This window comes from Ruegeria sp. R14_0 (genome assembly GCF_017743975.1).
In the GTDB taxonomy this organism is placed as follows: Bacteria; Pseudomonadota; Alphaproteobacteria; order Rhodobacterales; family Rhodobacteraceae; genus Ruegeria.
Genome location: NZ_JAGHRC010000001.1, coordinates 396,689 through 622,531, shown reverse-complemented (window position 1 = coordinate 622,531; position 225,843 = coordinate 396,689). Strand labels below are relative to the sequence as shown.

The following is a 225,843-nucleotide window of genomic DNA, read 5'->3' as shown; positions in this document are numbered from 1 at the left end:
TCGAAGCCCCGTTTCATTGCGCCTATGGGTTGAACATCCACCTCGGCGCGCGAGTCTATTTTAACACAGGTTGCGTGGTACTGGATACAGCCCCGGTTCGGATCGGCGATGACACGATGTTTGGCCCTCATGTGCAAATCTATTGCGCCCAGCACGCCAAGGACCCGGCGGAGCGCGCACAGGGTCTTGAGGTTGGTCTGCCCGTAACCATTGGCCGAAACGTCTGGGTTGGCGGGGCCGCTATACTGATGCCCGGCATCACCATTGGCGACAACGCGATTATCGGCGCAGGCAGCGTCGTAACCAAAGACGTCACCGCAGGGGAAACCGTCGTCGGCAATCCGGCCCGACCGGTGACCTAAGCGCCCTCGGCCTTTTCTTCGAGCGTCAACCACTCGTCCTCGGCTGCCGCCAGCTTCTCTTGTCGCTCGACCAGAGCCTCAGTCGCCTTCTGGAACTTGACGGGCTCGCGCGTGAACAACTCGGGATCTGACATCAGTTCCTCAAGCTTGCCAATCTCGGCTTCGAGGCGGGCGATCTCGGCGGGCAACTTCTCTAGCCGGTGCTTTTCCGAGAAAGACAGCCCTGATTTCGGTTGCGTCTCTTGCTTTTGCTTCGGCTTGGAAGTTTTTGCTTTTTCAACCTTCTTCTCCACGGCATCGCCACGCTGCGCAATGTAATCGGACCACCCGCCCGCATAGACGGTCGCGCGGCCATTGCCCTCCATCGCGATGGTCGTCGTCGCAACGCGGTCCAGAAAATCCCGGTCGTGGCTGACCAAAAGGACGGTGCCGTCATAGTCGTCCAGAAGTTCTTGCAACAGGTCTAGCGTTTCGACATCCAGATCGTTGGTCGGTTCGTCCAGAACCAACAGGTTAGACGTCTTGGCCATCAGCTTTGCCAAAAGCAAACGCGCTTTTTCTCCGCCCGACAGGGACTTAACGGCCGCTCTTGCCTGTGCATCGTCAAACAGGAATTCCTTGAGATAACCAACCACATGCTTGGGTTGACCACCCACCATCACCTGATCGGCCTTGCCTGAAACCCGCATCTCGGGATCTCCGGTCAGGCTGTCCCACAGGGTCATTTCCGGGTCCAGCTGTGCACGGGTTTGGTCAAAAACGGCAATCTCAAGATTGGTGCCCAGCGTTACCGAGCCTTCATCCGGCTGTTCCTGGCCCAACAACATCTTCAGCAGCGTTGTCTTGCCCACGCCGTTCGGGCCGACAAAGGCCACGCGATCACCGCGCTGCACCAACAGATCAAAATTCCTGACAATCTGCTGCGTGCCAAAAGACTTGGCCAAGCCCTTGGCTTCGATCACTTTTCGGCCCGACTTTGGTCCGGCCTCCAATGTCATGGCGGCTGCGCCCTGACGCTTGATCTGCGCCGCCTTCTCGGCCCGCAATGCCTGCAGTGCCCGTACCCGGCCCTGGTTCCGCTTGCGCCGGGCACTGATACCTTCAACGGCCCACTTCGCCTCGGACTTGATCAGGCGGTTCAGCTTGTGGCGCTGCTGATCCTCTTCTTCCCAAACCTTGTCGCGCCACGCTTCAAACGCCTCGAACCCCTGTTCCTGTCGCCGGACCATGCCACGATCAATCCACAGCGTCGCGCGGGTCAATGCGCGCAGGAAGGCACGGTCGTGCGAAATCAGCACATAGGCCGCGCGGGTCGCGCCCAGCTCGCGCTCCAACCACGCAATCGCTTCGATATCCAAATGGTTGGTCGGCTCGTCCAACAGCATCAGATCGGGTGCCTCGGCCATCAGCTTGGCCAGCGCCGCACGTCGCCGTTCCCCGCCTGATGCGGTTTCAACCGCACGCGAAGGATCGAATTTAAGCCCCTCGCCTGCGCGCTCGACCTTATAAAGTTCACCGGGCTCCAACCCGCTCGAGGCATAGTCACCCAATGTGGCAAACCCATGCATGCTAGGGTCTTGCTCCATGTACCCGACAGATTTCCCCGGCGGGACAACGATCTCACCCTTGTCGGGTTCGACTAGGCCGGCCATCACTTTCATCAGCGTGGATTTACCGGACCCGTTCCGCCCCACCAGCGCCACCCGGTCGCCCGGCTGAACAACCAGATCAAGCTCGGAAAAAACCGGATCACCCCCAAAGGTCAGGGAGATGTCGGACATCTGCAACAAAGGAACTCTCGCCATGTCCGCCAGCTAAACCGGAGGACACAAAGCGTCAACGCCCCTGCTTCATCTTTTCAAAAATACTCAACTCACCCGGCCACCGCCCGCAGCAACTTTTTCCGTGCCGGGGGGATCGCTCCGATTTCAAGCCCTGTGAACACATGCAGCGTGTTCATATGCCGGTCGACCACCGCGTGATCACTGACCCAACCGCCCATCATCAGGTAGGTGCGCAGCAATGGCGGCATCCGCATCATCGCCTTTTTCAGGTCCGGCTTGCGCCGCAAGCGGGCGGCGAACTTAAAAACATCCGGGGCCTTGACCCGTGGCAGCCAGCGCTTCGGCGCCAGGTGCCGGTGCTTGAGCATCGCAAAAGCATCCAGATATTCGGCCGTTTCTGTCCCGGCAAAGGACGAACAGCCAAACAGCATTTCGATGTTGTTGTCGTCCACATATGTGGTCATCGCCCCCCAAGCGACCCGCAGAATGTCAGGGTCAGTCCAGTCCGGATGAATGCAAAACCGCCCCATCTCGACCATGCGACCTTCGAAATCCCTAAGCGCTGCAAGATCGTAGAACCGGGCCGAGTAACTGCGGTCAATCTCGGACCCATGTTCGATAGTCAACATCCGAAAACAACAGACAAGCTGGTGGTCCGCGCGGGCATCTTCGATCAGGATATGCGCACAGATTGGATCGAAATCATCCTTGTCTGGCTGGCCTGTGCCAAACGCCAATGTGCGCAAATCCTGCGCCGCTGTCACATCCCTGGCGGACTGTGCCAACCGTGCCCGATATCTGCCCTTACCAAGCAATAGTGCCATGGTCGCATCCTCCGCGGTTGCTGACCTGTTTCCTGTTGCCGCGCTTCTATCACAGAACGTATGACCGTCCTGTGACGAGAACAAGATGTGGCGAACCTTACTCGGACGCGCCTGGAATATTGGCTGGGTTGAAGTTGCCGATGTTACCCAGCAGCTGACTCAGGAAGTTTCTGTTCGTGACAGCGGATTCGGTCACGCGACGGTCCAGAACGACCACATAGCCGTCCTCAAGCCCAAAGCGTTCGATGTTGCGCACAACACCGCGTTGGTCAAAGCTGATGGCCACCAATTCGCGGGATACGACCTCGGGGCGTTTCGGCCCATAGTGGCGCACGCGCGAGCGGACGTAGTAAAAACCAGAGTCCCGCACCACACCGGTCGAAGTGGGCGCGCCGATTGTTTCTACGACGCTTTCACGGTTATCGACGCCCACTTTGATCTCGGCCAGTTGATCGGCAGGAGGAACATACCCATGATTCTTGAAGATGGGCGTACAAGCGCCCGCAGCAACCAAACAGGCCGCAAAGACAAGCGTTCTGGACGCCGGTTTCAACCTGTTCACAACCTTCAACATTCACATCCTCTTGCCTTGGGACCTTGCGGACCCTATCCGATTACATAAACCGCAGCCCCGGTTCAACACAGGAAAGGCTCACGAATGAGCAACAACACATCTCTGCGGGTGGCCGACCTGCCCCAAAACGCCCCGACACCATTTGAATTGCGCCCCGACGCACAAGGGCTGGACACCATTCGTGCCGATTTGGGGTTGTTGGGCCTGCGCAAGGTCAGCTTTGTGGGTGACGTTAGGGCACAAGGTAAGCGCGACTGGATTCTGACCGGAAAACTCGGTGCTACGGTGATTCAGCCCTGCGTCGTGACGCTCGAACCGGTAACGACACGTATCGACGTGCCCGTGTCGCGCGTGTACCTGGCCGACTGGTCCGACCCGGACGAGCCCGAATTCGAAATCCCCGAAGGCGATGAGACCGAGCCGCTGGGACCTGACATCGATCCTGCATTAGTCATGATCGAAGCACTCTCGCTTGCCCTGCCCCAATATCCGCGCAAAGACGGCGCCGCGCTGGAACAAGCCGATTTTACCGAGCCGGGCAAACAAGCGATGACAGACGAAGACGCGAAACCGTTTGCCGGGCTGGCGGATTTGCGCAATGCGTTGAAAAAAGACGAGTGACAGAGGTCTGATTTCCTGTCATAGCAGGCCTCCAGAAAAATCGCTTGAACATGTCGAGAATCGCAGTATTTTCGCGCGCTCATCGGAATTTGGGTTGGACATTGCGGGGCTCGTCCCCTAAACGCGCGTCAAACCACGAGAAAACGAAGAACGTAACCCGGCCAGCAGCGAATCTGCGGGCCCTTAATAGACAAAGGTTGAGACCATGGCTGTCCAACAGAACAAAGTTTCCAAGTCGCGCCGCAACAACCGCCGCGCACATGACGCTCTGGTTGCTGCAAACCCGAACGAATGCCCGAACTGCGGTGAGCTGAAGCGCCCGCACCACGTTTGCGCGTCCTGCGGCTACTATGATGACCGCGAAGTCGTCGCTCAGGCCGACGAAATCGACCTGGACGAAGACGCGGCCTAAGCCTTTTAACTCGTAGGCTAAGGCATGACGGAACAGCCCACGCAAACCGGACGGATTACCATCTCGGTTGACGCTATGGGCGGAGACTCGGGGCCCGCGACTGTTGTTGCGGGCATTGCCAAATCGGCAAACAAAAACCCCGATATTGCATTCGTCTTGCACGGCCCCGAGCAGGTTTTGCGTAAACTTGTCGCCAAACGGCGTGTCCTGCAGGGGCGCGTCGTTTTTCGTGATTGCCCCGATGTGGTCACGATGGAAGACAAGCCCAGCCAGGTTGTCCGCAGCGGCAAGCAGACCTCGATGTGGTCGACGTTGGAATCGGTGCGCCAGGGTGAGGCGCACGGAGCAGTATCGTGCGGCAACACAGGCGCATTGATGGCGCTGTCGATGATACGGCTGCGCAAACTGCCGGGCGTAAACCGTCCGGCGATCGCGATTCTGTGGCCGTCGCGCAACCCGCAGGGGTTCAACGTGATGCTGGATGTGGGCGCGGACGTCCGCGCCGATGCCAAGGATTTGCTGCAGTATGCGCTGATGGGCGCGTCGTATGCCCGCAATGGTATGCTGCTGGACCGACCCCGGATCGGGTTGCTGAATGTCGGCACCGAAGAACACAAAGGCCGGGCCGAGCTCAAAGAAGCTCACACCATGATCTCGGACTTCTCTGACCAGGCCAATTTCGATTTCGTAGGCTTCGTCGAAGGCAGTGACATCCCCGGCGACAAGGCCGATGTTATTGTAACCGATGGTTTTACCGGAAATGTTGCGATCAAGACCGGCGAAGGCACCGCCAGCCTGATCGGTGATCTGCTGCGCGAGGCGTTCAAGTATTCCCCCCTGTCGCGGCTTGCATCGGTTCTGGCGATCACCTCACTGAACCGCCTGAAGAAACGGATCGACCCGCGCCGTGTGAATGGCGGGGTTTTCCTTGGCCTCAACGGAACCGTGGTCAAATCACATGGTGGCGCAGATGCCACCGGCGTATCGGCAGCCGTCAAACTGGCCTTTACCCTGGCTCAGTCCGGTTTTGCCGAAAAATTGGCGGCACGGGTTGCATCGACAGCCCAGCTTGCACAAGATGCCGCCCACGTACCGCCAAAGGCGGGCGAATAACAATAAAAGGCAGTAACCCAAAATGGCAGGCCGTTCAGTTGTTGTAGGTGTCGGACACTATTTGCCAGAGCGCATCGTTCCGAATTCCGAATTTGAAAAAACGCTCGATACGACGGATGAGTGGATCAGAACCCGCTCGGGGATCGAACGTCGCCATTTTGCCGCCGACGATGAAACAACGTCGGACCTTGCGACCAAGGCAGCCGAAGCCGCACTGGCAGATGCCGGTCTGAAAGCCGAAGACATCGACGCCATCGTACTGGCAACCTCCACCGCCGATCTGACCTTCCCCTCGGCCGCAACGATGGTGCAGTCGCGGCTGGGCATGACGAACGGATTCGCCTTTGACGTTCAGGCCGTTTGTGCCGGGTTTGTCTTTGCGCTGACCAATGCCAACGCCCTGATCCTGTCGGGACAGGCCAAGCGTGTTCTGGTCATCGGGGCCGAGACATTCTCGCGCATTATGGATTGGTCGGACCGGTCCACCTGCGTGCTGTTTGGGGACGGTGCCGGTGCCCTCGTGCTGGAACTGCAAGAGGGGGAAGGCACCGTGCAGGATCGCGGCATTCTTTCGACCGACCTGAATTCGGACGGGCGCTATAAGGACCTGCTGTACGTCGATGGTGGCGTGTCCACTCAGTCGACCGGTCACCTGCGCATGCAGGGCAATCAAGTCTTCCGCCATGCCGTTGAAAAGCTTACAAAAACCGCTGAAACCGCACTGGGTCGCGCGGGGCTGAGCAGTTCTGACGTCGACTGGATCGTGCCGCATCAGGCCAATATCCGCATCATCCAGGGCACGGCCAAAAAGATGGGCCTGCCGATGGAGAATGTCGTCGTAACCGTACAGGATCACGGCAATACTTCGGCTGCGTCGATTCCTCTGGCCCTGTCCGTCGGCAAGGAACGCGGCCAAATCAAACCCGGAGACCTGATCGTGACCGAAGCCATCGGCGGCGGTCTGGCCTGGGGCGCCGTGGTTCTGCGTTGGTAACCGGCGCAAAACGGCTTACACAGCCGCTCGCAATTCATTGATATTGACAGCGAATTTCCCGTCACCATATGCTTTGATAGCAACAGGGGAATTGGTATGGGCGATAAAACACTGACGCGAATGGATCTGAGCGAGGCTGTTTTCCGCGAGGTTGGCCTTTCACGTAACGAAAGTGCTCAGCTTGTAGAAAGCGTGTTGAACCACATGTCCGACGCCTTGGTCCGTGGCGAACAGGTCAAGATTTCGTCTTTTGGCACGTTCAGTGTTCGGGACAAAACCGCCCGTATCGGCCGCAACCCCAAAACCGGCGAAGAGGTTCCAATTCAGCCCCGCCGTGTTCTGACGTTCCGCCCGTCGCACCTGATGAAGGATCGCGTCGCCGCTGGGAATCGCAAATAAGTTCGGGACGCAACGGTCATGAGCAAGTCCCCCGACGCCTTTCGCACAATTAGTGAAGTTGCGGACTGGCTGGGCGTTCAGGCTCATGTTCTGCGATTCTGGGAAAGCCGGTTTACTCAGGTAAAACCCGTAAAGCGCGCTGGTGGGCGGCGGTACTACCGACCGAACGACATGCGCCTGTTGGGCGGTATCAAGAAGCTGCTGCACGAAGATGGGATCACCATCAAAGGCGTGCAGCGTATCTTGCGCGAACAGGGTGTATCCTATGTCTCGGGGTTGTCGCCCAGTCTGGACGAACCTGCCCCGGTCGAAGGCACCAAAGCGGGCGACAGCGTTGTCGTTCCCTTCGCCACCAAGCCCGCCGCGACCAGTGGCCAGATCGATCTTGATCTTGGCGATCCGGCCCCGGCGGCAGAAGCGGCAGAGCCTGCCCCGCAGCCTGTCAAAGCCGAACCAACCCCGGAAACCGACTCGCCCCCACCTCAGGCGGCAGAGCCCGCACAGCCCGAACCAGAATACCTGGACGAGGCCCCCCTGCTGGGTGGAATCGCGACGCAAGCCTGGGAACGGACCGAGTTCGACGACGATCTGCTGCGTAAGATCGCGCCCATCGCCAAGGACTTGCGTACTGTTATCAACCGAATTGAGAACCGGTCGGCAGGATAAGAAAAAAGGCGATGATTTCCTCTTGCCCCTGCCGGGAAAGTCTTTATGAACACCTCAACGTCGGGCTATGGCGCAGCCTGGTAGCGCGTCCGTCTGGGGGACGGAAGGTCGCAGGTTCGAGTCCTGCTAGCCCGACCAAATCACACCGACGTTTATGGCAGACAGGCCAGATCCCGCTCTGGCATCAGGGGGGATCGGAATGACAGGTGTATGCCCAAACCAGCAGATTGAGGCGATGATCGAGCGTGGAGAGCTGTCCGCGAGCCCCGCGATCATCCCCGCACAAGTGCAGCCAGCCAGTCTCGATTTACGTTTGGGAACAGTAGCTTACCGCGTTCGCGCCTCGTTCCTTGCCGGTGAAGGCCGCTCTGTCGCGGACCGGCTGGCCGAGTTTGAAATGCACCGCATCGACATCACCGATGGCGCCGTTCTGGAAAAGGGCTGCGTTTATCTGGTGCCGCTGATGGAATCCTTGGCATTGCCCACCGACACAAGTGCAGTCGCCAACGCCAAAAGCTCAACCGGGCGACTGGACCTGTTGACCCGTACCATCACCGATGGCGGCACCGAATTTGACCGCGTGCCCGCTGGCTATACCGGGCCGCTCTATGCCGAGATTTGCCCCCGCTCCTTCTCGGTTCTGGTGCGTCCGGGTATGCGGCTGAATCAGATCCGCTTCCGTCAGGGGCAGGCCGTGCTCAGCGACGACGAGCTGACCGCGTTGCACAACGACTCGCCGCTGGTCGATGGCCCGGCCGTTATTCAGGACGGGCTGGGGTTTTCGGTCGACCTGCAACTGCCCGACACCGATCTGGTGGGGTATCGCGCGAAACCCCATACCGGTGTGATCGATCTGGACCGGATCGGAGAGTACGACCCGCAGGAATACTGGGAAGAAGTGCGCACCAGCGATGGCCGTATCATTCTGGACCCCGGTGCGTTCTACATTCTGGTCAGCCGCGAGGCGGTGCACATTCCCCCCATGTATGCTGCCGAAATGGCCCCCTATCTGGCGATGGTGGGCGAGTTTCGTGTGCACTATGCCGGGTTCTTCGACCCCGGATTCGGTCACGCCGCAGCGGGCGGCGCAGGATCACGCGGCGTGCTGGAAGTCCGCTGCCACGAAGCCCCCTTCGTGCTTGAGCACGGGCAGGTTGTCGGGCGGTTGGTCTATGAGAAGATGGCCGAAATGCCTACGCAGCTCTATGGCGCAGGCATTGCATCGAACTATCAGGGACAGGGTCTGAAACTGTCCAAACACTTCAGGGCTGTCTGATACCTCTTGAGGCGGTTCAGATGCAGATTACACGCTGCCCCAGGCAAATTTGCTAGGCTTGACGGTTACTGTCGTCATTTGCGCCAGTGTCATGAGGCACAGCGGATCTCTGTTTGGGCTTGCCCATACGGCCAGCCATATCAAAGCCTTTGTCGATACCCTTATTGACGACCCGCCGCATGATCTGGCGAATGATCATGTCGATGATGCGATTCATGTTCATTGCTCAACTCCTCAATTGGGCCTCAACATAGGCGATTTCTGCGGCAACAAAAGGGCCGATTGATCACTCTTCCTCGAACAGTTCGGTCTGATCTTCGTCTTCTTCGTCATCACGCCCCTCGCCCAGCGGGATTGTTCCCGGTGGTGGCCGGTTTTCAAGCAACCCCGCAGCGCGCAGTTCCTTGAGGCCCGGCAGGTCGCGGGCGTTCTCGAGGCCGAAATGGTCCAAGAACTGAGGTGTCACCACAAAGGTAACCGGGCGACCGGGCGTCATGCGGCGACGGCCCAAACGAATCCACTCCATCTCGAGCAGTTGGTCGATCGTCCCGCGTGAAACCGAGACGCCGCGGATCTCTTCGATCTCGGCCCGCGTGCAGGGTTGGTGATAGGCGACGATGGCCAGCGTTTCGATCGCTGCACGGCTGAGCTTGCGAGTCTCAACCGTTTCCTTCTGCATCAGGAATCCCAGATCCGGGGCCGTACGAAAAGCCCAAGCGTCCCCCACACGCACGACGCGCACTCCGCGCCCTTCATAGCGTTTCTGAAGCATTTCAACCGCTTGCGCCGCATCGCTGCCATGCGGCATGCGTGCTTCAAGGTCGGCGACGGTGACCGGTTCGGCGCTGGCGAACAGCACGGCCTCGACCATGCGTTCCTGTTCCGCCAGCGGGGGCGCTTCGAACAGGGTGCCGGTGCCTTCGTCTTGCGGTTCGTCAGTCACGTGTGTCAGTCCTTTTGCGCAGATGGATCGGAGCAAAGCTGTCGCTTTGCTTGATCTCCATATGTCCTTCTTTCACCAGCTCCAGCGAGGCCGCAAATGTCGCGGCCGTAGCCGAACGCTTTCGTACCGGGTCCGCATCCCAACCGTCTGGTAAATACGTCTCCATATCCGTCCAGGTGCCCGCGAACCCGATCAGCGGGCGCATCCGTTCCAGCGCCTGCTCCATCGTGAACACGGCGTCTCGGTCCATCACAAATGGGCGGAATTCGTCGCGCGTTCGGATACGTGCGTAGCCCTGCATCAAATCCAGCAGCGTTGCGGAGTAGGTCACCGTGCGAATGCGGGTGACGTCTTCGCCCTGCCCGCGTTTGAAGAAATCGCGCCCCAGCTGATCGCGCGCCATTAGACGCGCCGCCGCATCGCGCATCGCCTGCAGACGTTCAAGCTGGAATGCCAGGTGGGCGGCCAGTTCCTCGCCCGATGGACCTTCGTCATCCGGATCCGGCGGCAGCAGCAATCGGGATTTCAGGAAGGCCAGCCAGGCGGCCATCACCAAGTAGTCGGCGGCAAGCTCAATCCGCAATGCCCGCGCCTTTTCGACAAAGGCCAGATATTGCTGTGCCAGCGCCAGAACCGAGATCTTCCGAAGGTCGACCTTTTGCGTCCGCGACAAGGTCAACAAAACATCCAGCGGGCCTTCGAACCCGTCGACGTCAACGATCAGCGCTTCGGCCGCAAGACGATCTGCGACCGAGACAGGGTCTTCGCTGAAAAGATTATCGTTCATATACCTGCCCGCCCATTAGGGCAGATAGTTCCGCCTCGGCGGCTTGGATGTCAAGTTCCGCAGGCTTTTGTCGCATCGCCAAAGCCTTTTCCGCGCGTTTTTGCCCCTGTTCTGACATCTCTCCGGCGACATCCAGCACCTTGGCGCGGGCCTCAAAAGATCCGTTGCAGTGCAAAACCACGTCGCAGCCTGCGCTCAACGCTTGTTGGGCGATCTCCTCTGGTGCGCCGCTGAGTGCCTTCATCGAGATATCGTCGGTCATGATCAGCCCATCAAACCCGATCTTGTCGCGGATCAGGCCGATCACTGTCGGTGAAATCGTGGCGGGCTGTGGGTCGATCCGGTCATAGACCAGATGCGCGGTCATCCCCATCGGCAGATCGTTCAGCGCCCGGAAGGGGGCGAAGTCTGCCTGCTCAAGCTGGTTTTGGGTCAGGTCCACATGTGGCAGGTCGTGGTGGCTGTCCAGCGTGGACAGCCCGTGACCCGGCATATGCTTCAAAACGGGCAAAACACCGCCGTCCAGATGCGCCTTGGCCACGGCCCTGCCAATCCCGGAAACGAATTTGGGATCAGTACCATAGCAACGGTTCTTCAGAAACGGATGCGTCTCGTCACGCGCCAGATCGACCATCGGGGCGCAGTTGCTGTCGATGCCCAGTTCGAACAGTTCCTGCGCAATCAGCCGATAACGCAAATACATAGCGCGTTCAGCCTGATCACCTGCACGCGCGGCATGGTCCAGCGGCGGCATCCATTCGCGGGCCAAAGGGGCGCGCAGGCGCTGCACTCGGCCGCCTTCTTGGTCGATTGTGATTGGGCAATTGCGCCCGACCGCTTCGCGGAAATCGTCGCACAGCGCGCGAACCTGATCGGCGCTCTCGATGTTGCGTGCAAATAAAATGAACCCGAACGGGTTCATCTGGCGGAACAACCGTTTTTCTTCAGACGTCAGGCGTAGGCCCTCGGCATCGGTAATCGCAGCGCCGAATGTCACCGCACGCTCACCGGGATACAATCTGCACCTTGCGCCACAAGCGCCGCACAGAACTGGCGCGAGTCACTCAGGTCGTCGAACCCGAGAACGCGCAGACGGTAAAATGTGCGTCCACCGCTTGAGGTTTTTTGGATAACACGCTGTTTTCCAACCATATACTCTCCGAACCGTCCGTTCAGACGATCCCATTCCGCAAGCGCAATGTCCGAGCTTTCATAAGCCCCCAACTGCGCCAGTCGCGTCCCCTTGGACAGAGAGTTCGGGTCCACATCCAGCCCGACGGCCGCTTTCACCGCGGCGTTGATCGCAGCTTCGGTGTTGCTGTTGGCAGAGATGCCGCTGGGCGTGGCCCTAGCGGGTCGTGTGGTCGGACGCAGAGACCGACGCACGCCTGGCAAGGCTGCCAGTTCCGGGTCCGGCAACTGGGCTGCCAAATCTGCGGGGTCAATGGCGGGCTCATCGTCGGGCAAGGCCAACGAAGCCAGCTGCACACCCTGCTCTGCCGGCTCGTCGGTCTTTGCGGCCTCACCGGCCAGCTCAGCGACCAGAGCGTCTACTGAGTTCTGGCGCAGCTGCGCCGCTTCTTGATCCGAGATCTCTTTTTCGACCACGTGCACAGCCTGCGTGGGCTTCAGCGGCTCAATCGGCGTATCTTCTTCGGTCAGAGAGACCGGGCGCGGCGCCAGGATCAGGCGATCCGCCGGGGCTTCTGCCGTACCAACCGCTGCAACGGCATTGACGGCCAGTCCCTGGTGATCGGCAGGTGTGCCGCCGGGGTTCTCTGGCTGAATACGCATGGGCCCTTCGATGGCGCGCACAACGGGAACGCCGCTGACATCGCGCATCACCAGCTTATAGCCCCAGACACCGATTCCAGCGACCAGCGCCAGAGACGCAACTGCGCCCAACGCATTGACAATACGGCCTAACCCCGCCCCGCGAGGTGCCTGTTCATACCCGTGCATGTCATCGGAATACTCATACCCATCCTGAGGATGTGGCTGATTCGTGTAATGCATCTCCTCGGGGCGCATCTGCCCCGAGTAATCGTAATTCGCCATGTCCGCCTCACCGCCCGTTTCGCACCAGAAAATAAGGCGCGCGGGTCATTTCTTGCCTACCTCGTACCGGCGGTTCGGGCGGTGTTTGTTACCGCATCTCCTGCGCCGGGGTGACGCCAAGAATACCCAAGCCCGCTGAAATCACAACAGAAACGGCCCGGGCCAATGCGATTTTTGACTGGCTTGTGGCAACATCGCCATCCTGGATGAACCGCAGCGACATCTCATCATTGCCCTTGTTCCACAACGCGTGGAAATCTCCGGCCAATTCATACAGGTAGAAGGCCACCCGATGCGGTTCATTGGTCCGCGCCGCGATCTCGACCAGACGCGGCCATTCGGCCAGCTTTTTGGCAACTGTCAGTTCCGAGGCGTGGTCGATCTTGCTCAGATCGGCACCTTTCAGGGTGGCGTCATCTGTGGCGATCTCGGCCTCGGCTGCGCGGCGCAGAACACTCATCACCCGCGCATGCGCATATTGCACGTAGAACACGGGGTTCTCGCGGCTCTGCTCCAGCACCTTGTCGAAGTCGAAATCCAGCGGCGCGTCGTTTTTGCGGGTCAGCATCACAAACCGGGTCACGTCCGGCCCGACCTGATCAACCACATCACGCAGGGTGACAAAGTTCCCTGCCCGCTTGGACATCTTGAACGGCTCGCCATTCTTCCACAGCTTCACCAGCTGCGTCAGCTTGATATCCAGCGGCACCTTGCCATCGGACAGAGCCGACACGGCGGCCTTCATCCGTTTGACATAGCCACCATGGTCGGCCCCGAACACGTCGATCAGCGCGTCAAAGCCACGGGTCACCTTGTCATAGTGATAGGCAATATCGGGGGCGAAATAGGTCCAGCTGCCGTCCGATTTCTTGACCGGGCGGTCGACGTCATCGCCATGCTCGGTGGACTTGAACAGGGTCTGCTCGCGCGGTTCCCAGTCTTCGGGCTTTTTGCCCTTGGGCGGTTCCAGCACGCCTTCGTAGATCAGGCCCTTTTCAGTCAGAGACTGTAGCGCGGCCTCAATCCGGCCTGTGCCATAGAGCGATTTCTCCGAAAAGAACACGTCCATCTCAACGCCCAGCGCCTTCAGATCGGCGCGGATCAGATCCATCATTGCGTCGGTCGCAAAGTTGCGCAGCTCTTCCAGCCATTCACTTTCTGGCTTGTCGATCAGGCTGTCGCCGTATTTCTCTTTCAGCGCCTCACCGATCGGGATCAGGTAGTCGCCTGGATATAAGCCTTCGGCAATCTCGGGGCTCAACCCGTTGGCTTCGCGATACCGTTCGTACGCCGACCGCGCCAGTACATCCACCTGTGCGCCACCGTCGTTGATGTAGTATTCCCTTGTCACATCATGGCCCGAATACGCCAGCAAGCTTGCCAAGGCATCCCCGAACACCGCGCCCCTCGTATGGCCCACATGCAGCGGACCTGTGGGGTTTGCGGACACATACTCTACGTTTACCTTCTGCCCATGCCCCATGGTCGAGCGGCCAAAATCGGTGCCCTTTTCCAGCACGGCGGCCAGAACGCTCTGCCACACGGATGGCGCAAGCCGCAGGTTCAAAAAGCCCGGTCCAGCCACCTCGGCACTGGTGATCCGGTCATCCGCCGCCAGCTTCCCGGCCAGAACATCGGCAATATCGCGCGGCTTCATCTTGGCCGGTTTCGCCAGCACCATCGCCGCGTTGGTCGCCATATCGCCATGCGCTGCATCGCGCGGCGGTTCGACCGCCACGTTGTCAAAGCTCAACCCTTCGGGCAGAGCACCTTCGGACTGCATCTGTGCCAGCGCGTCCAGTACCAGACCGCGGATCTCGGAAAACACGTTCATTTCGAATGTCCTTTTGCTTGCCCGGCGGTTTAACACGCAAGGCGGCAAGGTCAATGGAAGCCATCAGTTTAGGCTTGGATTAGCAATAAACCCGGCTAAGCTCGGGCTAAATTCCAACCGGAGAGACCCCTATGCGCCTTGCCCTGACCTTTGCCTTTGTTCTGACCTCGGCCATACCACTGTGGGCTGACATGCCCGCCCCCCAAGGCCATGTGCTTTTGACCCTAGGTGGGGCAGTCACGGAAACCAACCTGCCCGCCCGCGGCGAGAACGACGGCGGCATGCTTGGGTTCCTTGAGGTTCAGCATAGCGGGGCCGCCGGTTTCGACGCCGCCCTGCTGGACGGGCTAGAGCAGGTTGAGATCACCATTCCCTACGGCCCCGAGGACAACCAACGCGACATCGCCTTTTCAGGGCCGCGCCTGTCGGATCTTATGATCATGGCCGGAGCCGAGGGGAAAACCGCAAAACCGATGGCGATGGATGGTTATCAGTCCGAAATCGCGTGGGACAGCATCGCCGCCCATCAACCCATCGTCGCAACCCATGCCGATGGCGCACCGATGGGCATAGGTGGCTATGGTCCGACCATGATTGTTTTCCCGCCGACCGATGACGAAGACCTGGCCTCGGAACAGGCCGGGCAGCAGGTCTGGGCACTGGCCTATATCGGGATCGAGTAATCAGGCACCGGTGAGCCTTGCATGATCCTGCAGGGCGAACCGATCCGTCATACCCGCGATATAGTCCGACACGATCCGAGCCAGTGCGGTCTCGTCCCGTGCCGCTTCGATGTCTCTGTGCCAACGGGCCGGCATTTGTTTGGGATCGTTCAGATAGATCGGAAACAACTCTTCAACGACCGTACTGACCGTTGCACGTACTTCCATAACACTGGGTGCTCGGTACATCCGGTTAAACAGAAAAGCGCGAATTTCTTTGAGTTGCGCCCATAAGGCGTTCGAGAACTGAACCACCGGATAGCCCAGATTGCGAATATTCTCGACGCTTTGCGCACCCGAATTAGCGATCAAATCGCGCGAAGTGTCGATTACGTCAGACACCATGACGCCAAAGACCCGCCGCAATGCCTCATGCCGGCGGCGATACGGGTCCAGCCCAGGATACCTACGGTCCACATCGGCGTAGCAGTCGCCAACAATCGGCAATTGCCGGATTTCATCATCAGAAAACAGCCCCGCCCGCAGCCCATCCAACAGATCGTGATTGTTGTAGGCAATGTCATCAGACAGCGCGGCAACCTGCGCTTCGGCACTGGCGTGCGTGTCCAGTTCCAGATCGAAACCCTCATTGCATTCGGCCAAGGCCCAAGGCAAATCCCCCACGACGGGGCCATTATGCTTGGCGATCCCTTCCAGGCATTCCCAAGTCAAATTGCAACCATCGAATTCGGCATAGTGGCGCTCCAGCCTGGTCACGATGCGAATGGCCTGCGCGTTATGGTCAAATCCTCCATAAGGCTGCATCAGCGCGTGCAACGCGTCTTCGCCCGTATGTCCGAACGGGGTGTGTCCCAGATCATGGGCCAAGGCGACAGCCTCGGTCAGTTCCGGGTTCAAGCCCAATGCCCCCGCAATTGTGCGGGCAACCTGTGCCACTTCGATAGAATGCGTCAGACGCGTTCGGTAACTGTCGCCCTCATGTTCAACAAAAACCTGCGTCTTGTGTTTGAGCCGCCGAAAGGCGCTGGCATGAATGATCCTGTCCCGATCACGCTGAAAGCATGACCTGAAACTGCTCTCCTCCTCTGGCACCAACCGCCCTCTCGCGCGATTGGGATCCGAGGCAAAACCCGCTCTTTCCAAAGGCCTTGTCCTTGTCGCCTGTCCTAAGGTTTCATATATTGTAGCCTGCTTGGGAAATAAACCTTTGGAGTCCGGCATGAATCTGCCTCCGACAGTCACAGAACGCGCCTTTGAACGTCTGGCCGAGATCGGCGCGGCGAAGCAGGGTCAAGCCCTACGCGTCGCCGTAGAAGGCGGCGGATGTTCCGGTTTTCAATACGAAATCGCGCTGGACGAGCCAAAAGAAGATGACCTTGTGCTGGAAGGCAAAGGCCAAAAAGTCATCGTAGACTCGGTGTCCCTGCCGTTTCTTGAAAACGCCGTGATCGATTTCACGCAAGAACTGATCGGTGCGCGGTTTGTGATCGATAACCCCAACGCCACCTCCTCTTGCGGATGCGGTACCTCGTTTTCGATGTAGCGCCGGCGGGGGCTTTGCCCCCACACCCCCAGGATATTTTCAGCCAGATGAAGCAGGGATCCGCTCTCCGACCGTGACGCCGAAGAGCTTCACCTGGCGCGGTCATCGGCGTCCCCGCCTGTACCGCTCAACTGTTTTCGCTGCGATTGGTTAACGATCCATTTCTTCATCTGGCCAAAAATATCCCGGAGCGCGAGGCAGAGCCTCGCAACCCGGCTATCCGCCTTGCTGCTGGGCTGGATCTGCGCGATAGGTTGCAACAAGGTTTCGGAGGATCGCGCATGAAAATCGCCACGTTCAACATCAATGGTATCAAAGCCCGGGCCGAGGCTCTACCGCGATGGCTGGACGACGCCCAGCCGGACGTCGTGCTGCTGCAAGAGATCAAATCGATCGACGAAAACTTCCCGCGCGAACTGTTTGAAGACCGAGGCTACAACGTTGAAACACATGGTCAGAAAAGTTTTAACGGCGTTGCAATACTGTCCAAGTTTCCTTTGGAGGACGTGTCCCGCGGGCTGCCTGGTGACGACGAGGACGAGCAGGCGCGCTGGATCGAGGCCACCGTGATCGGCAAACGGGCGCTTCGCATTTGCGGCTTGTACCTTCCCAACGGCAATCCCGTGCCCGGCCCGAAATACGATTACAAACTGGCCTGGATGGAGCGTCTATACGATCGAGCGCGCGACTTGCTGGCCAGTGAAGAACCCGCGCTTATGGCGGGGGATTACAACATCATCCCGCAAGCCGAAGACGCCAAGCGCCCGGATGCGTGGCGCGAGGACGCCCTGTTTCGCCCCGAAAGCCGGGCCGCGTTCCGCAAAATCCTGAACCTTGGTTTCACCGAAGCGTTTCGGGCCGTCACCCAAGGCCCCGAGCACTATTCATTTTGGGATTATCAGGCTGGGGCTTGGAACAAAAATGACGGCATTCGCATCGACCATTTCCTTCTGACACCGCAGGCTGCCGATCTTTTGCGCGATTGCCGCATCGATGCCGAGATTCGTGGGCATGAAAAGCCCTCGGACCATGTGCCGGTCTGGGTCGATCTGGATCTGTGAAAGATCAGGCCGTCGCGTCGTAGTTGTAAATCCAGTCGTACTTGCGGGACAATCGCGGACCTATCGCCATAAGGGCGGCCTGTGCGGCCAGCCGCATCGGGCCTCGCAAGTGGAAATTTCGCGCATTGGACCCCGCCGCGGCAACCACGCGCTGCGCCCTGCGATGACGCGCGGTTTCATAGGCAGACAACGCTTGGCTTACTCCAGATTGCTCATCAAATGATCGGGCCAATACCCAGGCATCCTCAAGCGCCAGGCAGGCTCCTTGCGCCATGAAAGGCAGGGTTGGATGAGCCGCATCGCCCAACAAGGCAATACGGCCGTTCTGCCAGTGCTCGGCTACGGGTCGCAGGAACAACGCCCAGATATGGGGCTCTTGGATCTGCCCCAGGATTTCCCCGACGAGGCCACCAAAATCGGCGAACCTTGCCCGCAACTCCTCAGGGTCGCCGCGCAGGCGCCAGCCTTCCTCTTGCCAGTCGGACCGCTCTTCAATTGCAACAATGTTCATCAATGTGTGGTCACGCAGCGGGTAAGTGACCACATGCCGCCCCGGTCCCATTGTCAGAGCCGCACATGGTTTTTGATCCTGACGGTTCCAGGGGATTGTCGCCCGCCAAGCCACCTGATGCGTGAACTGCGCCACCTCTGGGCCATTCATATCCGCACGAACCGTGCTTTGCCCACCATCGGCAGCAATTGCGCAATCAACGCTCAGGCTGGTGCCATCTTCCAGTGTGATCTGGACCTCTGAGGGCTGTTTGAGCACTTCTGCGACCCGTACACCCAATCGAAACACGATACCTGCCCGCTGCGCTGCTTTGTGCAGCAATCCCAACAGATCAGCACGGTGGTAGTAGTAGGTCGGTCCGGCAAGCGGTGCCGGTATCTCAGTCACAGACCGCCCTGCCCGATAGTCGCGCAATACTGTTCCGTAAGAGCGCAACCCTGCCTCGGGTGTATCGCCCACAACATTGAGGGCGCGCAGAACCACCATCCCGTTTTCACTGATCTGCAGGCCAGCGCCGACCTCGGTGAGCTCTGCGGCCTGTTCGAAAACCGTGACCTGGCCACCGCGCTGTTGCAGCGCCAGAGCTGCGGCAATACCGCCTATGCCGCCACCGATGACGCCGAATTTCAGACCGTTGATCTTCATGCCACCGGCTTAACGCAAAAACGCCGGAGCGAAAGGCCCCGGCGTTTAAGAAATCTTGTTTTCTCAGCGATCAATCGTCGCGGTGGACCTTCTCGCGGCGCTCGTGACGCTCTTGCGCCTCCAGCGTCATGGTCGCGATTGGCCGCGCATCCAGACGTTTCAGCGAGATGGGGTCGCCCGTCATCTCGCAGTAGCCGTATTCGCCCTCGTCGATCCGGCGCAGGGCCGAGTCGATCTTGGCGACCAGCTTGCGCTGGCGGTCGCGGGTCCGCAGTTCCAGCGCGCGATCTGTTTCCTCGCTCGCGCGGTCTGCGACGTCCGGAATGTTACGGGTGTTGTCTTGCAGCCCTTCGATCGTATCGCGGCTGCCTGCCAAAAGTTCATTCTTCCAGTCCAGCAGCTTGCGACGAAAATACTCCAGCTGCTTGTCGTTCATAAATGGTTCGTCTTCGGCTGGACGATAATCCTCGGGCAGAAATACTTCCTGCTTCATTTTTGCTCCCTCGGTGTGGCCTGCAACGCCGGTCACCTTACCTTCACCTGACATGCGGCAATCCCCTTCTGCGCTGCGTTTATCCGACGACGCAAGGAATGTCACTATGCAAACGTCGTCCCACGCGGCGTCACTGTGAATTGTCTAAATATGAGACTAATAACAAGAAAACCTTGTTTTTCTGTGGATTTTAGCAGGCATTTTTGCGGCGATCACAAATGGGAGGGACCCGATTCATGCGCCCGAATCAACCAAAGGCCCTGGACTCACTGATCAATTTCACCCGCCACGACGCAGCGACCCGCCTTGTCAAATTTTTCGCCCCGCTATAACCCCAAGAACAGATGCCGCGCGATTTCAAAATGAGGGGCCCATGACCGCACGTTTCCAAGGTACAGCCGAGTATGTTGCAACCGACGACCTGACCATTGCTGTAAACGCTGCCGTAACGCTGGAACGGCCGCTTTTGGTCAAGGGCGAACCGGGCACCGGCAAGACCGAGCTGGCCAAACAGGTTGCCGGCGCGCTTGGGCTGAAAATGATCGAGTGGAACGTGAAATCCACCACCCGCGCACAGCAGGGCCTGTATGAATATGACGCCGTCAGCCGCCTGCGCGACAGCCAACTGGGCGATGAGCGTGTGCATGACGTGTCGAATTATATCCGCAAGGGCAAGCTGTGGCAGGCGTTTGATGCCGACGAAAAGGTCGTTCTGTTGATCGATGAAATCGACAAAGCGGATATCGAGTTTCCAAACGACCTGTTGCAAGAGCTCGATAAGATGGAGTTCCACGTCTACGAAACCGGTGAGACCATCAAGGCCAAGAACCGGCCCATCGTCATCATCACCTCGAACAACGAAAAAGAACTGCCCGATGCGTTCCTGCGTCGCTGTTTCTTCCACTACATCCGTTTTCCGGACGAGACGACCATGCGCCGGATCGTCGAGGTACATCATCCGGGCATCAAGGACGCGCTGCTGACCACCGCTCTGACCCAGTTCTACGAAATCCGAGAAACGCAGGGGCTGAAGAAAAAGCCGTCAACCTCGGAAGTGCTGGACTGGCTCAAGCTGTTGCTGGCCGAGGACCTGTCATCCGAAGACCTTAAGCGCGACGGGGCAAACGCCCTGCCCAAACTGCATGGCGCGCTGTTGAAGAATGAACAGGACGTTCACCTGTTCGAGCGACTGGCCTTTATGGCACGCAGCAAGCGCTGAGAAATTGAACACTCGTTGATCCCTGCTTGCCTTGCGGGGTGCCGGGTGTCAGCATTGGCGACAGGGCGGTCCGGCGTTGTCGGGCATTCCGACCCGACGACTAAGGAGCCACCGCTTGCCTGACACCCTCACGATCCGAGCACTGCAGCCCTCAGACCGCGCCCAATGGGCCGAGATGTGGTGCGATTATCTGGCCTTCTACGAAACCACGGTGCCAGATCAGACCTATGACAACACCTTCGCGCGTTTGCTGGGGGATGATCCCAACGATTTCTCGTGTTTTGTGGCCGAAGCGGATGGCCAGTTGGTGGGGCTGACCCACTATCTGTTTCATCGTCATGCCTGGAAAGAGGAAAGTGTCTGCTACCTGCAAGACCTGTACGCCCGGCCCGAAGCCCGCGGCACAGGTGTCGGCCGGGCCCTGATCCAGGCGGTATATGACGAGGGGGACCGGCAGGGTGCGCCCTCGGTCTATTGGCTGACGCAGGATTTCAACCACACAGCGCGCAAGCTGTATGACCGCATAGGCAAGCAAACACCGTTTATTCGGTATCAGCGCCCATGATCCGCTGGACCGCGTTTCTGTTTGGCTTGGCCGTGGCCGGGTGCACCTCGGTTCAACCGCCCGAGCCGCAGACCCGCGTCCGAGCGATCGAGGCGCAGTTGCCCCCGACCAAGTCGTTCTCGGCCACGCGCCCCGTGGCTCCTGCCCGATCAAACAAGAACATCGCGGCGGATTTCATTTCGCTGCACTTCGCGCTTGAGGGCGGGACCACCCTGCCCGTCTTTACACGGTTCGAAACGCCAATCACTGTGCGTCTGACCGGAACGCCGACACAGTCGATGCAGCGTGATCTGACGCACCTTTTGGGTCGCCTGCAACGCGAAGCCGGGATCGACATCAAACAGATCCCCGCAGACCAACAGGCCAACATCACGATCCAAGCCGTCAGCCAGGAGCAGATCCAGCGCATTCTGCCGCAAGCGGCCTGTTTCGTGGTGCCCAACGCCTCGAGCTTTGAGGAATACCGCAAGGATCGCCGCAAACGCAAAAGCAGCTGGACTGCGCTGCGCAGTCGCGAACGTCTGGGAATTTTCATCCCCTATGATGCCAGCCCGCAGGAAAAGCGCGACTGCCTGCACGAGGAACTGGCACAAGCGCTGGGGCCGCTGAACGACCTGTACCGCCTGCCGGACTCCGTTTTCAATGACGACAATATCCACACCATTCTGACCGGCTTCGACATGCTGATCCTGCGCACGGCGTATTCTCCGCAACTGCGCAGCGGCATGACCCGCGAACAGGTGCAGGCCGTTTTGCCAGGCATCCTCAGCAGGTTGAACCCACGCGGTGATGCACTGCCCGCGCAAGAGGTCGCGGCCACGCCGCGCGAATGGATCAACGCGGTCCAGAAATCACTGGGTTCACGATCCAGCGCGCGCACCCGAAAGAGAGCGGCGCAACGGGCGGCGCAGATCGGGAAAGAACAAGGCTGGACAGACCACCGCCGCGCTTACCCGCACTATATCCTTGGCCGCATGGCACAGTTCGACGACCCGCAAGAAGCACTGCAGCAATACCAGATCGCCATGCAATATCTGCGCGCAACACCGGGCACGGATATCCATCAGGCCTATGTGACGACGCAAACGGCAGCCTTTGCGCTGGCGCAGGGAAAAGGGCCTGACATTCTACCCGAACTGGACCGGGCAATCGCAGTCATGACACGGGCCGAAAATGCCTCGCAACTGGCGACGCTGTTGCTGTTGAAATCCGAAGCGCTAAATCAGGCCGGACGTTCGAAACAGGCACGTTCCGTCAGGCTGGACAGTCTGGCATGGGCGCGATACGGCTTTGGCTCGGACGTCGTGGTACGGTCGCTGATGCAGGAAGTTGCCGAAGCTCCGACCACCAACAACAGAGGCGGGTAACGCATGGTCGTAGTATTGGGAATGGCAATTCTGGGGGCAATCCTGGGGGCGCTGGCGGCACGCAAACGCAATGGCAGCGGCGCGGATATGGCCCAATACGCGGCAGGGTACGGCATCGCCTTTGCGCTTGTTGGCCTCATCCTGTCGCTCATCCTTGTTCGACTGGTGGTATAAGCGATGTTTCTGCCCTTTTTTGAGAACCTCCGCAAAGCAGGAATCCCGGTCTCGCTGCGCGAGTACCTGACCTTTCTGGAAGGGATGAAAAAGGGCCTGGCCACCTATGATGTCGAGGCGTTCTATTACCTCGCCCGTGTGTCGATGGTGAAGGACGAACGCAATATTGATAAGTTCGATCAGGCTTTTGCCGCCAGTTTCAAAGGTCTGGAAGAGATCAGCTTCGACCAAGTGCTCGAAGCTGTCGACATACCCGCCGAATGGCTGGCGAAGATGGCCGAAAAACACCTGTCTGACGAGGAAAAGGCCGAGATCGAAGCCATGGGCGGCTTTGACAAGCTTATGGAAACGCTGCGCGAGCGTCTCAAGGATCAGGAAGGTCGCCACCAGGGCGGCAACAAGTGGATTGGTACTGCGGGAACGTCTCCGTTCGGGGCTTATGGCTACAACCCTGAAGGTGTTCGGATTGGCCAGAAGGAAAGCCGCCATCAGCGCGCGGTCAAGGTCTGGGACAAGCGTGAATTCAAGAACTTGGACGACACCGTTGAGCTTGGGACGCGCAACATCAAAGTGGCGCTGAAGCGCCTGCGCCGCTGGGCACGCGAGGGCGCGGCGGATGAGCTTGATCTGGATGGTACCATCCGCGCCACCGCAGAACACGGCTATCTGGATGTCAAAACACGTCCCGAACGCCACAACGCGGTCAAAGTGCTGCTGTTTCTGGATGTCGGCGGATCAATGGACCCGCATATCAAGGTCGTGGAAGAGCTTTTTTCGGCCGCACGGACCGAATTCAAGCATTTGGAATACTACTACTTTCACAACTGCCTGTATGAAGGCGTCTGGCGCGACAACGTCCGCCGCTGGGATCAGCAGACCTCTACCCACGAGGTGCTGCATACATATGGACCGGACTATAAGTGTATCTTCGTCGGCGACGCCTCGATGAGCCCTTATGAGATCGCCTACCCCGGCGGCGCGAATGAGCACTGGAACCAAGAGGCCGGTCAGGTCTGGCTGCAGCGCGCGCGCGAACAGTGGACGTCGAACCTGTGGATCAACCCGGTGCCTGAAAAATACTGGGAATACACCCATTCCATCAGCATGATCCGCGAGATTTTCGAGGACCGCATGGTTCCGATGACGCTGGCCGGGCTGGAACAAGGTATGCGCGAACTGACCCGCTGAGGCTTAGATCTGTAGGACCGGCGCCCAGGCGATGCGGAACGAAACCGCAAGGAAAAACAACACACTGCCGGTCAAAACGAAGACATGCCAGATCGTGTTGTGGAACGGCAGCCAGTCCGACAGATAGAAAGCAATACCCGCTGTGTAGACGATACCACCCGTGATCATCAGCACCACGACGGGTTGCGACAGATCAGCCAGCAGCGAATGCCCCGCCCAAACGGCAGCCCAACCCATCAACACGTACAGCGCCAAGCCGATCCAGCGGAACCGATGCGGGTCGATCATCTTCAGAACTGATCCAAGCGTTGCTGACGACCAAAGACCGATCAAAAGGCCCGTCGCGGGCGCTCCGGAAAGCATGATGAAAGGCGTGTAAGTGCCTGCAATTTTGACGTAAATTCCTGAATGATCGAGCCGCTGCAACAGGTATCCCCACCTGTCGGACTCCACCATGTTGTACAGCGCCGAGAAGGACAGCATCAAAAGCAGCGTAAACCCATAAACCGAGGCCCCTAAAACCACAGCGGGTTCCGTCCGGTATTGGGCCGTCAGCGCGATCAGGCACGGGACGGCGATGATTGCCGCTGCGATTCCGATCACATGCACCACACCATCACTGATGCGCTCTGCGCGGCTGTAGGCCGGGCGGATATCGGCAGAAGACCACATAACACAAAGCTATTGCGCGGCCCCCTATGCGGCAAGGCTGACGGCCCCAGTGTTTCACACTGTGACGACATATTGATCGCTGTGAGGTAGGGCCGCGCAGACGAGACCGGCGCCTGCGCGGCGATCAGTTCAGCGGCTCATTCGGGAATGGCGCAGATTGCGCAGATCAACATCAGCAGCAGGCTCAGTCGCGGGTGGTGCGGCAGAGCGCGCTCGGGGACCGGGTTGATCCGGGTCCGGCAGGATGCCGTAGATCAGCGCGGACCATCCGAATATGTTCGTGAACAAAACTGTCGGCAAACAGGCCAACATCGCCAGAGATCTGGAAAGCGGCTCTGGGATTTCCCAAACCACAACGGACAGCATGCCGACAACGATATAGAGAATAAGCACCACGCTGGACAGGATGAAGACACAACCGCCCCTCAGAATGCCTTTGGGATCGGACAACCAGGACGGGGTAAACCGCGGTATTCCCATAACAATTCCGCAAAAGGCCGCTAGTATCAAGCAGACCACCGGATAACCGATGCTGTGCCCCTCAGGTAGCCCGTTGATCAAACCGGCCAGCAGCAACGCAGAGACCAGAATTGCGTATTTTCCCTGTGCCCGCAGCCCGAATTTAAATGCGCGAAATGAGATGTTCTTCATGTCAAACCTTGTTGAAAATGCGAAACTAAATTCACTCTATGCGTGAAGTTTGGCAGGATTGGGACCGTAGGTCACAAATTGTCAGGCCCGGTTGCCTATCCCCCTGCCCGGAACCATATTTAGACTATGCTTCGCCTGACACCTATTCTGCTGGCCATCGCCTATGCCGTCGTGATGTACCGGATCTCTGTCTGGCGCACCCATCGGGAACTGGATGAGAAATCCACCGAACTGGCCGACCCTGACCTGAAGCGGATGACCGACCGTTTGGCGGCTGCGCTTGGGATAGATCGAGTGCCGGTTTATATCTACGAGATTGACCCGGTGAACGGCCTGGCAGCCCCGGATGGGCGTATTTTCATCACGCGGGGTTTTTATCGCAAGTTTCGCAGCGGCGAGGTCTCGGCCGAGGAGATGGCCAGCGTGATCGCACACGAATTGGGGCATGTGGCGCTGGGGCATGCGCGGCGCAGGATGATCGATTTTTCGGGCCAGAACGCCTTGCGGACGGCATTGATGATGTTGATGAACCGTTTCATTCCGTTCATCGGCGCGTGGATCGCGAATATGCTGACACATCTGCTGGCGTCGCGCCTGTCACGTGGCGATGAGTACGAGGCCGATGAGTATGCCGCTGCCTTGCTAACCAAAGCCGGGATTGGGATCGGGCCTCAGAAGTCGCTGTTTCACAAGCTGGAAGACCTGACCGAGCAGCGCGCTGGCGTTGTGCCCGCATGGCTGATGAGCCATCCCAAAACCGATGAACGGATTGCGGCGTTGGAAGCGCTTGAGCAGCGTTGGAGCCGTGGCTGATGTCTGCGCAGCGAGAGGCCAGCCTCTCGCGCTCTCCGGAATATTTTTAGCCAGATGAAGTTGGATCCCGCTTATGCAGACAGCGCTTTGCCAAGACGTGGGAGGCGGGCTTTTTTCATCAGCGCACGCAGCGTCCAATGATCGCCTGACAGGCGGTTGGCCTCGGTCAGGACACGGTTTGCTGTGTCGCTCATGCCCTCTGGGTCGGATTGCCAAAACCCATGCAGCAGGCTGTCGGGGTCGCGACGATCCAGCCCTTCTTCGGCCAGAATATTCTTGGGGAAATCCTTGGCGTTAACAGTGACGATCATGTCAGCGGACGACGCGACCGCTGTTGCCAGAACATGAATATCAGCGCTGTCCGGCAACCAGAGGCGCTGTTCCAGATTTTCAGCTGCTGGGTGCTGTGCCTTTGGCCAATTGGCTTGGGCCAGCGCGATTTCGGCACGGGCCTGCGCCTCGCCCGCGGGGCCAAGCTTGCGCGCGGCCCGGGCCCATTCTTCGAGGATGCGCGCGGACCAAACGGGCGTGAAATGGCCCAGTTTGGCTGTGCCCAGCAGCATCTCTCGCATCACCGTGGGATAGATGACGCAGGTATCCAGAACCGCCTTCACAGACGGTAGAACACGGCTTTGAGGTATCCGCTTTCTGCCAGTTGCGGCAATTGCGGGTGGTCGGGCCCGGCGAACCCGGTGTGGATCAATTGCGCCTGTCGTCCGGCGCGACCGATCCCGCGCGAGGATGCATCCCGGAACCGACCAAGATCTGCCGCATGCGAACAGGAACACAGACCCAGATAGCCGCCTGGTTTGACCAGCGGTGCGGCTAGGCGTGCGATCCGTTCATAGGCGCGCAGGCCCGCGTCCAGCGCCTGTTTTGAGGGCGCAAAGGCTGGCGGGTCGCAGATGACCAAGTCGAACTGTGCGCCCTCTTGGCCAAGCTGGGTCAGAACGTCGAACGCATCGCCTTGGCGGGTTTGGAACTTGTCCGCGAAACCAGAGGCCTCTGCGCCCTCTGTCGCAAGCGCCAATGCAGCGTCCGAGCCGTCGACCGACAGCGCCTGCCCCGCGCCGCCCGCCAGCATGGCCAGTCCGAAACCGCCCACATGGCTGAAGACGTCCAGAACATGCGCACCCGGTTGGACCAGCCGCGCTGCAAAGGCGTGATTGGGGCGTTGGTCGTAGAACAGACCGGTTTTCTGCCCCCCTGTCAGGTCAGCCATATAGGTTGCCCCGTTCATGGGCACGGAAAGCGGTGCGTCCGGCGCTGTGCCGCGTAGGGTGACACTCTCGTCATCCAGCCCTTCAAGCCCACGGGTTCGGCCCGATGCGTTTTTCAGAACGGTTGTCACTCCGGTCACAGCAACCAGCGCGTCGGTCAGCTTGTCCAGGTGCGCCTCGGCCCAGGCTGCGTTGGGCTGGATCACGCAGGCATCACCGAATCGGTCGATGATGACGCCCGGAAAGCCGTCCGCCTCGGCGTGGATCAGGCGGTAGTATGGCGCGTCGAACAGACGCTCGCGCATCTCAAGCGCTCGGCGCAGGCGGGTCTCGAACCAAGCTGCATCCAGTTGCGCGTCCAGATCACGGTCCAGCACACGGCACATGATCTTGGACTCGGGGTTCACGGCGACCAAAGCAATCGGCGCGCGTTTGTCGTCTTCCAGCACCGCCAGCGCCCCTGCAGGGATTTTGCGGGTCCGCCGGTCGGTGACGATGTCGTTGGCATAAACCCAGGGAAACCCATGGCGCAGGCCGCGCGCATTGGCTTTGGGTTTCAGGCGGATACGGGGACGGTCGGCAGATTGGGTCATGACGCCCTCATAGTCGCGAACGCCCCGAGGGAAAAGCCCTAGCGGTCGCGCGAGCGCCAACCGCCCCGGCGTTTGGGTGCTTTGGCGGATTGCAGCCCTTCGGCCAGCACCTGGGTCATCGGATGATCAGCCGCTTGCTGAGAATACGCGGTGTGAAGGTCAACCAACGCCTGCGCCTGATCCCGTTCGGGTGGCAGGCTCAGCGCCCAATCCAAAAAGATACTGCGGCACTCGGGCAGAGTGATCCCGTCGATCCGATAAGCTTCGCGGATCAACCCCTTGTGATCGTTTGGATCTTTACTCTGCGCCATCATCTTTCCCCTTGATCACGCTGCCGATGATCTGGGCAGCTGTGTCGTAACTCTCCTGCAGCGCGCCCTGCAGTTGTTCGACCTGTTCAAAGCCTGTGGCACGACACAGGAAGGCCGACCCACCCTCGCCGATCTTGTCGGCTTCGATGACCTTGCCGGACAACAGGCGCGCGGCGCATTGCACGGACCAGCATAGGTCATAACACGCCTTTAGGGTTTGTGCCTGCGCGACGTCGAGCAACCCGGCAGCGACGGCACCGTCCAGGCCGGAATGGACATCGCGCTGCGGATTACCGGACAGCAGAGCGCCGGTTTCGGCGATAAGTTCGATGTCCATCATTCGGCCGGGGCCGTTCTTGGCGTCCCAAATCCCGGCCGGAGACTTGGCAGCAGCCAGACGCGCCCGCATCTCGGCAACTTCGCGCAGCACTTTGTGATGGTCCCGGGGCTGAGACAGGAAACTCTCGCGGAATGCCTCAATATCAGTGGCCAGGCTGGCCTCACCCGCAACCACGCGGGCCCGCGTCAGGGCGAGATGCTCCCACACCCAAGCCTCGTTTTGCTGATAGTTGGTAAAGCTCGCCCAGCTGGTCGCAACGGGCCCCTGATTGCCAGAGGGGCGCAAGCGCATATCGACCTCGTAGAGCCGCCCCTGCGACATGGGCGCAGACAGTGCCGTGATCAGCGCCTGTGTGAAGCGCGCGTAGTAAGTGCGCGTGGCCAAAGGGCGTGGTCCGTCCGACATCTCCTGATCCAATGGGTCGTAAATCACGATCATATCCAGATCGGATTGCGAGTTGATCCGCCCGGCCCCAAGTGACCCCATGCCCAGCACGGTTGCACCACGTCCCGGAGCAGGACCGTGTTTCAGGGCAAACTGATCAGACACACGCGGCAGGATGGCGGCAATCACCGCGCTGGCCAGTTCTGCATATTGCTGACCGGCCCGTTCGCCGTCGATCAGGCCGCGCAGGTGGTGGACCCCGACGCGAAAGTGCCATTCCTTGCACCAGCGGCGGGCCAAATCCAACTGGCTTTCGTAGTCGGTTTCTTGTGACAGCGCCTCATCCAAATCTGCCTGCAATGCGGCCTGCCCCGGCCAATCAGAGAAGAAACTGCCGCCGATCACCGCGTCAAACACCGAGGCATTGCGCGACAAGTGCGCGGCCAGAGCGTGAGACGTGCCGACGATGTCGATCAGCAGGTCGATCAGATGGGGGTTGGCCTCGAACAGGGAAAACAGCTGTACCCCTGCGGGCAAGCCGGACAGAAAGCCGTCCAGCGCACGCAGCGCCTCGTCCGGTTGGGCGGTCTTGGCAAGGCGCGACAGCAATTCCGGCTTGAGGCGTTCGAATATCCGCGCGCCGCGTTGCGAGCGCAAGGCGGGGTATGTCGTCCAGCGAGCCATAATCTTTTGGTCGAATTCCACAGCTGGACCCCCCGTCGGAGCCGAGGCGCCCGGGGCGAAAAACCCCTCGGTCAGTTCGTGCACTTCTGTCAGGCGGCGGGTCAGGTCGTCGGTCAGTTGGGTCGCGTCGATGCCCATCAGGCAGGCGACGCGTTCAATCCCATCCGGCGATTGCGGCACCTTGTGAGTCTGGGCGTCGTGGACCATCTGTATGCGGTGCTCGACCTCGCGATGGGCGCGGTAATGATCGGTCAGCTTTTCGGCGACGTCCTGCGGAACCCATCCCTTTTCGGCCAGTGCCGCCAATCCCGGCACCGTTCCACGCACACGCAGGTCAGGGTCGCGGCCGCCGGCAATCAACTGACGGGTCTGGGTAAAGAACTCGATCTCACGAATGCCGCCCTGCCCCAGTTTCATGTCATGGCCCGGAATGGTCAGCGCACCACCCGTTCCCTTGTTCTCACGAATACGCAGCCGCATGTCGTGAGCGTCCTGAATGGCCGCAAAATCCAGATGCCGCCGCCAGACAAAGGGGCGCAGCGTGTCCAGAAACCGCTCACCCGCCTCGATATCCCCTGCGCAGGGGCGCGCTTTGATATAGGCCGCACGTTCCCAAGTGCGCCCCAGACTTTCATAGTACCGCTCGGCCGCCTCAGCCGCCATGCACACCGGCGTTACGGCTGGATCGGGGCGCAAGCGGAGATCGGTCCGGAACACGTACCCGTCCGCCGTCTTATCGCTGAGCGTGGCGCAGAAATTCCGCGTCGCTCGCACCATACCGTGCCGCGCGTCGTAAAAGTCATCCGGATCAAAGCGCGTCTCATCGAACAAGACAATCAAGTCGATATCCGAGCTGTAGTTCAGCTCATGCGCGCCCATCTTGCCCATCGCCAGGATGATCATCCCGGCGGCGGTTTCGACATCCTCCGGCCCCATCCCCGGCAGTTTACCACGCCGGATCAGGGTGGCGATTTCGGCCTTGGCCGCCACATCCGCAGCCAGAGCGCCGAAATCCGTCAGCGCCGCAGTCACCTTTTCCAATGGCCACGCACCAGCCAGATCTGCCAGAGCGGTCAACAACGCCATGCGCCGTTTGGCCAGCCGCAATCCCGGCTTCAATTGATCCGGCGGCAGATCCCGCGCCGCTTGTAGGACGTCAGCCAGCGCATCGTCGGGCTGCTGCAGAGCCGAGGCCAACCACTCCTTCTCTCGGTCAATCAAACTTTTCAAATAGGGACTGGATCCTGCCGCGCCAGCGATCAACTCTCCCTGTTCGGAGGTAATACCGCCGACCGCTGTTCGCGCCTCATCGCCGAGCGCCGGATCGAAGGCACGGGGCAGCCGCTGAATGGAAAGAGGCCCGCTCATGCTTTTTCCATCGGAGTATCCTGGCTGAAACTGTTCACCCACACGTCATGTCGCCGTTCCCACAGGGACGAAATCAGCATCGCCTCCCAATCTTGGGCACCCGGTCTCTGGTAGTCAGCCCGATACGTCAAAAGAACGATGTCAGGGGTCAGCACCCGTAAGCGCGTATCGCTGAGTTCATAGTTTGACATGGTGGGCGCGTCAGCAAACTGCCCCACATGGTCGTCCCGGTTGGCAAACCCGGTGGGGTATACCCCCAGAAAATCCGCACTCAGCAAGGCCCGATCAGCAGCGGCATTGCCGTCCACAAGTGCTGCCCAGACCTGTTTTTCCAAGCTTAAAATCTCATCAATCGTCGGAGGGGACGTGTTTTCTTCATATTGCATAGGCGGAAAGTGCGCCTGTTCCAATGCGAGGTCAACGCCTCAAAAAACGCAAAATGTAAATCATTTTCACATTGCCCCCTTGCAACCGTCGCTTCAGTTCCCATCTAGACAATGTGAACGCAATTTACATCAAACCCGGAGAACCCAAATGACCGCATTGTCCGACCACGCCGTCCCTGAAAATCCGGGATGGCTCTACCGTGCCGAAGCCTGGATGGATGACAAGGGCAAAGGGGCCTGGATCGCCGCCATGGTCCTTGGTTTTATCTTCTTCTGGCCCGTCGGCCTGGCTCTTCTGGCCTATATGATCTGGAGCAAACGCATGTTCAGCAAATCCTGCAGCCGCCGCAAGTCCTGGCACAGCCACATGAGCGCGATGAAACCCTCGGGCAACAGCGCTTTTGACGCCTACAAGGCCGACACCCTGGCCCGCCTTGAGCGCGAGCAACAGGACTTTGAGGCCTTCCTGCGCCGCCTGCGTGAAGCCAAGGACAAGGCCGAGTTCGACCAGTTCATGGACGAACGCGCCCGTGAAAACACCGATGAGCCAGAAAACGGCGAACGCGCCTAAGCCATCCTTGCCCTGTCCCGGATTTCGGGACAGGGTGACCAACAATCTCACCCGGAAAGCATCGAATGACCCACCTGCCCGACCCAGACAGACAGCCTGAGTTCTACCAGTCCGTCGCAACCAAACGGTTTATTGCCTGGTTGTTCGACATCGCCTTTATTTCATTGCTGTGTACAGTCGCGATCCTGTTGACCTTTGGTCTGGGCTTTTTCGTTCTGGCCCTGATCTATGCCGTTGTCAGCTTTGTCTATCGCGTCGTGACCATCTCAAGCGGCTCGGCCACCTTGGGCATGCGCTTCATGGGAATCGAACTGCGCGATGCGTTCGGATCGCGGATGGATTTCGGCAAAGCAATCGCCCACACGGCAGGCTATTTTGTCTCCATGGCCTTCCCCGTCATCCAAGTGATCTCGGTCATCATGATGCTGACCAGCGCACGCGGCCAGGGCCTTACCGATGCGTTCCTTGGAACGGTCATGATCAACCAGCGCGCGTAAAAAATTCAACAGCGTGAATCACTTGGCGGCTCCGGGATCGGTTGCTATCATCCGGTCCCAGGAGACACGAGACGTTCATGCGACACACGCTGCCAATCGCGCCACAGTTCTATGTGACGGCACCACAGCCTTGCCCCTATCTTGAGGGCCGGATGGAGCGCAAGCTGTTCACTGCTTTACAGGGCGAAGGCGCAGACCAGCTGAACAATTCGCTGTCGCAACAGGGGTTTCGCCGTTCGCAGAACGTGCTGTACCGCCCATCCTGTTCGGATTGCGCGGCCTGCCTTTCAGCCCGAATCGACGTCTCGGCCTTTCGTCCCAGCAAAAGCCAAAGACGCGCGGCAAAGCGCAACGCTTACCTACAGCGCCGGGCAAACTCGCCCTGGGCCACAGACGAACAATACGAACTGTTCCGCCGCTACCTCGACACCCGTCACGCAGACGGCGGCATGGCGGATATGGACGTCTTTGAATTCGCCGCGATGATCGAGGAAACCCCGATCCGCAGTCGCGTCGTAGAATATGCCGACCCCGAGACCGGAGGCCTGATCGGCGTCAGCCTCACGGACGTTCTCGATGACGGGCTCAGCATGGTCTATTCTTTCTACGACCCCCAGCAACCCCAAAGCTCGCTGGGCACGTATATGATCCTCGATCACATCGATATCGCGCGTGAAGCCGGATTGCCCTACGTCTATCTTGGCTATTGGGTGCCGGGCAGCCCGAAAATGGGCTACAAAGCCCGCTTCTCCGGGCTCGAGGCCTACTATCAGGGTGAATGGGTCCGGGTGAAAAACCCATTGGATCTGACGGATTCCAGCCACCACCCGCTCTCCACCGCGCCCATCGCGGAACAGGTGGCCAGCATCCAACTGCCCGACCGCCACCCCACCAAAGGCTGATAGTCCATGAACCAAAGTTTGTTTGCCGTCACCCTGGTGGTGCCGGACTACGATGACGCGATCGCGTTTTATACCAAAACGCTCAACTTCACCCTGCTACAGGACATTGACCTCGGGGAGGGAAAGCGCTGGGTCCGGGTTGCGCCTCCGGGCGCAGGCGACGCCTCGCTGTTGTTGGCCAAAGCCGACGGGCCCGATCAATCCGCCGCCATCGGAAACCAGACCGGCGGCCGCGTGGGCTTTTTCCTGAAAACGGATGATTTCGACCGCGATCACAACGCAATGACCACCGCCGGCGTCCATTTCGAAGAAGACCCGCGTCACGAACCTTATGGCACGGTCGCCGTCTGGCGCGACCCGTTCGGCAATCGCTGGGACCTGATCCAGTTCACCTGATCCGCACTTCATCTGGCCCAAAATATCCCGGGGATGAATTGGCCACAGGCCAAGAAGGGGCAGCGCCCCTTTTCCAAAGCACTCAAAGCAAAGGGGGCCTCAAAAGGCCCCCTTTTCAATTTGATGACACTTACCAGATCAGTTCGGGATCAAATCCGGAACGATGGTGACAATCGTCGGGAAGAACCACAGGATCGCAATCCCAACCACCTGGATGACCACAAACGGAATGATCCCTCGGTAGATATGGCCCGTTGTGACCTCTTTCGGCGCAACGCCCCTGAGGTAGAACAACGCAAACCCAAACGGCGGCGTCAGGAACGACGTCTGCAAGTTCACCGCGACCATGATCGTCACCCATTTCGGATCGAACGACCCGCCATAGATCACAGGCCCCACGATGGGGATCACGATGTAGATGATCTCAAGGAAATCCAGCACAAAGCCCAGAATGAACAGCACCAGCATCACGATCAGGAAGACCGTGAACTCGTTGTCAAAGCTGCGCAGGAATTGCTGGATATAGTGCTCACCGCCGAATGAGATCACAACAAGGTTCAGCAACTGCGACCCGATCAGGATGGTAAACACCATCGAGGTCACCTTGGCCGTCTCACGCACCACCGGCGTCAGAACACCGCTGGAGAACAAGACCCAGCACCCATAAATCAGCCCGAACAGCGCGAACAGATAGGCACCGTATGCGACGATAAACGCCACCCAGGTCTCAAAGCTGACGCTGCCCTGATTGATACGCAGGTCAAAGTTGACGCCCATCAACAACGCGATGATCACGGCAAAGGTCGACCAGATGATCACTTTGCCCGAACGCCCCTGATCCTGCAGCTTGCGATACGCCGCCAGCATGATCGCACCACCCGCACCCAGCGCTGCCGCCGGTGTCGGGTTGGTCACACCACCCAGGATCGAGCCCAACACCGCGATAATCAGAACCAGCGGCGGGAACACCACCCGGATCAGATCGTTCGTAGCGCATCGGGCTGCCGCTTCCTTGCAGCCATACATTGCCAAGGCGAACGGCACCGCCAACAGGACAAAGGTCAAGCCCGAAGACGTTGTCGGCGCGATGAACAGGACATCGACCAAAAGCATCAGCAGCAGGCCAATCGCCCCAACAATCAACGGCTGTGTCGGCTTGGACGGCGTAATGCCGCGCGCCAGAACCAGTGTCAGCCCCAGCAGAACAACCATGACCGCGACACCGGTACCAATCGGCGCGGCCGCGGCGACCTTGGCGTCGCGCGCTGCGGCCAGTTCTTCTTCGCTCAAACGCTCGGCATTGGCGACACCGCCTGCGGCGTCAATCGCCTCTTGCTCGGCAACTGCCTGATCCCAGGCCGATTGCCCATGCAGCTCGATCATCGACGCCTGACATTCTGCGGACACGTTGGTGCGCAGCGACGCGCCTTCACCAACGTCCGAGAAGGCCGACACGTTGATGTTTTGGCTGCCAATCACCCCAACACTGCCCAGCATGATTGTGCCCACGATCAGAGCAACAGGTGCACCCAGCAACCATGTCAGACCTTCGCCGCGTGTGATCGGTTCACCGCCGCCGCCCGAGATCTCAACCGCCGGTGCTTTTTCAGGGTTCAGCAAGGCATAACCAAAGGCATAAAGCGCATAGAGTAAGGCCAACATGATCCCTGGCAGCAAAGCCGCCTGGAACAGCGTCCCGACCGAGACCACCGCAGGCTCACCCAGATAGGTCAGCGCGTCGGTACATCCGGCGTCCTGAGCACGGGTTTCCTGAGCCGTCGAGTACAGATCCCCTGCCAGCGTGCCCAACAGAACGATCACGATGGAGGGCGGAATGATCTGCCCCAACGTCCCCGATGCGGCAATCACACCCGTTGCCAGCTCGGGCGAGTAGTTGTTGCGCAGCATGGTCGGCAGGGCCAGCAGACCCATGGTCACAACCGTCGCGCCAACGATGCCGGTCGAGGCCGCAAGGAATGCACCCACAACCACGATCGACACGGCCAGACCACCCGGCAGCGGGCCAAAGACGCGTGCCATTGTGGTCAGCAGATCATTGGCGATCTTGGACCGCTCGAGCGTGATGCCCATCAGAACGAACATCAACACGGCCAGCAGGGTTTCGATGGATTGTCCGGCCAGAACGCGTTCGTTCATACGGTTCACGATGAACGAAACGTTGCGGTCCAACGCGGTTTCCCAGCCTGCGGGGAATACCGGCTCGCCTATCCTTGGCAAATCCGGGTATCGGAACACCGACACCGTGTCCGGTTTGACCCCGGAATTCACCAGGTCCCGATAAGCGGCCGATCCGGTGTCAATGGCCTGGTGGATCAGCAGTCCGGCGCTGTCCAGTGCGGCGATGATACCGAAGGAAATGACACCCGCGCCGCCGATGGCAAAGGCCACCGGAAAGCCGGATAGGATGCCTCCGAAAAGGCAGAAGAATACGATAATGAGGCCTATCTCGACGCCATCAAGTCCGAATAACATAGTCTGGGTCTCCGTCCCTAATGTGCGCCTTCGTAGGCTTCTTCACCCTCGCCAAGGCTGTCCTTGTCGAGGTATTTTCCAACGCTGTCCGGCCCTTCCACATATTCCAGATACGAGCGGTACAGGAACGCAATGGCGTGCAGGAACACCATGCCTGCAAAGGCCACCAGCAAGATCTTGAACAGGAAATAGGCGTTGAACCCGTTGGGGCTGAACCCGATGGTTTCGACGTTCCAGCGCAGCGCGCGAGACTTCATAACCAGACGATCCAGCGTGTCACTGGCCGAGGGTTTCGGCACGATCAGGTGGCGCCACATAAAGTACCAGCCATACATCCAGGTCAGCACCGCCATCGGCATCATGAACAGAACCGCGCCCAGCATGTCGACCACGCGCTTGGCGCGATGGCTGATGCCGGCATAGATCAGGTCAACCCGCACATGACCGCCCTGCACGAATGTGTAGGTACAGCACAGGCAGACAACCATGGCATTGTACAACTTCAGCTCTTCAGCAAACCAGCTGATATCCATCTGAAACGGGATGCCAAGTCCAAAGGACATATCCGGACGGGTAAACACACGCTGCATGAACACGATGATGATCTGCTGGATCACCATCAGCAGACCGGCCCAGGCAAAGAACCGACCGGTTGTGTTTGCGAAACCTTCAAGGCCACGCACGACGCCCCACATGAAACTCCGATGATAGAGCCCGATGGCGGTCACAACCAAAAAGATGGCAAAGACCACAAAGAAGAACTCGACCGAGCCACCATAATAGACAAAGCGCATGATGGCTTCTTTGTCCGACCAGTTGAGCCAGAGCTGCGGATGCGTGATCGCATACCCGAAATTATAGAAGGCTTCGGCAATGTTCTGAATGAACCAGATAAGTCCATTCCACAGGGCGCCGAAGAACGAGATACCGTTTTCGTCCTGCATGTTGTCCCCAGGTCGTATCAGTTGCACTGCTGACTATAGCGGTTTGATGGATCCGCGCATACGCAACAGCGAAAGGTTCCCCCGCCTTGACGGGGAAACCATTTGAACGTTCGGAAAACGTTTAACCGCGGACGCGGTCGCGCTGCGAGGTGTAGACACCCGACGACAGGTTGTTCCATGCCGACGATGCGGCCATCGACGTCATTGCGCTGTCGTGGATCTTTTTGAACAGCTCGTCGCCCATGTTTTCGTCCAGAACTTCCTGGCTGGCCTGACCAAAGGCATCCCAGACGCTGTCCGGGAATTCCATGACCTTGACGCCACCCGACTGCAGACGCTGCAGGGCTGCACCGTTGTTGGCCAGGAATTGCGCCAGGTTCCACTGGTGCGCTTCGGCTGCGGCGATCTCGATGATCTTCTGCTGAGCAGGTGTCAGGCTATCAAAGACTTCGCGGTTGGTCGCCAGCGACAGACCCGCGCCCGGCTCGTGGAAGCCTGCGGTGTAGTAGGTCTTGGTGATTTCCTGGAAACCAGCCTTTTCGTCCGCCCAGGGGCCGATCCACTCGGTGCCGTCGATCGCACCCGAGGACAGCGCCTGATACACTTCCGAACCCGGGATGTTCTGAACGGATGCGCCCAGTTTGCCCAGTGCCTGACCACCAAGGCCCGGCATACGGAATTTCAGACCCTGGAAGTCTTCGGGGCCGTTGATCTCTTTCGAGTACCAGCCACCTGCCTGTGCACCGGTGTTACCGGCCAGGAACGACTTCAGGCCAAAGATCTGACCCAGTTCGTCATGCAGCTCCATGCCGCCGTCGTGGTAGTACCAGTTCACCAGTTCCTGCGCGGTCATGCCGAACGGAACAGCGGTGAAGAAGGCATAGCCCGGGTGCTGACCGACGAAGTAGTAGTCTGCCGCGTGGTACATGTCGGCCTGACCCGACGAGACCGCGTCAAACACTTCGAACGCGCCAACCAGTTCACCGGCAGCCTTGATGTCAACGGTCAGGTTGCCGTCCGACATGGTGGTGATGCTGTCGGCACAACGCTGCGCGCTGTCGAAAACACCTGCCAGGCCGCGACCCCAGGATGTAACCATGGTCAGCGTGCGCTTGCCCTGCGCATAGGCCGGTGCCGCCAGCGTGGTGGCCGCAGCTGCCGAGCCGCCCAGAGCAGATGTTTTCAAAAATGAACGACGATCCATATGAGTGTTCCTCCCCTACATATTCAATGCCCGGGCGAATGCCGGGCGCAGTCGTTTTCAGTGCGCGACAGCCTAATGACAGGGATGTGAATGTGAATACCTAGTACTACGTAGGCGGCGGGGTTTTTGCGGTTTTCCGGGGTTCAAACCATGGCAAAGTCAAAGAAAACCTGCGCCTGCCGCCCCGAAACCATGCCTGTTGACCCAAAAATTTTGCATTTTCCCGCCCGCTTGCGTATCGATTCGGCTATGAGGGGATTCCGTAATCTGATCTCGCTGACCTATGGGCAGAAACTGTCGCTTGTTGCAGCGATTCCGCTGGTTGTGGCTGTGGCTGCGATCGCGTTTTTTGTCGCTCAGGAATCCCGCGCTACGGCCGAACGCGAAATTCAGGCGCTGGAACGACGTCTGATCGAGGCCAAGAAGGAAGAGCTGAAGAACTACGTCACGCAGGCACGCAACGGATTTGCCTATATCTACGGGCGCGCGTCGCCGGATGACGAAATTGCTCAGAACCTAGTAACGCAGATCCTGTCGGCGATGATCTACGGCAAGGACGGCTTCTTTTTTGTTTATGACTATGACGGCAACAACCTTGTCAGCCCGCGTCAGACCGAGTTCATCAACCGCAACTGGGAAGGTCTGACTGATAGCGACGGCACCCCTGTTGTCGACGAATTCATCAGCCTTGCCCGTCAAGGGGCCGGGTGGCACAGTTTCATGTGGCAAAAGCCCTCGACCGGGGAAGAGGCGCAGATGATCGCCTATGTGGTCGGCCTGCAGGACTGGCGTTGGGTCGTCGGAACCGGGGTTTTTATTGACGACATCGTCGCCACTGTTGCCACCGCACGGGCCGAGGTTGAGGCACGCGTGCAGCGCACATTCTCTTACATCGGCGGGATTGTTCTGGCGGCCGTGCTGGTCGTTTTCGCCTCTGGCATGTTGTTGAACGTCCGCGAACGGCGCTTGGCCGATGCCAAGCTCAAAGAGCTGACACAGAGGGTTTTCGACGCCCAGGAAGAAGAACGTGGCCGCGTGGCTCGCGAGTTGCATGACGGGATCAGCCAGATTCTGGTCGGCGTGCGCTATACGCTGGACAATGCGCGCCGCCGCCTGTCGCGCGGCGACGACGAAGGCGCGCGCGAGCCGCTGGACAAAGGGATCGACACTTTGGGCAACGCCATCACCGAAGTTCGCCGCATCAGCCGCGACCTGCGCCCCGGCGTTCTGGACGATCTCGGCCTCGGCCCTGCCCTAAAGGCCCTGACAGACGATTTTTGCGAACGCACCGGGATCGAAACCGAGTTCTCGACCGTCGTTTTCCGCAACCGGCTGGACCAGGACAGCAAGATCGCCCTCTACCGTATTGCACAAGAGGCGCTTACCAATATTGAACGCCACTCTGGCGCGACCCGTGTTACAATCGACCTGCGCGGCCATAAGAAGGGTGCGACAATGCGGATCACCGACAATGGCCGCGGCTTGCGCCCTACACCTGATCCCGCAAACCCCGGTATTGGTCTGCGCAACATGCAGGAACGCATCGAACAACTTGACGGGTCATTGCGCATTCTGTCATCACGCGCCCCACGCAGCGGCACAGTGATCGAGGTCAGCCTGCCCCTCAGCCACTTGCTGCCACCGCAGGAAGACGCAACTTTGAACCGAAAGGCCGGTACATGAGCGATCAGACGACCCGGGTTCTTATCGTAGATGACCATCCGATGGTCGCCGAAGGGATCCAATCGATCCTTGAAAGTTATGATGAGATCACGGTGGTTGGAACGCTGGGCAGCGGGCAAGAGGCTGTCGATCAGGCAACTGACCTGATGCCCGATGTGATCCTGATGGACCTGAACATGCCCGGTCTTGGCGGCCTCAGCGCCACCGAGATCATTCTGGAACGTCTGCCCCAGACGCGCATCCTGATCCTGTCCATGCATGACAGCCCGGAATATATCTCGACCGCGCTGAGCCACGGGGCAAAGGGATATGTGCTCAAAGACGTCCCCACGGATGAGATCAAACAGGCCATCGACGCGGTGATGCGCGGCGAACAATACCTGTGCACCGGGGCCAGCGGATCACTGCAGCCCAAAGGCGACAGCGCCCGTGAGGCGCTGACCGGGCGCGAGCAGACAATCCTTCTGGAACTGGCCCAGGGCAAATCAAACAAAGAGGTGGCCGCGGCGCTGGATATCTCGGTCCGGACCGTTGAGACGCACCGCAAGAACATTAAGCGCAAGCTCGGTATATCCTCCACCGCTGGCCTGACCCGCTATGCGCTGGAACACGGCGTGCTGCAAGGCACTAGCCCCGGCTTCTGACCCCGCGCAACCGCAGCGCGGCACGCGCTGCCGGGCCCAACCAGAGGAGATGCGCCGCAGGCGCGTCGACGATGGGCGGGAGGCACTGTTATCTGGGCCGGATGTCCTCGCCAAAAAACACCAGCGTCCCGTCTTCGTCCAGAACATGAAACTCGCGCTGCATGTAGGGCTGATCAAAAGGCGGGCGCACCCGTCCTTCCGGCAAGTCGGCCAGCCCGGCTTTCATGGTGTCGAAAAGGTCATCAATCCCGTCCACGTCGATGTAAAACGACTGGTTGTCGCCCAATGGCCGGCCATCGTCGCGCGGCGGACACTCCAGCAATCGGATGGCAACCCTGCCGCGTTTCAGAAAGGCGTAATTGTCCTGTCGAAATCCGCAGGTAAATCCCAGCCGGTCGCAATAGAAATCAATCTGTTTTTGCAATGACGAACACAAGACAAACGGGGTGAGTTGCAGCAGTTCCGGCATTAGACCCTCCGACTTCGAACCCTGCTTTCAGTCCTACTCCGAAACCGCTCAATCCAACAACTCATCCTTGCGCAGGCCGGCGCGGGCGTGGTGGTGTGGCAAAACTCGTCCATAGAGTTGTTTCGTCCTCTCAACCCCGCCGCACATCCCTTGGGCCTCGACGAAAGAGAAAATACCCACATATCGTCTGCGCGCGCCTTTGACCGGGGCAACACGGTGCAGGGAATAGCGCCCCTTGAAGATCTGCAAGTCTCCCGGCTGCAACTCCAACGTCCGAACGCGGGCCCGGTTTCCATCAAGCACCGACGCGACCGAGGCAAAATTCTCATCCTCACTGCTGCGCAGGTTCGGGACGTATTCAAAGGCCCCGCCCTCCTCGCCATTCTGGATGGCCAGCGTCACGGTGAAATTGTTGGTGTCAAAGTGCCAGGGAAAGCCCTGTCCATCCTCGACCAGATTGATGATCACATCCGCCAGAGGGTCATCATATCGAAAGAACCGATCTTCCGGCTCATCCAGCGCGGCGCGAATGAACGGCAGGAACCCCTCGAATTCATAGATCCGGCGCAGCGGGCCAGCCTTCCGAAAGTTGTCCGCGGGCACAAAGGCATTCGACCTGTCAAAGAACCGCCGCACCGGGTGATTGCGCTCCAATTCGGGATTGTCCTGCGAGAAATAGGCGTTGGTTCGATTGAACGACCGGTGCGCCTGCCCCGCCACCGCGTCCGCCTCGGCCAAAAGCTGCGTCAGACCGTCGACGTGAACAAATCCGGGCAGGACAGCACAGCCGTCCTTATCTAACTCTCGCCGCAGGTCAGCGATCAACTGATCGTACGCGCGCGAGCCCGGGCAATCGATTGGATAACGTCCTAGATCAATCAGATCGTGGATCATCCTCGGCCTCCCTCACCTGTTCGGTCAAGCTCAGGGTGCCTCAGTCGGATGCCTGCATCATGCTTGTTTTGGACATTGCGATGCCGCTTTTTGACCGCCCCGGGAACGGCAATCAGCAAGGAGAAAGGGCAGTATTTCCCATTTGTTCCCCACATGCGTCAATCCGCGCAATAAAATGTCGCAAAATTCACCCCTCGGGTTAGAAAATTGGTGCAATTGACTGTTGACGCCCCTTTCCCTCGGTCATAATGTCCCCACCACGCAAAGAAGGAGCCTCTGGCGATGAGAACGCTAGTCGTAATCGTAGGAAACACGCGCATGGGCCGGTAACGGTAAACCATAATCGAACCCATGCGCCTCCGAAAAAACTCGGGGGCTTTTTTTTGGCATAACGCAAGACACACATGTCGCGAACGGAGCAAAGCAGATGACACGTGAGATGACCGGCGCAAAGATGGTGGTTCAGGCCCTTAAGGATCAGGGCGTGGACACGGTATTCGGATACCCCGGCGGTGCTGTGCTACCGATCTATGATGAGATTTTTCTGCAAAACGACATTCGCCACATTCTGGTGCGGCACGAACAGGGCGCGGTTCACGCGGCCGAAGGGTATGCCCGCTCGACCGGCAAACCCGGCGTTGCCCTGGTGACATCCGGTCCCGGCGCGACCAACGCGGTAACCGGCCTGACGGACGCGCTGTTGGATTCGATCCCGATCGTTGTTCTGACCGGTCAGGTTCCGACCTTCATGATTGGCTCGGACGCGTTTCAAGAGGCCGACACCGTTGGCATCACCCGCCCCTGCACCAAGCATAACTGGCTGGTGAAGGACACGGACTCGCTGGCCGAGACCATGCATGAGGCATTCCACGTCGCCACCTCGGGCCGCCCCGGTCCGGTGCTGATCGACATCCCGAAGGATGTTCAGTTTGCCTCGGGCGAATACAACGCACCCAAACCGTCGACCTCGCATTATCAGCCGGTTCTGAAAGGTGATCTGGAAGAGATCACCGAGCTTGTTGCAGCGATGGAAACCGCCAAAAAGCCGGTTTTCTATACAGGCGGCGGCGTCATCAACTCTGGCCCGGCGGCCAGCCAGTTGCTGCGCGAGTTGGTGGATTCGACCGGCTTCCCGATCACCTCGACCCTGATGGGGCTGGGTGCTTATCCGGCGTCCGGCAAGAACTGGCTGGGCATGCTGGGGATGCATGGTCTGTATGAGGCCAATCTGGCGATGCATGACTGTGACCTGATGATCAATATCGGCGCACGTTTTGATGACCGGATCACCGGCCGGATCGACGCGTTCTCGCCCAATTCAAAAAAGGCCCATATCGATATCGACCCGTCCTCGATCAACAAGGTGATCCGTGTGGATATCCCGATTGTCGGCGACGTTGCCCATGTGCTTGAGGACATCCTCAAGGTCTGGAAAGCGCGCGGTCGCAAGACCAACGCGCCGGCGGTTGCTGAATGGCAGGCGCAGATCAATGACTGGCGCAAGGTTAACTGTCTGGCGTTCACCAACAGTGAAAAGGCGATCAAGCCGCAATACGCGCTGCAACGCCTTGAGGAACTGACCAAAAAGCACGACCGCTATATCACGACCGAGGTTGGTCAGCACCAGATGTGGGCGGCGCAGTATCTGGGGTTCGAAGATCCAAACCGCTGGATGACCTCGGGCGGTCTGGGCACCATGGGCTATGGCTTCCCGGCCTCGATCGGCGTGCAGATGGCTCATCCGGATGCGCTGGTCATCAACGTGGCGGGTGAGGCGTCTTGGCTGATGAACATGCAGGAAATGGGCACCGCCGTTCAGTATCGCCTGCCGGTGAAACAATTCATCCTGAACAACGAGCGCCTGGGCATGGTCCGACAGTGGCAGGAACTGCTGCATGGTGAGCGGTACTCGCACAGTTGGTCCGAGGCGCTGCCCGATTTCGTCAAGCTCGCCGAAGCGTTTGGCGCGAAGGGCATCCTGTGTTCCGACCCGGCCGATCTGGATGACGCGATCATGGAGATGATCAACTATGACGGTCCGGTGATCTTTGATTGTCTGGTCGAAAAGCATGAAAACTGCTTCCCCATGATCCCCTCGGGCAAGGCGCATAACGAAATGCTGCTGGGCGAGGCCGAGACGCAGGGCGTGATCGACTCCAAAGGTTCGGTTCTGGTTTAACAATGTTCGTCGAGTGCTGCCGGGCGCTATGGTGCCCGGCCATTTCAAGATGATGAAAGGGACATAAATGTCTGCCCTACATATCAAAAAAGGCGCGACGCGCCACTCTGCCTATAACCTACGCCCCACCTTCTCGGACGTGCAGGAGCAGCATACGATTGCGGTTCTGGTCGAAAACGAACCGGGCGTCCTGGCGCGTGTCATCGGGCTGTTCTCGGGTCGTGGTTACAACATCGAAAGCCTGACCGTCGCCGAGGTGGACCATACCGGACACCTCAGCCGCATCACCATCGTCACCAAGGGCACGCCGCAGGTGATCGAACAGATTAAGGCGCAGCTTGGGCGCATCGTCCCTGTGCATGAAGTGCACGACCTGACTGTCGAAGGCCCCTCGGTCGAGCGCGAACTGGCCATTATCAAGGTGGTCGGCGAAGGTGACAAACGCGTTGAAGCTCTGCGTCTTGCCGATATCTTCCGCGCCAGTGTTGTCGACAGCACGTTGAACTCATTCATCTTCGAGATCACCGGTGCACCGGACAAGATCGACGCCTTTGCCGACCTGATGCGCCCGCTGGGGCTGGTTGAGGTCGCACGCACAGGTGTCGCTGCGCTTTTGCGCGGAGACTGATATCATGGCCTCGTCCCTTTGTCGGGGCGAGGCACCCTCTCAGGAGTGCTGGGGCAATACAGCGGTATGTTGCCAATGAGCATGACCGCCCCAAAAGATCATACAAATCGACATAAAGCCTGTTGCGTTTAGCTGCCCCTTCGCTAGCTTTGATGGGGTAGTGTGGCGTTGGGATGCGTCCGCTAGGGTCATCAGTACGATTTTGGAACGCATGAACGACCGAAGAAGGTCAGCTGCGTCGCGCTTGTGAATGATACTCTGGAACCTGGGACAGAAATGATCAATTCTACCCGCAGTCCTGATGAATTGCGCAGGATGTTTGGCGCAAATCTGCGACAGTTGTCGCGGCAGTACTCCTCGGTGTCCGAACTGTGCCGTCAACTGGGAATCAACAGAACTCAGTTCAACAGATACCTGTCAGGCGAGAGCTTTCCTCGCCCCGATGTTCTGGATCGCATGTGCCGGTTCTTCGAGGTCGATGCGCGCATACTGCTGCGGCCTCTGGACGAGATCGAGCTTCCTCCGATTCACCCGGCCGCATCGGCACTGACCGAATTTTTGGGCTCTGGCCCATCGACGCTGACCGAAAATCTGCTGCCGGCAGGGTTTTACTATGTGACGGAAACAGGATTGGACGGCGCGCCCTCGGCTCGGCACCGGCTGATCCACGCCCGGCGTTTGCCGCAATGCACACTGGTGCGCAGCTACGAACCGGGCAACGGCGCGGAACAGTCGCATCCGTCACGACGCGAAGTTCAGGGGATCGCGGCCTGCGCCGGCAAACAGATTTATATCCTGATGTCCAGCCGGGCTGCGCAGAACAGCCGTATCTACCTTGTGACACGGGGCGCGGAGGAAAACGCTGAACGCTGGCGCGGGGTTGCGATCTGCCTGTCCAAGACCAATGCGCAGGCGACCACCATGCGCCGGCTCACGCTGAATTATCTGGGTACCGAACCCAAAGCCGCCTTGCCTGCGGCGCGCGCCGCCAAGCGCTTTGAGCAAAGCGCAGCCTAAGCAGCCTTATCGCTTTGCCCGGCACCGGCCAGCGTGATCTGACGATACAGGTGCCAACTGGCGTGTCCCAGCAAAGGCAGCACGATCAGCAGACCCAGAAACCACGGTATCATAGCCAAAAATGTCAGAACGGCCACAAAAAGCCCCCACCCCAACATCACCTTGGGGTTTGACTGAACATAGCTGAAACTGGCGATCATGGCGGTCACAAAATCCAGTTCCCGATCCAGCAGCATTGGGATCGAAAGCACGGTAATCATGAACAAGAGAATGGCGAACAGGGCCCCGACGACGCTGCCAACAACCAGCATGGTCAAGCCGTTCGGCGTCAGAAACACCTCGAGCGACGTTGAAACGTTGGTCATCGTCGACAGCCCCATGAACAGCGCAAAAATCATGTGACCCAGGAAGAACCAGAACAAGAAGATCACCACGATGATCGCACAGATCGAGGGCAACTGACGGCGGCTTTGCTGCACCACCACCCCGAAAATTGATCCGAAATCAAGCGGTTCCCCCTGCTCTAACCGGTGTGATACTTCATACAGCCCCACGGCCGCAAATGGCCCCAGCAGCGGAAATCCGATAGTCGCCAGCACCAGCCAATACGAGGTCTGCGTCTGCAGCGTTACCCAAGCCATGGCCCAGCCCGCCAGCACATAAAACCCGCCGAACAGCAGGCCAAACAAAGGGGCGCGTCGAAAGTCAGCCCATGCCCGGTGCAGCGCCTCGCGCAGCATCTGTGTCGTCGCTGGCCCCATATCGGGGACCCCAAAGGGTTTTTCCATTTTCCGTCTTTCCTCCGGTTTTCCGGCCTCTCCTCAAGCCGGGCGTTTTTGCGGCCACCCCGTCGCAGCGTGATACGCAGCCCCAATCGACAGAATGCGCCCATCATCCCCGCGCGGTCCAAAGACCTGCATGCCCATCGGCAAGCCACCGGCTCCGAACCCAACGGGAACCGACAGGCAGGGCAGCCCGATCAGGCTGACGGGGACAACCACTTGCATCCAGCGGTGATAGGTGTCCATCGGCGTTCCGGCGATCTCATTCGGAAACGGCACCTGCACCTCAAACGGCCACACCTGCGCCGAGGGCAAGACCAGCGCGTCATATGTGTCGAACAGCATCGCAGCGCACCGGAACCAATCCGACCGGACGACGCTCGCCTGATGCACCTGCATCGCGGTCAGGGCCTGTCCCCGGTCCAGCTCCCACCGGGCGGTGTCCTTCAACTGGGCCTTTTGATCCGACAACGGTGCCAGACTTGCCGCCACGCTCCAGGATCGCAGGGTCGACCAACTTTGGAACATGTTCTCAGCGTCGAATGGTGGGGCGACCGTCTCGACCTGCGCGCCCAACTGCGCAAACACAGACAAGGCGTCTTGGCACTTCGCCAGAATACCGTCTTCAAATGGCAAGGCCCCGCCCCAATCGCTCAACCAGCCAATCCGATTGCCCGTCAGATCCGCCGCTCGAACCGGTGATACGGGCGGACTGGAAACATCCGCTGGGTGCCTCGGGTCCGACCCTGAGACCACGTCCAGCAATACCGCCAGATCCTCGGGGCTGCGCGCCATGGGACCGAGCGTCGACAATTGGTGCAGAAACACATCGCCTGCGGGCTCGGGCGGGACACGCCCCCAGCTGGGACGGAACCCATAGACATTGTTCCAGGCCGCCGGATTGCGCAGGCTTCCCATCATGTCGGATCCGTCCGCCAGCGCCACCATTCCGGTTGCCAATGCGACCGCGGCACCACCGGACGACCCACCGCAGGTGCGCGCAGGGTCATACGGGTTGCGCGTGGCACCATAGACCGGATTGAATGTATGCGAGCCCAGCCCGAATTCCGGCGTGTTGGTCTTACCGATCAAAATAGCCCCCGCCGCCCGCATCCGCGCCGCGATCAGATCGTCCTTCTGCGGAACAAAATCCCGAAACACCGGCGATCCCTGCGATGAGACCACGCCCGCGACATTCACCAGATCCTTGACCGCAATCGGCAGACCATGCAGCGGGCCTGTCACCGGGCCATCATCCAGCGCCCGCGCCTCGGCCATCAAATCCGCCTCAGCGCGCAACGCGACGATGGCGTTCAACGACCCGTTCACCGCCGCGATCCGATCCAATGTCGCCCGCATCAGGTCGGCCGCCGAAAGACGCCGGGCCGAAAGGTCCGCCAACAAGGCAGTTGCAGTTGTCTGACTCAGATCCATCCCATGGCCCAATTGCGTCCCGTGTCCTTACGTCGCATTCAGCCTAGCCGGGGCAAACTCTCATTTAAACCCGTGTTTTACATATACCTTTTAGCAGTAACCTGCAGCGCGGGGATCCGCTTCATCTGGCCAAAAATATCCCGGGGGAGTCTCCGCCTGCGGAGACGGGGGCAGAGCCCCCTTTAACTGTCGCCTTGCGCCTCAGACCGGCTTTTACCCGCCACGTCCATAGCCAGCGTCGCCGCCATGAACCCATCCAGATCACCATCCAAAACACCCTTGGTGTCCGAGGTCTCGTGGTTGGTCCGCAAGTCCTTTACCATTTGGTACGGTTGCAGAACGTAGGACCGGATCTGGTTGCCCCACCCGGCATCACCCTTCGCCTCATGCGCCGCGTTGATATCGGCGTTTCGGCGATCCAGTTCCTGTTGGTACAGACGCGATTTCAGCGCCTTCATGGCGATATCACGGTTCTGGTGCTGCGATTTCTCGGACGAAGTCACAACGATGCCAGTCGGAATGTGCGTAATCCGAACGGCCGAGTCCGTGGTATTCACGTGCTGCCCACCCGCGCCCGAGGATCGATAGGTATCAATGCGGATATCCGCCGGGTTTACCTCAATCTCGATATTGTCGTCCACCACCGGATAGACCCAGACTGAGCTGAACGAGGTGTGCCGCTTGGCCGCCGAGTCATAAGGCGAAATCCGCACCAACCGATGCACGCCGCTTTCCGATTTCAACCAACCATAGGCGTTGTGACCGGAAATCTTGTAGGCGGCAGATTTGATACCCGCCTCTTCGCCCGCTGTCTCAGACTGCAACTCGACCGTATAGCCCTTTTTCTCGGCCCAGCGGACATACATCCGCGCCAGCATGGAGGCCCAGTCGCAACTTTCCGTCCCGCCCGCGCCCGAGTTGATTTCGAGGAAGGTGTCATTGCCGTCAGCCTCACCATCCAACAACGCTTCAAGCTCTTTCTTGGCGGCCTTGGCACCCAGCTTTTTGATGGCCTCTTCTGCGTCGGTGACGACCTCTTCGTCCTCTTCCATCTCACCCAGTTCGATCAGTTCGATATTGTCGCTCAGATCGGTCTTGATCGACTCGTAGGTCTCGATGGCATCCACCAACATCTGACGCTCGCGCATCAGTTTCTGTGCGTTTTCCGGGTTGTCCCACAGGTTGGGGTCCTCGACACGCGCGTTGAACTCCTCAAGACGATGAGGGGCGGTCTCATAGTCCATACGCTGCGCCAGCAGCTCCAGCGACTTTTCAATTTCCGCCACGGTATTCTGGGTTTCGGCGCGCATGGTCTTGTCCCAACTTGCTCAATCAGGCCTGCGTGATAGCAAGAGGTTCAAGGCTCCACAAGACAGCGGAGCCTTGAAACATATTAGGTATCAGTAAAGGCCGCCCGTCGAAAGATCGCCCTGGCTGGCATTGGGTCCAACGGTAACGGTATTGCCGGTCGAGGTGGTGACCTGACGGCCCGAGTTGGCCTCTTCGAACAGCGGCAGGTCTGATCCCATCGCAAAGCCACCGTCATAAACGCGGTCGATGAAGCCGTCGACACCGTCGCGGAAGTACTCGGCCACGACATAGTCGCCGGTTGCATCCGCAGGCAGGCGCGCGCCGCTGAAACGGTCGATCTTGATGAAGTGTCCACCTTCGGGCACTTCAAACGGACCACCACCGTATTTCTCAACAGCCTTCTCCATGAAGCTCTGGAAGACCGGGCCGCACATCGTGCCGCCATAGGCCCCCCGCCCCATCGGGCGCGGGCGGTCGTAGCCGATATAGCAACCCGCCACGATGTTCGACGTAAATCCGATGAACCACGCGTCTTTGGATTCGTTGGTCGTACCGGTCTTACCTGCGGTCGGAACCGGCAATTTGACATGGGCCGAAGCCGTGCCGCGATCCACCACGCCTTTCATCATCGAAGTCAGCTGATACGCTGTGATCGCATCCATGACCTGAGAGCGGTTGGTTTCAATCGTGGGCGACTCGTCCGGTTCGATCCAGGCCGAGTTACAGTCCAGACACTGCCGGTCGTCGTGGCGGTAAATTGTCTTGCCAAACCGGTCTTGAATGCGGTCGACCAGCGTGGGGTCGACCCGCTCACCACCGTTCGCGAACATCGCGTAGGCGGCCACCATCTTATATAGAGTCGTTTCTTCGGACCCCAGCGAGTTGGCCAGGAATGCGCCCATGCGGTCATAGACGCCGAAGCGTTCGGCATAGCCCGCGACAACTGGCATGGTGACCTCTTGCGCCAGACGAATGGTCATCAGGTTCCGCGACTGTTCGATCCCGGTGCGCAGCGGCGTCGGACCATAGAACTTGTTCGACGAGTTTTTGGGCCGCCAAAGGCCTTGCGGCGTGTTCACCTCGATCGGCGCGTCCACAACGATGGTTGCGGGGCTGTAACCACTGTCCAGCGCGGCCGCGTAGACAAAGGGCTTAAAGCTTGACCCCGGCTGGCGCTGCGCCTGCGTGGCGCGATTGAACACCGAGTCCTGATACGAGAACCCGCCCTGCATCGCCAGAACACGGCCAGAGTTCACGTCCATCGCGACGAAACCGCCCTGCACTTCGGGCACCTGACGGGCGGACCACTGGCCTTCCTCTCCGGCCATGACCAAAATGACGTCACCGCGTTTGAAGTTTGCCGCAAAGTCGCCCTGCATCCATTTGATATCGGAACGTGGGACGATTCCGTCGGCCGGGCCGTCTTCGATGCCCACAGTCAATTGTTGCTCACCGACGTTCAGGACAACGGCCGGGTACCATTGCGTCGGCAAAACGACGTCACGAGGGATTTCCATGATGGCCAGCGCCTCGCGCCATTGCGCTTCATCCGCCAGCTTTTCCTCGGGGATGACTTCGCCGGTGCCGCGCCATTTGCCACGCGAGCGGTCGTATTTCTGCAGCGCCGTGCGCAGGGCCTTGGCAGCCTCGACCTGCATCTCTTCATCCACCGAAGCGCGGACGGTGAAGCCGCCGGTAAAGAACTCACCCTCGCCGAAATCCTCGCTCAACTGACGGCGAATTTCGTCGGTGAAATAATCGCGTGGCGGCAAAGCAGTGCGGAAGCTTTCGAAATCGCCATTCTGGACCGAGCGCAACGGCATTTCGACTTCGGTTTCATACGTCGCCTGATCAATGTAGCCATTCTGGTTCATCTCTCGCAGCACGTAGTTCCGGCGTGCCAGCAGACGGTCCTTTTGCCGCACCGGGTGATAATCCGACGGAGCCTTGGGCATCGCGGCCAACGTCGCGGCCTCGTGCGGGGCCAGCTCTTGCAGGGTTTTGTTGAAATAGGTCTGCGCGGCAGCGGTCACACCATAGGAGTTCTGGCCCAAAAAGATCTCGTTCATGTAAAGTTCGAGGATCTGTTCCTTGTCCAGCGTATCCTCAAGCCGGGTGGCGAGGATGATTTCCTTGATCTTGCGCTCGGCCCGGCGGTCCCCGGACAGCAGGAAGTTCTTCATCACCTGCTGGGTGATGGTCGACGCACCGCGGACGTTCTCACCCTTGGATTTCACTGCTTCGACGCCGGCGGCGATGATACCGCGCGGGTCATAGCCCTGATGGGTGTAGAAATTCTTGTCTTCCGCCGAGATAAAGGCCTGTTTCACCAGATCGGGAATTTCCTCGGACGGCGTGAACAGGCGGCGTTCCTGCGCGAATTCGTCAATCAGTTGACCTTCACCCGAATAAATCCGGCTGATCGTCGGCGGCTTGTACTGCGCCAGCGATTCATGGCTGGGAAGGTCGCGCCCATACATCCAGAAGATCGCGCCAACGACCAGCGCGGCCATGAAGATACCCAAGGTCACGAGGCTGAAGATCGCCCCGAAAATCGAAAGAATGAAACGGATCACGTTACTGCCTTTTGCTCGCGGTGCCGCCTATATAGTGTTGCACCCGCTTGGGGTCAAAACACGATGGCCAATAATAGCCTGTTTACGCCGCAGGGTCACTGACCAATCAGCGATCTTTTGATCCGGTCTTCCTGCCGCCACTTCTTCAGACCCTCTACGATGCCCTGCGCCATGCCCATCCGCCATTCCGGGTTCCGGATGTTTTTCAGGTCCCGAGGACTGGACAAAAAGCCAAGCTCCACCAAAACCGATGGGATGTCAGCAGCCTTCAGAACCGAGAAAGAGGCGGTGCGGATCGGTCTGCTGTTCATCGGGCCACCTTGCTGCGTCATGCCATCGGCCAACGCACGGGCCAACGCATCGGTGCGGGGTTTGGTTTCCTGCCGTGCGATATCCAGCAACACGTCGGCCACCTGATCATCTGCGCCGCTTAGGTCGATGCCAGCGATCAGATCCCCGCGGTCATGACGTTCGGCCAGCTTGTCACTGGCCACGTCCGAGGCGGCTTCGGACAAGGTATAAACCGCCGCCCCGTGCGCCCGCCCCTCGGACAGAATGTCTGCGTGCAGTGAGATGAATACATCCGCCCCTGCCCGGTGCGCCAACGCGATGCGCCGTTCCAGCGAGACGAATTGATCATCCACCCGCGTCATCACAACCTCGAACCCACCGGCCCTCAGCATCTGTTCCCGCAGCTCGCGGGCAAAGGTCAGCATCAGGGTCTTTTCGTTCGAGCCGTCTACTTCGGCCCCCGGATCAATGCCGCCATGGCCGGGGTCCAGCATCACCCGCAGCGCGCCGGATGCACCCTGACGTGGCACAGCAGGTGTCACCGCAGGTTCTGGCAAATCCCACCCCTGCTGACGGGGTACGCCCGAACCTGCGGCAAATGTATCGAAATCGGTACCCATCAGGATCAGCGACAGGTGCGCCCCACCCGTGGTCTCATCAATGCGCAACTCAGCGCTGTCGACGGCCAAGGGTGCACCCAATTCCAGAACCATCCGCGACCAGCCCGGGACATAGGCGCCAAATTGCACGCCGCTGATGCGGTCGCTTTGCAAAAACGTATTGGGATCAAGACCGGTCCAGTCGACCTCCTGAAAATCCAGAACCATGCGATAGGGATCGCGCAGGGAGAACACTCGATACGGCACGCCCTGACTAAGGCCCAGATCGATGCGCACTCCAGCGCGGCCTTCATCGACAATCCGGCTGTCATCCGGCACCACACGCGCAAGAGCGCTGAAATCATGCGCGACAGCAGCCGTCGTCAGCGCCCAAAACAGCGCGATGGCGTAGAAGATCCTGCTCATGGCCTCAAGTTTTCCCGAGATCGTTTAACCGATACCCTAACGCATCCGGGTCGCGTTGTGAACGGCTCAGGCCTGTTCTTTGATCGCGCCGCGCTGAGCCATAAAACGGTGCAGTCGAAGCAGACCCTCTTCGATATCCGCCGTGGACCGGGCGTAGGAAAACCGCAGGGTGGAATGCCCCCGTTTCGGATCGAAATCCAAACCCGGCGTGACGGCCACCCCGGCCTTGTCCAAAACCTCAGCCGCAAAGGCGCGGCTGTCGTCGGTCAGGTCAGAGACATCGGCGTAAACATAAAACGCCCCATCAGGTGGCGCGATGTTGGTAAAGCCCGCCTTGGGCAGACCGTCCAGCATCAGCGCGCGGTTGCGGCGATAAACATCCAGATTGGCCTGCAATTCTTCTTCGCAATCCATCGCTGCAAGTGCGGCCACCTGGCTGGCATGAGGGGCACAGATGAACATGTTCTGCGCGATCCGTTCGACCACGCGCACCTGATCCTCGGGCACCACCATCCAGCCAACCCGCCAACCGGTCATCGAGAAGTACTTGGAGAACGAGTTGATCACATAGCACTCGTCCGTTAGCTCAAGCGCGGTGACGGCTTTGGCCTCGTATTCGAGGCCGTGGTAAATCTCATCGCTGATAAAAGACGCGCCCTGCCCCTGCGCAGCCTCGATCAAGGACCCCATCGCAGAGTGATCCAGCATAGTGCCTGTGGGGTTCGCCGGCGATGCGACCATCAGGCCTTGCAGGTCAAGACTGGCGAAATCCGACGGAACCGGCTGCAGGCGGTTCTCGGGCGCGGTTGGCAGATCCACCGGCACCAAGCCCAGTGCTTTCAGAATCTGCCGGTAAGACGGATAGCCCGGCGCTCCGATCCCGACCCGATCACCACTGTCGAACAAGGCGGTGAAAGTCAGCAGAAACCCGCCGGACGACCCGGGCGTGATCACCACGCGTTCGGGGTTCAGGTCGACGTTGTACCACTCACCATAAAGGCGTGCGATCCGTTGCCGCAGTGCAGGCAGACCCAACGCCACGGTGTAGCCCAGCGGGCCTTGCTCCATCGCTTTGGCCAAAGCCTCGGTCGCGCCTTTGGGTGCACCGGTTCCAGGCTGGCCGACCTCCATATGGATTATGTGGCGACCAGCCTCTTCGGCTTTACGCGCGGCCTCCATCACGTCCATCACGATGAAGGGATCGACCCCGGACCGGGTTGAGTTTCTCATGCCCATCTCCCATGTTGCAGCCATGGCTTTTGAACGCGTATCAAGGCTGGCGTCAATCCCGGCCCTGTTGCTGATTGCAGTGACATGGGTGAGCAGCGCGTCGCAGTCCAGCGCCCAAAGTCTGATCCGTGACCCAGACATCGAACACGGCCTGCGTGAGCTGGCCTTTCCCATCCTGCGCGCCGCTGGGCTGAACACCAATCGCGTGCGGATCCTGGTTGTCAACGACAGCACGTTCAATGCGTTCGTCATAGATTACAACGCGATCTACGTGAATTACGGGCTGATCCTGTCCGTCGAAACCCCCGAGATGCTGCAGGCCGTGATCGCCCACGAAGCCGCCCACATCGCCAACGGCCATCTGGCCCGACGCATCGAAAACATGCGCGCAGCACAGCGCAATTCGCAGCTGGGCACTGCTCTGGCCCTTGTTGTTGCCGCCGCCGGAGGTGGAGAGGCCGCAGCCGGCATCGCCGCTGGCACCTCGGGTGCGGCGCTGCGCAGCTTTCTAGGGCACACGCGGGCCGAGGAATCCTCGGCTGATCGCAGCTCGGCCAGCTATTTGCGCGCTGCGGGGATTTCGCCCAGCGGTATGGTCGCCCTGCACCAGAAATTCGCAGGTCAGGAATTGCTGAGCACCGCAAATCAGGACCCTTACATGCGGTCCCACCCGACCAGTCGCGAACGCCTGCGCGCTGCCCAGGCTTTTATGGGAGAGTTCAGTGATCAGGCCCCCGCCAACCCCAATGCCGATTACTGGTTCGCGCGGGTTAAGGGTAAGCTGTCAGCCTTCCTTCGCTCGCCCGGCTGGACCCTGCGCCGCGCCAAAGAAGAAACCGCGCAGGACATTCGCCTGATGCGCGAAGCTGCCGCATACCACCAGAACCGCGATCTGCCCCGTGCGCGCGCCGCGATCGACGCGGCTCTGGAGATCCGGCCCGACGACCCGTTCTACTACGAACTCAAGGGGCAAATCCTGTTAGAAAACAGACAGCTGACCGAGGCTGTTAAAGCCTATGGTCATGCCGTTGATATGTTGCCGAACGATCCCTTGCTGATGGCAGGCTACGGGCGGGCGTTGCTGGCCGACGGGCAGACACAGGCCGCGCTCGATGTGCTTGAAAAGGCGCGCGCACGGGATTATCGCAATGCAAGACTGATGCAGGATCTTGGCATGGCCTATGCCAAGGTCGGAAACAACGGTATGGCCTCGGCTGTGACCGCCGAAAGATATGCGCTGCAGGGCCGGTTGGCCGATGCAGGCATCCACGCAAGACGCGCCGTCGGGCAATTGCCCGAAGGCTCACCAGGTTGGCAACGGGCACAGGATGTGCTGATTGCCTCGGAACACGCGAAGAAAAAGAAAAGGAAACGGAAATGATCCTCAGACATGCCGCTCCCGCCCTTCTGGGGCTTTCCCTGATCACCGGCCCCGCGCAGGCGCTGGACCTGAGCACCATGAGCGATGCCGAACGTGAACAGTTTGGTGCGCAGGTTCGCGAATACCTGCTGGAAAATCCCGAAGTGATCATCGAGGCGATCAACATCCTGGAACAGCGCAATGCTGCTGCTGAAGCCGCCGCTGACAAGGATCTGGTCGCCGCCAACGCCGAAGAGCTGTTCAACGACGGCTATAGCTGGGTGGGCGGCAACCCCGAAGGCGACATCACCCTGGTCGAGTTCATGGACTATCGCTGTGGCTATTGCCGCCGCGCTGTGCCCGAAGTGGCAAGCCTGCTGGCCGAAGACGGCAACATCCGCCTTGTGATCAAAGAATTCCCGATTTTGGGCGACGCTTCGGTCCTGTCCTCGCGCTTTGCCGTCGCAACCAAGCATGTTGCTGGCGACGATGCCTACAAACAGGTGCACGATGCGCTGCTGGAGTTCACCGGCGAACCGTCAGAGGTTGCCCTGCGCCGCATTTCGGACGGTCTGGGCCTGGACAGCGACGCCATCATCGCCGCGATGGACAGCGAGCAGGTGACCGACGAAATCACCCGTACCCGCGCTCTGGCGCAACGCATGCAGATTTCCGGCACACCTTCCTTTGTGCTGGGCACCGAAATGCTGCGCGGCTTCCTGCCTGCGGATCAAATGCTGCAGATTGCAAACGGTGTTCGGGCGGAACGCGGGTAACTTGTACGGGGCGGTCATGCCGCCCCTTCACATCTTTGCCTGGAGCGCCGGATCGTTGGTCCGGCCCTTCTGCTTACTGCTTCATTACCAAACGCACTTTCCTTTGGAGGGGTGTTTCGATAACCATTCAACCACAGATAGATTGGTTACTCAGAATTTGAGCGCGCAGACATGAAGACAAAAGGCGTAACCCTTTACTACGTGACCGCTTTTTGGGCTGTGCTGACACTTGCAATCGGACTGTATTACCTGTTCTCAGGCACAACCACCACGGCGGACGTCAAAGTCCGCGCTGCGAACTCTGCAACCTCCGTCGAGATTGGAAGCTGGGACCCTGGCGACGCAAAAATCCTGAACCTCAGGGGGAAGCCGGTTGTCATTTGGCGCCGGGATAAGGATGAAATGGCAAGGGCTTTGGCGCAATTTGACCCGACGATCCCGTTAGAGGACTGGTCTGAGGCGATAAACTCTGGCGCGCTTGAGCGGGGGCTTGAGCCAGAGGCATTCGCCAACGTCGAATGGTTCATCGCCAGCCCGATCAGCACGGCGGGGCCTGGCTGCATTGTGCAAAAAAAAGCTGGCGACTTTGACGGGTTCTTTGATCCCTGCGCTGGGGTCCACTACGATATGTTGGGCCGCCCACAAAAGGGCCCGACCAACATCAACCTGAAGGCGCCGGCCCGCACGATCGACCCGGACGGGCAACGCGTAACAATTTCACTCTTTGGACTGCCAGCAACCAGATAAGCCGGTTTTACTCCGCCGCCTCACGCGTCGCGCCCAGTTCTGCCGCCTTCTTCTCGACCTCTTCAACGATGTGCTCGATCATCTGATCGTTGGACATCTTGTGGCTGGCCTTGCCCGCCAGATAGACCATACCTGACCCTGCCCCGCCGCCAGTAAAGCCCACGTCGGTCATCAGTGCCTCACCCGGGCCGTTCACCACGCACCCGATGATCGACAGGCTCATCGGAGTTTTGATGTGTTCTAACCGTTGCTCCAAAGCCTCGACAGTCTTGATCACGTCAAAACCCTGCCGCGCGCAGGAGGGGCACGAGATGATGTTCACACCGCGATGGCGCAGGCCAAGGGATTTGAGAATTTCATAGCCGACCTTGACCTCTTCGACCGGATCGGCAGACAGGCTGACACGGATCGTGTCGCCGATGCCCATCCACAACAGATTGCCCAGACCAATCGCTGATTTGATGGTGCCGGACACAAGCCCGCCGGCCTCGGTAATCCCAAGGTGGATCGGTGCGTCGGTGGCCTCGGCGATGCCCTGATAGGCCGCAGCAGACAGGAAAACATCGCTGGCTTTCACGCTGATCTTGAATTCGTGGAAATCGTTGTCCTGCAGGATACGGATATGTTCCAACCCGCTTTCGACCATCGCGTCGGGGCACGGCTCGCCGTATTTCTCAAGCAGGTGCTTTTCCAGACTGCCTGCGTTCACACCAATACGGATCGAGCAATTGTGGTCGCGCGCGGCCTGAATGACCTCTTTCACGCGGTCCTCGCTGCCGATATTGCCCGGGTTGATCCGCAGACAAGCGGCCCCGGCCTCGGCGGCCTCGATCCCGCGGCGGTAGTGGAAGTGAATGTCCGCCACGATGGGCACCGGGCTTTCGCGCACAATCTCTTTCAGGGCTTTCGACGACGCCTCATCGGGGACGGACACACGCACAATGTCCGCGCCCGCTTCGGCAGCGGCCTGAACCTGCGCCACGGTCGCTGCCACATCCGTTGTCAGCGTGTTGGTCATCGTCTGAACAGCGATGGGCGCGTCACCCCCGACGGGGACGTTTCCGACCATGATCTGGCGGGATTTACGGCGATAGATGTTCTTCCACGGGCGAACGTGATTGAGAGACATGAGGACGGGTCCAAAGCTGCCAGAGTTGCGTCTTAGATAGTCCGCCTACCCGGCTACCGCAATGGCCAGATCACTCGGCCGGGGCTTCGGTGACCTGTGCCTGAAGTTCCGCTACCAACTGCTTGAGTGCGCTGTTCTGCTCGGCCTCGAGATCGGCAACCTCATAACGTTCGGAAACCGCATCCTTGGACAGCACAACACCTTTGGTCACCGTACCCGGTGCACCAACGGGGCCGTAATGCGCGCCATTCATCGAGAAATAGACAGAGCCCGAAGCCCCCGCGCGCAGTTGGGGCGGCTCTTCGGTCAGGGGAATTTCAAACGTGCTGCCCTGTTCGACCGTACCCAGGGTGCCTTCGAACAGAACGCTGCCATCTGCAGCGCGGATGCGCATCCAGGACGGCGCGACCGCTACGATTCTCAACGCGGTGTCTACCTGTTCGACGACCTGTGGCAAGGTGGGGCGTTCCACCGTGTGCACTTCGGCCACTTCGACCTTCGGCGGCTCGGGTGGGCGGAATGTGCCAACGGTGCGCGGATCCAGAGTGGCGATGGGGGCATCCCGGGCCACGAGAACCGGCACATCCAACGCCTGCGGGCGATAGAGGCGGTCCAGCGCTTCGGGCGTTGGCGCAGCGGAATCTGCTGCCTCTGCCAGTTCGAGCGGAGCACGCGCCGCGTCCAGCGGATCAAGATCGGACAGAACGACGGGTGCTTGTTCGACCGGGCTGACCTGAACCTGCTGGATTCGGTTCAGGACCGACCAGCCGCCGTAGCCAATACCGCAAATCACGGCCAGCAGAACCAAAGACGACCCAATCGCGCGCGGTTCGATCTGACTGACCAGAGACTCCCGGCCAGGAACATATGGCGTATTCGGAGAGATGAACGGATCGCGCCCCATCGGTCCGCGCGCAGGCAAACCACCAGATGGTTTGCGTACGACCGATGCCTCGGCGGACATGCCATGCGCCACTTCAAACCCGCTTTCGGCACAGAAGGTGGCAAAAGTCTCGTCCGGGTTCATACCCAGATAACGGGCATAAGAACGCACATACCCGGCGATAAAGCCGGGTGTGTCAAACGCATCGGGATCAGCGTCTTCTATGGCAGCAATGTAGTTGGCTTTGATCCGCAGTTCGCGCTGAACATCCAGAAGGGACTTGCCCATTGTCGCGCGCTCACCACGCATTCTGTCGCCAAGCCGCACTTCATAGTCGTCGAAGCCCTTTGGCCGGACGTCTGTGTCGTCTTCGGAATCGCGCTGTGATCTGCGCCCAATCATTCCTGCTGCCCCATTCTGCCTTCTGCGCGTTACACGCTAACGACGAATCGATCCCATAACGATTCGTGCGTCCCTTTTGTTAGGATAAGCTTAACACGCGACAAGCGTATTGCACACTTTGGCGTGAGGTTAACCTGCAAGTTCGGCGCGATTTAGCGCACAATGTGACCAAAGTTCGTCCATCGCTTGGATCAAACGGTTCATTTCACCCGGTCCGTGAACCGGCGACGGGGTAAACCGCAGACGCTCTGTGCCGCGCGGCACAGTGGGGAAGTTGATCGGCTGAACGTAGATTCCATAGTCATCCAGCAGCCGGTCGCTGAGAATTTTGGTATGCACCGGGTCACCTACGATCACCGGAACAATGTGGCTGCCGTGATCGATCAGGGGCAAGCCCATCCCTTTCAGACGCAGCTTGAGGATCTTGGCTTGGGTCTGGTGCTGTTCGCGCAGTTCTGGCGCGCTCTTGAGATAGGCAACCGAAGCCGCAGCACCCGCCGCCACCGCTGGCGGCAGAGAGGTCGTAAAGATGAAGCCCGGAGCATAAGACCGCACGGCGTCACACATTTTCTCGCTTGCCGCGATATAGCCGCCCATTACGCCATAGGCTTTGGCCAGCGTTCCGTTGATGATGTCGATGCGATGGGCCAGACGATCACGCTCGGTCACACCGCCACCACGCTGGCCGTACATGCCAACCGCGTGCACTTCGTCGATATAAGTCAGAGCGCCAAACTCGTCTGCCAGATCACAAATCTCTTCGATCGGGCCAAAATCGCCGTCCATCGAATAGACGGATTCGAAGGCGATCAACTTGGGGGCCGCAGGGTCGTCAGCCTCGAGCAGTTCACGCAGGTGGGCGACGTCATTATGACGGAAAATCCGCTTGGCACCGCCGTTGCGGCGCACACCTTCGATCATCGAGGCATGGTTCAGCGCGTCAGAATAGATGATCAGCCCGGGGAACAGCTTGGGCAGCGTGCTGAGCGTCGCGTCGTTCGCGATATATGCACTGGTGAACAACAAGGCGGATTCCTTGCCGTGCAGATCGGCCAACTCAGCCTCAAGACGCTTGTGATACACCGTCGTGCCCGAGATGTTACGGGTTCCGCCCGAACCGGCACCTGCAGCGTCAACCGCTTCGTGCATGGCTTCCAGAACGACCGGATGCTGCCCCATCCCAAGATAGTCATTGCCACACCACACAGTGATGTTCTGCTGTGACCCGTCAGGGCGTGTCCGTACGGCGTGCGGGAAATGACCATTCCGGCGTTCGATATCAATAAAGGTCCGGTAGCGACCTTCATCATGCAGCTTGGCTATCGCCGTATCGAGCTGAGCAGTATAATCCACCGGTTTCTCCTTCTGCGCCCGACATTTGCGTTTGTTTGCCGAACCCGTTGTTCCCTCAGATGACAGGCTTTGCTGTCCCTTCGGTGTCGCTTCCCCTAGAATAACGTGCCTAGCGTCAATCTCGGAGTCGCAACTTTGATCTGCATCAATTATCCCTGATCGCGCCTTTCGACAAGTAAAGTTACGGCCATCGGACGCGAGGAAACGACGCAGGCAACCCTGCGACCTGAAACAGGTTTCCTATCTTATCACCGATTTCCTGCTGATACAGGCTGGACGGCGCTGCCGGTGCTGTTAGGTTCCGCTGCAATTCACGACCATTCAGGAGACGCTCATGTCACTAGACGCTGTTCTGAGCAGGATCGACGCCGATCTGTCCACATCCATCGACCGGCTGATGGAGTTTCTGCGCATCCCGTCGATTTCAACCGACCCTGCCTATAACGAGCAGGTCGAACAGGCCGCCGACTGGCTTGTCGCCGACCTGCAAAGCATCGGCATCGCCGCCGAAAAACGGCTGACAACCGGGCACCCGATGGTCGTTGGCCATGTGGGCGAAGACGGCGACGCCCCGCACGTCCTGTTCTATGGCCACTATGACGTGCAGCCGGTTGACCCGCTCGAACTATGGAAGCGCGACCCGTTTGACCCGGCACTGGAAGACACTGAAAACGGTCAGGTCATCCGTGGCCGTGGCTCGTCGGACGACAAGGGCCAGCTGATGACCTTTGTCGAGGCCTGCCGTGCGTGGAAGGCTGTTAACGGCACCCCGCCCTGTCGCATCACGTTTTTCTTCGAAGGCGAAGAAGAATCCGGCTCGCCCTCGCTGGTCCCTTTCCTCGAGGCCAACAAAGACGAGCTGAAAGCCGATCTGGCACTGGTCTGCGACACCTCGATGGTCTCACGCGGCGTGCCGTCCATCGCGTCGCAACTGCGCGGTATGCTCAAGGATGAGTTTACCATCATCGGCCCCCGCATCGATCTGCACTCGGGCCACTATGGCGGCCCCGGCCTGAACCCTCTGCGCGAGTTGTCCAAGATCGTCGCATCCTTCTATGACGACGAAACCGGTCGGGTCGCCGTCGACGGTTTTTATGAAGGCGTCCACGAAGTGCCCGCCGAGCAGTTGCGCCAATGGGAAAACTGCGGGTTCAATGAAGCTGAATACCTGAATTCGGTCGGCTACTCCCAACCACATGGCGAAAAAGGCTATTCCACGCTGGAACAGCAATGGGCGCGCCCGACGCTGGAAGTGAACGGCCTTTGGGGCGGCTACAACGGCGCAGGCTCCAAGACCGTGATCCCCTCCGAGGCACATTGCAAAATCACCTGCCGCCTTGTGGGCGATATGGACCCCGACGCGCTGCGCGACAAAATCCGCAAACACGTCGAAGATCGCCTTTCTCCAGACGCAAAGGTTGTCTGGGACAACGACCTCGAAGGCTCACCTGCATCCGTCATGAACCTCGACCGCCCCGAATTCGAAGCGGCCCGCGGCGCGCTGTCCGATGAATGGGACCGTGAGGCGGTCTTTACAGGAATGGGCGGATCAATTCCGGTTGTTGGTTACTTCGATACCGTTCTTGGCCTGGATTCAATGCTGGTCGGCTACGCCAATGACGACGATGCTATCCATTCACCCAACGAAAAGTATGATGTAAAAAGCTACCACAAGGGCATCCGGTCCTGGGCCCGTATTTTGGACGCATTGAACAAATAGAACTTTTGCGAGGCTCTGCCTCGCGCTCCGGGATATTTGAGGCCAGATGAATAAAGGATCCCTTGCTTCATCTGGCTGAAAATATCCCGGGGGAGACGCCCGCAGGGCGGCGGGGGCAGAGCCCCCTTTTTACATGTGGATCACACGCCCATAGGCGTCCAGCACGCTTTCATGCATCATCTCTGACAGCGTCGGATGCGGGAAGACCGTGTTCATCAGGTCTTCTTCCGTGGTTTCCAACTGTCGACCGACGACATAGCCCTGAATCAATTCGGTAACCTCTGCGCCGATCATGTGCGCCCCCAGCAACTCACCGGTTTTTGCGTCGAAAACGGTTTTGATCAGCCCTTCAGGTTCACCCAAAGCAATCGCCTTCCCATTGCCGATGAAGGGGAACTTGCCGACCTTGACCTCATAGCCAAGTTCTTTTGCCTTTGCTTCCGTGTATCCGACCGATGCGACCTGCGGTTGGCAATAGGTGCATCCCGCGATGCTTTCGGGTTTTACGGGATGCGCATGCTGGCCAGCAATAAGTTCGGCGACCATGACACCTTCGTGGCTGGCCTTGTGTGCAAGCCAAGGCGCGCCCGCGATGTCACCAATTGCATAGAGGCCGTCGACACCCGTGCGGCAATACTCATCTGTAACCACGTGGGTCCGATCGATCTTGACGCCCAGAGCTTCGAGCCCGAGGTTTTCGACATTGCCTACGATCCCAACAGCCGAGATCACGGTATCAAACTCGTGCTTTTCGACCTTGCCGCCGGTTTCGATATGGGCGGTGACCTTACCCTTGGCCCGGTCCAATTGCTTGACCATCGCCTTTTCCATGATCTTCATGCCCTGCTTGGTGAAAGCTTTCTTGGCAAAGGCGCTGATTTCGGCGTCTTCGACCGGCAGAACACGGTCCATGACTTCGACAACGGTCGTATCTGCACCAAGCGTGTTGTAGAAGCTGGCGAATTCGATCCCGATCGCGCCGGACCCGATAACCAGAAGCTTCTTGGGCATACGCGGCGGCATAAGCGCATGTTTGTATGTCCAGACGAGATCGCCGTCCGCCTCAAGCCCTGGCAGTTCGCGAGCGCGGGCACCGGTGGCGAGAATAACATTCTTGGCCGTCAGCTCTTCGTTACCCTTGTCGGTTTTGACGCTGACTTTGCCTTTCGCGGGGATCGTTGCCTCACCCATGATGACGGTGACCTTGTTCTTTTTCAGAAGGTGACCCACACCGCTTGTCAGCTGCTTGGCTACCCCGCGCGAGCGTTTTACTACCGCGTCCAGGTCATAGTCGATCTTGTCTGCGCTCAGGCCAAAATCCTTGGCGCGCTCCATCAAGTGGAACACTTCGGACGACCGCAGAAGTGCCTTTGTCGGGATGCATCCCCAATTGAGGCAGATGCCGCCCAGATGTTCGCGTTCAACTACGGCTGTTTTCAGTCCCAGCTGTGCGGCACGGATAGCAGCCACATAACCGCCCGGACCGGCGCCAATTACGATCAGATCAAAAGATTGTGCAGCCATGTTTCCCTCTCGGCGCAGGTCGATTCAGAAATTAGTTTACCATTAAACTAAATCTCGAAACGCATCAACATATTGCCCCCGCGACAAATGCGACGCAGGGTAAGGCAGCGCGATATGCGCTGTTTTCAGCCTATACCGCACGCCCTTCAATGGCTAGAACAGAGACACCGGCCCCACGCGGACCCTGTGAAACCCAAGTCATTTGAAAGGCTTAACATGGCCAAAACACTCAAAGATCTGTTGCTTGCCCTGCTGAACGCCACGCTCATCCTGGTTGCGCTATGCTTGTTTCTGGGTTGGAAACTAGCGACGACCGTCGACGACATCACTGGTAAGTTTGCCGAAAAGGTTCAGATTGTCGCCCCTTTGAAAGAAGAGGTTCAAGGCGTTCGCGGCGAATTGACGGCCTTGCGCAGCGATCTTTCGTCCATTCAGCTGGCCGGAGCTGTTGCTGACAGTGTCACGGCCCAGAAATTGTCTGAGGTCCTGGACAAACTGGATGATCTGGAAGGTAACCTGCGCGGGGCGCAGTCGAAAATGGCAGAGCTGACCGAGTCTCCGGACCAGTTGATCAACACAGCCATTGAGAATTCGGCCGACATTGTTGCCGACCGGATAATAGCAATCCGCGGGTGCGAACCAGCGTCCTAGCTGGCTGCCGACTGCAACTCGCGCACTGTGGAACCGTATCCGCCCATGCTGACATAGGCGGCTTCATGCTCGGTCATTGGCCGCGACAATGCGTCGTTGCGATAGGGGAAACGACCGAACTTCCGGATCACTTCACGATGCGCCCGTGCGTGCAACAGGTTGCCGTCGTCGCTGTTGGTCATATTCTGACACATCAGCCGCACGCAGCGTTCCTGATCACACAGGTTTTCCGAGTGCATAAGAGGAAGATAGAAGAACTGGCGCGCCGGTTCATCGATCTTCATGTCCCACCCCTTGTCGATCGCGCATTTCGCTGCCGAGAGGGCCGCGCGATCCGATGCGAACGCCTTGGCGCTTCCACGGAACATGTTACGCGGGAACTGATCCATCAGGATGATGTAGGCCAAAGCACCGCTGGGATATGTCAGCCAGAGCGAGAACCTTCCTTCATTCGCAGCTTCCCACGTTGTCAGGAACCTGTCGCGAATGTCTGCATCCAAATCGTCGTCCTGTAGATACCAACCCTTTGGACCGACTTCATCTAACCAATAACTCAATACTTCTTCAGGACTTGCCATGCCCTTAACTCCGTCGTGTTTCCCACCCCAGGGGACGTAAGGTCATTTAAGTGTGTTTTACACAGTTGTTACAGTAAAAAATTGCAACACTTGCGACATAATCTTGTGTCTTAGGCAACATCTTGCGTCTCTTGTTCGGCTTCGGCGGCTTCGATCGCCACTTCTTGAGCCAATTCCACAGCAACGGGTGAGGCCGTTGGATAGACCGGCGACAGGGACCCGGTCTCGTCGACGGGGATCGCCGCACGCTGTGTCATACGGTAAAGCGCATAAGCTGCCATGGTCACCAACAGCGCCGCAATAAACAGGAAGAACCCGGACGGACCAAACACGCCGTCTCCCATCAGCCAACCGGTAATCAGCGGGCCAGCGATTGCGCCCAAGCCATTGATAAAGAGCAACCCGCCAGAGGCCGCCGCCATATCCTCATGCTCGAGAAAGTCGTTTGCGTGCGCAATCAGCAGTGAATAGAGCGGGTTCGACATTCCTCCGATCACAAAGGCCGAAACCAATAGCAGCGGGAAGGTCACGCCGAACACCATACCAACAACGGCCGCACAGGCCCCGACACCGGCAACCAGCATGATCAGGAACCGCCGGTCCATGCGATCCGACATCCAGCCCAGCGGGTACTGCAGGACCAGCGCACCGATATAGAAAGCAGCAACGAAGGTCGAAATCTCAACCAGCGACAGCCCAGCGCGCGCGCCATACACCGAAGCCATCCCGAACTGTGCTGAGAAGACGCCCCCCAGAAGGAACATGCCGACACAGCCCAGTGGCGAATAGCCGAAAAGTTCGCGCAGGGTCATGGGTTTCGTGGTGTCAAACGCTGGTGTGGGTGAGATGGACAACAGGATCGGCGCAAATGATACCGAAACCAGGATCGAAGCGATGACGAAGGTATCGAAGCCAGCCGGGTCGCCAACAAGGACCAATCCCTGCGCGGTGATAATGCCGGTCATCTGGAAGATCATGTAGAGCGACAGGGCCTGACCGCGGTTTTCGTTACTGGCCGCATTGTTCAGCCAGCTTTCCGCGGTCACGTACACGCCCGAAAAGCAGAACCCGATCACGACGCGGCCCAAAATCCAGACAATCGGATCTGTCATCAACGGGTACATGATCATCACGGCAGAAATGAATGATGCCAGCGCCGCGAAAACCCGCACATGCCCAACACGTCGGATCATCTCAGGTGCAAATCGCGAACCGCCCAGAAACCCAAGGAAATACGCTGACATCACGAAGGACATCTGCAGGGTCGAGAACCCTTCGATCTCACCCCGGACGCCCAGGATCGTGCCCTGCAGTCCGTTGCCGACCATCAACAGGCCCATACCAAGCAAAAGCGCCCATGCGCTGGAAAGGACCTGAAGCATTTGGGGCCTCCGAAGAATCTCGACCAGAAGTTTGAGTCCGTTTTGCTATGGAAAACGGCTTTGGTCATGCTTGTCTACGACATCGAAAAGATTCGATCCCGACAAGACGCCCCTTACGGGATCAAAAGCGACGAATCTCCGTAAGAGAAGAAGCGGTATTTCTGTTCAATGGCATGCGCATAGACCTGCTTCATCCGCTCTTGACCCATCAGGGCCGACACCAGCATCAGCAGGGTCGACTTTGGCAAATGGAAATTGGTCATCAAAGCGTCGGTCACATGGAACTTGAAACCGGGATAGATGAAAATGTCGGTTTCACCTTCCCACGGCTCGATCTGACCGGATCGGCTAGCGCTTTCGATCAGACGCAGAGCAGTTGTGCCGACCGGGATCACCCGGCCTCCGGCCGCCTTGGTGTCGCGGATGTCCTGCGCGGCTGCGGCGCTGACCCTGCCCCACTCGGCGTGCATCTTGTGGGTCGTCACGTCCTCGACCTTGACTGGCAGGAAGGTGCCCGCGCCCACATGTAGGGTAACATGAGTGAACTCTACGCCGCGTGCAGCAAGCGCCTGCATGAGCGCATCGTCAAAATGCAGAGAGGCCGTGGGCGCCGCCACAGCGCCGGAATTGCGGGCCCAGATCGTCTGATAGTCGGTCTTGTCCTGCTCGTCCGCCGGACGCTTCGCAGCGATGTAGGGCGGCAGCGGCATTGCCCCTGCCCGTTCCAGCGCAGTGTCGAAATCCTCGCCCGTCAGGTTGAACTGCAGATAGGCCTGCCCGTCCTCAACCCGATCCAAAGTCGCGCTGAGTTCGTTCGAGAACCGGATGTCCTCGCCCGGTTTCACTTTCTTCAACGGCTTGATCAGGGCGGCCCATGTGCCATCGGCCTGCGGGTCCAGCAACGTCGCCTCGATCACGGCGGAAACCGGACCTTGCGCGCTGTCGCGGTGCCTGCGCCCGTTCAGGCGCGCGGGAATAACGCGCGTGTCGTTCAGCACCAAACGGTCCCCCGGCTGCAGCCAGTCCGGCAGGTCAAAGACGTGCGCATCCGAGATCGCCTGCCCCTCGGACACCAAAAGGCGCGCGGACGAGCGCGGGTTGGCTGGTCGCGTGGCGATCAGGTCTTCGGGCAGATGGAAATCAAAATCGCTGAGTTTCATGGCCGCGCCATACAAGCCCGCATCAGATTCAGCAACCGCCCATTCAATTGTCTCTGGGGGGTGAACCAAAGGTCTGTTTGGGCTCATCCGGTTTCTGCGGCACGGCGTTGGGCCCGTCAGAGACTGTCGGGGCTGGTGCCCGCAACAGATTGCGCAAAAACAGCGGTGCAAGACCGGACAACGGGTTGACCGACACGCGCGGCTGGGTCAGTGGTCCGGTCAGGCGGTAGTTGAAGCCAATGACCCCCTCGCCCTTTTTTGTGAAGACACTGCCGATGGCGTTTACCAGATAGATCGGAGAAATCGCCCCGCGCAGATTCAGCATACCTGCCACGGTGTCAATCGTCCCATCAAAAGACAGCCCGATCGAAGGGCCAACGGCGCTGCCACTGAGGACCTTGATCTCGGTCGGAGTGATCCGCATCCGGCTGTCTATGGTGGTGAAAAAGATGCCCTGCCCCGTCATTTCGTCCAACAGACCAACCAGACTGATCGCGTCCAGCAACGCGGCCATCGCCGGGGCATCGGTGATGCGGGTGTTCACAATCTTAAGGATCACATCATAGTTTCCGGGCGCAGTCACCGGTTCCAACTGCAGGTCCAGCCCGCCACCGCGTGCCTGTGTGATGACCCCCGCCGACCGCAAAACGGCCCCAGCATCATTCGACTTGATGTTCACGGCGCTGCGCCCATTGCGGGGGCTCACCTCTCCGCTGACCGCGGCGCCGCCATTCACTTGGGACGTAAAGGTGCCGTTTATGCCACCGGTTGTTTGAAACGAGCCCCTGAACCCGGTCAGCGCCACATCTTCGGTCACCTGAAGGCGGTCCAATTCAACGTCCAGCTTTGGCCCGGGGCCGGATCCACCTCCGCCGCTGCCTGAACCCAAGGTCGCACGACCCAGGTTCAAAACACCGCCCTGCACCACGATATTGGGCACCGGGCCGCCGCTGTTTATGAGCTCTGCCGGAACGGCCAGCCAATTGCCCAGATCGAACGAGCTGAACCGCATCCGGTCAAACTGCCCACCTTCCCGGAACGTTATCGAGGCCGTGCTACGCAGCCCCGCCACGTCCAGTTGCAGGTTTTCCACGCGCGGCTGTTGTCCCAGCGTTGCGTCCAACACCATCGTACCGGTCGACGCTGCCCCTTTGCGCCATCCGAGTTCCGGGATGGCAAGACCGACCCCCGCCAGATCCGATGTTGCCGAAAGTTTGATGGGTTCATCCGCACCGATCCCAACAGTAACGTCCGCTGTTCCGGACCCAGTCAGCATACTCGCGGGCAGCGGTACCTTCAGTTCGCTCATCAAACGTGGGGACAGTTCGATCTGGCCCGTCAACTGGCTGCGTTGGGGTCCATCCCCGCCGATAGGCTGTCGCCAGGCAACCTGCATTGGCACCTGACCAAACAACCCGTTGCCGTCAATTTCCACCTCTGTCTGGTTCCCCGTCAGGTTCAGCAGACTGGCAGTGACCGCATATCCGGGAACCAGCTTGTCGCTTTGGACGTTTTCGATCTCACCTGCGAAGTGAAACTCTGTATCCTGAAACTTGAGTTTTTTCTTCAACGGCAAGGCCAGCGTCCCCGTCAAGTTGACCTGACCCTCTGCCAGATCGACCGGCAGGTTTGCCTTGCTCAACAGGTTCAGCGGCGGCCGGTCGAGCAGTGACAAAGCGGCCTCGACGCTGCCCCAAGCATTGATCCGCGCAATCGCGGGTGTTGCGCCCTTGGCAGTTGTGTCGGGAATGATGAATGAGGTTCCCGCCACATCAACTGCACCGCCCTGATCCGCGACAACGATCCCGTGTTCTGCAGTGACGGTGAACCGGTCTTTCAGAAGGCTCAGGCGGCCCTGCCCGTTCTGGATCAACGGCAGGGTTTTGGCGAACCTGATCTGGGCCTGATCGAATCCAACCCCAAGGTAAATGTCCGGTTTATTGCCGGGATGCAGACGCAGGGCGAATTCCACGTCAGAGAACTGACCTTCGTACAGGTTTTCCGCCACCCATTTACGCGGGTTCGGGGCCAGCGCCTCGGGCCAGTATCGCAGCAGGTTCTCGGACCCCATCTTATCCAGTTGTGCATCCAGCGCGGCCACCCACCCGTCCGGCTGCCCGATCAACTTCCCCGTCGCATGAAGCTCGTGCAACCCGTCAATGATGGTCAGCTGCCCCAGTTCCAGCTCGAACGGGGCCAGCTTCATCTGAAAATCCAGATCGGCGCGGGCGGTTTCCAGCGACTCGGGGAACAGACCCCCGGGATAGATATCAATGCTATTCAGGGTCAGCTGTGCGGTCAGGCTTTCAAGAACGCCATTCTGGATCCCGTTCAGAAACGCCGTACCCTCGGCCTGAACGGCCCCCAGGTCGGACACCAGGGACGCTTCGTCAAAGTCCAGAATCTGACGCTTGGGGTCGTAAGTGAAATAGGCGCGCGCCGAGTCAAATTTGATCGGGCGCGTTTCGGGCGTAGGCTGCACAACGCCCGCGTCCAGGTTCAGCGTGGCAAATAGTGGACCCAACGCGGCCTGGCCATCGACACTGCCGCGGAGCGAGCCGGAGATCGGAGCCTTGAGTACTTGTAACCATCCCAGCGCCACGCTTTGTCCGGCAATATCCTCGGACGGCAGATCAGTGATCGACACCCCAAAGCTGGCCTGGGGACTGCCAAGGACGCTGGTATAGTTCGCCTCAATCGTGCTGGCGTAATCGCGCCCGGTCAGCACCGAGAAACCGGTGGCCAGCCGCATCTCATTGCCTTCTCTGGTGGCCGAGATATGTCCGCCGTCAAACACCCAAGCCCGGCCAAGCCGCAAATCTTGATAGTCCAGCGTCAGCGATTCCAGATCGATCGAACGCAACCCCGACAGGATCGGGGACAGAAAGACATCGTCCGACTCTTCAATCAGTTGCGCCAGTGTTGGCGCGCGTTGAACAGGCGCACTGCCTGTGCCAACAGTCAGCGACAGCGCTCCATCCTCGCCACGGGTCAAGGCGATCTGCGCGCCGCGCAGAGTGATCCGCCGAGGCCTGATCTGACCGCGCAGCAAACCGCGCATCGACAGCCGGGTCCGCAAATCCGAGACCTGCGCAATCTGCTGACCCGCCGCGTCGCTGATGGTCACATCGGTCAGCCGGATACGCGGTCTCCAGTTTTCATTGACGATGAAACTGGCGTCACCAAACGTGAAGCGCAATCCACCCAGGCTTTGCTCCAGTCGCGCCTCAACCCTCTCTTTGATCCATTCGGGGGCGTGCAGTTGTTTTCCGATGACAAAGAACCAGCCAGCCCCGGCCAGCAGGCACAACAAAATGATGGTTCCGACGAGCCAGCGCGCCGCAATACGACGCCGCGACCGGCGGCGCGCAGGCTTTTGCGGCCGGTTTGCACTGGTGTCTTCGTCCTGAACCAATTTTTTATCCAAGCCTTTCAACCCGCTCGCGTCGCCCTATTATGCCGGACAGCCCTTAAAAACCTTTAGCGGAGTTTCCAATGCCCGACGTTACAGACATCGCCCCTGATTTCACATTACCCCGCGACGGCGGCGGCGAGGTGACCCTGTCGGACCTGCGCGGCGGTTCCGTCGTGCTGTTTTTCTACCCTCGTGATGATACGCCGGGCTGTACCAAGGAATCCATCGGTTTCTCGGAACAACTTCAGGCCTTTGCCGATGCAGGTGCTCAAGTTTTTGGCATCTCGCGGGACAGCGTGGCCAAGCACGACAAATTTGTCGCTAAGCACAGCTTGACCACTCCGCTGTTGTCTGACGAAGGATCGTCGGTCTGTGAGGATTACGGCGTTTGGGTCGAAAAGAATATGTACGGCAAGAAATCCATGGGCATTCAGCGCTCGACCTTCCTGATCGATGCGGACGGCAAGATCGCCAAGGTCTGGCGCAAGGTCAAAGTGCCCGGCCACGTGGATGAGGTGCTGGAAGCCGTCCGCGCCCTGTAACCCTCTCGACCACGGTCGCCATCCGGTTTATGAGCCGCCAACCTCAATCAGCGGAGCAAGCCAGTGCCCAAAACACTGACCCAGATGGCGACCGAAGTTCTGACCACGGCAAATGGCCGGGAAAAGACGGCTTTGTCCAAGCGCTACGCCGCGGCGTGGTTTGCATCGCGCAAGGGTGACGCGCCCTCGATTGAGGTCGGGACTGCAACGCCACCGCTGAACCCGGCCCGCCCGGACAAACCCGAACTGTTGTCGCCGCGCGAAGTTCCCAAGCGCAAGCCCGGATCTGAGGCCGGTCGCATTGCCTTGCTGCACGCGGTTGCGCACATCGAACTGAACGCGGTCGACCTGCATTGGGACATCATCGCGCGGTTTGGCCACGTACCGATGCCGATCGGTTTCTACGATGACTGGGTCAAATGCGCCGAGGAAGAGTCGCGGCATTTCGAGATGGTCTGCGATTGTCTGGAAAGCATGGGCAGCCACTACGGCGCCCTGCCCGCTCATGCCGGGATGTGGCGCGCTGCCGAGGATACCGCCGAAGACTTGATGGGGCGTTTGGCCGTTGTTCCCATGGTGCTTGAGGCGCGCGGGCTGGACGTAACTCCGGGCATGATCGACATCTTCCGCAAAGCGAAGGCCGAGCAGGCGATTGCCGCGCTGGAAGTCATCTATGCCGAAGAAGTGGGCCATGTGGCTTATGGGTCCAAGTGGTTCCATTTCCTGTGCGGGCGCGACAACGCCGACCCCAAGGACGTGTTTCACCAGCTTGTGCGCAAGTATTTCCACGGCGCGCTCAAGCCCCCTTTCAACGAGGAAAAACGCGCCGAAGCCGGGTTGCCGCCGGATTTCTACTGGCCTTTGACCGAGGACATGCCGCTGCCCGGGCAAGCGCAATAAACACGCAGAAGTTGACGTTATCGGCAAGTTCTTGCCTAGAATCGGCGGTAAAATCCTGTAACGCCGGGTCGATTGGTTAACAAACTTGCCCACAGGCTTCTCTGCCTCTATGCACTTCGCCCAAGGGACGGCTATCACTCACGACCGGCCCGATCTTTGGGGATGGAGAGGTAAGACGCGTGAGAACTCGTCTGGCAATAAAATTACACTCACTGCTTGAGCGGCACTTTCCTGAACGCCGCGTCTTTCTGAAATCGGACAATGATACCCGGTTCATCCGGCTCAGCTCGGAAACGCAAATCATTGCTGTTGCCGGTGTCGCGGTTTTTGTGGGATGGACCGCTGTCGCCACCGCGATCCTTCTGATGGACAGCATCGGTTCGGGCAATTTCCGGGAACAGGCCAAACGCGATCAGGCGACCTATCAGGAACGTCTGAACATCATGTCTGCAGAACGTGATATGCGCGCGCAAGAAGCCATTGCGGCACAAGACCGGTTCAACACCGCGCTCGAACGGATCTCGGCCATGCAGTCTGAACTGTTGGCTTCGGAAAACCGCCGCCGCGAACTTGAGACCGGGATTGACGTCATCCAGACCACGCTGCGGGCGACGATGAAGCAGCGCGAAGAGGCACGCACCGAGCTGACCAAGCTGCAGCAGGACGCGGGCAACGGCGACATGTACATGGCCGCAGTCGGCAACCCTGAGCAGATGAACTTCATGACTGAGGCGCTGGCGCGCACGGCCGAGGAACGCGACCAGATTGCAGCCAACGCTCAGGACGCGCTGGAACAGCGCGACGATCTGGAGTTGGAAATACGGCTGATGCAGGAACGCAGCGACGAGATTTTCCGCCAGTTGGAAGAGGCGATGGTGATCTCGGTCGAGCCGCTGGACAAGATGTTCCGCAAGGCTGGTATGCCAACCGACCGCATCATTGAAGAAGTCCGCCGCGGTTATAGCGGCATGGGCGGCCCCCTGACCCCCATCTCTTACAGTACGCGCGGCGAGGAACTGACCCCCGACGAGATCCGCGCGAATGCTCTGCTGCAACAAATGGATCAGCTGAACCTGTATCGCATCGCAGCAGAGAAAGCGCCGTTTGCAAGCCCGGTTCACGACGTCGTTCGTTTCACGAGCGGCTTCGGGACTCGGCGCGACCCCAAGACAGGTGGTCGCCGCATGCATAACGGCGCCGATTTCGCCGGTGCCCATGGCACCGATATCTTTGCCACCGCCGACGGCGTTGTCACCCATGCGGGATGGCAATCCGGATTTGGTCGGCTGGTAAAAATTAAGCACGCCTTCGGAATTGAGACACTTTATGCCCATAACACAAAGATACGTGTGAAGGTTGGTCAAAGGGTCTCGCGCGGGGATCATATTGCTGATATGGGTAGCACCGGACGGTCAACCGGCACGCACCTGCACTATGAAGTGCGCGTGAACGGAAAACCAGTTAACCCAATGACTTACATCAAGGCTGCGAGAAATGTTTTCTAAGAGCAAAATCAACGAGCCCTCGTCCGCTGCACCCGAGGCGGCAAAACCTGCCGCTCCGGCGACTCCGGCTGCTTCTGCACCGACAGAAAACAAGGCCAGCACCGCGCCCAAGCCCAAGCCGCCGGCGTCGGTCCTGTCCTCGGACCTGCACATCACGGGCAACCTCAAGACCTCGGGCGATATCCAGGTTGAAGGTACTGTCGAAGGCGATATCCGCGCCCACCTGCTGACTATCGGTGAAACCGCGACGATCAAGGGCGAAGTCACCGCTGATGACGTCGTGATCAACGGCCGCATCGTAGGTCGCGTGCGTGGTCTGAAGGTCCGCCTGACGTCGACCGCGCGTGTCGAAGGCGACATCATCCACAAGACCATCGCGATCGAAAGCGGCGCGCATTTCGAAGGTTCGGTTCAGCGTCAGGACGACCCATTGAACCCGGGCCGCAGCGGCAAGTCGGGCGCAAACCCGGCCGCCGAGGTCAAGCAGTAACGCTGACCACCTGAGTTAGATTGGAACGCCGCGGGGAGACCTGCGGCGTTTTTCGTTTGCCGGCGCCAGATGGGATTTCCGGTTTCAACCAGAGGCCTTACGCCTATAGTGGCCCCCATGCTGTTCTTCTTTCTCGCCCTGGCGCTTATCGCCGGTTTCGTTCTGTATCGCCACTGGTCCAAGACACAGGCGCGTAACCAACTGCTGTCCACTCCTTTGACGGATCACCAGCGCCAGATTATCGAAGAGCATGTGCCACTGATCCGTCGCCTGCCGCTGGATCTGCGGGTCAAGCTGGACGGCAAGGTCAACTTGTTCCTGGATCAGGTCCGCTTCTTTGGCTGCGACGGGCTGGAGGTCACCGAAGAGATGGAACTGGCCATCTCTGCACAGGCTTGCCTGCTGATCGTGAACAGCGACCTGTGGTACGACAACCTGACAACCATCCTGATCTACCCCAACGCCTTCAAATCGCGGCAGCGTCGGCAGGATGGCTATGTGATCAGCGAGAAAGAGATCGTGCGCACCGGGGAAAGCTGGGATCGCGGTCCGGTCATCCTGTCCTGGCGACACAGCGAACTGGGCGCGTTGAATGACCATGACGGGCAGAACGTGGTCCTGCATGAATTCGCCCATCAGATCGACGACCTGTCGGGCGGAACCAACGGCGTTCCGATCCTGAGTGACGGCCAGAGCTTTGCCGAGTGGGAGCGGGTCTTTCTGACCGCCTACGACGCCCATGTGCACGCGGTCGAGCACGGGCGGCATACCGTCATCGACCCCTATGGCGCGACCGGCCATGAAGAGTTCTTTGCCGTTTCGGTCGAAGTGTTTTTTGAAAAGCCCCGCGCGCTCAAGTCAGAGGTGCCAGGGGTTTACGATCAACTTTCCAAGTTGTTCCGTCTCAATCCGGCCGAGTGGGGTTAGCAGCCCAATCAAGATCCCTGAACATTGGGTTTCACCGACAGATTCACAGAAGAATTAACAAAATCATTTTTTTGATTTACACTGAAACCATTGTTTTCTGGAGGACTTTTCATGTCATCAAAACTCATGGCCGAATTCTTTGGCACGTTTTGGTTGGTTCTGGGCGGTTGCGGCAGCGCCGTTTTGGCCGCTGGGGTCGCCGATGTGGGCATAGGCTGGCTGGGCGTTTCCTTTGCCTTTGGCCTGACGGTTCTGACCATGGCTTACGCCGTCGGGCATATCTCGGGCGGGCATTTCAACCCGGCGGTCAGTCTTGGGCTGATGATAGGCGGACGGTTCCCGGCCAAAGATCTGATCCCCTATTGGATCGCTCAGGTCATCGGCGCGATTGCAGCCGCAGCCGTTCTGTACCTGATCGTCAGCGGTGCACCCGGCTTTGAGGGCGTGGGCGGATTTGCCTCGAACGGATATGGTGAGGCATCACCAGAAGGCTATTCGCTGATGTCCGCTCTGGTGATCGAAATCGTCATGACTTCGTTCTTCCTCATCATCATTCTAGGGGCCACCTCCAGCGGCGCACCAGCCGGTTTCGGCCCCATCGCCATCGGACTTGGGCTGACCCTGATCCACCTGATCTCAATCCCGGTGACGAACACATCCGTCAACCCGGCACGGTCCACCGGGGTTGCTCTGTTCGCGGATGCGCCTGCCCTTGGCCAGTTGTGGTTGTTCTGGGTCGCCCCATTGATCGGTGGCGCAATCGGCGCGTTGATCTGGAACGCCATGACAACGGACGACTGACACAAAAGCGGGGGGATTATTTCCCCCGACTTCCTATTCCTAAGCTATCATCCCTGAAGACCGCACTCGCATACGGGGAGAGATACATGCTTCGGACATTGATCGTCACAACGATGGCATTGAGCGCAACAGCAGCCTTCGCGCAGGATGCCTGGCAAACAATCCCTGAGCCCCCAGCAATGCCAGAGGCCGCGTCCAGCGGCACGGCCAATGTCAATGGTATCGACATGTACCACGCAACCTACGGCTCTGCCGAAGGCACACCGATTCTGCTGATCCACGGAGGGCTGGCGCATGGTGACATTTGGGCCGCGCAAGTGGCCGATCTGTCCAACGATCATCGCGTGATCGTGGCGGACACGCGGGGGCACGGACGAACGACCAATGATGGCAGCACCTACAGCTACGACCTGTTGGCGCAGGACTATCTGGCGCTGCTGGATCATTTGAACGTGGAACAGGTGCATCTGGTTGGATGGTCGGACGGCGCCAATATCGGCTACACGATCTCAACAACGGCACCAGAGCGATTGGCCAGCCATTTTGCCCATGCGGGCAATGTCACACTGGACGGGATAGATCCATCCGTGGAAACCAACGAGGTCTTTGGGGCCTACGTCGGGATGATGGCCGAAGACTATGCTGCCATGTCCCCCACTCCGGATGGGTTCGAGGCATTCCTGGGCGGCGTGGCGGCCATGTGGGCCACAGAAAAGCCCGGCGGGCTTGAGGGGTTGGCATCCGTAACCGTGCCCACTCTGGTCGTGCAGAGCGAACATGACGAGGCCATCCTGACCGAGCATTCACAGGCGATTGCTGAAGCGATCCCCAATGGTGAGCTGCTGATTTTGAAAGATGTCAGTCATTTTGCGTCGTTTCAGGACCCGCAAACCTATACGCAGGCGATCCGAGACTTCATCGACCAATGAAGAAGAACCCGGCGCCAGTGTCAGCGCCGGGGTCAAATCGTTACTCGGTGACGGTGACCTTTTTCATCACGTCCGGCTGGCCGATGACGGCACCATTCTGCCCCTCGCCACGTTTGATCGCATCCACGACATCCATGCCGTCGGTGACCTGACCGACAACAGTGTATTGTCCGTTCAGGAACGGACCCGGAGCAAACATTATGAAGAATTGCGAATTGGCGCTGTTCGGGTCCTGAGCCCGCGCCATACCAACAACACCCCGGTCATAGTTGAAGTCCGAGAATTCGGCAGGCAGGTTTGGACGATCCGAACCACCCGTACCAGCACGACGCATATCGCCGCCCAGGCGGCCATGTTCAACATCGCCGGTTTGCGCCATAAAGCCGTCGATCACGCGGTGGAATACCACGCCATCATACTTGCCTTCGGCAGCCAGAGCAGAAATCTGCTCGACATGCTTGGGGGCGATGTCGTCAAACAAGTCGATGGTAACGGTGCCATTGGCCCCCTCGCCTTCGATCTCAATCTCAAGACCTGTGGCCAGCGCGGGGCTGGCCAACAGTGCAAATGCAGCGGCCAGCTTATACATCGGCTGCCACTTTCACGCTGATCATCCGGTCAGGGCTTGCTGGCGGCTCGCCCCGCACGATCGCGTCTACATGCTCCATCCCGTCGATGACGCGGCCGTATACGGTGTACTGGCCGTTCAGAAAATGGTTGTCCTTGAAGTTAATAAAGAACTGCGAGTTGGCTGAATCCGGGCTCTGCGAGCGTGCCGCACCCAGCGTGCCCCGGTCATGCGGCAGCTTCGAGAATTCCGCCGGAACGTTTGGCAGCGACGAACCACCGGTGCCTGCCATGCGCAGGTTGAACCCGTCTTCCATGTCGCCGTGCTGAACGTCTCCGGTCTGTGCCATGAAACCGTCGATCACACGGTGGAAGGCCACGTTGTCATACTCACCACCGCGCGCCAGTTCCTTCATGCGAGCGCTGTGCTGGGGGGCCACGTCGGGCAGCAGTTCGATGACGACATTGCCGCCCTTCAGCTCGATGATGATTGTGTTTTCGGGATCTTTGATCTCGGCCATGAGGCCCTCCTGTCGTTTTGTCTTGGCCAAATAACTATGCGCCGGGGGCGTGAATGCCAAGTGACGCATTGACCTGAGGGCAAAATGAAGGAAAAGAACCGCCTAAATAACTTTCACATTTGTCGAGGATTGCGCGATGGGCTGGAAAACACTGGACGACATGGACCTGAACGGCAAGCGCGTGCTCGTGCGCGTGGACATCAACGTGCCGGTGGTCGACGGGGTCGTGACTGACGCCACGCGGATCGAGCGCATCGTGCCCACCGTCAAAGACATTCTGGCCGCTGGTGGCAAGCCAATCCTGCTGGCCCATTTCGGACGCCCCGGCGGCGAGCGTCGCCAGAACCTGTCGCTGAAGCAGCTTGTTCCCACCTTGGAGACCGCGTTTGGCACCAAAGTGCGCTTTGGCGATGACTGCGTCGGGATCGAGGCAGAGACCGCCGCCGCAAACCTGGCCGCTGGCGAAGTGTTATTGCTGGAAAACACACGCTTTCACGCAGCAGAGACCAAGAACAGCCCCGAGCTGGCCGCGGGCATGGCCAAGATGGGCGACGTTTATTGCAACGATGCTTTCTCGGCCGCGCACCGCGCCCACAGCTCGACCGAAGCGCTGGCCCGTCTGTTGCCTGCCTGTGCGGGCCGCCTGATGCAGCAAGAGCTGAGCGCGCTTGAGGCCGCTTTGGGCTCGCCCAAGCGCCCCGTGACCGCCGTTGTGGGCGGGGCCAAGGTTTCGACCAAATTGGACCTGCTGGGCAACCTGATCGAAAAGGTGGACTATCTGATCATTGGCGGCGGCATGGCGAACACCTTCCTTGTCGCGCAAGGCGTCAATGTCGGTAAATCGCTGGCAGAGGTGGCGATGAAAGACACCGCCTCGGAAATCTTGGCAAAGGCCCAAACGACAGGGTGCGAGATCATCCTGCCGCGCGACATCGTTGTCGCCGAGAAGTTCGAGGCACACGCACCCAATCAGGTTCTTCCAGCCGATCAGTGCCCGGAAGACGGCATGATCCTGGACGCTGGCCCGGAAACCGTCGCAGCCATCACCGAGATATTCGAGAAAAGCCAGACCCTGATCTGGAACGGCCCTCTGGGCGCGTTTGAGATCGAACCGTTCGATACCGCGACCAACGCCGCCGCCCTCAAAGCGGCTGAGCTGACGCGGGCCGGAAAATTGGTATCGGTCGCAGGTGGAGGAGACACCGTGGCCGCGCTGAATGCATCCGGGGCGGCCAAGGATTTCTCGTACATCTCGACCGCTGGCGGCGCATTCCTGGAATGGATGGAAGGCAAAACCTTGCCCGGCGTTGCAGCGCTGGACCAGTAACCTCGAAAATCGCCGTGACTTGCGGGCAAGTGGCGTTCAAGGTCGCTTCCCGTTTTTCTATTGGATGCGCCGGGAAAACCGTTGTCTTTACGGCCAGCGGAAGAAGGGCAGCGATCCGTTTTGAGGTTTCTACGCGATCACATTTTTCGAGGATCTGCAAATTTTGCGAATCAGGGGATTCACAACCCGAATCACCTATGACATAGTGACCGCAGATGTCCGAAAAGGGCACGTTATTGAGGCAGACTTCATACGGCGGTAAACAGAGTGTCCCGTTCCCATCGGCCCGGTTTGGGCGCAGTTGCATTCTACATGGTGGCGTTCATGCTAGGTGTGTATTTCACCTTTGCCGCTGTGCAGGGTGACTATGGCCTGTTTCGACGGGTCGAGATTGCAGCGGAACGGGACGCCCTGTCGCGCGACCTGGCAAAGCTTAAGGCCGAGATTGCCGAGATGGAAAACCTTACACGCCGCCTGTCGGACACGTATCTTGACCTTGACCTGCTGGATCAACAGGCACGTTCGGTGCTTGGCATGATCCGCTCGGATGAAATCGTCATCCGCTGATCAGGGCCAAAGCGTTTTTCAAATTCCACTGAATTATTACGCCTTTTGGGGCGAACCGCGCGCAATCGGACGCTGCGTCATATTTACCCTCGCCAGATCGCGGCAAATGCTTTATGAGATAGTTTAACGCTAAACTATCTTGCCGAGAGGGGGAGATCGCCACAATGGCTGCGCGAAAAACCACAAAGAAACCAAACGTTTCAGCGGAAGAACTCACCACCTATTACCGGGAAATGCTGCTGATCCGCCGATTCGAGGAAAAGGCCGGTCAGCTTTACGGCATGGGTCTGATTGGCGGGTTCTGCCACCTTTACATCGGGCAAGAGGCTGTTGTTGTCGGCCTCGAGGCTGCGGCCGAAGAAGGCGATAAGCGAATTACTTCCTACCGTGACCACGGCCACATGCTGGCCTGCGGCATGGATCCGGGCGGCGTGATGGCCGAATTGACCGGACGCATCGGCGGCCTGTCCAAAGGTAAGGGCGGCTCGATGCACATGTTCTCGAAAGAGAAGCACTTCTACGGTGGCCATGGCATCGTCGGCGCGCAGGTTCCGCTGGGTGCGGGTCTGGCCTTTGCCGACAAGTATAAGGAAAACGGCCGCGTGACCTTCACCTATTTCGGTGACGGCGCAGCAAACCAGGGCCAGGTTTACGAGACGTTCAACATGGCCGCCCTCTGGGAACTGCCCGTGGTTTTCGTGATCGAAAACAACCAATACGCCATGGGCACTGCGCAGGCACGCTCAACGTCCTCGGCTGACATCTACCACCGCGGCCAAGCCTTCGGGATACCCGGTGAAATGGTTGACGGCATGGATGTGCTGGCGGTCAAAGCGGCGGGCGAAAAAGCCGTCGCGCACTGCCGCGCTGGCAAGGGGCCGTATATCCTTGAGATCAAGACCTACCGCTACCGCGGCCACTCGATGTCCGACCCGGCCAAGTACCGTACGCGGGAAGAGGTTCAAAAGGTTCGCGAACAAAGCGACCCGATCGAACACGTGCGCGAGCTGCTTCTGACCGGCAAACACGCGACCGAAGATGATCTGAAAGCGATCGATAAAGAGATCAAAGAGATCGTCAATCAGGCCGCCGAATTCTCAAAAGAAAGCCCTGAGCCTTCCGTCGAAGAGCTCTGGACCGATATTTACGCCTGAGAGGACGATTAAGACATGGCAACCGAAATTCTCATGCCCGCCCTTTCGCCCACGATGGAAGAAGGCACGCTGGCCAAATGGCTGGTCAAGGAAGGCGATACCGTATCCAGCGGCGACATCATGGCCGAGATCGAAACCGACAAGGCGACGATGGAGTTCGAAGCTGTCGATGAAGGCATCATCGGCAAGATCCTGATTGCCGAAGGCACCGAAGGGGTCAAGGTGAACACGCCCATCGCGGTGCTGGTGGAAGAAGGCGAAGACGCCTCGGCTATCCCCGTGGCTGCGCCCGCAGCCGCAGCGGGGAACGAGGACGCCCCAGCGGCGGTTGAGGCCCCCGCTCCTGTCGCCGCGCCTGCCGCGCCCGCCGTGGACCTGTCCCCGGACTGGCCAGCGGATGCGCCGATGATCCAGCAGACCGTGCGCGAAGCGCTGCGCGATGCGATGGCCGAAGAAATGCGCAAGGACGAAGACGTCTACCTGATGGGCGAAGAAGTCGCCGAATATCAGGGTGCGTACAAAATCAGCCAGGGCATGCTGGACGAATTCGGCGCGAAGCGCGTGATCGACACCCCGATCACCGAGCACGGTTTCACCGGCATCGCCGTCGGCTCGGCCTTTGGTGGTCTGAAACCGATTGTCGAGTTCATGACCTTCAACTTTGCCATGCAGGCGATCGACCAGATCATCAACTCGGCCGCCAAGACGCTTTATATGTCCGGTGGTCAGATGGGTTGTCCCATCGTGTTCCGTGGCCCGAACGGTGCTGCTGCGCGCGTGGCAGCCCAGCACTCGCAGGACTATGCCGCATGGTACATGCAGGTGCCCGGTCTGAAAGTTGTGATGCCCTATTCGGCAGCCGACGCCAAAGGCCTGCTGAAGTCGGCGATCCGCGACCCCAACCCCGTGGTGTTCCTGGAAAACGAAATCCTCTACGGCCGTTCGTTCGACATGCCGCAGGTGGATGACCTGACGGTCCCGTTAGGCAAAGCGCGCATCTGGCGCGAGGGCACGGATGTGACCATCGTCAGCTTTGGCATCGGGATGCAGTTCGCTCTGGAAGCCGCCGACAAACTGGCCGAAGAAGGGATCAGCGCAGAAGTAATCGACCTGCGCACCATCCGCCCAATGGACACTGGCGCGATCATCAATTCGGTTATGAAGACCAACCGTCTGGTGACCGTCGAAGAAGGCTGGCCGCAAGGCTCGGTTGGCAGCTACATCAGTTCCGTCGTGATGCAAGAGGCGTTCGACTATCTGGATGCGCCAGTCATCAACTGCACCGGCAAGGATGTTCCGATGCCCTACGCCGCGAACCTGGAAAAACTGGCACTGGTGACCACCGATGAGGTGATCGCCGCCGTCAAGCAAGTGACATATCGGTAAGGAGCGACAGACAGATGCCTACAGAAATTCTGATGCCCGCCCTTTCACCGACTATGGAGGAAGGCACGCTTGCCAAATGGCTGGTCAAAGAAGGCGACACCGTCTCCTCCGGCGACCTGTTGGCCGAGATCGAAACCGACAAAGCCACGATGGAGTTCGAGGCCGTCGACGAAGGCACCATTGGCAAGATCCTGGTCCCAGAAGGGACCGAAGCGGTCAAGGTCAACACCGCAATCGCAGTTCTGCTGGAAGAGGGCGAGAGCGCTGACGATATCGCGGCCACACCTGCCAAAGCCCCCGAGGCGGCTCCTGCCGCCGCGAGCAACGAGGCTGACGCGCCCGCGGCACCCGAGGCGACCGCCCCTGCCCCAGCCGCTCCGGCCAAAGCGGATGGTGGTCGTATCTTCGCCTCGCCTCTGGCCCGTCGCATTGCAGCCCAAAAAGGACTGGATCTAGCTCAGATCACCGGCTCTGGCCCGCACGGTCGCATCGTGAAAGCCGATGTTGAAGGCGCAACAGCAAGCGCACCCGCTGCCGCCCCGGCCGCTGCAGCCGCGCCCGCCGCTGCTGCACCTGCGGCTGCACCTTCCGGTCCGTCGGCGGATATGGTCGCGCGGATGTACGAAGGTCGCGAATACGAGGAAATCCAACTGGACGGCATGCGCAAAACCATTGCCGCGCGCCTGTCCGAAGCCAAACAGACGATCCCGCATTTCTACCTGCGCCGGGACATCAAGCTGGACGCGTTGCTCAAATTCCGCAGCCAGCTGAACAAGCAGCTCGAAGGCCGTGGGGTCAAACTCAGCGTTAACGACTTTATCATCAAGGCCGTCGCCAACGCGCTGCAACAGGTTCCCGCCTGCAACGCGGTTTGGGCCGGTGATCGGGTTCTTCAACTGAAACCTTCAGACGTGGCCGTTGCGGTCGCGATTGAGGGCGGGCTGTTTACACCGGTCCTGCAGGATGCCGACACCAAATCTCTGTCCGCTCTGTCGACCGAGATGAAGGATCTGGCCGCCCGCGCCCGCGAACGCAAGCTGGCCCCCCACGAATATCAGGGCGGTACGTTTGCAGTTTCGAACCTGGGCATGTTCGGCATCGACAACTTCGACGCCATCGTGAACCCGCCACACGCGGGTATCCTCGCGGTCGGAACCGGCGTCAAAAAACCGGTTGTCGGCGATGACGGAGAGCTGACCGTGGCGACCGTGATGTCGGTCACCATGTCGGTCGACCACCGGGTCATCGACGGTGCGTTGGGCGCTGAACTGCTCAAAGCCATCGTGGAGAACCTGGAAAACCCGATGGTCATGCTGGCCTGACATAGACCACAGGCCGCGCCAAAACCAAACCGGCGCGGCCTATCCTGATCACGACTGTGATGTGAGCATCTGTGATCGCCGCACAAGTTGCGACCTTCCGCACCTCTGACCACCTTGTTTGTGAAGAAACCTCAAACAAAGGTGCGCTATGCCCCGCATGTATCCGGCTATCCCATTTCTGATTGCGGCCCTTGCGGTCGGACTGCCCGCGCCAACACTCGCAAAACCCAACACCTATCCCGGTGAACATTCCGCATTCACGTCTGATCCCGCCGAAGCCGCAAAACGGCAGGCCGAGCGTGCGAAACGCAAGGAAGAGCGGAAAAAACGGCGCGAAGAGAAACGGAACAAGCGGTTGAACAAGAAAGATCAACCGCTTGAACTCAGGTGACTTACTGGTCTTTGCCCAGCATGTGATCCATTGAGATCGCAGGCTGATCGCATCCGGCCTCACCCACAATCTTGGCAGGGATGCCGGCAACGGTCTTGCAGGCCGGAACCTCTTGCAGAACGACCGAGCCTGCCGCGATCCGGCTGCAGTGACCAACCTCGATATTGCCCAGAACCTTGGCCCCCGCACCGATCAGCACACCATCACCGATCTTGGGATGGCGCTGCTCTTCTTCCTTGCCGGTCCCGCCCAGCGTTACTGAATGCAGCATCGAGACGTTGTCGCCGACGATGGCCGTCTCACCAATCACGATGGAATGGGCGTGGTCGATCATAATCCCCTTGCCGATCCTTGCGGCCGGGTGAATATCGATCCCGAAAATCTCGGACGAGCGCATCTGGAAGAAATACGCAAGGTCATAACGCCCTTTGCGCCATAGCCAATGCGCCACGCGATAGGCCTGCATGGCCTGATACCCTTTGAAGTAAAGGATCGGCTGCAGCAACCTGTGGCAGGCCGGGTCGCGTTCGTACACGGCCATCAGGTCGGCACGCGCGGCTTCGATAAGTGACGGATCGTTGGCATAGCCTTCGTCCACGATCTCGCGCAGAACCATCATCGACATTTCGTTCGAGCACAGCTTGGCGGCAATCCGGTAAGACAGCGCGCGTTCTAGGCTGCGATGATGCAGAATACAGGCGTGCACCAGCCCGCCCATCAGCGGCTCTTTGTCCACGGCTGCCTGAGCTTCGGCCGTGATACGATCCCAAACAGGGTCGACAGGGGTCACGTGACTGCGCTTTTCGAACATGGCTTTTCATCCTTTGCTGCGCCTAGAATGCCATTTAGTGGCAAAAAGACCAAACGCAAACCCGTGATCTGCAAGGTAACGGAAATGAATGAAACGCAACTGGCCGGGTTCAAGGCCCGGATACTCGCCCGATTGGCCGAACTGGCCGAGCATTCAGCGTTGGGACATGAAGCACAGGCGGTGGTCGATCTGGACCAGCAGGCCGTGGGACGCCTGAGCCGGATGGACGCGCTGCAAAACCAAGCCATGGCCAAGGCGCAGCAGGCAAATCGGGACGTTGAGACGCTTCGGTTAAAGGCTGCGTTGGCCCGGATTGAAGACGGCGAATTCGGCTATTGCGAGGACTGCGGCGAGGAGGTTCCGGTTGGCCGACTGGAACTGGACCCCGCCGCCAGCAAATGTGTCAGTTGCGCTTCTGGGTAACGTGGAATTGAACCAGACAGCGCAGAACTATCTCAAAACACTGACAATATTGAAGATCGTCAAAGTTGGGTTCATCGGCCAACGGCCGTGCGCGCGCCGCCATCATCAAGGATCCATTGCCAAACATCGGATGCAAATGCCCTGTCTGGCCAACGTGAATGTCGGCCAGTTCAGCTTCGCGCAGCATCGTGGCGCACAGTTGCTCACGGGATGCCGGCGGCGCGTTCAGTAGAACCCGCGCCGCTGCACTGACATCACCATGCAAGACAGGCCGCATAGGGGTTCACCCGATCACAAGGCGTGCCGCAGGACCGGGCCCGAAACTGGCCGAGACTTGGGCCACTTCGACTGTGAAACTGCCTGTTGCGCCATCTGCGACCTTCATCTCAGACAAGTAAGTCCAGCGCGATTCTGACAGGATCTGTTCGCGCACGACCCCGCCGTTAACCCTGATTCTCAGCAAATAGGATTCGGTTTCTTCGCCCAGCGGGACATCCAATCCCTCCCAGCTGTCGCCGTCCAGACGGGTGCGGCGAACCCACGAAATCTGGTCCCCTTGCGCTGTCGCCGTGGCCTTAAGGTGCACCGGAGCATACGGCCGAAGACCATTCCCGTCGAAGGCATGCACCTGATGGACAAAGGACGGATCATCATATGCTCGGGTACCCGGCCCGATGCGGTAGTTTTTGGCCACGCGCCGTTCCGACCGCAACAGCCCGGTCTGAAAAACCCGTTCATCCAGCAGAACAAAGCTCGACCCGTCGGGCCAGACATCCGGCATGGCGGCATCTGTTCCCAGTTGCCCACGCAATCGACCGGTCAGCGCATAGACTCCCTGATCCTCCAACGAAGCCGTAGCGAACTGGAAGAGCTCCCAGTTGCCTGGGGTTCCGTCGCCGATTGCGGCCAGGTTTGCGCCGTTCAACAAAGCCTCGCGTGGGCGCGACTCCAACAGGCCATCAACCAGACGTACGCGCAACGGTGCGCCATCGTCCCAAAGACCAACGCTGGCCCGCCGCAAGGGTGTTTGGGTGGTTCCGATGACAGCTTGCGCAGAGATTACCTCTTGCAGCGCGTAGTCCTCGTCATTGGCGGCCGAATAGACCGCCGCACTGCCCGGCCATGGGTCCGCGGTGACGGCGATATAAGGCGCATGTGGAACTTCCGATCCAGTCAGCAGCGGCAAATCCAGAAAAATGGGGAACACCGGAACCGGGGCGACGAAGGGCTTGGTCGAACCCTTGTCGTCGGGCAAGTCCGAAGGCGCGTAGACGCCCGGCTCTATCCGAACAGCGTCGGCCAACTGCATCTCGGCTTGTTCCAGCCGGTCGATGCGGAACCGAACGCCCTGCTCGTCGCCGTCCAGAGTAACGACATCCCCCGCGCCGATATGGGCCAGTGATGGCGGCAACGCAAAGCGCACGGTCTCGCGCGACACGCGCGCCTCGCTCAGCCAACGTTCAGCCGTCTGGCGACCCTCCGCGCGCGTCATTGAGAGCGGCATTTCGTTGACAGACACCGAATGCGTGCGCGCGTCAGGCAAGACGGCCTCTTCAGCTACAATATCGTGGTCCGAATCCGACTGTACAAAGCGCAGGCGCACGCGGCCGGTCATTTCGGCCTCGGCCTCGCGGCGGTGCTCAATCCCCGTTTCGATATCCGAACTCAGCGCCAGCCTATCCGGATCCAGAGTAGTCGCGCGCTGCCCCTGACGCATCTGGAATCGCAATTCCCCGTCCCGTTCGATCGCATCGAACCCATAGCGCAGCATCAGCGGCTGCAACGCGGATCGCGCGTCCGAGACCTGCTCGATCGCGTAGCCGCGTACAACGCCATAAAGGCGCGAAGTGTCGATGTCGGTGACACCTGCCCCATGGCAAATCTCGGTCACCACCGAGGCCAGCGTTCGCGCTCCGGACCGGCCGTTCAGCCAATGGCCGCGCGGATAGTTTTCGCCGTCGCTCCACTGCTGTTGCAGGTTGGGAAAAATCGGATAAGGCCGCGCATCCCAGGCCCAGACATAGGCGTTGGACAGGTCAATCATCCTACCGCCATAGGTCTCTGAGATCGGATTGTTGTTCCCTTCGGACCAATAGCCCAAAATGGCCCTCAGATACTGTACCTGCATGAAATCATCGCGCAGCCCGTTCGAGTACCGCGGCAGTTTGGATTCCGAGGATTTCGGGTCCAGGAACTTGTTCGGCTGATTGGTCCCTTTATCGATGGCGGCACAGCCCAGTTCAGTGAACCAGATTGGCTTGGACTTGGGCACCCAGGCCGTCCGGTTGGCTTGCCGCACACCACCGATCCGTTCGTGGTGGGGTTGCGACCACCAGTTGCGCAGATCCTTGTACCGCCAGATCCACGGCTCATTGTGATCTTCATCTTTGATGGGGGTCCGTATCTGGGCTTTGGACTCCTCGGGCGAGGCATAGAACCAGTCATATCCTTCGCCGCCTTCGACATTGCCGCGCAGGTAGTCCAGATCGTAGATCGCAGGCGCGCCGGCATTGGCGTCAGCGTGATCCTCTCCGTCGCGCCAATCTGACAGAGGCATGTAGTTGTCGATGCCGACAAAATCGATGTTGTCATCGGCCCAAAGCGGGTCCAGGTGAAAATACCGGTCACCGCGGGCGTCGGCGGGTTGATAGCCGAAATATTCGCTCCAGTCAGCGGCATAACCGATTTTGGTGTCCGGTCCTAGAATTTCGCGCACTTCGGCAGCAAGCGTGCGCATCTGTGCGACAGCCGGAAACCCGGTCGCACCCCGGATCTGGGTCAGGGCCCGCATCTCGGACGCAATACAAAACGAGGTCACGCCACCCGCTGCCTTGCACAGCGCGGCATAATGCAAGATGAACCGGAACAGCCCCCATTCCTGCGGGCCGTTATAGGTAACGGTACCATCGCCAACAGAGAAATCACTTGCGCGCGCCTGTCCAAAGAACTGCGCAACCTGTGCATCGGCCTCGGCGGTTTTGTCAGGCGAGCCGGCGCGACCCGGTGCCGCGCTAAGTGTGATCCTTCCCCGCCATGGCAGGTGCGGTTGATCGGCAGCATCCGACCACGGGTCCGGCAGGCTATTGCCCTTTAGCTGGTCCATCAGGATGAACGGGTAGAACATCACCCGCTTGCCCGAGGCTTTCAGGTGCCGGATTGCCTCGACGACCGACGCGTCGGCAGGCGTGGCCCCATAGATTGGTCGATCATTTTCGAATTGCACAACTGGCGCTGCGGCGCGCGAAACCCCGGATACGCTCCAAGGCATATTCTCACCGTCGAACTCTTTATGCAGAACCTTCGGCTGTACCTTGCACTGGCCACAGCGCAGATCGTCACCAAACCACGAAACAACCAGCGAAACCGCGTCACAGGATGGCAGCTCGGCACTTAGCGCGCGTGTCGAGGTCACCAGATCCGCAACACCCGAAGCCGAATGGACATTCGCAGCCCAGTTTTGCCCCTGACCTTTGGAATAGTTCACCTGAGTACTGGCCAGCGAGTATTCTCCGGTTCCGGGTATCATCGCCACACCGCGCACAATATTGGACACAGCACCCGGCGTATCCGGCAAACCTGGCTGTTCTTGTCGAACGACTTCAAAGGAAAACTGCGGTACCCGGTTCCCGAACGCGGCCAACTGAAAATCTTCGATCACCACATAGGCCGTGCCCCGATAGGCCGGAACCTGTCCTGTGCCCTCGACAGTCTCGATCAGCGGGTCGGGCAGCTGGTCATCTGTGCCCTTGTAGATGCGCATGTTCAGACTGGCGCGTTCCAGCTCTTCACCATCGGCCCAGATACGTGCGACATCGGAAATCTGCCCAGCGCCGACCGCGATGGCCAAAGAGATCGAATAGCTATAGGTATGTGTCGTCGTGGTGGTTGTGGCCGAGCTTGGCCGACGCGAGCCCTTTCCGCCGCGCGTGGATTGCGTCGTGGTGCTGGTGCTGCGGGTTTCCAGGAAATCCGAGGCCCAGATCACCTGGCCTCCAACCCTCATCCGGCCGAAAACAGTCGTGACCGGAGATCCCTCTCCGGTTTCGGTCAGTCGGAAACGGTCCAGGCGTCCGGTTTCCACGACCTCGCTGCCGCCGCCCATCACGGACTGGCTCATCAATCGTTGGTCGATGACCCTGCCCAAGGTCGCGCCGACGGCCCGGCCGATGATTGCCGTGGACAGACCCGCGACAGTGCCACCGATTGAACCGCCAATTGCGGCTCCGGCTGCAGAAAGAACAATCGTAGCCATTTACCTGACCTCCAGCGGAAATGCGAAACAGGCGACAACCCGGCGCTGCCAGGGGCCGCTTAGGGCGTTTTCGACAACGCCGTGCCCGGAATAGGCGTGAATGAACCGGGGAACGGCCCCGGTTTCGCTGACAACGCCCACATGCTTGGCCACGCCACCGTCGCGCATTCGAAACAGCAAGACGTCCCCGGGCTCTAGATCGTCGGGCGATTTGGCCGTCAGGTGGCGGCGCGCAGCCGCCCACATGCGTTCTTCGCCCTGTGGTTCGGACCAGTCCATGCTATAGCTCGGCACCGCCTCGGGCTCTGCCCCATAAAGCGTGCGCCAGATGCCGCGCAACAACCCCAGGCAATCGGTGCCTGCACCCCTGACGGATGCCTGATGCACATAAGGTGTACCCAGCCAAGTACGGGCTTCGCTCACTATGTCTTGTCTTGCGACGCTCATCGTCTGCTGCCCCCCTTGTTCGGGTTGTCTTTCTTGGGAACAGCCATCACCCAGTCTTCGCCCGGCAGGTCAGGAAACCCCTGGAAATTGATGAGGTTGTTGAACTTCTTTCGGCAGGTCTCCATGCGTTTGTCGCAACCCGCCGTTAACCGAACGCGGTCGCCTTTGGCCAAACCGCCGCTGATGCCTGTCCACAAGGTTAGGTTGCGCCCGCCCGCGATGCGCTCGTCCTGTTTGACCGACGCCCAAAGCCCCACGGCCTTGCCGGTAATGACGTCCAGACGACCACGTTCGAACCAAGCTGTATCAGGCGCCTCGGCCCCACGTAGTTGCAGCACGCTGCCCGCTGACAGGCTGACCACCTCGGCTTCAGCCTGAAAGCCCGAAGAGGTCACCTTGAACCGGCAGGACGCGTCGCCCAGAACTGCTGTGCATGGTTTCTGATAGATGCGACCCAAGGGGCGGTTCAACAGATCCGTCAGCCCGCGCAACTCGGCATGGAACGCACCGCCGCCGCGCCGCATTTCACCGATCGAGCCGCGAAACTGCAGTACCCTCTGATCTGTGTCAGCCCAATTGACCAACCATGCGCGGACCTGCGCACCGTCGAACCGACCGGCCTCGATGTCATCTTCTGTGATCGCCGCATCCGACAGCGCTCCCATCGCCTCGGAGTTGTCAATCGAAAGCCCGGTCGCCTGCTCGATTGCTGCAGCGGTCAGGCCCGTGCTGGCCTTGAAGGTCAGCCCGTCAAAGCGCAGTTCCATATCGTGATCGGTGAACCCGTAGACCTGCCCGTCCGAACGCTGAATGGCCCAGCACCGACACGTGGTTGTAACTCCGCTCTGCAGATGCGCCTGCAATCCGTTTTTGTCACCGCTCATCAGACGCGCACCTCGACCACGGGGACATTCGGCACGTCGCCTGCCTGGAAGCTGGCTACGCTGGTCTGAATCTTGTCGGTATCAAAACGCACCGGCACATCGAACTCGAACCCCGCGGTGATCTCGACATCCCGCGGCGGCGCATTTTTGAATGAGACACGACCGCGGGCCAAATCCACCTCGAAATCCACGCCCTCGCGCATTTCGTCCTGCTCAAGGCCCAGTTTCACAGTGCCCAGAACCGGCTTGATGATCGGCCGGACGTATTTGAACCCACCCGAGCTGTAGGTTTTTATCAGCTGGAACTCGGTCGTCTTGCCGTCACCACGCGCGATCGTTTGGTCGGCGTTGCCGACCTCGGCCGTCGCTGCACCGGATTTGAAATCAGACCAATCCTTCCACCGGAACCCGAACATCTGCCCCTGCCGCGCCTCGAAGAACGAGATCAACGTCTCAATGTCATCCAGCGATCGCATCCCAAGCCCTGCGTCATAGCGACGGCGGGAATGGGCCCAAGGCGTGTTGCGTTCTTCAAACCCGTTGGCCAGCGTCACAATATCCGTGCGCCGTTCGGGACCACCAACCGAGCCAAAGCTCAGGCTGGCTGGAAATCTAACCTCGTGGAAATTCATGGCCTGCTCCCTGATTTACCTGTTGCGACTGCCGCGCCCCAACGCGCGGCTCATCTGTGCGGCGATCTGGTTTTGACTGCGGCGGAACCCCTGTACATCCGGTGTGGTGATGTTCATCACCACGTTAACGGCGCGCCCGCCGCCCGAGTTGCGCACACCCAGCTTTCCATCTGGCCCGCGCGCAAGAGGCATGATCGCCTCGGGCCCAGCTTCGCCCATCAGTCCCGTTGCGCCGCGCATGGGAAACATGGTCGGGCTGCTGACGACGCCGCCATTGGCAAAAGGCATGACACGTCCCTGTGAAAAGCTGCCGCCATTGGCAAAGGGCAACAGACCCTGCACCAACCCGCCAACTGTTCCAGCCAACATACCGCCGAAATGATCCGTCACCGGTTTGATCGCCGCCGAATAGGCCGTGCGGATCATCGAGTTTTTCAGAACGTCCAGCGCATCCGACAGGTTCATCCCGTCCAGCACCACGCCATCGAAGGCTTTGCGCAATCCGCTGGACATACCGCGTTCCAGCGTGGCGACATCCTTGCCCGTTTCTTCAAACGCGGCGCTGATCCGTTTCATCTGGCTGTCGAAAGCCGCCGCCATCGAGGCCGCATCGCCAAGCGAGTCGCCCAGCGCCTCACCGCGCTCCTGCAGGTCATCGAACCCGTCACGATCCGTCATCACGCTCTCCTTGTGTTGTGTCCGGGTAGGCCGCCAACAAGGCATCCAGGCCCGCCCGGTTCATTGCGGGCAGGCCTGCGCCCTGTCCCAGCATCAGCTGCAGCTCGGCTGGCGTCAGCCGCCAGAACTGATCCGGCGTCAGACGCAGGCCGGTCATCCCGGCCCGCATAAGGACAGGCCAATTGAACCCGCTCATGCCTGCTCGGGGACCATAAAGGCCCGGGCCAGCAGCTCGGCCGCCGCCCGTGCGCCCGCCATCGGCCCGCCCTCGATCTCGGCCCGCAGCAGGTCGGCGCGGGCCACATCGGCGCCACCGCCCCGCAACCCGGCCACGATCAGCGCCAGCACGTCGCGGCTGGAGTAAGCCCCACCCTCGAACCGCTGAACCAGATCCACCAGCGAGCCAGTGCCCAGTTCCGTTTCCAATTCCGCCAAAGCGCCCAGCGTCAGCTTGAGCACCCGCCGCTCTCCATCGATGGTCAATGCCACTTCGCCCGTCCACGGATTGGCCATCGGATTTACAGCGCCGCAAAGCTCAGCGCGCCAGCGCTGGCCAGGCTCATCTCATAGGTCGCCTCACCGTTATGCGAGCCCGCATATTCGATGCCCGTGACCTGAAATGGACCTTCGACGATCCCGAAATCCGGAATGATGACCTGAAACTCGGGCGTTTCTCCATCAAAAAACAATTGCCGCGTGCGCTCATCCGTTCCGGCGTCCTTGAACACGCCCGAGCCGGAAATCGACGCAGATTTGACTCCGGCACCTGACAGCAGTTCACGCCAGCCGCCCTGGCTTTCCAGACTGGTGACATCCACGCTTTCTGCGTTGAAACTGACCCGCGTGGCGCGCAGTCCCGCGATGGTTTCAAACAGGCCGCTGCCGTTCATATCCACTTTGACCAAAAGGTCCTTGCCGTTCTGGGCACCCATATGCTCACTCCGTTGATAGTTTAGTCGTCTTCCACGCGCGCGCGGAATCTCAGGTCGATCTGGCGGATTGCGCCGCCGGTTCCGGTCCGCCGGGCCGAGGCACGTTCGAACCACAGGCCCACAAGGCGCCCTCGATCCAGGCTGGGCGTGCCCTCTTCCAGCGCATCACAAACTGCACCGGCCAGGGTCTTGGCAGCCCCAAACCCGGCGGCCTCGGACACGACTGACACTGTAAAACGGTGCACTGCACCATTGCCTGACCGATCCGACGCATCGCGCACCTCTTCCGGTCCCAACGTCACATAGGTCTGTGGAACTGCACCCGCTGGAACCGCGTCATAGATCGCGCCACTCGCAAGGGCGCTGACCTGCGCGTTGTCAGACAACAGCTGAAACACCGCCGCCTGTAAGGCTGCTGAAACGCCATAGCTCATGCCGCCACCTCTTCATCTGCGAAACAGGTCAGGTACTGACCACGAGGGTCACGTTCGGCGACCGCGCGGATCACAAAGCGGCGTGCGCCTTCGGTGAACCGCTGATCCGGGGATGGCCGCAAGCCGGACCCCTGCGGAGCGCCCCGGACCACAATGCGGTAGCCTACCCGTGAAACGGGAATACCAGCCACCTTGCGCTCGGCCCCGCTGCGCGCCGTGACCTCGGCCCAGAGGGTGCCAAGCGCCGTCCATGTCTCGGTGAACCCACCTGACCCATCAGCCACACGGACCGGCGCTTCTAAAACGAGCTTTCGGTTTAGCCGCGGCGCCTTCATTGCGTCACCCCAGCACCAAACCGCACAGTGCGGTACCGCTGGATCAGGCTTGTGACCCCAAAAGGCATGCACCCCGCGCCCAGCGCAGTCTCGTCCCGGTATTCGTAGTAGTGCGCAGCCAACAGCAATACCGCCTGCCCCAGATCGGCGGGCAAACCGCCCCAATCTGCGGCCATGCCAGCAGAAAACACGATCCTAACCGAACCGCCCTTGGCGATCTTCGGCAGAAATGTCCCCTTGGGACGCAGCTTTGGGCGCTGACTGTCTTTCTCGGCACGGTACACATCTGTAGCCAGAGCGGTCTGAGCGCCGTCTGCAGCAACCAAGGTCACGCTACTGATCTGGGTGACCGGAGCCACCGGCAACACTTCACCTGACTGGTCCCGCCAAACGTTCAAGCTCCAGGAAAACTCCCGCTCGATCAGGACTTTACCAGTGCGTGCTTCAATCGCTGCAATCGCCGCACGCAGGAAACCCTTCAGTACTTCGTCCTGCACGCTGTCTTCGGCAAATCCCGTGCCCAGCCGCAGATGCGCCTTGAACTGATCCACCGGCAACGCCGCATCCGCGATGGCGGTCTCTTCGATCAACATCATCCATTCACTCCGCAATCTCGGACCCCTCCGGGGCCTCATCCTTGGAAAATGACGGGCACGCGCCGCCCCACGTTGCTCGGACGGAGGGGAGCAGCTAGACAACGCAAGGGATCTCACCCCGGCCCGCGCCCGCCGCCCGAGGGGCCAGCGGCCCCTCGGATCCATCACCACTTAGGCGGCGCCGAATTTCACCAGCTTGATTGCAGCAAAGTCGCTCACGTCGCCGCCCACGCGCTTGGTCGCGTAGAACAGAACATGCGGCTTGGCGCTGAACGGGTCGCGCAGCACGCGCAGGTCAGGACGCTCGGCAATGGTGTAACCGGCCTGGAAGTCACCAAACGCGATCGAGAAGCTGTCGGTGCCCGCATCCGGCATGTCCTCGGCGATCAGAACCGGATAGCCCATCAAGCGCGCAGGCTCACCGGCGGCCAGACCATCGGACCACAGGAACCGGCCATCGCTGTCCTTCAGCTTGCGGATCAGACCAGCGGTTTTCGAGTTCATCACGAACGTGCCGTTAACGCGGTACTGGGCACCCAGCGCATAGACCACATCGACAATCGCATCCGCCTCAACGCCGCCCGCAATACCCGTGGGCACATAGCCAATATTGCCCCAGGTCCAGACATCATTGTCGACCTTGGCGTGATCCAGAATGCCCTTCGGCTTGTCCGCCCCATCGCCCGAGATGAAGGCCGCCGCCTCGGCGCGGGCGAACTTGTCGGCGATACGACCGGCCAGCCAGCCTTCGACATCAAACGCGCTGTCATCCAGCAAACGTTGTGACGCCTTGGGCAGCGCGCTCAACTCGTGAAGCGCAATCGAGATACGGTCAATCGACGGCGTCGCGGTTTCCGTTGCTGCGGTATTCTCATCCGCCCAACCCGCACCAACGTCGGTGTGATCGATCAGCACATCAAACGAGTTGGCCTCGACATTCACCACCGACGCAATCGAACGGATCGAAGCAGTGGACTTTAGCACCGACTTGATAATCTCGGCCGTCTGCGGATCAACCAGGTAGCCACCATCGCTGTTGACCGCACTGGACAAAGATTTCGACTCCATCTCAAGCCCGCGCAGCCCGTCATCCTCGCCCGAACGCACATAGGCATCAAAGGCCTTTTGGTGCGGGGCACCGTCTTCGATCGAGGCCGCAAGGTGCGGACGCGCCGCAATGGTTGATTTACGATCCAGCATGGTCAGTCGCTCTTCTGTCTGTTGCAGTTGGGTTTTAACTTCGGCCTTCAGGCCCTTGAATTCATTCACGAAGCCAGCCATCGCCTGCTTCACCTCCTGAACCAGGGGCGCACCCTCTCCGGTCAAGGCCGGGATCTCGGTCTTGCTCATCAGCACTTCCTTTTCTGGGTGGGTTTGAGGCGCTAGGGTCGCGCCAGCTCCAGCCGGGCGTTGTTGAACACCTCGGCAATACTACGCCAGGTGTTCTCGGCCTCAGGGTCCACGCCCTTGGCCGCCACCCGCGCACTGGGCAGCATCGGGAAAGTCACCAAAGACACTTCCCACAGCTCCAGTTCGGTCAGGACCCTCTGGCCCTTTTCATTCTTCACGGCCCGCCTCGTGCGGTACCCAATGGACAGCCCGTCCATTGCGCCCGCGCGGATCAGCTCGGCCGCCTCGCGACCTTTTTGGGTGCTTTCCAAAAGGCGACCTTTGACCCAAAGGCCGCGGTCATCCTCACGCACCTCATCCCAGACGCCGATGGGCTGCGCCGGGTCATGCTGCCACAGCATTTTAACCCGCTGACCCGCCTTTTTTAGCTCGGCCAATGAGGCGTCATAAGCCCCTTTCTGGACCACATCGCGGCCCTGATCGACCTGTCCGAACAGGCTGGCATAACCCTCAATCACCGCGTCATCGGTGACCGACAGACTGTCGCCAAACCGTGCGAATTTATGTTCCAAATCCATAAACTTCTCCATGTAACCCGCTGAACTCATGGCGTTACCGTCAGAAAGGACTGGAACGCCTGCGCCAGGATCACGGCCGCTACGCCATAAACCGTCAGCCATAACCGTCGCTCCAACCGCTCCATCATCTCTTCGATCTGATCCAAGCGCCTGCAAAGATGTGCATGCTGAATCTCGGCCACTCTCTCATGCGCGGCCAGGCGCAGGCCCGGCGCGCAATCAAACGGGGGATACCCATCAGCCATCCGCGCTATCCGACAGCGCTGGCAGCCCCAGCAGTGCGCGTTTTTCAGCCTCGGTCAGGAACTCGGCCCGGCTGACCCGCGCCCATTGCGCGTCGCGTTCCGCCGACAATGCAGGCACCTGATCCAGATCAGGCTTCAGCATCATCTGTTCGCCCGTGAACCCCGAAAGCCACTCGGACACCGCCGCCGCCACCCGCGTCACCAGAGGCAGCACGGTCAGGCGATAGAACGCCCGGTTGGCCTCCTGATAGTTCGAATAGGTCGCGTCGCCTTGGATCCCCAGCAGCATCGGCGGGACCCCAAAGGCCAGCGCGATCTCACGGGCGGCGGCTTCCTTGGTCTTTTGAAATTCCATGTCCGAGGGCGAGAAACCCATCGGCTTCCAATCCAGCCCGCCTTCCAGAACCATCGGTCGGCCAGCATTGCGCGCCCCGCGATAGTTCTGCTCGATCTCGTCCGATAGACGGCGGAACTGATCTTCGGCCATCACCCCATGGCCATCTCCCTTCCACACCAGCGCCCCCGACGGCCGCGCCGCGTTATCCAACAGCGATTTCGACCACCGAGACGCGCTGTTATGCACATCAATTGCCATCGCCGCCGCCTGCATCGGCGAGAACCCATAGTGGTCATCCTGAGGGTGGAACGATTTGATGTGGCAAATCGCGTCTGTCGCAAACCGATGCTTCTTGCCACCAACCGCGTAGTCATACGCCTTGGGCCACCCATCCGCGCCTGGCACGACGCTCATCCGGTCCGAGCGCAAAACGTGCAGCTCAACTGGCAGTCCTTCTTCAGCCTGAACCGCCTCAACGTAGGCATTGCCCGACAGCAGCAGCTGCCCGAACAGAGCTTCCATCAACTCCGCCCGCCCCTGCGCCGCATTCGGACGGCGCATCAGCGACAGGATCGGATGCGTCTCATAGCGCTGTGCCTGATCCTGCAACACCAAAGGCAGAGCCGCCGCCGCCTCGGCAATCAGTTTGACCGAGCGAAACCCCACCGGGTTCCCCGAAAACCCCGTCCGCGTCAGCGACACCGCATCCCGAGGGCTCCACGCCACGCGCCCGCCCGTCTGCCACGCCACCACAGGACCCGCCGCGCTCGCCTTCGCCTCTGGTGCCTCGCCAGCCGATCCACGACGCAAGAAATCGAATACCATCTGTGCTCCTTTCTGCCGCCGCTCTGCCCGGCTTGTTCAAAGGAGTTATGACGGAAAGAAGTTTAAGGCTTAGGAATGGGGCGTACGGATGATGGGCAACGGGGGACCCTTCCTTCGCAGAGTCCCAAATCAGCCCTTTGCCTTCTTCAAGCCTATCATCACTTCAGGCAACGATTAGAGGTTTTCTGCGCTGCATTCATTGGACAAACTTGTAGATTAAAACCGAGTCTTACTAGTATTCTCCAGAGCGTTAGGAGCAGCCAAGTATGACCCGAGATCAACTAAGCCGAGCAGAGCGCAAGTTGGCTGCGCAGATCACCCTACTGCTTTACAGACGTGTCGCAAGTCAGCTTTCATCGATATCCGGACCCGACCCTGAGTTTCGTTACGCAGGACCTGAAGGCGGTGACTTACTTGTCAAAATCGGGCTTTGCGAAAGAGGTGAACAACCATATGAGTACGTTCTGGTGGTCGATGAATCCGCCGTGATCAAGATGGTTGAAACGCGGAAGGGCCTGACATCGAAAGACCTCAATACTCTTCTGAATTTCTTCTTCCAGTTCTTTATAGCGCATGGCCGAATAGGCTGTCTCAGCAGTACGAGAGAGTTGTTTTCACCAGGCGCAAAACAAGAAACTTTGGCACAAAGCTTGATAGAGAATGGGTATCTCAGTCGTCACGGACAGCAGGTCCAATGGACGGATTACGCTTCTAAACAAATGGAAGCCAACGGTCATTGGGAAGGGGGCGTTTCGCACTACGACGAGCGTACGACCGCTGATAACCTACGCTTTAGCAAGATCTACTCTGAAATGCCTGAGAGCTTGATAAAAATTCTCGCCGAAGCAGCACAAACTCATGGGAATTGGAAGGTTATTGAACTTCTCCCTCGATATTATTGGAACGGCAAGTGGCTTGCTGAGCCAATGTCAAAATATGAAGCCGGTAAATTTGGGCAGCTTGGACTTGTTGTGATGGGACGATTGGTCAATAGGCTAAAGTCGGAACACGGATTCTAAATTCTCAATGCGGACTGAAACTACATTCTACCATGATGCAGCGGCGTTTACTTTAGATGTGAAACACATGACTTAATTTGACTAGCTCAGTCGATTGTACCTTCTACAAACTCCGCACCCGAGGCCGCCGATACGCCCCAGCAGGCCCCACAATCAACTCATGCAGCGCCCAGACCAGCGCGTCGACCCGGTCGGGCGATCCCTGCCCTTCGAACCCCCGCGCGGTCATCTGGCACATCTGTTCCTCCAGCGCGTCAAGCCCGGTCGCATGGCGCACCCGCCCCTGCTCGTACAAGGCCGCCACAGGCTCGGCCCGTGCGACCTTGCCGCGGGATGCCCGCACCGCGCGATAAGGCACCAGAGGATCCACCTGCCGCACGACCTCTTCCACTAGTTGCCCGCCCTGATTGACCTCGGCCACCAGCCGTTCGGCCCCGAACTCGTCCATCGCGTCAATCGCCGCCTGCGCCCAGCCCGCCGGGCCAACGCCTTGCACCGTCCGGTCGGCCAGCACATAGGCCCGCCATTGCTCAGGTGGCCCCTGCACCTGAGCGCCCACGACCACGATCCCGCAGGCATCCGCATCCGACCCAGCTGTTACCGCCGGGTCCAGCGCAACGACGATCCGATCCAACTCGGGCACCTGTGCACAGCGCGCCGCCTCTAGCATCGATCCCGTCCACAGAGCCCCTTCGGCATCCGACAGCAGCACCCCGTCCAACTCCTGCCGCCCCAGCCGCGTGCCGGCGTACCGCGCGCGCACCTCCTCCAGAAACGAGTCCGCCAGATTGGCCCGGTTCGCCTCGGTCGGCGCATGTGTCTGCACGGTCGAGGGCGACGCTAGTAATTCCTTCAATACTTTCACATTGCGCGGCGTGGTGGTCACACACACGCGCGGCTGATCCCCCAACCGCAACGCAAATTGCAGCATGTCCCAAGTCTCACCGGCCTTTTTCCACTTGGCCAGTTCATCCACCCAGGCCGCATCAAACTGCGGGCCGCGCAGCCCCTCTGGATCATGCGCCGAAAATGCCTGCGCCTCGGCACCGTTGGGCCAGATCAGCTTGCGTTCCGATGCCTTCCACTGTGGCCGTCGGTCCGGCGGCGAACACTGCAGTATCCCGCTGTCGCCAAAAATCATAACATCGCGCACCTGATCGAACGTCTCACCGATCAATGCCACTCGGCTAGCCGAACCTTTATCCAATGGCTTCGCCCCTTCGACCACAGAGCGCACCCATTCGGCCCCAGCCCGCGTTTTCCCCGCACCGCGCCCTCCCATGATCACCCAGGACCGCCAGTCGCCCTCGGGCGGCAACTGATGCGGCAGCGCCCAGAACTCGAACAGGAAAGGGAGGGCACACAGCCCCCCCTCCCCGATCTCACTCAGAAATCTATCCCGAACCGCAGCAGGCGCGGAGGCGAGCCAGCCTGCACCCAACCTCAAATCGAGCGCGCTCAAGGTCGAGCGCATACCCCCCTTGGGCAATTCCGGCTTGTCTGTGATGTTGTTCGACAAAGCTTGTCTCCACTTTCTGACAACTTCGGATCAGCCCCTCTAACTGCCCGAGTTGCTTGGCTGAACCAGCAAGATCTGCATCCTCCCCGGCTCCGATTTGCCTGCGCAGTTCTTCCGCTGCCTGGCGCAAACCGCGAATGGATGACTCAAGCGACTGCAAAAGTTCCGCCGTCTGGGACATCCGCTCTTCCGGGGTAATCAAAGTCATGTTTGCCTGTGACCTCATGCGTGAGTTTTCTCCGCACGAGAGAAACGAAAAACGGCCACCGGGTCGCCCCGGGGCCGTTTGCCCACTTCTTCTAGCATGCCACAATCAGTACAGGAAAAGGATCGCAAAGTCAATGATTTACGCAACAGGGACGCAACACCCAGCGTACACTTCACGTTAACAAAACATGACTTCAAGCGCGTCTGACAATTCGATTGCCACCCCGCCGGAATGCTGACTAAGCTTCGACAAAATGCAAGGAGAGCGCCGATATGAAACGCATCTACGACTTCAGCCGAAACCCGGCGCACCGCAACTATACGGTTGCAGATTTAAAGAACCTGAAGGGCTCCGGCCGTACGCTGTCGATGGCGAACCCTGCGAACAATGAAGAGCTTCGGGCTTGTGTCGAGGCTGGTATCGACCTGTTTGTCGTGGGCGCCGATCAGATGGCCGATGTCCGCCAGATTGCCCCAAATCACTTCACGGGTGCCGGATCGACCTGGGCTCAGTTCGGATCGGATGATGAGATTGTGGCGCACGCATACGAAACCATGCGGAACGGGGCCGACATGTACTATACCCTGCGTTCTCTGGACGTCATGGAACGGATGGCAAAAGACGGCATCCCGGTTCAAAGCCATATTGGGTTGATACCTACCTTTAGTCATCATTGCGGTGGTTTACGCGCTTGGGGCCGGACCGCTGATGAGGCGATGAAGGTCTACGAAACCCTGAAGCGGATGGAGGATGTCGGCGTCTTTGCCGTCGAAGTCGAATGCCTTGCCGAAGAAGTGTTGGCCGCGGTGAACCAAAAAACGACCGTCGTCACCTTCTCATTGGGGTCCGGCAATGCCGGAGACGCCATTTTCTCATTTGTTGCTGATATTTGCGGCGAGGCCAGCGAAGAGGACAAGCCGCCCAAACATGCCTACGCCTTTGGCAATGTCGGCAGGCTGCATAAACAAATCCATGAAGAGCGGGTCGACGCGCTCTCGCAATTCCACAGTGAAGTGACTGCGCGCAATTTTCCGTACCCCGAAACCAATATCGGGATGCGTGATGGAGAACATGCCAAGTTTTTGGAAGCGCTCGATAAATGGAGCTCCACGCACCAATAAAGCCTATGCTCTGGAATTCAGATATCGTGAAATCGAACGCTGTCTCTGCACGGCGTTCGAAATGGTACACGCGCTCCGAAACATCAACGAACGCTTGACAATTCCCCTCGCAAACCGCATGTGGCCTCAATCACAGCGCTGAAGCGTGAACACCGACGGTCGTAACCGACCCCACAGCGCCATTACCATTCTCCAGTTCCCCATCACGCAGGGTTCTTGAAGCGACGGCCAGATGCCGCAGGAACCGCCTGCACGTCCCGAGGCCTCGCGGAAACCCTGCCTGTCACGCGCTGCGTGGCCCTACAAAAGACGTCTGCAGGGCCAAAGCCTTGTGGATTACAAAGGATAGTTATTTGTTCGACTTCGACATGCTGGGTCTCGCCCCGGCCCTGAATGACGCGTTGAAACGCGCCAATTTCTCGCAACCAACCCCAATCCAGAACCAGGCCATTCCGTTGGCCCTGAACGGCCACGACATTCTTGGATTGGCGCAGACAGGCACCGGCAAGACGCTGGCCTTTGGTCTGCCGCTCATCGACCACCTGCTGGCCCAGCCCGGCAAACCAGCCCCCAAAACCGCCAAAGCTTTGATCCTCGCGCCGACCCGCGAACTGGTCAACCAGATTGCAGAAAGCCTGCGCAATCTGACCGGCAAGACCAAGCTGCGCGTTGCTACGGTGGTTGGCGGGCAATCCATTGGCAAGCAAATCTCATTCCTGTCGCGCGGTACTGACATTCTGGTCGCCACCCCCGGCCGCCTGATCGACCTGATGGAGCGCGAAGCCGTTGACCTCGGCCAGGTACGCCATCTGGTTCTGGATGAGGCCGATCAGATGCTGGACATGGGCTTCATTCACGCGCTGCGCAAAATCGCCCCGAAACTGGGCACCCCGCGCCAAACCATGTTGTTCTCGGCCACCATGCCCAAGCAGATGGAAGAGATCAGCCAGGCCTACCTGACAAACCCTCATCGCGTGCAGGTCTCACCTCCGGGAAAAGCGGCCGACAAGATTGCACAATCGGTGCATTTCCTTAGCCGCGCCGAAAAACCTGCCAAGCTGCGTGAGGTTCTGTCCGCGGACATGGGCGCGCTGACCCTGGTCTTTGCGCGCACCAAACATGGCGCGGAACGTTTGATGAAAGACCTTGTCAAAGACGGGTTCAACGCAGCCTCGATTCACGGCAACAAAAGCCAGGGGCAGCGTGACCGCGCCATCAAGGCATTCCGCGCGGGCGAGATCAACGTGCTTGTCGCCACGGATGTGGCTGCGCGCGGCATCGACATTCCGGACGTGGCCTATGTGATCAACTATGACCTGCCCGAAGTGCCCGACAACTACGTTCACCGCATCGGACGCACCGCGCGCGCCGGGCGCGAGGGCGAAGGGATAGCATTCTGCGCCCCCGATGAGCTGGATCAGTTCCTCCAGATTCAAAAACTGATGAAGGTCGAAATTCCCGTGGCAAGCGGCACCATGCCCGCCGAGGCCGAACCCAAGAAGCCCCGCAAACGCGGCGGGTTCCGCGGCCGCGGGGTCAAGCCCAAAACAGCAAACGGAGCGTCAAAACCTGGCCCTTCCAAACGCCGCAGACCCCGCCGTCGCCCTGCAGCATAAGCCGCAGAAAACGGGCCGTGTTTTCCGGCGGAGTCACTTCCCAGAAGTGCCGCACCGTCAAAACAATTCAAGGTGCAACGGGCCTTGCAAGGAAAACACCCTCGCAAGAATTTGCGAGGGTGTTTTGATCTCAAACGCCGGATGCGCAGACTTAGCTGACATTCGGTTATTTGTTCATTCTGCGTTGTAAGCGTTTGAGATCGCCCCGAACGATCCATCTATGTGCGACGCCGACAGGTATCATGTACGCATGTCCGAACCAATTGTGGACCTCAACTGATGATGTGATCCTGACAGCAGGGCCATTAGTTGAAACGCAGGTCATGACATCAAGATGGCGGTCTCGTGCGGTCAGAACCAACGTTTTCTCATCAAAGTACTCGACTACAAAAAAGTCCAAGTAATCTCCGACTGTTACATCCATTGCGGCTTTACCACTGAAACCCTTGATCGGCTTCACGCCAAACACACCGGAAACCGCATCACGCAGCCAAAACGCTAATTTCAAAAACGGTTTCGGTTCGGCCATAGCGAAGTTCCAAGCCTCAAGAGGAGTGATTTCACGACACAATTGGGCACTCTGAGTGTCGAAGTAATCCAGCTCTGGTACGGGTTTGAGTACGCGGGCATTGATATCGGCGAGATTGATCATGAGGCACGTTAGCTGCGCCGCAGCATTCGGTAAAGTGGGCTCAAAGCTGACATTGAGGTATCGCTGATCGCGCAACCGTTGGCACATGATCAGCGACAATTCTGGTGAAAGGATTGCTCTCTGCAGCAGCCCCTTTAGTTGCTCGAGCTGTTTCTCTCCGCCTCGATCTCACGCCACTTGGCGACGTTGCGGTTGTGTTCTTGCAGGGTTTCGGCGAACGCGTGCCCCCCAGTGCCATCTGCCACAAAGAAGATAAAGTTGGTCTCTTCCGGGGCGACGGCGGCCTCAAGGCTCGCCAGTCCGGGATTGGCAATCGGCGTCGGCGGCAAACCGTCAATCACATAGGTGTTCCAAGGCGTTGCCCGGCGCAGCTCACTCCGGCGCAGACCGCGCCCAAGCGTGCCCTGACCCTTGGTGACGCCATAGATGACGGTCGGGTCTGTCTGCAGTTTCATGCCCTGTTCCAGCCGGTTGACAAAGACACTGGCAACCTGGCCGCGCTCATGCGGGACACCGGTTTCCTTTTCGATGATCGAGGCAAGGATCAGCATCTCTTCGGGGTTGCTGATGGGCAGCCCGTCCTGACGGCTTTCCCATACCGCATTGATGCGCAGTTGCTGCTTGTCCTGCATCGCTTGCAACACGGCGTTCCGATCATCACCCGGCGACAACTCATAGCTGTCCGGGGCAAGCATTCCCTCGGCTGGAATTTCAGAAATTTCACCTGTCAGCAGCTCAATCGCCTGCAGACCTTGGGCGATCTGCCATGACGTCACGCCTTCGGCCACAGAAACACGATAGCGGGTGTCGGCCTCTTCACGCTTTTGGGCGTATTCTGCAGGAATTTCCTCGTCGGTTACGTCAAAGGAGGCAATCTCGACGAAATCCAGCGTGGCCGGGTCCAATTCGCGGATCCGCGTTTGGATGCGGGTGACACCGATACGATATTCGATCTCAGACCCGCAGGTACTTGCGCCGCTGCTGGTGATTTCGTCGATGATCTGTTCCATCGACGCGCCTTCGCGGACCAGAAAACTGCCGGCCTTCAGCTGCTGGGCCTTGTCAGTGTAGTCCGCCGCCATGCGGAAGATCGTGGCGTTGGTAATCGCCCCCTGATCTGCCAGCTCATTGCTGACGCGGGTCATGTTCGACCCGCTTCTGACTTGCAGACAAATAGCGGTTTCCAGCGGGCCCTCGGCCTTGTATTGCGACTGCCCCCATACGATCAGCCCGCCCATCAGGAACAGGCCAACGATCAACAGGGTCAACGCGTTCGAAGCAAGAGCCCGCCACATTTAGCTGACCTTTCCGAAGATCACGCTGGCATTGGTGCCACCAAATCCGAACGAGTTCGACAGCGCCACGTTGATCTCACGCTCGCGCTTTTCGTTCGGAGCCAGATCAATCGGCGTTTCAACAGCCGGATTGTCCAGATTGATCGTCGGCGGTGCCACCTGATCACGGATCGCAAGGATCGAGAAAATCGCCTCAATCGCGCCAGCTGCACCCAACAGGTGACCGGTGGCCGATTTTGTCGAAGTCATGGTCGCACTTCCGGCATGCTCACCCAGCAGGCGTTCAACCGCGCCCAGCTCGATGGTGTCCGCCATTGTCGAAGTACCGTGTGCGTTGATGTAGTCCAGATCTTTCGGTTCCAGCCCGGCGCTGCGCAGTGCGGCTTTCATCGAACGCTCGGCCCCATCGCCATCCTCGGACGGCGCAGTGATGTGGTAGGCGTCGCCTGACATTCCATAGCCCAGGACTTCGGCGTAAATCTTCGCGCCACGTGCTTTGGCGTGTTCGTATTCTTCCAGAACGACGATGCCTGCGCCTTCGCCCATAACGAACCCGTCACGGTCCACATCATATGGGCGGCTCGCTTTTTTCGGATCATCGGCATATTTGGTCGACAGCGCCTTACACGCGTTGAAACCGGCAATACCGATTTCGCAGATGCAGCCTTCGCCACCACCAGCAACCATCACGTCCGCGTCCCCTGCCCGGATTATGCGGCTGGCGTCTCCGATCGCGTGTGCACCGGTTGAACAGGCCGTTACAACCGAATGGTTCGGCCCTTTGAACCCATGACGGATCGAGACCTGACCGGATGCCAGATTTATCAGTGCACCGGGAATAAAGAACGGCGACACACGTCGCGGGCCCTTGTCGCGGATCAGGTTTGCCGTTTCGGCAATAGAGCCAAGCCCGCCAATACCGGAACCGATCAACACGCCCGTGCGCAGGCGATCTTCTTCACCCTCGGGCAACCAGTTTGCGTCCTGACAGGCCATATCGGCCGCAGCGATGGAATACAGGATAAAGTCTTCGATCTTGCGCTGCTCTTTCGGCGGCATCCAATCGTCGGGGTTGAAGGTTCCGTCGGTGCCATCACCGCGCGGGACTTCGCAGGCATAGGTCGTGGTGACGCCGCTTGCTTCGGCATCAAACTGCGTGATCGGGCCCGCGCCGGATTCTCCATCCAGCAAACGCGACCAGGATTCCTCGACCCCGCTGGCCAAAGGAGTGACCAATCCCAGACCGGTTACAACGACTCTGCGCATGAAATGCCTCTTGCCTGCTTCCTATTTGAGAACCGCTCATACCCCGGCCCGGGGTCCGGGGGCAAGAGCAACAGCGCATTCCGCACCGGCACCATTCTGCCGGGTCGTCTATCCATGCGCCTTGTACCGAAAGAAAATGCCCCGCCTCTTTCAGATATCGGAAAGAGGCGGGGCAAAGGTGTGTAAGGACGAATTACTGGAACTCGGCCACTGGCTCGTGGGCCTGATCGGCGACGGCAAGCGCGTCAGCCAAGTCTATAGTTTTGCGGAACAATGCGCGTCCAACAAGCGCGCCCGAGATGTTGTTCACATACGCCAGACGCGAGATGTCATCGGCAGTCCGAACGACACCGCTCGCGATCACCGGCGTCCGCGACACCTCGGCAATACCAGAAATCAGACCCAGTTGCGCGTCGACATCTTCAATGTCGCTATCAATGTCGGTGACCAGAATCGCCGCAAACGGGGTGCCTTCAAACGCCTTGATGAAGGCGTCGGGCGTGAACGCGCTCTGGCTGCGCCAACCTTCTGTCATGACCTGCCCTTGCCAGACATCCACGGCCAGAACGATCTGATCGGGGTAGAGCTTGGCCAATTCCTTGACCAGGTTCGGATCCCAGGCTGCCAACGTGCCGATCACGATGCGTCCCGCGCCCTTGTCGATCCAGTACTCGACCTGCTCCCGCGTCCGCATGCCGCCAGCCAGTTGCACCGACATCTCAGACGAGCGGATGATATCCTCGACCAGCTCTGAATTGGTATCGCGGCCTTCGATCGCGTCGAAATCCGTCAGGTGCATCCACGTGGCCCCGGCCGCAGACCAGCTGCGCGCCGTCTCCGTTGGATTCACATGCCAGATCATCGCGTTTTCCAGACGGCCCTTGTCCAGTGTGACGCACCGGCCGTTCTGCAATTCCATCGTGGGGTAAATCCTCATGAGCTTTCTCCTCTGCTCAATCGCTCTGCCAAACCAGAGTACCATACACGCGCAAGCTCGGCCCGTTTTGACCGGGATCGGCAAACCAAGCGCAGTTTGCGGCATTCTTAAAGTCTCAGATTGCTAGTGGCGCGGCGGCGGCCCGTTGCGGCGCAGCAGCGTGACCTCGCTGCCGTTGAACTCGCATTCGCGCATCGGCGTGTAGCCCAGCTTGTCGGCCAGCTTTTGTGAGGCGGAATTAGTTGAATTGACCATCGCAACCAATGGCCCGGGCATGATCCGGTCAAACCAGTCATGCGCGGCCTGCGCGGCCTCGTACCCCAACCCTTGGCCCTGTGCCTCGGGGACCAGAATCCAACCGGCTTCGGGGAATGTGTCGAAGTCCTCGCCAATCGAGCGATTGCCGTAAAAGAACCCGGCCTGGCCGATCATCTGCCGATTCGACTGCTGGACCACAGCCCACTGGCCAAATCCCGCCATCTGCCAGTGTCCTGCGTTGCGCAGGAAGGAATCCCACGCTTCTCCGCGCGAACGTGGCTTGCCGCCGATATGCCGCACGATGCAGGGGTTCCGCCAAATCTCGGCGAACCGGTTAAAATCCTCTGGCCGCATGGCGCACAGCGTCAAGCGGGCCGTATTGATCATCGGGGTGGATCGTATCATGCCCTGCCCGCTCAGAATTATGTGCCTCGGGCAAAAGGGTGCGAACGAAAACGGCACCTTGCAAGCCTGAAATCGTTGCAGACATAAAAAACGGCGCCTCCGTTGCCCGGAAGCGCCGCTTTTTTAAGATTTCGAAGCTCTTAGGAGGCTTCCGAGATGAATTTGACGGCGTCGCCAAATGTCTGGATGGTCTCGGCTGCGTCATCAGGGATCTCGATGCCGAACTCTTCTTCGAAGGCCATAACCAGCTCAACAGTGTCCAGGCTGTCTGCGCCCAGATCGTCGATGAAGGACGCGTTTTCGGTCACTTTGTCTTCTTCAACACCCAGGTGCTCAACAACGATCTTTTTAACGCGATCTGCGACGTCGCTCATGTCTATTCCTCATTCCGTTTTCAGGGCCTAGTGCCCGGTTCTGCCCTTGCCCGCTCAGGCTGGCTTTGATTTGCCCGATGCGGGCGGTTGGGTCCCGGCTGACCGGGAAAGTAGAAGGCCGACCGTTTGGTCGACCTCAGCATTTATGCGCCGCCTATAGCATAGACAACGCTCAAGGCAAACGCTTTCGCATCTGCCTCGGTCCGCGCTCACAACATGGCCATACCGCCGTTAACATGCAAGGTTGTTCCGGTGACATATCCGGCTTCGGGGCTGGCAAGATACAGAACTGCCGCGGCAATTTCGGATGCATCGCCCATGCGACCGGCGGGAACCTGCCCAAGAATGCCGGCTTTCTGATCATCCGTCAGCTTGTCGGTCATGGCCGTCGTGATGAAACCCGGCGCAACCGCGTTCGCCGTAATGCCACGGCTCGCAACCTCGTAAGCCAGCGATTTGGTCATGCCGACCATACCCGCCTTGGATGCGGCATAGTTCGCCTGACCGGGGTTGCCGGTGGCGCCCACCACAGACGAGATGTTGATGATCCGACCCCAGCGCGCCTTCATCATGCCCCGCAGGACGCCTTTGCACAGCTTGGCGGTCGAGGTCATGTTCACGTCGATCACGCTCTGCCATTCTTCATCGGACATACGCATGAACAGGTTGTCCCGCGTGATCCCGGCGTTGTTGACCAGAATATCAACGGACCCCATCGCCTCGGCCGCCTGCTTGGGCAGCGCGGCGACCGCCTCACCATCACTCAGGTTACACGGCAGAACATGGGCCCGCTCGCCCAGTTCGGCGGCCAGTGCCTCAAGCGGCTCAACCCGTGTGCCCGACAGCGCAACAGTGGCCCCTGCGCCATGCAGCACGCGCGCGATCTCGCCACCAATCCCGCCGGACGCACCGGTGATCAGCGCATTCTTCCCTGTCAAATCAAACATTCGATCTTCCTTTTGCAGCGCAACTTCCGTCGCACATTGTTCTTACGATTCGCTCTGAACCACATTCTGCACGTCGTCCGGCGTGCCAACAGCCTTACCCGCAATCGCGCGGTCGATCTTGCGGATCATGCCCGACAGCGCCTTGCCCGCGCCAATCTCCCACGTCTCAGTGACGCCCTGCGCGGCCATGTACTGAACGCTCTCGCGCCAGCGAACAGAACCGGTGACCTGCTCGACCAGCAATTGCCGGATCAGATCCGGGTCACTCACGGCCTCAGCGCGCACATTGGCGACCAGCGGAACCGCCGGGGCCTTGATTTCAACCGCGGCCAGCGCCTCGGCCATCACATCCGCCGCAGGTTGCATCAGCGCACAATGGAACGGAGCACTAACGGGCAGCATCACAGCGCGCTTCGCGCCTTTTTCTTTGGCGATCTCAGCGGCGCGTTCAACGGCGGCCTTAGCGCCCGAAACAACGACCTGTGTAGGATCGTTGTCATTCGCGGCCTGACACACCTCGCCCTGCGCGGCTTCGTCTGCGACAGCGCGCACCGCCTCAAGGTCCAATCCAAGAATGGCGGCCATCGCGCCCTCACCAACTGGCACAGCGCTTTGCATGGCCTGTCCACGGGTCCGCAACAGGCGCGCGGTATCCGCGACCGACAGTGCACCGGCGGCCGCCAGTGCCGAGTATTCGCCCAGCGAGTGCCCCGCCACAAACGCCGCGTCCGTGACCGAGACCCCTTCGGCCTCCAACGCGCGCATCGCGGCCATCGAGGTCGCCATCAGCGCAGGCTGTGCGTTTTGCGTCAGCGTCAGGTCCGCGATGTCGCCTTCCCAGATCAGATCGCTCAACTTTTCGCCCAGCGCGTCGTCGACCTCATCGAAAATGGCCTGTGCGGCCGGGTATGCCTCGGCCAGTGCTTTACCCATGCCAATGGTTTGGGCACCCTGCCCCGGGAAAACGAACGCGCGTGTCATTGCAACCTCTTGGATGACGTTAGGTTGCGACGGGGTGTAAACCGAGTGAACGAGCGGCACAAGCTCTGCATCCGAACACGCATCCTGTGCGCCAGAAGCTATTGTGTCCGACCCCCCTATAATTAGGGTGGCATCAGCAAACAGACCGGAGCCTGAAACCAATGTCCCTTGCAAATAGCACCCATAGCTACGGAGGTGTTTCGAAAACCTTCCACTGGCTGACGGCCCTGCTTATTCTGACAGCCCTTCCCATCGGCTGGTTCGCAACCCGGCTGGCCCATGCCATCGAAGACCCGGCCATCCCAACGACGCCGGAGGATCTGCAGCAAGCGGCCCAGCTGTTTTCACTTCACAAAACAATCGGTGTTACGGTGTTTTTCGTGGCCCTCGCCCGCATCCTCTGGGCGATCAGTCAGCCCAAACCCGGCCTGCTGAACGCCGACAACAAGCCCGAGGCATTTGCCGCCGAAACCGTGCATTGGCTTCTGTACGGCTCGCTCGTGCTGGTTCCCCTGACCGGCTGGATCCACCATGCGGCGACGGAAGGGTTTGCCCCGATCCTATGGCCGTTTGGGCAAAACCTGCCCTTTGTGCCCAAATCCCCCGCCCTGGCCGAAGCAACCGGTGGATTGCACTTTGTCCTGATGCTGGTGCTGGTCGGCGCCTTGGTTCTGCACATCGCCGGCGCGCTCAAGCACCACGTGATCGACAAGGACAGCACGCTGCGCCGTATGCTGCCCGGACGGGTCGAACTGCCGGAGCCGCCCCAACAGTGGCACTCACCGGTTCCCGCACTTGCCGCTTTGGTGATCTGGGCTATGGCGCTTGGTATCGGATGGTTTGACGGAGCCTATTCGGCGCATCCTGCGGGCGATCACGCCTCGGCCGAGCTGGATGCAGTCCAGTCCGACTGGCAGGTGCAGGAGGGCACGCTGGGGATTACCATAACTCAGTTGGGCAGCCCGGTGACCGGCGGGTTTTCGGATTGGACCGCAGCGATCACCTTTGACGAACCCGCAGAACCGGGCCCTGCCGGGACTGTTGATGTGACTGTGGCGATCGGCTCTTTGACCATTGGCACGGTTACGCAACAGGCGCTTGGGGCGGACTTCTTTGACAGTGCGCAGTTCCCTACCGCCAAATTCACCGCTGATCTTTTCAAAACCGATCTGGCTTACGAAGCGCGCGGCACTCTGACTATCCGGGACAAGTCGATGGACGTTGTCCTCCCGTTCGAGTTGGACCTGCAGGACGGCATCGCAAAGATGCAAGGCGCGCTAGAGTTGAACCGGCTTGATTTTGACGTCGGCACGTCGCAACCGACCGAAGAGTCTCTGGCCTTTGGCGTTACGGTGAATGTTGAGCTGACGGCTAACCAAGGGCAATAAAATCTAACTTCACCAAAACAAAACCGCCGGGGTCTATCGATCCCGGCGGTTCTTTATTGTCAGATCAGGTCGACTTAGTCGGCTTTCTGTGCCTCGACCGAGATGCGAACCTCGACCTCATCACCCACGAAGGGTGCGAATTGGCCGAGATCGAAATCGCTGCGAACCAATGTGGTGGTCGCGTCGAATCCCGCCCAAGGTTTGTTTGCCATCGGGTGATCACCGACCTGGTTCAGCTTCGCGTCCAGTACGACCGACTTGGTGACGCCGTTCATGGTCAGATCGCCGGTGATGTTCGCGGTGTTATCACCGGTAACTTCAATACCAGTCGAGGTGAAGGTGATCAGATCGCCCTCTTGCACGCCAAAGAAGTCTTCGGTCATGAAGTGATCTTCGCGCGGCTTCCAACCGGTGATCATTTCAACAACCGGCATCGACACAGTCACGCTAGAGGCAGCAGGGTCTTCCTGATCGAACATGATCTCGCCTTCAAAGCCCGAGAACATGCCGTAGGTGGTCGAAAACCCAAGATGGTTGTAGCTAAAGATGACCTGGCTGTGGCTGGGGTCCAAAACGTATTTCTCGGCGCTGGCAAATGCCGAGGTCGCCGATACGGCCAGTGCAGCAGCAAGAAGGGTGGATTTCATGACAATCTCCAAATTATTGTGGATGCAAACCAATAGGCATGCTCGGTAACGAAAATGTGCCGCCCTGAGGCAGCACACAAGTCATATTCGCTCACACTTTCTGTTCTCAGGTGAACAGAATAGAATTTAGGCGAAGATTGTTACACTTCCACTCAATTGTCCCTTGAGCGCTCGGCTAACATCCGCCGATTGCAGCGGCAGTTTCATCAACAAGCTGCCATCCACGTCAAAGAGTTCCACCTGATCGTCTGCGAACCGCGCACCACCCAGGGTGTCATAGCTGCGGCGCAGTACTGTCTGCGGACGGCCGTTTTCGTTTTTCTGCAGTACCCGAACTTCGCGGCGGATCGGGTCGAAATACGCATCCGGGCGTTGATCCAGAACCTGAACCGTCAACAGGCTGACCCCGATCAGCAGGAACATCAACGACGCCGCCAGTTTGATCGGCCAAACCTCAGTCGCCATGACCGCACCGGGCATCAACCACATTGAGAATGCCATAATGATCAGGAACGCTCCAACAAAGCGCGCCAAAATGGTTCTGGCCTGCCAGTTCGGTGCAAATGCCACAAGAACTGGAACCGATTGGTCGTAAGTCGCGTTTTTCGCAGACTTGTCGAAGGTATTCGTGTTCGTCGCCGTCATATCACTGTACCTTGTATAAGGTTGCCGCCTTTGTTTGGTCGTTCCGGCTAGTCCCCGGTATGCAAAACAACTTTGAGCCGAAAAGCGTCAGGAATTGGGCGGCGCAATGTTAATTGGATGTTAATAGCGCGGCTTCACCACGGCATTTACGCGGGGCTTGCCCCCCGCGCCGAATGGTGTATACGGGGCCATCCTTCGCAAGAGTTATGAATCGCGCAGCCTCTCGTGGCCGGGTCGCGGAGGGTTGAATGGCCCTGCCTTTGAAATGCGCCTTGATAGAAACAGGAGTGCACATGCCACTGTATGAGCATGTAATGATCGCGCGTCAGGACCTGTCCAACGCGCAGGCAGAAAGCCTTGTCGAACATTTCGGCACCGTTCTGGCTGACAACGGCGGCAACGTCGTCGACAGCGAGTACTGGGGCGTCAAGACGATGGCTTACAAGATCAACAAAAACCGCAAAGGCCACTATTCCTTCCTGAAGACCGACGCCCCTGCTGGCGCCGTTCAGGAAATGGAACGCCTGATGCGCCTGCATGACGACGTTATGCGCGTTCTGACCATCAAGGTCGACGAGCATGCCGAGGGCCCCTCGGTCCAGATGCAGAAGCGCGATGAGCGCGAAGGCCGCCGCGAGCGCCGTTGATCAACGCCTGACGAAAGGACATTTACCATGGCCGCAAAACCATTTTTCCGCCGCCGCAAGGTTTGCCCGTTCTCGGGCGACAACGCGCCGAAGATCGACTACAAAGACACCCGTCTGCTGCAGCGCTACATCTCTGAGCGTGGCAAGATCGTTCCTTCGCGCATCACGGCCGTTTCGGCAAAAAAGCAGCGTGAACTGGCCCGTGCTATCAAGCGCGCCCGCTTCCTCGCCCTGCTGCCCTACGCTGTGAAGTAAGGAGAGACTGATATGCAAGTTATCCTTCTGGAACGCGTTGCGAAACTGGGTCAGATGGGCGACGTCGTTGACGTCAAGCCTGGCTACGCCCGCAACTTCCTGCTGCCCCAAGGCAAAGCGCTGAGCGCATCGGACGCCAACATCGCGTCGTTCGAAGCTCAGAAAGCCCAGCTTGAGGCCCGCAACCTGGAAACCAAGAAAGAAGCTGAAGCTCTGGCTGAAAAGCTGGACGGTCAGCAGTTCATCGTGATCCGCTCGGCATCGGATGCTGGCGCTCTGTACGGCTCGGTCACCCCGCGTGACGCCGCAGACGCTGCAACCGAAGCAGGCTTCACCGTCGACAAAAAGCAGATCGCCCTGATCGCACCGATCAAGGAACTGGGTCTGCACTCGCTGGCAGTCAAACTGCACCCCGAGGTCGAAGTTGCAATCCAGATGAACGTTGCCCGCTCGGAAGAAGAAGCCGAACTGCAGGCATCGGGCAAGTCGATCCAGGAACTGGCCGCTGAAGAAGAAGCCGCCGCTGAATTCGAAATCGCCGAACTGTTCGACGATATCGGTTCCGCAGCTTCCGAAGACGACGATCTGGTTACCGAAGAAGCACCGGCTGAAGAAGACGAAGCCAAAGCCTGATCTGGCTACTCTTGAATGAATGAAAGGCCGCGCCGAAAGGTGCGGCTTTTTTTTATGACCTGGCCAAGGCAAAGGCACCACCAAGGCCGGATACAGCAATCACTTGGAAAATATGCTATGCTGTGGTCGCGCGGCCCTGCCGCCCCTGCCGCATTTTTTTGAAGTTCATTTTAGTTATTTGTTTGCGTGATCGCGCATCTGGGCGGACCGCGATCCGACAGGAGAAAGCGTCATGGCATCTTTGTGCGACTATATCGTCGTGAACGACGGCTCATTTTCATTAAACCCCGGCGAAAGCCAGACTTTCAGCGACCCGATTCCGTCCAATCTGATCATCGGAACCAACCGAGCCAAACCGATCCTCGCCTTCAAGGCTTGGGCAACACCTTCCGGAGGGGCGTTCCAGATCGAGATCAACGATACTCTAATTTATGGCCCGTCCATGTCCGGCGGCGACATTCGCGGATTATGGGAGGCCTTCCCCGGAACCGTTCTGAACCCGGGGATCAACAACACCGTTCAGTTCCGCGCGACAGAGAACAAGATTTGGTTTGCCGATGTCATCTTGTGGTTCCAGGTCGAAGCGTAACCGCGTCGGACTGATATCCTAGACAGTGAAACAGGGCGAACAAGCGACACAACCCGGCGTAATTCAGCGCGTGGGCTACAGGTCAGCTTGCGGTTGCGCATGGCTGGTTTATCATATTCCGACCCCCATCGGAGACTTTAAATGCCCCAATACACGCGTCGCACCTTGCTCGTTGCACTTTTGGCCGTGCCCACGCTGGCCGCCTGTGGCAGCGAACCCAGCACCCGGGAAGCGACATTCGACCCGCCACTTTATCCCAACGAGACGCCAGAACTGCGCGCGTCGATCAACAAGTGGGCGGATCACTATGAACTGCCCCGAGAGCTGGTGCACAAGCTGGCCATTCGCGAAAGCACGCACCGGCCCTGGGCAGTGAATCGTCCCTACTACGGCTTGCTCCAGATTCTGCCGGCCACTGCGCGCTCGATGGGATACACCGGAACACCGCAGGGACTACTGGACGCAGACACCAACCTGGAGTTTGCCGGAAAGTACTTGCGGGGCGCCTGGCTATTGTCAGATGGCGACCAGAAACGCGCCATTTTCCTCTATGCCAAAGGTTACTACCCCGAGGCAAAAGCACGCGGTATGCTGGTTGAGACTGGTCTGGTTTCGAGATGACGCTAGGTAAACAAACTGGCAAAAGAGTGCGCGGGCTGAAGTTATACCCCCAAAAGACACCCTCGCACTATGTTGCCAGAACCACGCAATATGCTTAGGCGTTTTACATAATTAGCTTGCGTCAAGTACCTAACTTGACGCAACGTACACACTGAAATGGACAGATATGGCATTTCTTTGGGGAAAGAAATGCCTTCCGCAAGGGTTGGACAGGTGAAACTAGTAGACTTGGCCGCGATCGACCACGAAGAGAAGTCGGCAGCCGACATCATTAATGCTGTCTGCGAAGAGCTTGGCTTTGACTACGCGTCCTATGCCACTTTCAACCCTGTCAAAGGTGACGTTCAGGGCTATGCAAACTACCCTGACGAATGGAAAATTCACTATGGAAGTCAAGGCTTTCACCATTTCGACCCCACTTTGTACCAATCCGCGCTCAGCATCGCGCCTGTGGATTGGGGACGTTTCAACCACGACGAAAAGTTCCATTCGGTTTTTCGCGATGCGCATGATTTTGGCATTACGTCCCGCGGCTTAACTGTTCCGGTGCGTGGGCCTTATGGAGAATGTGGGCTGCTGAACGTGACCCGCAATTGCTCGGACGCCGAATGGGAAAAGCTGAAAAAACATGTCATGGGAGACCTGCAGATGGCTGCTGTTCAGGCGCATGATACTGTGATGCAGTCCGGCCTGCTGGCCAAAGCGCTGTATCTTCCGGCCCTTTCGACCCGTGAACAAGAGATTCTGCAATGGGTTGCCGACGGCAAATCCCAGCAGGACATTGGTGACATTCTGTCAATTTCGCACCGAACCGTTGAAGTTCACATGCGATCAGGGCGTGAAAAACTGGGGGCTTTGACAACACCTCAGGCCATCGGTCGCGCGATCGGACTTGGGCTAATTGCCCCCGGATAATCAAAAAAGATCAAAAATACGGGAAACCCCCAATAGTTTCAGACGTAAACTTGGTTAACCTCCTACTTACGGTAACCAGACTGTAGGGGGATGGAAATGATCATCGTAATTGATGGTATTAACCAACATAAGTTTAAAGATGTCTTGGATGAGATGCACAAACTTCGCGCGCGCGTGTTTGGCGATAGGCTTGGCTGGGACGTAAATATCGTCGACGGGCGCGAGCGCGACCATTTCGACGACCTTCATCCTGCACACGTAGTCAGCATCAACGACGAGGGGAACGTTGTTGGGTGCATGAGACTGCTGCAGACGACCGGGCCGCACATGCTGTCGGACGTGTTCCATTCGATCCTGGATGGCGAAGCGCCAATCCGCAGCGCCCAGGTCTGGGAAGCGACCCGTTTCTGCGTCGACACCAAGAAACTCGGCCGTGGTCGAGGTGTGAACTCAGTTTCCTATGTCACCAGCGAAGTGATGATCGGATCCTTCGAATATGCGAAGACGGCTGGCGTGCTGGACTCGATCGCCGTGATCGATCCGGTCATGAACCGCGTACTGCAACGTTCGGGCAATGCTCCGTATGACTACCTTGGCACTGCTAAACCGATGGGCAAGGTGGTGGCGATGGCCGCTCTTATGGACTGCTCAGAGGAACGTATTTCCGGAATTCGCGACTATGCAGGCATCGAACATGATGTCTTTCTGAGCGAAGACGCAGCGCTTGAACTGTTCGAGAAGTCGAAGGTCAAGGCAAATGCCGCGAACTACGATCACCAGCCCCTGAGCCAGCTGGAAAAGTACTTCGTCGAGCAGATGAATGCTGCAACGTCCAAAGAAGAAGTTGAATCTGTCTTGAAGCTGATCGAAGCGCTTTCAGACCGGTTCACACCAGAGCAAAAGAATGCTCTGCTCAGTTCCCCCCGTGCTTTTGCTCATGAGGCCTGACCCCCTCACCTCATAAGTTAAAGCCACAAAAGCGGAGCCGTCTTATTTCAGACGGCTCCGTATTTTTTTGCCCGTCAGGAGATGGGCAGACGAGGATTACTCCTCGTCCAGTGCCTCAACGGCTTTCTGCAGGTCATCTTTGCTGACTTCTTTGTCAGCAACCTGAGCCAGTTCAAACACGTAGTCGATGACCTTATCTTCGAAGATCGGCGCGCGCAGTTGCTGCTGCATCTGTGCGTTCTGCTGAACGAATTCAAAGAACTGACGTTCCTGACCAGGGTACTGACGTGCTTGGTTCATGATTGCCTGAGTCATCTCGGCATCGGTCACTTCGACCTCGGCCTTCTGACCCAGCTCGGCCAGCAGCAGGCCCAGACGCACACGGCGTTCTGCCAGTTTGTTGTGTTCGTCGGTCGGCTCGACCTCACCGTGGTCGTGGCCTTCTACGTCCGGGTTTTCTTCGTGGAACAGCTGATGTGCGATCTGCTTGGCTTCCGCCTCAACCAGCGACGGCGGCAGGTCAAACGAGACTTTCTCGTCCAGTGCGTCCAACAGAGCACGTTTCATGACCGCGCGCGATGCACCGGCGTATTCCGCCTCCAGACGCTCGGCGATCTGACCCTTCAGGGCTTCCAGATCTTCTGCGCCGAACTTGGTGGCCAGTTCGTCGTTAACCTCGGCCGCAACCGGCTCTTTGACCTCTTTGATGGTGCAGGTGAAAACGGCGTCTTTACCGGCCAAGTGCTCCGCACCGTATTCCTCGGGGAACTTCACCTCGACATCTTTGACTTCTTCAGCCTTCACGCCAACCAGCTGCTCTTCGAAGCCGGGGATGAAGCTGTTGGAACCCAGAACCAGCGGATAATCCTCGGCCGAACCGCCTTCGAATTCTTCACCGCCCACTTTACCAACAAAGTCGATCACAACCTGATCGCCGTCCTTGGCTTTGGAACCCTTGCGGCGCGCTTTGAAGTCCTGAGCGGTTTCGGCCAGGTTGTTCAGCGCTTCTTCGATGGCTGCGTCATCGGCTTTGACAACCAGCTTTTCCAACTCGACCGATTTCAGGTCAACTTCGGGGATCTCGGGCAGTGCCTCATAGGACATTGCAACTTCGACATCGTCGCCTTCTTTCCAGTCTTCGTTGGTCATTTTGACCTCAGGCTGCAGCGCCGGGCGCTCGCCGCTGTCTTCAAAGTGCTTGTTCATCGCACCGTCGATGCTTTCCTGCATCGCTTCGCCCAACAGGCGCTGGCCAAATTGCTTTTTCAGCAGCGCCATCGGCACTTTGCCTTTGCGGAAACCCTTCATCTCGATTTCCGGCTGCGCTTCGACCAGTTTCTCGTTAACTTTGTCGTCCAGCTCGGCTGCGGATACGACGATATTGTAGCCGCGTTTCAGACCTTCGTTCAGCGTCTCGGTAACCTGCATTATGGTAGTCCCCATAGGATTCGGGGCGCGCAAAACGGCGCGCCGGGCAAATTTGACGCCTTCTATTTGCACAGCCGCCGGCGTGCAAGGGGCAATGGCCGGGTCAGCCTTGTTTTGCCGCGGATTTGAACAAAAAAACGCCCCGGACAAGACCGGGGCGCCTGCAGTTAATGTGAAACGTCGTCAGAACTTCCAGAGCGCACCCAGCACCCAGGCTTCGTTCTTGTCAAAATCGACCGTGTCATCGAAATCGTGGTTGCGGTATTTCAGGTAGGCATCCGTGTTGATCGCATCGATGCGCTGTACCACAGCAATGCCCCAGGATTTGGTGCTGGAGCCCTGGTTTTCGAAATCCGAGCCATCGAAATAGTCGATACCTACGCCGGTTTTGCCCCACGACACCCAGTCACCTTCATAGGCCAGCTTGGTGTACCAATAGTCCGGATCACTTGCACCGGCCGAGGTATTGTCCCGCGAACCCAGAGCTGCGGTAAAACTGAAACCGCTTGGCAGCAGCACCGAAGCGGACCCGATTGTGTCCCTCTGCTCGCCGGAACCATCGTCAAAGTCCCGGACAGCATAGGCAAAACTGGCCGCGAACTCGATCCCATTTGCGAAGGTGTTCCCGTATTTTAAGGCGATGTCATAGTAGTCGTCGTCATCGCTGCTGGACAGAATGTTCTGACCATAGGCTATCGCGGCCGAGAAGCCGTTGAAATCCGGCGTGTCGTACCGGATCCTGCCCCGGCGACCACCGTCAAAGTTACTGGACGAGTCGCCCACCGTAATGTCACTTAGAACGCCGTCCGCACCGCGATAAAAGAAGGCACCGTTTTCGTCGTTCGTGAAGGAATAGAGCGCGGTCCCGACATAGGACAGGTCAGTTTCCGCAGCCCCGTCCGAGGCCATACTGCCCTGACCGGCCGAGAACTTGCCGTACCCGCCCTTGAGTGAGAAATCGACATGACGGATATCCGACCGTGTCCAACCATTGGTGTTGGTTCCGTTCTGGTTTGCCGTGGCAGTACTTGGCAGCCCCAAACCCGACTCGAACCGGAACATGAACTCATTGCTGCCATAAGGTTGAATGACGCGCAGACCCACGCGGCTGTTGGACAGGTCATTGTCCAGCAAACGTGTCTCGGTTTCCTGCCCATCGTCGACCGAGACGATCACCGGGTCGAACTGACCATATAGCTCGACCGAACCACCACTGTTGTTTTGGTATTTCAGGTCAGCAAAGGCAGGGATCGCAGTGGTCGCCGAAAAAACCGCAGCCACCGGGAGAACTTTCAATTTCACTGTCATTTTCTTCACCATCAACGTTACGGTTGTGGATACCGCCAAAAAGAGAAGCCAATGTGACAGCCCACGACCCAAAGAACCGAATAACTCGCACTCAGGACTTCTGCCTCACGGCTCAAATCGGCAGGAAGTAAATTCCAAATTTTTTCAAATATTTAATCTCCAAGCCTTCGCAGGATGGGGATTCTTTCTTCAAGTCTGCCACTCTGCGGAATGTGTTTCAAAAAGAATGACATGCATTAATGCATATACGTGTGGCTATTTCTTGCCGACCGCACAAAAAAGCGGCCATTTTCCGCCCATTCACTATGTGACCAGGTTTCGAAAAACCTTGGGCAATTGTTCAGGCAAATCCTCGGCAATCAAGCCCGGCCCGAACTGACGTGCGCATTCCACGTGGAGCCACGCTGCGGTTTCTGCTGCCTGCATTGGGGCGAAACCACGTGCCAACAGCCCCGTGATGAACCCGGCCAGCACATCACCGGACCCCGCCGTTGCAAGCCATGGCGCCGAACGATCATAGTGGGCCGCGTTGATTGCACAGCGCCCATCCGGTGCCGCAATCACCGTATCCGCCCCCTTGAACAGAACCACGCACCCTGCCCGCTTGGCGGCCTCGCGCGTCGCGTCGACCTTAGAGCACGCGGGGCCTGTAGTTGGGACAGCGGCCAGCTGCTCGGCAATATCGGGGAACAGCCGCGCAAACTCGCCGCCATGCGGTGTCAAAACACAATTCTCATGCAGTTGACCAAACAGATCGGCGGGATCATCCGCAAAAGCCGTCAGTGCATCCGCGTCCAATACCGTCGCGCGCCCGGCCTCAAGGGCGACCGGTACCAATTCCCGCGCACGATGCAGCCCCAACCCCGGCCCGAGGCACAGAGCATTCAGGCGATCATCCTCCAGGATTTCCGACAGCACACCCCCATCTTCAATTCGCCGCAACATGATCGAGGTCACGTGCGCCGCGACCTCCAGCAGGGCCGCCGGAAGAACACCAAGCGTCACAAGCCCAGCCCCGATACGCAATGCGCCCCGGGCAGCCAGACGTGCTGCGCCGGTCTTGCCCGAACCACCCGACAAGATCAGTGCGTGCCCGTGAGAGTATTTGTGATCCCTCGTTGTCTTGGTCCACGGAACACTCATATTGGATACAAGCTGAACCACTTTATTGGACATTTGGCGCTGAAGCCCAATTGGCTTGGTCCGAACCAGGCCGCAATTTACGGGGCCATCGTTGATCATGTGGCCAACTTTCATGTCATGGAACGTAACAGTGAGGTCAGCCTCGATAACACTTCCAAGTACGCGGCCGCTGTCGGCGCATAGGCCGCTTGGAACATCGATTGCCACAACGCGCGCGCCGTGGCGCCGCATCAGGTGCCTTGCGTCTTCGGAAGCCAACAGCGTGAAAACTCCTTGGAAAGGACGCGTCAAACCGGTTCCGAACAATCCATCAATAACAAGGTCAAATTCAGGCGGAAACTTCAGGTAGTCATCGACCAAAGGAGGTGGATTGATTTGACGAACCGCGACCTCGCTTTGCTCTTTCCATCGCTCATAGTTCGTTCGCGCATCCGGCGGTAGCTTTTCCGGGTCGCCATACAGAATTACTTCGACCTCCCAGCCCCATTCTTTCAGCAACCGCGCAACGACGAATCCGTCGCCGCCATTGTTCCCCGGTCCGCACAGCACCACCGCGCGACCAGAGGTTTTTGCCAGTTCCGGCCATTCTTCGAAAATCGCCTCGACAACGCCACGGCCAGCCCGTTCCATCAGTTCCAGACCAGTCACCTCGCCAGACTTGATTGCGGCCTGTTCGATGGCACGCATCTGCGCTGCAGTCAGCAATTCCGTCATTCTAATTCCCTCAGCGATTCACTTTCGCTTACTTTTTGTGCAAACCGATCAAAATTTGACCTGCCGCCTGTTTTCTAAGCGCCCAACCGGGACCAATTTCGCAATCACATTGCCGACCGAATTTAGACGTGGTCAGTGCCAAACTGACAAGAGTTAAAGGGAGCCCGGGATGAAGAAGATCGAAGCGATCATCAAGCCGTTCAAACTCGACGAAGTGAAAGAAGCGCTGCAGGACGTCGGCGTCCAGGGTCTCAGCGTGATCGAAGTCAAAGGCTTCGGCCGTCAGAAAGGTCACACCGAACTTTACCGCGGCGCAGAGTACGTCGTTGATTTCCTTCCCAAGGTGAAGGTCGAGGTCGTGTTGGACGACGATCAGGTCGATGCGGCCATCGACGCCATCGTTGCGGCAGCCAAAACCGACAAGATCGGTGACGGCAAGATCTTTGTATCGCCTGTGGAACAAGCCATTCGTATCCGGACCGGTGAAACCGGCCCGGAAGCGCTGTAATCGAACAAACTCAAACCAGAGGACTAGAAAAACATGAGCAAGGACGCAGTTCTTCAGCTGATCCGGGATGAGGACGCCGAGTACGTCGACATCCGCTTTACCGACCCGCGCGGCAAGCTTCAGCACGTCACCATCATGGCTGACCAGGTTGATGAAGACTTCCTGGAAGAGGGCTTTATGTTCGACGGTTCGTCCATTGCGGGCTGGAAGTCGATCGAAGCGTCGGACATGAAACTGATGCCCGACACCGACAGCGCCTATGTCGATCCGTTCTACGCGGAAAAAACCATCTGTCTGCATTGCTCGGTTGTCGAGCCCGACACCGGCGAAGCTTATGAGCGTGACCCGCGTGGCACCGCTCAGAAAGCCGAAGCTTACCTGAAATCCTCGGGTATCGGTGACGCAGCATTCTTCGGCCCCGAAGCTGAATTCTTCCTGTTTGACGATGTCCGTTTCTCGAACAGCATCAACAAGGTATCCTACGAAGTTGATGCAACCGACGCGTCGTGGAACACCGACACCGAGTACGAAATGGGCAACATGGGCCACCGTCCGGGCGTCAAGGGCGGTTACTTCCCGGTCAACCCGATCGACGAAGCACAGGACCTGCGTTCGGAAATGCTGTCGACCATGAAGCGTCTGGGCATGAAGGTCGACAAGCATCACCACGAGGTTGCGTCGTGCCAGCACGAGCTGGGTCTGATCTTTGACAGCCTGACCAAGCAGGCGGACGAGCTGCAGAAGTACAAGTACGTCATCCACAACGTTGCGCACGCCTATGGCAAATCGGCCACCTTCATGCCGAAGCCGATCGCAGGTGACAACGGCACCGGCATGCACGTGAACATGTCGATCTGGAAAGACGGCAAGCCTCTGTTCGCTGGCGACAAATACGCCGATCTGTCAGACGAAGCGCTGTACTTCATCGGCGGTGTTCTGAAACACGCCAAGACGCTGAACGCCTTCACCAACCCGTCGACCAACAGCTACAAGCGTCTGATCCCGGGCTTTGAAGCACCTGTTCTGCGCGCCTATTCGGCTCGCAACCGTTCGGGTTGTGTCCGTATTCCGTGGACCGAAAGCCCGAAAGCCAAGCGCGTCGAGGCCCGCTTCCCCGACCCAGCTGCGAACCCCTACCTGGCGTTTGCTGCGCTGCTGATGGCTGGTCTGGACGGCATCAAGAACAAAATCGATCCGGGCGAAGCCATGGACAAGAACCTGTACGATCTGCCTGCCGAAGAACTGGCCGACATCCCGACCGTTTGCGGCAGCCTGCGCGAAGCTCTGGAAGCTCTGGCATCCGATCACGACTTCCTGCTGCAGGGCGACGTGTTCACCAAAGACCAGATCGACGGCTACATCGCACTGAAGATGGAAGAGGTCGAAACCTACGAGCACACGCCGCACCCTGTCGAGTACGGCATGTACTACAGCTGCTAAACAACAGCTTCCAACAAATACTCTCGAAGGGGCGTCGGGCGGGCGCCCCTTTTCTTTTCCCAGACCCGCCGCCGCTTGACTGGCGCGCAATAACGTCAGAGCCTTCCGCGAAACTCAACACGGGAGAGAACGATGCGCCTGATGCTGAAATTCACGATACCAGTCGAAAAGGGCAATCAGGCCGAAAAGGACGGCACGCTTGGCCCGGCGATTGACGCTTTGGTTAAACAGGTGAATGCCGAAGCTGCCTATTTTGCCCTTGAGGGTGGCAAACGCATGGGGATCGTCATCTTTGAAGAAGCCGATCAGGCTCGCATGCCTTCTATCAACGAACCGCTGTTTGCCGCGCTGAATGCAAGCATAGAAATCCAACCTGTGTTAACGTCGGCAGATCTCCAACGCGCATTGTAGACCAGTTGCAACCGACAAGACTGAGGACCCCATGCTGCGACCCGCTGTTCTGATTGCTTTCCTTGTGGCCACACCAACCTTGGGCACGGCCGCCCCCTGCGGCAATACCGGCAGCGGGTTCGAAGCCTGGAAAAGCGACTTTGCCAGGCAGGCCAAGCGTGCGGGTGTCAAAAGGAAGGGGTTGCAGGCGTTGGCGCAGACGCAATATGCCACACGCACGATTGCAGCCGATAGAAACCAGAAAAGCTTTAAATACTCTTTGGACAAGTTCATGCGTGTCCGCGGCGCAGATACGATTGTTTCGCAAGGGCGCAAGCGAAAGGCGCGCAACCCGCAGTTCTATGCCGCGCTTGAACGCCAATACGGGGTTCCTGCCGGGGTTCTGATCGCCATTCACGGGATGGAAACGGGCTTCGGGAATTTCATGGGCGACAGTCAGGTTGTTTCCGCAATCACAACACTCGCTTACGACTGCCGACGGTCGGATTTCTTTATTCCCCACGCGCTCGGAGCGCTGAAACTGGTCGATCAAGGCAGCATTACGACAGCCACAAAAGGGGCAAAACATGGCGAACTTGGGCACACCCAGTTCCTGCCCGGCAATGCGATGAAGTACGGCGTAGATGCCACAGGCGATGGTCGTGTCGATTTTTACAATATGACCGATGCACTGGCCTCGACCGCCAATTTTCTGCGTAAGAAGGGCTGGAAACCGGGGCGTGGCTATCAACCGGGTCAGCCAAATTTCGCGGTGATTCAACAGTGGAACGCGGCCTCGGTTTACCAGCAATCCATCGCAATTATGGCGGCCCGAATCGACGGATGAGGCCGCCCAGACAATCGGGCAAATGCGGCAAAATCTGGCCACATTGTCGCCACAGACATTAAACGGCCCCTAAAAAGCCTAGGTTTCCATAGCGTAATCAATCCCGGCGATTTCTCATTTTTTTCCATTTTTGCCCAAATCTGCCCCAGATCGCTTGTTAGATTGTTTCCAGGACAGGATGCGACAAAGGACAGCGCAGTGACTCCGAAGCACAGCTATCACGGTGGTCTGCAATTCAGCGGTAAGACCGAGGACGCGATCGAGCGGTTCAGCGATATCGTTGCCAAGACCCTTGAGGACTACGGCCACCTGATTGAGCGCAAAACCCTTTTGAACACCACCGAAGCCAGCATCGTTTCCAGTCAGTATCTGATACGCCTGACGCTGGACACCCGCGTCGTGGATACCGAAAACCGATACGAACGCCTTAACCGCACGGCTGGTCTGAAGACGATCCAGAAACCGGTCGTAACTCTGCCGAAGAACAGGCTGACGATAACCGTAACTCCGGTTTCCCCCCTTCTGGACGACAGCGAAGTCTCTGAACTGATGCTGGTGGTGATCCTGTACCGAATGGTCGACGTCTGCGCGACGCAGCGCGTTGAATGGCTATCACCGAATACCGTTTTGACCGTCGAACAATTCATGAGCGCGTTTGACACTCTGACCCCCAGTAAGCCGCGCAACAGAAAACAGATTTTCGAGGCAGTGACAGGCCCGTTTGCCGGGTTGGACGTTACTGACACGGAAGACCTGGATGAGCCAGAAAAACAGGCGCTGAAACCAGCAGCCCGGCCGATCCAGCTGTCGGATGAGCAGTTGCTCAGCATCGCCTTCCGGACAGAACCTATCGAGCAGAATACCGATCGGGACGACACGCCCCCCCTCGACCACGAGCGACCCAGTGACATTATCCGGCTCTCCAGCTGGGGATTGACGGGTGCCGTGGCAAGCGTGTCGGTCCCGATTGCGGTCTCGTTGGCCGCTGTCAACCTGATCAAGGGCGAAGACTTTCGCCTGAATACTCAGGTGCTGGCGTATTCGGTCGCGATCTCCGCTCTCAGCACAAGCGGAGCACTCGCGGGCGTCGCCGGCGCTCTGGGCCTCTAGCCCTATTATCAATGACCCTCCTTGGAGGCCCCGCCATCAGGCGGGGTTTTCCATTTGGGCAACCAGTTCTGCCGCCAGCACGTATGTGTGAATTGAAAACACAACCGCCTGCGTTTGCGGCAAACGCAGCAATACCTGCCGCTCGCTACGCAGATACTGCGCTGAACCGGCGGTCTGCGGGTCGCGACGTTCATTTGCGCTGCGCGGCTGATGCAGCTCAGCATCCTCGTACCAGAGCGCGTTGAAGCGCCACAAAGGGCGCCCTGGCTGTATCCCGTCAAACAATCGCTGAACGCGTCGCGCTATGTTCTCGTCATAACTGTCCACAGGGATATGAATGTCGATCAGGGGTCGCATGAATTTCTCGGACAGTGTCCAACTGGCGGGAAAGCACAGGATCGCCCCGGTCAACACATGCGCGTCGCCCTGTTTTTGCAGGATGCAGAAATCCTCTTGTACAAGCTTACACAGCGTATCCAACGGTCGGTCCCGGTCCACCAGAACACTCTGCCCGTCCGGACGCGTCACGTAATCGGAGCTGCCGGGATAGACTTGGGCAAGGACGATATCCAACAGCTCTTGCGAGGCGGGAATGGCAGCAGGATCCAGCGCCAGAACATCCGAGCGCCGACTGCTCAACAACTGTTCCCGATGTTGCATCTGGGCAGCGAACGCGTCGTCGCAGTGCAACCAGCTGTCCATGCTGGCCGGTTGAATGCCGGGCAAGGGACGCTCTTCCAATGGGTTAAACGGGATCGAGGTCTGTAGAATACGGGTCATGAATATGACCTATCATCAGAAAAACGGCCTGTCGGTCAAAAAGCGACGACCGCGCGGTCGCAATTTTTCAAGACGGCACTCGATTGATTCTCCACGTTGGGCACAGGCAGGGAGGGCCGCCATGAATCAGCATTATCGCGATACCCGCAAAATTGACCCAACCAAGGGCGCGACGCTTGGCGATGGCACCCCGAACGAAAATGACCGGATCGAGATTGGCCCGACCCAGCTGGCGTTTTCCGAATGGGAGCAGGCCGGACTTGCCCTGCCCGATCTGGCGCGCATGCGCGAGCACCGCTGGAAGCGGCTGACCCAGGCCATTGTGGATCGCGGCTATGGGGGGCTGCTGGTCTTCGACCCGCTCAACATCCGATATGCGACCGACAGCACCAACATGCAGCTGTGGAACACGCATAACCCGTTCCGAGCCGTTCTTTTGTGCGCTGATGGGTATATGGTGATCTGGGACTACAAGAACTCTCCGTTCCTTTCCACGTTCAACCCGCTGGTGCGTGAACAGCGCTCGGGCGCGGATCTCTTCTATTTTGATCGCGGCGACAAAGTGGATGTGGCCGCAGATGTGTTCTCGAACGAGGTGCGCGTTCTGATCGAAGAACATGGCGGTGGCAACAAACGTCTGGCCGTCGACAAGATCATGCTGCACGGCCTGCGCGCGCTTGAGGCGCAGGGGTTCGAGATCATGGAGGGCGAAGAGCTTACCGAAAAGACCCGCGCCATCAAAGGGCCGGATGAAATCCTTGCCATGCGCTGCGCCAACCACGCCTGCGAGACCGCGGTTGCCGAGATGGAGAAGTTTGCCCGCGCCAACGTTGGGGACGGCAAGACGTCGGAAGATGACATCTGGGCTGTCCTGCACGCCGAAAACATCCGCCGTGGCGGTGAATGGATCGAGACGCGTCTGCTGGCCTCGGGCCAGCGCACCAACCCGTGGTTTCAGGAATGCGGACCGCGGATCACGCAGAAAAACGAGATCATCGCCTTCGATACCGATCTGATCGGGTCCTACGGCATCTGCATCGACATTTCTCGAACATGGTGGATCGGGGACGAAAAGCCTCGGCCGGACATGGTGTATGCGATGCAGCACGCGCATGAGCACATCATGACCAATATGGAGATGTTGAAACCCGGCGTGATGATCCCCGAACTGACGGCCAACGCACATAAGCTGGACGACAAGTTTCAGGCGCAGAAATACGGCTGCCTGATGCACGGTGTGGGTCTATGTGACGAGTGGCCTCTGGTGGCTTACCCCGACAAGGCTGTCGCGGGCTCGTACGACTATCCGTTGGAACCCGGCATGGTCCTGTGCGTCGAAGCTGCCGTTGGTGAGGTTGGCGGCGACTTCTCGATTAAGCTGGAAGATCAGGTTCTTATCACCGAAGACGGGTATGAGAACCTGACCACCTACCCATTTGATCCGCAGCTTATGGGGCTAAGCTAACGTCTCAGTCGGGCCAATGCGACCGCCGGACATTGCCGTGCCAGTCCTCGGATATAGGCGCGGCAGTTTCCGCTGTGCCCGAAGAAATGTGCGGCCAATTCTGACCAAGCGAAAACCCGATCATCCCGGTCAGAGCGATCGCGATTAAAACATCCGGGCGCAGTATCACGCCCCTGGGTTCAGATACGGTATGTGCCATGTGAGCCTCCTGAGCTGAATAAGTGCCGTGACCGCAACATGGGGGTGCTTCGAAAATTAGTGAAACGAATATTTAATGGGGCATGCATCACATAAATTGATTCAATCAGCCGCTTTTGTGAGTATTGAAAAATGTATCTGATCCTCACCTTCCCGTGACGCGTCTTACAATAGGGTTGAGAGCCCATGAGGATGCACTCAGTATTGGGGCATCCCGCCAAGTAAGGAACTGCCATGCCCACCGAACGCATTACCTTTGCCGGCCACGACGGCAACCAATTGGCCGCGCGACTGGATTTGCCGGATGGGCCGGTCCTGGCGACGGCTTTGTTTGCGCACTGTTTTACGTGCTCCAAGGATATCCCAGCCGCACGTCGGATTGCCGCACGGCTGGCGGCTATGGGCATTGCGGTGCTGCGGTTCGATTTCACCGGGTTGGGGCATTCCGGTGGCGAGTTTGCCAACACCACCTTCACCTCGAATGTCGAAGACCTGATCGCAGCGGCGCAGTATCTGGCAGGCCGCAACATGGCCCCTGCTCTTTTGATCGGTCATTCGCTGGGTGGTGCCGCGGTTCTGCGCGCACGTGCAGGGATTCCCAGCGTCAAAGCCGTTGTGACATTGGGCGCGCCCGCTGATCCCGGCCACGTGTCCCATCACTTTGAAGACGCGTTACCGGAAATTGCGCAGGCGGGCTCTGCCGAGGTCACGCTGGGCGGGCGTCCGTTCCGCATCGGCAAGGCGTTCGTGGACGATATCTCCGAGACGGCTCTGCTCCCGGCGATTGCAGAACTGAAGGCCGCCCTGCTGATCCTTCACGCTCCACGGGATGAGACCGTCAGCATCGACAACGCCAGCACGATTTTCCTGACGGCCAAACACCCCAAAAGCTTTGTAACGCTTGATGACGCCGATCACCTGATCACCCGCGCCTCGGACGCCGAATACGCCGCGGATGTGATTGCGGCCTGGGTGAAACGCTATGTCAAACTTTGCCCTCCCGCCCCGCCTCCGGGCGCGCCAGAGGGTGTTGTGCGCGTGACCGAAGCGGACCCCGAAGGGTTCTTGCAAGACATTCAGTCGGGCCCGCGACACCACGCGGTTGCTGACGAGCCTGCCTCGTATGGTGGCACCGACCGGGGCATGTCGCCTTATGGCTTCGTGTCTTCTGGTCTGGGGGCCTGTACGTCGATGACAATCCGCATGTACGCGCGGCGCAAACGCTGGCCTCTTAAGGGCATCACGGTCGATGTGTGCCACAATAAGGTCCACGCGCAGGACGCCGGGCTTGCTGGCGAGGGCAAGGTCGATCAGTTCCGCCGCAAAATTCGTCTGGAAGGCGCGCTAACCGCGGATCAGCGCGCGCGCCTGCTGGAGATCGCGGACAAATGCCCCGTACACCGGACCTTGGAAGCGTCAGCCAAGATCACGACCGAGTTGCTGGACTGACCTTGCGACTCAACGCCGCCCTGCAGGGCGGTGGATCGGTGGTCTCGCGACCGGAGGCCGCGCAACGGGCGGTCGGGGCCGGTTTGGCGGCCGCGATACAGGCGGTCTGTTCGGTGGTTTCGCGATAGGCGGAACCGGACGCGCCGGCGGACGCCCGTCAGGCGGCCGGGGACGATCCGGGCGATCGATATCAATATCCACGTTGACGTCGTGGTAATAGTCGTTCCACAGCATCGAGTCATAGAACGGGTCATACCCGTACCCCACGCCGACGGTCACGCCATCACACGCCGACAGCGTCAGGCTGGCCGCCCCTAATCCAAGGGCAAGGACTGCGCGTTTTATCAGTTTACGGGTCATCTGCGCCTCCTCACTGTAGGGACCGGAACGACGCAAATACGGCGTTTAGGTCGTCCACATACGCCGGATCGGCCCCATCGCGCAGGATCGCCACGGCAACTGCCACCCGGCCGTTTGGCAGGTCAATCACTGTCGCGGTGAAATTCACGCCGCGCCTTTCGCGCATACCAGTCCCCCGGATCACGCGCGCAGGCAGGCCGCCAATTCGCGTCGTACTGGTCCCGGTCACGGTTGGGTCTTTGACCAGAAACTTGTCGATATCCTGCAGATACCGAAGCCCATCGTCGATTGAGGCGACACCGACCGGCGATACGAAGCCCATCCAGGCGCTATCATCTGTAACAGGCCGCAACCCCATCACGCGGGCAACCGCGCGGGGGTCTCCCAATTCAGTGTCCTCGATCTCACGTGGGCCGCCTGTACGCAGCGCCCAGAAATCGGGCACCGAAAAGCTGAACAGTGCGCGCCCATTGTCAGTATAGGTGACCGGAGTATCCGCTGATGCCGGGCCTCCTCCCGTCCAAAACGCGACGCAAATTGCCAGCGCCGAGATGAATTGTATCCGCATATTGAAATAACCTGATTACATGATCGCAGTCAGGTTGACCCGTACGGCATTGACTTGTCCAGTGATTTCAGTCCGAGAAAACCCCGTCCGTGGTGTCACCGCTGTCGTCCACGAACCGGATCACATCGCCGCTTTGTTGCACGTCGTAGCAGGCCCAAAGATCGGACGGCGGCCAGAGCGAGCAATAGCGATCCTCACGAACCGCCCAGCGCCCTGCACTGGGGCGACCCGAAAAATACTGCGTCAGCATCGTATCATCAAAGGTCTGCCAGATACCCTCACCATAATCGAGTTTCTGCCCGGACAGCGCCGTCAGAATCTCATCCCCCGTCAGCGGTCGGAACTCCTCTGCCGCGAGATATCCGGGCCAAAGGGCCAAAATCAGGGCAAACCGTCTCATATTCGCACTCACGCCTTGTTCCTTAGTCTGCGCGGGTTTAAACCCCGCCGCATTGCATCCTGCCAAATCACAATAAGGTGCCGCTGCCAATGATTCCACGCTATTCCCGCCCCGATATGGTCGCCATCTGGTCGCCCGAATCCAAGTTCCGCATCTGGTACGAGATCGAGGCCCATGCCTGTGACGCCATGGCCGATCTGGGCGTCATCCCGCGTGAGAACGCCGAGGCCGTCTGGAAAGCCAAGGACGTGGAATTCGACGTCGCCCGCATTGATGAGATTGAAGCCGTTACCAAGCATGACGTCATCGCATTCCTGACCCATCTGGCCGAGCATGTCGGTAGTGAAGAAGCGCGGTTCGTACATCAGGGTATGACCAGCTCGGACGTGCTGGATACCTGCCTCAACGTGCAACTGACCCGCGCCGCTGATCTGCTGATTGCCGACCTCGAAGGTCTTCTGGCCGCCCTCAAGCGCCGCGCCATTGAACACAAGAATACCGTCCGCATCGGCCGCAGCCACGGCATCCATGCCGAGCCCACCACCATGGGTCTGACCTTTGCCCGTTTCTATGCCGAGATGGACCGCAACCTGTCCCGGATGCGCGACGCACGTGCCGAGATCGCAACCGGCGCGATCAGCGGCGCTGTCGGCACCTTCGCCAATATCGACCCTGCGGTTGAAGAACATGTCTGCGACAAGCTGGGTCTGGTGCCCGAACCGATCAGCACGCAGGTCATCCCGCGCGACCGCCACGCAGCCTTCTTTGCGACCCTGGGCGTGATCGCCAGCAGCATCGAAAACATCGCCATCGAAATCCGCCACATGCAGCGGACCGAGGTGCTGGAGGGGGCCGAGTTCTTCTCGATGGGGCAAAAAGGCTCGTCTGCAATGCCGCATAAGAAGAACCCGGTGCTGACCGAGAACCTGACTGGTCTGGCGCGCATGGTGCGCGCCGCCGTGATCCCCGCGATGGAGAACGTAGCCCTTTGGCACGAGCGCGACATCTCGCATTCCTCGGTCGAACGCATGATCGGGCCGGACGCGACGATCACGCTGGATTTCGCTCTGGCACGACTGACCGGCGTGATCGACAAGATGCTGATTTTCCCCGAGAACATGATCGAGAACATGAACAAGTTCCCCGGCCTGGTGATGAGCCAGCGGGTGCTGCTGGCCCTGACCCAAGCCGGCGTCAGCCGCGAGGATGCCTATGCCATGGTTCAGCGCAACGCGTTGAAGGTTTGGGAACACCGCACCGATTTCAAAGAGGAGCTTCTGGCAGACCCCGACGTCACAGCCGCGCTGAGCCCGGAAGAGATCGAAGAAAAATTTGACCTTGGGTACCACACCAAGCACGTCGATACGATCTTCGCCCGCGTTTTTGGCGAATAAACCTCTTGCGATCAAACAGTTCGCAAGGCCCGGTTCGCACAGCGCGATCCGGGCCTTGTTCTTTTGCCAGATTGGGCAAAACCGGGTATGATGTTGGGAAATGTCCGTTACAGGAGAACCGACATGATCCGCACTTTGATCTGCGCACTGGCCCTTGGTTGCTCAGCCTCCGTTGCATTGGCCTGCAGTGGCCATTCCAAGCAAACTCAATCCTGCGCGCCGGGCACATTTTGGGATGCTGAAACCCAAACATGCGCCAAAATTGTGAACAGCTGAGAAAATATTTTCCTATTCGTGAATAAACGCGAGCGTTCGGTTGTTAGCTTTTTTGAAGAACGCACTATGCTTTCTTAAAGAAGCCCCGAAAACGGAGTAGGAAAATGCGCCTAGTACTCGCTTCAGCCATCGCCCTTCAGGCCTTTGCCGTCGCGCCGGTCGCGCTGGCTGCCGGAGGTGACAGCAGCAGCCCGCCAAAACCGACCAATACAACCAAGAAGTGCCTGTTCGGCCGCGTCTATGACAAAGACGCCGGACGCTGCGTGAGGCCGGACAAAACCAACTTTACCCAGGACGAGCTGTATGACGCCGTGCGCGAACTGGCCTACGAGGGTCAGCTCGAGAATGCGCAGGAAATCCTGCGTATAATGGATCAGGACGACGATCGTGTTCTGACCTATTGGGGCTTTACCTATCGCAAGATGGGCGAACTTGACCTGGCGAACGCCTATTACTCGGACGCCATTGCGGCGAATCCCGACAACCTTCTGGCCCGCAGCTACATGGGTCAGGGTTTTGTGACCGAAGGCAAAACTGATCTGGCAATCGCTCAGTGGCGCGAGATCAAGGCGCGCGGCGGTGAAGGCACCTGGGCCGAAGCGTCCTTGCGCGAGGCCATCCAGACGGGACTGACCTACAGCTACTAGGGTTCAGCCTTTCTTTACCCGTTTCCCGATACTCTGCCTGTGGAACAGAATCTTGGCACCACAGGCAGATGCAGGACACAAACTCTTTGGTACAACTGGCGCCGGGGGCCGCCGCCCCTGTCGCGGATAGTCGGGATGCAGACGCAACGCGTGTCGTCCCCAAAGCGCTAAGCAGTCGGCAGAAGGCAGCCGTCGTTGTGCGCCTTCTGTTGAACGAGGGCGCGGATATTCCCTTGGAAGAGTTACCGGATGATCTGCAGGAAAAGCTGACCCATCAGCTTGGGCAGATGGGTCTTGTGGATCGGGTGACACTGACATCCGTCGCGCATGAGTTCGCCGAGGCGCTGGACAGTGTCGGCCTGTCCTTTCCTCATGGGCTGGCCGGAGCGCTGGATGCGGTCAGTGACAGGATCGCACCCGCAACCGCGGCCCGATTGCGCAAAGAAGCCGGGGTGCGCCAGATCGGTGACCCGTGGCAGCGACTGCACGAAATTCCAACCGAAGATCTGGCCGAGATGGCCAAGGCGGAAAGTACCGAAATCGCCGCTGTCATGCTGTCCAAACTGGAAACGGCCAAGGCCGCGCAATTGTTGGGGCATCTGCCCGGCCCCATAGCTCGGCGGATCACTTATGCCGTGTCCAAGACGGCAAATATCACACCCGAGGCGGTCGAGCGGATTGGCTGGTCACTGGCGGCTCAGCTCGATCAACGTCCGGCCACTGCCTTTAGCGATGGTCCTGGCGTGCGGGTCGGAGCGATCCTGAATCAATCCGCTGCAGCAACGCGCGACGGGCTTTTGACGGCACTGGACGAAGAAGACACCGATTTTGCCGCAGTTGTGCGCCGCGCGATCTTCACCTTTGCCCATATCCCATTGCGCATCCTGCCCCGCGATGTCCCTACGGTTCTGCGCGGCGTGGAACAGGCCGAGCTGGTGACTGCGTTGGCCGGGGCCGCGACCGACGCGGACAAGGCCACGGTCGATTTCATGCTGTCCAACATGTCCAGCCGCATGGCCGACAACCTGCGCGAAGAAATCGCCGAACGCGGCACGGTCAAACTCTCCGAGGCCGAAGACGCCATGACGCAGATCGTCGGTGCCATTCGTACGCTGGTCGATGAAGGCGCCGTAACCCTTATCGAGGAGGACAGCGACGAGTGACGTCCCACCTTGCGTATTGCAACGCTTGTGGTTGTGGTTTCTGCCTTGTATGTCTGACCCGGCAAATCGCAGCAGCCGGTGAGACCAGAATATGCCCGTCGAAAAGTCGGAACTAAGCCGCACAGAGCTTAGAAAATACTACATCACCGGATTGTTCATGAAAGGCATCATCGGGGCCATGCGTTTGCTGCCCTATGAAACCCGGCTGGCGACTATGGGAGCGATTGCAAGGGGCTTGTCTCCGTTGATCGGCTTCACCAAGCGGGTGCGCAGCAATCTGAAACTGACCTGCCCGGATTTGCCCGAGGAAGAGGTCAAACAGATTTGTCGCGACGTACCCGACAATGCCGGTCGCGCGATCATGGAGCATTTTTCACCCGAAGGCTTCACCGAACGCCAGCGCAACGCCAAGGTCAGTGGTTCTGGCATCGCGGCCTTTGATGCCGCGGTCGCCGAAGGTCGCCCGATCATGATGATCACGGCGCATTTTGGTCACTACCTTGCGGCCCGTATCGCTCTGCAAGAGCGCAGCGGCCAACCGATCGGATGCCTGTACCGCCGCATGGCGAACCCATATTTCAATGACATGTATGTCGACGCGTTCTTCAAGACCGGCTCACCCATGTTCGAACAGGGCCGCCGCGGCATGGTCGAAATGGTGCGTTCGCTCAAGAAAAGCGGGATCATCGCGATTGTCTCGGATCTGCACGCACATGGTGGCGAAGAGTTGACGTTCTTTGGCAAACCCGCCGTGACTTCGGTGCTGAATGCAGAACTGGCCATGAAATACAACGCCGTGCTGATCCCGTGCTATGCCGTGCGACAGCCCAACGGTTTGGATTTTGAAATCGTCCTGCACGACCCGGTGCCACATACCGACCCCAAGACCATGACTCAGTTCACCAATGATGATCTTGAGGCGATGGTGAAGCAGCACATGGGTCAGTGGTTCTGGATTCACCGACGGTGGAAAACATGGAACGGTCTGGGCGTTCAACCCGAGGACATGCCCTGATCACTTGACCCGCGTGGCCGCAACAATCGGGCCATGCCCGGCGCGCTGAACCAATACCACAGCAGGCAGATCCGACGCCAAAGTGACCGTAAACTCCTGCGGCGCGATCCCGTCCCATTGCCCGGCCAGATGCCAGTCTTCGACCACATTGGCATAGTCCAGCTCATGCCCTGCAAGCTCACCGCGCCGGATCGATGCATGACGCATCGGTGAATACTGGATAATCCGCACGTCGTATGCTTCGTCGGCGGGCAATTCGACCGGCGTGACTTCGACCGCCACATCATCGCCCGACCGGGTTGCCGTGACCGAGGCTTGCGGCGCGGCCTTCAGGTGGTCATCGATCAGTCGGTCCAATTCACGCGATTGCGCGCCGACCACGTCCTGTTGACCGTTCACCACCATCTGAGGCGTATAGATCATCGACCGCCCACCCTCGCGGGCGTAGGCGCGCTGGCGCAGAGTGTGATCGGGGTCGGCGTATTCGTCTTTCCACCCGATGTAATCCCAGTAATCCACGTGCAACGCCAGACCGATCACATCGTCACGCTGCGCCAAATCGTGCATAATCAGATCAGCGGGCGGACAGGACGAACAACCTTGAGAAGTAAACAATTCAACCACCACCGGGTCATTCTCGGCCACTGCGGCAGTGGCAAGGAAGAAAGAAGCAAGTGCGGTTGCGCGAACGGATTTGATCATTACGAGTCTCAGGTTTTTTGCCGGGTGTACCGTTTGGTTTAGCGGCAAGCCCGCTCAACCTCCAATCAAGGTTTCTTGAGACATGCGACTCTCGTACCCCTTAAATTCTGTGTGCAATGGTATACATTAAGCGCAACGCATCGCCTTGGTTCTTGAACCAAAGGCTTTGGTGATGCAGATATCACATAGCGAATCCCGAGACCTAAGTCATTTCAGAGGGAGGCCACAGATGCCCATCAAAGTCGGACAAGATACTGCCAAAACACGCCGCAGCCTAAGCGTGAACGGCAAATCCATTTCCTATTACTCGATCCCCGCCGCGCAAGAGGCCGGTTTGGGCGACTTCTCGCGCCTTCCCGCCGCGCTCAAAGTCGTCTTGGAAAACATTCTGCGGTTCGAGGATGACGGTTTTTCCGTTTCCGTCGACGACATCAAAGCCTTTGGCGAATGGGCGACCAACGGCGGCAAGAACGCGCGCGAGATTGCCTACCGCCCTGCCCGGGTGCTGATGCAGGACTTTACCGGTGTTCCAGCCGTGGTCGATCTGGCCGCGATGCGCGACGGGATCAAAGGGCTGGGCGGCGATGCGCAAAAGATCAACCCGCTGAACCCGGTTGATCTGGTCATCGACCACTCGGTCATGATCGACGAATTCGGCAACCCGCGCGCGTTCCAGATGAATGTGGACCGCGAGTATGAGCGGAACATGGAGCGTTATCAGTTCCTGAAATGGGGTCAGTCGGCCTTCAACAACTTCCGCGTTGTGCCCCCGGGAACCGGCATATGTCACCAGGTGAACCTTGAATATCTGGCCCAGACCGTCTGGACCGACACCGATCAAAATGGGGATGAGGTCGCATACCCTGACACCCTGGTCGGCACCGACAGCCACACCACCATGGTCAACGGCATGGCCGTCCTGGGCTGGGGCGTTGGGGGGATCGAGGCAGAGGCCGCGATGCTGGGTCAGCCGATCTCAATGCTGATCCCCGAGGTTGTGGGTTTTGAACTGACCGGATCGATGGTCGAGGGCACAACCGGCACCGACCTCGTTCTGAAGGTCGTGGAAATGCTGCGCGAAAAGGGCGTGGTTGGTAAATTCGTCGAGTTCTACGGCGAAGGTCTGGACCGCCTGCCGCTGGCTGACCGTGCTACGATTGCCAACATGGCCCCCGAATACGGCGCGACCTGTGGCTTCTTCCCCATCGACGGTGAAACCCTGCGCTACATGCGCAACACCGGCCGGGATGAGGACCGTCTGGCGCTGGTCGAAGCGTATGCCAAGGAAAATGGCCTCTGGCGTGATGAGAACTACGCCCCGATATATACCGACACGCTGACGCTGGACATGGGCACGATCGTCCCTGCGATCTCGGGCCCGAAACGCCCGCAGGACTATGTTGCCCTGACCGATGCAAAGGCGGCCTTTACCAAAGAGATGGCCGAGACCTTCAAGCGACCGATGGGCAAACAGGTCGAGGTCAAAGGCGAAGAATACGGCATGGAGTCGGGCAAGGTCGTGATCGCCTCGATCACCTCCTGCACCAACACGTCGAACCCGTACGTGATGATCGGTGCCGGTCTGGTGGCGAAAAAGGCGCATGAGCTGGGCCTGAACCGCCAGCCTTGGGTCAAGACATCTCTGGCCCCCGGATCGCAGGTTGTGTCCGAGTATCTTGAAGCCGCAGGTCTGCAACAGCATCTGGACGCCATCGGGTTCAACCTTGTCGGCTATGGCTGCACCACCTGCATCGGCAACTCCGGCCCGATCCAGCGGGAGATTTCGGAGGCCATTTCCGAAGGCGATCTGGTCGCCACCTCGGTCCTTTCAGGCAACCGCAACTTTGAAGGCCGGATCTCACCTGACGTGCGCGCCAACTATCTGGCTTCGCCGCCGCTGGTGGTGGTCTATGCGCTGGCTGGCACGATGGATATCGACCTGACCTCGGAACCGATTGGGCAGGATAAGAACGGCAATGACGTCTTCATGAAAGACATCTGGCCGACCCAAAGCGAGATTGCCGAACTGGTCGAAGCAACCGTGACCCGCGAGGCGTTCCAGTCCAAGTATGCCGACGTCTTCAAAGGTGATGACAAATGGCAGGGCGTCGAGGTTCCGCAACAGGAAACCTATGACTGGCCGCCGACCTCGACCTACATCCAGAACCCGCCTTACTTTCAGGGTATGGGGGCCGAACCGGGCACCATCTCGAACATCGACGGTGCGAAGGTTCTGCTGATCCTTGGCGACATGATCACCACCGACCACATCTCGCCCGCAGGTTCGTTTGCCACAACCACACCGGCCGGCAAGTATCTGACCGATCGTCAGGTTCAGCCGCGCGAGTTCAACTCGTACGGCTCGCGCCGTGGCAACCACGAGGTCATGATGCGCGGCACCTTCGCCAACATCCGCGTCAAGAACGAGATGCTGGACGGTGTCGAAGGCGGTTACACCAAAGGCCCCGATGGCGAACAGACCTCAGTTTATGAGGCGTCGATGGCCTATCAGGCGCAGGGTGTGCCTCTGGTCGTGTTCGGCGGTGAACAGTACGGCGCGGGGTCTTCGCGAGACTGGGCGGCTAAGGGTACTGCGCTGCTGGGCGTCAAGGCGGTGATTGCCGAAAGCTTTGAGCGTATCCACCGCTCGAACCTGGTTGGCATGGGCGTCATCCCGTTGGAATTCACCGGCGGTGACACCCGCAAAACGCTGGGCCTGAAGGGCGATGAAACCGTCTCGATCCACGGTCTCGACTCGGTCGAGCCGCTGCAGGAGGTGCCCTGCACCATCACCTACGGCGACGGTACTGAGAAGACAATCACGCTGAAATGCCGGATCGATACCGCGCCCGAGATCGAGTACATCGAAAACGGCGGCGTGCTGCAATACGTCCTACGGAACCTGGCGAAAGCAGGTTAAAATACCAAAGCTCCGGCCTCTGCGCCGGGGCTTTTCATTTTCGGACTTCGCGTCCTCGCACCCGCATTCCCAGAAAAGAGCGCGTGCCGCAGGCACGCACCGCTTGGCAACGGTTTCGGTTACCGACCGGCCTTCTCCAGCGCCGGGCGGATGGTGCTTTCGATTACGCGCTGCGTGATCGGACCTGCGAAACGCAAAATGATTGTGCCCTCGCCGTCGACAACATAGGTCTCGGGTACGCCATAAAGACCCCAATCCAGCGCCATGCGACCCTGCTCATCCCGCCCGATAGCTTCGTAGGGATCGCCGAGCTCGGTCAGGAATGCATCCGCATTAGCCAGTTGGTCCTTGTAGTTGATGCCGTAAACCGGAATACCCTCTTCCGACAGGGCCTCAAGGTTTGGGTGCTCGGCGCGGCACGGGGCGCACCAACTGGCCCAATAATTCACCAGCTTGACCTCACCATCGCGCAAGGTGGCATCGTCGAACGGCGTCTTGCCCGGAAACTCGGTCAGAACGACCGGCGGGGCGGGCTGACCTTCGCGCGCTGATGGCAACGCATTGGGATCCTCACGGAACATCCCGATCCCCGCCAGAACGGCGAAGGCGCCGAAAATCAGCGGCGGAGCGATCATCAGGGGCGAGATTTTAGCCATTGCGCGTCATCCTGTTTTCGATCTTTTCCATCTCGGCCCGGACCTTGCGGCCACGCAGGATCGAGAAAACCACAAGGGCGACCAACAGCACCAGAGAGGCCGCGTAGGACCACAGAACCGCGTCCGCGTATTTCCCTAGATCAGGCATCATCCGCCAACCCTTTCCCGTGCCAAAAGCGCCTTGATCCGCCGCGCCCGGATTTCGGTTCCGGTACGATAAAGCACCAGCGCAATGAACAGCAGCACAAACCCGATCATGCACAGCAGCAGCGGGTAGAAGTAGATATTCGACACCTTCTCTTCCGTGTCCGAACCGGTCACGGCCGCTGCGCGCATCACAGAGGCCCCCTGATGCAGACCCTGGTTCCAGAAGTTCACAGCATACCGGCTGAGAAGCGCAAAAACCGAACCGACAAGACACAAGACTGAGGTCAGATCAGCAGCCGTGTCAGAATCCTCGATCGCTTCCCAAAGGGCGACATAGCCCAAGTAGAACAGGAACAGAATCAGGAACGATGTCAGGCGCGGATCCCATGCCCACCATGTGCCCCACATCGGCTGCCCCCAGATCGCGCCGGTTACCAGGGCGATGAGTGTCATGACGATCCCGACCGGGGCTGCGGCACGCGCGGCCAATGCGCTGACGTGGTGACGTCGCACCAGCCAGACCAGTGAGGTTGCCAGCATCATCAGCCAGCAATTGATCGCCATCAACGCCGCAGGCACGTGCAGGTAAATGATCTTGACCGTCGAGCCCTGCTTGTAGTCATCCGGCGTAAAGAAGAACCCCCAGACCAGGCCAACGACCAGGCAAATGGCGGACGAAATCCAGAAAACCGGCAGAACCCGTTCACTGGTTGCCAGGAACTTGCGCGGGTTGGCGTATTCCCAGAGGGTGTTGGCTTTGGCTGCGATAGACATGGGCCTTATCTAGTCCGAGTCGTGTTTGTTCTCAATTGACTTCAGTCAAACTGCGACCGCGTCACCGAAGGTTGATCCGCAGCACCGCTGCGCTGGCAAACGGCAGCAATGCGATTGTGGCTGCGGTGATCCCACCCAGCATAAGCAGCGGGGTTTGCGTTTCCATACCTGTGGCCCCGCGACGGGCAACTTCGGCCCCAAAAATCAGCGTGGGAACGTAGAGCGGCAGAACCAGCAAAGACAACAACAACCCGCCGCGTTTCAGGCCCACGGTCAGGGCAGCACCAAAGGTTCCGATCACGCTCATGGCCGGGGTGCCAATCAGCAGCGAAATAACTAACCAGAAAAAGCCCGGCACCGGCAGGTTCAGCAAAACACCCAGAAACGGCGTAGCCAGAACCAATGGCAAACCGGTCGTCAACCAATGCGCCAGCGCTTTGACTGACACGACAGCCTCAAGCGGCAAAGGAGCCGTGGCCAGCAAATCCAGTGATCCATCCTCCCAATCCAAAGCCAGCAGGCGGTCCAGCGACAGCAGGCAGGCCAAAAGCGCACCTAGCCACAGGATACCGGGCGCGATGGTGGATAGCAGCGAGGATTGCGGGCCAACTGAGAATGGCACCAAAACGGTCAGGATCAGGAAGAAGGCGAGGCCCAGTCCAAAACCCCCTCCGGCGCGGAAGGCCAGTTTCAGGTCGCGCAGCAAAAGGGCGATCACAGGAAGCCTCCGTCAAAGTCGTCGATGGGTTTCGGCTTGGCCTTGTTGGGGCCCACATCCAGAACCTCTCCTTCCAGGCCGAGGTCGATATGCGTCGCAATCAGGGCCGAGCCCCCCTGCCCCAGATGCGCGCGCACGGCGTCGGCGAACATCCGCACAGCGTTCTTGTCCAGCGAAACGGTCGGCTCGTCGAGCATCCAAATCGGCCGCCCGGTGACCAGCATCCGCGCCAGACCAAGGCGGCGTTTCTGACCGGCTGAAAGGTTTCCCGCATGGCGGTCGGATAGTTCGTTCAGTTCAAAGGCATCCAGTGCGGGTTGGATGCCTTGTGTGCCAAAGACCGAGGCCCAGAAGGTCAGATTCTCGACCACAGTCAGTGTTGGCTTCAACCCGTCGGAATGCGAGGCATAGGCAATTTGATCCTCGGCCCCTTCGATCGTGCCAGTCAGTGGCGGCTGCAATCCGGCCAAGGTGCGCAGCAGCGTCGTTTTGCCAATACCGTTCGGCCCGCGCAGGATCAGGGCGCGCCCGGGCTGTAACGAGAAGGTTAGTCCTTCCAGAACGGGAATGCCGCCACGGGTGATGGCAAGATCGGTTACGGTCAATGTCATACGGTCCCGCTTATCCTATTGCGCATAGGGGCAAAAGGCGGGATTTGCCGCAGAGCAACGCGCGTATCGCCTTTGGTGATCAGACGAGCGAGGGGCCAGCCCCTCGCGCTCCCCGGGATATTTTTGGCCAGAGGAAGTGGACCCTATCAGGTAGCAAGCAGCGCCAGCGCTATACGACGGCCTTCGGAGAGCAGAACATTATAGGTGCGGCAGGCCGCAGGTGAGTTCATGATCTCGACCCCCATGCCTGCCTGTTCGAGCGCGGATCGCATATCTGTGGGAATGTGCGCCAGTTCAGCGCCGGTTCCGATCAGCAGGACATCCACTTGCCCGGCCAGAGCAAGCAAGGGCGATTGGTCGTCGAATCCCCCCCATGTGACAGTGCCCGCGGGACCCGTCAGCACCGAGCCTTCATACACCTGCCCTCCAATTCGGAAAAAGCCCGGTCCGTAGCCATCGACAGGCGACGCATTGTTATAAGTGATCTCATTCAATCGCATGGGCGTCCTCTATGCCCCATATAGGTAGACCCGACAAGGCGGCAACCGCGATCGCAAGATAGGCCGCGAAGCGATAGATTTTCTCTTTTTCCGGATGGAACAGCCAGCCGCCGAGCCAATTGCCCAATAGGTTGGGAACCGACAGAGCAAGACCCAGAAGGATGCCGTCCTGCGTCACGCGCCCCATGGCAGACAGGAATCCGAAAATCAGAAAGTCAAAACCGAAGAGAAACAACAGGATCGTGGCACGTATGACCTCGACCGGCAGCGGGCGGGACATGTAAAAAAGGATCACGGCTGGTCCCGGCAGGCCAGCAACACCGCCCAGAAATCCGGCGGCGCCACCGATTGCCGTCACCATCGCGCGTCGCACGCGGCCTTTGTAACGCAGACCCAGTATCAGGATGGCCAGCATGAACAGAGCCAGCAGGCTGACCGCGTATCGGAACACTTCGGGCGCGACCAGTGTAAGCAGCCACAAGCCGACCGGCAGAACCAGGGCGCATCCCAGCAGCAGCCGCACCAGATCGCCGCGATCTACCGCCTGCCATGCCCGTCGCAAGTTGGGCAATGGCCCGAAAATGTCCATGATCGTCAGCCCGATTAGCGCCCCAAACGGGCCCAGAAACGGCGTCGCCAGTGGTAGGAAGACCAGCGCAGTTCCAAACCCGGAAAACCCGCGCACGATCCCGCTCAAGAGTGCCGCAAAAAAGATCACGGCCAGCCCCGTGGGGGACTGGCCGAACAGTTCAAGCGTCCACATTCGCGAACTGATTGCCCGCGTTGTTGGACGGTTTGGACCAATCGCGCTTGACCCCCAGCCACAACAGGATGGTCGAGGCCACAAAGACCGAAGAGTAGGTCCCCACGATCACGCCCCAGATCATGGCAAAGACAAAGCCACGGATCACGTCCCCGCCCAACACATAGAGCGAGATCAGCGCCAGCAGCGTGGTGACAGAGGTCATGACCGTCCGGCTGAGGGTTTCGTTGATCGAGATGTTCAGAACCTCTTTGAGGTCTTTCTTTTTGTACTTCCGCAGGTTCTCGCGCACGCGGTCGAACACGACCACGGTGTCGTTCAGCGAATACCCGACAATCGTCAGCAGCGCCGCAATAATGGCCAGATCGAACCGGATTTGAAGCTCTGAGAAAATCCCGATGGTCAGGATCACGTCATGCACCAATGCGGCTACAGCGCCCAAGGCGAATTGCCATTCGAAGCGCAGCCAGATGTAGACAAGCACCGCGCCGATCGCCAGCGCCACCGCGATAACCGCCGTCTGGATCAACTCGCCCGAGACTTTGGGGCCGACAGATTCGACCGATACAAACTGGATGTCCGGCGCGGCCACTTTCAGCGCCTCTTCAACGGCGGTGACGGTCTCAGCCGACACCGATTCTGCGTCGGCCTGAGCCTGAATGCGGATCATCGCAACGTTTTCGTCCGGCCCGAAGGTCGGATCAAAAATCTCGGTGATGGACACATCGCCCAGTTCCAGCGGAGCAATGGCATTACGATAGGCGCCGACGTCCACGACCTCGGCGCTTTGGGTCCGGATCGTGGTCCCGCCGCGGAAGTCGATACCGAAGTTCAGGCCCTGAATCATGAAAGAGGTGAACGCAATCACCATCATCAGTCCGGAGATGCCCAGCCAGATCTTCCAACGGCTGAAGAAATCGAACGAGGTGTTCTGGGGTACGAGTTTAAGTCTCATGTCAAACCTCGATCGTTTTCGGACGGCGGCGTTCGAACCACATGACGATCATCAAACGCGTCACGAAGATCGCGGTGAAGACCGAGGTCAGAATACCAATTCCCAAGGTAATTGCGAAACCGCGTACAGGACCGCTGCCCATTGCGAACAGGATGGTCGCGGTAATGAACGTGGTCACGTTCGCGTCCAGAATGGCCGACAACGCCTTTTCATAGCCCAGTTCGATGGCACGCGCCGGGCCTTTGGCGGATTTCAGTTCCTCGCGGATACGTTCAAAGATCAGCACGTTGGCGTCCACCGCCATACCCACTGTCAAAACGATCCCCGCGATGCCGGGCAATGTCAGCGTGGCACCGATCAGGGACAACAGGCCAAACAAAAGGCCCACGTTGATAATCAGGGCGATGTTGGCAAAGATACCAAACAGACCATAGCTGAGCGCCATGAAGGTCAGCACCGCAACAAAGGCCACGATGGTGGCCACCTTACCGGCGTCGATGCTGTCCTGCCCCAGTTCCGGACCGATTGTTCGTTCCTCAAGGAACTCAAGCCCCGCAGGCAGGGCACCCGCGCGCAAAAGGACGGCCAGATTTGTGCTTTCTTCAACGGTAAAGTTGCCGGTGATGATCCCCGATCCGCCCGGAATGTGGCTTTGGATCACAGGGGCCGAGATGACCTCATCATCCAGAACGATGGCAAAGGGCTGACCGATATTTTCCAGCGTATAGTCGCCGAACTTGCGTGCGCCCGAGGTGTTGAACCGGAAGCTGACCGCTGGACGGCCGTTTTGGTCAAATGAAGGCTGGGCATCCACCAGTTCCTCGCCGGTGACGACCGGGGCGGACTCGACGGTGTAGAAGATACCGTTCTCATCGATGGACGGGATGATCTTTTCGCCAATGCCCGGCACAGCGTTTTCGTTCGTGCCCCGCCCAACAACGGGGTTGAAGGTCAACTGTGCGGTCGTGCCAATGATATCTTTCAACTCACCTGCACTGCCGATACCCGGCACCTGAATCAGAATACGGTCTGCACCCTGTCTTTGGATCGTGGGTTCACGCGTGCCGACCTCGTCGATACGACGGCGCACGATCTCAAGCGACTGGCGCACGGTTCGGTCATCTGAGGCCAGCTTCTCCGCCTCGGACAACTGAACAACGATGGTGTCGCCCTCGGCGCGCGCTTCGATGTCGGTTGCCCCTACCCCGGTCAGGGTCTGCACCTGACGGGCCAAACCGCGCACCACCTCAAGCGCGCGGTTGATGCCCTCGGGCTGGCTGATCCTGACGCGGATCTCGTCAGGGGCCGAGTCCTGTCTTCGGATCGTACCGACAGTCGCGCGTTCGTCACGCAGGGCATCACGGATTTCGGGCCACATCGCCTCCATCCGGGATTCGTAGACGTCGCCGACCTGTACTTCGGCCAGCAGATGCGCACCGCCGCGCAGATCGAGGCCAAGATTGACCAGAGACGACGGCAGCCAATTTGGCCATTGCGCCGCTTCGGCCTGCATTTCGGGGGTGTCGATGCCAAGCTCAATCGCGGTCTTGGCATCGTTGGATTGCTCGACGCGCGTGTAAAACGCATTCGGCAGGGCCATCAGCAGACCGATCACGCAGACCGACCAGATCAGAACCCGCTTCCAGGTATCAATTTGCAGCATTACCCTGCCTTTTCAAGGAATTGTCGCGCGAAGTTATTTCGCCGGTTCGGTCTTGTTCAGAACCTGAGCGATGGTCGACTTGACGACACGAACCTTGACGCCTTCGGCGATTTCGACCTCAATCTCGTTCTCGCCTTCTTTGACCTTAGCGACTTTGCCAATCAAACCACCCTGGGTGACAATCTGATCGCCACGGCGCACAGCCTCGACCATGGCCTGATGTTCCTTCATCTTTTTCTGCTGCGGACGGATCAGCAGAAAATACATGATCGCGAAGATCAGGATCAGCGGGAGAAACTGGGCGATTGCGCCACCTTCCATGGGATATTCCTTTGTTTAGATGCTGCGGACACGCTCCGCAAATTTGGCGAGAACCTATGCTCTGAGGTGCCCCTTTGCAAGCAAAGGCGTCGCTGTGCCCCACCCAGATGCGACAACGACGTGCGAAGAACATTCAAGACGTTGCAGATATGTCCTAGGCACATTGCCGAAACCGGGTATAGTTTGGGTCAAGGGGGACATATGGCACGGCAATTCAAGCCCTTCCTTTTGCTGATTTATTTTCTGACGGCCATGGCGTCGAGCCTTTGGTTTGCAGATACCGCAGTGGCGCAGGAAACACCGGCTGAGACTGTCCCGCCCGAGGGTGAAGAATCGGATGCTTTCATGGCTCCGGTCATCGTGGACGGTGACGTCTTGTTCCAGGTCCGGGGCTCCAGCGCCCTGCCCGCGCCAGAACGGGCTGAAGGTGTTCAGAACAAGATCATCGAAATTGCCGAGGCTTCGGACGCGCCAACGGTCGAAATCACCTATGAAGAAACCGAGATCGGCATCTGGACAATTGCGGATGGCGAAAGGGTCTCGATTGTAACGGCAGCTGATGCCGAGCTGGATCAAATGGAACTCAGCGTTCTAAGCGTGCTGCACGGGAACGCGATCAAACAATCCATCGAATCCTACCGCGCCAACCGTACGGAACAAGCACGGGTGTCCGGCGCGATCGAGGCCGCAGCATGGACGTTGGGGTTCGTTGCCTTCGTGGTGGCGATCCTGTGGGTGCACCGTCGGATTCGCCGAAAGACACTGAAGTTCGTAAAACGCTATCTCAAGGATGTAGAAACGGCCACTGCCAAAAGCGTTCAGGCCGAAGCGATTGCAGCGCTGGTACGCTATGGCCTGAACTTCGTTCTGCTGATCATCTTTTTCTTGGGGTTCTACTACTACCTGTCTTTTGTCCTGCTGGCATTCGCTGAAACCCGCTATTTCGCGCAGTTGTTGCTGACCTATCTGACCGAGCCGGTGTTGCTGATCTTCAGCGGTATCCTCAGCTATATCCCTAACATGATCATGCTTGGCCTGATCACCTGGGTGACGATGTACATTATCAAAGGGATGCGGGTGTTTTTTGACGCGGTCGAAGCAGGCTCCTTCGACATGGGCGACTTTGAAAAACACTGGGTCAGCCCGACTTTCAACATCGCCCGAGTCGTTGTGATCCTGATCGCTCTGGTCTTTGCGGTTCCCTACATTCCCGGATCTGACTCGGCCGCGTTTCAGGGGCTGACAATTCTGGTTGGCGCGATGCTGTCGCTGGGTGCGAATTCGGTCGTGTCGAACATGCTGGCAGGCCTCTTTGTGATCTACCGCCGCTCGACCTCAATCGGGGACCGCATCCAGATCGGCGAACACATCGGCGACGTTGTTCAGATCAAACTGATGGAGACGCACCTGAAGTCCATCAAGAATGAGCTGATCTCGATCCCCAATGCGCAGCTTATGAATTCTGATGTGGTCAATTTCTCAAAGAAAACTGATGGCAGCGGACTGCTGCTGCATACCACCGTTGGTATTGGATACGAAGAGCCGCCTGAAAAGGTTGAGGCGATGCTGATTGAGGCTGCCAATCGCACCAAAGGTATCAAGGCCAAGCCGGAACCCTTTGTTTTGTGGACCTCTTTGGCCGATTACGCGATCAACTATCAGATCAACGGCTATACGACCCGAGGCAGCATCATCCCTAAAATCCGGTCGGACCTGCATCGCAATATCGTGGCCGTCTTCAACGAGAATGGCGTCCAGATCATGACGCCCTCTTACATGGCCGATCCGCCCGAACCCAAGATCCCGGCCGAGCATTGGGATGGCCACCTGGCGCATGAAACACACGAGGACGCAGTTAAGTCGTAACCGGCGCTACACCCTGCCATTCAGATGGTGCATAAGCGGTTTCAGTGATTCACGCATTTAAGGATCTGAACCATGCACGACATCCGCGCCATTCGCGAAAACCCAGCCGCCTTCGACGCCGCCATTGCGCGCCGTGGGGACGCGCCGGTGTCGTCAGACTTGCTAAGGCTGGACGAAAGCCGCCGGGCCAAGATTCTGGCCGCTGAAACCGCGCAGGCGGAACAGAACAAAGCCTCCAAAGAAGTCGGCGCCGCCAAAGCCCGCGGCGACGAGGATGAGTTCCAGCGGCTGCGCGCACTGGTCTCGGAAAAGAAGGCTGAGATCGCCCAGATGCAGAACGAGGCCAAGGACCTTGATGCTCTGCTGACAGATCAACTGATCCGCATCGCCAATCTGCCCGCCGAAGACGTGCCCGAGGGCGAAGATGAGAACGACAACGTCGAGATCAACCGCTGGGGCACGCCGCGGGAACTGGACTTTGCACCGAAAGAGCATTTCGAAATCCAAGCCGTTCAAAACGGGATGGATTTCGAAACCGCTGCCAAACTCTCCGGCTCGCGTTTCGTGCTGCTGTCCGGCGGTGTCGCCCGCATTCACCGTGCGCTGGCGCAGTTCATGCTGGACACCCACATCAACGAGAACGAACTGACAGAGGTGAACGGCCCGGTTCTGGTTCTGTCCGAGATGATGCAGGGCACCGGTCAGCTGCCGAAATTCGGCGAAGACAGCTATCAGACTCGCGAAGGCTGGTGGCTGATCCCGACGTCGGAGGTGTCGCTAACCAATATCGTCAACGACACGATGATCGAGGAAAGCTACCTGCCTCGCCGTTATACCGCGCATTCGCTGTGCTTCCGGTCCGAAGCCGGCAGCGCGGGCAAGGACACGCGCGGGATGCTGCGTCAGCACCAGTTCGAAAAGGTCGAGATGGTCTCGGTTACCCATCCCGACAAATCGGATGACGAACAGAAACGCATGTTGCGCTGTGCTGAGGGCATTCTGGAAAAGCTAGGCATCCCCTATCGCACCGTGATCCTGTGCACCGGCGACATGGGCTTTGGCGCGCGCCGGACCTTTGACATCGAAGCGTGGCTGCCCGGTCAGGATACCTATCGCGAGATCAGCTCGGTTTCGACCTGCGGTGATTTCCAGGCGCGCCGGATGAACGCGCGGTTCCGTCCCGAGGGCGGCGGTAAGCCGGAATACGTTCACACGCTGAACGGTTCGGGCCTGGCCGTTGGGCGCTGTTTGATCGCGGTACTGGAGAACGGTCAGAACGCAGACGGCACCGTTACCCTGCCCGAGGTTCTGGCCCCTTATCTGGGCGGCAAGCTGACCCTGCAACTGGACGGTACGCTGGCAAAATAAAACCGGCGCACCCAAGAGGTCGCCGGTTCTGAAAGATCAAGGGCGGAGAAGGTTTACTTCTTCGCCTTTTTCTTATCCTTCTTCTTGTCTTTCTTTTTGTCTTTGGTCTTGCCTTTTTTGTCGGCGCTTTTCTTGCTGTCTTTCTTGTCTTTTTTCTTATCTTTCTTGGCCTTGGCTTTTACCTTGTCTTTGGCCTTGGAAAAGACAGCCTCCATCTCTTGCAGCTTTTTGGCGGCTTTTTCAGCCTTGGCTTTTGCCTTGGCCTTCTTGCGAGCCTTGGCCGCTGCCAGTTCTGCAGCAGCCTTTTCCTCGGCCGCTTTGCGCGCAGCCTCTTCAGCGCGTTTCTCAGCAGCGGCGGCCGCGACGGTCTTGCGAGCCGCGGGCCTGCGTGTCGCCGGTTTTCGGGTTGGAGCCTTTCGCGCAGGTGCGCGTCGCGTGGTCGGTTTTGCAGCAGGTTTCGCGGCGGCGGTTTTCGGTGCGATCGCTTCTTTCGCGGCGGCGATCAAGACAGCTGCACGGGCTTCACCGATACGAGGAACTTTGACCAGATCAGCGGTGGCCGCTTTGGCTATGGCCTCGGCGGTTTTGAAACCATTGGACGTCAAAGACTGTCCAAGCGTATCACCTACACCTTTGATTTCGGTCACTGCGGTCATTCTCTGTCCTTTCTGTCTATCCCTGCAACCTGTATATACATAAGATATACTGCCTCGCAAGCCTATGTACGAACATAAGGATTTTTGCGTCAATTGCTATGAGCTAACCGACCTGATTGATCCTTTCGTGGAAACGGTACAAGGCGTTTCGCCTCTTCGTCCCACAGTTTCAGCTTCAATGCCGCCACGGCCTCGGGGAACTTGATACGGCGCGGAGTGTATTCTGGCGGAAGGTTATAATGGCAGGCCCGCAACCGGTACGACGGAATACGTGCGTTGAAATGGTGAATGTCGTGCAGCGTGATGCAGGCAACCGCATTGTCGAACCACCACCCGAAATCTAACGCAGATGAGCCCTGCAATGCGGCCAATTGAGGGTCCAGGTCGGGGCGGCGATCCCAGTAAGTGTCTTCGAAATTGTGCTGCAGATAGACCAGAAAGACGCCCAGCATGCCGCCCAACAACGAAAACACCAGCCAAACCAGAATGCCCGTCGTACCGGCGATCAAGTACAAAAGCCCGAGAAACACGATGATGGACAGGTTGTGCAACAGCACGCCCATTACCCCAAAACGAACCGTATTCTTGGGCCAGCGATAACGGATGAAATAGGTGAACAGCGCGCCAACCGGAACCATGATGAACGGATTTCGGTAAAGCCTGTAGAACAGACGCGTTTTCCAGTCGGCGTTCTCCCATTCGCGAACGGTCATGGTATGGATTTCGCCCGTTTCGCGGTGTTCCAGGTTCCCGATCCCGGCGTGATGCAGGTTGTGGTTCTGCTTCATCACCTCGAAGGGCGCAAACGTGAATGGCGAAAGCCCGTGCCCCGCCCATTCATTCTGCGCGCGGGTTTCGAACAGCGAATGATGCCCGCAATCATGTTGCAGCACATAAAGACGCACTGCAGAGAAGGCAAAGACGATCCCGGCGGGGATCATCACATACCAGCGATCTACATAAATGATCGCCAGTGCCAGCGATGTGAAATACACCGCGAAGGTTCCAAAATAGCTCAGCGCGGCCAATCTGTTGTCCTGAACCGCGTATTGCCTTGTGTATTCCCTCAGATCCATCCAGCCGCTCCCCACGTTGGTCAGGTCCAATGGTTGTCAAAAACTGGTGCGGATACTCCGCGTGAAAAACTGCGCGCAAAAAACAAATGCACGCCAGTGAATGCTAGCGCGGTGAATTTAGGCTGTCACGCCCTTCCGTCAAAAACGCTGAAAATTGGCGCAGTTACGCGCGACCCTTGAGATGTTTGGCCAGCGCGCCCGCGTTTTTCTTGCGGCGTCCTTTATAGGGGTTCTTGTCCCCTTGCCCGCGCAACGTCAGGCGGATCGGCGTGCCGGGCATGTCAAAATCTTCGCGCAAGCCATTGACCAGATACCGCGTATAGCTGGCAGGCATCTTGTCCGGATGCGAGCACATCACGACAAACCCGGGCGGGCGCGTTTTGGCTTGGGTCATGTAACGCAGCTTGATCCGGCGGCCTTGCGGGGCTGGTGGCGGATGTTGTTCCAACATGGCCGTCAGCCAGCGGTTCAACGCAGCCGTTGGGACACGACGGTTCCAGACGTCATAGGCGCGCAGAATGGCCGCGCGCAGACGTTCCAGCCCGCGGCCTGTCTTGGCGGAAACCGTGACCAGAGGGGCACCGCGCAGTTGCGGCAGCAAACGCTCGAACGACTCTTTCAGATCGCGCAGCTTTTCCTGCTTATCCTCTTCGATGTCCCATTTATTGATGGCAACAACGACGGCGCGGCCTTCGCGCTCGGCCAGATCAGCGATGCGCAGGTCCTGCTGTTCGAACGGGATGGCTGCATCCAACAGAACCACGACAACTTCGGCAAATTTGACCGCGCGCAGACCGTCAGACACCGAAAGCTTTTCGAGTTTCTCCTGCACCTTCGCCTTTTTGCGCATTCCCGCTGTATCAAAGATACGCATGGGCGTGGTTTCCCCGTCCGGGTCGGCCCAATCGATGCGCAGGCTGATAGCATCGCGGGTAATCCCGGCCTCGGGTCCGGTCAGCAGGCGATCTTCACCAATGATTTTGTTGATCAGCGTGGACTTACCAGCATTCGGACGCCCCACAACGGCCACCTGCAACGGTTTGGCGGCGGTAATCAGCGGTGTTTCGCCCTCGCCGTCCTCATCCAGGTCGATATCTGTTTCCGGTGCGTCTTCGACCGCCTTCTCTTCGGCAGCATCTGCCAGCGGCATGAGCTGGGTGTAAAGGTCAGTCATCCCCTCACCATGCTCGCCCGACAGGCGAACGGGCTCACCCAAGCCTAGGTTGTAGGCCTCAAGCACTCCGGCATCCGCCGCGTTGCCTTCGGCCTTGTTGGCCGCGAGGATCACGTGTTTCGAGCGTTTGCGCAGGATTTCCGCGAACATCTCATCGGTCGGTGTGATGCCGACACGTGCGTCGATCATGAACAGACAGACATCGGCCATATCCACCGCGCGCTCGGTCAGGCGACGCATGCGGCCTTGCAGGCTGTCGTCGGTTGCATCCTCAAGACCTGCGGTGTCGATCACGGTAAAGCGCAGATCGCCCAGACGCCCCTCGCCCTCGCGCAGGTCGCGCGTTACGCCCGGCTGGTCATCGACCAAAGCCAGACGTTTGCCGACAAGGCGGTTGAACAGGGTGGATTTGCCCACGTTGGGGCGCCCCACGATGGCGAGGGTCAGCGACATGATACTCAACTTTCAAGACTCAGACGCGCCCTTTAGCGCATCTTTCGGTCAACGGAAAGCGTGCAAATCACCTTTGGTCGACACCACGTACAGCGTCTGCCCGGCCACAACCGGCGCTGTCGTCGCACCGCCAGGCACCTCGACACGGTTCACAAGCGTTCCGTCAACCGGACTGAAGAAGCGGAGATAGCCGTCATTCGACGCGATGACGATGCGACCGCCCGCCAGAATCGGGCCGTAATGCGCATAGATCGGCCCACGCCGACCTGGCCTGTCTTTGACAAACCCCGGAAGATCTTGCGCCCAGACAATTGCCCCGGTGGCCGCGTCCAGCCGCACCAGCTGGCTGCGGTCACTGATCAGGAAAATGCTGTTGCCCGCGGGCCAGACCGTATCGACAGCCCCTTCGTCCGCTGTCCAGATGCGCTCACCCGTGTTGGCGTCAAACGCAACGGTGCGGCCAGAATGATTGCCGATGTAGATCGTGTTGCCCACTGCCATTGGACCACCGGTCACATCAACGATTTGCGCGGCCGCACGTCCACGGCGACCACCCGCGACGGACGCGTTCCAGCGGCGAATACCGCCCCGGCGGAAAGTGGCGGCGATGTCACCCGAACCAAAGGCAAAGACAGAAAAGTCAGATGCCAGAACCGGCGCAGGTGCGCCAAGTACGTTGCCGACACTGGGCGTGCCCTGCACCTGCCAGGCGATACGCCCGTCCTTGGTGTTGACAGCCCAGCCGGTTTCATCGCCGGCAACCAGATACAAAAGACCGCCGCTGACCAAGGGCGCACCGCTGCCGGTTGCGTTCAGTCGTTTCTGCCAGCGGACAGCACCGGTTTTTGCATCCAGCGCGGTCAGGCGGCCAAAACCAGAGGACACGTAAAGAACGCCATTGTCATAGGCCATACCACCGCCAGTGGCATCCGAGTCGCCGTCACTCGGCGGGATCAGGTTGGTGTTCCAGGCGACCTGCCCCTGCGGCGTGACGGCTGAAACAGTGGCACCTGCATCCAGCGTGTAGATCAGGCCGCCTGCCACAACCGGCTCGGCCGTGATCCGCTGTTTGCGGGCGTCGCCCTTGCCGATGGATGTGGACCAGATGCGCTGCGGCGTGGCGCGCAGTTGGGCGTTCGTTGTTCTGAACGCGGCTGTGCCCGCGCTTTGCGGCCAACTGGCATTGGCCTTCTGCGCCGGCAGGCTGATCGGTTTCGAACCACGGGTTTCCACGGTTGCCGTATCGGAAGCCGGACGAATATCTTCCCGCTCACCGGGCAGGATGACCTCGGGCTCTTCACAGGCTGCGACCACGGTCAGGGCCAGGGCTGCCACTGGCAATCCAATACGAGAAAATAGACTTGCTACCATGATATTCCGAACTCGCCTGTAAGTGTTCTTGCCGCTACCGGATCAGCCCTGCTGGGCCACCAGAGGTTCCGGTACACCGCCCAGCGCTACGATAAGCTGTGCCGCACGTTGCTGTTGGTCGATGCTGACCTCGGCATCCTGACGCAGCGATTGCAGGCGCGTGATCGCAGCCTCGACATTGCCCTCGGACACATCGATCAGGGCCAGTTGTTCCTCGGCCAGCAAACGCAGCGGCGCACCGGGTGCGGCAAGCGCTTCGAACTGAACGCGGCGATCGGCGGCGGGCATGGTCTCGGATTGCAGCAAAAGCGCCTTGAAACTGGCGATGGCGCGGTAGATTTCCGGCAGATCACCCTGCGTTGCAACAGCATTCAGGCTGGCAACCGCGTCCTGATCGGACCCGGCTTCAAGCTGAGAGGCCGACAACAGCATTTTGAGAATCGCGTCTCCGCCCGGTGATTGCGTTTCAACTGCTTCCAGACCTGCCACACGATCTTGGGACTGATTCTGCGTCAGGGCGGCCAAAAGGGAATCCCCAAGCTGTTCCGCCTGACTGGTGGCACGCGCCTTGCGCACCTCGTTGAATGCGGCACCGCCCACGATCAGAACGACCGCAAGAACGCCAACCCAGCCCCATCTGCGCAATAGCAGGAACAGGCGGTCTCGGCGCACCTCTTCGGTCACCTCATCAATAAAACTGTCGACGTCGCTCATCCCTGCCCTCCGGGGCTGCATCCCTTGTGTATGGCGCCATGTCATACCCCGGCGCTTTCGCCAAGCCAAGGGTCCGATTACGCACATTCACAATGGGGCCCTTCGCTATTGTGGAAAAAAATAAACCGAACTATTCAGTTTAGCGTAGAAAAGATACATACTCGTGGCCAATTTCTAGCAAGGACGCCAAGAAAAAAGCGGCAACGAATTCTGGGAGTAGCCCCGCATGCGTTTGATTTCACTTGTAAATGCAGCATTGGTGATAGTTGTTCTGTTTTTCCTCGTGTTTCAGAGGGACAGCCTTTTCGCGTTTGCCGGACGCGCGGAAGCTGACGCCGGCCCCGATACAGCCACCGAATCCGGCGCGGATTCGGGCGAAGATCAGCTGGCAATCGGGGTCGTTGCCATGCGATCCGCCGCGCGCGAGATTGACAGCGCCGTCCTTTTGCGCGGTCAGACCCGAGCCAATCGCGAGGTCGAAGTTCTGGCTGAAACCACCTCGACCGTGGTCTCAGAGCCCAAGCGCAAGGGAGCTTTTGTCGAAGCTGGTGATCTGCTGTGCGAGCTTGATCCGGGCACGCGCCCCGCAAGCTTGGCCGAAGCCAAAGCCGCCAAACTGGAGGCCGAAAGCCGCATCCCCGAAGCCGAAGCCCGCCTGCAAGAGGCTCATGCCCGCGTCGCCGAAGCCGAGATCAACCTCACCGCGGCAAACAAACTGTCCGAGACCGGTTTTGGATCGGAAACGCGCCGCATCTCGAGCGAGGCCGCAATGCGCACCGCCGAGGCGGGTGTTAAAACCGCAGAAGCCGGGCTGGAAGCCACCCGCGCCGGGATTGAAGCTGCAACAGCAGAGGTCGAGGCCGCACAGCGCGAGATCGACCGCCAGACCATCGAAGCCCCGTTCAAGGGCCTGCTTGAAAGCGATACCGCCGAGTTGGGCAGCCTGATGCAGCCCGGGTCTCTTTGCGCGACAGTCATTCAGCTGGATCCGATCAAGCTGGTCGGGTTCGTCCCCGAGACCGAGGTCAACCGTGTAATCGTCGGTTCTGAGGCAACGGCACAGTTGGTGACCGGCCTGCAAGTTGCCGGTCGCGTGACTTTCCTGAGCCGCTCTGCCGACGAAGTCACCCGCACATTCGAAGTCGAGATCACGGTTCCGAACCCTGAACTGGCCATCCGCGATGGACAAACGGCCGATATCCGCATTTCGGCCGCTGGAGCCAAGGCGCACTTCCTGCCGCAATCAGCCCTGACACTGAACAACGAGGGTCAGGTCGGCGTGCGCACCGTGGGTCAGGGTAACGTGGTTGACTTCCTTCCCGTCGCCTTGCTGCGTGACACAGCTGAGGGCGTCTGGGTTGGCGGCCTGCCAGAAACAGTCGACATCATCGTCGTGGGACAGGAATTCGTCACCCGCGGCGTCATGGTCGAACCCACCTATCGGGAAGCATCGAAATGACCGGTATAGTCAGTTGGGCCGCAGGCCGGGCCAGAATGGTTCTGGCCTTTATCGCTATCTCATTGGTCATCGGCGGGTTTGCCTATGTCAGCCTGCCGAAAGAAGGTGAGCCGGACATCGAAATCCCTGCCCTGTTCGTCTCGGTGCAGTTTCCTGGCATCTCTGCCGAGGACTCGGAAAACCTGCTGATTAAACCGATGGAGACCGAGCTTGCAGACCTTGATGGTCTGGAAGAAATGACCTCGACCGCCGCCGAAGGCTATGCCGGTGTCGCGCTGGAATTCGAGTTCGGCTGGGACAAAACAGCGATCATGGCCGACGTGCGCGATGCGATGAACAGTGCGCAGGCCGAGTTTCCCGAAGGCGCCGAGCAATATTCGCTGACCGAGATCAATTTCTCCGAGTTCCCCATTGTCATCGTCAACCTGACCGGCGCTGTTCCTGAACGCACGATGGCCCGCATTGCCAAAAGCCTGCAAGACGATCTTGAGGCTTTGGACTCGGTGCTTGAGGCGGGTATCGCGGGCAACCGCGACGAATTGCTTGAGGTTTTGATCGATCCCCTGCGGCTTGAGGCGTACAACGTCACAGCGGCCGAGTTGATCAATGTCGTGCGCAACAACAACCAGCTGATTGCAGCGGGCGAGGTTGAAACGGCTCAGGGTACGTTCTCGGTCAAGATCCCGTCATCGTTCAAAACCGCGCAGGATGTGTATGACCTGCCGGTTAAGGTGAACGGCGATCGAGTCGTTACGTTGGGAGAGCTGGCGCAGGTCAACTATACCTTTGAAGACCGCGAAGGCACCGCCCGTTTCAACGGCGAACAGACCGTCGCGCTGCAGGTGGTCAAGCGCAAGGGCTACAACCTGATTGACACGGTCGACGCCGTGAAGGCCACTATTGCCGCTGCTCAGACCAAATGGCCGCCCGAGATGCAGACCGCGATTCAGCTGGGCACATCAAATGACCAAAGTCGTATTGTCGGCTCGATGGTCAGCCAGCTTGAAGGCTCGGTTTTGACTGCTGTTGCGCTGGTTATGATCGTTGTTCTGGCCTCACTCGGCACCCGCGCGGCGCTGTTGGTTGGTTTTGCGATTCCGACCTCGTTTTTGCTGTGTTTCGCCTTTCTCGCCATGAACGGGGTCACTATCTCGAACATGGTGATGTTCGGACTGATCCTGGCCGTGGGGATGCTGGTCGACGGGGCCATCGTCGTCGTGGAATATGCCGACAAGCGCATCAAAGAGGGCGTCGGCCCGATGCATGCCTATGTCGAGGCGGCGCAGCGGATGTTCTGGCCCATCGTGTCATCGACCGCGACAACGCTATGTGCCTTCCTGCCCATGCTGTTCTGGCCTGGCGTTCCGGGCGAGTTCATGAAGATGCTGCCAATCACGCTGATCTTTGTTCTGTCGGCCTCGCTGGTGGTGGCACTGGTCTATCTGCCAGTCATGGGCGGTGTTTCGGGCCGCCTTAGCCGGGTGTTCGACCGTAGCTCGGAATGGCTGCGCGCACGGACGCCTTGGTGGGTTCGGGCCGTCATGGTCCCGCCCTCGCTGTACATGATCTTCCTTGGCGCAATGCAGCTTCTGAACCCTGCTTATCTGTTGCCCGAGGGCGCATCTGGCGGCGTAATGTTCGGCGCGGCTCTGTTCATTTTTGGTGCCTTTGCCGGATCCGTCACGCTCAGCGCGGCACGGATCGAACGCGCGCCGGAACAGCATGTGCATACCGCGCGCGAACACACGCTGTTTGGCTACGTCATCAAGTTTCTGGTCGGCAATCCGATCATGCCGGTGGTCTCGATTGTCGTGGTCATATTTTGCGTCATAAGCGTGATGAGCTACTACGGGGCCAACAACCGCGGTGTCGAGTTCTTTGTAGAAACCGAACCGGAACAGGCCACTGCCTTTGTTCGTGCGCGCGGCAACATCTCTCTGGTTGAAAAAGACCAGATGGTGCTGGCCGCCGAAGAAATCATCAGCGCGCATCCCGCCGTGGTCAACGTCTTTGCCTTTGCCGGCGAAGGTGGTCTGAATCAGAACAACGGCGGTGCGCAAGCGCCGGCCGATACGGTCGGTCGGGTCCAGTTCGAGATCATTCCGTGGGAAGACCGGCCAAACCTGTCCGAGCCGATCCTCGGCGGGTTGGTAGATCGTCAGACCATTGCGCCAGAATATGACGGCAATTTTGTTTTGGATGAGCTGAACGCCGAACTGGCAAAGATTCCGGGATTCGTGGTCGAGATCGAGCCACTGGAGCAAGGGCCAGCCTCGGCCAAGCCGGTCCATCTGCGCATCAAAGCGGATGGTTGGGAAGAGCTCACCTCGGCCACAGTCGCCGCTCGTGAAGCGTTCGACGCCACCCCCGGCCTGATCAAGATCGAAGACACCCTGCCCCTGCCCGGTATCGATTGGCAGATCGACGTGGACGTCGCCAAGGCGGGCCGGTTCGGTGCGGATGTGGCCACGGTTGGAGCAATGGTGCAGCTGGTCACGCGCGGATTGCTGCTGGGTGAAATGCGCCCCGAGGGCGTGGATGAGGAAATCGAAATCCGCGTTCGCTTTCCTGACTCAGACCGGGTTCTGTCGACACTCGACACGCTCAAGGTCCGCACACCGGATGGTCTGGTGCCATTGTCGAACTTTGTGACGCGCAAACCGGTGGCCAAACTGGCTCAGATCAACCGGATCAACCAACAGCGTTACTATGACGTGAAAGCCGATGTTGAACCTGGGCTGAGCAAGGTCGTATCGACCGGCCCGGACGGCACGGAACAACGGCTGGCCGTGGTGCGCGAAGTTGCCGAAGACGTCGAGCCAACCGGAGCGACCTTTGCCGGCCCGTCCGGTGGCACGTACGAGTTGATGATGCTGACCGGCGCTGGAAGCGTCGATGAGGTGCGCTCGGGCCTAGAGGCTGGCGACGCCCGCGTGGTGCTGATCAATCCCAACGAGCGAATTGCAGTTCTGACCGAGTGGCTCGACACAAACCCCTTCGGCAGCACCGTCGATTGGGAATGGACCGGCGATCAGGAAGAACAGGAAGAATCCGGAGCGTTCCTGCAGAGCGCCTTTCTGGGCGCGTTGGGCCTGATGTTCGTGATCCTGCTGGCGCAGTTCAATTCGTTCTATAACTCGGTGCTGGTACTGTTGGCCGTTGTCTTGTCGACCACGGGTGTCCTGATCGGGATGATGGTCATGCAACAACCCTTCTCGATCATCATGACGGGCACCGGGATCGTGGCGTTGGCGGGTATCGTGGTGAACAACAACATTGTTCTGATCGACACCTACCAGGAATACAGCCGCTATATGCCCCGGATCGAAGCCATCATCCGCACGGCCGAGGCGCGCATCCGCCCGGTTCTGCTGACAACCCTGACCACGATGGCTGGCCTGACCCCGATGATGTTCGGGCTGTCGCTGGACTTCATCAATGGCGGCTATTCGATCAACAGCCCAACCGCCCTGTGGTGGAAACAGCTGGCGACTGCGGTTGTCTTCGGGCTGGGCATCGCGACTATTCTGACCTTGATCGTAACGCCGTCCTTCCTGGCGCTGCGGGTGTGGGTGACCACCTATGCCGTGTGGCTGGCCAAGGCGCTGGCGCGGGCGACCGCGGGACGCTCCAGCCAGATCGCCCAGGATATGGCCGTGGGCCGCGCCGCCCGTCAGGCTCAAACGACCGAAGTTGTCTGGGATGATGGCACGCCCGAGGCGGGGCAACCTGAGGCTGGAACGGACGATCACCCCGATCATCCTCCGAAAACGCCACTGAAAGCGGCTGAGTAACCGAAAGCGGCGCCCAAACAGGGTGCCGCTTTTCCTTTGGGTTTGGGCCAGCAACTGCAAAATATCGCCACATCAAAAGCTATTTAGCAAAGTGCAACGAAGCCGGAATTGACTTGCGCAGGCAAAAGTCTATCGATGCCTTAGCAGCCTGTTTTTTTTGGACCACGCTTTTCATGGACGCAATACCTCCCTCATTGGGCCTGCATCTGATTGCCGACTTCTTTGAGGCAAGCGCCCTTCACGATCCACTCCCCTGCGAAGATGCGCTGAGGCGCGCAGCTTTCGCCGCCAAGGCCGACATTCTTGAGCTCAAGACCCATGATTTTGGAAAACGAGCGGGTTTTACCGGCGTGGCGTTGCTGGCCGAGTCCCATATCTCCGTCCACACCTGGCCCGAACACGGCTACGCCGCCATCGACATCTTTATGTGTGGCGAAGCGCAACCGCAGCGCAGCCTTGATGTCCTGAAAGACTATTTCCGGCCGCAACGCATCAGTACCCAGTCCATCAGACGAGGGCTGGTCGGGCAGACACTGCCGCGATTGGCTGTGGCGGGTTCCTGAACGACGAATACAGGAATTACACCGGCCCCCCTGCAACGGTTGTGTCATTGCGCAACCCCACCCTATCGCGTTTGGTTAAGAAAGGCGTGAAGGTGTGTGCTGTGGGCCTCCGAGAAACAGACTAACGCTGGGATCGATGGTGGGCGATTCCAACCAGGAATGAGGTTCACAACCCCGTTGGCATCGTAAGATGCGCTTATGCCGCAGCGGGAACTGGTCGTGAACTCAATCCGCAGCTTGGACATCTATCCCGAGTAGCCATCCGATGTGCGCAGCACATAACTAACCGCCCCAAACAGCCCGACGGCCCTGTGGTGGAAGCGGCTGGCGACTGCCGTAGTCTTTGGGCTGGGCATCGCAACCATTCTAACCTTGATCGTGACGCCGTCCTTCCCAGCGATGCGCAGTAGGTGACCACCTGCGCTGTGTGGCTTGGCAGAGCGCAGGCGCGCCTCACGGCCGGTCGCTCCAGCCGGATCGCTCAGGATGCCGTTATAGCTCAGGCAAAGGAAGTTGTTTGGGGGGACGAAGCTGCGCCGGCTCGAAACAAGGCTTCAGATGATCGACCGGATCAGTCCCCCACGCCACCGCAAGCGGCTGCTGAAAAACAAAATGGCGAACTTCAGGGTTCGCCATGTTTTTTATGTGACTTAGTCGGTGAAGACATACTCACCGAGATCACACAGGTTTAGGCCGTAGTCTTCAACCGATGATCCATCATCGAAACCGCCGCGAATATCATAAACGCATGTGGTAAGACCATCAGCGATAACAACGTCAATCTCGTAGTCGGGTGCCAGATAGCCACCCCTTAGGAGATTGCCTTCCCAGCTATCGGACGACGCGGGGGAGACATTGAACTCCACCAAGTCCGCGCTGGAATCGTTGACGATCAGAAACTCAAGGTCCTCGGCGCTTACCGAAGTCGCCATAAGAACAGTTGCGATTGCCGCAACTGCTGCACGCATTTTCATCAGTTATTCCTCGTTTTTGGGTTCAGCCAAAGTGTCATGCACCGTGCCTGCCCGTAAATTGTCATCGACGAAAACAAACGTCAATTCATACTTGGATGAAAAATCAGGTTTTCGATTGTCTGTGTTGAGCAAAAGCCCCGCTTAATCGTCAAGCAGCGTCCGCTTGCTGGCGGCTCCAGAGCTGGGCATAGCGCCCCTGACGTTGCAACAGCTCATCATGGGTGCCCTGCTCCAGGATTTCGCCGCGTTCCAGCACAACGATGCGATCAGCCTCGGCAATGGTGCTGAGACGATGTGCAATGGTCAGAACCGTTCGCCCCTCACCTGCGCGCGCAAGCGCGTCCTTGATGTCTTGCTCGGTGTCCGTATCCAAGGCTGAGGTCGCCTCGTCCAACAACAGGATCGGAGGATTTTTGAGCAAGGTCCGGGCGATCCCGACCCGCTGCTTTTCACCACCTGACAATTTCAATCCGCGCTCGCCGACCTTGGTGTCATAGCCTTCGGGAAGGGTCTCAATAAAGTCGTGGATCTGCGCGGCTTTGGCGGCCTGCTCGACGTCGGTCTGCGTGGCGCTTTCGCGACCATAGGCAATATTGTAGCGAATGGTGTCATTGAACAGCACCGTGTCCTGCGGCACGACCCCAATGGCTGCGTGCAGACTGGATTGGGTCACGTCGCGCACATCCTGCCCGTCAATCTTCAACGCGCCGCCTGTGACATCATAGAACCGGAACAGCAACCGCCCGATAGTGGACTTGCCGGACCCCGTGGCCCCCACGATAGCCACGGTTTGCCCGGCGGGAACCGTCAGGGAAACGCCTTTGAGGATTTCGCGATCCGGGTCATAGCCGAAATGCACATGGTCCAGGGTCACCTCGCCGCCATTGACCACCAGGTCCGGCGCGTCAGGCTTATCCTGTACCTCGGCCGGTTGCTCAAGCAGGTCGAACATTTGCCCCATATCCACCAGCGACTGGCGGATTTCGCGGTAGACAGTCCCAAGAAAGTTCAGGGGCACGGTAATCTGGATCATGTAGGCGTTGACCATGACGAAATCGCCTACGGTCAGCGTTCCCTGCTGTACGCCAATAGCGGCCAGAACCATTACCCCGATCAGTCCGCATGTGATCAGTAAGGACTGACCGAAATTCAGGAAGGCCAACGAATACGCGGTCTTCAATGCGGCCCCGGCGTAGGCCTTCATCGATGTGTCATATCGTTCAGCTTCGCGCGTTTCAGCGTTGAAATACTTGACGGTTTCAAAGTTCAGCAGGCTGTCGATGGCACGCTGGTTGGCCTCGGTATCCTGATCGTTCATCACGCGCCGCAGTTTCACGCGCCACTCGGTCACCGCAAAGGTAAACCAGATGTAAAGCGCGATGGTTGCGGCCACAACGACCAGATACCACACGTCGAACATCCACATCAGGATGATCGCGACCAGCAACAGCTCAAGGATCAGCGGGCCAATTGAGAACAACAGAAAGCGCAACAAAAACTCGACGCCTTTCACGCCGCGCTCGATGATGCGGCTCAGGCCACCTGTGCGGCGGGTCACGTGATAGCGCATGGACAGCTGGTGAATATGCTGGAAGGTTTCAAGCGCCAGCGCCCGCAGCGCGCGTTGCCCGACCGGTGCAAAGGCTGCATCGCGGAGCTGCTGGAACCCCACAGTCATCAACCGCGCAACGCCATACGCCACGGTCAAACCAACTGCGCCCAACGCCAAAGGCGGCACGCCCTCACCCGCCAGACTGTCGACCGCGCCTTTGTACAGGATCGGCGTGTAAACCGCGATCAGCTTGGCCAGCACCAACATCCCCATCGCCACAACGACACGACGTTTAACCCAAGGCTCATCATCGGGCCAAAGGTAAGGCGCGACCTTGCGCACCGTGCGCCAACCCGAGCGGCGCTCATCCGTCGCAGGCATGTCTTCTGAGGTCATAGGGGCTGCTCGTCTCATCACGTACCTGATCTGCGGTCAGAGATAGACCCTGGCCCCGCCGGGGCCAGAGGCAAGGAATTATTCGGGGATTGTGAAAATCTGGCCTGGATAGATCAGGTCAGGATCACGGATCGAGTCGCGGTTCGCTTCGAACAGCTTGACGTAGAGAATGCCATCGCCGAACCGATCCCGCGAAATCGCCCAAAGTGTGTCGCCCTCTTGCACGGTCACAGCACGGATCGCAGTTGTTTCTGGTGCGGCCTCGGGCTCATCACTGGCGTCGGCAGCACGCAACACTTCAAGCGCCTCGCGCTTGAACGGCGTTTCCAGGCGGCTGACGACGGTTCCGTCCGAGGCGACCTCATCCACTCGCAGGGTATAGACACCCGGGTCGATCCCCTCCAACTCGCTGCGCCACTTGCCATCGTCTGCCGGGGACAGATCGTCCACAAGCTGGTTGTCCAGATAGAGGCGCACCGCTGAACCGTCCGGCACGCGCCCGGTCAGTTCAACATCGCCAGCATCGGAATAGCCGATCGTGTCCAGTGCAACCTCTTCCGGTGCGCTGGTTTCCGCAGTCGGGGCTTGCACCAACTCAACCCCATCCTCACCTGAACGAAGGACAGCAACCTGTTGATTTTCGGAATCTTCCGCGGTGTCTTCGGTGGCCTCTTGGGTCGTCTGTTCAGTCAGTTCTGCACCAGCATCCGCTGTTTCGACCTCAGCAGTCGTGTCACCCACTTGTTCGTCCGGTGTCTCGGACTGCGCCGCAGTGCTGTCGCCAGCTGGTACCGGCTCTTCCGTGTCGGCGGTTGCGATTTGCTCGGGCTCTGGTTCGGGCTCGGGCAAGGCTGCAATCAGGTAGTCGTCTGACCGGAGGGGCGTATCCCCGCCGTCGGTTTCCAATGTCAGGCCACGGGCATCATCTGAGAACGGGATCGACAGGAATTCGGCAAACTGGCCCGAGGCGTCAACGGTAAAGCTGTGCACCGGCTCACCATCCAACAAGACGCGCACGTCTGATCCCGGCTCAGCATTGCCAGACAATAGCGTGTTGCCGTCGGGTTCGACAAAAATCTGGTCCAACGTCGGCGCTGGAATGACTGGGGCCGCCTCTGCCGCGTCCTCAGTCACTGCCTCAGCGGTGTCGTCCGATGCTGTTGCGGCCGTATCATCTGGCGCGGCCTCTGGTTCTGCCGCACCCTCAGGCTCAGCAGCCGCCTGTTCTTCCGATTCTTGGGGTGCAGGCGTATCGCTTTCAGTGGTCGCGACAGCGGTATCCGGTTGCGATCCCTCACCCTCTGGGCCGGGCCCAAAGACCCCAGACAGGTACAAGCCGCCCGCTCCGAGCACCACGACAACACCCGCAATCGCCCCCCAGGCGAACGCCCCCGAGCTTTCGCTTCCCGACTTGGAGTTCATTCTTTTCCTTTCACTCCGCAGCGCAAGTGCTTTGAGTATAACACATTCTGCCTGACGGTTGAGCCAATCTATCAATCCCGCTATCAGGGGTCAAAACCTCAGATACAAGCCCGGAGAAGCCATTCCATGTCTCAGAAATCTGTCTGTGTGTATTGCGGGTCACGAAATGGCGCGAATCCGGCCTATTCCGAGGCCGCGCGCCAATTCGGGGAACTGCTGGCCAACGAAGGCTGGCGGCTGGTCTACGGTGCCGGGGATGTGGGGCTGATGGGCGAAGTCGCCCGCGCTGCACAGTCCGCCGGAGGCGATACGTTCGGCGTTATCCCGGTCCATCTGCTTCAACGCGAAGTCGGGAAAACGGACCTGACCCGCTTTGTCGTGACCGAGACGATGCACGAGCGCAAGAAGGTCATGATTATGAACGCCGATGCCGTTGTCGTGCTGCCGGGCGGCCCCGGCTCATTGGACGAACTGTTCGAGGCGCTGACATGGCGGCAGTTGGGCCTGCATGACAAGCCCATTCTGATCATGAATGTGGATGGCTATTGGGATACGTTGAAGGACTTGCTGCAACAGGTCATCGGCCAGGGTTTTGCCGACGCCTCGCTTGCGGATTTCATCACATGGGTCGATAGCCCCAAGGCTGCCATGTCGATGCTCAAAACAAGCCTGACATAGTTGAGATGACACACGGGCGGCCAGCGCCGCCCGTTTGGCTTTTCAGTTCAGGTCGCGGGCGCAAGACGACTGCGCAGAACCTGCTCGACCTTATGCAGCGGGTGGTTCGTCAGCGTCTTATCTACTTCGGCGACCACCTTGCCCAGCACCTCGCTGTGCAACCGTCGCCGCAGCAACCCAAGGACGTGCGGGCTGGCCACCAGAACCAGCCGTTTATAGGCGCCTTTCAGCCCCTTCCGGTTCAGCAGATTGGCCACGTCTTGCACAAACAGGGACTTTGCCTGGGTCTTCCATTTGCCCTCTTCCATCGCCGATTTCTGGTTTGGCGCCGTGTCATACCGGCGGCCTGCCCGATCAGTTGGCTTGGTGTTTGCACCATCGCTTTCCTCGACTGATACGACAACCAGATTGGGATCTTCGGCGTCGGTAACGTTCTCCATGAACAGCGCCTTTTCCCCGTCTGCAATGACAACCCATGTTCCCTGTGCAAGTTCGACCATAGCGTTCTCCTGTTGTGGCGTTGAAGCCATTCCTCGAGCATCAGACACGCCTCTCCCGAGACGCGCCGAAAGCATTCAGCGCGCTGCCTGACGGTTATCTTAGTGGTTTGCGGTACTCTCCCTCCGCATACTTTAGCTAGGTATTGCGGGGGGCCTGCACAATAAGTCCCAACTCGAAAGTTGACGTATCGGCAGGTTTTCTCCTGCAACGGTTTCACAAGGTCATATCAGCACAGTCGAATGGCCCTTCGTTCGATGAAGCCCGCTACGCGAACAAAATGCAGCAATTCATGTCAATGACGGAATTCACTGCAACTGCGAAAACAAAAAAATCCGTGTTGGCGCTTCGCAAATTCACGCGCCTTCTGACAACACTCTGAGTCTAAGTTGGTTGTTCCAACGATTGCCCAACTGACAATTGATGAGCCATATGCTCGACTTCACGCGTTCTCTTTGGTTTGCAAACGCAAGGACAGACTTATGATCGGCCCAGATATTTTGGTAAACTCGGCGAACGTCGTTTATCTGTTTTCCTACTCAGTACGGGACATTCTTAAGTTAAGGATCCTCACCGTTTTAGGAGGCGGACTTCTGCTGCCCTATTTCTACCTTCAGACTTCGACGCTCTGGGTGCCAATTGGCTGGAATGTATTCTTTATCTTTATCAATCTATACTGGATTGCGCGGCTGTTGGCTGAACGAAGACCTGTCCAGTTTACCGAGGAGGAGCGTCGCCTCTACGCGCTTGCGCTCCAAAATCTTTCAGAAAAAGATGCGTTTCAGTTGTTCCGAATGGCTGAACATCGATCGGTCGATGCAGGAAGTGACATCCTAACACAGGGCCAAAGGGTCGCAGAATTGTCATTGATTGTCGAAGGCGAGGTCGTTGTTGAAGAGAATGGAACACGTGTTGATACCCTCGGCGAAGGTAATTTTCTCGGTGCCATAGCGTTTCTGAACCAAGACGGCGATTTCAACACGCCGGTCACGGTACGGACATTGGGACCTACAAAGCTTATGACATGGAAGTTCTCGGACCTAAACGCAGCGTTCACCAACAATTCAGACTTGCAGATTTCGGTGGAAGCTCGCTTGGGCATCGAAATATCCAAGTGGCTCCAGAAGTCTCGTCAAGCCCTTCTGAGCGCTTGAAGCGCGTATCAACTGAACGCTGGTTTAGGGCTTATTCCCGTCGTTCGATGTCGATTGCAAACGCAGAAACAGTACCAGAGTAACGCTCAGCCAAACAAAAGGCCTGCCAGCGTTACCGCCAGCAGGCCCTTGAAAACCCAATCTGGGTTAATGATCACATCCGCGATGCGACGTTTTCCCAGTTCACCAGGTTGTCGAGGAAGTTCGACAGGTAGGCCGGGCGCTTGTTGCGGAAGTCGATGTAGTACGAGTGCTCCCACACGTCACAACCCAGCAGAGCGGTCTGGTTGAAGCACAGCGGGTTCACGCCGTTCTCGGTTTTGGTCACGGCCAGCGAACCGTCGGCGTTCTTGACCAGCCACGCCCAGCCCGAGCCGAACTGACCGGCACCCGCAGCGCTGAACTGCGACTTGAATTCGTCAACCGAACCGAAGCTTTCGACCAGAGCCTTTTCCAGCTCACCCGGCATTGCGTTGCCGCCCGGACCCATCATTTCCCAGAACTGGTTGTGGTTCCACAGCTGGCTGATGTTGTTGAAGATGCCGTTTTGCGCCACGGCGTTCGCATCGTAGGTGCCGACGATGATCTCTTCCAGCGACTTGCCGTCCCACTCGGTCCCGGCGATCAGCTTGTTGCCGTTGTCGACATAGGCTTTGTGGTGCAGGTCGTGGTGATATTCCAACGTTTCCGCGGACATACCCTTGGCTGCCAGCGCGTCATGTGCATAAGGAAGATCAGGAAGTTCAAAAGCCATATCGGCCCCCTGTTTAAATGTAAGTTGCGGTTCCCAAGGTTAAATGCTTTGGCAACCGCCGCAGGTCAAGAGCCGAGACAAGAAAACCCGGAGGCAGGCGATGCTGACACAGGCGCGCAAGATGTTTTACCGCGCCCGCGGTTACTATGCGGGCCAGCTGAACGGCGAACCGTTTCGTCTGGACCCGTACCATTCGAAGTTCTGGCGCAAGGTAGCCGCGGGCCAGTGGGAACCCGAGACCTTTGCCGTTCTGGACAAATTTCTGTCGCCCGACCGGGATTATCTGGATATCGGAGCGTGGATCGGCCCAACGGTCCTGTACGGAGCCCGCAAGGCCCGGCACGTGTGGTGTTTTGAACCCGACCCGACGGCGTATCGGCATCTGGCATGGAATCTGGACCTGAACGATATCCAGAACGTGTCCGCCTTTGGCGTGGCGCTTTCGGACCAGTTCGGCGTGGCGCGAATGGCCTCGGTGCGGGGTGAACCGGGCGATTCCACCAGCTCGTTGCTGCATGACGGTGACCATGGCAATGACGCTTTGACCATTGCGTGGGACCAGTTCGAGGCCGTCAACGACCTGTCCCAGGTTTCACTGGTCAAAATGGACATCGAAGGGGCCGAGTTTTTTGTGCTGCCCATGCTGTTGCCCTGGCTGAAACGGACCCGCCCTGCCCTGTACCTCTCGCTTCACTCTCCTCTTTTGGGCGACGAGGAACGGCTTCGCCGGACATCGGAACTGTTGGAAAGTCTCTCGTTTTATCCTGACGTGCGCGATGAATCTGGACGAACTGTGGATATTGCGAAGGCTCTCAGCCCAACAGAACTCACCCGCTACCGAACACTTTTGTTTGCCGGGTAGAATGCGGCCTTTGGTCCTGACGGCTTAGACGTTTTCCCTCTTGCAGCCCAAGGGGGAAATTACTGTGTTGAACTCACGGAATAGTACGAAGGACAAAATAATGAAAGTTTCACTTGCCGCTGTTGCCGCGGTAATCCTTTCGACGCAATCCGCATTGGCTGGTACCGTCGAATACAAATGTGAAATTACAAGGCCGGACAGTCATGGCTGGATCGCGCCCGAATATTACTTTCAGGTGGATACTGACACGCGTGCGGCCAAAGTCGTCAGCAGACATCACGATTGGACTAGCGCCAAACTCAAAGTGAAAAACAACGGCCAATACCGGATGCTTTGGAACGTCAGCCTACGGTCAAGCGAAGGGCAAAGCTTGCGTATGAAATATCAGGCCAACCTTGATCCAGAACAGAACACCGTCAAAGTACGCGCAAGCTTTGGGACTGTAAGTGCTTCGAACAAGCCATATGGTTCCGGAGTTTGCAGCGTTTTCACTGGTTAACAAAAGCCCCGGTCTGACCGGGGCTTTTCAGTTCACATCAGTTCAGTACACACCAACTTCGCTGCCCGGTTGCGCCGCAACTTTCAGCAAGTTGAAGACGTAGTCCGCAGCCGAGCGGAAACAGACAACGCGCAACGTTTCGGCGTCGTCCATCCAGAACGCACCCGCCACCTGAGCCAGGCGCGAGCGGCGGATCTGGCCGGGTTGGAATGCCTCTGCCGACAGGTCAACCGGTGCCAGTTTGCCCAGCACCTCGCGGGCGCTGCTGCCGCCGATGCGGAACACGGCACGCGCATCCGAGACGTTGACCGCCAGCGCATGCGTGCCGCTAAGCGCGTTATTCATGGCGGCCAGCTTGGCCTCGACTTCGGCATAGGGAACAAGCACCAGAAGCTCGTCGGTCGACATCCAGCAAACGCCGGTCTCGCCATCCACCAGAGCTTCACGCTGACCGGGCACTTTTTGTCCGGTGGCGTCCTTCACGGCCTTGGCCAGCACCTTGTCGGACAGATCGCCGCGCAAGGTGATCATACCCTGCAGGCCGCATTCCTCGACCTTAGCGATGCCGTCATAGCTGGCGTGGTTCAGTGCGCTGATGGGTTCAGACATTCTGCTTCTCCCCGTCCTTGTCGAAGAAGATCGGGTCCACGATCTTTGCTTTGTAGGTTTTGCCATCGGTTCCGGGGAACTCGACAATCTCGCCCATTCGGTCGGGACCGTGCTTGATCAGTCCCATGGCAATGCCCTTGCCCAGATTGGCCGAGTAGTAGGTCGAGGTTACACGCCCGATCATGTTGCGCTGACCGTTGGCGTTGACGCCCTCGCCGACTGCGTAAGCTCCATCAGGCAAGACGGAACCATCCACAGTCTCAAGCCCAACCAATTTCCAGCGATCCGGGTCGGTCATATGCGACCGCTCCTGCGCGCGCTTTCCAAGGAAATCTTCTTTCTTTTTCGAGATCGCCCAGTTTAGCCCCAGATCCTGCGGGATCACGGTGCCGTCGGTCTCGTCCCCGATCATGATAAAGCCCTTTTCGGCCCGCAGGATGTGCAGACATTCGGTGCCATACGGCATCACACCGAACTCTTTTCCGGCCTCCATCAGAGCGTTCCAGAAAGCCTGCCCTTGCGAAGCTGGAACCGCGATCTCACAGCTCAACTCGCCCGAGAAAGAGATCCGGTAGACACGGCAATCGAACCCGCCGATCTGACCGTCACGCCACTCCATAAACGGCAGTGCTTCGGGGCTGACATCCATGCCGCCCAGCTTCTCCAACACCTTGCGGGCATTGGGGCCGACTACTGCGACCTGAGCGTACTGCTCGGTCACGTTGGCGACGTAGACTTTCCAGTCCCACCATTCGGTCTGCAACCACTCTTCCATATGGGCGTGGATACGTTCGGCTCCGCCGGTGGTTGTGTGGCACAGCCAGGTGTCCTCGTCGATCCGGGCGACTACGCCGTCGTCGATCAGGAACCCGTTTTCCGAACACATCAGACCATAGCGGCATTTGCCGATCTTCAGCGTGGACATCATGTTGGTGTACATCATGTCCAGGAACTTCCCGGCATCGGGACCTTTAACGATCAGCTTGCCCAGCGTCGAAGCATCCAACAGCCCGAGGTTATCACGGGTGTTTTTAACCTCTCGGTTCACCGCATCATGGACGGATTCGCCTGAACGAACATAGGCATAGGGACGCCGCCAATGGCCGACCGGCTCCCAATCGGCACCGTTCTTGTCGTGCCAGTCATGCATCGGAGTACGACGGATCGGCTGGAAAACCTCGCCCCGTGCTTCCCCACCAATCGAACCCATCGAAATCGGCGTGTATGGCGGACGGAATGTGGTGGTGCCCACCTTCGGGATTTCCGATTCCAGCGCATCAGCAAGGATCGCTAGCCCGTTGATATTGCTTAACTTACCTTGATCTGTGGCCATACCCAGCGTGGTGTAGCGCTTGGTATGTTCGACGCTTTCATACCCTTCGCGCGCGGCCAGTTGCACATCCGAGACTTTGACGTCGTTTTGGAAATCCAGCCAAGACTTCATGCGCAGCTGGATTTCAGCATTAGCGGGCATGAGCCAGACAGCTTCCATCGGTGCTTCGCCGGTTGTTTCACCGGACGGAGCTTTGGTGTTCTTGGGTTTGAACCCGGCGGCTTTGGCGGCTGCCTTGCCCGCAGCGTGCGCGTCGGTCAACACCTCACCCAAGGCCAAAGGTCCATTCGACGCACCTGCGGCCACGACAAACCCTTCGCCATTTGCGCCCAACGGAGGACGATCAGGATCGGGGCGGAAATGCGCGTTGGCGTCATCCCAGATCAATTTGCCGCCGCAATGCGACCACATATGCACGACCGGAGACCATCCGCCCGACATTGCCAAGGCGTCGCACTCAACCTCTTCGCGAGCGCCGCCGATGCCTTCTTGATTGCAGATTGCAACCTTCTTGACGCGCTTGCCGCCTTTGACTTTGGCGATGGCCTTGCCGGGGTCGACACGGATGCCGAGCTGACGCGCCTCTTCGGCCATTGGTCCTGCCGCAGCACGCGCATCGACGACGCGCAAAACGTTGACACCTGCCTGTTTCAGGATGATCGCAGTCCGGTAAGCATCGTCATTGTTGGTGGCCACGATCACTTTTTCGCCCGGGGTCACACCCCAGTTCACCACATAGTCGCGCATCGCCGAAGCCAGCATGACCCCCGGTACATCGTTGCCCGCAAAGGACAACGGACGTTCGATGGCACCTGTCGCGGTGACGACCTGCTTGGCACGGATGCGCCACAGGCGGTGACGTGGACCTTGTGTGCCCGGTTTATGATCGTTCAAACGCTCATACCCCAGCACATAGCCATGGTCATAGACACCTGCCCCCATGCAGCGCGCGCGCATGGTGACGTTGTCCATTGCCTCAAGCTCGGCAACCAATTGTTCCACGAACTTATCCACAGGCTCACCATTGATGGTTCCCCCATCGACCGGAGTACGCCCGCCCCAATGGGCCGTTTGTTCGATCAGCAGAACCTTGGCACCCGATTGCGCCGCCGCCTTGGCCGCTTGCAGACCTGCGATACCGCCACCGATGATCAGAACATCGGTGAAGGCATAGAAGTGCTCGTAGGTGTCCGCATCGCGGCTATCTTTGTCCGGGGCTTTGCCCAGACCGGCGGATTGACGGATGAACGGTTCGTAGACGTGTTTCCAGAACGGTTTCGGATGGATGAACATCTTGTAGTAGAAGCCAGCCGGCAGAAAACGCGACAGATGGGTGTTGATCGAGCCCACGTCGAATTCAAGGTTCGGCCAGTGGTTCTGGGATACAGAGGTCAGACCGTTGAACAGCTCGGTCGTGGTGGCGCGCTGGTTCGGCTCGAACCGATTGCCCTCACCCAATCCGACCAGGGCGTTCGGCTCTTCCGCGCCGCTGGCGACGACGCCGCGCGGACGGTGGTACTTGAACGACCGGCCCATCATCATCTGGTCATTGGCCAACAGGGCCGAGGCGAGCGTATCGCCCTCATAACCCTGCATCGAAGTGCCGTTGAAGGTGAACGTGACCTTTTTCGACCGGTCAATCAGCCGGCCTTGTTTTGCGAGACGGGTGCTCATTGTGCGGACCTTTCGCGGGTGGAGACATCAAGGCCTCCGGCGGGAATATTTTCGAACAGACGGATCATACGGAGAACTCTCTCCAGGCCCATCCCGGGCGCTTGGCAGTGATGGCGTCCTTGATCTCTTGCGGTGGCTCGGTGGTCTGGGCCGAATAGGTTCCAAACACTTCCAGCGTCTGGGTGCAGCGCGCAACGTGGAACCACTTGCCACAGCCGTTGCTGTGACGCCAACGCTCGAAATGCACGCCTTTGGGGTTTTCGCGCATGAACAGGTAGTCGTGGAACTCATCTTCGGATGAGCCCGGACCATAGCGTTTCAGATGCGCCTCACCACCGGCGGTGAGTTCGGTTTCTTCGGCATCGACGCCGCAATAAGGGCAATTCAGGATCAGCATGTGATCATCCTTTTGGCGGTCGGTTGGCACCTTGGCCAACCAGAATTCTAAACAATGGCGCTCTGTGGTCGGGCCTCAGTGCGCCACCCCGGCGGCAACGCTTTCGTCGATAAAGCGGCCCTCTTTGAAGCGGTCCAGCGTGAAGGCTTCGGTCAGCGGCGAATGGCCCGTGGCCATCAGCTGTGCCATGCCCCAGCCCGAGCCCGGAATGGCCTTGAAACCACCCGTGCCCCAGCCGCAGTTGATGAAGCAGCCACCCAGAGGCGTTTTCGACAGGATCGGTGACCGGTCGCCCGTCATGTCCACGATCCCGCCCCACTGGCGCAGCATCTTCAGGCGCGAGATCATCGGGAAGGTCTCGACCAGCGCCCGTACCGTTTCCTCGATATGATGGAACGAACCGCGCTGGGTGAAATTGTTGTACGCATCGGTGCCGCCGCCGATAACCATCTCGCCTTTGTCAGACTGAGACATATAGCCGTGCACGGTGTTCGCCATCACGACCACATCCATGCAGGGTTTGATCGGCTCGGACACCAGAGCCTGCAGAGCAATCGCCTCGAGCGGCAGACGGAAGCCCGCCATCTCGGCCAACTGGCCCGAATGCCCCGCGACCACGATGCCCAGTTTTTCGCAGTCAATCGCGCCTTTGGTGGTGTCCACACCAACGACGCGACCGTTTTCGGAACGGACACCGGTGACTTCGCACTGCTGGATGATGTCCATGCCCATCGCGGAACACGCGCGGGCATATCCCCACGCAACCGCGTCATGGCGCGCAGTTCCACCGCGTTCCTGCCACAGGGCACCCAGAACCGGATAGCGCGGGCCCTCGATGTTGATGATCGGCACCAGTTCCTTGACGCGCTCGGGCCCGATCCACTCGGTCTTTACGCCCTGCAGCGCGTTGGCATGCGCCGTGCGCTGATAGCCGCGAATCTCGTGCTGGGTCTGGGCCAGCATCATGACGCCGCGCGGGCTGAACATGATGTTGTAGTTCAGCTCTTGGCTGAGGTCTTCGTACAGACCACGCGCCTTTTCATACAGCGCAGCAGACGGATCCTGCAGATAGTTCGAGCGGATGATGGTCGTGTTCCGACCGGTGTTCCCGCCACCCAGCCAGCCCTTTTCGATCACGGCGACGTTCTGGATGCCATAGTTCTTGCCCAGGTAATACGCCGTGGCCAAACCATGGCCGCCGGCACCAATGATGATGACGTCATATTTCTTCTTGGGCTCGGGCGAGCGCCACGCGCGCTCCCATCCGGTGTGATAGCGCAGCGCTTCGCGCGCCACAGCAAAGGCTGAATAGTGTTTCATAAGCGAATCCATCCGGTTCGGTGATTGGGCGAACATATGCCGTGTAACGACAATACGCCCCTGCCGTGCAACGCCGTAATATCGCATTATTGCGACATAGGCCCCATTATTGCGACATGAAGTCGAATAGCGGCCATTTGTCCCTTTTTTCACCCAGCCCGGAGGTCTAAGTCAGGGCAGCCACATCGGAGAAGCCATGACGTTCTGGGCCCTGATCATTTTGACCGCACTGGTTACAGCGGTGTTTTTGGGTTTTTCCCTGTTGCGTGGGCGCGATACGCGCGAGCCGGCGGCCGCCTATGACCTGCGCGTTTACCGCGAACAGTTGGCGGGCGTAGACAAGGATCTGGCGCGCGGCGTGATCGGCGAAGCAGATGCCGAGAGGGTTCGCACCGAAATCTCGCGTCGTATTCTGGCGGCGGACGCCCAGATGCAGGCGCAAACAGCGCAGGCCGGGCCGCCGCGCTGGGTTACGATCACGGGGATAACGGTCGTAAGCGCATTTCTGGTAGGCGGCGCGGCGTGGATGTATGACCGGATGGGTGCAGCGGGACTGCCGGATCAGCCACTGTCATTGCGCCTTGAACAGGCCGAAATCCTCCGCGCGGAACGCCCCAGCCAGGCCGAAGCCGAAGCCGCCGCAACACCGGCTCCGCTGCCGGAGCTGGAGGAGAGTTACGCCTCTTTGCTCAACCAGCTTCGCGAAACCGTTGCCGCCCGCCCGGACGATCTTCAGGGGCATGTTCTTCTGGCGCAACACGAAGCCAACGCAGGCAATTATCCCGCGGCATACAAGGCCCAGCAGCGTGTCATCGAACTGTCTGGTGATCAGGTTCCGGCAGAAGCTTATTCGCATTTGGCCGAGATGATGATCCTGTCGGCACGCGGATATGTCTCGCCAGAGGCCGAAGAAGCGCTGCGTCAGGCGCTGCAGCGCGATCCGCGCGATGGTCCGGCGTTGTATTACCTTGGTCAGATGATGGTTCAGGTCGGCCGACCTGACATTGGATACCGCATCTGGACCGACGCGCTGCGCAACGCGCCCGCCGGAGCCCCTTGGGCGGATGCAATCCTGGCCCAGCTGGATGAGCTGGCCTTTCGGGCCGGTGTTTTCAACGCACCCGAGCCTCCGGCACCTGCGATTCCCGGTCCCTCGCAGGACGATATTGATGCCGCAGCCGCCCTGACCCCTGAAGAACGACAGGAAATGATCCGCGGCATGGTCAATCAGCTGTCAGACCGGCTGGCCACTGAAGGTGGAGCACCCGAAGACTGGGCCCGCTTGATCGCTGCGCTGGGCGTTCTGGGTGAAGGACAGCGTGCCATCGATATCAAGAACGAAGCGATGGAAGTCTTTGCCGGAAATGCAGAAGCGCTCGAGATCATCGACGCCGCTGCCTACCAGGCCGGCATAGCACAATGATCTATGACGCTTTCGAAGATTTCGCGGCCAACCTGCCGGCGATGACGGCCCTGATGGGCCTGGATCTGGGCGAAAAAACCATCGGTGTTGCCGTCTCCGACCGGATGCGCGGCGTGGCCAGTCCGCTTGAGACCGTGCGGCGCAAGAAGTTCACCTTGGATTCTGCTCGCCTTCTCGAGATCATGGCAGACCGCGAGATCGGCGGTGTTATCCTCGGCCTGCCGAAAAACATGGACGGAACCGAAGGCCCCCGCTGCCAGTCCACCCGCGCCTTTGCCCGCAACCTGTCGCGCCTGACCGAGGTTTCTATCGGATTCTGGGACGAACGGCTCAGCACGGTTGCGGCTGAAAAAGCACTGCTTGAGGCGGATACGACACGAAAACGTCGCGGACAGGTTATCGATCACGTTGCGGCTGGCTATATTCTGCAAGGGGCGTTGGATAGGCTGCGCTTTTTGTAATGGCACGGGGAACACCGATGACAAACATGGTCTGGAAAAGGAACGAGGTCGAAAGCCCTTGCATCCAGATTTGCGTCGTGCACCCGACCGAACGCATCTGTACCGGCTGCTATCGCACCATTGACGAGATCACACGTTGGTCGAAAATGGACAGCACCGAGCGCGCTGAAATCATGGAAGATCTGCCCGCCCGCAAACCACGCCTCGCCAAGCGGCGCGGTGGGCGTTCTGCGCGTGTCAACAAAACCTGAAAAGACCCTTGGTTCATGGATGTATCCGCGCCGCTGCGGGTTGGTCTGAACTACGAGGGGGGAAAGTTCCAAGACAAGCGTTGAGTGAGTGGCAACCCACAGCGGCGTTTCAAAAATGTCGTTCACCCGAAGTGGTCACGCGGGCGGACACTGGTTGCTTAATGTTTTTTGACCAGTCGATCAAGAAAAATTGAACGCTCGCTTAATTAACTTGACGTAATGGTCAACAAGTGCTGCTTTTGTGTTGCAAAACAGACGCGTTATCCCGCCGCCAACCAGGCTTTTGCGCTTTCAAACTCTTCTGATGGGAAGAATTGCGTCCGCGCGCCAAGAACATGACTGGCCACGCGTTGCGCGATGTGCTGCCAGGCCTTGTCCCCCACGATGGCTGCGCGATCCAACAACCCTATGTGGCCCCGCGCCAGCCGGAAATGCGCGGCCAACGCTGTCAACCCTTGCCAGCCGTCAAATTCCCGCAAGTCGATCAGCAGGCGAAACCCGTCCTTAGTGCTTAGGACGGCATCGAGATCACGCTCGGCTTGCTTGTACTGATCCGGGTCCAGTTTGCCCATCAGGCTGATCTGAACACAAGGTCCACCCAGATCGGTGACATGAATGGCCCCCAGCGATTCACGCATCCAACGACGCGCGGCCTCAAGTTCGGCAAGGTCAAACACCTGCACCGGACACGGCAAAATCGGAGCGGCCAGATGCACCCCAGATCGGACCCAGCCCTGATCTGCCGCAACAGCAATGCGGTCGAACCCGCGCCAATGGCTGAGGCCAAGTTTGGTGTCAGCCCACGCTGCGCCAAGATCGTACCCTTGGAATTCTGGTTGCACGATTGCCAGCATCCGAACCGCGTCATGATCTGCCAGCGCGGCCTCGATCGCGGGCACCAGTGTTTCACTGTAGTCTTTGCTGGTCACTTCGCCGGACAGTTCGACCTCGATCTGTGCCCCTTCGGAATCCGTATGAACCGTAATCATGAAACCCTCCAAACCTGAATAATGGCAGGAGGTTACGGGGATTCGATCCATTCGGCTACACCCCCGGCAAATTCGGGGCGGAAATAGGCGATCATCCGTCCATCCGGCCCGGCCGAGGCCCCATCGGTCCAAGGCGCAACACCGTGCAGACAGTGGCGATGCAGCAGATACGCCTCGCCGGGTTGTGCAGGTAGTTCAATGCGCGGACAGGTGTCAAAGACCTCGCGACGCGCCGCCTGATAGATGTCAGTAATGTCGATCTGATGGAGTGTGTCCCTGGGCTGGCCCTGCATTGCGCGCGCAAAAGCAGGACCCAGGATTTTGTGGCTGCCTTCCCACAGAACCATCGGAGCCGCGTCCGCGCTCGCCTCTGTCAGCGGGATGCCAAGGATCCATGCGTGCGGTTCGTCCACGCGGCGACGACGATCCGGTCCCATAGGGCGCAACCCGTCCACATGTGCCGCATCACGGTTTCGCCGGTAACGGCTGGCCGCTTCGCTTTCGCCGCGGCGCGGGCGGGGATAGCCAGGATAGATAACCGAGACCTGCCCCTTGTGCAGCGGCAATTGCCCGTAGTGTTGGGCGACAAAGGTCATGGCCTGACCCGAAAGGGGATCCGATAGCCCCACCCTGCCCTCAGAATCGTTGTCCAGCGCATCCACGCCGATAAACCACGTGCCTTCGCAATCCAGCCACTGGTCAAAGGCAGGATCAGTGACCGAAGCCCGTGCCTGCGGCAAGGCATGATCCACCCACTTGGCAAGGACCGGATCATACGGAAACCGGATCCAGCCTTTGTCCCAAAAGTCACTCACAGTCCCAGAGCCTTGCGCAGCATGTTCAGTGCAACCAACGTCAGGAACACTGCAAACACACGCTTCAACGGTTTGGGGTCCATCGCATGCGCCAGCTTCACACCCCATGGGGCGGTGATCATGGTCATGGCCACAACGATTGCAAAAGCCACCAGATTGACGGCCCCAATGGTCAGCGGAGGACGATGTTCAGGCGCGATATCCAGAAACAGAAAGCCAAGAACCGAGGGCACAGCGATGATGACACCAAACCCGGCTGCTGTCGCCACCGCCCGATGAATTGGAGTGTTGAAAAGGCTCATCAGCGGCACACCAAAGCTGCCGCCGCCAATCCCCATCAGAACCGACAAAAACCCGACCGAGGGGGACAAAACTGCGCGTTTCACACCCTTGGGCATTGCGTCGCCAAGCCGCCATTCGGATTTGCCAAGCCCCAGATAGGCCCCAATCACCATGCCCAGCACACCAAACAGAGCCTGCAACGCCTCCGTCCGCAAGGCCGACGCGACCAGCACGCCGACAACAGCGCCGACCGCGATCCCTGGCCCCCAACCGCGCAGAATATCCCAGTCGACCGCGCCTTTCTTGTTATGCGCCAGAACCGACCGCAGTGAGGTCACGATGATCGTCGCCAATGAGGTCGCCAGACACAGTTGCATCAACTGTGGACCGCCGTAACCAAGGGTTTGAAACGCATAGAAAAACGCAGGCACCAGCACGATGCCCCCACCGACGCCCAGCAATCCCGCCAGCACGCCAGCCAGCGCCCCGATCACAAGCAAAAGGCCCAGCATCTGGGCCAGCAACATCGTCTCGGGCATCATCCCCCCAAACCGGTCATGCGACCGTATTCTGTTCAATTCAAACTTCGGCCAATGGCGCAATACTGTCCAGTGCCTGCAGCATCACCTCGGGACCAGCACCGTCATGGACTGCACCCTCGGACAAGGCCCGCCGCCATGCGCGTGCGCCCGGACGACCGGCAAACAGGCCCAGCATGTGACGCGTGATCTGGTGCAAACGCCCGCCATTGGCAAGGTGACGCTCCACATAGGGCACCATTTTGTGAACGACTTCAATCGGATCTGCCGCTGCGCCGTCACCAAAAATCAGGGCATCTGCCTCGGCCAGAATGTCCGTCGGCTGATGATAGGCCGCACGCCCGATCATGACCCCGTCCAACCCAGCCTCAAGTTGCGCCTGCGCCTGTTTCAGCGAGGCAATCCCACCATTGATCGAGACATGCATCTCAGGGAACGCCGCCTTCATACGGTGCACCAGATCGTAATCAAGAGGCGGAATGTCCCTGTTTTCCTTGGGGCTGAGCCCCTGTAGCCAGGCCTTGCGTGCATGGATCGTCACGCGTTCGCATCCCGCGGCCTGAATGGCCTGCAGGAATTCAGGCAGAACCTGTTCGGGGTCCTGATCGTCGACCCCAATGCGGCATTTCACCGTGACCTCAACGTCAACTGCTTCACGCATTGCGGCAACACAATCGGCGACCTGAGCGGGGTCTTTCATCAGCACCGCTCCGAACGTACCCGATTGAACCCGGTCCGACGGGCAGCCGCAGTTCAGGTTAACTTCATCATACCCGGCCTGCGCCCCAAGCCGCGCCGCCTGCGCCAGTTCTCGTGGGTCAGACCCGCCCAATTGCAGAGCAACCGGATGTTCCTGCGGGCTGAACTCCAACAAGTGCAGAGCGCCACCCCGCACCAACGCGGGCGCGGTCACCATTTCGGTGTAAAGAAGCGTTCGCTGGCTGAGCAACCGATGCAAGTACCGGCAATGCCTGTCAGTCCAGTCCATCATGGGTGCCACGCTTAAACGCGCTGCTTTTTGTGCGTTATTTTTCAAAGCGTTAACTCCATTCATCTCCAAACTTCGCGAAGCACGATTTCCCCTGATTTCACCGTATTTCCGGGGGTTTTCGGAGGTTCTCGATTCGAGCGTGCTACGGTGTAGCACATCCAAAGCATACAAACAGCGGCCCAAATGCAGCTGGTTTCTGGCCCGGGCGCCGCCGGTTCCATCTTCTGTGTTTCCCTCGGAATTCGGCTATCAAACCTCGGAATCTTTTTCGTGTGACCGAACCGAATTCCCTATCATCGAAAGCAAGATGGGACGAATTCCATGACTACTATCAAGAACAGCACACCGGATGTGCTCGCTGCGATTACTGCCCAGAAACTCTTCCACCGTTCCCCTTCTCAAGCTACCGCTGTGAATGCTGCTGGGGTTTCAGAAAACGCCATACCGGTTTCTTCGGTCGAGCAGAAAGAAAAGAAACCTCGCAAGGAGACCGCAGAGAAAAAATTCAAGGAACAGAACATCACCCGATTTGAAAATAAGAATGGAAAGTTTTCCTACCGGGTACAAATCCGCAAGCGTGTGGAGGGCAAACAGCACAGCCTCACGAAAACCTTCAGACACCTGCCAAACGCAAAAAAATGGCGAAACAACAAACTCCGAGAAATCGAAGCAAACGGGTTTCCAATTCAAATCGTAACGGAGACAACGATCTCAGATGTCATCGACGACCGTTTGAAGCGAGGGAAAACCCTCGGCCGATCGGCTCGTCAAGTTCTGACCTTTATCAAAGCCGACGAGTTCGGAAAGACCAAGGTCTCAACGCTGACGCAGCAATAGTTATATGACTATGCAGACCTGTTGTCGGCTGGTGAAAGAATGCCACAGACTGTCGCGAGCTACATGACTCACCTGGCGAGAACCCTCTCCTGGTCCAAGGACCGGGTTGCTTTGATCCCCATCGAAGTGGTCAACCTCGCCATGCGAACTCTTTGGGAGGATGAAGTCCTGGCTCGATCCGAAGAGCGTGATCGCCGACCGGAACTCTGTGAGCTGAACAAAATTCTGACTGCAATCTCGGAAAATACCCGGCAGAAGATCCCGGTCGCGATCCTGGTCGTCTTTGCGATCTATTCCCCGCGTCGTCTGAGCGAAATCTGCAATCTGAGGTGGGGTGATCTGCGCGAAAACAGTGGCAGAATCCTCGTGCGCGACATGAAACACCCCAGGCAAAAGAAGGGAAACGACGTTTGGTGTACGCTACCGCGCGAAGCATTGGAGATCATTTTGGCGATGCCCAGGACGTCTGAGCTCATCCTTCCTTACAATCCGCGCTCGGTTGGGACAGCATACCGTCGCCACCGGGACAAGGTCGGAGTCGTCGACCTGCGCTTCCATGACCTTCGGCACGAAGCAATCAGTCGACTTTTCGAGATAGGAAAGTCTGCCTCGTTCGTCAGAAAGATCTCAGGTCACAAGAATGGTCGATGCCTTTACCGCTACGAACACGTGGAAGAAGAAGGCGACAAATTCGCCAACTGGGACTGGCATCAGCTGATTCTGGAGAAATGCAACGCACTTCACTGAGAATCCCGATGGCCGGGCTAAATGCATCGGCCATCAAACTCCTATCAAACCAGTTTTCCGCCTTTTGAAGCCGAAACGCATTTCCTCTCCACAAGCAAAGGAGACCAAGATGAAAACCATCGACATGCTGCTCGCCCACTTCGGTGGAAATCCGATTATCCCGCTGGAACATGTAGCGCAGTATTTGAACTACAAGCCGGATACCCTTGTTTCAATTGATCATGATCGCGTCTTCCTGGCTAACACAGAATGGTGCCCCGTTGAAAATCCCAGGAATGAAGCCACATCGTCCGATCCTCTGGACTATCGCCATGGCTTCTTCAGCAAGTTCCCAAACCCTGGCTACAAACCGGGTTAAGGACACTCTGTTTGGCGAGGACCAGACCGCCCCAGTTCGGATGTTCCCGAAATACAGTAGCGACGCACAATGGTTTATCGACCTAAAAGAGAACAACGGCTCCTATTGGTTCCAGGACGAGGTGGGCCAATTCTTCAAATTGGTTCTAACTCAATCAAATTACGCGCGGATCAAACCATGGATTCTCGACGCGTATTCTCATGAGGAAATCGCCAACCGGCTAAAGAGCGAGGAACACAAGCTCACCGTTACCGACCCACACTTCACCTTTCTGGGCCTCACAGTACGCGAAACGTGGAAGATGAACATTGATCTCCCAAGCATGCTCGACAGTCTTTGCCAGCGTTTCAACAATGTCATAGCCGAAAATCGGACCGACTCCGATATGTTCGATCATTTTCTTTTCTTCCAAGGAGAAAAGAACAAGATAGAACAGGAAGGCCTACGTGAAATGTGGCTTGCGCTTTGCGCGCAGAAAAACTCCTGGGGCGACTATACGCTGGCCCCCGAGACGATGCCTTTCATTGAAGCGTGGTGGCAGGAGCTTCGCCCTACTTGGGGCAACAGTCTCCTGCCAGGATCCTTTATTCGCCGGATTGGTTTTTCCGTCATGTCGTATTTGGTTGTCATTCACTTCCTGCTCGGAAGGTCGCAGCAGGAAATCGACGTGGAAACAGCACAGATCGCTACACGCTTTGCCGAATACCACATGGAATGTGCATTGGTGATGTTCCGGGAATACGACACCGGTCAGACAAGAACCTTTTCAAAGACAACGTTCGGGTGTTGGAAAAACTGCTTTGGCAACTCCCTCGCAAGGTCGTCATCGACCTTTTGCTCGAACTGCGTAGTCAGTTGACCGATGCAGATACCGGCGCTCTGGACAAGCGTGTTTCGGAACTTGTCGCGACCAAGGAGGACCGGAAACGAGCTTGGCTGGAGGAGCACGCGGAAGCTCTTGAGGTGCACGCGAGGCACCACCGCAAGAACAAAGACTGAGGATACTTCCGTTGCACTTCACCCATCAGCAGGGAAAAGCGCAAAGACCATCACTTGACCACAAAATGCTCAGTTGGCGCGGGAACTTTTTAGCGTGAAGTCGCGCACCAGTATCAATTTGATTAACGGAATATTACATGTCGTCTCTGAAAGGCATCGATTACCGACTTTGGTTTGCCATAGTCCTTACAGCGCTGTTGCCAACCCTTTATTCAACTGTGCGAATTTACTTCCTGAACAGCCTGCCGGATACGTGGAGCGTCAGCATTGCGGCGCAAGCCGCATGGCTGAATCTTGCATATGAAGTGGTTCAGGAAGCACTCTTACTTCCGCTCTACTACGTCTTTGGGAAGGTCATTGCGGATCGTGCGGCCTTGCGTGAAAGGGTCGGCGATGCCTTTCTTGTCGCTCTCCTTTCCTACGGGCTTTTAACAATTGCGATCCTGCTCGGCTCGGATTGGTTAACACGCGCGATGTCTCAACAACCTGAGCTTCAGGCAAAAACGGCAGAATATGTGCGCCTCGAGGCATTGGGCATAATGGTCGGCGTCCTGAATGACATCTGCATCATCGTCGTTGTCGCATTGTCGTGGCCCCGTGTCCTCATTGCTCTGGTGGCGGCACGAGCAATGCTGACCATGCTCTTTGACAGCGTCTTCGTGGGACAATTTGATTTTTCGTTCGACCTCGGGGTTCAGGGCGTCGCTCTAACGAATATCGCGGTTGGTGCTTTGTTGTTTATGCCGTCCATCGCAATTCTCGCACGAGCCGGAGTTCTCGGCATTCCTCATCTTGGACGCGTCGAAGGGTGGAAAAAGGACTGGTTGTGCGTGGCGATCCGCTCTGGCCTGGAGGCAGGCGTCCGAAACCTTGCCTTCTCACTCATGATCCTGAAACTGGTAAACGAGGTCAACGAAGCGGGTCTGTTCTGGGTGACCAACAACTTCATTTGGGGCTGGCTTCTGTTGCCGGTCCTCACACTCGGGACATTGATCCGGCAAGACGTCGGGAATCACCAAGGCAAGATCGACGGGCGTTTGGCGGGATATTTCTGGCTTACCGTGATCATAGTTGGCCTGTGGCTTGCTACGATCCCAGCATGGCGCTGGTTCATTGCTAATGCGATGGGGTCGGATGAGGCTGGAAAAGTAATGTATCTCGCGCTGGTTTTCCTGGGTTTCTATGTCGTCTTCGCTTTGAACCATGTTCTTGACAGCTACCTGTATGGGATGGGCAGAACGGACCTGATGCTCTATCAATCCCTGTTCGTCAGCGTGATCTACTATGGCGGGGCCTTTGTCGCGTACCTGGCAGGTGAGTTCGTCCCTGATCTCACCAAAATAGCTTTTCTCTTTGGCGGCGGAATAGCGATGGATAGCTTGGTAACACTCTGGCAGTTTTGGCGCGCGGGGTATTTCGCGCGTTCAACGTGCGCAGAGCCCGATCTCGTCTTGCAGAAAGGATGATTGCGGCTTTTTGCTCGCAGGGGATTTCCGGTGGAAGTCCGCTATTCGTCCACTTCTTGGTATTTGTGGATTGCCAAAAGCACCGCCCTCCACTTGTCGAACGGGAAACAGTGCAGGGAAGCGAAACTTATCAATTGAGGGAGCACCTGAATGACAGTGTGGGAAGTCGCATTCAACATTGCAGCAGCGGTAACGACAATCGCTCTGCTTCTTTATGTACGGTATCTTCTGAAAACCTGCGGGTGTGACCGCCCACCTGCCTAGTCTGCCAAAGACAAGCCGATAGGGCTGGTCGAATTCATTGCCACCCATTGCCAAGGCGTCCTCCTTTCAGGTGTTCGAGCGTGAAGGGATTGCTATGGCTTTGGATGGTCACTAACCTCCAAAACATTTAAGCATGAGCATACCAAAATGAAGGAAACTTCCTGGCTCGCGTTCTCCATCGACCGGTCCGCAAAAACACCGGTCTTTGAAAAGATCTGTGCAGCCATCCGAGAACGCGCCGTCTCTGGTGATCTGCCCCAAGGGACGAAACTACCGCCAACTCGCGTGTTCGCCACGGAACTCGGCGTGTCACGCTCGACCATCGTAACAGCCTATGAACAACTTGTTGCCGAAGGGTATCTGAACAGCCGGTAAGGGTCGGGCTACACAATTTGCGCCATGGGAGAAGTCGAGCTTACACAGCGGAAGGACGTGAAAGGCAGTACGTTTATTGACGAGCGGAACAAATCGCCGACTCCATTCCAAGCCAGCTATCCCGACATGTGATTGTTCCCCCATCGGCAATGGGCCAAAGCTGTTGCCCGTGTCTGCCGAGCAAACCCCGAGGCGATGCTGGTCGGGGAATCCAGTTTTGGAAACAGCGACGTGCGCGCAGCCATTGCAGGGCATGTTTCGGAATGGCGGGGTATTGATGCCTCACCGCATCAGATCATTGTGACGGCAGGCTCAATTGATGCCATTGAGATTTGTTTACGCAGTCTGGTCGCCAAAGGCGACGTCATCGGTCTGGAAAACCCCGGCTATCTGCCCGTGCGCCAGCTTGCCGATGCCCAGGGGTTGGTACGTACCTATTTGGAAGTAGATGAAAACGGGGCCCGATTGCCTGCGCGGGGTACTGCGCCAAAGCTTGCCGTGCTGACCCCATCACACCAATACCCTCTTGGCGGGGCCATGTCGCCAAACCGCCGGTTGGATTTCCTCGCATGGGCCCAGAAGAATGAGGCCTGGATCATTGAAGACAACTATGACAGCGAATTCCGGTACGCAGGTCGGCCAATCCCCGCCATGGCTGGGTTTGATCGCCTCAATCGGGCAATCTATGTCGGCAGTTTTTCCAAAGTGTTCTCGAATTCCCTACGGTTGGGATACGTTGTTGCCCCCGAAGCGCTGCTTGCCCACATCCGGCTAACGTGGACGCGCTTCGGGTTAAAGGCAAGCTACATGCCGCAACAAGCGCTGGCCGATTTCATGAAATCCGGAGGGTTTTGTCGGCACCTCCGTCGGGTGCGCCGGGTTTATGATGAACGGAGAAAGTTTGTTTCGGCGCGGCTCAGGCATGACTTTGCAGAATTCGGGACTTTCACTGACCATCAGGCCGGTATGCAGGTTTTGTTTCACTTGAACGACGGCCTTGAAGACAAAGACATATCCGTACCAGCAAACGATATGGGGATTGCAGCACAACCTCTCTCACGCTTTTCGGTGGCGGGGTCAGAGCACAATGGCTTGGTCCTTGGATTTTGCGGATACGCCGAAGAAGAAATGGAACCGGCGCTGGCAAAGTTGAAGGCCTGCTTGATGTCGGCACGAGACCGCCCATAGGCACACGGGCCGCAAAAAGAAAGGGCAGGTCTTTCGACCTGCCCTACGCGATTGCACCGGATGGGAGGAACGGGTGCGCCTCGCGGCATTTACTTACTTGGCAGCAGCGGCTTTCTTGGCAGCTGCGGTCACGTCGTTGGTGGCTTTCTTGACGGCCGCGGTTGCGTCTTCGGCTGCGTCTTTGCCAGCCGCCATCAGCAGCTCAACGGTTTCGGTCTGAACCTTTTTCGCGATCTCAGCGAAAGCCGCCATGTTCTCGGCTGCAACTTCGGCCGATGCGCTGGCGAAATCGGTCGCAGCTTTGGCGTAGTCTGCAGGCTCGGCCTTGGCTTTCGACATCTCGGTCAGTTTGGCCAGGGTGTCCTTGGTCCATTTGTTCGAGATCTCGGCCGACTTTTCAGCCGCTTCCAGAGCAACACCCGACAGCTTTTCGTTCAGCGTCGCGGTCGATTTGAAGGCACCTTCCAGAGCGGTGGTGTCAACGGGGAACGCGCCCATCATGTCTTTCAGGGTCGCAGTGAAATCTTGCGTCTTTGCCATTTTACAAATCCTTTTGCCGAACCGGGCCCACCCCGGCTTTCCTCAGCGTAAGGACAATATGAATGCCGCATTGCAGCATTGCAAGGTTTTTTCGCTGCAATGCAGAAAAATTATCGAACCAAAAGTGAAATCAATGACTTGCCTTCACGCGCACATCACTCATCTGCATAGTTTCGCGCTTTGGACATCTTTCCTATCCCGGGATTGAACGAGTTTGTCGGGTCGCAGCATTTGTAGTGCGCCGCCAGATCCGGTTTGGCTTTGTAGAGGTGCCCGACGTTATGTTCGGCAGGGTATTCAGCCCCGCGTTCATCGAACAGCTTCAACATCGCGGCTTTGAGGGCTTTGGGGTCGGCCCCTTTTCGCACAACATAATCCTGATGCATGACGTGGCACATGAAGTGGCCGTAGTAGAGCTTGTGCACCAGTTGATCGCTGATTTCGGGTGGCAGGTTTTCCAGCCAATCGCGATCGTTGCGGCGCAAGGCGACGTCCAGCGCGATGATATCCTCGACCTCATTGGCGTGAATTGCCATGTAACGCACCGCGGCGCCGGCCGCAGCAAAGCGGTGCAGGCCGGCGATCTTGGCCTCGCGTGGGGTGCATTCAAAGAAACCGGCATCGCGGCCTTCGAGGAAACCGGGCAGCCAGGCGCGGACCTCATCGATGCCGTCATCCTTCATCTTCAGGATCAGGTGGTGTTCGTAGGCATCGCGAAACTCGGTCATGCGCTTGGGCAGAACCTGAGGCAGAAGGCTGACCGCCATCTGCATGAATCGGTCGGTGAAATTGCGCAGAAGCGGGATACGCCGCAGACGGGCGTCCACTGCGCCCTTCAGCGCAAAGAACATGGGCAACCTGTCCGTGCCCAGTTTGTCGATCATCCAGACCGTGTCCTTGCCATAGGTCTTGGTGATGTCGAACACATCGCGCTGCATATACTCGGCGGACACCGGCAGGGATGTGAACTCGGACAGGATGTGACGACGCAGATCGGCCAGATCGTCGGGGCTGTTGGTGCCTACGTAAAAGACCTGCTCGGCCTCGTTCTTGGCGAATGTATCAAGCCTGACCGCAAACACGGCCATTTTCCCGGCAGAGCCTGCGGACTCGAACAGTTTGGCCTTGTCGGCATTGAACCGCGCCGGGGTTTCGGCATCCACGTCGCGCACGATTTGCGCGTAATCGCTGGCCGAAGCGCGTTTGTTGGTGGCACCCGGATTACGCTCGAACGTACCGGCGTCGAGGTTGGACAGGATGTCTTCCGGCGTCTCGCCCAGATCGATGCCCAGATGATTGACCAGTTCCAATGCACCGTCCTCGGCGACGCGGGCATAGACCGAAAGCTCGGTATAAACCGGACCGCGCTCCACCAGCGACCCGCCCGAGTTGTTGCAGACACCGCCTATAATTGACGCCCCGATGCAAGAGGAACCAATCACCGAATGCGGCTCACGCCCCATCGGCTCTAACAGCTTTTCCAGCGCAAATAGCGTGGCGCCGGGAAAGCTGACGACCTGATGGCCGTCGTTCAGCGGCACCAGAGTGTCCATACGGCGGGTGTTGATCAGAACCACGTCACGGTCATAGCGACCCGAGGGGGTGGACCCTTCGGTCAGGCCGGTATTGGCCGCCTGCATGATGACGATCTTGTCGGCAGCAACACAGGCCTGCAGCACTTTCCATTGCTCCAGCAGAGTGCCGGGCTGCACGACGCAGAGCGCTTCGCCCTCCCCCGATCTGAACCCGCGGCGGAATCGCTCGGTCGCGCGCGCGCCGGTCAGAACGTGCCGTGATCCAACGATGGCGCGAAAGTCGGATATAAGGGTCTCGTTGCTCATGCCGCGTTCCGATGTGCCTCGCCCCGCGCCGCCACCGGATCGCGGAACCGCAGATTGGCGCGCGTCAGTTGATCGACCCGCGTAACGCCCATCAGTTTCATGTCGCGTTCAATCTCGGCGCGCATCAGACCAAGCGCCCGTTCGACGCCCGGCTGACCGGCTGCGGCCAGCGGATACAGATAGTGCCGCCCGACCCCGACCGCTTTGGCCCCCAGCGACAGCGCCTTGAGCACATGGGTCCCGCGCTGGATGCCGCTGTCCATCATCACGTCCACCCGGTCCCCGACAGCGTCCACGATCTCGGCCAGTTGGTCGAAAGGCGTGCGAGAGCCGTCCAATTGGCGACCACCATGGTTCGACAGGATGATACCGGTACAGCCAATCTCGGCCGCGCGGCGGGCGTCTTCGACCGTCATGATCCCCTTAAGGCAGAATTGACCGTCCCATTCACGCACCATTGCAGCCACGTCATCCCAGTTCATCGACGGGTCCAGCATGTCGGTGAAATACCCACCGATCGAGCTGGCACCGCCGCTCATATCCACATGCTCATCCAGTTGTGGCAGGCGGAATTTCTCGTGGGTGACATAGTTGATCCCCCACATCGGTTTGATCGCGAACTGGATCATACCGCCCAGCGTCAGACGGAACGGGATCGAGAACCCGGTGCGCAGATCACGCTCGCGATTGCCGCCGGTGATACTGTCGACGGTCAGCATCATGACCTCGACGCCCGCCTCTTTGGCGCGCTGCATCATGGCCGAGTTCAAACCGCGATCCTTGTGGAAGTAGAACTGATAGACCTGCGGGTTCTTATGCTTTTGCCGCAGCTCCTCGAGCGAGACGGTGCCCAGCGACGAAACGCCAAACATCGTGCTGTATTTCTCGGCCGCCGCGGCGACCGCCCGTTCCCCCTGATGGTGGAACAGACGCTGCAAGGCGGTGGGCGAGCAATAGATCGGCATGTCCAGCTTTTGCCCCATCACGGTGACGGACATATCCACGTCCTTCACCCCGCGCAGGACCGAGGGCAGCAGGTCGCAGCGGTCAAACGCCCGGGTGTTTTCACGATAGGTCACCTCATCATCTGCGCCGCCGTCGATATAGTTAAAGATCGGTCCCGGAAGGCGGCGTTTGGCCAAAGTTCGGAAGTCCTGGAAGTTATGGCAGTCTTTCAGACGCATGGGTCTTCCTCCTTAATACGCGACGGATGGCAGCCACGTGGCAAGTGTGGGCCACAGGAACACCAGCGCCAGACCGGTCAACTGCAGCACGACAAAGGGAATGATGCCCTTGTAGATATGCGTCAGTTTAATCTCTGGTGGGCATACGCCTTTGAGATAGAACAAGGCGAAACCTACGGGCGGGGTCAAAAAGCTGGTTTGCAGAGTGACCGCCACCAGAATGACGAACCAGACCAGCGCGGGCTCATCCAGAACACCGTACCCAGGGATGTCGATGCCCAGCCCGTTCACGATCGGGCGCATCAGGGGCAGCACGATCAGCGTGATCTCGATCCAGTCCAGCACGAAACCCAGCAGGAAGACGATGAACAGGATGAACAGGACTGTGCCATTGGCTCCGAACCCGGTGGACTGCACCACATGCTCGATCAGTTCATCCCCGCCCAGTTCGCGCAGAACATATGAGAACACGGTCGCGCCCAAAAAGATCGCAAAGATGTAGGCGGTGGTGTTGAAGGTCGAGACAAGAACGTTCCACAACTTGGTCAAGGATAGCTTGCGGTAACCCAATGCCAGCAGGGTCGCACCCAGTGCGCCGATGCCAGAGGCCTCGGTCGGCGTGGTCAGGCCTGCAAAGATCGAGCCCAGCACGGCAAGGATCAGCAGCAGAGTTGGGATCACGGCGATCAGCACATCCTTGACGGCGGCCCAGTCCGGAGCCTTGGCCCCTTCGGGCACCGGGGCCGCGTCACGTTTTACCAACGCCAGGATGAAGATATAGGTCAGATACAGGCCACCGATGATGACACCGGGGAAGACGGCGGCCATGAACAGGTCTCCGACAGACAAGGCCATCTGGTCGGCCATGATCACCAGCATGATCGAGGGCGGGATCAAAATGCCCAGCGTACCGGATGCCGAAACGACACCCGCCGCCAGCGTCGGCTGGTATTTCTGCTGCATCATCGACGGCAGCGACAGCACGCCCAGCAGCACGACTGAGGCACCGATGATGCCAGTTGACGCGGCAAGGATGATCCCGATCAAGGTTACCGTAATCGCCAGACCGCCGCGCACAGTTCCGAACAGACGCTGCATCGAGGACATCAGACGCTCGGCTACACCGGATTCGTCCAGCATCAGGCCCATAAAGATGAACATCGGCAGGGCCACCAGAACCGCGTTGGACATGGTCGCATAGACCCGGTTCACCACCGCTCCGAGGGTCAGGTAATCGAGCCCGGTAAAGGTGCTTTCCAGCCCCGTCCACAGCATCAGATCGTTGTCGAACAGGTAAGCCAGACCGCAATAAGCGACACCAACACCGGCCAGAACCCAGGCCACCGGATAGCCGGTAAAGAGCAGCGCGATGAAGGTCAGGAACATCGCGATGACCAGTTTTTCCTCGGTCGTTTCAACCAGGAAAGTCAGGCCAACACAGACGGCGGCGAACACAGCCAGCACCAGCAGAACTCGGCGCAGCGGCGCGCCCTCACGTTCCGAGGCCGGTCCGTACATCAGTGCGTGTCCGTCGTGGATCAGGCGCGCCAGAGCAGCCAAGGCCAACAGGATGAAGCTGATCGGAATGACCGCTTTGAACGCCCAACGCGCAGGCAGGCCGGTCGGGCTGTCCGAACGTTCGTTGACGCGGAAACTTTCGTAGAAATAGTCATACCCCTGGTCGATCATCAGATAGATGAACGGGGTCAGCAGGGTCAGGATGCCGATCACTTCGATCACACGCTGCGCGCGGCGCGACAGCTGCATGTGCAGAACGTCGACTCGGACGTGGCTGTCGGTGATCAAGGCATAGGAAATGCCGATCATCGTCACCAGCCCATAGAAATGCCACTGGATCTCGTCCAGTTTGGGATAGTTCTGGCTGAACAGGTAGCGCAGCGAAACCTGACTGAAGATCGCAGCCATCAGAAGGACATTGGCCCACATCACCACATGCCCAACGGCTTTGACGCCTGTGTCTATGGCAACAGCGATTTTTTGGCGGTCGGTATCGGGATGTTCCAGGAGCCCTTCATAGGCTTCGACCGGATCATTGAGGTTGTTTTGCGTGGCCATGGGAAATCCTCGCTCAGCTGACCTGCGCGGACGCGGTCAAGGGATTGCAGGGTCTGGTCCTGTGGATGTCCGGGGCAGATCTGGCCGCCCCGGACGCGTCAGTAGATCAGGTTACTGACGGGGGAGGAACGCGTTGGTTTTCCAAAGGTCATAACCTTCGCGGAACTGGTTCATGTCGGTCAGAACCTTGTTGAAGAAGGCATCATTGGCGGCCTCTTCAGCGGCGACCTCTTCCCAAGTTGCGCGGAAGGTATCCAGCATCTCGGGCGACCACTGCTTGATGGTGACACCGTTGTTTTCAACGTTGTCGATCAGGGCGGCGTGCTGGATGGCCTCACCTTCGGCAAAGCTGTCGGCCATCGAGGCCTTACAGGCGTTTTCGATGATCGCCTTGTGCTGCTCGCTGGTTTCGGCCCAAACGTCCTTGTTGATCATCAGCTCAAACACGGTCGCCTGCTGGTGCCAGCCGGGGAAGTAGTTGAACTTGACCAGCTTGTGAAAGCCCAGACGCGCGTCGATGGCAGGCATCGAGAACTCGGTCGCATCGATGGCGCCTTTTTCCAGCGCGGGGAAAATCTCACCACCCGGCAGCAACGACGTCGCCACGCCCAGTTTCTGCATCACTTTGCCGCCCAGACCGAAAAAGCGCATTTTCAGGCCGTTCAGGTCTTCGGGAGAGTTGATCTCGGATGCGAACCAGCCCGAGGTTTCGGGGGCAATAACCGCGCAGGGGATCACGTGGACGTTGTAACCCGCCTGATCGTACATTTCCTGATACAGCGACATGCCGTTGCCGTAATACAGCCACGCCATGTACTCGCCCGCCTCGGGACCGAACGGAACGGCCGAGAACAGCGGAGCGGCCGGGATCTTGCCCGCCCAATACCCAGCGGTGGTGTAGCCCGAGTTGATCTTGCCGGTGGATACGGCATCCAGAATCTCGAACGGCGGAACCAGTTTACCTGGCTCGTACACTTTCATCTTCAGCGTACCACCTGACATCAGGTCCAGTTGCTCGGCAACACGCGGGATCGGCGAGCCAAGGCCCGGCAGCTCGGTCGAGAACGCGATCGGGGTTTTCAGCAGCAGCTTGTCCTTGGCCACGGCAGGGGCGGCCATCAGGCTGGCAGCAACGGCAAGGCTGGTCAGGGTCTTTTTCATGAATTCTCCTCCAGGGTCGGTCGAACACAACGTCCGATCATCTCGTGACGCGAAATCACATGCGCCTAAGTGGTAAATAAAGTTGACCACATAAATCAGTCAACAACTTTCTTTACCACTGGATCAGCACGCTGAAGGCCGAAAATTAGGCGCCTCACCAACATCGCAAAAGCACTGACACGACAGAAAAGCGCACATACTTCGCCGCATTCTATTTGTTTTCAAAGCTTTGACGCGCCGTCGGTAAAAAAGGCGCATTTGAATCACACTATTGATTGGAACGCTGTCAAAGGTTAGTTTTGTTTACCAAGAGATGTCTGCAACCTGAACTCGAAGGGCCAGCCACGATGAACACGACAGCGATTTTCGAACCAATCGGGCACGAATCACTCTCTGACGCGGTGGTCGCCCAAATCGAAGACCTGATTGCGTCGGGGATCCTGAAACAGGGCCGCAAGCTGCCATCCGAACGTGACCTGGCCGAAACCCTGCGGGTATCGCGCCCAAAACTCCGCGAAGCACTGGCCGTTCTGGAACAACGCGGCCTGGTCACCACCCAACATGGTGAGGGCACCTTTGTCGCGGCATTGACGGGCAGCGCCATGCTCCCTGCCCTGCTGGCGCTTTATGAACGTCATGAACCAGCGTTTTTTGACTATCTCGAATACCGGCGCGAACAGGAAGGGTTTGCCGCCCAGCTTGCCGCGCGCCGCGCGACCCGCGCCGACAAGGAACGGATCACCGAAATTCTCGCCGAAGATGAACGCGCCTGGCGCGAAAAGGATCAGCTGGCATCACGCGAGGCCGACTTTGCCCTGCATGCCGCAATCGTAGATGCCAGCCAGAATGCGACGCTGATTCATATGATGGCCTCGATCTATGAACTCACGCGGCAGGGTGTTTTCTACAACCGTGATTTCCTTAAGACCATCGACGGAACCGGTAAGCTGCTGATGGAACAGCACCGCGAGCTTGGGCTGGCCGTGATCGAAGGCAACGAAGAGCGCGCCGTCAAAGCGGCCCACGACCATATCGATTTCGTAGAAGAGTCCTTTAAGCTGGGTATTGAGCGACGCCGCCGCGAGGCCATGGCTGAAAAGCGTCGTCTTCTGTCCGATCCCAAACCCGGGTCCCATCCGTGATGACGCAGGGCTGAGAAGGACAGTCGTTACTTTCCGACGATCTTGATTGTGTAATCCCGGCGCGCCGAAGGCGGGGGCGGCTGAAACGGGGCCGCGGCGCGAACCTGGGCCAGCGCCACCTGATCCAGACGTTTGGACCCCGAACTGCGCGCGATGTCGAGGCTGAGCAACGCTCCGTTGTCCCCGATCCGAAGTCGCACGATCGCCGCGCCGCGGATGTTCACAGTTTTGCGCCGAGCGCGGGTAATCTTGCGCTTTACGTGACCTGAATAGTTACTGGCCTCAGCATTTCCTTGCGATGCAGAGGTCGAAGCTGTTTTACGTGCTGTGGCAGCGCCCTTTTGTTCGGTTCCGGACGCATTGCCCTTTCGCGCGGACTTTTCGGAATTGCCCGCCTGAGACGCGACCTGAGCGCGCGGCTTTGGTGCTGGCTCTGGCGGCCGTGCCTTTGGGGTCTGCGCAACTGCTGTGGGCTGAGAAACAGCCACAGCCGCGCGAATTGGCGCTGCCTGAGCTTGTTCAACAGGGCGCACCGCCACTTGCTGTGAGGTCGGCGTCACCGCTTGCTGTCGCGCAGTAACCGGGGCTGAGGCTGTTGACCCCGTCACATAATCCCGGAACGCCTCGCCCAGCGCGGCGGTCTCTCCTGCCCCGCCGCCTTCGATCTGAACCGGTTCAGCGGCAGAAAAATCCTGCAGCGCCAGAACATGCGTACTCGCCGCCACGGCTAGGGCCCCCAGGGCCACACCACGCGATCTGGGTATCATTGCACGCCCCTTTCGGTGACCACAAAAACCTTTTTCGCCCCCAAGGCGCGCAGGGCATCGCTGACCTCTTTCAGCTTTCTCGCAGGCAGGGCGCGATCAGGGACAAGGCGCACGTCGTCCAGCGGAAAGTTGATCGACGCGCGTTCGACGTAGGCGTCAACACCGGTCAGTTCGGCACCGCGGTATTCCAGCGTCGCATTGGCGCGAATGACCAACGCGTCCGGCGGCTCGCGCCCTTCAAGATCGCTGGTTTCCACCAATTTCACCGACTTGCTCAGCGGCGGTGCCAACGTGCCAGCGATCATGAAGAAGATGAGCATCAGAAAGACCACGTTGATCAGGGCGATCGTTGGCTCTCGGCCCTGTTGTGCCTTTGGCTTTAGCAGGATCATCCGATCACCTGTGCACGCAATTGGTCGACGCCATTAAGGACCGAAAGCAGGTCGATCAGATCCTGAGAGGTCGCGTTCGGACCAAGACTGATCAGCGCGGTCTGTGGTTTGTCACCCTCCAGCCGTACCGCAACGTCAGCCAGCGTCACGGGCTTGCCATCCACCAGAATGCGCTCGGCTTCGAGCTTGAGGAACCGGAGCGTCCGATCCTGCTTCCCGCCTCCGGCGGCAGCCGTCGCGAATTCGATTTCACCGAACTTGGTGAATGTCGATGTCAGCATGAAAAACAGAAGCAGCAAAAAGATGACGTCGATCAGAGACGTCATCGACAGGCGTCTGCGCCTCTTTCGCCGCAGTTCAAGCGCCATGGGCCAGGGCCATTTCCGGGGCTGGCGCAACGGCATCCTGCGCGTGGCCCGGTGCAAAAACAGTTCGGAGCGCCCGGTTGGAAAAGCTGCGTTCACGGTTCATGCGGGCCTCGAACCACGTCAGAACCATGGATGTCGGCATTGCCACGGCAAGCCCGGCGGCTGTCGTCAAAAGCGCGACCCAAATCCCACCGGCCAGCAGTGACGGATCGACAGCGTTGCCTGCGCCTTGCAAGGTCTGAAACGCCTCGATCATGCCCAGAACGGTGCCGAACAAACCCAGCAGAGGCGCAAGCTGGGCTACCATGTCCAGCACATTGAACCCCTGTTCAAGCTGCGCAAATCGCGCCTCGGCTTCGGCATCCACGCGCTCGGACAGGGTGCGATCCTCACCGGACAGGGCCATAGTGATCACTGGGGCCAGATAGCTGCGGCTTTTGCTCAGATGCGCGCGGGTCTCAGCCAGTTCTTTGCGGTCCCAGGCCTGAACGGCCCTCGACAGCTCGATATGGCGGCCGACACCTGCGGCCCGAAACTGCCATAGCTTGTAGAGAACCAACGACAGTGTGGCGACCGATGTCAGGATCAAAATGGCGACAACCGGCCCGCCTAGCTCTAATACTTCTGTTATTTTTTGGATAGTTGCGTCCATGACTTCACCCCATCACATCAATCGCCACACGGCTTTTCAACGTCAGACCTGACTCACATGCATCCGCCATGTTCGCTTGGGTTTCACATTCCTGAACGCCGTTGATCAGAATGCGGCTGATCTGATCGCAGGCCATGTCCTTGAACTGAAACTGCCGCACGCGCGGTTTGCCCGCCGGCAACGAGGCAAAGTCCAGCAAGGTCAGCAGGGCGACCTGCCCTTCGGCACCGAACAAAACCGTCTCGTACACCGCGCTGTCGATGTCCGTTTCATAGGCATTTTCCGCAAGAAAGCTCAGCAGACAGCTCTGGCCATTCTCTTGAACGCTGCTGAGTTCGATGGACACGGCGCCGGGCGCATTGATGTCCTCGGCTCTGGCAAGCCCCGCCCCCAAAATCAGGAGCAGGGCCAGCAGGACCACCCGTGCAGTGCTGTGAAAGTAAGTTGGCATGACTGGTCCTTTCGTATGGTTCAGAAGGTTTTCGCCAAGGTCAGCTTGAAGTTCCGGCCCGGAGAGTTGCGGGTCGAAAGGTTCGGCAGGTAGTTCTTGTCAAAGATGTTCTCGACACCTGCGCGAACCTCGAAGCCTTGGAACGCACCTTCCTGCGGCAAGTACGTCGCGCGCAGGGTGTTCACGCCGTACCCCGCCACCGGATCGCCGCTGGAGTCGGTGCCGGATTTGGCGCCGAAAAGCTCCCAACTTACATCCAGCGTTTCACCAAAGCGCTTACCGACCGTCACACGGGCCGAGTCCGTCGGCTCGTTCCGCCAGCGGTTCTCGGTACCGGTTGCGCTGGTTTCGGTTCCCTTGACGATATTTGCGTTGAAATCGACGTAGTAGCCAGCCGCGCTGGCGTAAGAGGCCTCGATTTCCACGCCTTTGGTTTCAACTTCCGACAGCGGGGTCGACGGACGGCCCGAGCTGTAAGACGTGATGTCCCAAAGGTCCGTCTTGTAGAAGTTGACCTTGGCGCGAACCACATCGCCCGCAGCGAAGATATCACCGCGGTTGTACGAGAAACCCGCCTCCCACGTGCGCGACTTTTCGGGCTGGGTCATGTAAGCGGGCGTGCCCAAATCGTCGATGATCGGCAGGTTTTCCGTATAGGCACCGCTGCCGAATACGGCGAAACCGCTGGCGAATTCGTACCGTGCAGACAGGCCGCCCATCAGTGCGTTGTTGTCATAGCTTGCATTGCGCGGCGTGGGCGCATCGCTGTCGCCTTTGATATCCTGCGTTTCATACCGGATCGCCGGGGTAAGGGTCAGACCGTCCCCGATCTGGATGTCGTCCACGGCAAACACGGCGATCCTGCGATCTGTACCGCCGGGGGCCGAGGGCGCATCCAGACGCTCACGATTGATGAACTCGATCCCGGCGCGCAAATCATGTGAGGCGAAGCCGGTTGTGAAGTAGGACGTATTCTTGATCGTCAGCTTCGTCGTTTCGTAGTTGTGGGTCGCATCGGCCAGTCCGCGAATGCTTGGGAAGAATGGCGTACCCTCAAGGCTGGAAGATCCGGGAACGTAAGAGCTGTCGATCTTTTGCTCTGAGTAGCTAAGGTTCACGTCCAGATCGATCAGGTCGTTGCCAGCCGGGCGGTACTGATAGCGCAGAATGCCGATTTTGGTTTCGATATCGCGGTCAACGTTGCCAAATGAATCTGACGTTGTACCAAACGAGTCATACGGTACGTCGCGCTCTTCGGATGTGGACTGATTGTAGGACGCCGTGATCGAATGCTCGAGGTCGTCGCCAAAGCTGTATTTGCCCTTCGCCAGCAGCGACGGCAACGTGAACGCACTGTTGCCAATCGTGTCGCCGTTCCCGTCCTTCTGGTCGTCTTGATCACGGTAGGTGTAGTTGAACAGGAACTCGGTCTGGCGGTTGGGCTGCCACGCGAGGATCGAAGAAGAGGCAAAACCGTTACCGTTGGAATACCCTTCCAGCGTTTGCCGGAAACGGAAGCCCGGCTCTCCACCAGTGAAATCCGACGCGTCCTTGGTTTCCAGATGAACCACGCCCCCGACAACGCCTGAACCGTATTCGAACGATCCTACGGTGCCGCGAATGACCGAAACGCTTTTGTATAGCTGCGGATCAGTGAAAAGCTGGTTCCCGATCCTATACAGTTCTTCCGCGCCGGTCGTCGCCCCGTCGACAAGAATCAACACTTTCTGGTCGGTCCCAAAAGTGCCATTGGCCCCAAAGCCGCGGATGTTGATGCCCGAGCCTTGCGGTGTCGAGCCGTTAACCAGCGTCACACCCGGCACTGTGTCGATCAGTTCGGCTACGGTGTTTGCCTGGCGGTCATTGATCTCTTCCTGGTCGATATTGGTCACGGGTACGGCGGTGTCGGTCTGGATTTCCCGCTTGCTCTCCCCCAGCTCAAGCGTGCCGAGAAAGCCATCGTCCTGTTCCTGCGCCGAAGCGCCGGCCGCAATCATGCTGAGGCATGACACGGTGCCCAACAGCCCCATCTTTTGAATTCGCGTACGCATTTCTGTCCCTTCGAAACGTTAAGAGGACCGGAAATGCTTGCTCCGTGCTGGCTGTGGTCAGTCTGTTTTGATTTTTGGAATCGCCATTTATTGGCGACTTGTGCTCGTTAATAAAGCTGACTAAAATAGTCAACATAATTTCTGGGCCGTTGAATCGACCCTTGCCAGCAGCTCTCCGCGCTTACCGGTGACCGTGCCAGCCTGACACCCCTAATAATCGAAGATGGAAAACCCCATGACGGAACAGGCGCTTATGGCCCCGGATCAAATTCGCGCAGCCTATGCTGAAAACACCGGACAACGTGACCGCGACCTGGCGGAGACGCTTGGAATAACCGAAGGTCAACTCGTTGCAGCCTTCACAGGCATCGACGTCACCAAGCTGTCGGCCGGCCTTGATGACCTCTTCCCGATGCTCAACGGGTTGGGCGAGGTCATGGCACTGACGCGCAACCCTTCGTGCGTGATCGAAAAGGTCGGGCAGTACGACAATTACCATTCCGGCGCGCATGCCTCGATGGTTCTGACCGAAGAAATCGACCTGCGTATGTTCCCCAGCCACTGGGTTCATGCCTTTGCGATCGAGCGGGAAACGGAAAACGGAACCAAGCGATCCCTACAGATCTTTGATGCAGCGGGCGATGCGGTTCACAAGATCTTTCTGCGCGAAGGATCCGACCTGAGCCATTGGAACAAGCTGGTCCGTACGCTGGCAGCCGAGGATCAATCCCAGATGTTGAACGTCGCGCCGCGCAAGCCTGCAGAGGCCGCCAAGGCGAACCCGGACAAGGTCGACATCCTGCGCACCGAGTGGGCCAAGATGACGGACACCCACCAATTCCTGCGCCTGACATCCAAGCTGAAGATGAACCGCCTAGGCGCATATCGCGTCGCAGGGGAACCGCTGGCCCGAGCGCTTGATCCCACGTCGGTCGCACAGATGTTCGAGCAGGTGCGCGACCAGGCGCTTGAAGTTATGGTCTTCGTCGGCAATCGTGGATGTATCGAAATCCACGGCGGTCCGGTGCAAATGCTCAAACTGATGGGGCCTTGGTTCAATGTACTGGATCCGCGGTTCAACCTGCATTTGCGCTCGGATCATATTGCCGAGGTCTGGGCGGTGACAAAACCCACACAACGCGGCCCCGCTGTCTCGGTCGAGGCGTTCGACCGCGAAGGCGGACTGATCTTTCAGTTATTCGGTCGCCGATCCGGCGAGATGGACCACCGCCCAGCGTGGGACCAGTTGGTGGCTGGCCTGCAAACCCTCAATGCAATCGAGGTGGCGTAATGCAGGCATTTCGCAGAATTTCATCAGTTGTCGCATTGATTGCGGCAGCGTCTGGAACGGCCGCTTTCGCTTCGGACGACACAGAACCGAACCGCATCATCGCCATCGGCAGCTCTGTGACGGAAATCGTGTACGCGTTGGGCCAGCAAGACCGCCTTGTGGGCCGCGATCAGACGTCGACCTACCCCGCAGCCGCGCTTGATCTGCGGGATGTGGGATACATGCGGGCGCTATCCCCCGAAGGCGTTCTGTCAGTGTCTCCCGACCTTATCCTGGCGCTGGAGGGCGCAGGTCCGCCCGAAGCCATCGCCGTGCTGAAAGAGGCGGGCGTCCCCTTTGTCACGGTCGCCGAAGACTATAGCCGCGACGGCGTGGTCCAGAAAATCCGGGCCGTTGGCGCGGCGCTGGGGGTCGAAGATGCCGCCGAGGCATTGGCAGCGGAGACCGGCGCGCAAATCGACGGCGCCCATGCAACGGCGGTCGGTTCAGGCGGAACCGCCCGGGTTCTGTTCATTCTGTCCGCGCAGGACAACCGGATCATGGTCGGCGGAGCGGACACGCAAGCCGACAGCATCATCCGCCTGGCAGGTGGGGTGAACGCAGCCGGTTCCGTATCGGGCTTCAAACCGATGACACCCGAAGCGATTGCTTCGACCACACCAGACGTGATCCTGATGATGTATCGACAGGGCAATCACAGCACCGCGGTTGAGGAACTGTTCGCCCTGCCCGCCATACAACTGACGCCAGCCGGTCAGAACAAAAAGCTCATCCGTATGCCCGGTGCATACCTTCTGGGTTTCGGCCCCCGCACCGCACAGGCGATTGCTGAACTGTCGTCCGAGCTTGAACGGCTGGGGGGCTCATGACCCTTGTTATGGATCACGACGGGCTGACCGTACCCGCCCGCGATCGTCGGACGACGGCGCGGCGGGTCACCTTGGCCCTGCTCTTGCTGCTGGGTCTCACCAGTATCCTCAGCATTTCGGTTGGCGCGTCCGAGGCATCGGTCCGCGCAGCGATTGTCGATTTGGTAAACGGGCGCGAGATGTCGGACCTTGATCGGATCGTCCTGTGGGATATCCGCCTGCCCCGGCTGACCATGGGTGTTTTGGTCGGCGCGGCCTTGGCCGTGTCTGGCGTTGTCATGCAGGGCCTTTTCCGCAATCCGCTGGCAGACCCCGGTATCGTAGGCATCAGTGCAGGCGCGGGTCTCGGCGCAATCTCGGCCATCATTCTCGGGGCATATCTGCCCGCGACGATCCTGGCCTGGGTTGGCAACGGTCTGGTGGCAGTTGCGGCGTTTCTGGGAGGGTGGACGTCGGTCCTGTTGCTTTACCGTGTTTCCACACGGCGGGGGCAGACATCGGTCGCGACCATGCTGCTGGCCGGGATCGCGTTGGGGGCTCTGTCAGGTGCGGTATCCGGGGTTCTGATCTATATGGCCGATGATCAACAACTGCGTGACCTGACCTTTTGGGGCATGGGGTCATTGGCCGGTGCGACCTGGACCAAAGTGATCACGGCCGCACCCATAATCCTGATCTCGGTCATTGTGGCGCAGTTCCTTGCCCGCGCGCTGAACGGCATGGCCATGGGCGAGGCGGTGGCGCATCACATGGGCATCCCCGTGCAACGCAGCAAGAACACCGCCATTCTGGCAGTGGCAGGCGCGACCGGCGCGGCGGTCGCCGTGTCTGGGGGCATTGGTTTCATCGGCATCGTCGTGCCGCACCTGTTGCGGTTGGCAACAGGGCCGGACCATCACCGCCTGCTGATGAACTCGGCCTTACTGGGGGCCAGCCTGCTGCTATGTGCCGATATGATCAGCCGTCTGATCGTTGCACCCGCCGAACTGCCGATTGGTATCGTAACCGCAATACTCGGCGCGCCAGTTTTCCTGTGGATCCTGCTGCGGCGTCACGGAACAATGGGGATGTAACGGATGAAGGCGAGAAATATATGCGTCAAACTCCGCCGAAAGGAAATCCTGCACGGCGTGGATTTTGACGCAGAACCCGGGAAAGTTACGGCGATCATCGGGCCCAATGGATCGGGAAAGTCCACCCTGCTCAAAGCCTTATCTGGTGAGATTCAAGCATCCGGGCATGTTTCTCTGAACGGGCGCGACATCTCTGGCTTGAAACCCTGGCAACTGGCAGCAATGCGGGGCGTGTTGCCGCAAGCGTCGACGGTGGCCTTCCCATTTACCGTGATGGAGATCGTCAGGTTGGGTCTGGCGAACGGGTTGGCGGCGGGGGACGACAGCCTGCCATCAAAGGCGCTGGCCCATGTCGATCTTGCTGGGTTCGAAGACCGGTCCTATCAGAACCTCTCGGGCGGTGAGCAGCAGCGCGTTCAACTGGCCCGCGTGCTGACACAAGTCTGGGAGGCGACTTATAACAATCAGCCAAGGTGGTTGCTGCTGGATGAGCCCGTGGCCAGCCTGGACATTGCGCACCAATTCACCGTGTTGGGCGTTGCCCGAGAGTTTGCGGCCCAAGGCGGCGGCGTCGTGGTGGTGATGCATGACCTGAACCTGACAGCGATGTTCGCCGATCAGGTTTGCGTGATGTCAGACGGCGCAGTTTGGGGTTCGGGCACGCCCGCGACCATCCTGAACAACCACACCATGCGGCAGGTTTATGGCATCGACCTGCCCATCAGCACTGTGCCAACGGCGCAGGTTCCCTTCATCCTGCCGCAGGCCATGCAATAACCGTGGGGGTCACACGCCGTAGCGGCTGAGGATCATCTCAACACTGTTCTCGATCGTGGCCGTCATCTCGGCCTCGGTCAGAACACTGCCCGTAAAGATCATCGGCCAGAAGGCTTTTGCCTTGATCAGACCGATGAATTCCTGCCCCGCGCTTTCGGGGTCGTCGATACGCAGCTGGCCATCTTCGGCTGCGTCTTTCAGCATCTGAACAAAAATCGCCGTCTTGTCGAGTTTGCCTTGGGCAGCCGCAGCCAGAACAGGATTGCGCAAGGTTTCGCTGATCACCATGCGGGCCATCGCCATAACCTCGGGCAGCATAAGAATGCGCCCTTCGGCCCAAGCCAGATCGGTCAGTTGCACACGGATATCACGGCCTTTTTCGTATCGTATATCGCGTACACTGGCGAACCGATCGGACAGCTCTATCACGATTGAACGAAACAGATTTTCCTTGCTTTCGAAATACTTATAGAGGGTCCGCTTAGACACCTCGGCGCGGGCCGAGATGCGATCCATGCTTGCGGCGGCGAACCCCTTTTCCTGGAATTCAGCCACGGCTGCCTCAATGATCTGAGCACGCTTGGACGCATTCGGTGTTGTGCATTCGTTCATATCCAAAGCTATAGACCCATTGACAGATTGAGGTCAAACACTACGTAAACTCACCAGTTTACACATGCAATTTTCTCGCCTAGTGTAAACCCGCCAGTTTACCGACTCAGGTAACCAGCCCAACACGGAGAGTCCCCTCATGGCATTGACTTTGAAACTGAACGGCGAAACCCACACGGTGGACGCCGAACCCGGTACGCCCCTCCTCTGGGTGATCCGGGATGAACTCAAGCTGACCGGAACGAAATTCGGATGCGGCGTCGCATCCTGCGGTGCCTGCACTGTGCACCTGAATGGCGAGCCCGTGCGCTCGTGCCAGACCTACGTCGAAGACGTCGAAGACGCCGAGATCACCACGATCGAAGCCGTCGGCGACGAAAAGATCGGCGCGGCCGTGCAGCAAGCCTGGGTCGAGCTGGACGTGGTCCAGTGCGGCTATTGCCAATCGGGTCAGGTGATGTCGGCCGTAGGTCTATTGTCCGAAAACCCCAAGCCCAGCGTCGAAGAGATTGACGACTACATGGCTGGCAACGCGTGCCGCTGCGCCACCTATCAACGTATTCGCGCCGGTATCCAGCGCGCATCTGAAATTCTGGAGGCCTGATCCATGACCATCAACACCTCCCGCCGTGGATTTCTGAAAAGCGCTGCTGCTGCCGGTGCCGTTCTGCTGGTCGGTGCCCGCCATGACGGCGCACTTGCTGCTGCATCAAGCGAAAGCGCTCAGCTGAACCCGTTTGTGCGGATCGATGCCGACGGCACCGTGACCGCGATCGTTAAACACTTTGAAATGGGTCAGGGCCCTGCAACCGGCCTGCCGACCATCATCGCCGAGGAAATCGGTCTGCGCATGGACCAGATCGAGTACGATTTTGCCCCGTCCAACCCGCAGGTCTACGCCAACCTCGCCTTTGGTCAGGCCCAAGGTACTGGCGGGTCCACCGCGATTGCCAATTCCTGGATGCAGTACCGTCAGGCAGGTGCCGCCGCGCGCGAAATGCTGATCGCCGCTGCCGCGCAAGCCTGGGGCGTCGATGCGTCGGGTATTACAATCGAAGAAGGCATCGTCAAAGCGGGCGACAAGTCGGCACCTCTGGCCGAGTTCGTAGCTGCAGCAGCGCAGATGGAAGCCCCGGCAGAGCCCACACTGAAAGACCCGTCGGACTTTGTTCTGATCGGGAATGAGTCGGTTCGCCGCAAAGACTCACCCATCAAGACCAATGGTCAGGCCATCTATGGCATGGACTTGCACCTGCCGAACCAGATGGTGGCGATGATCAAACGGCCCGAGGCCCGCGGCGCGACAGTGACCGGCTTTGATGACAGTGCCTCGAAAGAGGTCAAAGGCTTCATCAATGCCGCCACCCTGCCCAATCAGGCGGGTGTGGCTGTATATGCCGAAAACACCTGGGCCGCGATCCAGGCGCGCGATGCGCTTGAGGTCGAATGGGACACGTCAGCTGCCGAAACCCGGAACTCGGACGATATCGAGGCCGAGATTCGCACCGCTCTGGACGCAGAACCACAGTACAATGTGAACAAGGCGGATATGTCCGCTGTGGCCGCTGCGGTCGACGGGGCCGATACCGTGCTGGAGGAGACGTTCTACTTCCCCCTGCTCGCCCATGCGCCGATGGAGCCGATGAACTGCACCATCGAACAATCCGCTGACGGTGGCATCCTGCTGCACGACGCCGCTCAGATTCCGACCATCACGCATTTCGCGCTTGCCGAGATCTTCCAGTTGCCGCCGGAAAAGATCGAGATCAAGACCCTACTGGCCGGTGGCTCGTTCGGTCGCCGTGCGACGCCGGACGCGGATTATCAGGTCGAGGCCGCGCTGGCCTTTGCCCTGACTGACCGGTCGCGCCCGGTCAAACTGGTCTGGACGCGCGAAGATGACATCCGCAGCGGTTACTATCGCCCGGCTTTCGGCCACAAGGTGCGCGTCGGTCTGGACGGTCAGGGCAACATCGTCGGGTGGCAGCACCAGGTTGCCGGTCAGTCGATCATGAAAGGCACCCCGTTCGAGTCGGTGCTGGTCCACGACGGCATCGACCACAGCTCGGTCGAGGGGATCGCCGACAGCCCTTATGCCATCCCCGGTATGTCACTGGGTCTGACCGACACCCCCAAAGCGACGACCCTTTTGTGGTGGCGCTCGGTTGGTCATACCCACACTGCCTATGTCATGGAAACCATGATGGACAAAGCCGCCGAGGCCGCTGGTCGCGATCCGGTCGAGTTCCGTATGGCTCATCTGTCTGACGCCTCCAACGCGGATCAGGCGCGCAAGGCAGGTGTGCTGAAACTGGCGATGGAAAAGGCGGATTGGGGCAACGCTCCTGCCGGGCACGCGCAGGGTATCGCCGTGCACAAGTCCTTTGGCTCCTACGCCGCCGAAGTGGTTGAGGTCTCGGGCAATGTCGATGACGGCATCAAGATCGAAAAGGTCACCTGTGCCGTCGACTGTGGGATCGCCGTGAACCCGGATGTGATCCGCGCGCAGATCGAAGGCGGCGTGGGTTATGGCATCGGGCATGTGATGCGCGACCAGATCACCCTGACCAGCGGTACCGTGGACCAGTTCAACTTCCCGGACTATGAGCCTCTGCGCATTGGCGATATCGCGGCGATTGACGTCCATATCGTTCCGTCCGCCGAGGCCCCAACCGGTGTCGGTGAACCGGGCACGCCCCCTTCGGCCCCTGCCCTGGCTAACGCGATCCGGGCCCTGTCGGGCGTTAAGGTCACAACGCTGCCGATGGCCGAAAACGGCGTCAGCTTCGTCTAAACACCCCAGCCCGCGCCTTTCCTGACCGATAGGCGCGGGTTTTTCTTTGCTGATTTAAATTTGATCAAATTTCGTGACAACCGGCGATGGCTCCATTACACCTCGGGGAACCAGAGGAATGGAGTCACCGATGGACCTGAGCAGCCTGCACAGTTTTCGTGTCGCCGCCTGTGACCTGAACGGTCAGATGCGTGGCAAGCGCGTACCGCCCTCTTACGCGGAAAAACTGGACAAAGGTGCGGTGCGCATGCCGTTTTCAGCCCTCAATGTCGACTTGTGGGGGGCGGACATCGACGGCAGCCCGCTTGTATTCGAGTCAGGCGACGCCGATGGCGTTCTGCTGCCGACCGATCGCGGCCCGGTCCCAGTACCCTGGCTGTCAACCGACACCGCCTTGGTTCCGATGAACCTTTATGACGACGCGGGCACCCCATTTGCTGGCGACCCACGGCATGCCCTGGCTGCGATCCTTGAACGCTATGCCCAACGCGGATGGTCCGTGATTGCTGCGACCGAACTGGAGTTCACCCTGCTCGACAGTTCTGGTGCGCAACCGCAGCCGCCGATCAACCCGGTGACCCAACGGCGGCTGGAGGATGAGGCCGTTCTGTCCATGGCCGAGATGGACGCTTTCGACACCTTCTTCACCAAGCTTTACGACGGTTGTGCCGCAATGGGCATTCCTGCCCAAACGGCGATCTCGGAAAGCGGCATTGGCCAGTTCGAAATCAACCTGAACCATCAGGACGCCATGCGTTGCGCTGATGATACTTGGCTTTTCAAGGCGTTGACCCGCGGCCTTGCCCGCAAACATGGGTTCACAGCGACCTTCATGGCCAAGCCATATACAGATGACGCGGGAAACGGGATGCATGTGCATTTCTCAGTGGTCGACCAACAGGGACGAAACGTGTTCGACAACGGCGGCCCCGAAGGCACCGACCTTTTGCGCTGGGCCGTGGCGGGGTGCCTGACGGCGATGCCCGGCAGCACTCTTGTCTTTGCACCGCACGGAAACTCGTACACGCGCCTTGTCCCCGGCGCGCACGCCCCGACGGGGGCCAGTTGGGCTTATGAAAACCGCACTGCGGCCCTGCGCGTTCCCGGCGGGGCCCCAGCCGCTCGCCGCATCGAACACCGCGTCGCCGGAGGGGATATCAATCCCTATCTGATGCTGACCGCTGTCATAGGTGCCGCCCTGAATGGTATCGAAGACCAGTCGGACGCACCTGCCCCGATCTCTGGCAACGCCTATGACATTGTGGGGCTTCCACAACTGGCATCTGACTGGCCTTCGGCCATCGCAGCGTTCGAAACCGACCCGAGTGTTGCGCGCATCTTTCCGGCCGACCTGATCCGATACTTTGCCATGACAAAGCGGCAGGAAATCAGGCGGTTTGCAGAGCGCCCGCCCGAGGACCATTGGCTGAGCTACATCGAAGCCGTATGAGCCCTCTTGCCCGCCCGCATCCACTGGGCTAAAATAAATTTGATCAAATTTGGTGACCTATGAAAATCGGTATCCTCCTGACCGGCCATCCACCTGACGAGTTGCAGGGACAATTCAGCGAATATGACGCGATGTTTGCTGCGCTGCTGGATGGCAACGGCTTTACCTACGAAACCTTTGCAGTTGTGGACGGCCAGTTTCCACAGGACGCTGATCAGGCCGATGGCTGGATCATTACCGGCTCGCGTCATGGCGCGTATGAGGATCATCCGTGGATTCCTCCGCTCGAAGAGCTGATCCGCGCTATTCACCGCAGTGGAACCCCGCTAATTGGCGTGTGTTTTGGCCACCAGATCATCGCCCAAGCCCTTGGCGGCAAGGTTGAAAAGTTCACAGGCGGCTGGTCTGTCGGGCGCACCGACTATGACTTTGAAGGACAGACCGTGACGTTGAATGCGTGGCATCAGGATCAGGTTGTCGCCCTGCCCGATGGCGCGACGGTGACCGGCACCAACGCCTTTTGCCGCAATGCGATGGTCAGCTATGGCGACACCATCTGGACCGTACAGGCCCACCCGGAATATGGCGACGCATTTATTCAGGGCCTGATGCAAACGCGCGGCAAGGGCGTCGTTCCCGACGACCTGATGGCAGCCGCTGCCAACCGACTGCCCAGCGCCGATGACAATGCAAAAATCGGGCAGTTCATGGCAGATTTTCTGAAGAAAGAGAGGGCCTGATGGCCGACTGGACAGAACAGCTGCCCGAGGCAGCACGCGCCTATTTCGCAGGTCAGCGATTGGATGAGGTCGAATGCATCATCTCGGACCTGCCCGGCATTGCACGCGGCAAGGCCGTGCCTGCCAGCAAATTTGCCAAACAGGATTACTTTCACCTACCCGACAGCATCTTTTACCAGACCATCACCGGCGACTGGGGTGAGGCCGCGGGCGAGGACGGGTTCATCGAACGCGACATGATCCTGAAACCCGATTTCTCGACAGCATCTGCTGCTCCGTGGACCGGGGACTGGACCTTGCAGGTTATCCACGACGCCTATGACCGGGACAACAACCCGATACCGTTCAGCCCGCGCAACGTGCTGAAACGCGTGGTCGAGATGTATCACGCCAAGGGGTGGAAACCGGTTGTCGCCCCGGAGATGGAGTTCTTTCTGGTCGCCCCCAACGTTGACCCTGCGCATGGGATCAAGCCAATGATGGGCCGTTCGGGCCGTCCCGCAGCCGCGCGTCAGGCCTATTCCATGACGGCGGTGGACGAGTTCGGCCCGGTGATCGACGACATCTATGACTTTGCAGAACATCAGGGGTTCGAGATCGACGGCATCACGCAGGAAGGCGGTGCTGGTCAGCTAGAGATCAACCTGCGCCACGGCGACCCCGTGAAACTGGCCGACGAGGTGTTTTATTTCAAACGCCTGATCCGCGAGGCCGCGCTGCGCCACAACTGTTTTGCCACCTTTATGGCCAAACCGATCGAGGATGAGCCGGGCTCGGCCATGCACATCCACCATTCGATCATTGACCTGGAGACCGGTCAGAACATCTTCTCCGGTCCGCAAGGCGGCGAGACGGACGCGTTCTATCACTTTATCGCCGGGCTGCAGAACCATCTGCCCGCCGGTCTGGCCGTGATGGCACCTTACGTGAACTCCTACCGTCGCTATGTGAAAGACCATGCAGCGCCGATCAATCTGGAATGGGCGCGCGACAATCGCACCACGGGCATCCGTGTACCCCTGTCCGGCCCCGAGGCGCGTCGCGTCGAAAACCGCATCGCCGGGATGGATTGCAACCCATATCTGGGGGTCGCGCTGTCGCTGGCCTGCGGCTATCTGGGCCTGACTCAGCAGGAGCGCCCGCGCCGCCAGTTCTATGGCGATGCCTACGAGGGCGAAGGCGACATCCCTCAGGTCATGGGCAACGCGCTGGATCTGTTTGATGAGGCCACCTCCCTGCACGAGGTCCTGGGACAGGACTTTGCCCGCGTCTACAGCATCGTCAAACGCGCCGAGTACGAGGAGTTCCTGCAGGTCATCTCTCCGTGGGAGCGTGAGCATCTGCTGATGAACGTCTGAGGCGCGCGATGAACCTGCTTTACGCCAATGACCGCAAGGCGGAATACCCGGCCAGTTGGTATGCCGCGACGGCCAATCCGATCGATCGGTTTCCTGTACTCTCAGGTGATGTAAAGGCCGATGTCTGTGTTGTGGGTGGCGGCTATACAGGCCTGTCCGCGGCCCTTCATCTGGCTGAGGCCGGGTTCGACGTCGTGCTGCTTGAGGCGCATCGCGTTGGATTTGGCGCATCGGGTCGCAACGGCGGGCAATTGGGCAGCGCACAGCGGATGGATCAGGAAGACCTAGAACGTCTGGTTGGCGATGACGATGCTGCCAAGCTTTGGGATTTGGCAGAGGATGCAAAGGGCCTGGTCAAATCCCTGATTGCCAAACACAAAATCGGCTGTGACCTGAAACCGGGCGTTGCCGTTCTGGGCCTCAGCGCGGGCGAGCAACAAGAACTGCATGAGCACGCGGCGCATCTGTCTGACCGCTATGGCTATGACCAGATGGAGATCTTGGACGAAGGCGCGGGCCACGGGCTGTGCCCCTCGCCCACCTATCGCGGCGGCTATTTGGATATGGGTGCGGCGCACCTGCACCCGCTGAACTATGCTCTGGGCTTGGCGCAGGCCGCCGCCAAGGCCGGTGTCCGCATTTTTGAAAGCACCGAGGTTTTGGGAGTAGAAGACACCGCCCCCGCGGTGGTGCGCAGCTCGCAAGGCAATGTGACCGCAGACCACGTCGTTCTGGCCTGCAACGGTTATCTGGGTGATCTGAACGGACGTGTTGCCGCCAAGGTTATGCCGATCAACAACTTCATCGCAGCGACCGAGCCCTTGGGATCGGACGCCGCGCGCGTGCTGACCCGCGACGTCGCCGTGGCCGACACCAAGTTTGTGGTGAACTACTTCCGCCTCAGCGCCGATGGACGGCTGCTGTTTGGCGGCGGTGAAAGCTATGGTTACCGTTTTCCCGCCGACATCGCCGCGAAAGTGCGCAAGCCCATGACCGAGATTTTCCCGCATCTGCGCGATGTCAAAATCGACTATGCATGGGGCGGCACTCTGGCCATCACCATGCGCCGGATGCCCTATCTTGCGCGGATTGCGCCCAACATCCTGTCGGCCTCGGGCTATTCTGGCCATGGCGTCGGGACAGCGACCCATGCGGGACAATTGATGGCACTGGCCATTCAGGGACAAGCCGAAGGGTTCGACACCATGGCCCGCGTCCCTGCCCTGCCTTTCCCCGGTGGCGCAGCCTTGCGCAGCCCCCTTCTGGTACTGGCGATGACCTGGTTCGCTTTGCGGGACCGGCTGGGGCTGTGACCCCCCTCTGACTTTACGACAAATTGGTGAATTTTCGCCGTGCGTGAAAATGAAGGGTTGGATTGCCTGAGCATTAGCTTTATCTTTCCCAAAGATAGAATTCGGGAAATCCAAATATGACGCTTCCTCCAAACGTCCATGACGCCGAACCCATCCCCGCAGCAGCACGAGACGCCATTGATGCCCTGATGCAGTCAGGTGACCTGTTCCGCTATACCGCACCGCAGGACGCGCCGGTTGCGTTGCTGGAATCAGAATTTGCAGAGCTACTGGGCAGCAAATATGCGCTGGCCGTGTCCTCATGCTCAGCTGCGTTGTTCCTGTCGCTGAAAGCACTGGGCCTGCCTAGGGATGCGCGGGTTCTGATCCCAGGCTTCACCTTTGCCGCAGTGCCTTCATCGGTCGTACATGCAGACTGCACTCCGGTTCTGTGCGAAGTGGGCGAGAACTATCGCATCGACATGGCCGATTTTGAGGCCAAACTGGACGGCGTGCAGGCCGTCATCATCAGCCACATGCGCGGGCACACCTCGGACATGGACGCCATCATGGCGCTGTGCGACGCCCGCGACATTCCGGTGATTGAAGACGCCGCGCATTCGCTGGGCACAACCTGGCACGGGCGCAATATTGGAACCATCGGCAAGATCGGGTGTTTCTCGTTCCAGTCCTACAAGATGATCAACGCGGGCGAAGGTGGCATTCTGATCACCGATGACGGTGATCTGGTGGCACAAGCCGTCATCATGTCGGGCGCCTACGAGCATAACTGGAAGAAACACAAAGGCCCGCACGGCGACAACTCTCCCGAGTTGGAGCAGGCCTTTGCCCGCTGGCAGAACAATCTGCCGCTTTATAATCTGCGGATGAGCAACCTGAGCGCGGCTGTGATCCGACCGCAGATCCCGGAACTGGCACGCCGTGTCCGCGACGGCCTGTCCAACCACGATTACGTCGCCGACCGGTTGAACACATCGCCCTATATCCATGTCCCTGCCCCGTTGGCCCCCGAACAGCGCGCCCCGGATTCCATTCAGTTCAACCTTGTGGACATGGATGACGACGACATTCGCGCCTTTGCCGCTGCAGCCGAAGCGCGTGGTGTTAAGGTTCAGGTCTTTGGGCTGAGCCAGGACAACGCCCGCGCGTTCTGGAACTGGCAATTCCTGCCCGAGAAATTCGAACTGCCGCAAACCCGCGCGATGCTGATGAAGGCGTGCGACGTACGTCTACCGGTCCGCCTGACACGGGAAGAGCTTGATGTGATCGCGGATATTCTGCTGGCTTCTGTCGGCGAGGTCACTGGCCCAGTCCCTGTCTATGGAACCTGACTTACTGCGCTTCGAGATCGAACAGATCCGTTGATAGAAACAGGGCCGTGACCCCTTCGGGGGTTGCGGCAACGCGGGACAAAATCGCAAGAACCTGCGGCCCATCTGGCGTATCCACCAACAACGGCGCGCCGGAATCTCCCATCATCACCGGGCAATTGGCCAGTAACAGACCACCCGCGTGACGGTGCGGCGGGCAAGGCCCTGTTCGACTGAGTACGTGAGGCCGGATACCGGGGTAACCGGCAACAAAGGCTGCGGCGTCCACGCCCTTGGCCAATGGCATGAACCCCACCTCGGCCCCAACCGGGGTTTCAAGTTCCAGAACAGCCCAATCCATATCGGCCCGGTCGTCGAACCGACCGTCGATCCCCTGTTCTGGATGCAGACGGTACGCCTTAACGACAGACACTGCGGCAGCAGTGCTGCGCTGATACCCGGCAGCAAAACGGATACTTGCAGGAGGCAACCACCTTTTTCGCGCTGAATTGTAAAGGCAATGCGCTGCGGTCAGGACAAGAACGTCCGACACCAGAACACCGGTGCAATGGGACCGCTGAGCGCGACTGGCAAAGTTTATGCGCCCGATTGCGCGCCATGTGGGCTGATCGGCCTCTAACACCGTGCGCGCACGGATTGCGTCGCACCCGGCCTCGGAGCGTGTCCCAAGTGTACAAATCTGAGAATACTGGTCAGAGTACGCACCCTGAGACAGCGCAGGCTGCGTCCAAAGCAGTGTGAAACTCAGGACCAGCCAGCGCATCCCGTGCGGCGTCAATTCAACTTGGAGAGCTTTTGTTGCAGTTCTGCCAGTTGTTTCTTGATGTCATCCAAATCTTCTTTGGGCTCGGATTTCGCCTCATCTTCTTTGTCCGGGCTAGACCACTTGCCGGACAAACCGCCTGTCATGGCCTTCAAAAACGCCTGCTGCTGCGCCTGCAACGCTTCGAACCCCGGCATCTGAGACATCGGGTTCATGGCGTTCATGTTTTCCATCATTTTCGACTGGTTTTCGCGCAGCATATCGAACGAGCTTTGCAGGAATTGCGGCATCATTCCTCCACCCGGCAGCATGTAGCTGCGCACCAGATCGTTCAGCACATTGACCGGCAGCACGTTTTCACCCCGGCTTTCGTGTTCTGCAATGATCTGCAGCAGGTATTGCCGTGTCAGATCATCGCCTGTCTTCAGGTCGATAATCTGCACTTCGCGCCCGTCCCGAATAAACGACGCAATGTCTTCAAGTGTGACGTAGTCGCTGGTCTCGGTGTTATACAGCCGACGGCTGGCATAACGTTTGATCAACAGTGGTTTTTCTTCTTCCGACACCGATTTCCCTCCCCGAGGATGATGCATTGCAGCAGAGATTATGCGAGCGCAGAACAAAAAGAAAGGGCAGGTCTTTCGACCTGCCCTACGCGATTGCACCGGATGGGAGGAACGGGTGCGCCTCGCGGCATTTACTTACTTGGCAGCAGCGGCTTTCTTGGCAGCTGCGGTCACGTCGTTGGTGGCTTTCTTGACGGCCGCGGTTGCGTCTTCGGCTGCGTCTTTGCCAGCCGCCATCAGCAGCTCAACGGTTTCGGTCTGAACCTTTTTCGCGATCTCAGCGAAAGCCGCCATGTTCTCGGCTGCAACTTCGGCCGATGCGCTGGCGAAATCGGTCGCAGCTTTGGCGTAGTCTGCAGGCTCGGCCTTGGCTTTCGACATCTCGGTCAGTTTGGCCAGGGTGTCCTTGGTCCATTTGTTCGAGATCTCGGCCGACTTTTCAGCCGCTTCCAGAGCAACACCCGACAGCTTTTCGTTCAGCGTCGCGGTCGATTTGAAGGCACCTTCCAGAGCGGTGGTGTCAACGGGGAACGCGCCCATCATGTCTTTCAGGGTCGCAGTGAAATCTTGCGTCTTTGCCATTTTACAAATCCTTTTGCCGAACCGGGCCCACCCCGGCTTTCCTCAGCGTAAGGACAATATGAATGCCGCATTGCAGCATTGCAAGGTTTTTTCGCTGCAATGCAGAAAAATTATCGAACCGAAAGTGAAATCAATGACTTGCTTTCACGCGCACATAGGTTCCCGGTGCCGGGGCCAAGGCAGGATGTGCCGAATCGCCCGTGTCGCGCGCAGGTATCTGCTTGCCAGACCGCTTTTTGAGCCAGGCTTCCCAACGGGGCCACCACGAGCCTTCGTGGAATGTGGCCTCTTTCAACCAGGTGTCGGCGCCGACCTTCAGGTCGGTGTTTGTGTAATGGCCGTATTTCTTCTTGCTGGGCGGATTCACAATGCCAGCAATGTGGCCGGACTCGGAAACAACAAAGGTCTTTGATCGCGATCCCATCTGCTGAACACCGCGATAGCAAGCCTTCCAAGCCGCGATGTGGTCCGTCTCGCAGGTGATCGCCATCAGCGGCACATCCACATCGCGCACATGCAGTTTGTGGCCCAGCAGTTCGAACCCATCGGTGACGAAATCGTTGCTCTGACACAGGCCGCGCAGGTACTGGACCGCCATGCGACCGGGCAGATTGGCCCCGTCGCCGTTCCAGAACAGCAGATCAAAGGCCGGGGGCGTTTCACCCATCATATAGCTGCGGATTGCGGGCCCATAGATCAGGTCCTTCGACCGCAGAAAGGACATCGTTCGCCCGACCACCCAGGCCTTGAGCACGCCGTCCTTCGAGATTTGATCTTCGATACCATCGACAAAATCGTTCTGCAGGAAGGGCGTGAACTCTCCCTGGTCGCCGAAATCGGTCAGGGCCGTAAAGAACGTGGCCGACTTGACCGATTTATCGCCACGCTGCTTGAGCAACGAAAGTGTCAGGCTCAGCGTTGTGCCCGCGATACAGTAGCCCACGGTATTGACTTGCTTGACCTTGCAGATCGCCTTGGCCTCTTCGATCGCGGTCAGGAAACCTTCCTGAATATAGTCTTCCATCCCGATATCGGCGTGGGCCTCGTTAGCGTTCACCCAGCTGACAACGAAAAGGGTATAGCCTTGCTCGGTCACCCATTTGATCAGGCTGTTCTGCGCCTTGAGGTCCAGAATATAGAATTTGTTGATCCAGGGCGGGAACAGCACCAAAGGCGTCTCGTGCACCGTTTCGGTCGCCGGTTTGTATTGGATCAACTCCATCAGCCGGTTGCGATAGACCACGTCCCCGGGCGTCGTTGCGATGTTTCCACCGATTTCAAACGCGCTGTCATCGGCCAGCTTGACCACCATCTCGCCGTTATTGGCCTCGAGATCAGCCACCAGGTTTTCCAACCCTTTGATCAGCGACTGGCCTTCCGTCTCGACCGCCTTTTCCAGCGCATCAGGATTGGTCGCCAGGAAGTTCGTGGGCGACATCATATCGATGATCTGTTGCGAAAAGAACTCGAGGCGCTGCTTGTCCTTCGTGTCCAGATCCTCAACCGACGCGACGGCCTGCGAGATGGCCTCGGCGTTGGTCTGATACTGCTGACGGATCAAGCGGAAATATGGGTTGGTCTCCCACAGAGGATTGGAAAACCGCTTGTCAACGGGACCCGATTTGGGGTCGCTGCTTTCCTTTCCAACCAGCGCTTGCTGCGCCTCTGCAAAGTTCAGAACCGACTTGCCCCAGAACTCGATTTGCTGTTCCAGCAGCTTGGAGGGGTTTTGCATTGCCTCGGCCCAATATGCCGATGCTGCTTTTGCATAAAGCTCTTGATTCGGGCCGTCCAAAGCCGGGTTATGACCTTTTTTTCTGGCCATGACTTCGACAAGCCGTTTGGACAGCTCTTCGACTTTGCCCATATTTTCCTTAAGGCGTTCAAGGTGTTCCGGGGACAATTCCGGTGTTTGGTCTTCACTTGTTGTCATTTTAACAATTCCCCCCTAACCTCGCTGCTATGCAGAATAATCGTCGTGGGCCTGGGGAGCAAAGCGACGAATAGTCCGACACTCACACCGGCAGCCAGGAGGCCCCCAACATGCGCTATATGATCACCTATGATCTGATGGAAACAATGCGCAATACGAACCAGTGGATGGGAGCGACCGCCAGCGCAATGGCGTCTTACCCACTGTTTTCCATGATACCGAACCCGGCGTTCAGTATGATGGCAGCCTGGGGCGAAGTGACCGAGCGCACGTTTCAGCGCATGATCGTTAAGCCGGACTGGGGTATTCGTACGTTTACGTGTGAGGATGGCAAAGACCACCTTGTTGGTATTGTTCCCGTTCTCGAGCGCCCGTTTGGCGACCTGATACATATTCGCGTCAATGGTCGCGAAGAACAACCCCGCAAAGTGCTGTTGGTCGCACCCATGTCCGGGCATTACGCGACATTGCTTCGGTCCACGGTCAAAAGCCTGCTGGTCAATTGCGAGGTCTACGTTACTGACTGGCATAATGCGCGTGACATTCCCGTTTCCGAAGGCAAGTTCGATGTCGAGGACTACACGCTCTACCTTGTCGATTTTATGAAAGAGCTTGGCCCCGACACGCATGTTGTGGCCGTTTGCCAACCCGCCCCGCTGACCCTGGCCGCAACCGCCTATCTGGCCGAGGTCGAGCCCAAGGCCCAACCCAGCACGTTGACATTGATCGGCGGGCCGGTCGATCCCGATGCAACGCCGACGGATGTGACCGATTTCGGTCGACGTGTGACCATGGGTCAATTGGAAGAAACCATGATCCAACGCGTCGGGTTCAAGTACAAGGGCGTAGGCCGAATGGTGTATCCGGGCCTGCTGCAGCTAAGTTCTTTCATGTCGATGAATGCCGATCGCCACTCCAAGGCGTTTTCGGATCAGATTCAGCGTGTCATGCGCGGCGAAGCCTCGGACCACGATGCTCATAACCGTTTCTACGACGAATACCTGGCCGTGATGGACATGACGGCTGAGTTCTATCTGTCCACGGTCGAACGGGTGTTCAAAAACCGTGAGATCGCGCGCAACGAGTTTGTCGTTGCAGGTCACAAGGTCGATATCGGCAAGATCACCGACGTCGCGGTCAAAACTGTCGAGGGCGCGAATGACGACATCTCGGCCCCGGGTCAATGCATTGCGGCGTTGGACCTGTGCACCGGTTTGCCTGCCTCAAAAAAGGCAAGCCATGTCGAGCCCGGCGCGGGTCACTACGGCATCTTCGCGGGCCGCAGCTGGCGTGACAATATCCGCCCGCTGGTGATCGATTTCATGAACGCAAACACGCGCAAGCCCAAACGCCGGGCCGCGAACAAAAACAGAGTGGCTTAACGGCATATGAGCAGGAAAGCGGCGACTGACACCCCCTTTACCTGCTCATGCGGCACCCTGCACGGACGCATCACCGCCGAAGGTGTCAAACGGGGCACCCATGTGGTGTGCTATTGCCACGATTGCCGTGCCACTCAATTGTATTTTGGGCAACCCGACCCGGCGCCCGGCCCGGTTGAGGTCTTGCAGACCCTCCCCGAAGAAATCGTTTTTGACGGCGGTATCGAGCATTTGGCCCTGATGCAGCTCAGCCCGAAAGGTATGCTGCGCTGGTATGCCAGTTGCTGCAACGCACCCATTGCAACAACATCACGAACGCCAAAGTTTCCCTTTGTGGGCTTCATCGTTCACCGTATTCCCGACCCTAGAGGGCTAGCGCCGATCACCACGCGCGGGTTTGTTCCAACAGGACATGGCAAGCAAACCCATGAAAAGCTCGGGCCTGCCGCCTACGGCCTGCTGACCCGCGTCGCGAAATCCCGCCTGTCCGGAAGCTGGAAGCGCTCGCCCTTCTTTGATCCCGAAACCGCGGAACCTGTCGCGGAACCCGTTATCCTTAGCAAAGCTGAACGAGCGGCCCTTTATCCGTAAACCACACGTGACGACGTGGTGAGCCAGCTTTCCAGCGCCTCGTTGACAGCCTGCGGCGTCTCCAGCGTTGGCAAATGCCCTGCGTCATCGATAACCTTTAGTTCTGCCCCAGGTATCAGGTCTGCCATGAAGGCATGTTTGCGTACCGGTGTCAGCCGGTCATGCGCACCACACACCACCAGAGTCGGTGTCTTGATCATTCGCAGCGCACCTTGCTGATCCGGGCGGCGTTGCAACGCTCTGACCTGACGCTCGAACACATCTGCACCCAAATCCAGAGCCATGGAAATCACGTCATTGAGAATGGGCACCCTACGCGGTCCCGGAGCCAGCGAATCCGAGCCCAGTATCCTGCGCATCACGTCCTCAAGTCGACCAGCTTTTGCACCGACCAGATGCTCTTCCCGCGCGGCAGCAATCTGGGGGGTATCGGCCTGCGCATCGGTAGACATCAAACACAGGCGCGAGACCCTATCGGGCGCGCGCCGGACCAGTTCCAGCGCGACAACGCCGCCCATACTCAACCCGGCAAGCGCAAAGCGGTGCGGAAGCTGATCCAGCAGGCCCGAAGCGATCTCTTCAATCCGTTCTCCCAGCGATACCGGCGCAACCGTGACCGCGCGCTGACGGGAAAAATGGGCGACTTGCGGGGCAAACACCCGCGCATCACACATCAATCCGGGCAGTAGAACCAACGGCTCGATCACACGTGGCCTCCTTCTTCTCGGCCGTTTAAACGGCGTCGTTTCTATCAGGATGAGAGGTTTTGCCAGCGCGAGCAAGTCAAACTTCACGGGTAGGCAATACCTCGGAAGGTCGGGAAATCCGCGTATCGCTTCTGTCGTGTCCGCCGGTCTTCGTCCGGCTCTTTCCCTGCGCGCAAAAGGCACCCGCGCGGGGCTATATAGCTGTCGATCCGACGCAGAGGGTTGGGCCGCCACACTAGGTTAAACGCACAAAGCTTGGGAAAGAACCAGATCTCGGAATAGTCCAGATGATCATGCATCCACCACGCCAGATCCCGCCAGTCCCGCCCTTCCGCATAGCGGTCGGCGAACCACGGGATCACGATCGACGCGCCTGCAATCCGGTCTTTGCCGGTTCCGCGGTCCCAGATATGACATTCCAGCGGATTATCGTTCCGCGCGCAGTTCAATCGGTTTTCATTCCCGAATTGGTTCAGCGACGGCGACCGATACCCTGACCGCACAGCGACGCGTCCAAAGGTTTCCTCTAACGGGTCCAGAAGCGTCTGACACAACGCGCGGCCAGTTTCGATGGCAAGATCCGGATCGTCGGGAAGATTCTGTTTTTCATGGAAATTCCCGATTTCCGAATACAGAAAATCCCGCATGAAAAAATGCCGGGACAGGCGCATGCGGCCAAGCGTTTCAAGGCTCCACATGCTGCCCGGCTTGCGCATCACCCGTACCCGTTCCAGCGAAACGCGCCATCTGGCGCGAGCGGTGAGAACGGGTTGAACGCAACCTCCCAGATCGTGCCGTCCGGCGCGCGGAAATACCCGTGATGACCGCCCCAGAACACTTCCGAGGCAGGCTTCAGCACCTCTGCCCCCGCGTCCTGTGCTTTGTCCAGAACCTGCGCGACCTCTTCCTTGGATCGGCAGTTGTAGCTGAGCGTCAGCGCTCCTTTGCCCAAAGTTCCGACATCCACGCCGATCTCATCAGCCAGCGCAGGCAGCGGATAAAGTCCGAGTGTTTGCCCGATCAGATCAAACGCGATCACGCCGTCTGGGCTGGCCACCCGCGTCCAGCCGATCTGTTCATAGAAGGCGGCGGCAGCTTCGGGGTCCTCGACCCCGACGGTGATCAAACTGACACGCTGCTCCATCACTCGATGCCCTGCTCTTTCAGCCAGGTCAGAATACCCGCAACCGCCGCATCCGTCTGCCCCGGCGACATCAATCGCCCCGCGATCACGTGGGACGCCGGATCATCGCCCGGTCCCATCGTAACCGTCTGCACCTGCGCGGGTCCGCCCCAAGCCTCTGCCACTTTGTGGGTCAGGTCTGGGCGAACAACCTGATCGTCATCCGAGAACCAAAACAGCGCGGGAACCCGGGCTTGCGAGAAATCCAGACCATAGACAGTTTCAACCAGAACGGTCATCGGCACGACGGCCTCCCAGGGATACACTGCGGTCCAATACTTGTTCTTTTCGGGATCCGGGCCCGACACATCACGCTCTTGCCCCATGATCAGGGGCAACCATGACCGTGCCCACGGCAGACCGGGTATCCACGAGCCCGGCGAGTTCACCCCAAAATTCGGAGAGACAAAGACCAGCCCGGCGACATTCTCCATCAACGCTTCATCCAGGGCTGCAGCCGCTGCCAAAGTTCCACCGGTCGAGGTTGAAATCACCACAACCTGATCGCCAACAGCACGCGCAGTTGCCAACCCTTCGGCCAGATCCTGCATCCAGCCCGATGCGGTCCCTTCCGCCATTGCATCCCCGCTGCGGCCGTGACCTTGCAGGCGGGTGTAAACCAGATTGGCCCCCAGCGCCTGGGCCACGTCGTCGGGGACCGGGCGAATTTCCTCGGAAGTCGCTGAAAATCCATGCACGTAGAGGATAGAAACAGGCGTACGCTGCTCTTTGAACCCGTCCTGCCAGACTACGCGCTTCTCGACGCCGGGTGTGATGTCATCAAACCCGGATTCAACGCTTTCGAAATAGACCTGCACCCCTTCGCCGAATTTGCGCGGCTCGAATGTCGGGGTCAGGTTGACCTCTTCGCGCGGTCCGAACCAATAGACCAAAGCCCCGACTGCCACCAAAAGCAGCAGAACGCGGCCGATGAACTTGCCGACCGCCCGGATCATTGCGCACCCATCACTTCAAGCACCGCGTTTTCAATGATCTCAAGGCAGGGACCGTCCGAAAACCGGTGATCGGCATCCTTGATCAAAAGCAGGCGCATGTCAGGGCCTGTGGCATGCTCTAACAGGCGAACCGAAGTTGCGGTAGATACCGCAGTGTCCGCGGTTCCCTGTAGGAATCGCACCGGAAAAGGAAGGTCCATTGCGTCACGCAACACAAGCTGCTGCCTGCCATCCTCAATCATACGCTTTGTGATGATGTAGGGCTCCATGTAATCCGAAGGCAACTCGACATATCCTTCGGTTTCCAACACCTGCTTTTGTGCATCCGAGAATGATGCCCAATATCCGTCCTCGGTGAAATCCGGCGCAGCAGCAATGGTGACCATCCCCGTGATCCGTTCGGGCACGACCTTTACCAGCAACAAGGCCTGCCACCCGCCCATCGACGAACCCACAACGATCAGCGGCCCTTCGGTCAGCGCAGTTACTGCCGCCACAGTGTCCTGATGCCAGTCTCCGATACAGCCATCCTCGAACCTACCCGAGCTTTCTCCGTGCCCGGAATAGTCAAACCGCAGAAACGACTGACCCCGCGCCTTGGCCCAGGCTTCAAGATGCACAGCCTTGGTGCCTTCCATATCGGACTTGAGCCCGCCCAGAAAAACAATGGTCGGCCCGGTACCCTCACTCTTGTGATACGCCAACCGACGCCCCTGCGATGTTTCCAGAAAATCCGTCGCTGCCATGAAACCCTCATCTCGTTTCCCGCATCATGCACGCCCCATCCCCAAGTGCAATTCCACCCACTTCATCTTTTCCCAAATACTCCGGGGAGCGCGAGGGGCAGCGCCCCTCGCTCCTGCCCTTGACACATACCCAACCACCTGCCACATGGGTCGAACGCAAATGACCCGCAACCGGGCGTTCAGTGGGCGCCAAACCGACGAGGAGAGCCGATATGGCCCTGGATTCACAATCCGTCTCACTCACCTTCCCCGATGGCAATTCCCGATCCTATGACGCAGGCGTCACGCCCGCGCAGGTGGCTGCCGATATTTCAACTTCGCTGGCCAAGAAGGCCATTTCTGCCACGGTGAACGGCCAGCACTGGGACCTGCAATGGCCCATCGAGGCCGACGCGCAAATCGCCATCCACACCATGAAGGACGAAGAGCAAGCCAATGAGCTGATCCGCCACGATCTGGCGCATGTCATGGCGCGTGCCGTGCAGGAAATCTGGCCTGCAACCAAGGTCACCATCGGCCCCGTCATTGACTACGGCTGGTATTATGACTTTGACCGCGCCGAACCGTTCACGCCCGAAGATCTCGGTCTCATCGAGAAAAAGATGAAAGAGATCATCAACAAGCGCGACCCCGTCACCACCGAGGTCTGGGAGCGCGACCGCGCGATCGAGTTCTACAAGGCCAACAACGAGCCCTACAAGGTCGAGCTGATCGAATCCATTCCGGGTGATGAGCCCCTGCGCATGTACTGGCATGGCCACTGGCAGGACCTGTGCCGCGGTCCGCACCTGCAGCATACCGGCCAATTGCCAGGCGACGCGTTCAAGCTGATGTCCGTTGCTGGCGCTTATTGGCGTGGTGACAGCAACCGCCCAATGCTGCAACGCATCTACGGCGTGGCCTTCACCGGCAAGGAAAAGCTCAAGGCGCACCTGCACATGCTGGAAGAGGCAGCCAAACGCGACCACCGTAAACTGGGCCGCGAAATGGACCTGTTCCATTTTGAAGAACATGCACCGGGGTCAGTCTTCTGGCACCCTGCCGGCTGGCGTGTGTTCCAGAACCTGATCGCCTATATGCGCCGCCGTCAGGAAGCCGCGGGCTATGTCGAGGTGAACACGCCTGACATCATGGACCGCGCGCTGTGGGAAACCTCGGGTCACTGGTTCAACTATATGGACAACATGTTCCTCGCAAAGACGCATGACGATCGCGACTATGCGCTCAAGCCGATGAACTGCCCTGGCCACATGATGATCTATAATCATAGCCTGCGTAGCTATCGCGAGTTGCCGATGAAGATCGCCGAGTTTGGCAAGGTGCACCGGTATGAACCCTCGGGCGCGCTACATGGTCTGCTGCGCGTGCGCAGCTTTACCCAGGACGATGCGCATATTTACTGCACGCCGGAACAGCTGACCGATGAGTGTCTGAAGGTTAACGACCTGATCCTGTCGATCTACAAGGACTTTGGCTTCGAAGATGTGCACGTCAAACTGTCGACCCGTCCTGAGAACCGGATTGG

General features: G+C 58.9%; 228 protein-coding genes and 1 tRNA gene (2 of these 229 only partly in view). 103 read left to right on the top strand and 126 right to left on the bottom strand.

What is annotated here, in order from left to right:
• Nucleotides 1-362, top strand: partial view of a sugar O-acetyltransferase gene (locus J7416_RS03090; protein ID WP_209222948.1) — the 3' portion only. It extends 184 nt beyond the left edge of the window; the window shows 362 of its 546 coding nt (coding positions 185-546); the start codon falls outside the window, past its left edge; the stop codon is at nt 360-362.
• Here J7416_RS03090 and J7416_RS03085 read toward each other — a convergent pair.
• The 3 genes from J7416_RS03085 to bamE form a co-directional block, all read right to left on the bottom strand.
• Nucleotides 359-2,143, bottom strand: coding sequence for an ATP-binding cassette domain-containing protein (locus J7416_RS03085; protein ID WP_209222946.1), 1,785 nt, complete (start codon nt 2,141-2,143; stop codon nt 359-361). The genes J7416_RS03090 and J7416_RS03085 overlap by 4 nt on opposite strands.
• 92 nt (nt 2,144-2,235) lie before the next feature.
• A complete protein-coding gene (locus J7416_RS03080; protein WP_209222944.1) occupies nt 2,236-2,970 on the bottom strand; it encodes a GNAT family N-acyltransferase in 735 nt (244 codons plus the stop codon).
• A 97-nt stretch (nt 2,971-3,067) separates the two neighbouring features.
• Nucleotides 3,068-3,544 carry an outer membrane protein assembly factor BamE gene (bamE, locus tag J7416_RS03075; protein ID WP_209222942.1) on the bottom strand — a complete coding sequence of 159 codons (477 nt, stop codon included), beginning with the start codon at nt 3,542-3,544 and terminating at the stop codon, nt 3,068-3,070.
• 84 nt (nt 3,545-3,628) lie between these two features.
• On the opposite strand from bamE, the gene J7416_RS03070 reads away from it, so the two are divergent.
• From J7416_RS03070 to J7416_RS03035, 8 genes are all read left to right on the top strand, one after another.
• Complete coding sequence (locus J7416_RS03070) at nt 3,629-4,165, top strand: DUF177 domain-containing protein (RefSeq protein WP_209222940.1); 537 nt, start codon at nt 3,629-3,631, stop codon at nt 4,163-4,165.
• A 205-nt stretch (nt 4,166-4,370) separates the two neighbouring features.
• Entirely contained in the window at nt 4,371-4,577 is a 207-nt protein-coding gene (gene rpmF / locus J7416_RS03065; protein ID WP_170570029.1) for a 50S ribosomal protein L32, read from the top strand.
• A 24-nt stretch (nt 4,578-4,601) separates the two neighbouring features.
• Entirely contained in the window at nt 4,602-5,690 is a 1,089-nt protein-coding gene (gene plsX / locus J7416_RS03060) for a phosphate acyltransferase PlsX (RefSeq protein ID WP_209222938.1), read from the top strand.
• A 22-nt stretch (nt 5,691-5,712) separates the two neighbouring features.
• The gene (locus tag J7416_RS03055) at nt 5,713-6,684 is read left to right on the top strand and encodes a beta-ketoacyl-ACP synthase III (protein WP_209222936.1); all 972 of its coding nucleotides are present in this window, start codon (nt 5,713-5,715) and stop codon (nt 6,682-6,684) included.
• Nucleotides 6,685-6,780: 96 nt separating this feature from the next.
• Nucleotides 6,781-7,083 carry an integration host factor subunit alpha gene (ihfA, locus tag J7416_RS03050; RefSeq protein WP_008755922.1) on the top strand — a complete coding sequence of 101 codons (303 nt, stop codon included), beginning with the start codon at nt 6,781-6,783 and terminating at the stop codon, nt 7,081-7,083.
• 18 nt (nt 7,084-7,101) lie between these two features.
• Nucleotides 7,102-7,749 (top strand): MerR family transcriptional regulator, encoded by a 648-nt coding sequence (locus J7416_RS03045; RefSeq protein ID WP_209222934.1) that lies wholly within the window; start codon nt 7,102-7,104, stop codon nt 7,747-7,749.
• 61 nt (nt 7,750-7,810) lie between these two features.
• Nucleotides 7,811-7,887: transfer RNA gene (locus J7416_RS03040), tRNA-Pro, on the top strand.
• Between the two features lie 61 nt (nt 7,888-7,948).
• Nucleotides 7,949-9,025 carry a 2'-deoxycytidine 5'-triphosphate deaminase gene (locus J7416_RS03035; RefSeq protein WP_209222932.1) on the top strand — a complete coding sequence of 359 codons (1,077 nt, stop codon included), beginning with the start codon at nt 7,949-7,951 and terminating at the stop codon, nt 9,023-9,025.
• Nucleotides 9,026-9,077: 52 nt separating this feature from the next.
• On the opposite strand, the gene J7416_RS03030 is transcribed toward J7416_RS03035, so the two are convergent.
• From J7416_RS03030 to argS, 6 genes are all read right to left on the bottom strand, one after another.
• The gene (locus tag J7416_RS03030; protein WP_209222930.1) at nt 9,078-9,248 is read right to left on the bottom strand and encodes a hypothetical protein; all 171 of its coding nucleotides are present in this window, start codon (nt 9,246-9,248) and stop codon (nt 9,078-9,080) included.
• 63 nt (nt 9,249-9,311) lie between these two features.
• Nucleotides 9,312-9,968, bottom strand: a complete 657-nt coding sequence (gene scpB / locus J7416_RS03025; protein WP_209222928.1) for an SMC-Scp complex subunit ScpB — start codon at nt 9,966-9,968, stop codon at nt 9,312-9,314.
• Nucleotides 9,961-10,755, bottom strand: a complete 795-nt coding sequence (locus J7416_RS03020) for a ScpA family protein (RefSeq protein ID WP_209222926.1) — start codon at nt 10,753-10,755, stop codon at nt 9,961-9,963. The genes scpB and J7416_RS03020 overlap by 8 nt, the downstream gene beginning before the upstream one ends.
• Nucleotides 10,745-11,752: a beta-N-acetylhexosaminidase gene (gene nagZ, locus J7416_RS03015; protein WP_209222924.1), complete on the bottom strand. Its 1,008-nt coding sequence runs from the start codon at nt 11,750-11,752 to the stop codon at nt 10,745-10,747. The genes J7416_RS03020 and nagZ overlap by 11 nt, the downstream gene beginning before the upstream one ends.
• Nucleotides 11,749-12,813 carry an SPOR domain-containing protein gene (locus J7416_RS03010; RefSeq protein ID WP_209222922.1) on the bottom strand — a complete coding sequence of 355 codons (1,065 nt, stop codon included), beginning with the start codon at nt 12,811-12,813 and terminating at the stop codon, nt 11,749-11,751. The genes nagZ and J7416_RS03010 overlap by 4 nt, the downstream gene beginning before the upstream one ends.
• Nucleotides 12,814-12,901: 88 nt before the next feature.
• Nucleotides 12,902-14,647 (bottom strand): arginine--tRNA ligase, encoded by a 1,746-nt coding sequence (gene argS, locus J7416_RS03005; RefSeq protein ID WP_209222920.1) that lies wholly within the window; start codon nt 14,645-14,647, stop codon nt 12,902-12,904.
• 131 nt (nt 14,648-14,778) lie between these two features.
• Here argS and J7416_RS03000 point away from each other — a divergent pair, with 131 nt between their 5' ends.
• The gene (locus J7416_RS03000) at nt 14,779-15,330 is read left to right on the top strand and encodes a hypothetical protein (protein WP_209222918.1); all 552 of its coding nucleotides are present in this window, start codon (nt 14,779-14,781) and stop codon (nt 15,328-15,330) included.
• Here the strand turns inward: J7416_RS03000 and J7416_RS02995 are convergent, their stop codons facing one another.
• A complete protein-coding gene (locus J7416_RS02995; protein WP_209222916.1) occupies nt 15,331-16,473 on the bottom strand; it encodes a deoxyguanosinetriphosphate triphosphohydrolase in 1,143 nt (380 codons plus the stop codon).
• 76 nt (nt 16,474-16,549) lie between these two features.
• Here J7416_RS02995 and J7416_RS02990 point away from each other — a divergent pair, with 76 nt between their 5' ends.
• Entirely contained in the window at nt 16,550-16,873 is a 324-nt protein-coding gene (locus J7416_RS02990; RefSeq protein ID WP_170468461.1) for an iron-sulfur cluster assembly accessory protein, read from the top strand.
• Between the two features lie 281 nt (nt 16,874-17,154).
• Nucleotides 17,155-17,934, top strand: a complete 780-nt coding sequence (gene xth, locus J7416_RS02985; protein ID WP_209222914.1) for an exodeoxyribonuclease III — start codon at nt 17,155-17,157, stop codon at nt 17,932-17,934.
• 4 nt (nt 17,935-17,938) lie between these two features.
• Here the strand turns inward: xth and J7416_RS02980 are convergent, their stop codons facing one another.
• Both J7416_RS02980 and dksA read right to left on the bottom strand, forming a co-directional pair.
• Nucleotides 17,939-19,090 (bottom strand): FAD-dependent monooxygenase, encoded by a 1,152-nt coding sequence (locus tag J7416_RS02980; RefSeq protein ID WP_209222912.1) that lies wholly within the window; start codon nt 19,088-19,090, stop codon nt 17,939-17,941.
• 70 nt (nt 19,091-19,160) lie between these two features.
• Nucleotides 19,161-19,583 carry an RNA polymerase-binding protein DksA gene (gene dksA / locus J7416_RS02975; RefSeq protein WP_170382828.1) on the bottom strand — a complete coding sequence of 141 codons (423 nt, stop codon included), beginning with the start codon at nt 19,581-19,583 and terminating at the stop codon, nt 19,161-19,163.
• A gap of 373 nt (nt 19,584-19,956) precedes the next feature.
• Here dksA and J7416_RS02970 point away from each other — a divergent pair, with 373 nt between their 5' ends.
• The 5 genes from J7416_RS02970 (at nt 19,957) to J7416_RS02950 (ending at nt 24,096) form a co-directional block, all read left to right on the top strand.
• A complete protein-coding gene (locus J7416_RS02970) occupies nt 19,957-20,802 on the top strand; it encodes a MoxR family ATPase (protein WP_209222910.1) in 846 nt (281 codons plus the stop codon).
• A gap of 115 nt (nt 20,803-20,917) precedes the next feature.
• On the top strand, nt 20,918-21,367 hold the full coding sequence (locus J7416_RS02965) for a GNAT family N-acetyltransferase (protein ID WP_348540243.1): 450 nt from the start codon (nt 20,918-20,920) through the stop codon (nt 21,365-21,367).
• Nucleotides 21,364-22,734, top strand: a complete 1,371-nt coding sequence (locus J7416_RS02960) for a DUF2927 domain-containing protein (RefSeq protein ID WP_209222908.1) — start codon at nt 21,364-21,366, stop codon at nt 22,732-22,734. Before J7416_RS02965 ends, J7416_RS02960 begins: the two co-directional genes overlap by 4 nt.
• Nucleotides 22,735-22,737: 3 nt before the next feature.
• Entirely contained in the window at nt 22,738-22,908 is a 171-nt protein-coding gene (locus tag J7416_RS02955; protein WP_209222906.1) for a hypothetical protein, read from the top strand.
• A gap of 3 nt (nt 22,909-22,911) precedes the next feature.
• Nucleotides 22,912-24,096, top strand: a complete 1,185-nt coding sequence (locus J7416_RS02950; protein ID WP_209222904.1) for a VWA domain-containing protein — start codon at nt 22,912-22,914, stop codon at nt 24,094-24,096.
• A 3-nt stretch (nt 24,097-24,099) separates the two neighbouring features.
• On the opposite strand, the gene J7416_RS02945 is transcribed toward J7416_RS02950, so the two are convergent.
• Nucleotides 24,100-24,768, bottom strand: coding sequence for a hemolysin III family protein (locus J7416_RS02945; RefSeq protein ID WP_209222902.1), 669 nt, complete (start codon nt 24,766-24,768; stop codon nt 24,100-24,102).
• Between the two features lie 129 nt (nt 24,769-24,897).
• Nucleotides 24,898-25,419 carry a hypothetical protein gene (locus J7416_RS02940; protein ID WP_209222900.1) on the bottom strand — a complete coding sequence of 174 codons (522 nt, stop codon included), beginning with the start codon at nt 25,417-25,419 and terminating at the stop codon, nt 24,898-24,900.
• Between the two features lie 126 nt (nt 25,420-25,545).
• Here J7416_RS02940 and J7416_RS02935 point away from each other — a divergent pair, with 126 nt between their 5' ends.
• Nucleotides 25,546-26,232, top strand: a complete 687-nt coding sequence (locus J7416_RS02935; protein ID WP_209222898.1) for a M48 family metallopeptidase — start codon at nt 25,546-25,548, stop codon at nt 26,230-26,232.
• Nucleotides 26,233-26,303: 71 nt separating this feature from the next.
• Here J7416_RS02935 and J7416_RS02930 read toward each other — a convergent pair whose 3' ends face one another.
• The 5 genes from J7416_RS02930 to J7416_RS02910 are packed head-to-tail and all read right to left on the bottom strand — an operon-like array spanning nt 26,304 to nt 31,518.
• Nucleotides 26,304-26,846: a PIN domain-containing protein gene (locus tag J7416_RS02930; RefSeq protein WP_209222896.1), complete on the bottom strand. Its 543-nt coding sequence runs from the start codon at nt 26,844-26,846 to the stop codon at nt 26,304-26,306.
• Nucleotides 26,843-28,045 carry a class I SAM-dependent rRNA methyltransferase gene (locus J7416_RS02925; protein ID WP_209222893.1) on the bottom strand — a complete coding sequence of 401 codons (1,203 nt, stop codon included), beginning with the start codon at nt 28,043-28,045 and terminating at the stop codon, nt 26,843-26,845. Before J7416_RS02925 ends, J7416_RS02930 begins: the two co-directional genes overlap by 4 nt.
• 38 nt (nt 28,046-28,083) lie before the next feature.
• The gene (locus tag J7416_RS02920; RefSeq protein ID WP_209222891.1) at nt 28,084-28,356 is read right to left on the bottom strand and encodes a hypothetical protein; all 273 of its coding nucleotides are present in this window, start codon (nt 28,354-28,356) and stop codon (nt 28,084-28,086) included.
• A complete protein-coding gene (locus tag J7416_RS02915; protein WP_209222889.1) occupies nt 28,343-31,132 on the bottom strand; it encodes a glutamine-synthetase adenylyltransferase in 2,790 nt (929 codons plus the stop codon). Before J7416_RS02915 ends, J7416_RS02920 begins: the two co-directional genes overlap by 14 nt.
• Nucleotides 31,129-31,518 (bottom strand): nuclear transport factor 2 family protein, encoded by a 390-nt coding sequence (locus J7416_RS02910; protein WP_209222887.1) that lies wholly within the window; start codon nt 31,516-31,518, stop codon nt 31,129-31,131. Before J7416_RS02910 ends, J7416_RS02915 begins: the two co-directional genes overlap by 4 nt.
• A 148-nt stretch (nt 31,519-31,666) precedes the next feature.
• Between J7416_RS02910 and J7416_RS02905 the strand changes: the two genes are divergently transcribed.
• From J7416_RS02905 to J7416_RS02890, 4 genes are all read left to right on the top strand, one after another.
• A complete protein-coding gene (locus J7416_RS02905) occupies nt 31,667-32,089 on the top strand; it encodes a DUF2852 domain-containing protein (protein ID WP_209222886.1) in 423 nt (140 codons plus the stop codon).
• A 65-nt stretch (nt 32,090-32,154) separates the two neighbouring features.
• Entirely contained in the window at nt 32,155-32,586 is a 432-nt protein-coding gene (locus tag J7416_RS02900; RefSeq protein WP_209222884.1) for an RDD family protein, read from the top strand.
• 77 nt (nt 32,587-32,663) lie between these two features.
• Nucleotides 32,664-33,488, top strand: a complete 825-nt coding sequence (locus J7416_RS02895; RefSeq protein WP_209222882.1) for an arginyltransferase — start codon at nt 32,664-32,666, stop codon at nt 33,486-33,488.
• A gap of 6 nt (nt 33,489-33,494) precedes the next feature.
• Nucleotides 33,495-33,884 (top strand): VOC family protein, encoded by a 390-nt coding sequence (locus J7416_RS02890; protein WP_209222880.1) that lies wholly within the window; start codon nt 33,495-33,497, stop codon nt 33,882-33,884.
• A gap of 138 nt (nt 33,885-34,022) precedes the next feature.
• Here J7416_RS02890 and J7416_RS02885 read toward each other — a convergent pair whose 3' ends face one another.
• From J7416_RS02885 to dctP, 3 genes are all read right to left on the bottom strand, one after another.
• Nucleotides 34,023-36,377 (bottom strand): TRAP transporter large permease subunit, encoded by a 2,355-nt coding sequence (locus J7416_RS02885; RefSeq protein WP_209222878.1) that lies wholly within the window; start codon nt 36,375-36,377, stop codon nt 34,023-34,025.
• A 17-nt stretch (nt 36,378-36,394) separates the two neighbouring features.
• Nucleotides 36,395-37,321, bottom strand: a complete 927-nt coding sequence (locus J7416_RS02880; RefSeq protein WP_209222876.1) for a TRAP transporter small permease subunit — start codon at nt 37,319-37,321, stop codon at nt 36,395-36,397.
• Between the two features lie 121 nt (nt 37,322-37,442).
• Complete coding sequence (gene dctP, locus J7416_RS02875; protein ID WP_209222874.1) at nt 37,443-38,525, bottom strand: TRAP transporter substrate-binding protein DctP; 1,083 nt, start codon at nt 38,523-38,525, stop codon at nt 37,443-37,445.
• Between the two features lie 249 nt (nt 38,526-38,774).
• Between dctP and J7416_RS02870 the strand changes: the two genes are divergently transcribed.
• Together J7416_RS02870 and J7416_RS02865 are read left to right on the top strand one after the other, a co-directional pair.
• Nucleotides 38,775-40,208, top strand: a complete 1,434-nt coding sequence (locus tag J7416_RS02870; RefSeq protein WP_209222872.1) for a cache domain-containing protein — start codon at nt 38,775-38,777, stop codon at nt 40,206-40,208.
• Nucleotides 40,205-40,852 carry a response regulator transcription factor gene (locus J7416_RS02865; RefSeq protein WP_209222870.1) on the top strand — a complete coding sequence of 216 codons (648 nt, stop codon included), beginning with the start codon at nt 40,205-40,207 and terminating at the stop codon, nt 40,850-40,852. The genes J7416_RS02870 and J7416_RS02865 overlap by 4 nt, the downstream gene beginning before the upstream one ends.
• Before the next feature lie 88 nt (nt 40,853-40,940).
• On the opposite strand, the gene J7416_RS02860 is transcribed toward J7416_RS02865, so the two are convergent.
• Both J7416_RS02860 and J7416_RS02855 read right to left on the bottom strand, forming a co-directional pair.
• Complete coding sequence (locus J7416_RS02860; RefSeq protein WP_209222868.1) at nt 40,941-41,321, bottom strand: VOC family protein; 381 nt, start codon at nt 41,319-41,321, stop codon at nt 40,941-40,943.
• 48 nt (nt 41,322-41,369) lie between these two features.
• Complete coding sequence (locus J7416_RS02855; RefSeq protein ID WP_209222866.1) at nt 41,370-42,215, bottom strand: 2OG-Fe(II) oxygenase; 846 nt, start codon at nt 42,213-42,215, stop codon at nt 41,370-41,372.
• Between the two features lie 427 nt (nt 42,216-42,642).
• Here J7416_RS02855 and J7416_RS02850 point away from each other — a divergent pair, with 427 nt between their 5' ends.
• The 3 genes from J7416_RS02850 (at nt 42,643) to J7416_RS02840 (ending at nt 46,039) form a co-directional block, all read left to right on the top strand.
• Nucleotides 42,643-44,394 (top strand): acetolactate synthase 3 large subunit, encoded by a 1,752-nt coding sequence (locus tag J7416_RS02850; RefSeq protein ID WP_209222864.1) that lies wholly within the window; start codon nt 42,643-42,645, stop codon nt 44,392-44,394.
• Between the two features lie 67 nt (nt 44,395-44,461).
• Nucleotides 44,462-45,022 (top strand): acetolactate synthase small subunit, encoded by a 561-nt coding sequence (gene ilvN / locus J7416_RS02845; protein ID WP_170427893.1) that lies wholly within the window; start codon nt 44,462-44,464, stop codon nt 45,020-45,022.
• A 276-nt stretch (nt 45,023-45,298) separates the two neighbouring features.
• The gene (locus J7416_RS02840) at nt 45,299-46,039 is read left to right on the top strand and encodes a helix-turn-helix transcriptional regulator (protein WP_209222862.1); all 741 of its coding nucleotides are present in this window, start codon (nt 45,299-45,301) and stop codon (nt 46,037-46,039) included.
• On the opposite strand, the gene J7416_RS02835 is transcribed toward J7416_RS02840, so the two are convergent.
• The 6 genes from J7416_RS02835 to J7416_RS02810 form a co-directional block, all read right to left on the bottom strand.
• Entirely contained in the window at nt 46,036-46,827 is a 792-nt protein-coding gene (locus tag J7416_RS02835) for a DUF2189 domain-containing protein (RefSeq protein WP_209222860.1), read from the bottom strand. The genes J7416_RS02840 and J7416_RS02835 overlap by 4 nt on opposite strands.
• Nucleotides 46,828-46,860: 33 nt before the next feature.
• Entirely contained in the window at nt 46,861-48,255 is a 1,395-nt protein-coding gene (locus J7416_RS02830) for an amidase (protein ID WP_209222858.1), read from the bottom strand.
• A gap of 182 nt (nt 48,256-48,437) precedes the next feature.
• A complete protein-coding gene (gene prfB, locus J7416_RS02825) occupies nt 48,438-49,565 on the bottom strand; it encodes a peptide chain release factor 2 (RefSeq protein WP_209222857.1) in 1,128 nt (375 codons plus the stop codon).
• Nucleotides 49,566-49,655: 90 nt separating this feature from the next.
• Complete coding sequence (locus J7416_RS02820) at nt 49,656-52,142, bottom strand: PBP1A family penicillin-binding protein (RefSeq protein WP_209222855.1); 2,487 nt, start codon at nt 52,140-52,142, stop codon at nt 49,656-49,658.
• 95 nt (nt 52,143-52,237) lie between these two features.
• Nucleotides 52,238-53,458 carry an N-acetylmuramoyl-L-alanine amidase gene (locus J7416_RS02815; protein ID WP_209222853.1) on the bottom strand — a complete coding sequence of 407 codons (1,221 nt, stop codon included), beginning with the start codon at nt 53,456-53,458 and terminating at the stop codon, nt 52,238-52,240.
• A 66-nt stretch (nt 53,459-53,524) separates the two neighbouring features.
• Complete coding sequence (locus tag J7416_RS02810; protein ID WP_209222851.1) at nt 53,525-54,688, bottom strand: aminotransferase class I/II-fold pyridoxal phosphate-dependent enzyme; 1,164 nt, start codon at nt 54,686-54,688, stop codon at nt 53,525-53,527.
• Between J7416_RS02810 and J7416_RS02805 the strand changes: the two genes are divergently transcribed.
• The 3 genes from J7416_RS02805 to J7416_RS02795 all read left to right on the top strand — a co-directional run bounded on the left by J7416_RS02805 (nt 54,687) and on the right by J7416_RS02795 (nt 57,571).
• Nucleotides 54,687-56,069 carry a M48 family metalloprotease gene (locus J7416_RS02805; RefSeq protein WP_209222849.1) on the top strand — a complete coding sequence of 461 codons (1,383 nt, stop codon included), beginning with the start codon at nt 54,687-54,689 and terminating at the stop codon, nt 56,067-56,069. The two genes, J7416_RS02810 and J7416_RS02805, sit on opposite strands and share 2 nt — an antisense overlap.
• Complete coding sequence (locus J7416_RS02800) at nt 56,066-56,824, top strand: DsbA family protein (RefSeq protein ID WP_209222847.1); 759 nt, start codon at nt 56,066-56,068, stop codon at nt 56,822-56,824. The genes J7416_RS02805 and J7416_RS02800 overlap by 4 nt, the downstream gene beginning before the upstream one ends.
• Nucleotides 56,825-56,995: 171 nt before the next feature.
• Nucleotides 56,996-57,571, top strand: coding sequence for a ubiquinol cytochrome C oxidoreductase (locus J7416_RS02795; RefSeq protein WP_209222845.1), 576 nt, complete (start codon nt 56,996-56,998; stop codon nt 57,569-57,571).
• A 7-nt stretch (nt 57,572-57,578) separates the two neighbouring features.
• Here J7416_RS02795 and ispG read toward each other — a convergent pair whose 3' ends face one another.
• The 3 genes from ispG to hemA all read right to left on the bottom strand — a co-directional run bounded on the left by ispG (nt 57,579) and on the right by hemA (nt 61,338).
• A complete protein-coding gene (ispG, locus tag J7416_RS02790) occupies nt 57,579-58,700 on the bottom strand; it encodes a flavodoxin-dependent (E)-4-hydroxy-3-methylbut-2-enyl-diphosphate synthase (protein WP_209222843.1) in 1,122 nt (373 codons plus the stop codon).
• Nucleotides 58,701-58,770: 70 nt separating this feature from the next.
• Complete coding sequence (locus J7416_RS02785; protein WP_209222841.1) at nt 58,771-59,985, bottom strand: helix-turn-helix domain-containing protein; 1,215 nt, start codon at nt 59,983-59,985, stop codon at nt 58,771-58,773.
• Between the two features lie 129 nt (nt 59,986-60,114).
• Nucleotides 60,115-61,338, bottom strand: coding sequence for a 5-aminolevulinate synthase (hemA, locus tag J7416_RS02780; RefSeq protein WP_209222839.1), 1,224 nt, complete (start codon nt 61,336-61,338; stop codon nt 60,115-60,117).
• Nucleotides 61,339-61,672: 334 nt separating this feature from the next.
• Here hemA and J7416_RS02775 point away from each other — a divergent pair, with 334 nt between their 5' ends.
• A complete protein-coding gene (locus J7416_RS02775; RefSeq protein WP_209222837.1) occupies nt 61,673-63,058 on the top strand; it encodes a M20/M25/M40 family metallo-hydrolase in 1,386 nt (461 codons plus the stop codon).
• A gap of 129 nt (nt 63,059-63,187) precedes the next feature.
• Here the strand turns inward: J7416_RS02775 and lpdA are convergent, their stop codons facing one another.
• Nucleotides 63,188-64,582, bottom strand: a complete 1,395-nt coding sequence (gene lpdA / locus J7416_RS02770; RefSeq protein ID WP_209222834.1) for a dihydrolipoyl dehydrogenase — start codon at nt 64,580-64,582, stop codon at nt 63,188-63,190.
• Nucleotides 64,583-64,798: 216 nt separating this feature from the next.
• Between lpdA and J7416_RS02765 the strand changes: the two genes are divergently transcribed.
• Nucleotides 64,799-65,233 (top strand): hypothetical protein, encoded by a 435-nt coding sequence (locus J7416_RS02765; protein WP_209222832.1) that lies wholly within the window; start codon nt 64,799-64,801, stop codon nt 65,231-65,233.
• Here J7416_RS02765 and J7416_RS02760 read toward each other — a convergent pair.
• The 4 genes from J7416_RS02760 to J7416_RS02745 all read right to left on the bottom strand — a co-directional run bounded on the left by J7416_RS02760 (nt 65,230) and on the right by J7416_RS02745 (nt 71,780).
• On the bottom strand, nt 65,230-65,811 hold the full coding sequence (locus tag J7416_RS02760) for a DUF924 family protein (protein WP_209222830.1): 582 nt from the start codon (nt 65,809-65,811) through the stop codon (nt 65,230-65,232). The genes J7416_RS02765 and J7416_RS02760 overlap by 4 nt on opposite strands.
• Nucleotides 65,812-65,921: 110 nt before the next feature.
• Entirely contained in the window at nt 65,922-67,193 is a 1,272-nt protein-coding gene (locus tag J7416_RS02755) for an MFS transporter (RefSeq protein ID WP_209222828.1), read from the bottom strand.
• A gap of 113 nt (nt 67,194-67,306) precedes the next feature.
• The gene (queA, locus tag J7416_RS02750; protein WP_209222826.1) at nt 67,307-68,353 is read right to left on the bottom strand and encodes a tRNA preQ1(34) S-adenosylmethionine ribosyltransferase-isomerase QueA; all 1,047 of its coding nucleotides are present in this window, start codon (nt 68,351-68,353) and stop codon (nt 67,307-67,309) included.
• 43 nt (nt 68,354-68,396) lie between these two features.
• Complete coding sequence (locus J7416_RS02745) at nt 68,397-71,780, bottom strand: DUF3971 domain-containing protein (RefSeq protein WP_247744088.1); 3,384 nt, start codon at nt 71,778-71,780, stop codon at nt 68,397-68,399.
• Between the two features lie 68 nt (nt 71,781-71,848).
• Here J7416_RS02745 and J7416_RS02740 point away from each other — a divergent pair, with 68 nt between their 5' ends.
• The 7 genes from J7416_RS02740 to J7416_RS02710 all read left to right on the top strand — a co-directional run bounded on the left by J7416_RS02740 (nt 71,849) and on the right by J7416_RS02710 (nt 77,862).
• The gene (locus tag J7416_RS02740; RefSeq protein ID WP_170468539.1) at nt 71,849-72,310 is read left to right on the top strand and encodes a peroxiredoxin; all 462 of its coding nucleotides are present in this window, start codon (nt 71,849-71,851) and stop codon (nt 72,308-72,310) included.
• An 84-nt stretch (nt 72,311-72,394) separates the two neighbouring features.
• On the top strand, nt 72,395-73,210 hold the full coding sequence (locus tag J7416_RS02735) for a ferritin-like domain-containing protein (RefSeq protein ID WP_209223811.1): 816 nt from the start codon (nt 72,395-72,397) through the stop codon (nt 73,208-73,210).
• Nucleotides 73,211-73,389: 179 nt separating this feature from the next.
• A complete protein-coding gene (locus J7416_RS02730) occupies nt 73,390-74,715 on the top strand; it encodes a M23 family metallopeptidase (RefSeq protein WP_209222822.1) in 1,326 nt (441 codons plus the stop codon).
• Complete coding sequence (locus J7416_RS02725) at nt 74,705-75,205, top strand: polymer-forming cytoskeletal protein (protein ID WP_209222820.1); 501 nt, start codon at nt 74,705-74,707, stop codon at nt 75,203-75,205. The genes J7416_RS02730 and J7416_RS02725 overlap by 11 nt, the downstream gene beginning before the upstream one ends.
• 117 nt (nt 75,206-75,322) lie before the next feature.
• Nucleotides 75,323-76,132 (top strand): M90 family metallopeptidase, encoded by an 810-nt coding sequence (locus J7416_RS02720; protein ID WP_209222818.1) that lies wholly within the window; start codon nt 75,323-75,325, stop codon nt 76,130-76,132.
• A 111-nt stretch (nt 76,133-76,243) separates the two neighbouring features.
• A complete protein-coding gene (gene aqpZ / locus J7416_RS02715) occupies nt 76,244-76,933 on the top strand; it encodes an aquaporin Z (protein ID WP_209222817.1) in 690 nt (229 codons plus the stop codon).
• Between the two features lie 86 nt (nt 76,934-77,019).
• Nucleotides 77,020-77,862 (top strand): alpha/beta fold hydrolase, encoded by an 843-nt coding sequence (locus tag J7416_RS02710; protein WP_209222815.1) that lies wholly within the window; start codon nt 77,020-77,022, stop codon nt 77,860-77,862.
• A 40-nt stretch (nt 77,863-77,902) separates the two neighbouring features.
• Here J7416_RS02710 and J7416_RS02705 read toward each other — a convergent pair whose 3' ends face one another.
• Together J7416_RS02705 and J7416_RS02700 are read right to left on the bottom strand one after the other, a co-directional pair.
• Nucleotides 77,903-78,451, bottom strand: coding sequence for a peptidylprolyl isomerase (locus J7416_RS02705; protein ID WP_209222813.1), 549 nt, complete (start codon nt 78,449-78,451; stop codon nt 77,903-77,905).
• On the bottom strand, nt 78,444-78,950 hold the full coding sequence (locus J7416_RS02700; protein ID WP_209222811.1) for a peptidylprolyl isomerase: 507 nt from the start codon (nt 78,948-78,950) through the stop codon (nt 78,444-78,446). The genes J7416_RS02705 and J7416_RS02700 overlap by 8 nt, the downstream gene beginning before the upstream one ends.
• A 136-nt stretch (nt 78,951-79,086) precedes the next feature.
• Between J7416_RS02700 and J7416_RS02695 the strand changes: the two genes are divergently transcribed.
• From J7416_RS02695 to J7416_RS02670, 6 genes are all read left to right on the top strand, one after another.
• Nucleotides 79,087-80,277 carry a phosphoglycerate kinase gene (locus tag J7416_RS02695; protein WP_209222809.1) on the top strand — a complete coding sequence of 397 codons (1,191 nt, stop codon included), beginning with the start codon at nt 79,087-79,089 and terminating at the stop codon, nt 80,275-80,277.
• Nucleotides 80,278-80,544: 267 nt separating this feature from the next.
• The gene (locus tag J7416_RS02690) at nt 80,545-80,844 is read left to right on the top strand and encodes a septum formation initiator family protein (RefSeq protein ID WP_209222807.1); all 300 of its coding nucleotides are present in this window, start codon (nt 80,545-80,547) and stop codon (nt 80,842-80,844) included.
• A gap of 164 nt (nt 80,845-81,008) precedes the next feature.
• The gene (gene pdhA, locus J7416_RS02685; RefSeq protein WP_209222806.1) at nt 81,009-81,998 is read left to right on the top strand and encodes a pyruvate dehydrogenase (acetyl-transferring) E1 component subunit alpha; all 990 of its coding nucleotides are present in this window, start codon (nt 81,009-81,011) and stop codon (nt 81,996-81,998) included.
• A gap of 15 nt (nt 81,999-82,013) precedes the next feature.
• Nucleotides 82,014-83,384: a pyruvate dehydrogenase complex E1 component subunit beta gene (locus J7416_RS02680; RefSeq protein ID WP_209222803.1), complete on the top strand. Its 1,371-nt coding sequence runs from the start codon at nt 82,014-82,016 to the stop codon at nt 83,382-83,384.
• Nucleotides 83,385-83,398: 14 nt separating this feature from the next.
• Nucleotides 83,399-84,706, top strand: coding sequence for a pyruvate dehydrogenase complex dihydrolipoamide acetyltransferase (locus tag J7416_RS02675; RefSeq protein WP_209222801.1), 1,308 nt, complete (start codon nt 83,399-83,401; stop codon nt 84,704-84,706).
• A gap of 148 nt (nt 84,707-84,854) precedes the next feature.
• Entirely contained in the window at nt 84,855-85,097 is a 243-nt protein-coding gene (locus tag J7416_RS02670; RefSeq protein ID WP_209222799.1) for a hypothetical protein, read from the top strand.
• Nucleotide 85,098: 1 nt separating this feature from the next.
• Here J7416_RS02670 and cysE read toward each other — a convergent pair whose 3' ends face one another.
• Complete coding sequence (gene cysE / locus J7416_RS02665; protein ID WP_209222797.1) at nt 85,099-85,908, bottom strand: serine O-acetyltransferase; 810 nt, start codon at nt 85,906-85,908, stop codon at nt 85,099-85,101.
• Nucleotides 85,909-85,992: 84 nt separating this feature from the next.
• Here cysE and J7416_RS02660 point away from each other — a divergent pair, with 84 nt between their 5' ends.
• Nucleotides 85,993-86,331: a TraR/DksA C4-type zinc finger protein gene (locus J7416_RS02660; RefSeq protein ID WP_209222795.1), complete on the top strand. Its 339-nt coding sequence runs from the start codon at nt 85,993-85,995 to the stop codon at nt 86,329-86,331.
• On the opposite strand, the gene J7416_RS02655 is transcribed toward J7416_RS02660, so the two are convergent.
• The 16 genes from J7416_RS02655 to J7416_RS02580 all read right to left on the bottom strand — a co-directional run bounded on the left by J7416_RS02655 (nt 86,312) and on the right by J7416_RS02580 (nt 98,856).
• Nucleotides 86,312-86,518, bottom strand: coding sequence for a hypothetical protein (locus J7416_RS02655; protein ID WP_247744087.1), 207 nt, complete (start codon nt 86,516-86,518; stop codon nt 86,312-86,314). The genes J7416_RS02660 and J7416_RS02655 overlap by 20 nt on opposite strands.
• A 96-nt stretch (nt 86,519-86,614) precedes the next feature.
• Nucleotides 86,615-90,583 carry a glycoside hydrolase/phage tail family protein gene (locus J7416_RS02650; RefSeq protein WP_209222791.1) on the bottom strand — a complete coding sequence of 1,323 codons (3,969 nt, stop codon included), beginning with the start codon at nt 90,581-90,583 and terminating at the stop codon, nt 86,615-86,617.
• Complete coding sequence (locus tag J7416_RS02645) at nt 90,584-91,030, bottom strand: NlpC/P60 family protein (protein WP_209222789.1); 447 nt, start codon at nt 91,028-91,030, stop codon at nt 90,584-90,586.
• A complete protein-coding gene (locus tag J7416_RS02640) occupies nt 91,027-91,914 on the bottom strand; it encodes a DUF2163 domain-containing protein (protein WP_209222787.1) in 888 nt (295 codons plus the stop codon). Before J7416_RS02640 ends, J7416_RS02645 begins: the two co-directional genes overlap by 4 nt.
• The gene (locus J7416_RS02635; RefSeq protein ID WP_209222785.1) at nt 91,914-92,546 is read right to left on the bottom strand and encodes a DUF2460 domain-containing protein; all 633 of its coding nucleotides are present in this window, start codon (nt 92,544-92,546) and stop codon (nt 91,914-91,916) included. The genes J7416_RS02640 and J7416_RS02635 overlap by 1 nt, the downstream gene beginning before the upstream one ends.
• 15 nt (nt 92,547-92,561) lie before the next feature.
• Nucleotides 92,562-93,224: a phage tail tape measure protein gene (locus J7416_RS02630; RefSeq protein WP_209222783.1), complete on the bottom strand. Its 663-nt coding sequence runs from the start codon at nt 93,222-93,224 to the stop codon at nt 92,562-92,564.
• Nucleotides 93,211-93,420 carry a rcc01693 family protein gene (locus J7416_RS02625; RefSeq protein WP_209222781.1) on the bottom strand — a complete coding sequence of 70 codons (210 nt, stop codon included), beginning with the start codon at nt 93,418-93,420 and terminating at the stop codon, nt 93,211-93,213. Before J7416_RS02625 ends, J7416_RS02630 begins: the two co-directional genes overlap by 14 nt.
• Nucleotides 93,417-93,737, bottom strand: a complete 321-nt coding sequence (locus J7416_RS02620; RefSeq protein ID WP_209222779.1) for a gene transfer agent family protein — start codon at nt 93,735-93,737, stop codon at nt 93,417-93,419. Before J7416_RS02620 ends, J7416_RS02625 begins: the two co-directional genes overlap by 4 nt.
• Before the next feature lie 5 nt (nt 93,738-93,742).
• Nucleotides 93,743-94,156 carry a phage major tail protein, TP901-1 family gene (locus tag J7416_RS02615; RefSeq protein ID WP_209222777.1) on the bottom strand — a complete coding sequence of 138 codons (414 nt, stop codon included), beginning with the start codon at nt 94,154-94,156 and terminating at the stop codon, nt 93,743-93,745.
• Nucleotides 94,157-94,176: 20 nt separating this feature from the next.
• Nucleotides 94,177-94,590 (bottom strand): DUF3168 domain-containing protein, encoded by a 414-nt coding sequence (locus J7416_RS02610; RefSeq protein ID WP_209222775.1) that lies wholly within the window; start codon nt 94,588-94,590, stop codon nt 94,177-94,179.
• A complete protein-coding gene (locus J7416_RS02605; protein WP_209222773.1) occupies nt 94,587-94,925 on the bottom strand; it encodes a phage head closure protein in 339 nt (112 codons plus the stop codon). The genes J7416_RS02610 and J7416_RS02605 overlap by 4 nt, the downstream gene beginning before the upstream one ends.
• Nucleotides 94,922-95,521, bottom strand: coding sequence for a head-tail connector protein (locus J7416_RS02600; protein WP_209222771.1), 600 nt, complete (start codon nt 95,519-95,521; stop codon nt 94,922-94,924). The genes J7416_RS02605 and J7416_RS02600 overlap by 4 nt, the downstream gene beginning before the upstream one ends.
• 171 nt (nt 95,522-95,692) lie before the next feature.
• Nucleotides 95,693-96,871 carry a phage major capsid protein gene (locus J7416_RS02595; protein ID WP_209222769.1) on the bottom strand — a complete coding sequence of 393 codons (1,179 nt, stop codon included), beginning with the start codon at nt 96,869-96,871 and terminating at the stop codon, nt 95,693-95,695.
• Nucleotides 96,872-96,903: 32 nt separating this feature from the next.
• Entirely contained in the window at nt 96,904-97,449 is a 546-nt protein-coding gene (locus J7416_RS02590; protein ID WP_247744086.1) for an HK97 family phage prohead protease, read from the bottom strand.
• 26 nt (nt 97,450-97,475) lie between these two features.
• Nucleotides 97,476-97,694: a hypothetical protein gene (locus J7416_RS02585; protein ID WP_209222765.1), complete on the bottom strand. Its 219-nt coding sequence runs from the start codon at nt 97,692-97,694 to the stop codon at nt 97,476-97,478.
• Entirely contained in the window at nt 97,687-98,856 is a 1,170-nt protein-coding gene (locus J7416_RS02580; protein ID WP_209222763.1) for a phage portal protein, read from the bottom strand. The genes J7416_RS02585 and J7416_RS02580 overlap by 8 nt, the downstream gene beginning before the upstream one ends.
• Nucleotides 98,857-99,122: 266 nt before the next feature.
• On the opposite strand from J7416_RS02580, the gene J7416_RS02575 reads away from it, so the two are divergent.
• The gene (locus J7416_RS02575) at nt 99,123-99,875 is read left to right on the top strand and encodes a hypothetical protein (protein WP_209222762.1); all 753 of its coding nucleotides are present in this window, start codon (nt 99,123-99,125) and stop codon (nt 99,873-99,875) included.
• A 103-nt stretch (nt 99,876-99,978) separates the two neighbouring features.
• Here J7416_RS02575 and J7416_RS02570 read toward each other — a convergent pair whose 3' ends face one another.
• Complete coding sequence (locus J7416_RS02570) at nt 99,979-101,349, bottom strand: terminase family protein (protein ID WP_247744126.1); 1,371 nt, start codon at nt 101,347-101,349, stop codon at nt 99,979-99,981.
• Between the two features lie 525 nt (nt 101,350-101,874).
• On the opposite strand from J7416_RS02570, the gene J7416_RS02565 reads away from it, so the two are divergent.
• Together J7416_RS02565 and J7416_RS02560 are read left to right on the top strand one after the other, a co-directional pair.
• Nucleotides 101,875-102,723: a 3-methyl-2-oxobutanoate hydroxymethyltransferase gene (locus J7416_RS02565; RefSeq protein ID WP_209222760.1), complete on the top strand. Its 849-nt coding sequence runs from the start codon at nt 101,875-101,877 to the stop codon at nt 102,721-102,723.
• A 353-nt stretch (nt 102,724-103,076) separates the two neighbouring features.
• A complete protein-coding gene (locus tag J7416_RS02560; RefSeq protein ID WP_209222758.1) occupies nt 103,077-104,339 on the top strand; it encodes a DEAD/DEAH box helicase in 1,263 nt (420 codons plus the stop codon).
• A gap of 166 nt (nt 104,340-104,505) precedes the next feature.
• Here J7416_RS02560 and J7416_RS02555 read toward each other — a convergent pair whose 3' ends face one another.
• The 8 genes from J7416_RS02555 to fabD all read right to left on the bottom strand — a co-directional run bounded on the left by J7416_RS02555 (nt 104,506) and on the right by fabD (nt 111,454).
• Nucleotides 104,506-104,991 (bottom strand): DUF2867 domain-containing protein, encoded by a 486-nt coding sequence (locus J7416_RS02555; RefSeq protein WP_209222756.1) that lies wholly within the window; start codon nt 104,989-104,991, stop codon nt 104,506-104,508.
• A 134-nt stretch (nt 104,992-105,125) separates the two neighbouring features.
• Nucleotides 105,126-106,286: an endolytic transglycosylase MltG gene (mltG, locus tag J7416_RS02550; protein WP_209222754.1), complete on the bottom strand. Its 1,161-nt coding sequence runs from the start codon at nt 106,284-106,286 to the stop codon at nt 105,126-105,128.
• Complete coding sequence (fabF, locus tag J7416_RS02545) at nt 106,287-107,552, bottom strand: beta-ketoacyl-ACP synthase II (protein WP_209222752.1); 1,266 nt, start codon at nt 107,550-107,552, stop codon at nt 106,287-106,289. It abuts the gene before it with no gap.
• Between the two features lie 193 nt (nt 107,553-107,745).
• On the bottom strand, nt 107,746-108,489 hold the full coding sequence (locus J7416_RS02540; protein WP_209222750.1) for a 1-(5-phosphoribosyl)-5-[(5-phosphoribosylamino)methylideneamino] imidazole-4-carboxamide isomerase: 744 nt from the start codon (nt 108,487-108,489) through the stop codon (nt 107,746-107,748).
• 123 nt (nt 108,490-108,612) lie between these two features.
• Nucleotides 108,613-109,152 carry a GNAT family N-acetyltransferase gene (locus tag J7416_RS02535; protein ID WP_209222748.1) on the bottom strand — a complete coding sequence of 180 codons (540 nt, stop codon included), beginning with the start codon at nt 109,150-109,152 and terminating at the stop codon, nt 108,613-108,615.
• 140 nt (nt 109,153-109,292) lie between these two features.
• Entirely contained in the window at nt 109,293-109,526 is a 234-nt protein-coding gene (locus J7416_RS02530; RefSeq protein WP_005982462.1) for an acyl carrier protein, read from the bottom strand.
• A gap of 209 nt (nt 109,527-109,735) precedes the next feature.
• A complete protein-coding gene (gene fabG / locus J7416_RS02525) occupies nt 109,736-110,473 on the bottom strand; it encodes a 3-oxoacyl-[acyl-carrier-protein] reductase (protein WP_209222746.1) in 738 nt (245 codons plus the stop codon).
• A 42-nt stretch (nt 110,474-110,515) separates the two neighbouring features.
• Nucleotides 110,516-111,454: an ACP S-malonyltransferase gene (fabD, locus tag J7416_RS02520; RefSeq protein ID WP_209222744.1), complete on the bottom strand. Its 939-nt coding sequence runs from the start codon at nt 111,452-111,454 to the stop codon at nt 110,516-110,518.
• A gap of 161 nt (nt 111,455-111,615) precedes the next feature.
• On the opposite strand from fabD, the gene J7416_RS02515 reads away from it, so the two are divergent.
• The gene (locus J7416_RS02515; protein ID WP_209222742.1) at nt 111,616-112,842 is read left to right on the top strand and encodes a cytochrome b/b6 domain-containing protein; all 1,227 of its coding nucleotides are present in this window, start codon (nt 111,616-111,618) and stop codon (nt 112,840-112,842) included.
• Nucleotides 112,843-112,916: 74 nt separating this feature from the next.
• Here J7416_RS02515 and J7416_RS02510 read toward each other — a convergent pair whose 3' ends face one another.
• Nucleotides 112,917-113,489, bottom strand: a complete 573-nt coding sequence (locus J7416_RS02510) for a YceI family protein (RefSeq protein WP_209222740.1) — start codon at nt 113,487-113,489, stop codon at nt 112,917-112,919.
• 126 nt (nt 113,490-113,615) lie between these two features.
• Nucleotides 113,616-114,134: a hypothetical protein gene (locus tag J7416_RS02505; protein WP_209222738.1), complete on the bottom strand. Its 519-nt coding sequence runs from the start codon at nt 114,132-114,134 to the stop codon at nt 113,616-113,618.
• A gap of 293 nt (nt 114,135-114,427) precedes the next feature.
• Between J7416_RS02505 and rpsF the strand changes: the two genes are divergently transcribed.
• The 7 genes from rpsF to J7416_RS02470 all read left to right on the top strand — a co-directional run bounded on the left by rpsF (nt 114,428) and on the right by J7416_RS02470 (nt 118,742).
• On the top strand, nt 114,428-114,781 hold the full coding sequence (gene rpsF, locus J7416_RS02500) for a 30S ribosomal protein S6 (RefSeq protein WP_039970775.1): 354 nt from the start codon (nt 114,428-114,430) through the stop codon (nt 114,779-114,781).
• 27 nt (nt 114,782-114,808) lie between these two features.
• Nucleotides 114,809-115,036, top strand: coding sequence for a 30S ribosomal protein S18 (gene rpsR / locus J7416_RS02495; RefSeq protein WP_005982441.1), 228 nt, complete (start codon nt 114,809-114,811; stop codon nt 115,034-115,036).
• A gap of 12 nt (nt 115,037-115,048) precedes the next feature.
• Entirely contained in the window at nt 115,049-115,669 is a 621-nt protein-coding gene (gene rplI / locus J7416_RS02490; protein ID WP_209222736.1) for a 50S ribosomal protein L9, read from the top strand.
• Between the two features lie 232 nt (nt 115,670-115,901).
• Nucleotides 115,902-116,258, top strand: coding sequence for a hypothetical protein (locus J7416_RS02485; RefSeq protein ID WP_209222734.1), 357 nt, complete (start codon nt 115,902-115,904; stop codon nt 116,256-116,258).
• Between the two features lie 141 nt (nt 116,259-116,399).
• Entirely contained in the window at nt 116,400-116,879 is a 480-nt protein-coding gene (locus J7416_RS02480; RefSeq protein ID WP_209222732.1) for a lytic transglycosylase domain-containing protein, read from the top strand.
• Between the two features lie 213 nt (nt 116,880-117,092).
• On the top strand, nt 117,093-117,794 hold the full coding sequence (locus J7416_RS02475) for a LuxR family transcriptional regulator (RefSeq protein ID WP_209222730.1): 702 nt from the start codon (nt 117,093-117,095) through the stop codon (nt 117,792-117,794).
• A gap of 96 nt (nt 117,795-117,890) precedes the next feature.
• Nucleotides 117,891-118,742 (top strand): acyl-homoserine-lactone synthase, encoded by an 852-nt coding sequence (locus J7416_RS02470; protein ID WP_209222729.1) that lies wholly within the window; start codon nt 117,891-117,893, stop codon nt 118,740-118,742.
• Between the two features lie 96 nt (nt 118,743-118,838).
• Here the strand turns inward: J7416_RS02470 and tig are convergent, their stop codons facing one another.
• The 3 genes from tig to J7416_RS02455 all read right to left on the bottom strand — a co-directional run bounded on the left by tig (nt 118,839) and on the right by J7416_RS02455 (nt 123,335).
• Nucleotides 118,839-120,170 carry a trigger factor gene (gene tig, locus J7416_RS02465; protein ID WP_209222727.1) on the bottom strand — a complete coding sequence of 444 codons (1,332 nt, stop codon included), beginning with the start codon at nt 120,168-120,170 and terminating at the stop codon, nt 118,839-118,841.
• A 183-nt stretch (nt 120,171-120,353) separates the two neighbouring features.
• Nucleotides 120,354-121,478 (bottom strand): porin, encoded by a 1,125-nt coding sequence (locus J7416_RS02460; RefSeq protein ID WP_209222725.1) that lies wholly within the window; start codon nt 121,476-121,478, stop codon nt 120,354-120,356.
• Between the two features lie 303 nt (nt 121,479-121,781).
• Complete coding sequence (locus J7416_RS02455) at nt 121,782-123,335, bottom strand: NAD(P)H-hydrate dehydratase (protein ID WP_209222723.1); 1,554 nt, start codon at nt 123,333-123,335, stop codon at nt 121,782-121,784.
• A 169-nt stretch (nt 123,336-123,504) separates the two neighbouring features.
• Here J7416_RS02455 and J7416_RS02450 point away from each other — a divergent pair, with 169 nt between their 5' ends.
• The 5 genes from J7416_RS02450 to J7416_RS02430 all read left to right on the top strand — a co-directional run bounded on the left by J7416_RS02450 (nt 123,505) and on the right by J7416_RS02430 (nt 127,630).
• Nucleotides 123,505-123,843 (top strand): P-II family nitrogen regulator, encoded by a 339-nt coding sequence (locus J7416_RS02450; protein WP_058274017.1) that lies wholly within the window; start codon nt 123,505-123,507, stop codon nt 123,841-123,843.
• 33 nt (nt 123,844-123,876) lie between these two features.
• Entirely contained in the window at nt 123,877-125,283 is a 1,407-nt protein-coding gene (glnA, locus tag J7416_RS02445; protein WP_209222721.1) for a type I glutamate--ammonia ligase, read from the top strand.
• A gap of 132 nt (nt 125,284-125,415) precedes the next feature.
• Nucleotides 125,416-125,694, top strand: a complete 279-nt coding sequence (locus tag J7416_RS02440) for a hypothetical protein (protein WP_209222719.1) — start codon at nt 125,416-125,418, stop codon at nt 125,692-125,694.
• A gap of 31 nt (nt 125,695-125,725) precedes the next feature.
• Entirely contained in the window at nt 125,726-126,520 is a 795-nt protein-coding gene (locus tag J7416_RS02435) for a lytic transglycosylase domain-containing protein (RefSeq protein WP_209222717.1), read from the top strand.
• Between the two features lie 198 nt (nt 126,521-126,718).
• On the top strand, nt 126,719-127,630 hold the full coding sequence (locus J7416_RS02430) for a hypothetical protein (RefSeq protein WP_348540242.1): 912 nt from the start codon (nt 126,719-126,721) through the stop codon (nt 127,628-127,630).
• A 36-nt stretch (nt 127,631-127,666) separates the two neighbouring features.
• Here J7416_RS02430 and J7416_RS02425 read toward each other — a convergent pair whose 3' ends face one another.
• Nucleotides 127,667-128,410: a DUF3445 domain-containing protein gene (locus J7416_RS02425; RefSeq protein ID WP_209222713.1), complete on the bottom strand. Its 744-nt coding sequence runs from the start codon at nt 128,408-128,410 to the stop codon at nt 127,667-127,669.
• A 121-nt stretch (nt 128,411-128,531) separates the two neighbouring features.
• On the opposite strand from J7416_RS02425, the gene dddP reads away from it, so the two are divergent.
• Nucleotides 128,532-129,875: a dimethylsulfonioproprionate lyase DddP gene (gene dddP / locus J7416_RS02420; RefSeq protein ID WP_209222711.1), complete on the top strand. Its 1,344-nt coding sequence runs from the start codon at nt 128,532-128,534 to the stop codon at nt 129,873-129,875.
• 4 nt (nt 129,876-129,879) lie between these two features.
• Here dddP and J7416_RS02415 read toward each other — a convergent pair whose 3' ends face one another.
• Nucleotides 129,880-130,074, bottom strand: coding sequence for a hypothetical protein (locus J7416_RS02415; protein WP_209222709.1), 195 nt, complete (start codon nt 130,072-130,074; stop codon nt 129,880-129,882).
• 233 nt (nt 130,075-130,307) lie between these two features.
• Between J7416_RS02415 and J7416_RS02410 the strand changes: the two genes are divergently transcribed.
• Nucleotides 130,308-131,522, top strand: coding sequence for a bifunctional alpha/beta hydrolase/OsmC family protein (locus tag J7416_RS02410; protein ID WP_209222707.1), 1,215 nt, complete (start codon nt 130,308-130,310; stop codon nt 131,520-131,522).
• A 9-nt stretch (nt 131,523-131,531) separates the two neighbouring features.
• Here the strand turns inward: J7416_RS02410 and J7416_RS02405 are convergent, their stop codons facing one another.
• From J7416_RS02405 to J7416_RS02395, 3 genes are all read right to left on the bottom strand, one after another.
• Nucleotides 131,532-131,882 carry a hypothetical protein gene (locus tag J7416_RS02405; protein WP_209222705.1) on the bottom strand — a complete coding sequence of 117 codons (351 nt, stop codon included), beginning with the start codon at nt 131,880-131,882 and terminating at the stop codon, nt 131,532-131,534.
• 10 nt (nt 131,883-131,892) lie between these two features.
• Nucleotides 131,893-132,450, bottom strand: a complete 558-nt coding sequence (locus J7416_RS02400) for a hypothetical protein (protein WP_247744085.1) — start codon at nt 132,448-132,450, stop codon at nt 131,893-131,895.
• Between the two features lie 67 nt (nt 132,451-132,517).
• Entirely contained in the window at nt 132,518-132,850 is a 333-nt protein-coding gene (locus tag J7416_RS02395; protein WP_209222703.1) for a hypothetical protein, read from the bottom strand.
• A gap of 89 nt (nt 132,851-132,939) precedes the next feature.
• On the opposite strand from J7416_RS02395, the gene purB reads away from it, so the two are divergent.
• The 4 genes from purB (at nt 132,940) to J7416_RS02375 (ending at nt 137,345) form a co-directional block, all read left to right on the top strand.
• Entirely contained in the window at nt 132,940-134,244 is a 1,305-nt protein-coding gene (gene purB, locus J7416_RS02390; RefSeq protein WP_209222701.1) for an adenylosuccinate lyase, read from the top strand.
• 380 nt (nt 134,245-134,624) lie between these two features.
• Nucleotides 134,625-135,167 carry a tetratricopeptide repeat protein gene (locus tag J7416_RS02385; RefSeq protein ID WP_209222699.1) on the top strand — a complete coding sequence of 181 codons (543 nt, stop codon included), beginning with the start codon at nt 134,625-134,627 and terminating at the stop codon, nt 135,165-135,167.
• Between the two features lie 68 nt (nt 135,168-135,235).
• Nucleotides 135,236-136,330, top strand: a complete 1,095-nt coding sequence (locus tag J7416_RS02380) for a FliG C-terminal domain-containing protein (RefSeq protein WP_209222697.1) — start codon at nt 135,236-135,238, stop codon at nt 136,328-136,330.
• 91 nt (nt 136,331-136,421) lie between these two features.
• Nucleotides 136,422-137,345, top strand: coding sequence for a lysophospholipid acyltransferase family protein (locus tag J7416_RS02375; protein WP_209222695.1), 924 nt, complete (start codon nt 136,422-136,424; stop codon nt 137,343-137,345).
• Here the strand turns inward: J7416_RS02375 and J7416_RS02370 are convergent, their stop codons facing one another.
• Nucleotides 137,346-138,047, bottom strand: coding sequence for a DUF1223 domain-containing protein (locus J7416_RS02370; RefSeq protein ID WP_209222693.1), 702 nt, complete (start codon nt 138,045-138,047; stop codon nt 137,346-137,348).
• 229 nt (nt 138,048-138,276) lie between these two features.
• Here J7416_RS02370 and acnA point away from each other — a divergent pair, with 229 nt between their 5' ends.
• Complete coding sequence (acnA, locus tag J7416_RS02365) at nt 138,277-140,967, top strand: aconitate hydratase AcnA (RefSeq protein ID WP_209222692.1); 2,691 nt, start codon at nt 138,277-138,279, stop codon at nt 140,965-140,967.
• Between the two features lie 119 nt (nt 140,968-141,086).
• Here the strand turns inward: acnA and J7416_RS02360 are convergent, their stop codons facing one another.
• From J7416_RS02360 to yajC, 10 genes are all read right to left on the bottom strand, one after another.
• Nucleotides 141,087-141,623 (bottom strand): DsbE family thiol:disulfide interchange protein, encoded by a 537-nt coding sequence (locus J7416_RS02360; protein ID WP_209222690.1) that lies wholly within the window; start codon nt 141,621-141,623, stop codon nt 141,087-141,089.
• On the bottom strand, nt 141,616-141,774 hold the full coding sequence (gene ccmD, locus J7416_RS02355) for a heme exporter protein CcmD (protein ID WP_209222689.1): 159 nt from the start codon (nt 141,772-141,774) through the stop codon (nt 141,616-141,618). Before ccmD ends, J7416_RS02360 begins: the two co-directional genes overlap by 8 nt.
• Complete coding sequence (locus J7416_RS02350) at nt 141,771-142,544, bottom strand: heme ABC transporter permease (RefSeq protein WP_209222687.1); 774 nt, start codon at nt 142,542-142,544, stop codon at nt 141,771-141,773. The genes ccmD and J7416_RS02350 overlap by 4 nt, the downstream gene beginning before the upstream one ends.
• Before the next feature lie 61 nt (nt 142,545-142,605).
• Nucleotides 142,606-143,262, bottom strand: coding sequence for a heme exporter protein CcmB (gene ccmB / locus J7416_RS02345; RefSeq protein ID WP_209222685.1), 657 nt, complete (start codon nt 143,260-143,262; stop codon nt 142,606-142,608).
• Nucleotides 143,259-143,873 (bottom strand): heme ABC exporter ATP-binding protein CcmA, encoded by a 615-nt coding sequence (gene ccmA / locus J7416_RS02340; protein WP_209222683.1) that lies wholly within the window; start codon nt 143,871-143,873, stop codon nt 143,259-143,261. Before ccmA ends, ccmB begins: the two co-directional genes overlap by 4 nt.
• 146 nt (nt 143,874-144,019) lie before the next feature.
• Nucleotides 144,020-144,373, bottom strand: a complete 354-nt coding sequence (locus tag J7416_RS02335) for an Mth938-like domain-containing protein (protein WP_209222681.1) — start codon at nt 144,371-144,373, stop codon at nt 144,020-144,022.
• Nucleotides 144,360-145,136 (bottom strand): sulfite exporter TauE/SafE family protein, encoded by a 777-nt coding sequence (locus J7416_RS02330; protein ID WP_209222680.1) that lies wholly within the window; start codon nt 145,134-145,136, stop codon nt 144,360-144,362. The genes J7416_RS02335 and J7416_RS02330 overlap by 14 nt, the downstream gene beginning before the upstream one ends.
• Nucleotides 145,123-146,091 (bottom strand): protein translocase subunit SecF, encoded by a 969-nt coding sequence (secF, locus tag J7416_RS02325; RefSeq protein WP_209222678.1) that lies wholly within the window; start codon nt 146,089-146,091, stop codon nt 145,123-145,125. Before secF ends, J7416_RS02330 begins: the two co-directional genes overlap by 14 nt.
• A 1-nt stretch (nt 146,092) precedes the next feature.
• A complete protein-coding gene (gene secD / locus J7416_RS02320; protein WP_209222676.1) occupies nt 146,093-147,754 on the bottom strand; it encodes a protein translocase subunit SecD in 1,662 nt (553 codons plus the stop codon).
• Nucleotides 147,755-147,787: 33 nt separating this feature from the next.
• Complete coding sequence (yajC, locus tag J7416_RS02315) at nt 147,788-148,075, bottom strand: preprotein translocase subunit YajC (protein ID WP_209222674.1); 288 nt, start codon at nt 148,073-148,075, stop codon at nt 147,788-147,790.
• 201 nt (nt 148,076-148,276) lie between these two features.
• Here yajC and J7416_RS02310 point away from each other — a divergent pair, with 201 nt between their 5' ends.
• Both J7416_RS02310 and serS read left to right on the top strand, forming a co-directional pair.
• On the top strand, nt 148,277-149,941 hold the full coding sequence (locus J7416_RS02310) for a mechanosensitive ion channel domain-containing protein (protein ID WP_209222672.1): 1,665 nt from the start codon (nt 148,277-148,279) through the stop codon (nt 149,939-149,941).
• Nucleotides 149,942-150,013: 72 nt separating this feature from the next.
• Entirely contained in the window at nt 150,014-151,309 is a 1,296-nt protein-coding gene (gene serS, locus J7416_RS02305) for a serine--tRNA ligase (protein WP_209222670.1), read from the top strand.
• A 53-nt stretch (nt 151,310-151,362) separates the two neighbouring features.
• On the opposite strand, the gene J7416_RS02300 is transcribed toward serS, so the two are convergent.
• The 5 genes from J7416_RS02300 to J7416_RS02280 all read right to left on the bottom strand — a co-directional run bounded on the left by J7416_RS02300 (nt 151,363) and on the right by J7416_RS02280 (nt 156,753).
• Nucleotides 151,363-151,965 carry a helix-hairpin-helix domain-containing protein gene (locus J7416_RS02300; protein ID WP_209222668.1) on the bottom strand — a complete coding sequence of 201 codons (603 nt, stop codon included), beginning with the start codon at nt 151,963-151,965 and terminating at the stop codon, nt 151,363-151,365.
• An 89-nt stretch (nt 151,966-152,054) separates the two neighbouring features.
• Nucleotides 152,055-153,041: a fatty acid desaturase gene (locus J7416_RS02295; protein ID WP_209222666.1), complete on the bottom strand. Its 987-nt coding sequence runs from the start codon at nt 153,039-153,041 to the stop codon at nt 152,055-152,057.
• 163 nt (nt 153,042-153,204) lie between these two features.
• The gene (der, locus tag J7416_RS02290; RefSeq protein ID WP_209222664.1) at nt 153,205-154,668 is read right to left on the bottom strand and encodes a ribosome biogenesis GTPase Der; all 1,464 of its coding nucleotides are present in this window, start codon (nt 154,666-154,668) and stop codon (nt 153,205-153,207) included.
• Between the two features lie 48 nt (nt 154,669-154,716).
• Nucleotides 154,717-156,039, bottom strand: coding sequence for a PQQ-like beta-propeller repeat protein (locus J7416_RS02285; protein WP_209222662.1), 1,323 nt, complete (start codon nt 156,037-156,039; stop codon nt 154,717-154,719).
• 42 nt (nt 156,040-156,081) lie between these two features.
• Nucleotides 156,082-156,753 (bottom strand): hypothetical protein, encoded by a 672-nt coding sequence (locus tag J7416_RS02280; protein WP_209222660.1) that lies wholly within the window; start codon nt 156,751-156,753, stop codon nt 156,082-156,084.
• A 226-nt stretch (nt 156,754-156,979) separates the two neighbouring features.
• Between J7416_RS02280 and J7416_RS02275 the strand changes: the two genes are divergently transcribed.
• The 3 genes from J7416_RS02275 (at nt 156,980) to speD (ending at nt 162,569) form a co-directional block, all read left to right on the top strand.
• The gene (locus J7416_RS02275; RefSeq protein ID WP_209222658.1) at nt 156,980-158,212 is read left to right on the top strand and encodes an efflux RND transporter periplasmic adaptor subunit; all 1,233 of its coding nucleotides are present in this window, start codon (nt 156,980-156,982) and stop codon (nt 158,210-158,212) included.
• Nucleotides 158,209-162,006, top strand: a complete 3,798-nt coding sequence (locus tag J7416_RS02270; protein ID WP_209222656.1) for an efflux RND transporter permease subunit — start codon at nt 158,209-158,211, stop codon at nt 162,004-162,006. The genes J7416_RS02275 and J7416_RS02270 overlap by 4 nt, the downstream gene beginning before the upstream one ends.
• Before the next feature lie 173 nt (nt 162,007-162,179).
• Nucleotides 162,180-162,569, top strand: a complete 390-nt coding sequence (speD, locus tag J7416_RS02265) for an adenosylmethionine decarboxylase (RefSeq protein ID WP_209222654.1) — start codon at nt 162,180-162,182, stop codon at nt 162,567-162,569.
• Nucleotides 162,570-163,219: 650 nt separating this feature from the next.
• On the opposite strand, the gene J7416_RS02260 is transcribed toward speD, so the two are convergent.
• The 3 genes from J7416_RS02260 to J7416_RS02250 all read right to left on the bottom strand — a co-directional run bounded on the left by J7416_RS02260 (nt 163,220) and on the right by J7416_RS02250 (nt 166,913).
• The gene (locus tag J7416_RS02260; RefSeq protein ID WP_209222652.1) at nt 163,220-163,543 is read right to left on the bottom strand and encodes a hypothetical protein; all 324 of its coding nucleotides are present in this window, start codon (nt 163,541-163,543) and stop codon (nt 163,220-163,222) included.
• A 148-nt stretch (nt 163,544-163,691) separates the two neighbouring features.
• Nucleotides 163,692-165,491 (bottom strand): ABC transporter ATP-binding protein/permease, encoded by a 1,800-nt coding sequence (locus tag J7416_RS02255; RefSeq protein WP_209222650.1) that lies wholly within the window; start codon nt 165,489-165,491, stop codon nt 163,692-163,694.
• Between the two features lie 78 nt (nt 165,492-165,569).
• Nucleotides 165,570-166,913: a LysM peptidoglycan-binding domain-containing protein gene (locus J7416_RS02250; protein ID WP_209222648.1), complete on the bottom strand. Its 1,344-nt coding sequence runs from the start codon at nt 166,911-166,913 to the stop codon at nt 165,570-165,572.
• 126 nt (nt 166,914-167,039) lie between these two features.
• On the opposite strand from J7416_RS02250, the gene J7416_RS02245 reads away from it, so the two are divergent.
• On the top strand, nt 167,040-167,591 hold the full coding sequence (locus tag J7416_RS02245) for a TIGR00730 family Rossman fold protein (protein ID WP_209222646.1): 552 nt from the start codon (nt 167,040-167,042) through the stop codon (nt 167,589-167,591).
• 47 nt (nt 167,592-167,638) lie between these two features.
• Here J7416_RS02245 and J7416_RS02240 read toward each other — a convergent pair whose 3' ends face one another.
• The gene (locus J7416_RS02240) at nt 167,639-168,091 is read right to left on the bottom strand and encodes a host attachment family protein (RefSeq protein WP_209222644.1); all 453 of its coding nucleotides are present in this window, start codon (nt 168,089-168,091) and stop codon (nt 167,639-167,641) included.
• Between the two features lie 480 nt (nt 168,092-168,571).
• On the opposite strand from J7416_RS02240, the gene J7416_RS02235 reads away from it, so the two are divergent.
• Nucleotides 168,572-169,243 (top strand): cyclic nucleotide-binding domain-containing protein, encoded by a 672-nt coding sequence (locus J7416_RS02235; RefSeq protein ID WP_209222642.1) that lies wholly within the window; start codon nt 168,572-168,574, stop codon nt 169,241-169,243.
• Between the two features lie 154 nt (nt 169,244-169,397).
• Here the strand turns inward: J7416_RS02235 and J7416_RS02230 are convergent, their stop codons facing one another.
• Entirely contained in the window at nt 169,398-169,997 is a 600-nt protein-coding gene (locus J7416_RS02230) for a superoxide dismutase (RefSeq protein WP_170399967.1), read from the bottom strand.
• A 100-nt stretch (nt 169,998-170,097) separates the two neighbouring features.
• Between J7416_RS02230 and J7416_RS02225 the strand changes: the two genes are divergently transcribed.
• Together J7416_RS02225 and J7416_RS02220 are read left to right on the top strand one after the other, a co-directional pair.
• A complete protein-coding gene (locus J7416_RS02225) occupies nt 170,098-170,859 on the top strand; it encodes an FkbM family methyltransferase (protein ID WP_209222640.1) in 762 nt (253 codons plus the stop codon).
• Between the two features lie 100 nt (nt 170,860-170,959).
• Nucleotides 170,960-171,358 carry a hypothetical protein gene (locus J7416_RS02220; RefSeq protein WP_209222638.1) on the top strand — a complete coding sequence of 133 codons (399 nt, stop codon included), beginning with the start codon at nt 170,960-170,962 and terminating at the stop codon, nt 171,356-171,358.
• A gap of 42 nt (nt 171,359-171,400) precedes the next feature.
• Here the strand turns inward: J7416_RS02220 and J7416_RS02215 are convergent, their stop codons facing one another.
• The 4 genes from J7416_RS02215 to J7416_RS02200 all read right to left on the bottom strand — a co-directional run bounded on the left by J7416_RS02215 (nt 171,401) and on the right by J7416_RS02200 (nt 176,691).
• Nucleotides 171,401-171,967 (bottom strand): sarcosine oxidase subunit gamma family protein, encoded by a 567-nt coding sequence (locus J7416_RS02215; protein ID WP_209222636.1) that lies wholly within the window; start codon nt 171,965-171,967, stop codon nt 171,401-171,403.
• Nucleotides 171,960-174,974 (bottom strand): sarcosine oxidase subunit alpha family protein, encoded by a 3,015-nt coding sequence (locus tag J7416_RS02210; protein WP_209222634.1) that lies wholly within the window; start codon nt 174,972-174,974, stop codon nt 171,960-171,962. The genes J7416_RS02215 and J7416_RS02210 overlap by 8 nt, the downstream gene beginning before the upstream one ends.
• A 64-nt stretch (nt 174,975-175,038) precedes the next feature.
• Nucleotides 175,039-175,371 carry a sarcosine oxidase subunit delta gene (locus J7416_RS02205; RefSeq protein ID WP_209222632.1) on the bottom strand — a complete coding sequence of 111 codons (333 nt, stop codon included), beginning with the start codon at nt 175,369-175,371 and terminating at the stop codon, nt 175,039-175,041.
• Nucleotides 175,372-175,446: 75 nt separating this feature from the next.
• Nucleotides 175,447-176,691, bottom strand: coding sequence for a sarcosine oxidase subunit beta family protein (locus tag J7416_RS02200; RefSeq protein ID WP_209222631.1), 1,245 nt, complete (start codon nt 176,689-176,691; stop codon nt 175,447-175,449).
• Between the two features lie 196 nt (nt 176,692-176,887).
• Here J7416_RS02200 and ccmI point away from each other — a divergent pair, with 196 nt between their 5' ends.
• Genes ccmI through J7416_RS02185 form a run of 3 tightly spaced genes read left to right on the top strand, consistent with a single transcriptional unit; the run spans nt 176,888 to nt 178,826 of the window.
• Nucleotides 176,888-178,114 carry a c-type cytochrome biogenesis protein CcmI gene (ccmI, locus tag J7416_RS02195; RefSeq protein ID WP_209222629.1) on the top strand — a complete coding sequence of 409 codons (1,227 nt, stop codon included), beginning with the start codon at nt 176,888-176,890 and terminating at the stop codon, nt 178,112-178,114.
• Nucleotides 178,111-178,575: a Holliday junction resolvase RuvX gene (gene ruvX / locus J7416_RS02190; protein WP_209222627.1), complete on the top strand. Its 465-nt coding sequence runs from the start codon at nt 178,111-178,113 to the stop codon at nt 178,573-178,575. The genes ccmI and ruvX overlap by 4 nt, the downstream gene beginning before the upstream one ends.
• 17 nt (nt 178,576-178,592) lie before the next feature.
• A complete protein-coding gene (locus J7416_RS02185) occupies nt 178,593-178,826 on the top strand; it encodes a DUF1289 domain-containing protein (protein ID WP_209222625.1) in 234 nt (77 codons plus the stop codon).
• Nucleotides 178,827-179,086: 260 nt separating this feature from the next.
• Here the strand turns inward: J7416_RS02185 and J7416_RS02180 are convergent, their stop codons facing one another.
• From J7416_RS02180 to dusA, 4 genes are read right to left on the bottom strand one after another with little or no spacing between them, the layout of a single operon-like run.
• Nucleotides 179,087-179,815: an STAS/SEC14 domain-containing protein gene (locus J7416_RS02180; RefSeq protein ID WP_209222623.1), complete on the bottom strand. Its 729-nt coding sequence runs from the start codon at nt 179,813-179,815 to the stop codon at nt 179,087-179,089.
• 32 nt (nt 179,816-179,847) lie between these two features.
• Nucleotides 179,848-180,630, bottom strand: a complete 783-nt coding sequence (locus J7416_RS02175) for a hypothetical protein (protein ID WP_209222621.1) — start codon at nt 180,628-180,630, stop codon at nt 179,848-179,850.
• Nucleotides 180,627-181,451, bottom strand: coding sequence for a sulfite exporter TauE/SafE family protein (locus J7416_RS02170; protein WP_209222619.1), 825 nt, complete (start codon nt 181,449-181,451; stop codon nt 180,627-180,629). The genes J7416_RS02175 and J7416_RS02170 overlap by 4 nt, the downstream gene beginning before the upstream one ends.
• A 40-nt stretch (nt 181,452-181,491) precedes the next feature.
• Nucleotides 181,492-182,505 carry a tRNA dihydrouridine(20/20a) synthase DusA gene (gene dusA / locus J7416_RS02165; protein ID WP_209222618.1) on the bottom strand — a complete coding sequence of 338 codons (1,014 nt, stop codon included), beginning with the start codon at nt 182,503-182,505 and terminating at the stop codon, nt 181,492-181,494.
• A gap of 258 nt (nt 182,506-182,763) precedes the next feature.
• On the opposite strand from dusA, the gene J7416_RS22595 reads away from it, so the two are divergent.
• The 7 genes from J7416_RS22595 to J7416_RS02140 all read left to right on the top strand — a co-directional run bounded on the left by J7416_RS22595 (nt 182,764) and on the right by J7416_RS02140 (nt 188,676).
• Nucleotides 182,764-183,279 (top strand): hypothetical protein, encoded by a 516-nt coding sequence (locus J7416_RS22595; protein WP_247744083.1) that lies wholly within the window; start codon nt 182,764-182,766, stop codon nt 183,277-183,279.
• A 21-nt stretch (nt 183,280-183,300) separates the two neighbouring features.
• On the top strand, nt 183,301-184,026 hold the full coding sequence (locus J7416_RS22590) for a site-specific integrase (RefSeq protein ID WP_247744082.1): 726 nt from the start codon (nt 183,301-183,303) through the stop codon (nt 184,024-184,026).
• A 109-nt stretch (nt 184,027-184,135) separates the two neighbouring features.
• The gene (locus J7416_RS02155) at nt 184,136-184,384 is read left to right on the top strand and encodes a hypothetical protein (protein ID WP_209222615.1); all 249 of its coding nucleotides are present in this window, start codon (nt 184,136-184,138) and stop codon (nt 184,382-184,384) included.
• Nucleotides 184,338-185,243: a hypothetical protein gene (locus J7416_RS02150; RefSeq protein ID WP_209222614.1), complete on the top strand. Its 906-nt coding sequence runs from the start codon at nt 184,338-184,340 to the stop codon at nt 185,241-185,243. Before J7416_RS02155 ends, J7416_RS02150 begins: the two co-directional genes overlap by 47 nt.
• 277 nt (nt 185,244-185,520) lie before the next feature.
• Nucleotides 185,521-186,849 (top strand): MATE family Na+-driven efflux transporter, encoded by a 1,329-nt coding sequence (locus J7416_RS02145; protein WP_209222612.1) that lies wholly within the window; start codon nt 185,521-185,523, stop codon nt 186,847-186,849.
• 411 nt (nt 186,850-187,260) lie between these two features.
• The gene (locus tag J7416_RS22585) at nt 187,261-187,488 is read left to right on the top strand and encodes a winged helix-turn-helix domain-containing protein (RefSeq protein WP_247744081.1); all 228 of its coding nucleotides are present in this window, start codon (nt 187,261-187,263) and stop codon (nt 187,486-187,488) included.
• Nucleotides 187,489-187,620: 132 nt separating this feature from the next.
• Nucleotides 187,621-188,676, top strand: a complete 1,056-nt coding sequence (locus tag J7416_RS02140) for a PLP-dependent aminotransferase family protein (protein ID WP_247744080.1) — start codon at nt 187,621-187,623, stop codon at nt 188,674-188,676.
• A gap of 93 nt (nt 188,677-188,769) precedes the next feature.
• On the opposite strand, the gene J7416_RS02135 is transcribed toward J7416_RS02140, so the two are convergent.
• From J7416_RS02135 to J7416_RS02115, 5 genes are all read right to left on the bottom strand, one after another.
• A complete protein-coding gene (locus tag J7416_RS02135) occupies nt 188,770-189,216 on the bottom strand; it encodes a phasin family protein (RefSeq protein WP_170426481.1) in 447 nt (148 codons plus the stop codon).
• 155 nt (nt 189,217-189,371) lie between these two features.
• On the bottom strand, nt 189,372-191,057 hold the full coding sequence (gene dld, locus J7416_RS02130) for a D-lactate dehydrogenase (protein ID WP_209222610.1): 1,686 nt from the start codon (nt 191,055-191,057) through the stop codon (nt 189,372-189,374).
• The gene (locus J7416_RS02125) at nt 191,054-192,241 is read right to left on the bottom strand and encodes an alpha-hydroxy acid oxidase (protein WP_209222608.1); all 1,188 of its coding nucleotides are present in this window, start codon (nt 192,239-192,241) and stop codon (nt 191,054-191,056) included. Before J7416_RS02125 ends, dld begins: the two co-directional genes overlap by 4 nt.
• Nucleotides 192,242-192,253: 12 nt before the next feature.
• Nucleotides 192,254-194,317 carry a TRAP transporter large permease subunit gene (locus tag J7416_RS02120; RefSeq protein WP_209222607.1) on the bottom strand — a complete coding sequence of 688 codons (2,064 nt, stop codon included), beginning with the start codon at nt 194,315-194,317 and terminating at the stop codon, nt 192,254-192,256.
• Between the two features lie 111 nt (nt 194,318-194,428).
• Complete coding sequence (locus tag J7416_RS02115) at nt 194,429-195,478, bottom strand: TRAP transporter substrate-binding protein (protein WP_209222605.1); 1,050 nt, start codon at nt 195,476-195,478, stop codon at nt 194,429-194,431.
• Nucleotides 195,479-195,825: 347 nt separating this feature from the next.
• On the opposite strand from J7416_RS02115, the gene J7416_RS02110 reads away from it, so the two are divergent.
• Complete coding sequence (locus tag J7416_RS02110) at nt 195,826-196,620, top strand: FadR/GntR family transcriptional regulator (RefSeq protein WP_209222603.1); 795 nt, start codon at nt 195,826-195,828, stop codon at nt 196,618-196,620.
• A 26-nt stretch (nt 196,621-196,646) separates the two neighbouring features.
• Here the strand turns inward: J7416_RS02110 and J7416_RS02105 are convergent, their stop codons facing one another.
• From J7416_RS02105 to J7416_RS02080, 6 genes are read right to left on the bottom strand one after another with little or no spacing between them, the layout of a single operon-like run.
• A complete protein-coding gene (locus J7416_RS02105; RefSeq protein WP_209222601.1) occupies nt 196,647-197,387 on the bottom strand; it encodes a TonB family protein in 741 nt (246 codons plus the stop codon).
• The gene (locus J7416_RS02100; RefSeq protein ID WP_209222599.1) at nt 197,384-197,779 is read right to left on the bottom strand and encodes a biopolymer transporter ExbD; all 396 of its coding nucleotides are present in this window, start codon (nt 197,777-197,779) and stop codon (nt 197,384-197,386) included. Before J7416_RS02100 ends, J7416_RS02105 begins: the two co-directional genes overlap by 4 nt.
• Nucleotides 197,776-198,147, bottom strand: coding sequence for a biopolymer transporter ExbD (locus J7416_RS02095; protein WP_209222597.1), 372 nt, complete (start codon nt 198,145-198,147; stop codon nt 197,776-197,778). The genes J7416_RS02100 and J7416_RS02095 overlap by 4 nt, the downstream gene beginning before the upstream one ends.
• A complete protein-coding gene (locus tag J7416_RS02090) occupies nt 198,137-198,799 on the bottom strand; it encodes a MotA/TolQ/ExbB proton channel family protein (protein WP_209222595.1) in 663 nt (220 codons plus the stop codon). Before J7416_RS02090 ends, J7416_RS02095 begins: the two co-directional genes overlap by 11 nt.
• A gap of 4 nt (nt 198,800-198,803) precedes the next feature.
• A complete protein-coding gene (locus J7416_RS02085; RefSeq protein WP_247744078.1) occupies nt 198,804-199,250 on the bottom strand; it encodes a hypothetical protein in 447 nt (148 codons plus the stop codon).
• Nucleotides 199,251-199,270: 20 nt separating this feature from the next.
• Nucleotides 199,271-201,301, bottom strand: a complete 2,031-nt coding sequence (locus J7416_RS02080) for a TonB-dependent receptor (protein WP_247744077.1) — start codon at nt 201,299-201,301, stop codon at nt 199,271-199,273.
• Nucleotides 201,302-201,536: 235 nt separating this feature from the next.
• Here J7416_RS02080 and J7416_RS02075 point away from each other — a divergent pair, with 235 nt between their 5' ends.
• Genes J7416_RS02075 through J7416_RS02060 form a run of 4 tightly spaced genes read left to right on the top strand, consistent with a single transcriptional unit; the run spans nt 201,537 to nt 205,311 of the window.
• Nucleotides 201,537-202,592, top strand: coding sequence for a ChuX/HutX family heme-like substrate-binding protein (locus J7416_RS02075; protein ID WP_209222593.1), 1,056 nt, complete (start codon nt 201,537-201,539; stop codon nt 202,590-202,592).
• Nucleotides 202,592-203,461, top strand: a complete 870-nt coding sequence (locus J7416_RS02070; protein ID WP_209222591.1) for an ABC transporter substrate-binding protein — start codon at nt 202,592-202,594, stop codon at nt 203,459-203,461. The genes J7416_RS02075 and J7416_RS02070 overlap by 1 nt, the downstream gene beginning before the upstream one ends.
• Nucleotides 203,458-204,534 carry an iron ABC transporter permease gene (locus J7416_RS02065; RefSeq protein WP_247744076.1) on the top strand — a complete coding sequence of 359 codons (1,077 nt, stop codon included), beginning with the start codon at nt 203,458-203,460 and terminating at the stop codon, nt 204,532-204,534. The genes J7416_RS02070 and J7416_RS02065 overlap by 4 nt, the downstream gene beginning before the upstream one ends.
• A gap of 3 nt (nt 204,535-204,537) precedes the next feature.
• Nucleotides 204,538-205,311, top strand: a complete 774-nt coding sequence (locus J7416_RS02060; RefSeq protein ID WP_209222589.1) for a heme ABC transporter ATP-binding protein — start codon at nt 204,538-204,540, stop codon at nt 205,309-205,311.
• A gap of 9 nt (nt 205,312-205,320) precedes the next feature.
• On the opposite strand, the gene J7416_RS02055 is transcribed toward J7416_RS02060, so the two are convergent.
• Nucleotides 205,321-205,923, bottom strand: coding sequence for a TetR/AcrR family transcriptional regulator (locus tag J7416_RS02055; protein ID WP_209222587.1), 603 nt, complete (start codon nt 205,921-205,923; stop codon nt 205,321-205,323).
• Nucleotides 205,924-206,062: 139 nt separating this feature from the next.
• Between J7416_RS02055 and J7416_RS02050 the strand changes: the two genes are divergently transcribed.
• The 7 genes from J7416_RS02050 to J7416_RS02020 all read left to right on the top strand — a co-directional run bounded on the left by J7416_RS02050 (nt 206,063) and on the right by J7416_RS02020 (nt 214,909).
• Nucleotides 206,063-206,527: a (2Fe-2S)-binding protein gene (locus J7416_RS02050; RefSeq protein WP_209222585.1), complete on the top strand. Its 465-nt coding sequence runs from the start codon at nt 206,063-206,065 to the stop codon at nt 206,525-206,527.
• 3 nt (nt 206,528-206,530) lie between these two features.
• Nucleotides 206,531-208,717, top strand: a complete 2,187-nt coding sequence (locus J7416_RS02045; RefSeq protein ID WP_209222584.1) for a xanthine dehydrogenase family protein molybdopterin-binding subunit — start codon at nt 206,531-206,533, stop codon at nt 208,715-208,717.
• Between the two features lie 130 nt (nt 208,718-208,847).
• Nucleotides 208,848-210,167: a glutamine synthetase family protein gene (locus J7416_RS02040; protein WP_209222582.1), complete on the top strand. Its 1,320-nt coding sequence runs from the start codon at nt 208,848-208,850 to the stop codon at nt 210,165-210,167.
• 59 nt (nt 210,168-210,226) lie between these two features.
• Complete coding sequence (locus tag J7416_RS02035; protein ID WP_209222580.1) at nt 210,227-210,907, top strand: type 1 glutamine amidotransferase; 681 nt, start codon at nt 210,227-210,229, stop codon at nt 210,905-210,907.
• Nucleotides 210,907-212,265 (top strand): glutamine synthetase family protein, encoded by a 1,359-nt coding sequence (locus J7416_RS02030; protein ID WP_209222578.1) that lies wholly within the window; start codon nt 210,907-210,909, stop codon nt 212,263-212,265. Before J7416_RS02035 ends, J7416_RS02030 begins: the two co-directional genes overlap by 1 nt.
• A gap of 8 nt (nt 212,266-212,273) precedes the next feature.
• Nucleotides 212,274-213,578 (top strand): FAD-binding oxidoreductase, encoded by a 1,305-nt coding sequence (locus J7416_RS02025; protein ID WP_209222576.1) that lies wholly within the window; start codon nt 212,274-212,276, stop codon nt 213,576-213,578.
• A 116-nt stretch (nt 213,579-213,694) separates the two neighbouring features.
• Nucleotides 213,695-214,909: an aminotransferase class I/II-fold pyridoxal phosphate-dependent enzyme gene (locus J7416_RS02020; RefSeq protein ID WP_209222574.1), complete on the top strand. Its 1,215-nt coding sequence runs from the start codon at nt 213,695-213,697 to the stop codon at nt 214,907-214,909.
• Between the two features lies 1 nt (nt 214,910).
• Here J7416_RS02020 and J7416_RS02015 read toward each other — a convergent pair whose 3' ends face one another.
• The 4 genes from J7416_RS02015 to phaC all read right to left on the bottom strand — a co-directional run bounded on the left by J7416_RS02015 (nt 214,911) and on the right by phaC (nt 218,753).
• Entirely contained in the window at nt 214,911-215,672 is a 762-nt protein-coding gene (locus tag J7416_RS02015; RefSeq protein WP_209222572.1) for a trypsin-like serine protease, read from the bottom strand.
• A gap of 11 nt (nt 215,673-215,683) precedes the next feature.
• A complete protein-coding gene (gene phaR, locus J7416_RS02010) occupies nt 215,684-216,238 on the bottom strand; it encodes a polyhydroxyalkanoate synthesis repressor PhaR (protein WP_209222570.1) in 555 nt (184 codons plus the stop codon).
• A 135-nt stretch (nt 216,239-216,373) separates the two neighbouring features.
• Nucleotides 216,374-216,820 carry a phasin family protein gene (locus J7416_RS02005; protein ID WP_170426481.1) on the bottom strand — a complete coding sequence of 149 codons (447 nt, stop codon included), beginning with the start codon at nt 216,818-216,820 and terminating at the stop codon, nt 216,374-216,376.
• Between the two features lie 130 nt (nt 216,821-216,950).
• Nucleotides 216,951-218,753, bottom strand: coding sequence for a class I poly(R)-hydroxyalkanoic acid synthase (gene phaC, locus J7416_RS02000; protein WP_209222568.1), 1,803 nt, complete (start codon nt 218,751-218,753; stop codon nt 216,951-216,953).
• Between the two features lie 110 nt (nt 218,754-218,863).
• On the opposite strand from phaC, the gene phaZ reads away from it, so the two are divergent.
• Entirely contained in the window at nt 218,864-220,135 is a 1,272-nt protein-coding gene (gene phaZ / locus J7416_RS01995) for a polyhydroxyalkanoate depolymerase (RefSeq protein ID WP_209222566.1), read from the top strand.
• A 6-nt stretch (nt 220,136-220,141) separates the two neighbouring features.
• Nucleotides 220,142-220,726: a DUF6151 family protein gene (locus tag J7416_RS01990; RefSeq protein WP_209222564.1), complete on the top strand. Its 585-nt coding sequence runs from the start codon at nt 220,142-220,144 to the stop codon at nt 220,724-220,726.
• Here the strand turns inward: J7416_RS01990 and J7416_RS01985 are convergent.
• The 5 genes from J7416_RS01985 to J7416_RS01965 all read right to left on the bottom strand — a co-directional run bounded on the left by J7416_RS01985 (nt 220,717) and on the right by J7416_RS01965 (nt 224,318).
• Nucleotides 220,717-221,433 carry an alpha/beta fold hydrolase gene (locus J7416_RS01985; protein ID WP_209222562.1) on the bottom strand — a complete coding sequence of 239 codons (717 nt, stop codon included), beginning with the start codon at nt 221,431-221,433 and terminating at the stop codon, nt 220,717-220,719. The genes J7416_RS01990 and J7416_RS01985 overlap by 10 nt on opposite strands.
• Before the next feature lie 83 nt (nt 221,434-221,516).
• The gene (locus tag J7416_RS01980) at nt 221,517-222,131 is read right to left on the bottom strand and encodes a hypothetical protein (RefSeq protein WP_209223805.1); all 615 of its coding nucleotides are present in this window, start codon (nt 222,129-222,131) and stop codon (nt 221,517-221,519) included.
• Between the two features lie 17 nt (nt 222,132-222,148).
• Nucleotides 222,149-222,577, bottom strand: coding sequence for a VOC family protein (locus tag J7416_RS01975; protein ID WP_209222560.1), 429 nt, complete (start codon nt 222,575-222,577; stop codon nt 222,149-222,151).
• Complete coding sequence (locus J7416_RS01970) at nt 222,577-223,572, bottom strand: alpha/beta hydrolase (RefSeq protein ID WP_209222558.1); 996 nt, start codon at nt 223,570-223,572, stop codon at nt 222,577-222,579. The genes J7416_RS01975 and J7416_RS01970 overlap by 1 nt, the downstream gene beginning before the upstream one ends.
• Nucleotides 223,569-224,318: an alpha/beta hydrolase gene (locus J7416_RS01965; protein WP_209222557.1), complete on the bottom strand. Its 750-nt coding sequence runs from the start codon at nt 224,316-224,318 to the stop codon at nt 223,569-223,571. Before J7416_RS01965 ends, J7416_RS01970 begins: the two co-directional genes overlap by 4 nt.
• Nucleotides 224,319-224,530: 212 nt before the next feature.
• Here J7416_RS01965 and thrS point away from each other — a divergent pair, with 212 nt between their 5' ends.
• Nucleotides 224,531-225,843, top strand: the 5' portion of a protein-coding gene (gene thrS, locus J7416_RS01960; protein WP_209222555.1) for a threonine--tRNA ligase. The gene runs 631 nt beyond the window's last position; 1,313 of the gene's 1,944 nt are visible here — the first part of the coding sequence; its start codon is at nt 224,531-224,533; the stop codon falls past the right edge of the window.

Excerpts from the sequence above, each read along its gene's own strand:
- J7416_RS02250 (WP_209222648.1), bottom strand. The coding sequence starts at position 166,913 with ATGAACTCCAAGTCGGGAAGCGAAAGCTCGGGGGCGTTCGCCTGGGGG.
- J7416_RS02735 (WP_209223811.1), top strand. The coding sequence starts at position 72,395 with ATGGCGACCGAAGTTCTGACCACGGCAAATGGCCGGGAAAAGACGGCT.
- J7416_RS03080 (WP_209222944.1), bottom strand. The coding sequence starts at position 2,970 with ATGGCACTATTGCTTGGTAAGGGCAGATATCGGGCACGGTTGGCACAG.
- J7416_RS02645 (WP_209222789.1), bottom strand. The coding sequence starts at position 91,030 with ATGAGCGTCGCAAGACAAGACATAGTGAGCGAAGCCCGTACTTGGCTG.
- J7416_RS02640 (WP_209222787.1), bottom strand. The coding sequence starts at position 91,914 with ATGAGCGGTGACAAAAACGGATTGCAGGCGCATCTGCAGAGCGGAGTT.
- J7416_RS02350 (WP_209222687.1), bottom strand. The coding sequence starts at position 142,544 with ATGTCTATCGCAGCCAAAGCCAACACCCTCTGGGAATACGCCAACCCG.
- J7416_RS02385 (WP_209222699.1), top strand. The coding sequence starts at position 134,625 with ATGCGCCTAGTACTCGCTTCAGCCATCGCCCTTCAGGCCTTTGCCGTC.
- J7416_RS02225 (WP_209222640.1), top strand. The coding sequence starts at position 170,098 with ATGCTGACACAGGCGCGCAAGATGTTTTACCGCGCCCGCGGTTACTAT.
- J7416_RS02650 (WP_209222791.1), bottom strand. The coding sequence starts at position 90,583 with ATGGCTACGATTGTTCTTTCTGCAGCCGGAGCCGCAATTGGCGGTTCA.
- J7416_RS02630 (WP_209222783.1), bottom strand. The coding sequence starts at position 93,224 with ATGACGGATCGTGACGGGTTCGATGACCTGCAGGAGCGCGGTGAGGCG.
- J7416_RS03085 (WP_209222946.1), bottom strand. The coding sequence starts at position 2,143 with ATGTCCGACATCTCCCTGACCTTTGGGGGTGATCCGGTTTTTTCCGAG.
- J7416_RS02360 (WP_209222690.1), bottom strand. The coding sequence starts at position 141,623 with ATGGCTAAAATCTCGCCCCTGATGATCGCTCCGCCGCTGATTTTCGGC.
- J7416_RS02150 (WP_209222614.1), top strand. The coding sequence starts at position 184,338 with ATGGCTTCTTCAGCAAGTTCCCAAACCCTGGCTACAAACCGGGTTAAG.
- J7416_RS02480 (WP_209222732.1), top strand. The coding sequence starts at position 116,400 with ATGCCCCAATACACGCGTCGCACCTTGCTCGTTGCACTTTTGGCCGTG.
- J7416_RS02890 (WP_209222880.1), top strand. The coding sequence starts at position 33,495 with ATGAACCAAAGTTTGTTTGCCGTCACCCTGGTGGTGCCGGACTACGAT.
- J7416_RS02510 (WP_209222740.1), bottom strand. The coding sequence starts at position 113,489 with ATGAAATCCACCCTTCTTGCTGCTGCACTGGCCGTATCGGCGACCTCG.
- J7416_RS02540 (WP_209222750.1), bottom strand. The coding sequence starts at position 108,489 with ATGAGGATTTACCCCACGATGGAATTGCAGAACGGCCGGTGCGTCACA.
- phaC (WP_209222568.1), bottom strand. The coding sequence starts at position 218,753 with ATGACAACAAGTGAAGACCAAACACCGGAATTGTCCCCGGAACACCTT.
- J7416_RS02575 (WP_209222762.1), top strand. The coding sequence starts at position 99,123 with ATGACCCGAGATCAACTAAGCCGAGCAGAGCGCAAGTTGGCTGCGCAG.
- J7416_RS02185 (WP_209222625.1), top strand. The coding sequence starts at position 178,593 with ATGACAAACATGGTCTGGAAAAGGAACGAGGTCGAAAGCCCTTGCATC.
- J7416_RS01970 (WP_209222558.1), bottom strand. The coding sequence starts at position 223,572 with ATGATCCGGGCGGTCGGCAAGTTCATCGGCCGCGTTCTGCTGCTTTTG.
- J7416_RS02180 (WP_209222623.1), bottom strand. The coding sequence starts at position 179,815 with ATGATTACGGTTCATACGGATTCCGAAGGGGCACAGATCGAGGTCGAA.
- J7416_RS02335 (WP_209222681.1), bottom strand. The coding sequence starts at position 144,373 with ATGCGATTGAATGAGATCACTTATAACAATGCGTCGCCTGTCGATGGC.
- J7416_RS02280 (WP_209222660.1), bottom strand. The coding sequence starts at position 156,753 with ATGAGCGACGTCGACAGTTTTATTGATGAGGTGACCGAAGAGGTGCGC.
- J7416_RS02295 (WP_209222666.1), bottom strand. The coding sequence starts at position 153,041 with ATGGATCTGAGGGAATACACAAGGCAATACGCGGTTCAGGACAACAGA.
- J7416_RS02045 (WP_209222584.1), top strand. The coding sequence starts at position 206,531 with ATGACCATCAACACCTCCCGCCGTGGATTTCTGAAAAGCGCTGCTGCT.
- J7416_RS02920 (WP_209222891.1), bottom strand. The coding sequence starts at position 28,356 with ATGGCGCAGAGTAAAGATCCAAACGATCACAAGGGGTTGATCCGCGAA.
- J7416_RS02955 (WP_209222906.1), top strand. The coding sequence starts at position 22,738 with ATGGTCGTAGTATTGGGAATGGCAATTCTGGGGGCAATCCTGGGGGCG.
- J7416_RS01975 (WP_209222560.1), bottom strand. The coding sequence starts at position 222,577 with ATGGAGCAGCGTGTCAGTTTGATCACCGTCGGGGTCGAGGACCCCGAA.
- J7416_RS02660 (WP_209222795.1), top strand. The coding sequence starts at position 85,993 with ATGAATGAAACGCAACTGGCCGGGTTCAAGGCCCGGATACTCGCCCGA.
- J7416_RS02580 (WP_209222763.1), bottom strand. The coding sequence starts at position 98,856 with ATGGTATTCGATTTCTTGCGTCGTGGATCGGCTGGCGAGGCACCAGAG.
- J7416_RS02450 (WP_058274017.1), top strand. The coding sequence starts at position 123,505 with ATGAAGAAGATCGAAGCGATCATCAAGCCGTTCAAACTCGACGAAGTG.
- ispG (WP_209222843.1), bottom strand. The coding sequence starts at position 58,700 with ATGTCTCTCAATCACGTTCGCCCGTGGAAGAACATCTATCGCCGTAAA.
- bamE (WP_209222942.1), bottom strand. The coding sequence starts at position 3,544 with ATGTTGAAGGTTGTGAACAGGTTGAAACCGGCGTCCAGAACGCTTGTC.
- J7416_RS02775 (WP_209222837.1), top strand. The coding sequence starts at position 61,673 with ATGTCACTAGACGCTGTTCTGAGCAGGATCGACGCCGATCTGTCCACA.
- J7416_RS02700 (WP_209222811.1), bottom strand. The coding sequence starts at position 78,950 with ATGGCCGAGATCAAAGATCCCGAAAACACAATCATCATCGAGCTGAAG.
- J7416_RS02925 (WP_209222893.1), bottom strand. The coding sequence starts at position 28,045 with ATGACCCAATCTGCCGACCGTCCCCGTATCCGCCTGAAACCCAAAGCC.
- J7416_RS02060 (WP_209222589.1), top strand. The coding sequence starts at position 204,538 with ATGAAGGCGAGAAATATATGCGTCAAACTCCGCCGAAAGGAAATCCTG.
- fabD (WP_209222744.1), bottom strand. The coding sequence starts at position 111,454 with ATGACACGCGCGTTCGTTTTCCCGGGGCAGGGTGCCCAAACCATTGGC.
- J7416_RS02070 (WP_209222591.1), top strand. The coding sequence starts at position 202,592 with ATGCAGGCATTTCGCAGAATTTCATCAGTTGTCGCATTGATTGCGGCA.
- J7416_RS02260 (WP_209222652.1), bottom strand. The coding sequence starts at position 163,543 with ATGAAAATGCGTGCAGCAGTTGCGGCAATCGCAACTGTTCTTATGGCG.
- J7416_RS02470 (WP_209222729.1), top strand. The coding sequence starts at position 117,891 with ATGATCATCGTAATTGATGGTATTAACCAACATAAGTTTAAAGATGTC.
- J7416_RS02405 (WP_209222705.1), bottom strand. The coding sequence starts at position 131,882 with ATGACCCGTAAACTGATAAAACGCGCAGTCCTTGCCCTTGGATTAGGG.
- J7416_RS02410 (WP_209222707.1), top strand. The coding sequence starts at position 130,308 with ATGCCCACCGAACGCATTACCTTTGCCGGCCACGACGGCAACCAATTG.
- J7416_RS02215 (WP_209222636.1), bottom strand. The coding sequence starts at position 171,967 with ATGTCTGAACCCATCAGCGCACTGAACCACGCCAGCTATGACGGCATC.
- J7416_RS02555 (WP_209222756.1), bottom strand. The coding sequence starts at position 104,991 with ATGATCAATCTCGCCGATATCAATGCCCGCGTACTCAAACCCGTACCA.
- J7416_RS02905 (WP_209222886.1), top strand. The coding sequence starts at position 31,667 with ATGACCGCATTGTCCGACCACGCCGTCCCTGAAAATCCGGGATGGCTC.
- J7416_RS02740 (WP_170468539.1), top strand. The coding sequence starts at position 71,849 with ATGCCCGACGTTACAGACATCGCCCCTGATTTCACATTACCCCGCGAC.
- rpsF (WP_039970775.1), top strand. The coding sequence starts at position 114,428 with ATGCCACTGTATGAGCATGTAATGATCGCGCGTCAGGACCTGTCCAAC.
- J7416_RS02050 (WP_209222585.1), top strand. The coding sequence starts at position 206,063 with ATGGCATTGACTTTGAAACTGAACGGCGAAACCCACACGGTGGACGCC.
- J7416_RS03035 (WP_209222932.1), top strand. The coding sequence starts at position 7,949 with ATGACAGGTGTATGCCCAAACCAGCAGATTGAGGCGATGATCGAGCGT.
- J7416_RS02460 (WP_209222725.1), bottom strand. The coding sequence starts at position 121,478 with ATGACAGTGAAATTGAAAGTTCTCCCGGTGGCTGCGGTTTTTTCGGCG.
- J7416_RS02755 (WP_209222828.1), bottom strand. The coding sequence starts at position 67,193 with ATGCTTCAGGTCCTTTCCAGCGCATGGGCGCTTTTGCTTGGTATGGGC.
- J7416_RS02595 (WP_209222769.1), bottom strand. The coding sequence starts at position 96,871 with ATGAGCAAGACCGAGATCCCGGCCTTGACCGGAGAGGGTGCGCCCCTG.
- J7416_RS02040 (WP_209222582.1), top strand. The coding sequence starts at position 208,848 with ATGGACCTGAGCAGCCTGCACAGTTTTCGTGTCGCCGCCTGTGACCTG.
- J7416_RS02030 (WP_209222578.1), top strand. The coding sequence starts at position 210,907 with ATGGCCGACTGGACAGAACAGCTGCCCGAGGCAGCACGCGCCTATTTC.
- J7416_RS02945 (WP_209222902.1), bottom strand. The coding sequence starts at position 24,768 with ATGTGGTCTTCTGCCGATATCCGCCCGGCCTACAGCCGCGCAGAGCGC.
- J7416_RS02015 (WP_209222572.1), bottom strand. The coding sequence starts at position 215,672 with ATGCGCTGGCTGGTCCTGAGTTTCACACTGCTTTGGACGCAGCCTGCG.
- J7416_RS02530 (WP_005982462.1), bottom strand. The coding sequence starts at position 109,526 with ATGAGCGACGTCGCAGATCGCGTTAAAAAGATCGTTGTTGAGCACCTG.
- J7416_RS03020 (WP_209222926.1), bottom strand. The coding sequence starts at position 10,755 with ATGAACGATAATCTTTTCAGCGAAGACCCTGTCTCGGTCGCAGATCGT.
- J7416_RS02220 (WP_209222638.1), top strand. The coding sequence starts at position 170,960 with ATGAAAGTTTCACTTGCCGCTGTTGCCGCGGTAATCCTTTCGACGCAA.
- fabF (WP_209222752.1), bottom strand. The coding sequence starts at position 107,552 with ATGCGCAGAGTCGTTGTAACCGGTCTGGGATTGGTCACTCCTTTGGCC.
- J7416_RS02020 (WP_209222574.1), top strand. The coding sequence starts at position 213,695 with ATGACGCTTCCTCCAAACGTCCATGACGCCGAACCCATCCCCGCAGCA.
- J7416_RS02110 (WP_209222603.1), top strand. The coding sequence starts at position 195,826 with ATGAACACGACAGCGATTTTCGAACCAATCGGGCACGAATCACTCTCT.
- J7416_RS02570 (WP_247744126.1), bottom strand. The coding sequence starts at position 101,349 with ATGCGCTCGACCTTGAGCGCGCTCGATTTGAGGTTGGGTGCAGGCTGG.
- J7416_RS02100 (WP_209222599.1), bottom strand. The coding sequence starts at position 197,779 with ATGATCCTGCTAAAGCCAAAGGCACAACAGGGCCGAGAGCCAACGATC.
- plsX (WP_209222938.1), top strand. The coding sequence starts at position 4,602 with ATGACGGAACAGCCCACGCAAACCGGACGGATTACCATCTCGGTTGAC.
- J7416_RS02800 (WP_209222847.1), top strand. The coding sequence starts at position 56,066 with ATGATCCTCAGACATGCCGCTCCCGCCCTTCTGGGGCTTTCCCTGATC.
- J7416_RS02285 (WP_209222662.1), bottom strand. The coding sequence starts at position 156,039 with ATGGTAGCAAGTCTATTTTCTCGTATTGGATTGCCAGTGGCAGCCCTG.
- J7416_RS03055 (WP_209222936.1), top strand. The coding sequence starts at position 5,713 with ATGGCAGGCCGTTCAGTTGTTGTAGGTGTCGGACACTATTTGCCAGAG.
- J7416_RS02235 (WP_209222642.1), top strand. The coding sequence starts at position 168,572 with ATGATCGGCCCAGATATTTTGGTAAACTCGGCGAACGTCGTTTATCTG.
- J7416_RS02065 (WP_247744076.1), top strand. The coding sequence starts at position 203,458 with ATGACCCTTGTTATGGATCACGACGGGCTGACCGTACCCGCCCGCGAT.
- J7416_RS02370 (WP_209222693.1), bottom strand. The coding sequence starts at position 138,047 with ATGATCAAATCCGTTCGCGCAACCGCACTTGCTTCTTTCTTCCTTGCC.
- J7416_RS02440 (WP_209222719.1), top strand. The coding sequence starts at position 125,416 with ATGCGCCTGATGCTGAAATTCACGATACCAGTCGAAAAGGGCAATCAG.
- J7416_RS02765 (WP_209222832.1), top strand. The coding sequence starts at position 64,799 with ATGGCCAAAACACTCAAAGATCTGTTGCTTGCCCTGCTGAACGCCACG.
- J7416_RS02605 (WP_209222773.1), bottom strand. The coding sequence starts at position 94,925 with ATGAAGGCGCCGCGGCTAAACCGAAAGCTCGTTTTAGAAGCGCCGGTC.
- J7416_RS02085 (WP_247744078.1), bottom strand. The coding sequence starts at position 199,250 with ATGCCAACTTACTTTCACAGCACTGCACGGGTGGTCCTGCTGGCCCTG.
- fabG (WP_209222746.1), bottom strand. The coding sequence starts at position 110,473 with ATGTTTGATTTGACAGGGAAGAATGCGCTGATCACCGGTGCGTCCGGC.
- J7416_RS02435 (WP_209222717.1), top strand. The coding sequence starts at position 125,726 with ATGCTGCGACCCGCTGTTCTGATTGCTTTCCTTGTGGCCACACCAACC.
- J7416_RS02960 (WP_209222908.1), top strand. The coding sequence starts at position 21,364 with ATGATCCGCTGGACCGCGTTTCTGTTTGGCTTGGCCGTGGCCGGGTGC.
- J7416_RS02895 (WP_209222882.1), top strand. The coding sequence starts at position 32,664 with ATGCGACACACGCTGCCAATCGCGCCACAGTTCTATGTGACGGCACCA.
- J7416_RS01990 (WP_209222564.1), top strand. The coding sequence starts at position 220,142 with ATGAGCAGGAAAGCGGCGACTGACACCCCCTTTACCTGCTCATGCGGC.
- J7416_RS02625 (WP_209222781.1), bottom strand. The coding sequence starts at position 93,420 with ATGAGCGGGTTCAATTGGCCTGTCCTTATGCGGGCCGGGATGACCGGC.
- secD (WP_209222676.1), bottom strand. The coding sequence starts at position 147,754 with ATGCTGCAAATTGATACCTGGAAGCGGGTTCTGATCTGGTCGGTCTGC.
- J7416_RS03030 (WP_209222930.1), bottom strand. The coding sequence starts at position 9,248 with ATGAACATGAATCGCATCATCGACATGATCATTCGCCAGATCATGCGG.
- J7416_RS02680 (WP_209222803.1), top strand. The coding sequence starts at position 82,014 with ATGGCAACCGAAATTCTCATGCCCGCCCTTTCGCCCACGATGGAAGAA.
- J7416_RS02915 (WP_209222889.1), bottom strand. The coding sequence starts at position 31,132 with ATGAGCGGGCCTCTTTCCATTCAGCGGCTGCCCCGTGCCTTCGATCCG.
- glnA (WP_209222721.1), top strand. The coding sequence starts at position 123,877 with ATGAGCAAGGACGCAGTTCTTCAGCTGATCCGGGATGAGGACGCCGAG.
- J7416_RS02810 (WP_209222851.1), bottom strand. The coding sequence starts at position 54,688 with ATGAGAAACTCAACCCGGTCCGGGGTCGATCCCTTCATCGTGATGGAC.
- lpdA (WP_209222834.1), bottom strand. The coding sequence starts at position 64,582 with ATGGCTGCACAATCTTTTGATCTGATCGTAATTGGCGCCGGTCCGGGC.
- ccmI (WP_209222629.1), top strand. The coding sequence starts at position 176,888 with ATGACGTTCTGGGCCCTGATCATTTTGACCGCACTGGTTACAGCGGTG.
- J7416_RS02785 (WP_209222841.1), bottom strand. The coding sequence starts at position 59,985 with ATGATTGGGCGCAGATCACAGCGCGATTCCGAAGACGACACAGACGTC.
- J7416_RS02805 (WP_209222849.1), top strand. The coding sequence starts at position 54,687 with ATGCCCATCTCCCATGTTGCAGCCATGGCTTTTGAACGCGTATCAAGG.
- dddP (WP_209222711.1), top strand. The coding sequence starts at position 128,532 with ATGAATCAGCATTATCGCGATACCCGCAAAATTGACCCAACCAAGGGC.
- J7416_RS02170 (WP_209222619.1), bottom strand. The coding sequence starts at position 181,451 with ATGCCCGAGACGATGTTGCTGGCCCAGATGCTGGGCCTTTTGCTTGTG.
- J7416_RS22595 (WP_247744083.1), top strand. The coding sequence starts at position 182,764 with ATGACTACTATCAAGAACAGCACACCGGATGTGCTCGCTGCGATTACT.
- J7416_RS02400 (WP_247744085.1), bottom strand. The coding sequence starts at position 132,450 with ATGCGGATACAATTCATCTCGGCGCTGGCAATTTGCGTCGCGTTTTGG.
- J7416_RS01965 (WP_209222557.1), bottom strand. The coding sequence starts at position 224,318 with ATGGCAGCGACGGATTTTCTGGAAACATCGCAGGGGCGTCGGTTGGCG.
- J7416_RS02815 (WP_209222853.1), bottom strand. The coding sequence starts at position 53,458 with ATGAGCAGGATCTTCTACGCCATCGCGCTGTTTTGGGCGCTGACGACG.
- der (WP_209222664.1), bottom strand. The coding sequence starts at position 154,668 with ATGTCGCTGACCCTCGCCATCGTGGGGCGCCCCAACGTGGGCAAATCC.
- J7416_RS02880 (WP_209222876.1), bottom strand. The coding sequence starts at position 37,321 with ATGCAGGACGAAAACGGTATCTCGTTCTTCGGCGCCCTGTGGAATGGA.
- J7416_RS02145 (WP_209222612.1), top strand. The coding sequence starts at position 185,521 with ATGTCGTCTCTGAAAGGCATCGATTACCGACTTTGGTTTGCCATAGTC.
- J7416_RS02990 (WP_170468461.1), top strand. The coding sequence starts at position 16,550 with ATGAATCTGCCTCCGACAGTCACAGAACGCGCCTTTGAACGTCTGGCC.
- J7416_RS02125 (WP_209222608.1), bottom strand. The coding sequence starts at position 192,241 with ATGCGTCTGAAAGACTGCCATAACTTCCAGGACTTCCGAACTTTGGCC.
- tig (WP_209222727.1), bottom strand. The coding sequence starts at position 120,170 with ATGCAGGTTACCGAGACGCTGAACGAAGGTCTGAAACGCGGCTACAAT.
- J7416_RS02860 (WP_209222868.1), bottom strand. The coding sequence starts at position 41,321 with ATGCCGGAACTGCTGCAACTCACCCCGTTTGTCTTGTGTTCGTCATTG.
- J7416_RS02425 (WP_209222713.1), bottom strand. The coding sequence starts at position 128,410 with ATGACCCGTATTCTACAGACCTCGATCCCGTTTAACCCATTGGAAGAG.
- J7416_RS02840 (WP_209222862.1), top strand. The coding sequence starts at position 45,299 with ATGATCAATTCTACCCGCAGTCCTGATGAATTGCGCAGGATGTTTGGC.
- J7416_RS02200 (WP_209222631.1), bottom strand. The coding sequence starts at position 176,691 with ATGAAACACTATTCAGCCTTTGCTGTGGCGCGCGAAGCGCTGCGCTAT.
- J7416_RS02705 (WP_209222813.1), bottom strand. The coding sequence starts at position 78,451 with ATGTATAAGCTGGCCGCTGCATTTGCACTGTTGGCCAGCCCCGCGCTG.
- J7416_RS02090 (WP_209222595.1), bottom strand. The coding sequence starts at position 198,799 with ATGGACGCAACTATCCAAAAAATAACAGAAGTATTAGAGCTAGGCGGG.
- J7416_RS02610 (WP_209222775.1), bottom strand. The coding sequence starts at position 94,590 with ATGAGCTATGGCGTTTCAGCAGCCTTACAGGCGGCGGTGTTTCAGCTG.
- J7416_RS02710 (WP_209222815.1), top strand. The coding sequence starts at position 77,020 with ATGCTTCGGACATTGATCGTCACAACGATGGCATTGAGCGCAACAGCA.
- J7416_RS02635 (WP_209222785.1), bottom strand. The coding sequence starts at position 92,546 with ATGAATTTCCACGAGGTTAGATTTCCAGCCAGCCTGAGCTTTGGCTCG.
- J7416_RS02585 (WP_209222765.1), bottom strand. The coding sequence starts at position 97,694 with ATGGCTGATGGGTATCCCCCGTTTGATTGCGCGCCGGGCCTGCGCCTG.
- J7416_RS02600 (WP_209222771.1), bottom strand. The coding sequence starts at position 95,521 with ATGATGTTGATCGAAGAGACCGCCATCGCGGATGCGGCGTTGCCGGTG.
- J7416_RS02105 (WP_209222601.1), bottom strand. The coding sequence starts at position 197,387 with ATGATACCCAGATCGCGTGGTGTGGCCCTGGGGGCCCTAGCCGTGGCG.
- J7416_RS02505 (WP_209222738.1), bottom strand. The coding sequence starts at position 114,134 with ATGACGGCGACGAACACGAATACCTTCGACAAGTCTGCGAAAAACGCG.
- xth (WP_209222914.1), top strand. The coding sequence starts at position 17,155 with ATGAAAATCGCCACGTTCAACATCAATGGTATCAAAGCCCGGGCCGAG.
- ccmA (WP_209222683.1), bottom strand. The coding sequence starts at position 143,873 with ATGACATTGACCGTAACCGATCTTGCCATCACCCGTGGCGGCATTCCC.
- dctP (WP_209222874.1), bottom strand. The coding sequence starts at position 38,525 with ATGGATCGTCGTTCATTTTTGAAAACATCTGCTCTGGGCGGCTCGGCA.
- serS (WP_209222670.1), top strand. The coding sequence starts at position 150,014 with ATGCACGACATCCGCGCCATTCGCGAAAACCCAGCCGCCTTCGACGCC.
- J7416_RS02240 (WP_209222644.1), bottom strand. The coding sequence starts at position 168,091 with ATGGTCGAACTTGCACAGGGAACATGGGTTGTCATTGCAGACGGGGAA.
- J7416_RS02900 (WP_209222884.1), top strand. The coding sequence starts at position 32,155 with ATGACCCACCTGCCCGACCCAGACAGACAGCCTGAGTTCTACCAGTCC.
- ihfA (WP_008755922.1), top strand. The coding sequence starts at position 6,781 with ATGGGCGATAAAACACTGACGCGAATGGATCTGAGCGAGGCTGTTTTC.
- J7416_RS02720 (WP_209222818.1), top strand. The coding sequence starts at position 75,323 with ATGCTGTTCTTCTTTCTCGCCCTGGCGCTTATCGCCGGTTTCGTTCTG.
- ilvN (WP_170427893.1), top strand. The coding sequence starts at position 44,462 with ATGTCTGCCCTACATATCAAAAAAGGCGCGACGCGCCACTCTGCCTAT.
- J7416_RS02910 (WP_209222887.1), bottom strand. The coding sequence starts at position 31,518 with ATGCAATATGAAGAAAACACGTCCCCTCCGACGATTGATGAGATTTTA.
- J7416_RS02245 (WP_209222646.1), top strand. The coding sequence starts at position 167,040 with ATGTCTCAGAAATCTGTCTGTGTGTATTGCGGGTCACGAAATGGCGCG.
- J7416_RS02205 (WP_209222632.1), bottom strand. The coding sequence starts at position 175,371 with ATGCTGATCCTGAATTGCCCTTATTGCGGCGTCGATGCCGAAGAAACC.
- dusA (WP_209222618.1), bottom strand. The coding sequence starts at position 182,505 with ATGAATGGAGTTAACGCTTTGAAAAATAACGCACAAAAAGCAGCGCGT.
- J7416_RS02120 (WP_209222607.1), bottom strand. The coding sequence starts at position 194,317 with ATGGCCACGCAAAACAACCTCAATGATCCGGTCGAAGCCTATGAAGGG.
- aqpZ (WP_209222817.1), top strand. The coding sequence starts at position 76,244 with ATGTCATCAAAACTCATGGCCGAATTCTTTGGCACGTTTTGGTTGGTT.
- J7416_RS02980 (WP_209222912.1), bottom strand. The coding sequence starts at position 19,090 with ATGAAGATCAACGGTCTGAAATTCGGCGTCATCGGTGGCGGCATAGGC.
- rpmF (WP_170570029.1), top strand. The coding sequence starts at position 4,371 with ATGGCTGTCCAACAGAACAAAGTTTCCAAGTCGCGCCGCAACAACCGC.
- J7416_RS03070 (WP_209222940.1), top strand. The coding sequence starts at position 3,629 with ATGAGCAACAACACATCTCTGCGGGTGGCCGACCTGCCCCAAAACGCC.
- J7416_RS02885 (WP_209222878.1), bottom strand. The coding sequence starts at position 36,377 with ATGTTATTCGGACTTGATGGCGTCGAGATAGGCCTCATTATCGTATTC.
- J7416_RS02075 (WP_209222593.1), top strand. The coding sequence starts at position 201,537 with ATGACGGAACAGGCGCTTATGGCCCCGGATCAAATTCGCGCAGCCTAT.
- J7416_RS02255 (WP_209222650.1), bottom strand. The coding sequence starts at position 165,491 with ATGACCTCAGAAGACATGCCTGCGACGGATGAGCGCCGCTCGGGTTGG.
- phaZ (WP_209222566.1), top strand. The coding sequence starts at position 218,864 with ATGCGCTATATGATCACCTATGATCTGATGGAAACAATGCGCAATACG.
- J7416_RS02620 (WP_209222779.1), bottom strand. The coding sequence starts at position 93,737 with ATGGCCAATCCGTGGACGGGCGAAGTGGCATTGACCATCGATGGAGAG.
- queA (WP_209222826.1), bottom strand. The coding sequence starts at position 68,353 with ATGAAACTCAGCGATTTTGATTTCCATCTGCCCGAAGACCTGATCGCC.
- J7416_RS02515 (WP_209222742.1), top strand. The coding sequence starts at position 111,616 with ATGTCCCTTGCAAATAGCACCCATAGCTACGGAGGTGTTTCGAAAACC.
- J7416_RS02135 (WP_170426481.1), bottom strand. The coding sequence starts at position 189,216 with ATGGCAAAGACGCAAGATTTCACTGCGACCCTGAAAGACATGATGGGC.
- rpsR (WP_005982441.1), top strand. The coding sequence starts at position 114,809 with ATGGCCGCAAAACCATTTTTCCGCCGCCGCAAGGTTTGCCCGTTCTCG.
- J7416_RS02115 (WP_209222605.1), bottom strand. The coding sequence starts at position 195,478 with ATGAAAAAGACCCTGACCAGCCTTGCCGTTGCTGCCAGCCTGATGGCC.
- J7416_RS01980 (WP_209223805.1), bottom strand. The coding sequence starts at position 222,131 with ATGTGGAGCCTTGAAACGCTTGGCCGCATGCGCCTGTCCCGGCATTTT.
- J7416_RS02380 (WP_209222697.1), top strand. The coding sequence starts at position 135,236 with ATGCAGGACACAAACTCTTTGGTACAACTGGCGCCGGGGGCCGCCGCC.
- J7416_RS02935 (WP_209222898.1), top strand. The coding sequence starts at position 25,546 with ATGCTTCGCCTGACACCTATTCTGCTGGCCATCGCCTATGCCGTCGTG.
- J7416_RS02455 (WP_209222723.1), bottom strand. The coding sequence starts at position 123,335 with ATGACGGAATTGCTGACTGCAGCGCAGATGCGTGCCATCGAACAGGCC.
- J7416_RS02375 (WP_209222695.1), top strand. The coding sequence starts at position 136,422 with ATGCCCGTCGAAAAGTCGGAACTAAGCCGCACAGAGCTTAGAAAATAC.
- J7416_RS22585 (WP_247744081.1), top strand. The coding sequence starts at position 187,261 with ATGAAGGAAACTTCCTGGCTCGCGTTCTCCATCGACCGGTCCGCAAAA.
- J7416_RS02675 (WP_209222801.1), top strand. The coding sequence starts at position 83,399 with ATGCCTACAGAAATTCTGATGCCCGCCCTTTCACCGACTATGGAGGAA.
- J7416_RS02850 (WP_209222864.1), top strand. The coding sequence starts at position 42,643 with ATGACACGTGAGATGACCGGCGCAAAGATGGTGGTTCAGGCCCTTAAG.
- J7416_RS02270 (WP_209222656.1), top strand. The coding sequence starts at position 158,209 with ATGACCGGTATAGTCAGTTGGGCCGCAGGCCGGGCCAGAATGGTTCTG.
- ruvX (WP_209222627.1), top strand. The coding sequence starts at position 178,111 with ATGATCTATGACGCTTTCGAAGATTTCGCGGCCAACCTGCCGGCGATG.
- J7416_RS02330 (WP_209222680.1), bottom strand. The coding sequence starts at position 145,136 with ATGTGGACGCTTGAACTGTTCGGCCAGTCCCCCACGGGGCTGGCCGTG.
- J7416_RS02655 (WP_247744087.1), bottom strand. The coding sequence starts at position 86,518 with ATGCTGCGCGAAGCTGAACTGGCCGACATTCACGTTGGCCAGACAGGG.
- J7416_RS02670 (WP_209222799.1), top strand. The coding sequence starts at position 84,855 with ATGCCCCGCATGTATCCGGCTATCCCATTTCTGATTGCGGCCCTTGCG.
- ccmD (WP_209222689.1), bottom strand. The coding sequence starts at position 141,774 with ATGATGCCTGATCTAGGGAAATACGCGGACGCGGTTCTGTGGTCCTAC.
- J7416_RS02080 (WP_247744077.1), bottom strand. The coding sequence starts at position 201,301 with ATGCGTACGCGAATTCAAAAGATGGGGCTGTTGGGCACCGTGTCATGC.
- J7416_RS02795 (WP_209222845.1), top strand. The coding sequence starts at position 56,996 with ATGAAGACAAAAGGCGTAACCCTTTACTACGTGACCGCTTTTTGGGCT.
- purB (WP_209222701.1), top strand. The coding sequence starts at position 132,940 with ATGATTCCACGCTATTCCCGCCCCGATATGGTCGCCATCTGGTCGCCC.
- J7416_RS02155 (WP_209222615.1), top strand. The coding sequence starts at position 184,136 with ATGAAAACCATCGACATGCTGCTCGCCCACTTCGGTGGAAATCCGATT.
- J7416_RS02835 (WP_209222860.1), bottom strand. The coding sequence starts at position 46,827 with ATGGAAAAACCCTTTGGGGTCCCCGATATGGGGCCAGCGACGACACAG.
- J7416_RS02275 (WP_209222658.1), top strand. The coding sequence starts at position 156,980 with ATGCGTTTGATTTCACTTGTAAATGCAGCATTGGTGATAGTTGTTCTG.
- J7416_RS02395 (WP_209222703.1), bottom strand. The coding sequence starts at position 132,850 with ATGAGACGGTTTGCCCTGATTTTGGCCCTTTGGCCCGGATATCTCGCG.
- mltG (WP_209222754.1), bottom strand. The coding sequence starts at position 106,286 with ATGTGGCGGGCTCTTGCTTCGAACGCGTTGACCCTGTTGATCGTTGGC.
- J7416_RS03000 (WP_209222918.1), top strand. The coding sequence starts at position 14,779 with ATGCGCCTTGCCCTGACCTTTGCCTTTGTTCTGACCTCGGCCATACCA.
- J7416_RS02760 (WP_209222830.1), bottom strand. The coding sequence starts at position 65,811 with ATGGCAAGTCCTGAAGAAGTATTGAGTTATTGGTTAGATGAAGTCGGT.
- J7416_RS02970 (WP_209222910.1), top strand. The coding sequence starts at position 19,957 with ATGACCGCACGTTTCCAAGGTACAGCCGAGTATGTTGCAACCGACGAC.
- J7416_RS02855 (WP_209222866.1), bottom strand. The coding sequence starts at position 42,215 with ATGATCCACGATCTGATTGATCTAGGACGTTATCCAATCGATTGCCCG.
- rplI (WP_209222736.1), top strand. The coding sequence starts at position 115,049 with ATGCAAGTTATCCTTCTGGAACGCGTTGCGAAACTGGGTCAGATGGGC.
- J7416_RS02565 (WP_209222760.1), top strand. The coding sequence starts at position 101,875 with ATGAAACGCATCTACGACTTCAGCCGAAACCCGGCGCACCGCAACTAT.
- J7416_RS02830 (WP_209222858.1), bottom strand. The coding sequence starts at position 48,255 with ATGGATCTGAGTCAGACAACTGCAACTGCCTTGTTGGCGGACCTTTCG.
- J7416_RS02870 (WP_209222872.1), top strand. The coding sequence starts at position 38,775 with ATGAGGGGATTCCGTAATCTGATCTCGCTGACCTATGGGCAGAAACTG.
- J7416_RS02230 (WP_170399967.1), bottom strand. The coding sequence starts at position 169,997 with ATGGCTTTTGAACTTCCTGATCTTCCTTATGCACATGACGCGCTGGCA.
- yajC (WP_209222674.1), bottom strand. The coding sequence starts at position 148,075 with ATGGAAGGTGGCGCAATCGCCCAGTTTCTCCCGCTGATCCTGATCTTC.
- J7416_RS02005 (WP_170426481.1), bottom strand. The coding sequence starts at position 216,820 with ATGGCAAAGACGCAAGATTTCACTGCGACCCTGAAAGACATGATGGGC.
- dksA (WP_170382828.1), bottom strand. The coding sequence starts at position 19,583 with ATGAAGCAGGAAGTATTTCTGCCCGAGGATTATCGTCCAGCCGAAGAC.
- J7416_RS02095 (WP_209222597.1), bottom strand. The coding sequence starts at position 198,147 with ATGGCGCTTGAACTGCGGCGAAAGAGGCGCAGACGCCTGTCGATGACG.
- J7416_RS02950 (WP_209222904.1), top strand. The coding sequence starts at position 22,912 with ATGTTTCTGCCCTTTTTTGAGAACCTCCGCAAAGCAGGAATCCCGGTC.
- secF (WP_209222678.1), bottom strand. The coding sequence starts at position 146,091 with ATGAGACTTAAACTCGTACCCCAGAACACCTCGTTCGATTTCTTCAGC.
- J7416_RS02940 (WP_209222900.1), bottom strand. The coding sequence starts at position 25,419 with ATGAAGAACATCTCATTTCGCGCATTTAAATTCGGGCTGCGGGCACAG.
- J7416_RS02035 (WP_209222580.1), top strand. The coding sequence starts at position 210,227 with ATGAAAATCGGTATCCTCCTGACCGGCCATCCACCTGACGAGTTGCAG.
- J7416_RS02210 (WP_209222634.1), bottom strand. The coding sequence starts at position 174,974 with ATGAGCACCCGTCTCGCAAAACAAGGCCGGCTGATTGACCGGTCGAAA.
- J7416_RS02415 (WP_209222709.1), bottom strand. The coding sequence starts at position 130,074 with ATGGCACATACCGTATCTGAACCCAGGGGCGTGATACTGCGCCCGGAT.
- J7416_RS02725 (WP_209222820.1), top strand. The coding sequence starts at position 74,705 with ATGTTTTCTAAGAGCAAAATCAACGAGCCCTCGTCCGCTGCACCCGAG.
- J7416_RS02615 (WP_209222777.1), bottom strand. The coding sequence starts at position 94,156 with ATGGGTGCCCAGAACGGCAAGGACCTTTTGGTCAAAGTGGATATGAAC.
- pdhA (WP_209222806.1), top strand. The coding sequence starts at position 81,009 with ATGGCTGCGCGAAAAACCACAAAGAAACCAAACGTTTCAGCGGAAGAA.
- J7416_RS02865 (WP_209222870.1), top strand. The coding sequence starts at position 40,205 with ATGAGCGATCAGACGACCCGGGTTCTTATCGTAGATGACCATCCGATG.
- speD (WP_209222654.1), top strand. The coding sequence starts at position 162,180 with ATGGACGCAATACCTCCCTCATTGGGCCTGCATCTGATTGCCGACTTC.
- J7416_RS02695 (WP_209222809.1), top strand. The coding sequence starts at position 79,087 with ATGGGCTGGAAAACACTGGACGACATGGACCTGAACGGCAAGCGCGTG.
- J7416_RS03045 (WP_209222934.1), top strand. The coding sequence starts at position 7,102 with ATGAGCAAGTCCCCCGACGCCTTTCGCACAATTAGTGAAGTTGCGGAC.
- J7416_RS02300 (WP_209222668.1), bottom strand. The coding sequence starts at position 151,965 with ATGACCGCAGTGACCGAAATCAAAGGTGTAGGTGATACGCTTGGACAG.
- cysE (WP_209222797.1), bottom strand. The coding sequence starts at position 85,908 with ATGTTCGAAAAGCGCAGTCACGTGACCCCTGTCGACCCTGTTTGGGAT.
- J7416_RS02535 (WP_209222748.1), bottom strand. The coding sequence starts at position 109,152 with ATGATACGATCCACCCCGATGATCAATACGGCCCGCTTGACGCTGTGC.
- J7416_RS02485 (WP_209222734.1), top strand. The coding sequence starts at position 115,902 with ATGGCATCTTTGTGCGACTATATCGTCGTGAACGACGGCTCATTTTCA.
- argS (WP_209222920.1), bottom strand. The coding sequence starts at position 14,647 with ATGAACGTGTTTTCCGAGATCCGCGGTCTGGTACTGGACGCGCTGGCA.
- J7416_RS02025 (WP_209222576.1), top strand. The coding sequence starts at position 212,274 with ATGAACCTGCTTTACGCCAATGACCGCAAGGCGGAATACCCGGCCAGT.
- acnA (WP_209222692.1), top strand. The coding sequence starts at position 138,277 with ATGCCCATCAAAGTCGGACAAGATACTGCCAAAACACGCCGCAGCCTA.
- prfB (WP_209222857.1), bottom strand. The coding sequence starts at position 49,565 with ATGCGCGCCGAAACCCAGAATACCGTGGCGGAAATTGAAAAGTCGCTG.
- J7416_RS02310 (WP_209222672.1), top strand. The coding sequence starts at position 148,277 with ATGGCACGGCAATTCAAGCCCTTCCTTTTGCTGATTTATTTTCTGACG.
- J7416_RS02590 (WP_247744086.1), bottom strand. The coding sequence starts at position 97,449 with ATGGATTTGGAACATAAATTCGCACGGTTTGGCGACAGTCTGTCGGTC.
- J7416_RS03010 (WP_209222922.1), bottom strand. The coding sequence starts at position 12,813 with ATGGCGAATTACGATTACTCGGGGCAGATGCGCCCCGAGGAGATGCAT.
- J7416_RS02055 (WP_209222587.1), bottom strand. The coding sequence starts at position 205,923 with ATGAACGAATGCACAACACCGAATGCGTCCAAGCGTGCTCAGATCATT.
- dld (WP_209222610.1), bottom strand. The coding sequence starts at position 191,057 with ATGAGCAACGAGACCCTTATATCCGACTTTCGCGCCATCGTTGGATCA.